The following is a 226557-nucleotide window of genomic DNA, read 5'->3' on the forward strand; positions in this document are numbered from 1 at the left end:
AACACAAAATCCTGATGGGACTTCCCCAAGAGCCAAGAATGTACAAAGGAATAAGAAACACCGTTCCATCACTTAAAAATGTTGCTTTGACACAAGGCGGATGCTGCTGGCTAAATGCTGTTGTTTCAATTGATAAAAAAACAGAAGGCGATGGTAAAAACGCAATCCTTGCAGCACTTGCAGCACACCCAAGTTTAAAACACGTAACTGTTGTAGATAGCGACATCAACATCTACGATGCAAACGATGTAGAATACGCGGTTGCTACAAGAGTTCAAAGTGATAAAGATATTATAATCATTTCTGGAGCTAAAGGATCGTCTTTAGACCCCTCAGCAGACCATAAAAACAAATTAACCGCAAAAATGGGAATTGATGCTACAATGAGTTTATTAAAAGGAAAAGAAGAATTTGTTAGAGCAGAAGTTCCTGAAAATGATGAATAATCTTAAAAAACTTATATTTTTTAAAAAAAATTTTATTTTAAAAATAGAAAATACTTAATTAATCTTTAATTAAGTCCTGTCCTTTTGTTACAACGATTTTGCATGCTGTTGGCAATTTCATTGAACATCTTCTTAATGCTTCTTTTGCAGCGTAGAATTTTTCAGGGTTTACACCAATTGTGATGATTTCCTGTCCTTTTTTAACTTTTGCAGCTGTTCCAACAGCTTTACCGAATGATAATCTCATTCCATCGGAAATCCTGTCCGCACCTGCTCCTGCAGCCATTTTGTTTTCTCTCAAGATTTCGTGTGGGTAAACTCTGATGTTGAATAAGTATCCTGTTCTACCGCATTCACTCAAAATGTACTTGTTACCTGCAATCCTTGAGGATTCTAAAGCGTTGTGTCTTATCAAGATATCTGATTTTGATACAAGTTGTACTTCTACTGGGAATTCAACGCTTGAGTTACCCATAACGTAGTGAACAACTTTTGGTTGAGGTACTGCTCTTACGTATTCTTTTCTTGTGTATGACCTTCTTGCTGGGTCTCTGTAACATCTTGCTGGTCTTAGTGCCATAATTGTTCCTCCATATGTTTCGTGTTTATAAAAAAGCCATTCTATAAGCGTGCTACAATATACATCTATCTAATGATATATAAACATTTCTTAAACTATAAAATGTCAAAAAATTAAAAAAAGTCTTTTACTTCTTTGATTTTTTAAAGCCATTTATTCTTTTATTTATCCTGTGAATTATCCCATCAATTCCGTAATTATCTCTCATTATTGCAGGAACAAAATTATCAAGCCACTGTCTCCAAGGGGGTAAAAATCCAAGTGTTTCTGAAACCCTATCAAGGTGACTGTCCCATTCAGAATTTTTTATTTTATCCATCTTGTTTACAACAAATATCGGGTTTAATTCAAGTTCTTCTAAAAAATCAGCCATCTCTAAATCAATTGGAACTTCACCTTTGCTGTCCCACCTATCAACAATATCTATAAACGATTTAGCGTCAAGTATGTGAATTGATGCTGCAATTGTGTCTTTGTTGTCTTCAACATAGTGTATAATCTGGTCTTTAATTTTTTCCTGTGCTTTTTTTTCTATTCCCTCCATGAATCCAAAACCTGGAAGGTCTACCAAAATATACGTTCCCATATCATATTCGCTAATTTTTAATGTAACTCCGGGCTTTTTTCCTACCCGCACATTCTTTCCAGTTACAAATTTTACAAAAGTTGATTTTCCGACATTTGAACGGCCCATTACAATTACTTTTGGTCTCTCATCTACCTTCTTTTCAGTTCGGATATATTTTTTAAATTTTTGAATATCAATGTTCTGACTTTGAATATTGACATTATTTTCTTCGCTGTTCGTGTTTTCATACATAAATAATCACTTGTTACTTGAAGTAGGTTGAAAGTAATTTCAAAACTATCTGATTTTTAAAATCATAATATGCATCCAGATATGCTGCATATGCATCATATGGCGTTGAAAAATGGCTGAAATAGGAATGAACATCCATATCATTAAAACCTTTCGTGCACATGTAGTAAAAATTATCGCTGGTCTGCATATTCTTATAGATTTTATATTCTATTAACTCTTTTCGCTCTTTTTCATCAAAACGTTTTAAATAGTGACCTAAATAAGTCCTTATTTCTTTTAATTTCTGGAAGGATAACTGCTGCATCCTGTTTCCAAGCCATGCACTCAAATCCCGTTCTGAATCCGCCCACGAGAGGGTTGAAAATTCAAAAACATCAATAGTATCTTTTGGAGTACACAATTCAAGAATTTCAGAAGGTGTTGCATATTCAATATGTTCATAATTTTCTATCTCTTTTGGAAGGTATCTTAAAAATTCAAAAATCCCTGTATCAAACCACTGGTGTTCACCAAAAGTTTCGTAGTCCATGTACAAATTTATGCAGTCTCCAGGAGTATTTGAAAGCCAGCTTGCATATTTATCCGCCATCAAGGGGTATTCTTTCCAGTCTCGTGAAGAAAATCTAAATCCTATGTCATCACTTAAATTATAGTTTCTAAGAAGTACATTTAATCCCGATAATGAACTGTAAACATAGTTTGGCGACCTCCAATCTAAAATACGGTCAGCACCTTCTGTAAACATCCCGTTAAATCCCATCTCTTTAATTGTTTCTGCAATTTTGTTGTTGAAAATCAATTCAGTATTTCTAAAAGTCGTGGTTTTGTACCCAAAAAGTTCCTTTATCAATTTTTTATGATCAAGGATATCCTCTTTAAATTCTTCATGGTCTTCAAAAAGACTTGATAATGTGTGGTGGTACGTTTCACCTAAAAATTCTACATTTCCAGTTTTTGCTAAATCTCTAAACAATTCAACGACTTCTTCATTAAATTCAAGAGCCTGCTCTAAAAAAACACCGGTAATACTGTAAGCTATCTCGATATCGTAATTATCGATTAATTCAAGCATTATCATGTTTGATGGAATGTAACACTTATCAGCTACCTTGTTAAAAATTTCTTTATTCAATTCTACGTCCACATAGCGGTTCCATAAATCTTCGCTATGCATATTTACAGATTTTCTGAGCCTGTTTGGTTGATGGACCTCAAAATTAAGAGACAGCAACACAGTTATCCCCCACAGATTTAAACTATATAAAAACTACATAAAATAGTGTTATTAATAGTATATAATATATCTTGATTTATGGAATTAATAGCTCAAAATCCCCATGAATTGCAATTATAAACATTGCATGAGACCAGCCAAGAGGCATTGCTGAAATTGGAACTCCAAGGTCTTTGTGTACCTGTTCAGGCATCAAACCGCTAAAACTGTAATTACACACCCAATCAAACAGTTTTAAACATTTTTCACGATAATTATCCAGAATTTCTTTTTTAATTGATTTATTTTTTGAGAGATTATATATAAGCAGTTCATAGTACATGTAAAGCCAGAGTGTATTTATAATCCAAGGATTTCCACCAAAATAAACGTCTTCGGGGTATCGTCCAATTCCCCCGACTTTATAGTTAAATGCTGACTCTATCTGGTCCGCTGTTGCAACCATTTTTGGATCGTCTGCATTTACTAAATTGAATGGAAAACTTATTCCAAGTATGCTTGAATCTAAAGCATTATCTTTTGGATGCATTGACTTTAAAAACCGGTTTTCATCATTTACATATATTTTCTCAACCACATCTTCTTTTAAAAATTTCAATGCGTTTTGCCATTTTTCAACTAATTCGCCATCTTCTTCCAAAATTTTTGCAATTTCTACTGCTGACTTTAACCCCCCATAAATAGAGCCTATCGTGTATGTAAAAACCCCATACTTTTCTTCCCAGAGGTCGTAGCTTGGATAAAGAGTTATTGCTGTATTTGAAAGATAATTTGCTGCTTTTTTTATCATTGCCCAGTTTTTACGCAAAAATTTTTCATTTTCGCTCTTCCGATAATGAATCAGCGCTGCCCAGACAGTTGTTCCAACCTGATCGATCTGCATTGCGGTTAACCTTGGAATTCCATTGATATAATAACTCTGAACCCATGAACCATCTTCATTTTGGGTTTTTCTGCACCATTCAAAATATTTTTCAACAATGCTTGACTGTCCACAAAGAGAAAGTGCAACTGCAATGTATCCCCCATCTCTGCACCATACATGCCTGTAATCTGGATAAAGCGAAGGAGAAGCCATTATTCCACCACCCCTATCACATAATAAAAGTAGCGTTAAAAGGGAACGTTTACACAAATCTTCACACATTGAAACCCGGTTTAATTCATTTGCACTTAATTTACTTATCGTTGTTTCGAGCAAATTTTTCCAGTACGAATTTGTAAGCTGGTAGAAGTCCTCGTGGTTGTCGATAACAACTTTAATCGAATCCATCGTTTCCATTAATTTATGATAATCCCCATCGTACTTGTTCATGATAATATATACTGAAACCGACTGTTTTTGACCTGGAAGCAGTTTTAAATTCCATGAAATAGCGCTATCTGTTATTAAACCTGAAGAAGTAGAGTATTCTTTTAAAATTCCATTTGCTATATCAATTAAAGCACTTCTATCAGACGAACGAACCCCGCACTGGTAAGAATCTATTTTTTTATCACTTCCAACACACATTGCATACGTTCCATCGTATTTCATGATCATTTTGCGGTCTTTTACATACTGTACCGTATTTTCTTCCGGAATCTCTCCCATTCGTAAATTTTCATAAAAAAATAATTTTAAATCCTGTGTTTCATCGGTTTTATTCGATACTGAAATCTGTTTTATTATAATATTATGAGAAATTGGGATATAATCCCTTGTTTCCATCAAAAATTCATTGCATTCGTAAGTAGTGCGCAAAATATTCGTATCTTTCACGTAACTTTGATTAATATCCCAGTCATTGTCCCACGCCCATTTTAGACCGTGATTGTAAATTGCAAAAGAAGCATCAAAAATGTGTTTTTCATAGCCAAGGCTCGGGTAAAACATGTATTCAATAGACCCTGAATCATCTATTTTTGCAAGGATATTCCCATTTCCGATAATTCCAACCATCAGCCCCACCCTGAATCTATTGAAAAATTAGTTAAATAAAATAAAAAATGTAAAAATCATAAGTTAATCCTATTAAATATATTAATCAAGTTTTATAAGAATTTATTGCTTCATCATATCAATTGCACGCTTATAAACTTGCATTGTTTGATTTGCAATTGCATCCCAGCTGTATTTTGTGTATGCATCGTGTTTTGCATTTTTAATTATCCATTCTCTAAATCCCCAGTCCGAAATTACCCTATCAAGTCCCCATGCAATAGAGTCTGCATCTCGAGGATAGACCTTAACACCATTATACTCGTGATTTATAATTTCACTAAGGCCCCCAACATCACTTGCAACAACAGGAGTTCCTGCAGCCATCGATTCAAGTGCAACAATCCCAAATGGTTCATAAACTGAAGGAATAACGCATGCATCCGCATATTTATACAATTTTTTTAAAAAATCCCCGTTTTTAAATCCTAAAAAGATAATCCGATCTCTACATCCGAGAACCCATGCTAAATGTTCTAAATGTCCTTGCATACCCCCCTCCCCTGCAATTATCAGTTTTGAATTGGGGTGCCCAATTAAAAATTTTTGAAATCCCCTTATTAAGTGTTCGACCCCTTTTTGATAAACAAGCCTTCCAACATAAAGAATCATGTTTTCATTATCATTTACCCCAAGATTTCGTCTGAAATTATATTTTTCATCATCATTTCCATTAAAATCAAATTCCCAAGGGTTTACCCCGTTATATATCACATTTACCTTTTCCCAAGGCGTATTAAATCCATGACACAGCTCATCTTTAATAGAATGGCTTACTGCAATAAGCTGGTTTGATTCGTAGCTTGCCCACCACTCTATGTCATTTATTGCTCGTGAATCTTCTGAATTAACTCCACCACACCTTCCCCGTTCAGTACTGTGGATTGACTGGATATAGGGCTTTTTTACAGTGTGTTTTAAATTTGTACCTACAAACGAGGTCATCCAGTCGTGGCAGTGTATAACATCATAATTTTCAACACCCAAACTCCCTATTTTTTTTTCGATAGCATTTGCCATGAACATTGCCCACGTTAAAAAATTATTATGTGAAATTGGTTTTACACGGTAAACGTTTACACCATTTATTTCTTCATGTTCTGGAAGGTTGTAACCAATAGTTATAACGTCCACTTCGTTTCCCGCCCTCACGAGTGCTTCAGATAGCCCTTTACAGTGTACTGCTAAACCACCAACCATTAATGGGTGGTATTCCCAGGTAACGATGGATACCTTCATTTTTCCACTTACTCCCCTTCAACGATTAAAAACTAATATATTCTCTATTAAACATATATTTTCATTAGCATATAAAAATACGGGATAATTGTAAAAGGGGTATTTTTATGAAAATAGCTATATTGACACCGACAATAGCACCATTAACTTCAATCGGGGGACTCGGAGATATTTTAGAAGATTTACCAAAATTTTTGAAATTTTTGGGAAACGAGGTATTTGTACTAACTTTTGACCACCAGAATAAAATTTCAAAAAGACCTCATGAAATTATAAAAAAAATAGAAATAAAATATCAAGGTTCAAAATTTTTATTTGAAGTGATAAAAACAGTTCATCCAAGTTCCAATTTTGAAATTTTCGCGTTCAGTAACCCAAAAATCAATTCACTCGATAGTTGGGACCCGATAAAATACGAAATTTTTGCAGATTTAGTTGTATCCTTTCTCTCAGACATTGAAAACATTGAATGTGTTTCGGGCCACGACTGGCCTTGTGGACTTGCAATTGCAAAATGCCATGAAAAATTAAACATGCCCACAACACTTACAATCCATAACGAAGCTTTCAAAGGCCCGATAATTGAATACAAAGGACACATTTTCTCATTTTTAGAACATGGAATATACTTTAGCGATGCATTTAATACTGTAAGTCCAAATCATGCAGAAGAAATACGGAATTTAGATTTTTTAAAGAATTTATCTAAAGAAAAACCATTTCACGGGATAATTAATGGAATAGATACTGATATTTACTCTCCAGAATCGATTATCGAAAGAATGACAAATTTAAGCAACAAAAAACTAAATCCAAAAGATTACTGCTATATTGAAAACTATAATATCTCTAATGCAACAGTTGTAAAACCAAAAATAAAAGAATCGTGGTTTTGTAAATGTAAAAATTTAAAAAAATATATTAATGATTGGAACAATATGGACAAAAGTAATATTTCAGGTAGTGACGTTGAAATATATGGAAATATTAAAGGGGACTTAAAAACACCATTAATTGGATTTGTTGGTCGTGCAACATATCAAAAAGGTTTTGATTTGATATTTGAAACAATGCCTGAAGTATTAGAAGAAAATAACGCTAATTTTGTACTTTTATCAAAAGGGGAAAAATCAATAGAAGAAAAAATAAAAGACTTTGCAGAAAGCTACCCAAATAAAATCATGGCTCTTGTTGGACACTGTCCTCCGATAGTTCCAATTATATACGCAGGATGTGACTGGACCGTTGTGCCGTCTCTTTGGGAACCTTGCGGATTAACACAGATGGAATCAATGTCTTATGGAACTCCAGTAATTGCAAGAAATACTGGAGGATTAAGTGATACTGTAATTTCACTTCATCCTGATCCACATAAAAATCCAAATTTTGATATAGCAACAGGTGTTTTATTTAATGACTATGATAAATTTGGGTTCAAATGGGGTATCGAACACGGGCTCTACTGGTCATTTTATAATTTGGAAGAAGCATGTATTTTTATAAATTATAAACATGTACACTGCCCAGAAAGTCCTTACGAAGAAAATAGCCCCTTATCAATGTTAATTAGAAACTGCTACTACCACGTACAAAAAAACTTGAGCTGGCAAAATAACGACAGCGCTGAACGATACAGGGCACTTTTTGGCGGTGCAATGTACAAACACTACTTCTAAATAACCATAACTATTTTTCAGGAGGAGTACGATGAACGGGGAACTATCCTTCAAATACGATAATGTAATGGAAGAAACTTTGGGCAATTTAGGAATTAATAATAGAGAATTAGAATCATTTAACAATGAATCTTCAAAAATTATTGAAATTTTAAAACAAAAAGAACTTAACGGAAATTTTGGATTTTTAGATGTTTTAAATGATAATTTAGATAAATATTATGAATTAAAAGAGCACTCCAAAAGCTTTGAAAATATTCTTATTATTGGAATAGGCGGATCAAATTTGGGTTTAAGGGCTGCTGAGACAGGAATACTTGGAAATTTTAAATCGAGATATGAACTCCCAAGAATATTTTATATGGACAATTCTGACCCTGAAAAAACTTTTGATATATTAAATAATATCGATTTAGAAAAAACCCTCGTATTTGTCATAAGTAAATCTGGAAATACCGTTGAAACACTTGCAAATTTCTTTATAGTTAGAAATTTGATGAAAAAGAAAAACATTGATTTAGAAAAAAATATTGTTTCGATTACGAGCGGTGGGGAACTTGAAAAACTTACCAAAAAAGAAAATTACATACATTTTGAAGTTCCCGAAAATGTCGGGGGAAGATTTTCTGTTCTTTCCTCAGTTGGGATTGCCCCCCTTTCATGTACTAACGTGGATATACAAAAATTAATCGATGGTGCTAAAAGTATAGAAAAATCCTGTAAAAACGAAGATATTTTCAAAAATCCTGCTTTGATGAACGCGGTAATTCATAAAATCATGTACAATCGCGGAAAAACAGTTTCTGTAATGATGCCATATATTGAAAGGCTTAGAAGTTTTGGAATGTGGTATGGACAGCTTTGGGCTGAGAGTTTGGGAAAAAAAGGTTTTGGACAGACTCCCGTTATTGCAGTTGGTGCAACGAGCCAGCATTCCCAGCTTCAACTATACATGGATGGCCCCAATGACAAAATTACCACATTTTTAAAAGTTGACAAGTTTAAAAATGAGTTAAAAATCGAGTATGAATATGAACACAGTCTTTCAGGCCATAATTTATCAGAAGTAATTACTTCAGAACTGTTTGGAACTGAAAACTCGATGACACACAATAATATTCCAAATGTAAAGATTTCACTTTCAAAATTAAATGAAATCACTCTGGGAAAACTTTTCCTGATGTATGAAATGCAGACCGCAATTTCTGGAGAACTTTACGGGATTGATGCATTTGACCAGCCTGCAGTTGAATACGGGAAAAAAATAGCTCGTGAAATTTTAACAGGTTCTAATGACATTAAAAGCGAATACCAACTTAATGGAAAATACACGATAAATTCTAAATAATTTATGGGGCGTGCGTAGTTATGGAATTAATAAACCATTTTAAAGACTTTTCAAACGTTTCCATCTTTTTAGCATACAATGTAAACGTTGATGCACTCAAATACCTGTCAAATTCACCAGATATTGAAAAATTAAAAAAAGATTTCAGTGATTCAGAAATAAACTTAAAAATCGAGGAATATCCTCGAATAATTGAAAAACCAATAGATTTTGTTGCAAGACTAATTCACGCAATGGAATCTGGAAAACCTGCAGAAGTTCCATTAAAAAATAACACAGAAATCGACAGCTTTTTTAATAATTTAAAGTATACCGAAGAGAGAATCGGAGGGCAGGTTGGAATAATATCAAATTTACTCTCAATTTTAAATTTAAAAAAAATAATTTTCTATTCACCAATTTTAGCAAAAAAACAAGCTGAAATGTTTGAAAATAATGAAAATTTAGTATTTCCCAATATTACGAATGGAAAACTAGTTTTAAAAAAACCGATTGACTCTTTTAAAAACGATGAACTCAAAATTAACAGGATTTTTGAATATAAAGAAGATATCGAATTTCATCTAAACGATGAAAAAATTATAACTCCTCAAAGTAACAGGTTTATCGTTGCTTCTCGCCCGGAAAATTTGCGAATTGAAATAAAAGAAGAATTGAAACCGTATCTACCGGAAGTTGGAAATTTAGTTGATTGTGCAATAATTTCAGGAGTTCAAGCAATAAAAGAAGAATATTCTGATGGATTAACTGCAGAATACTACTTAAATCAAGTTAAAGAAGATATAAAATCGTTAAAAAAAGAAAATAAAGACTTAAAAGTCCATTTTGAATTTGCATCGATTCAAAACACTGCAATGAGAAAAAAAATTGCAGAATCTATCTTGCCTGAAGTCGACTGTGTTGGAATGGATGAAACTGAAATTGCAAACATAATCCACGTTTTTGGATATGAAGATTTAAGTGAAGGAATTTTAAAACACAGCAAAATCGAAGATGTAGTAAAAGCTTCAAAAATACTTCTTGAAAAGTACGATTTAGAAGGAATGCAGGTACATACAATGTACTATATAATGTACCTATGTAAAAAAGGCGGCATTTTGAGTGATGAATCTTTAGAAAAAACTCTCGAATTTGCAACAATTTTGGCGTCAACAAAAGCAGCCCTCGGGCAGATTTCAAGTATTGATGATTTGAAAACTGGACTTGGAATTCCACATAACAAACACGGCAAAGTGCTAAAAGAGATAGTTGAAAAACTTTCAAAAGAAAAAGAATTAGAGGATTATAGAATTATTTTAGTTCCTTCAAGAATCGTTGAGAACCCAAAAAGTACCGTTGGACTTGGGGATACTATTTCAGCAGGTGCTTTTGTGAGTTATATTTCAGAACTAAAAAAATTAAAAAATAAATAATTAATAAATAATTTATTGGGTTGGGCATGAGCCTCCGAGAGCAGGCGGTGCTTCGTCATCAACACCTGGCCTGTACCCGAGCTCTTTTCTTGTTTTTTCCTGAATTTTGTGGAATATTCTTGCAACTGGAATTTCCATAGGGCATACATCTTCACACTGGCCGCAGTTTACACAGCTAAATGCCATGTGTGACATTCTAACTCCTTGGAACATTATTGGATCAGGTGGTATTGATCCTGTATCAATGTAGTCTGCAGTAAGTGCGCATTCTCTACAGAAACATACTGGACATACATCTCTACAGCCGTAGCACTTTATACATTTATTCCATTGCCTGTTCCACTCTTCAATCGTTGGATATTTTTCTTCTAACCATTTATTTTTGTAGTCTTCGCCCATTTTTAACATCGAGCTTTCTACTTTTGCCCTTATTTCGAGTCCTTTTGGATTTGGAGCTTTTGTTTTAACGTAACCCTCTTTTTCTGCATCTTTAAGTAATTGCTTACCTTTTTCAGTGCATACTTCCATGAAGGTATACTTTCCAGCATCGTCTCCGATTACACCCCAGTTTCCAGCAGCAATATCTGCTTTCCTTGGGATTTTTTCGTCACATCTCTGGCAGTTTACTCTTCTTCCGTAGCCGTTGTCTTCGAGATCGTGCATTTTAACTTCTTTGTGGGTGCCGTCTTTCATAACGATTATAAACTTACCCTTGTCGATTTCTTCTTTTACAACGTCTTTTGGATCTACTTCGTAGTATAATTTTATCATTTCCATTGCAGTTTTTGGGGGAACCGTTCCACCACAATTCAATCCAATCATGTAGACATTGTCAAGATTAATCTGTGCTCTTTTTGCAAGTTCAACAATTGCCCTCATGTCGCAAGGTTTTACAGGAACTGCAATTTTTGCATCTTGTAAGTATTCTTTTATAATTCCGCCCCACATTGTAGGAGCGCAGTGTAGAGAACCTGCAGTACTCAACAAATCTTCTGAAGATGTAACAAACGTTGGAATTGCGTCATATACATCAACACCTTTTTTCAAAGCTAAAACACCATCTACAATACCCTTGTCTAAGAGATATTTGAAGAGTGCAGTAACTGCACCACCACATTCTCCTTTTTCGAGTATTGCCGGGTCAGAAGCCTGTACATAATACATTTCATTGCTCATGATATCCCTCGTTTAAAATCCCGATTTTGGGAAAATTATATTTTTTCCACCTTTGCAGCACATACCTTGTATTCTGGGATTTTACAGTTTGGATCCTGAGCAGGATTTGTTAAGATGTTAGCTGCAGTTTCTGCAAAGTGGAATGGCATAAATACAACACCTTGTTTGATATTTGGTGTTACTTTTGCATTTACAACGACTTCGCCCCTACGGGTTGAAACTTTGACTTTTTGTTTATTTCTAATACCCATATTTTCAGCGTCTTCAGGATGAATTTCAACGAATCCTTCGTTTATTTCATCAGCCATGTGCTTACTTCTTCGAGTCATTGTTCCGGTGTGGTAGTGGAAAATGATCCTACCTGTTGTAAGTGTCATTGGATATTCTGAATCTGCCATTTCGTCTGGATCAGCATAATCTATTGCAAAGATATTTCCAAGTCCGTCAGGTGTTAAACATTTTTCACGGTGGAGAATTGGAGTTCCAGGGTCTTCACAAGTTTTACATGGCCAGTGAAGTCCATCTACACCAAGTCTTTCGTAAGTTACACCTGCATATTGAGGAGTTACTTTTGCAATTTCTTGGAATACTTCTTCAGGGGTGTTGAAGTTAAATAAGTCTCCTTGACCCATTTTTTCAGCAATCATTTTTACGATTTTCCAGTCAGCAATTGCTTCTCCAGGGGCTTCTACTGCTTTATGGATTCTTTGAATCCTTCTCTCAGTATTTGAGAAAGTTCCGTCTTTTTCAGCCCATGCAGCACCAGGTAAAACTACATCTGCAACTTGTGCAGTTTCAGTTAAGAAAATATCCTGAACTATCAATAAATCAAGAGTTTTCAATGCGTGTTCAACGTGGTGAATATCAGGGTCTGAAACCATCGGGTTTTCCCCCATTACGTAAATACATTTAACCTGTTCTCCAGCTTTTGCAAGCATGTCTGGAATGGAAAGACCAACATTAGGATCAACAGATGTGTTCCATGCTTCTGCATATTTTTCATGGTTTGCAGGAACTGCCTGGTATCCAGGGAATACGTTTGGAAGTGCTCCCATGTCGCATGCTCCTTGAACGTTATTCTGGCCCCTTAATGGGTTTACACCAGTTCCAGGTCTTCCAATATTTCCTGTAATCATTGCCAAGTTACAGCAAGATTTTACGTTATTTACACCGTGTATGAACTGCGTTATACCCATACAGTAAAGTATCGATGCGGCACCTGCGCTTCCATACATTTTAGCAGCTTCGACTATTAATTCTGGAGCTACGCCTGACAATTTTGACACATATTCAGGAGTATATGTTTCAAGAGTTTTCTTAAGTTCTTCGTATCCTTTTGTCCTGTTTTTGATGAACTCTTCATCAACAAGATTTTCTTTTATGAGTACGTGCATAATACCGTTTAAAACTGCGGTATTTGTACCAGGTAATAGCTGTAAGTACAAATCAGCCTGTTTTGCAGTTGGGGTGTATCTTGGGTCTATTACGATTATTTTAGTTCCTTTTTCTTTTGCACGGATAACTCTCCTTGCAATCAAAGGGTGTTGTTCAAACGTATTTGAACCGATTATGAATATACAGTCTGCTTCTTCTATATCAGAAATTGAATTTGTCATAGCACCTGAACCAAAGGCTTGCCCTAAACCGACCACAGTTGCCGAGTGTCAAAGTCTCGCACAGTGATCAACATTATTAGTTTTCATTACTGTTCTTGCAAATTTTTGAAATACATAGTTGTCTTCATTGGTACATCTTGCAGATGAAAAGAATCCGATTTCTTCAGGGGAATAATTCTGCAATTTACCAGAAATCAATTCGATTGCTTCATCCCATGATGCTTCAACCAATTCTCCATTTTTTCTGATTAATGGAGTTGTCAACCTATCATCACGGTGTACAAACTCGTGACAATAACTACCTTTAATACAGGTTTTTCCCTCGTTTACAGGGTGTCTTTTAAAAGGATTGGTCCCAACAAGTTTACCATCCTTTACGACGAGGTCCACACCGCAGCCTGTTCCGCAATATGGGCAAATCGTATGGATAAAGTCTAATTCCATTTTTTGATCACCATTTTAGTTATAAAATGGCAAGGTTCGGTTCGATTAAAAAGATGGTGTTCCTAAAACTGGTTCACACCATCTTAGTTGTGCTATTATAATTTATTATGACATGATGGATAAGATTAAATGAATAAATTGAAATATAAAAAATGGTAGATATAGTTAAGTATTTTCTTGTAGGCTATGTAGGCAGATAAAGTTAGGCTATTTTATCTGAACTATTTGGCTAATTTGGCTAGTTAAACTCTAATGGGTTAGATACGGGATGTGTCCGCCAGTCAGGCATCATCCACATTCAAACTTTTAGGCTATTTTTACTAAATCTCCTGTCTCAATATCCATTACATATCCATCGATAGTAATGTCTTTAGGAAATGCAGGGTGGTTTTTCAAAAGTCCAACACCATCTACAACATTGGTTTCTTCGCAGTTCATTCTGCCAAGCCATGCTTCGAAATCAGGCGTGAAATTTGGATTTGCACCTCGCTCTACCATTTTTTCTTTAACTATTTCAAAGTCAGCAGCTGCCATTCCACAATCGGTATGGCCGATAACCATGATATCTTCAACGCCAAGTAGATATACTGCAACTACCAGGGACCTGATTACATCTTCCGTTATCATATTTCCTGCATTTTTGATTACTTTCGCGTCACCTTGAGCTATTCCAAGCTTTTCAGAAAGGAAGTTGACGAGTCTTGTATCCATGCAGGTCACAATTGCGAGTTTCTTCTTCGGTTTTGCATTTTCTCCCAAGTTATAACCTCCATGTACATTTAGATTTTTCGGATACCAATTCCATATATTTTAGGCTTCCAAAGTTTTGGAATACCCATTATTCCGAAAAATTTGTAGTGTTTTGCAACAACTCCATAAAGTTCTATAACGTCTCCTTTTTTTATTCCTTCCGGAACAGGAGAAATTAAGTTAGAGAATATTTCACCAGTATCATCTTTAATTCGAATAGTTGGCTTCGTAGAAATTCCATATATAACTTTATCCAATTTTCCTACGACCTTGACTCTCTGGTTCAATGTATCTTTGGTTATTTCCGATATTTTATATTCCTCAGCATAATGCACATATTCGGGGAGGAGTTGATCTGATAAGTCTTTATTCATCTGAGAAATTTTAATCGGAATTAAGGTTAAACCTAAGATAAATGGAATTGCCATAATCAGTATCCAAATGTTTCTACTAACGTAGAGAGACCACGCAGTAAATACTAAACATATTATCAGCGAAATAAATGCTGAAGGCGTGGTTTTTGCATGTCTTTTTAGATCATTTAAAGATACGTTTAATTGCATTTTAACACCAAAAAGATGAAGAATATTCTTCATCTTTAGATTTTTTTACCGTATGCGAACTGGTAGATCATTGATACGAATACAACTGCACCGATGATGTTTCCAATTGTTACTGGAATGATATTCCAAATCCACCAATCTGCAACAGTTACTGATGCACCGAGCATCATACCTGCAGGGATGAAATACATGTTTGCCACACAGTGCTCAAAGCCTGTTGCAACGAACGCCATGATTGGGAACCATATCATGAAGAATTTACCAAGAATACTTGTTGAAGCCATTGAACCGATAACTGCAAGGTTAACTAACCAGTTACAACCAATACCTTTAACAAGTGCTGCAAGCCATCCCATTGACCCTGCTGCCATATATGGTAAAACTTTAGCTTGAGCCGTGCTTATTGCGCTTTGACCAAATGCATTTACAGTAGCTTCACCAGTTACTGAATCAAATGACCTCAATGGACCAAACGCCATCATTGAAGCGTATATTAAGGAACCAATAAGGTTACCAATGTAAACATAAATCCATACTTTTATTAACTGTGCATATGACGCCTTTTTCTGGAAAACGGCTACAGGCAATAACATCATATCTCCTGTAACAAGTTCCATACCGGTTAAGATAATCAAGATCAGCCCCACGGGGAATACTGCGGCTGCCATGAATTTACCTAAACCAGCACCCATTGCTGCACCAATACCTGTTCCTACAACGGTAGCGAGTCCACCACCCATTGCAATGTAAGCACCGCCCATAACTCCTCTAACAAGAAGTTGGCTTGGAGCGAGATTTCCTTTTACCTGACCTGCATTTCCTGCAAGTTCCACCATTTTGTCGGGTGGGTTTACATCCATGATATTACCTCCATGTGAATATTGTGGTCTTGTGGGGTACTACCACCACATATGTATCTATTATATATTATAGTTATCGGTTGAAAATATATCATAAAGGTTAAATACTTCTTTATAGTCCAAAAAAAGGGTAATTTATAGAAATTAAATAATAATTTTTGTTAATCAATATTAATTAACTTCAGGCGGTTGAAATTTTTTAGTAGATTAACTTTAAAAAAAATAAAAATCAGATTTATGCCATTGTGAACTGGCCTTCATCTGCTTTAACTGCGGTACCGTATCCTAAATATTTACCATCTGCGCAAGTAATTCTAAAAGCGACTAATCCCATACCACCTTTAGCAAGTACCTGTTCTTTTAATTCTTCAACGATAGCGTCTACGTTATCGGATACTGCAGAGACTATGCCCATATAGTACAGCCCGAGTCCGGGAATGTCGTCTGCAGTAGTAATTATGAACTTTCCTTCAAAAACCATAAGGACACCTCTTAGATATACGCGCCCCACAAAACCGTTTATAAATTTGATATTGAAAATATATATATTTTATTATCTGAATATCAATAATAAAAATTGTAAAATAAATATTAAAAGATAATTTTCTTAAGTTCAAAAAAATAAAATATTTTAAAATAAAAAGTAATTATCGGGGTTATTTTTGTCCATTAGACACGGGAAGGAGTATATGGAATGTACTTCCCTTTCCAAGTTCACTTTCAACCCAGATCGAACCTTTGTGTGCTTCAACAATGCTTTTACAGACTGCAAGGCCAAGACCTGACCCACCTTTTTTCCGTTTTGTTGAAGAATCAACCTGGTAAAACCTGTCAAATACTTTTACCATGTCTTTTTTAGGAATACCTGCTCCGCGATCTGTTACTTTTAAATGAACGTGTTCATTTTCTAAAACACCACTTACAAGTATCGATTCATTTGCAGGACTGAATTTTATCGCGTTTTCAATCAAATTCGTGAGAACCTGGGTAATCCTATCCTTATCTGCTTCAAGATTAATTCCTTCAACTTCACTGTTTAATTTAATATTTTTTTCAGTTGCAAGAGGTTTTAAGTATTCTATAACGTCGCCAACAATTTCCCGGATATTTACTTTTTCCCGATACATTTCGAGTTCTCCACGCTCTATTTTTGAAAGGTCAAGCATGCTCTCGATTAACCGCCTAAGTCTTACAATGTTATCATCTGCAACCTGTAAACACTTTTTCTGGGAATCATTTATTGCACCCATTGTACCATCAAGAACAAGCTCAACGTAGCCTTTTATCGAAGTAAGCGGGGTTCTTAATTCATGTGATACAATTGCAATCAATTCCGATTTTAAATTATCAAGTTCTTTTAATTCATTATATGACGCTTTCAATTCTTCCGCGTGTTTCTTTAGTTTTTCATCGGAAATATTTATCTGCGTTGCCATTTTATTGAATGCTTTTGCAAGTTCACCAAGCTCATCATCGGAATCAACGATAACTTTCTGGTCGTATCTACCGCTACTTACACGCTCAGCACCTTGCTTTAACTGTTCGAGTGGTTTTATTATTCCCCGATTTATAATGTATGAAACCAATAAAGCAATAAATAAACCAATCAATCCAACTACAAAGGTTTGATTTCTAACATCTGCCTGTAGTGCCAAAAACTTACTTTCTGGAGTTCCTACAAAGAGCATTCCTATAATTTTACCATTTGAATCATATATTGGTTCATAAGCTGTTAAATACCATTCATTTACTACAAATGCCCTACCATAATACGTGTTTCCATCTAAAACTACATATTTGTAGACTTCTTCTGAAACAAGTGTTCCAATGGCCCTTCCACCATTATCCTGAACATTTGTAGAAATTCTAACGCCATCTAAAAATATTGTTGTAGCATCTTTTGAAGCGTCTTTTACGGTATCAACAATGGAATAATCTTTGTTTAAAATATCGGCAGCCATTGCAGCTCCAAGTAAGGTTCCATCTTCATCGTAAATTGGTTCGATAGATATCAAAGCCATTGCGCTATCCTGAACGTTTTCTGCTGAATCTATAGAATCTTCAGTTTCTTTTATATCAATATTTACTATTTCACTTACATTTTCATATTTTATCGAATCTTTATCGAGAACTTCTATTGCAGTATAACCTGTACCGTTTACTATCTTTTTAAATAGATTTTCATAAGCTTTATCCCCCATTACATCAGAATTTGATCTTGCAATTACATCTCCATTGCTATTAAAAAAAACTACAAAATCAGGATCAGATGCATCCTTATACGATAAAGCCAGAGTTTTCAATTCAGGTATATCATTAGCCTTTAAAATCTCAACAGTATCATTATTTGAAACAATATACTTGTTTAATGCAGAAATTTTATCCAATTTAAGATTTACTACGCTTTCTGCAGTATTTAAATCATCGTTTATTTTTTCCTGCGCTTGTTTAGTCATTTCTGTGTTTATCGTGTCAGTAGACACCGCACCAAGCATTACTATCGGAATTAATGCCGTAATTATGGAATAAATTATCAATTTAGTTCCCAATCGTTTTATAGGTGGTATTGTGTTCATATAATCCCCTGACAATTATGTAAATTAATTTTTATCAAGTATGGAACTGACCTTTTCCATTAAATCTTCCCTGTCAAAAGGTTTGACGATGCAGTCGTCAACTTTTTTATTGATCGCAGTTTCAAGAGTACTCATCTGTGCATTTGCAGTCAGGACGATTACCGGAGTATTGAAACCATTCTGTCGAATTTTATCTAAAAATTCCCATCCAGTCATTCCCGGCATCATGATGTCGAGGATAATAAGATCGGGATTTTCGTTCACCATTTCAAGCCCCTGGTATCCATCATGTGCTACAATAACATCATAATTATTAATTTCTAAAATAATTTTAACAAGATTTAAGATATCTTCTTCATCTTCAACTATCAAAATTTTTTTCATAACACACACCTAATTTGGGGTTTAAATTATTATAAGTTGTTTAATTTAAAAAAGATAGTTGTGGTACTCGGAACACACATCAAATATATAAATATGACCTTATATAGTAAGCAAAAAAACTATGACCATATAATATTTATAGATTACGAAGCACATTTATATTGTTATTTAAATTACTGGAACTCTAAACTTACTATTTAATCTAAATATTGGTGTTATTGTGGAATTTATCGAATTCGGGTACGGTACTTCAACAGATGAAAATTCTTTAAAAGCAGGGGCTCATGCTGCATCCGATGCACTTAAAATGATGAAAAAGTACTCGGAAAAGCCAAATATAGTATTTTTATACTCATCTCCAGATTACGATCCTGAAGAAGTACTTAATGGTGTTAAATTAATACTTGGGAATACTGTCCACATAGTTGGTGGAAGCTCAAAATTCCAAATTTGTGGCAATAAATTTTTAGAAAACGGAGTTTCGATTGGAATTTTGGGTTCAAAATACTTCAGTACGGGAATGGGGGTTGGACTTGGAATTTCAATAAACCCTAAAGAATCTGGAAAAAAAGCAGTCAAAGATGCAGTTGAAAACCTTGGAATGCTTCCAAAATTGCTTTATGTAATCATAGATTTTTGTAAATGCGAAGAACAAGTTTTAAAAGGGATTGTCGAAGAATTAGGCGTTACAATACCTATTTTTGGAGGAGTTTCGTCAGATGACTTTGAATTTGAACATACTTACCAGTATGGAAACGATGTTTATTTAGACAGCATTGTTTGTGTCGCATTTGGTGGAGACATCGTGCCAAAAATTTCATACAATAACTACGAGTATACAGAAAGTCCTGGAAAACTCGAAAATGTGATTACAAAATCTGAAAAACGCTCAATTGAAGAGATAGGGAAAATTTCTGCTTTGAAAAGATATATTGAGATTTCAGGATATGGTGGAACTGTAAACGACCTTGAAAAAGACCCCAAATTTTATTTGTCCCATCCATTAGGTATTTTAGATACTACTGGAGATATTCACTTAAAAGGGCCCATCTCAATTAAAAACAAAAAATTAATTACTGGTTCAAATATAAGCAGTTCAAATGAATTAAAAATAGAAAATATTGACAAAAAAGCTTTAAAAAATATATTTGAAACAAATACCAATGTTTTGAAAACTACGCAACCACATTATGAGCCTGTTTTTACATTCTGTAATATTTCATCGTTTTTATCAGAAATTGACCCTGAATACATTAAAAAACTGATTGAAACTTCTGATGTAAACCCATTTTTTGGAAGCTCGACTTTTGGGGAAATATCATTTAAAAGATACGGAAATTACTCCATGAGCATGTGCTCTTTTGCACCGGATTTAGTTACAATAAGTGCTAAAGAAGGAATCCACATGTTTACAAAACACCCTGCAACAAAAGAAACACTTTTGAAAATCCACGAACTTGGTGGTTCTGTAAAAGTTGAAGAACTTGCAAAATCGCTTGGAATCCACAGAAGATCTGCATATGATAGAATCGATCCACTCTTAAAATATGGATTTATCGATAAAGATCAAGCAGTAATCACGATTACTGACTTTGGAAAACTGTTACTTAAATTTGAATTTTAAATAAAAAAATAATAAAATAAAAAAACTTAAATTAAATCTACTGACGTTAATCTTTTTGAAATTAAATTCAATATATTTCGCAAATTTTCTTCATTATCGTAGCTTTCAACAATTTTTAAGAGTTCACTTCTGTCCATTTTTTTGTATTCGATTACATATTCTGTGATTAATGGAATACATCTTGTAAGTTCGTCAATTATTGAAATTGTTGATTTTCTTGCAGTTCTTGAAAGAGGGTTTAAATCGATTGCAATTACTGTTTTTCCCATGTTAACAAGTGCTTCAGCCCTGTCGCCATCTTCGAGAGGAACTAATACAACGTCTGCAGTGTAAATTCCAGATTCTGAAACTTTTCCTCTTAAGTGGTCAACTCCAGGAATTTGTTTATCTGCATTATCAATTCCCAAAAGAACGATTCCATTTCCGATATCACTTTCAAATACGTCCTTTATTTTTTCTTCTCGCTCACTTGTTCTATAAAATAAATTAACTTCAATTTTGCCGTTTAATTCTTTTGCTAACTCAACAAATTCGTCTTTTGCTAAAGCTACACTGTTTCCATTTACCGAAATTACAGGATTTTCTGCTAAAACTAAAAGAGCTGCTGAAACTTTTATGGAATTTAGTGCAATGTCAGTCGTGTTTTCCCCAATTAAATAATCGAAAGTTTCGCCCCTTCCATGAGCAATCATTCCGCCTTTTGCCAAAACTCCTGATTCAAATGCTTCCACAATTCTGTCCCGATTTAATAATGATTTGTATCTTGGATGGGATTCTGGTACCATCATGTTCTCACCGAATTTTATTCTCACAATTTTTATTTTTCAAAGATATGCGTTGATCATTTTTATTAGTTTACCACATTGAAGAATAAACACTTTAAATATTCAAGGTCCTTATTTGCCATTGTTATTATGTGATCAGGCGCCTGTGTTCTATAAGCTCCAATTTGCCTTATCTCTTTTTTAGCCCGTATTGATGAAGAAACAATCGTGTTCTTAAAGCTTTCCCTGTCAATGTGGTGCGAACAAGAGCATGTTACAAGTATTCTTTTTGCCAATTTTAATCCCAAATAATTCATTGAATTGTAAGCATTTAATGCATTTTTAATATCTTTTGAAGAATCCGTAAATGCTGGTGGGTCAAGCACTACAACATCAAATTTCTCGTTATTATTAATCATTTCTTTCATTGCATCAAACGCGTTTGAAACTATAAAATTATAATTTTTAACCTCGTTTAATTCCATGTTTTCTTCTGCAACCGCAAGTGCTTTGTCTGACAAATCCACTGCTGTAACATCTCCACCCTTAATTCCCGCATGAACTGCAAAGCCTCCGGTGTAACTACAAACATCAAGCACTTTATCTCCAGGTTTAACATAATTTTCAAGGTCAATTCTATTGTCCCTTTGATCTAAAAAGAATCCAGTTTTGTGGCCTTTCATGTTTACGTTGAATTTAGCATTTCCTTCGGAAATTACAGTTTCAATTTGTGATTTATCGCCAAAAATCTTCGTTTTTACGTCACTTCCCTTTTTACCACTTTGAACATACATCGTTTCAACATCGGTAATTTCAGAAATACATTCAAAAATTAAATCTGAATAACTATCCATGATATTTGATGAAATCTGAATTGAAGCAATTTTATTGTATTTATCAAGAATTATTGACGGTAAATAATCTGCTTCTGCATAAATCATCCTGTAAGTATCTTTATAATTTAATATATCAGTTCTGTAATTATTCGCGTTATTTATCCGTTTAAAAAAGAAATCTTTATCAATTTCTTCATTTTCCCTTGTTAAAATTTTAATTAACGGAAATTTTGGGTCGTAAAGTGCTTTTGCAACGAAATTTCCATTATAAGTTATATCAACAATTTCTTCCGTTTTAGAAAAATCGTCTTTATTAAGTATAGCATTTTTGTAAATTATGTTTGAAAAATTTTTTAAAGACTGATAAGCCCGTTTATCAATTTGAAATGACATAAAAACCACCGGATTTATAAAAAAATCGAAATAAAATAAATTAAAAGAATTTATCTTTTCATGTGTGCATCCCAGTCAGCGAGGAATTTTGCAATTCCATTGTCTGTTAACGGGTGGTTGAATAATTTGTCGAGTACGTCAAATGGAATTGTTGCAATGTCTGCACCCATTTTTGCTGATTCGATAACGTGGATTGGGTGTCTTACTGATGCAACGATAACTTCTGTTTCGATTCCGTATGCACCGAATATCTGCATGATTTCTGAAATTAATAAAAGTCCATCTTGACCGATATCGTCGAGTCTACCCACAAATGGGGAAACGTATGAAGCTCCAGCTTTTGCTGCGAGTAATGCCTGGTTTGCTGAAAATATTAATGTAACGTTTGTTTTTATTCCTTCTTTTGAGAGGATGTTTACTGCTTTCATTCCTTCTTTTGTCATTGGAATTTTGACTACAACGTTTTCTGCAAGTTTTACGAGTTCTCTTGCTTCTTTAACCATTCCTTCTGCATCGAGTGCAATTACTTCTGCACTTACCGGGCCTTCAACGATTGAACAAATTTCTTTGATTACTTCGTAGAAGTCTCTTCCTTCTTTTTTGATTAAACTTGGGTTTGTTGTAACTCCATCAACTAAACCAAGTGCGTTAAATTCTTTAATTTTTTCAACGTTTGCAGTGTCTAAAAAAAACTTCATCCTTTCACCATTTTGTGTTTCGCTTTTATTAACGTTATAAATAAAGATATTTATAAGTAATGTAGCTTGAAAATTTTATAAAAAGGTTAGATTAAATTCATCGGCAAGCCATTTTGCAGTTTTCGCACCTTTTGGATATTTATTAAAAATTTTTTCAATCATTTCATTTCTATCTTTTGAAGTTATTCCAAATTCCAAAATTTCAAGTACTTGTTTTTCAACTTCCAAAACCTTCCAGTTTGGAACTTCGATAGTCATGCAAAAATCAGTATTTTTAAATTTTTCTCGCAGTATTGGAGAAATTGATGCCATCAAAACTCCATTATTTAAATCAACGAATGGAGGAATTCCTTTTAAATCGACTCTTTTTAATTCTGTTAAATTAGAATAAGATTTTTCAGAATACGAATGGATTTCAAAATAAAATTCAGGTTTATATTTTTCAATTAATTCTAAAAGAGATTTTCCTTCATCTGTTTCGTAGTATTTTGGATTTAGAGTTGAATAGTACTTTGAATTTTTTACAAGTTCGGGGACAATTATTACGTTTCCAGAAACTTTTAAATTTAAAATATTTTTTTGTAAATTTTCTAAAACCTGTGAGGTGTATTTTGATTCATTCCCATGAATTCCTGATAAAAAAAGCTTTTTTGGACAGTTATTTTCAAAATTATTGTAAATTTTCAAAATTTCACCAAAAAAGTTAAAAAAATAAAAAATTAAAGTGTTGCAAGCTTAAATCCATCTTTTACTAAGACTGTTGCTGCAGTTACAGGTTTTTCAAATTCTTCGTAGTCCATTACAAATTTAGTTACTTCTTCTGCTGTTTTTCCAGTAACTGAAATTATTTGATGTTCAGTAATTTTACATGCTTCGTAGACACTCAAATAATACGCTTTTCCAGCTTCAAGTTCCACTTTTTTAATTCTAACGTCATTTTCACTTACATAACCCATGTATGCGCTGTCTTTTGTTATAACTACTGCGATTCTTGGAGTGTTGTAGTCGTCTTTTTCATAATCCATTGTTAATAATGAATATGATAAAGCATCCCTTATTGGAAGTCCAAGCTTAATTTTGTCTGCAATTATATCCGTGTGTGAGCCATTTGTAGCTACTGCAACGTCGCCTACAAGTTTTACGCAGTTGTATGTAATGTATGGATTTTTAAACATTTCTTCCAAATCTTTTGGTAAAATTGCAACTGTTTCATCATTCATTACTTTTGCAACCCGGTTTGGAAAGCTCCTGCTTGAAACCCTGTATGTAACAAAAGGATTTCCTTCATCTGTTTTTCCAAGAACTAAAAATCTACCAATATACATCAAACCACCTGATTTTAAAGCCTATTCTTTTATTCAGATATCGCATCTAATGGGCAATAATCTTTACATACTGCACAGTTTGTACATATTTCAATATCGATTTCTGCCTTACCAAACGCAGAAATAGCCCCAACCGGACAGAATGGAACACATCCTGCACATCCTACACATTTGTCCAATATTTCCATGTTTTCACATTAACTACATTATAAACTAAGGTTATTTATTTCTTGGTTTTTTAAATTTATTTCGTATTCTTTGAGCTCAGAAATACTCATTCTGCTTTTACATTTCTCTTTTGGAATTAAATATAATAATTTAGGGTCGTCATAGTCGCCTTTCAAACCTAAAACAATCATATCTTCGTCGGGAGTTTCTTCGTAAAGTTTTATAACTTCATTTACAGGATAAGTCTTTTTATAAATTGGATATACTGATTTATCGAAATAATAGAGTTCTCCATCGTTTTCTGATAATCCATTATTCATTAAATAATTAATAAACTGCTTATGTTCCCATTTTTCTCCAATATCTTCAGAAATTACAGGAATATTTTCTTCGACAACTTCTTCGACAATTTCCAATTTTTTTGAAAAGTTTATCAAAACTTCTCCGTTATCAGAACTGCCTGTAACTTTAATCTTTTTAGTCTTTAATTTTCGAATAATTCCGTTTATTCCAGCTTTAATTTTTTTGTAACCTAAATAAATTGCTCCCAAGACTATTGCTAAAAATATTATTGGGATAATCAAAATTAATCCAATTATTATCAAAGGAATTAAAAATATCCAAAATACTGGGGAAATTCCATTTAAACTGTATACTTTCATCATATTTACACCTAAAACCAGGCTTCAAGATTTTTCTGGGATTTTTTATTGCCCAAAAGATTGCTAATTTTTTCAATGTTTGGCAGAACCCTCTCTTTTGAAAAGTCATTTTTTTCGATCAAAAATTCTGCTAATTCATCACTTTTAGGGGTTTTTAAAGTTATATCGTATTTAGTTACTACATCTGGTTCATCAAATATTTTTCTAATTTCAGAATAATTTTCAATTTCCGAAATGTAATTTTCCATTTTACCTTTTTTAACTATTTCAATTGCTTTTTTTGGCCCAAATCCCTTCAATCCACCAGGATTATAATCAGTTCCAATAAGTATTGCAGCATCAATTAGCTGTTCAATTGAAACGTCCAGTTCAGACAGGGTTTTTTGAAGTTCTATCAACTCAATAGCTTTGTTTGATGACGTTATATTTTTTACAACATTTTCTGCACCATAAAGGATTGAATCGTAATCTTGACTTATTACACAAAATGCATTATTCGATTTTACAAGTTCTGCACACTGCGCTTCACCTTCTGAAGGGGCGTCGATATAAGGAATTCCCATCAATTCGAGGAGCTTTTTAGAATTATCTATTGTTTTTTTATCCAAAAAATTTGCTCTTTTGGCATATTTTTGCATTTCTTCCAAGTTATTCTTCTCTTTTGCTTCCAAATAACTATCAAGTGCACCTTCACGAGATTTTCTTCTTTCTTCCTTTGTTTTTTCTTTTAAATCGTGAGATTTACCATCAAAAACCCATATTGGGGTCATTTCATTTTCTAACATGTAAATTGTCTTATAAAAAATTCCGTTGTAAGTTGAGGTAATTTCTCCGTTCTTATTTTTCAAAGGACTTCCATCCCTTAAACGAATACTTGATAAAAACTGGTAAATTACGTTCATTGCATCGATTGCAACGGTTTTGTTTCTCAAAAATTTTAAAGAGATTTCTGTTTTGGGTATCAAATCTCCGAATTGAACTCCCATGTTAACACCAATTGCGCTAAAAAAAGTTAATTTAATTAATCTTTTTCTTTCATTTCTAAAACTACTTCTGAGAATCTATTTATTACTTTGTTTCTCAAACCTTCTACAAACTTCAAACTTCCGGCACACTCGTGTCCACCACCGTCAAGGGATGCTTCAGGAATTTCATCGATGAATTGTGTCACGATGTGGTTTAAATTGAAGCTGAATTTTTCGCTTACTGCATCAGTTGCACGAACTACTCCAAAATCAGGACCGTATGAAAGTGTAATTACTGGAGTATCTGCCCCATATTTTTCAACTATTGAATCATGCGCAAACCCGCAGGTTTTTCCCGGAGCTGGGAATGTAAACTTGTGTGCATATTTTTCAACATCTAAAGTGTTGAAAACAATTCCATTTGGCAATATTTCTGTTTTTATTGCAGGAATTACTGCTTTCATCTGTCTTTCAACCATTGCCATTGCCCGTTCATACAAAATATTTATTAGCTTTTCATGCCTTGCAAAGTCTTTTTTGTTCATTCCGTAAATGTCTTCTACAATACCCATTCCATTCATAAATTTCAGGTAAAATGCTTCAAAATCCATGCACTGCCCAATTTTTTCAATATCTTCCCTTGAATAAACTTTTCCAGTACCAAACTCTGCACTGCATTTTGTAAGTCTCTCAATTGCTATTTTTATGTAAGATTCTACCGCTTCACCTTTTGCATGGTCTCCAACAACAGCAATACCAGGTAAATGTTCAACGAGTTCAGTAACTTCCGGGTTTATCATTCTTGCAACTTCTGTTGCTAAAACTCCTGCGGTTAAGTTGCTGTCTCCCCCAACAAGGTAGGGGTTTACGTGAGCTTCAACATACTCGTCAATTTCCACTTTTCCATCAATTACTTCGCCAGGGAAGTGGTGGTCAACTACAACAACTTCCATATCGTAGGCTTCAACTTGGGATACTGCAGGAATATCTTCATCAGTACTTCCGTTATCTACCAAAACGATTAAAGGCATTTTCTGTCCGAATCTTAGATAATCTTCAATTGAAAATACCAAATCTTTTGTTACATCTTCTAACTCGTAAAATGGAGCTTTTGAAGGGCTTCTTCTAAAGTAGTGCCACTGTGCACCAGAATCCATTGAAAATTTCTCAAGAATTGGGATTACTGCTTTTTCAAGGGCAATTCCTCCACAGTATCCATCAGTATCTGCGTGGTGCCTGATAATTACAGGTCTTCCATCCAAAACTGCTCTTCGGATTCTTTTTGCAACATCTGCCATTTTTGGCCTTAATTTTTCTAAAATATCGCTTTCAACTAAAAATTCAATATCGCTTTCAGGTTCTGCTTTTTTATCAAGTTCTGTATCTATTTTGTCTTTTACTCGTTTTTCAGCATCTCCTTCAAGTTTTACGAGTTTCATACGTTCAATCTGTAGTTTTCCATCCCTTACGGATACTGAACCTACTACATCAATAATTGAACCCATGACAACATCAGGATGCGTTCTAACTCCCGCAGATTCAAACGCTGCAACCCACGCAACTTCTGAGCCATCTGTAAGTGTAAATACTGTTGGACCAGGTGTTTGAACTGCCTGAATTACTTCCCCCTGAATTCTAATAACTTTATCCTTCATGTTCATTAATCCGGTATCGAATATTTCCCTGATATCGATTAATTCATGTTCTTTTTCGAGTTTTTCGAGTTTGTATCCGGCAATTGGAACGTATCTTAAATCAAGTTCTCTTTTTTCAAGTTTTAATTCGGATACCTGAACAATAATTTCATCGCCAATTTGAAAATCACTCGGCCTTTTTCCAACGACTTCCCTGAATCTCAAAAGTCCTCTGGTTTTTTCGTTTAATTGAACGAATACCCCGTATTTTTCAGTCCTGTTAATTTTTCCCTTGTAGAATTTACCTTCTTCAAGGTCGTTCATGGTAAACATGTTGTCTAAAACATAAACTACCTTTTTATTATCTTTTTTCTCTTCTTCCTTATTACTACAGTTCTCGCAGATGGTTAAGTCTTTATCTTCAGGGTATTTTCCAATTTCACGGCCACATGAATCGCATTTTACAACTTTTCCGGTTCCATTACAGTATTCACAATCTTCATATTCAGGAATCTTTCCAGTTCCATTACACGTCGGGCAGGGAATTTCTTCGTCATCGAAATCATACTTTGAATTTTTTGAAGCATTTTTAAAATGACTTTTTGTTTCAAACTCTTCTAAATAACCTTTTCCTTCGCATTCCGGACATTGTGAATATTTTACTACCTTTTTTCCGGTTCCGCCACAGATTTTACAGTTTTCTATCATAATATCCTCTTAAATTAGATTGATAAATATTCAAATCATGAAATTAATCAAGTTCTTTAAAAAACAATGTTGATTTAATTATAAATAATTAATTAAAAAATTACTGGATTAAAAAAAGATTTTCAGGCGTTTTAATTGATTTTAAACGTTTTAACGGTCTAAAATAAATATAAAATCAATAAATCTTTTTAAATTTCAAAATATGTATAGCAATATGTATGAATATAACATTTAAAATTTAAAAAGCGATATTTTAAAAAAATAAATAATTTATTGTCATATTTCATAAATTAAAGAGTTTTAAAATTTAATAAATATAATTTAAGTTAAAGGTAGTCGTATCCTTTTTCGAAAGCCATCAAATTCTTTTTTTCCGTTCCTTTCGGGATACGGTCAATAAGTGCTTTTTCAACTTCTTCTTTTGAAACCAATTCTGCCAATTTTGTTAAAGCGCCAAGCATCACGATGTTTGCAACGATTCCAAGCCCGACTTCCTTGTTTGCAATTTCTGTAAATGGAACTTTATATACTTCATATTTTTCTTCGTAACCTTTTGGAAGTGTTACCAAGTCCCTATCAACGATTACTTTTGCATTTTCTTTTAAATCGTAACCGTATTTGTCAAAAGCAGGTTGTGACATTGAAATGAGGATATCTGGCTGAATTACTTTTGGAAAATCTATTTCGCTTTCTGAAATTACAACTTCAGATTTACTTGCCCCACCTCTTGCTTCAGGGCCGTAACTCTGTGTCTGAACTGCTTCTTTTCCAGCGTAAAGGGATGCTGCACGTCCTAAAATAACTCCTGCTAAAATTATTCCCTGACCGCCAAAACCTGAAAATCTTATCTCTTTTCTCATGGTATCACATTATTCCTGTAATTTTTTAAGTTGTTCGACGTATTCTGGCTTTTCGATATTTAAAAACTCTCCAACAACTATTTTGTTTAAAAGTTCTTCTTTTTCCATATTTTCTGCTTTTCTAAGAGTTATTGCACTTTCTTTTAAATTTTTCATCATTTCTGAAGGTTTTCTTGAAACATTGAATCTTCCGTAGTATGTAGGGCACTGTGAAACTACTTCAATAAATGAAAATCCTTTCTTTTCCATTCCTTTCTTAATTGAATTTGCAAGCTGGATCGGGTTTGCGGTAGTCCATCTTGCAACATAAGTTGCTCCTGCTGCTTTTGCAAGTTCGCACAAATCAAGCGGGTTTTCAGGGTTTCCGTAAGGTGCAGTTGTTGCTTTTTTCTCGTGAGGGGTTGTTGGTGAACACTGACCCCCAGTCATTCCGTAAATATTGTTGTTTATACAAATTACAGTTATGTCGATGTTTCTTCTGCATCCGTGAATGAAGTGGTTTCCACCAATTGCTGAAAGGTCACCATCTCCGGTAAATACAACAACTTTTTTGTCGTTTTGAATTACCTTAGTTCCAAGTGCAAAAGCAATCGGTCTTCCGTGAGTTGTGTGTAATGAATCACAGAAAAGGTATCCTGGAACCCGTGAAGAACATCCAATACCCGAAATTGCGATGTAGTCTTCGTTTTTAAGGGCTAATTTATCAAGCGCGTTTGTAAAGCAGTTTAAAACAATACCATTACCGCAACCTGAACAAAATATGTGCGGCAACCTGTCCTTTCTCATGTATTTTAGCGAAGGATGCATTTATCTCACCTAAAATCTATAACCATGTTTAATACGTCGAATAATAAAAATAATTAAAATCCAAATATAATTTGTTTAAGTTATTCTTAATGTTTATCTTTGTTTTTTGTTCATGTTTGCAGCGGCATGTGTAAGCTCAAATATTGCGCCACCAAGGTCGTTTCCGATATCCTGCAATTCTGAAATATCAAGTTCAATGTCTGAATTTTCAAATGAAACTGCAACTGGTAAAAATTTGTATGCAACTTCTACAATGTCAAATGGTCTGCAAAACATCTCTATTGCAACGAGTCCAGAAAAAATACCTTTTGATTCGTCCATTGATTTTGTAATTACCTTGTTTACAACAATATCTGGATTTAATGATGCAAGTATTTTTTTAATAATTATTTCTTCGGTTTTTCCGTCGCCTTCAAATACCGCTTTTACCCTTAAAAGTCCTTCTTCACTTTCCATTAAATAAATATCATCTTCATCGCAAACTCCTTCTTTTAAAGCGTTTAAATCTGCGTCGATTTCATTTTTTACATATACATTGAATGCGACACCGTATTTTTGAGAAAATTTTTTGAAAAAATCGATGATGTAACCAATAGTGTTTCCCATTTCGGTTCCAGAAATTTTCAATTTTGTAGGGGATACTACATCTAAATCCGCACCATACATCAAACAGTACTTAATGTAGTCCAAAACTGTTTCAAATTTTATTTTTAATTCCGTAATTCTTGTATAAAATTCCCCTTCGTCATCTGACTCGTTTGATAAAATTTTTGCACCATATTTTTCAGTTATTTCTGCAATCAACTTATCAAACTGTTCATCGACAATTTCTTTGTTATTTCCTTTTAATTCTTGGTATGATATAGTTTCAATCATAGTATCCTCTTCAAACTCGTTAGGACTTATGTATATTGCTTTACCATTTTTATAACTTTATAAGATTTGAGTAGTTTAAAACCGTTTTTGTAAAAATTGATAAATTGCTTTAAGTTACTAAAAAATGAAAAAAAGTTTTATTAAATTATTCAGTTAGTGAAAATCTTCCAATCACGAACTCTTTTTTAAGGGATGCTAAAAAGCTTCCTAACTTTGGACCGTAGTTTTTACCGAGAAGTATCTTGTATGACGCTACAAATGCATCTTTTGGTGCAAGACCCAATTTTGTTGCACTTTCGTACATTAATTCGTGAATCGTGTTCGCATCGATTTCGATATTTTCTACTTCTTTGGAAAATACTTTTAACCAGGCTTTTTGTTCTTCTGAAAGTGTTTCGTATTGCTCTTTTGCTTGCTCAATATCATTTATTTCTAAGTTTTCACCATAGTCTGAAGCCCATTTTTTAGACATGTAAAGCCTTTTTTCAAGCCTTGATTTGTCATATTCTGAAAATTCTGTTGGATTGTAGCCATTTCTTCCCAAAATATCGAAAACTCTTTCCATGTCAATTTTTTGAGTTTCATTGTCAATTGCAATTTGAGCAATAATTGAACAGAACCTGTATGCAACCTGTAACGGTAATCTTTCAGGTATTTTTGGAGTTACAAGTTCATATAAACTTATTTTTTCTTCTTCACTGTCGTTTAATTCTTCAGTTTTTTGCTTTTCGATTAATTCGAAGTATTTTCTCTCAAGTTCATCGTAGTCATCAACTAAATTTGAAATTGCTTTTAAGTCGAAATCTATGTGTTTTGTTGGTTTTCCTTTTAAAATTAAGAATCTTAAAACTTCAGGGTGGCAGATATCGGTCCAATCTTTTACTGCGAATACAACTCCAGAAGATGAAGACATTGGCATTGCCTTGTCACCAATTTTTAACTGAATCCATTCGTAAACCATTTTTTCTGGTGCTTGGTAGTTGTAAATCTGTCTTGCAATCTTAATTCCTGTATCGTATGATCCGCCGGATGCTGCGTGGTCTTTTCCCATTGGTTCAGCAGTAACTCCAAAGATACCCCATCTTGCAGGCCAGTCAACTCTCCAAGGGAGTTTTCCAAGACCATTGAATGGTTGAACTGTATTTTCAAATCCACATTTACAGACGTAAGTTATTGTTTTGTCTTCAGAATTGTATGCTGTAACTTTTGTTTCATGCATTTTGCCGCATTTTTCACACACAACGTTTAAAGGGAACCAATCATCAGAAAGGGGTTCTTTTCTGTATGAATCGAGTATTTCTTTGATTTTCAACCTGTTTTCAAGAGCAGTTATAATTACATCGTTGTACATTCCTGCCTTATAGCATTCATTTGCCCTGTGTGTTGTAATATCAACACCCAAATCTTCAAGGCTGTTTAAAAACGGCATTAAAAAGTGATCTGCATAACTTTTACAGCAACCTTCAGGACATGGAATCTCGCTTAAAGGCATTCCGATGTATTTTTCAAATTCTTGAGGTAAAAATGGATACAATTTTCTTAATGGATCGTAATCGTCCGCAACAAAAATTAATTTAGCTTTTGCACCTTTTTTTGCAATTCCCTTGTAAACTGCATCGGCAGTTAGTGTTTCCCTTGCATTTCCGATATGGATATGACCTGATGGCGTAATGCCGCTTGATACCACGTATTCATCTGCATTCCTTTTTTTCATTATTTTTTCCGATGTTGCATCAGCCCAGTGCATTGTGTTTCCTCCTAAAATTTTAAACAATTAAAAACAAAAAAATAATTGAATTAAATAGAAATTCATGATTTTTTAGGTTATAGCTGAAACATTTTATATAATTATGTGTTAAAAAAAGTTCTGAAAATAAAAATATATTAATTAATTTAAATTTATAAATTAATACTTCCAAAATAAAAAAAAGCCAAGGAAGGGATTTGAACCCCTCTGAAGCGGATCTGCAGTCCGCTGCCTCGCCGGACTAGACTACCTTGGCACATTTCCTACGATTAGACGCATGAATAAGAATTATGGTTCCAATATATAAACCTATTGGTTTATCTGTTAATTTTACTTGATTCACCATTTTCATATATTAATTATCTAATTAAATATATTGTTAATCTATGCAAAGGAATATATACAATAAATGTGTTTGTAGTTAAGGAAATCATTAAGGTAGAATAAAACACGACGTCAGAATTGGCGAATCACAGACTAAATCGAAATCTATATAAATGAAATTTTATAAGGTATAGTGTGATAGAAAACACGAGACCATAAATAAAACACGGTTAAAAAGACACTAACTACAAAGTGTGATAACTCTATATATGTCATATCTATCAGTAGCTATCTGTGTGCAGAGATAGTCTAGCCTGGGAAGGCGTACGGCTGGAAACCGTATGAGGCTTTGCCTCGCGGGGGTTCAAATCCCCCTCTCTGCGCCATTTATTTTTTTATTACTATACTTATCAGTCAAACACGAAGATCTCTGGAGGTGCAAAGAGTGACTCAGACAGAATTCAAACACAGAATTAGAATCTCAAAAACAGACCTTGAAGGTAAAAATCCGCTTGAATACGCACTACAAGAAATGAAAGGTATTGGTAGAGCGATGGCTAGAGCAGTAATCAGAGTTACTGAATTGGACCCAACACAACAGGCTGGTTATTTATCAGACGATGATGTTTTAAAAATAGAATCAGTATTGGAAGACCCTGCAACACATGGAATCCCTTCATGGATGTTCAACAGAAAAAAAGATGTTTACTCAGGACTTGATAAACACCTTATCGAAACAGACCTCGTACTTACAGTACAAGAAGACATCTCAAACATGAAAAAGATCAGATGCTACAGAGGTATCAGACACGAATTGAGATTGCCTTGTAGAGGACAGAGAACCAGAGGTTCATTCAGAAAAGGAACTTCAATGGGAGTTAAGAGGAAAAAATAATTAAAAAAATAAAAAGGTGAAAAAATGGGAGATCCAAGAAGATTGGGTAAAAAATACGATACACCTAACCACCCATGGATTGGGGAAAGAATCCAGAAAGAAAGAGAAATAAGCCAAAAATACGGCTTAGTAAATAAAAAAGAACTCTGGAAAATGGAAACTCAATTAAGAAACTACAGAAGACAGGCAAGAAAATTAATCAGCGACACCACAACACAAGGTGGAAAAGAAGCTGTTCAATTATTCAATGTCTTAAAAAGATACGCGATCTTAGTTGAAGCAGAACCAACACTCGACCACGTTCTTTCATTAAACATTGAAAGTATCTTAGAAAGAAGATTGCAGACCCTCGTATACAGAAAAGGTCTTGCTAAAACACCAAAACAAGCTAGACAGTTCATCGTTCACGGTCACATTGCAGTAAATGGCAAAAGAGTTACCGCTCCAGCATACTTGGTTTCAGTAGCTGAAAATAACGCAATAGAATACGTGCCTAACTCACCAATGGCTTCAGAAAACCACCCTGAAAGAACTGCCGCAGTAAGCGAAGAAAATCAATAAGGTGATTACATGAGTCAAAAATGGGGATTAGTACACATTTATGCGTCATACAACAATACAATTCTCCACGTTACTGATTTAACTGGAGCAGAAACTATCGCTAAAGTTTCAGGCGGTATGATTGTAAGAAACCAGAGAGATGAATCATCTCCATACGCTGCAATGCAAGCTGCATTCAAAATCGCAGATTTAATGAGAGACAAAGGAATTGATCAGGTACACGTAAAGGTAAGAGCTACAGGTGGCCAGAAATCCAAAAACCCAGGACCTGGTGCCCAAGCTGCTATCAGAGCATTATCAAGAGCAGGAATCAGAATCGGAAGAATTGAAGATGCTACACCAATTCCACACGATGGTACTACACCAAAAAGAAAGAACAGATAATTGGTGATTTTTTTGATAAAAAACATCCAAAAAGAGGAAAAAAGAACAGGGGAAATCATGAAAATGGAATTAAAAGCCCCTTTATCTTTTTCCAGTGCATTAAGAAGAATAATGATTTCAGAAGTCCCTACATATGCTATTGAAAATGTATACTTTTATGAAAACACATCTTCAATGTACGATGAAGTTCTCGCTCACAGACTTGGATTAATTCCAATAAAAGGAGTTCCAGTAAGTGGAGATGAAGTTATAGTACTTACAGTATCCAAAGAAGGACCCTGTGTGGTATATTCATCAGATTTAAAATCTGAATCTGGTGAACCTGCTTTTAAAAATATTCCTATAGTAAAATTAGCAGAAGGCCAGAAACTCGAATTAGAAGCCGAAGCTCTTGTTGGTACAGGAAAAATCCATGCAAAATGGCAACCCTGCAATGCAATTTACAAACAGATATCAAATGACGAAGTGGAATTTACAATTGAGTCATTCGGAAACATGGATGCTGAAGACATTATAAGATCTTCACTTGAAATTTTAAAAAACAAAGCTGAAAAATTCTTATCAGAATTAGAAGGCCGAGAATTAAGTGACGAAAATTAACTATCTATTCTTCCAAATTATTGGAAATTATTATGAATCAATATCAAAAAGGGTGAATTTATGAAAAAAATCATGTCAACAAACCCAAAAACTCCTGAATTGATTCAGAAGTTAAAAGAAGAATCATTCAAAAACAGTGCACCAATCTGGAAAGATGTTGCTAAAAAATTAGCTAAACCAGCCAGGAAAAAAGTTGAAGTAAACGTAAGTAAAATCAACAGATATGCATCAGAAGGCGATGTAATCTTAATTCCAGGCAAAGTACTCGGTGCTGGGTCATTAAAAGTAAACGTAACCGTTGCAGCATTTTCATTCTCAGAAACTGCAAAATCAGCAATTGAAGCTGTAGGCGGAAAATGTTTAACAATCGAAGAACTTATTGCAGAAAACCCTAAAGGTTCTAAAGTAACCATTATGGCGTAATTAAACACGAAGGTGGAATTATGGTTGTTGTAAACGCTGAAAATGCAGTTGTTGGAAGATTAGCTTCATACGTTGCTAAACTTGCACTAAGCGGTGAAGAAGTAACCGTTGTAAACGCTGAAAAAGCAATTATGACTGGAAACAGAGAATACATATTCCAAAAATATGTACAACTCAGAACGAGAAAAAGTATTTCAAACCCTAAAAAAATGGGTCCAAAATATCCAAGAAGGCCTGATGACATAATAAGAAGAATTATCAGAGGAATGCTCCCATACAAAAAACCAAGAGGAGTAGAAGCTTTCAAAAACATTAAAATTGAAGTTGGAGTTCCTGAAGGAGTTTCTATCGACATTAACTTAGGTAGCGCACCAAACACAATCAAATATGTGACCGTTGGAGAATTAAGCCAATTCTTAGGTGCTAAATTCTAATTGAGGTGAAAGTGTGAAAGTAGTCCACACAGTAGGTAAAAGAAGAACCGCAATTGCAAGAGCTACTGCAACAGAAGGAAGCGGTAAAATCAGAATTAACAAAAAACCATTAGAATTAATGGAACCTAAATACATCAAAATGAAATTAATGGAACCTGTTATCTTAGCAGGCGAAGCCTTAAGCAACATTGATGTAGATATTGATGTTAAAGGTGGCGGTATTGTAAGCCAAATGGATGCTACAAGAACCGCACTCGGTAAAGCTATTGTTGAATTTACTGGTAAAATGGATTTAAAAGAAACATTCTTAAGTTACGACAGGACATTACTTGTCAGTGACGCAAGAAGAACCGAACCACACAAACCAAGTAAATCCTCAAAAGGTCCAAGAGCTAAAAGACAAAAATCATACAGATAATTATTTTTCTTTCCCTTACGTTTTTTTAGGTGGTAATAGTGATATTTCCAATCAGATGTTTTTCTTGCGGGAATGTAATTTCAGAAGTCTACGAAGAATACAGAACAAGACTTAAAAATGGCGAAAACCCTGAAGAAATTTTAAACGACTTAGAAATTAAAAAATACTGTTGTAGAAGAATGTTTGCATCCCACAGATTGGACAATGACAAAGAGTTATTTGACGATATCGTCGAATACAAATAATTATTTATTATTTACTAACTACCTATCCGTCGGGGCCGTGGGGTAGCCTGGCCATCCTGTGCGTCTGGGGGGCGTGCAACCCGAGTTCAAATCTCGGCGGCCCCACTTTTTATTAATCTATAAGTCTTCCTTGGGTGATTTTATGAAATTAACCAAATTTGAAACTGCACGGTTAGTTGGTGCAAGGTCCCTCCAAATTTCTGACGGTGCGCCACTGACGATTGAATCAGACCAGACCTCGTCATTGAATTTGGCTGAAGATGAAGTAAAACAGGGTAAACTCCCACTATGTGTTAAAAAACAAGTTAAAAAACAGTAATAACTATTTTAAATTTTTTGGGGGATTTTCGTGGAAAACAGTACATCCATAAAAAGGATAACTGCAAAAAAGGTTTTTAAAGACTCAAAAATCCAAGTCAAGATTGCTACACTGACCAACAAAGGAATTGGTTATGATGTAATAGATGCAGAAAATCCTGACTACGTAATTTCTGATGTCGAAAACGTAATTGCTCCAGAACTTGTTGGGTATCCTGCCTATGACCAGGATATTATCGATTCAATAATATGCGACACATCAGTAGACAGCCCAAAAGTCACAATGGGCACATCCTTGAGTGTTGCAAGAGCTGCTGCAAACAGCGTTGAAATTCCATTGTTTAAACATATTGGTGGAGTATTATCTACAAACCTTCCAATTGTGGGATGCTCTTTAGTTTCAGATGGAATGAACCAGCTTTTGACAATCCCAATGGCTGAATCAATTGGCGAAATGATATATGTTTACAATAAACTGTTAGCCGAACTTTCTGAAGAGTACACGTTTAGAAATAACTACGGAGAGTACATTTCTAAAAATATATTCAAAGATATTGGAAAATTCAAAGAAATTGTAACAGAAATTTCTGAAGAAGAAGACATTGAGATTTTATCGGGTGCAAAAATTTCAGAATTTAAAAAAGAAATTGAAGAACTCGATTACTTGGAAAGTTCTGAAATAATTGAATTTGATGGAATATTGTGTACTGAAAATATCGATGAAGAAGCAGATTTTTCAAAAATAGACCCTTATTCCATGGGAACTCTTACAGAAATGAATTATTACATCAATTATACAATTGAAAAAGGATTAACTCCAACAATTTCAGGAAACAACACTTCATTTCCGCACATAGCAATTGGGTTTAAAGTTCCGTTTTTGCGTGCAAATATCAACTCAAAAGTATTAAACGAAATCTGGAATATTGAAAGGATTTTAAACAGTCCAAATATTACAAGATTTTAATACTTTAACTTTTAAAAAATATAATGTAAAAAAATGAGGGGATAAAATGAGTGTTGTAATTGATTACGATAAATGCAAAGGCCCAGAATGTGCCGAATGCGTAAATACCTGTCCAATGGAAGTTTTTGAAATTCAAGGGGACAAAGTAGTTGTTGCACGAGAGTCCGACTGTACATTATGTATGGTGTGCGTTGACGTATGCCCAAATAGTGCAATAACTGTAAAAGAAGACTAAATATTAATTATTTTTTTAATTTAGATTATTCAGAATTTTCTTTTTTAACTCCGTCCATTTCGTCAAGTACGTCAAAGAGTTCTTCCCATGCATCTAAACTTAATTTTGCTTCTTCTTCACTCATTTTTTCAAGGGCGTAACCTGTGTGGATTAATACGTAATCCCCGATTTCAACGCCTTCGATAAGTGCAAGTTTTGCTTTTTGTTTTACACCCTTGTATTCTGCAAGAGCGTATCTTTCGCCATCTTCTTCAAATATATCGATAACTACGGATGGAATTGCAAGACACATGTTTTCACCTGAAATAATAAACGATAAAAATAATATTTTTAAATCTGTAATTAATCTATTTATAAATATCGATAAAACTTTCAAAATAAAGCCACTAAAACGGCAGTATACTACTTAAAGCTGCAAATGGGAGTACTAAAAGCCCGTGTTTTATAATCCTACTTATGATTAATGCTGAAACGTAAATTTTAAAAGGCATTTTAAATATCCCTGAAATCCAGCATATAACTTCAAATGGAATTGGAGTAAAACTAATAACAATTATTCCAAAAGCGCCCCATTTATTTAAAAATTCTTCTGCACTTGAATATTTTTCCTTATTAAATATCTTTAAAAAAAGATTTTCGCCGTATTTTGAAGCTATGAAGTAAGTTACAATTCCGCCAAGCGTACTTCCTAACGTTGACACCAATATTACATACCGCCAGTCGAGCCCGAGCGCAAGTCCTCCAACCATGAAAACTTCGGTTGGAATTGGCTGGAAAATTGGCTCAGAAAATCCAATTAAAAAAATAGCCAAAAGACCATAATTACTGACAAAATCCATCCCTGCTGCAACAAAATCCATCGTATACCATTTTTTAAAAAATATATAATTAATTAATATTTAAACTTGCCAGTAAAATGGGTCTGTTGTCGGATAAACTTCGACAAAGTCTTTGTAAACATCAATTCCTTTTAGATACTGTGCAAAGTATGATGCAAGTTCCGTTGCAGTATTCATTGCAACTGCACCAACTGCTTTTCCATTTTCATAGTATATTCTATTCATTCCACGTTTTTGAGCTTTTTTAAAATAGTAACCTGTTCCAGGACGATTGTACGACGTTTTGAAATCTTTTGTCTGTTTTCCAATCAATAAAACATTAACAGGCATTCGAATTGTAGCAATTTCAATTCCGTAATCCATTTTTTTTAAGGGAAGATTATTTATCTCGTTATAAATATTTTCTGCAACAGTTTTCCCCTCACGGTTAGCAATTGGAGTATATCCCCCCCTTACAGAATCCCCGCAAGCATAAACTTTTGATTTTCCCAAAACTTGAAAATATTCATTTGTTTTATATCGGGGCGTTCCACCGATAGCTAAAATATTAAAATACTCATCATTATGAAGCATTTTCTTCATTTCTTCTTCATTGTGTGTTATTTTAAAATTTGAAAGATTATTTATAATATAATCTCGAACTTCATCGTCTTCAATTTTTTTTAAAAACTTTGACCTCGCGTAAACCGTAACTTCGCTTCCAAATGTTGAAAAAATCGATGCATATTCTGCTGCAACAGTTCCACCGCCGATTATTAACATTTTTTTTGGCAGTTTTTTTAGATATGGAATTTCGCTGTGAGTTGCGCATTCAACTCCGAGGTAAGTTTTATCATAATTTTGTCCGTTCGCATAAACCACGTAATCGTAGTTTTTTTCGTATTCTTCGTTAAATTCTTCAAATTTTACAAAAATTCCCCTTTCATCAAGCGTTTTTTTAGCATTTTCTCGCATTGCTTTATGAATTTTATAAACTTTTTCGTGCAATTCGTCAAGTGAAATTATATCGTTTAAAACATGTTTCTTTCCGGTTATCGCGTTTAAATTGTCAATTATATCTGAAACTTCTTTTAACGCATTTATGTACCTGCAACCGTAATTTAAGCAGGTACCTCCAAGTTTATCTATTTCATAAAGTTCAACTTCAAGTCCCAATTTAGAAAGCGCATGCGCACATGAAAGACCTGCAGGCCCTCCCCCCACTACTGCAATCATGGTTCATCCCCTCATTTTTTAAACCAGTATATCTAATGTATTGAATGTGTTTATGTTTATATTTTACGAAATCACGGTGATACCTTGAACACTTTTGGGGATAATTTTAGAGTAACCACCTGGGGAGAAAGCCACGGAAAAGCATTAGGCGCAGTAATTGATGGATGTCCTGCAAATCTACCCATTTCAGAAGAAGAAATTCAAAAAGAATTAAATAGAAGAAGACCCGGATATAGTATCTTCTCGACACCTCGAAAAGAAGAAGATACTGTAGAAATTCTTTCAGGAATTTTTGAAGGAAAAACCACTGGAACGCCAATTTCAGGACTTGTTTTTAATAAAGGACAAAAATCAAAAGATTATAGTAAGATTAAAGACACCCCAAGACCAGGACATGCGGATTTAAACTACTTTTTAAAATACGGAAATTATGACTATCGAGGCGGTGGACGAAGCAGCGGAAGAACCACAATTGGAAACGTGATTGGTGGAGCAGTTGCTAAAAAACTAATCGAATTTACAAAAAATATCAAAATAATCGGGTATTCTACCAAAATTGGAAAAATAAACGGAGATTTTGATTACTACAAAAACCCAGAATTCTTTGAAAGTGATTCAAACATTGAAAAATTATTCGAAAAAATAGAAAGTAATCCACTAAGGTGCCCTTCAAAAAATAGCGATGAAATGAAAGATTACGTTCTCGATGCAATGGATAAAAAAGACAGTGTTGGCGGAGTAATTGAAATAATTATAAAAGGAATCCCACAAGGTGTTGGAAATCCAGTATTTAACAAATTAGAAGGAAAACTTGGAAGTGCGTTCATTGGAATTAACGCCGTAAAAGGATTTGAAATCGGTCGCGGTTTTGAATCTTCAGAACTTTACGGAAGTGAAATGAATGATTCATATTACATGAGTGAAAATTCAATAAAAGAAAAGACCAATAATTCCGGTGGGATTATCGGCGGAATCAGCACTGGTTCTCCAGTAGTTCTCAGGGTTTCAATAAAACCTACTCCTTCAATTTCAAAAATTCAAGATAGTGTAAATTTAATATCGAATGAAAATGAAAAAATCGAAATTGGCGGAAGACACGACCCAATAATCGTTCCAAGAGTAATTCCAGTACTCGAATCAATGGCTGCAATAACAATTGCAGATTTAATGATTTCGGGCGGATACATTAATCCTTGCAGAATATAAAACGATTGAAAAAACGTTTTAACTATTTTTAAAAATAATAAAAAAAGGTGGATGCTGAACTCAATCCAAAAAAATCCTGCATCCTAACGATTAATCCCCATTAATCCAACGATAATAGCACCTGTATGTTATCTACAAGCAAGTGCAGTATAAACTTTTAATATCATTGTATATATACGTTTTGTGAGGAATGGGGGATATTACCTGCAAAACGCCATTAAAATCTATTAAATCAATTTTAAACAACATTTAAACATTTTTGATAAAAAAATTTTGTAAATGATATAACAGGTTTCGAGTGTAATTTACGATACCCCTCCAAAGATTGAGTTCATATATCAAGGATTAAAAGTTTCTTTTTTAAAATAGCCCTATTTGATATTATTTTAAACGACAGATTATATTATATATAAAGTCGAATTATGTTAAATAACCAGATAAACACCCGAAGATTGATAATATGGAAAAAAAAATTCCCATGAGAAGAATGGTTCATAAAATAATATATGAATGCAATATCGTGCTCCTTGTTGTTGATGCAAGGGACCCTGAAACCACGAGAAACAGGACACTTGAAGAGTACACGATTGAAAAAAATAAAAAATTAATTTACGTGATTAACAAATCAGATTTAGTTCCAAAAAAAATTCTTGAAAAATGGAAAGAAAAATTCAAATCTGAAAACCCTAATTCTTCGGTTGTTTTTGTCAGTGCGAAAGAAAAATTGGGCACAAAAATGTTAAGAGATGAAATTAAAGCTTATTTAAATTCAAACAACATAAAATATGGCCTTGTTGGAATTGTTGGCTATCCCAATGTCGGAAAATCATCCGTAATCAATGCATTGACAGGCAAAAAAAGCGCAAGAAGTGGACTTACTGCAGGACTTACTGTTGGAGAACAGTGGGTAAAATTAACAAAAGATATTAAATTACTCGATTCTCCAGGTATAATCGAACCAAAAGATGAAGATGAACTCGTAATCTCTGGCGCATTAAGGTACGAAAAAGCAAAAAACGTGGTATCCCCAGCATTAAAAATTTTAAGCCGCGTTCATGCATTTGATAGCACGATTTTAAAAGAATACTACGGCTTTGAAATCGGAGAAGAAATTAACGAAGAAATTCTTGAAAAAATCGGAATTAAATTAAATTTCCTCGCAAAAGACAGCAAAATTGACATCGACAGGACTTCAAAATCAATTATTCGAGATTTCCAAAACGGCAAACTAAACTACCACAGGATGAATTTAAAAAAATACGAACAAAAAAGAACCAAAAATATTGACTTTATAACAAAACATCTTGAAAATTTCCCTTTTATCAACGATGCCGACCAGGTTATAGCTCATCTTGAAAATATAAGTGAACTTGGAAATTTAAACACACGACCAGTTATTGGAATAAAAGAATTAGATGATGCTTTTGTAATAATATCTTTTTCTGAAAAATCAAGAGATACTGGCAGGAAAAAAGTTGAAGAACTTGCAAGAACGAGCGATGTTGAATTATATTCCCTTGGTGACGGAAGAGTTGGAAAACACAGAATTTACGTTGGAGTAGGCGAAAAAAAGTAAAAAATAAAATTAATAATTAATTGGCCATTTTGCATTCGTAAATTCCAATTACACCGATTTTTTTAAGTTCTTTTAATAATTCTTCCCTATTTTCTTTTAAAAGAATTATTGCAGAGCCTCCCCCTCCGGCACCCGTTAATTTCCCACCGTAACCGTAAGTTTTACCTGCCTTTGCAACTAAATCCAATTTTTCCGTTGAAATTCCAAATTTTTTAAGAAGTTCATGATTTTCATTCATCAATTTTCCAAATTCAGCCATATCATCTACATTTTTTACTTTTTCAATTATTTTCCCAATTTCTCCAAAAATCTGCTCTTTTTCAGGGTGCCTTGAAACGTCATGCACAAGTTCTGCAGTTTTTCTTGTCCTTTCTTCAACATTTACAACTAAAAATTTACAGTTTTTTATAAATTCTTCTATTTTTTTGGGCATTGGCCGATATTCCCCGTTTATAATTTCGATCATTCCACCAAGAGAAATCGTTGCAGTGTCAGTTACGCTTGCTCTTCCCTGGACTTCTTTTTCCACAGAATATGCAAGATTTATCGTTTCATCATTTTCTAATTCAATTTCATAAAACTTTGAAATAGAACGAATAACTGTTACAACAACGGATGCAGATGAGCCCAATCCACAACTAAGCGGTATTTCCGAATACAATTTTAATTTAAAAGGTTTTATCTCTTTTAAATTTTTAAATTCGGATAAATAGTATATTACATATTTTACAGCACAGATTACATACTTTAACGCGGGGCTAAAGTTTGAAATTTCAAGATTTTTAATTAATTCGGGGGTTATTTCAAAAATTTCATTTAAATCTACAAGGTCTATTAAAATTGTATCAGAATTCGCTTCAATTTCACCCGTTGTTTTCAAATCAAGTGCCATTGAAATTGCAGGATATCCATCAACTACCGCGTGTTCACCAAACAATATAATTTTTGAGGGGGTTTTTATCGTGTTCATACAATCCACCTTAACCCCATCTTCTAAGCCTGTTTAAAAGTACTTTATCACGGTTCTCAACATTTCCACTAAATTCCGCGGTTAAAAGACCCTTCGTTCCAAAAGTTCCTTTTATTTTTCCAACAACATCTTTTCCTTCAACAGATACTTCTTCACCGATTAATTTTTCAGCAGCAACCTTTGATTGAGATAGTCCTTCGATTACAGTTCTACTTTTATCAATTTTAATTTTTCCTTCACGCAGTACTTCTTTTTTAATATTTAAGTCTTTTATTGGTTTGAATTCCTCGATTAAACCATGTCCACAAATTCTAAGGGTTGTTGGCGGAAGGTCAAGCCTTGTAATTAAAACCCTATCTCCAACTTCTGCCAAAACCTTTTCCTCAAGTTCAAATGCACAGTAGCATTCATCTCCAGAAATTATTTCATTTAAAATTATATTTTCTTTCGTTTTTCCACAGGTTAATTTTTTAAACGGAACTGCAACTGCCGGAACTATTAACATCCCGACATTTAAGTGAACTTTCATTTTTGGCGTTAAATTATATTTGAAAATATCTGAAATTTTTATTTTTGCAACTATTTTATCAACAACCTGTAAATTAGTATCTTTCGAAGTTAAAATACATCCACGATAGATTTGTTTTGATTCGACCCCCTGAATTGCCATTCCAACCCTATCCCCCGCCTTTGCTTCGGTAACGCTTTCTTTAAAGCACTGTATGCTCCGAACTTTTGTAGCCATGTTTATTGGAAGAACTCTCAATTCGTCACCGACTTTCACAATCCCCTTGTTAATAGTTCCGGTTACAACAGTTCCTGCCCCTTTTATCGGAAATGCATGATCAAGCGGCATTTTAAAATAACTTTCAGTATTTCGAATGATTTTTGCACTGTTTAATGTATCTACTATCAATTCTTTAAGTTCGACGATACCAGTACCTGTTTTTGCAGAAATTGGAATAATTGAACTGTTCTTTAAATTTTGCGTTGACTGTAAAATCGACTTCATGAACATTTCCGTTCTTTTAATCTCTTCGCTTTTTGCATTGTCTGATTTTGTAATGACCACTATCGTTGGAATGTTAAAGTGGTCAAGAATCAACATATGTTCCCCAGTCTGTGTTTTTGGCCCCTCTTTTGCATCAACAACAATTAATGCAAGGTCGATTATATCTGCAGCACTTACAACAGCCCGAATTAAATCAGCGTGCCCCGGTGCATCAACTAAAGTTATACGGTAATTTTCAAGTTTAAATGCCGAAAACCCAATATCTATTGTAATTCCACGTTTTTGAGATTCCGGCAGTTTGTCGTGTGCCGAAGTCGACGCAATTTCCGTTAAAACCTTTGAAAGCGTCGTTTTTCCGTGGTCGATGTGTCCAAAAATTCCAAGATTGATATTTTTAAATTCCATTTTTTTACCCGTGATAGCAATTCCTAAAAAATGATATACCTTGATTATATATGCACTTAGGTATAAAAGGATAAATAAATTTTGAACTTGATTTTTGAACTTTTTGGTGATGTGTATGATTCCCGATTCTTTAAAATACGAAATTTTAGTTTTTGGATGCGGAAACCTGATATTTGCAGACGATGGCTTTGGATACGAGGTAATTGCAAAGCTTGAAAAGATGGAACTTCCAAAAAACGTTGGATTAATTGATGCTGGAACCGGAGCGCCTTATTATTTAATGTCAATAATGGATGAGGAGTGCCTTACCAAAAAAATTATTATTGTTGATATTATTGATTTTCAGCTTCCTCCCGGAACCCTAAAAATACTTTCAACAGAAGAACTCACGAAAATAGACAAGTACACTTTTGATGCACACGACATGCCTCTTTCAGATTATTTAATAAAAGCAAAAGAGTCTGGAATCGATGTAACAGTTATCGGATGCCAGGCAAAGAGAGTAACGATGCCCGATATAGAAGTTGGATTAACAGACGAAGTTAAAGCATCCCTTGACGATGCTGTAAAAATGGTTCTTGAAAAAATCAAAGAATAATTAAAAATCATTTTTAGCTTTTATAATATGCCTGATTCTTTTTCCAGTTGTTATTTCGGATTTTTCAAGCGTTAGTCCGAGTTCTAAAATTTTATCTTCAACGAGTTTTCGCCGCTCAAACGGCTTTTCTGGAAACATTATTGCAATAATTCCACCATCGTTTAAATAGTTCATTCCTTCCTCGATTATTTTTTGTGAAAATACTTCTCCATAACTACCGCCACCAATTAACTCAACTTCGCTTGCAAAAGCTCCCCCAAAACTTCTTTTTGAAGCTACTGATTTATCCGCATAATATGGGGGGTAAGATATTATTAAATCGAATTTTTTATTTTTTAATTCGGGAATATCATCGATTATTTTTCCTTTCGAATCAACAAGAGTTATTTTCGAATTAAGATTATTTTTTGAGATATTTTCTCCTGCAATTTTTAAATAATCAAAAACTGTATCTGTTGCAGTGACATTACACCCAAAATATTTTGCAATCAATATCGAGATGATTCCAGAACCCGTTCCAATCTCCAAAACATCTTTAATGTCATCTTTTTCATCAAAAATATTTTTTATAAATAAATATCTGTTAATGGGTGTCGGAATAAGTGCATCTTCATGAAAATTCATATTTAACCCAAAAACATGGCTTAATATTGCAATATTATATTCTTTCATTGCTTCTTTGTTCTTAAAATCAATCCTTGCTTTTCCAGACTTGTAAAACACAAAATCTTTCAATTTTTCATTTACTAAAATTGCATCTTCAATTTTCAGCCCGAGTTCTGAGAGTTCATGTTTCATCGTTTTCACATTTTTATTTTAAAAGGATTGAAGAAACATTTACTATAAAAAAATATTTAACAAATACTGTTGAAAGTTAAATTAATTAATCTTGGAGCGATACTATGCAATTTGTTCACATGGCGGATAACCACCTTGGATACCGCCAGTACAATCTTGATGAGCGGGAAAACGATATTTACGAATCATTTTTAGAATGTATTGACAAAATTATTGAAATAAAGCCCGATTTTGTAATCCACAGCGGTGATTTATTTGAAAGTTCTCAACCCCCAGTAAATGCAATTCGCTGTGCAATTGAAGGTCTTTTAAAATTAAAGGAAAAAAATATACCGATTTACTTAATTCACGGAAACCACGACATCCCTAAAAACCATCAGAAGGGAAAACCTTTTGGAATTTTAAAAAAAATCCTTGGAAACGGTTTATTAACGTTTGGAAAAAATAAATCCCATGTATTCAATAACGAAGTATTTATCGGCGGAATTGAATACGTGTCCCAAAATAAAATTCCAAAAAATTACGAGGATTTAGAAAAAATCAGTTCAGAGTCTAAAGATTATAAAAAAAAGATACTGCTTTTTCACCAGAGTGTAAACCCATTTATCCCGCAGAGCTTTGAAATGCAAGTTACAGACTTTCCAAAAGATTTTAACTACATTGCAGGCGGCCACATTCATCAAAGAGCACTAAAACCGATTAACGACGAAAATTCGGTATTTTCATATGCAGGATCAACTGACATAATGTCGGTTAGTGAAGTTAATGATTATAAAAAAAATGGAAAAGGTTTCTATTTAGCCGATTTAAGCGGAGATTTTGACATTAATTCAGTCCAGAACATCGATATAGAGTGCAGAAATTTTATAATAGATAAAAAAATTAAGAATGAAGCTGACTATAAAAAAATAGTTACAGAACTAAAAAATTTGCAAAACAGCACCAATAATACTAAAAAGTCGGTTTTATACTGCGATATTGTAGAAAATTTATTTAATTCGTTTAATGAGGAAGTTACAGATTTAACGCTTTACAAAAGAATAAACCGAATTGATGAAAACCTTGAAGACATTTTAATTATTAATGAAAGCAGCATCGAAGAAATATTTCAAGAATATATTAAAAGTAAGAACATGGACGTTGATTTTGTCTACAATCTCTATAAAAAACTTTTAGAAACTGACAGCGATTCAATAGGTTACGTAAACGACTACTTTAAAGGCAACTATTAAGGGGGCGTGTTTGATGATTATTAAAAGTATCAAAATGGAAAACTTCAGAAGCCACAGGAACACCTCAATAAATTTTAACAGGGGGATAACTTCGATAATTGGTCAAAACGGGAGTGGAAAATCGTCAATATTTCAGGCAATGAACTTTGCACTTTTTGCACCCCGAGGAAATACTTTTAAAATCGAAAATTTAACACAGCAGGGCGCTGCATCTTTTTCGGTGGAATTAGAATTTGAAATGATGGGAAATACCTACATTGTAAAAAGAAAAAGGTTTCAAAATAAAACCGATGACAAATTGTATGTTAATGGAAAATTAAATGCTGAATCTGCATCTGAAATCAATAAAAAAATTGAAGAAATTTTAGAAATTGATAACAGCGTATTTTCAAACGCGATATATATTAAACAGGGCGAAATTGCAAATTTAATCCAGATGGCCCCGCGAGAGAGAAAAGAAGTTATTGGAAAACTTCTTGGAATTGAAAAGTACGAAAAAGCTTCTGAAAACATGAATATTGTAAAAAAAAGCTACGAAGAACAGCTTTTTGAACTAAACGGGGAACTTAAACAGGAACCCGAAATTTTGGAAAGTCTTCTAAAACTAAAAAATGAAGTTTTTGAAACTGAAAAAACAAAAGAAGAAATTTTAAAGAAATATGGGAATTTAGAAAAGCTAAAACTTGAAAAAAATTCAGAATTAATCCAGATAGAAGAAAAATTTACTGAAAATAACATATTGAAAGAAAATTTAAAGGATATTATTTCAGAAATTAAAAATATAACCTTAGAAATTCAAAATCTAAAAAATTCACTAAATTCTGTCAGTGAAGAATCCAAAAATTTATCAAAAAATGAAGAAAATTTTAAAAAATTCCTTGAAATTGAATCGGCCATTAAAGAACTAAATAAAAAGTTAATAAGCCATAAATCTGACTACGAATCATACCAAAAATTAAAAGCAGTAGAAGAGTCATTAATAAAAGATTTAAATGTATTAAGTGAATCTTTGAAGGATAATACCAAAAATTCAGACGAATTAAAAGAATTTTTAAAGGAAACTGAAAAAAAAATTCGGGATTTGGACGTGGTAAAAGAAAAAATAACAGAACTTAATTTTATTGAAAAACAGATTTTTGAAATAAACGGCCACAAAAAAACAGTAGAAGAACTTTTTGATACATTTAACACTTACGAAAATTCAATTAAAACTTTTGAAGAATTAAAAACTAAAAAAAATAGTTATGAAAATCTTTTAAAAGAAAAAGGCGAAATTGAACAGAATTTTCAGAAAGAAACTTGTGAAAAAACCAGATTAATATCTGAACTTTCAGATTTTAAAGAAATAGAAGATAGTATTAACCTTGAAAATAAAATAAAAGAAAAATTTGAAGAGTTATCTAAAAAAATAGATAAATTACATGAAATAATTACAAAAAAAGAAAGTAAAATTTCAGAAACTAAAAATTACAGGTCCGAGCTTGAAAAAACTAGGGATTCATGCCACGTCTGCCAGTCAAAAATAAGTGAAGAAAAAAAACAGGAACTGCTTGAAAAATATGATTCTGAAATTCAAAGCGAACAGTTATCGGTTGAAAGTCTTAAAAAACAGCTCGAAATCATAGCAAATAAAAAAGAACAGGTAAAATTAAAATTAAACGAAATTGATTCGTTAAAATTAAAATACGGGGAACTAAAAGAAAAAAAGAACTACCTTTTAAAAATTGAAGAATCGCTACTTGAAAATAGCAAAAAAATAAACGAATTAAACGAAAAAATTAAGGAATATTCTTCATTAAACGATGAAATAACGATAATTGAAAATAAATTAAAAGGTTTGGAAGAACAACACCAAAAATATACATATTCTGCTCAATTTTTAACTAAAAATGACGAATCTAAAATTTTAAATAAAAGGTTGGAACTTTCAAAAATTATTGGAAATTACGATTTTTCAAAAATTAAAAATGAAAAAGAATCCCTTGAAAATTCAAAAGACGAATTAAAAAGTAGTATTTACAAGTTAGAAAGAGAAATTAATTTAAAAACGGAATTAAAAAATATTCAAAATAATATTTCTTCAAAAATAGGAATTTTTGAATGCTACATTAAATGGGAAACTGAAAAATCAGGTTTTGAAAATAAACTATCCGAATTTAAAGAAAATTACGAAAAATATAAAGAAAGTTTAGCCGTACTTAAAAACCATTCAAAGATGTATCAGGTGGAAATAAGTAATTTAAACGAGTTTTTAAACCAAAAAATTACCGAAAAACAAAATATTTGTGAGAAATTCCTTGAAAAAAGATTAGAAATTGAAAAAAATATTCAAAATTTAAATTATAATCCAGAGTTACACGAAAATGCTAAAAAAGTTTATGAAAATACATTAAATGACTTTAACGGGATTTTACGAAGTTTGGAAATAATAAAATCCGAACTAAAACTTAAAAATGAGAATATACTTTATTTAACTGGAAAAATCAAAAATTTATCTGATAAAAAAGAAGAAAAAAGAAAAATCGAAGAATTTAGAGAATATCTCGATAAAATAAAAAGGGAAATTTTTTCAAAAGATGGTTTTCAGAAATATTTAAGAGAAAAGTATATTCCATTAATTCAAAGGCATACAAACCAGATTTTTCAGGACTTCGAACTTCCATATTCCCATATTCAACTAAAAGATGACTACAGCTTGATAGTTGACGGCCTTCCAGTTGAGACATTGAGTGGAGGAGAACAGATTGCAGTTTCCCTTGCATTAAGGCTTGGAATTTCTAAAGCAGTGTGCAATAACATCGAATGCATAATTTTAGATGAACCAACAGCGTATCTTGACGAAGACAGGCGAAAAAACTTATTAAATATTTTCAAAAACATAAAAACAATAAACCAGATGGCAATAATCACGCACCATCAGGAACTCGAACAGATTGCAGATAACATTATAAAAGTTAAAAAAATCGGCGAAAATTCAAAAATATCGTTAGAATAAAGGTATAATTATGTACAGGGTACTTCCAGACACGAACTTTTTAATTTACGGATTTAAACATGGTATAAATTTTGAATACGAATTAAACAGTGCTATTGATAGAGGCTACAGGATATACATTATGGACTGTGTTTTAAAAGAACTTGAAAAGTTAAAATTGGAATTTAAGGGAAAAGAAAAACTTTCCGTGAACTTGGCAATAAAATATGCCAAAAACTTTGAAGTTATCGAATATAATGTTGGAAAATACGCTGACGAGATGATTTTAAACTATTGTAAAGAAAATAAAGATGTGATAATCTGTACTAACGATAAAAAACTGAAAAAAGACTTAATCGACATTGGAACCCCGATAATTCTTGTAAAACAGAAAAACCACTTTGAACTTCAGGGTTATATAAAATAAACGTAAAAAAATTAGTTTAATAATCAATATAACCAAAATTACAAGATTTATTTTCCATTGTTACTTTTAAACCGATTTTAGCAGGAATTACGGGAATATCAACATGTTCTGAGATATATCTTGCTTCTGAGTCTGGATCAGTCATTTTCATTCCCATGTGGTACATTGTTAGCATTTTTGGCTTTTTGCTCATTGAATTTACTACTTCAATTATATCGTTTGAACACATGTGGCCAGGCACTTTTTGACCCTTAACTCGAATCACGTTTGCAATTAATAAATCTACACAATCAAAATCTTCGATTAATGACTCGATATATTCTGAATCCGAAGTATATCCAATTACTCCATCTTCTGTTTTCATTTTAAATCCTATTGTTTCAGGATCGTTGTGTTTCGTTTTTGTCGCAGTCAATTTCCAACTATTTACAGTCATTTCATCATAAGGCTTTAAAACGTGCCTTTCCCCAACTCTCGACTGGTGGTACGTAGAAATTCCTTTTTCAAACCTGCTGTTCCCGTTTAAAACTGAATTGTTGCCAATCAAAATCCCCTGTTTTTTCGTCATTCCTTTCGTCATTGCTTCAACAAGGTTTTCTGCATCAGTATAGTGATCCGGATGGCAGTGTGTAGTAATTATTGCATCAGTTTTCCAGGGGTTAACATTAAGCTGGTTCATTCTAACTAATGCCCCTGCCCCAGGATCAACGTGCATATTCATGCTTTCAGAATTAATTCTAAAGCCACCTGTTCCTTTAACCTGAGTTATACTTTCCCATCGGCCCCCTCCGCCCCCAAGAAATACTATCTCTATCAAGTTCATCACTGTTCTACTGTTTTAAATTTAACATTTTCGTATTTTCCACTGACTTCAACTATTTCGTATGGATAAACTATTGCCCTATCAGAAATGGTTTCAGGCGTTATTTCTTCAACGTAAACGCTTAATACGCCATCTTCTAAATTTATTGAATTAATTTCTATTGTATTTTCTGAACCCAACTTTTTGCCCATATAAACTTCGATAACCGTTTTATCCCCATTTATATTGCTTTCATAATGCTTGTAAGAATCCCCATAAATTCCAGATTCCAAAATCTTAAAGGATATTGATTCAATTTCAGAAAAATTGTCAGATTCATAACTATTATTTAGTTCTACTTCAATATTCGGATTTTCGGATGAAGTGTTATTTACTAAAATTTCGTTAGATTTTTCAGCAGTAGTATTTTCTCCAATACACCCGCTAAAAATAAGAACAACTGAAATTAAAAAAATAAACGAATATTTCATTTCCTCACTTCCCGTATCTGCGTTCCCTTTTCTGGTATTCCCGAATTGATCTTAAAAAATCAACTTTTCTAAATGTCGGCCAGTATGTTTCACAAAAATATAGTTCCGAATAACAGGACTGCCAGGTTAAAAAATTACTTATTCTCTCTTCCCCAGACGTTCTAATGATTAAATCAGGGTTTGGTGAAGGAAGATTGCAGGTATACAAATTCTTAGATATTAATTCGATGTTTATATCATCAATTTCTATTTCATCGTTTTTTACCTGTTTTGCAATTTTTTTAACACTATCAATTATTTCCTGCTGTCCGCCGTATGCGATTGCAAAATTAACGAAAAAATTAGAATAATCTTTTGTTTTATCTTCTGCATAACTAATTGCTTTTTGAACGTATTCTGGAAGCATTTCTCTTCTTCCAATAACGCCCACACGTATTTTATCTTTGTGAGTATCCGGATGATTCGCAATTTCAATAAATTCTTTTTCAAAAAGGTCCATTAAAACTTTTACTTCGTGTTCTGCTCGCTCAAAATTCTCTAAAGAAAATGCATACAACGTTATCGTATGAATCCCCAAAGAAACACACCATTCTATAACTTCATGAACCTTTGAAGCGCCTAAATTATGGCCGATTTCCGGATTTTCGCCCAATTTTTTTGCAAGTCTCCTGTTACCATCCATAATTATTCCGACGTGTTTTGGACGGGGGAATTTAGAAATTTTTGATTCCAATTCTTTTTCATATAATTTTAGTGCCCCAAACTTGCTCAAATATTCATAAAATTTAAATAACGGCAAAGTATCACCAAAGTTTTAAAAACCTTCTTTTAAAAATTTAACTGCATTATAATATCTTTTCCAATTTCCGCTTCTACTTGTATCTATAAAATTAATATTTTCACTATTTAAAATAATCGCACCAAACCCTTCTAAATTACAGACAAGCGCAAATGCCCTAAATAAAAGATTTCCCGAAATTCCATTCTCTGCAAGAATTATGTTGTATCCTTCCTTTAGATATTCTTCAATTAAAATCCCTTTATGTTCAATTTCTAAATTTTCAAATTTTTCCGACGATTTTACATATTTTAAAAGATTTTCAGCTTCAAAAATTGAATTATCTACGTTTTCACTCCGCCCAACATCCGAAAGTCTGCCTGCGGATAAAATTCCTACTTTTGGAATTATTCCTCTTGATTTTAAAAATTCAGACGAATATTTGATTATTTGCAGTTTTTCATTGAATCTTATTTCAGAACTTTCAGAAATCTCATCTATTCCAACTGGCGCGAGTATGAAAATTTTATTGTTAAACGGGTTTTTTAAAATAGATGCTCGGTAAAATTTCCCGATTTTTTTTCTTAAAATTGGAATTAATTCATTAGATGAAAGCGAACCCCTAATTGCACCATCGTATCGATTATTAATCAAGCCATCAATTAAAATTTCAGGACTTTCCACTAATTCAACGTCTATTCCTTCTTTTCTTAAATTCTCAGCTGCAGTTAGCACTTCGTCTTGATTTTTACCGATACCGATAGCATACATGGTGTCCACCATACTTGATAATATTAAAAAAATAATCTTTCACAAAATATAATAATCAACTATATATCGATTCAACCACATACAAAAACATGCAGTAGTAAATGAAAATAAAAAAATTGTTAAGGTAGTTATTTCATTGCTAATTTTAAATCGTCTGCTTTAACAGTTTTTCTGCCTGCGTGCTTAGCTAAACTAACTGCTTCTTTAGCTACGTCAACTGCGATTTCTTCTAATGCTTCTGCAAGCATTACTGCTGCATCTCTACTTACTCTTTCAGCACCTGCGGATTTGAGGATTCTCTCCATTGGTGCAACTGGAAGTTCTGCCATAGAATCACCTTCTTTTCTTATTACAATTTAAAATGGTATTCTTCCAGTATTTATATTTTTCCTAAAAAATCGTATTCTTTTTTCGATTACAAGAGTTAATCAGTTTGTAATTCAAAATATCTGGATGATTCATTTAAATTTATTTATTCAAATATCCAAGTAATAAATAATTTGAAAAAAAAGAAAATAAAAAGAAAATTACTTAAATGAACCAACTACCCCGTATTCTAAAACTATTCCATCATCTAAGGGATAATACCGTTTCAATTCTAATTTTATGCACTCCTCTATGTTTTTAAATCCGTCTCCATCAACATATGTCGGAGAATTTGCCCCGCCAAACACTTTTGGAGCTATATACACCCTAACTTCGTTTATCAAGTTTTCTTTAAACATTCCCCAATTTAAAGTTCCGCCACCTTCGAGAAGAATTTTATTTATTCCCATTTTGTAAATTTCATTCATAATTTTTCTTAAATCAACTTTTTGAACTCCTGCTCGTAATACCATAATTCCCATTTCTTTTAATTTTCTGATTTTTTCTTCTTTTTCATCCGAAATCGGCGTTGTTGTTGCAATTACGGTTTTTGCATCTTTATTCAACACCCTTGCATTTAATGGGATTTTTAAATTGCTGTCGACCACAATTCTTAAAGGGTTATCTTTTTGTGATGCATTGATTTTATGGACAGTTAGCCTTGGATCGTCTTTTAAAACAGTTCCAATTCCGACCATGATTGCATCAACTTCCTTTCTTATTTCATGAACCCGTTTTAAATCGTTTTCACCAGAAATCCTTGAATCATTTTCTATTGTAGCTAATTTCCCATCAAGGGTCATTCCAACATTTGATATAACATAAGGGAGCATGATATCACTTAAATCGCTGTTAATATTAATTCTTCGCGAAATATACGGATATAGACTTTCAATATCTTTTAAATCACCGCGAGAATACCTAATTATCTCTTTTCTAATCAAATTATTTACTTTAATACCCCTGCTTTGAAATTCTTCTATTATATTTTTAGCATAAACCCTACCGGCTCGGTCAAAATCTGTTAAAAGTATAACTTCAGGGATATTTTTTGCGATTAAATCGTCTGCTATTTGAAATACAGTAGTATTTGACACAGTTATAAAATTAGCATTTATTTTTAAATTTTTTAGGGACAATATATCATTTGGGCCTTCCACCAATATAGGAATTCCCTTTTCAGCCAGTAATTTTAGATCACCAATTATCAAACGGAGTTTTTCTAAAGATTCCAGCTTATCCATCTTTTCACAAAATAAAAATAGTTAAATTTAAGGCATTGGTAAAGGAAGAGATTTGTGTTTGTTTGTTGAAATCCTAAGCATTAATTCTTCCATTTTTTCTGGAGAAATACTCAAAAATTCGCATATATCATCAATTTCTTTTCCTTTTTCCATCAAATCTAAGAGTTTGTCAAGAGTTTCGTAAGAAATTCCAAGTTCCCCTTCGTCAGTCTGACCATCCCAAAGCCCTGCTGATGGTGCTTTATCAATTATTTCTTTTGGAACTCCAACATAGCCTGCAAGCTGCCTTACTTCGGTTTTAAAAAGGTTTCCAATTGTTAAAAAGTCGCTTCCAAGGTCCCCGTATTTTGTACCGTAGCCCATGTAAATTTCTGATTTATTGGAAGTTCCTGCAACAAGGTAGTTTTTCTTGTTTGCGTGGTAGTATACTTCAGTCATCCTGATTCTTGGTTTTAAATTTGCATCGACACGTCTATCAAACTCTTTTCCTTCAACGTATCCGCCTGCACCAAATGCAACCAAAACAGGAGTTATATCAAATACCGTGTAATCGATTCCGAGAGTTTCTGCAACGAGTTTTCCATACTTTTCGTCATCAGGATTTGAATTTTTTTCTGGCATTATTACTCCAAAAACATTATCTTTACCAATGGCCCTTACCGAAAGATATGCTACAAGGGCACTGTCTATTCCCCCACTGAGCCCCACTACAACGCCCTTTGCATCGGCATTTTCTACCTGTTCTCGTATAAAGTCACATATATTGTTTGCGAGTTCTTCCAACTGTTCATTTGTTCTTATCATGCTAATACCTCTCAATTAAATTAAGAAATCCCGGTACTTAAATATTAACTCGGTTGCCTTACGTATATCTGAACCTTGCATTTTTGCTTCGTCAAGATATACTTTTGATAAAGTATTTGTAATCATCCTTGGAGTTGATTTCCACATCTCTGAATGAAGCATTAAATCATATGCCCTTGCTTCGTTTTCTTTTAGACCATATTTTCTATAAGGTCCATTGTGGGGCATAAAAGTTGGATTTTTATCCATTTCGGTATTCAATACTTCACTGCATAGTTCAGTTTTTGGAATTGGTTCAGCCGCACTTACAAAAACATCGTCAAGTTCTGCATCGACAATAAAGTCTTTTGTCATTAAAAAGTCGACTTCTTTTTCTTTTGGATGCCCAACTATAAAACTTCCAGCAACTTTTACTCCGCAGTCTTTTGCAAGTTCGATTGCCTTTAAATTTTTCTTAGAATTGGTTCCCTTTTTCATTGAATTTAGAAGTTTATCGCTTCCGCTTTCAATTCCATAGAATACCCATCCAATTGAATAATTTTTAATGGCATTTAAGACTTCTTCGTCAACGTAGTCAACCCTCATGTCTGGAACGGATAGATTTTGCTTCCCCAGTATATTTGAAACGCTTTCAACCATCTCGATAAATTTATTTTTATTTACCGTGTTTTTAAAGTTATAGAGGCTTCCTGTACCGCCACTTATTGCAATTCTATTAACTCCATTTTTTTTAAGCTCTTTTACTTCCTCAATTATTAATTCAATTGGTTTACTTCGGATTTCTCGCCCAAAAAATTCAGGAACTTGACAAAACGTGCAGTGACCAAGGCATCCTCGGTGGGTTTCAATATATACATTTGCACCCCGTACATTTTGAGCTGCAATATCTTTTGGAACATAAATCTTTGAAAAATCCAAATCTGGCTTTGATTTTGGTTTATTAATTATCATTTCGCCATTTTCAATATATGCCAATCCATCAGTACTTCCGTTAATAATTTTAGGAGTTGTACTTTCCCCTTCACCTAAAATTACCCCATTAACATTTAATTCGTTTAATATAATCTCAGGATATGCGGAAATTGGCCCTGCAATGTAAATTTTTATGTTTTTAGATTTTAGATAATCAATAGTATCTTTAATCACTGGATCGATAATATTTAGAGTAGAATAAAGGCTAAAAATAACTACATCTGATTTTAAAAAAAGTTTCTTGTTTTTTATATCCTTTGTAAGTATAACAACGTGTTTATGCTTTTCTTTTAAAATTCCGCCGACTAACATGGCGCCGTAAGTGTATATCTCTTTAGAATAAATTGTAATTTTCATGATTATCTACCACATGTTCACAAAAATAGGATAGTTTCCGGATAAATCAAATCTTCTCTTTATCATGAGTATCGCATCTGCACCGTCGTCATAATAGTTATGGAGAACTTTTCTATCAACGTAATCTCTTTTATAATAAAATTCTCTCGCTTTTGTGTTATCAAAACGAACTTCTAAAACACAGTGTTTTACGTGGCACTCGTTAAATAAAAAATTTTCAACAGCATTGATTAGCGCATTTCCAATTCCATAATTTTGATACTCTGAATCAACCGCAATTGAAACAATATGGCCATTTCCCCATTCGATCAACGCAATAATATATCCAACGACCTTTTTGTTTTCATCTTCTGCAACTAAAAAGCCATCCGGAAACGAAGTATATATGTGCATCATCAAAAATTCCGGGTAATTCTTATCAAAAGAATCTTTTTCTATTTCCATTACTCTTTTCAAGTCCTTTTCGCGGAATTTTCGTATATTTACAATCATTATCTGTTCACCATTTACGGCATCAGTCCGAAATAAGTTGATACAATATAATTAAATAAATTATTAAAATTTAACGCTAAAATAAAAAAGAATTCCACGGGCACCAGAATTTTGAATTTTAAATTTAAAAGTTTTAAAAAAGTTAATAAAAAAATTTTATGTTTATCTATTTTCAAATTTTTCCAAAATCATTTCAGCACATTTTTTTCCAGAAAGGTACATTCCACCAAAAATTGCGCCCATTCTGTATCCTGCATGGTATGCATTTGCAGCCATTCCGCAGACGTAAAGTCCAGGGAATATTTCTCTCGTGTTTCTCGTGAGTGAATTTTCACCTTTATCTGCCCACATGGATTTTTCGCCAGGAACTTCAATTCCAAGGTCTTTGTTTTTTCTTGCAAGTGTGTGAACTGCTGAAGCATCGTGTCCTGTTGAATCTATCACGTATTTTGCGCTTATTGTAAGCGGGTCGATATGAAGTCCTGCTTTTTCGATTGCATAAGACTGGATAACTACCCCTGAAACCTTGTCTTCTTTTAAAATCAGGTCTTCTACCACAATTCCGGTTAATATTTTTGCACCTGCATCCATTGCAGCAACTCCCAATTTTGCAGGAACTTCTACTGAATCTGCGGTAAATAATTCGTCTTCCCCTTCAACTGCTTCAAGTTTAATTCCAGCTTCTCTTAATATTTCATCAGCTGGTTTTTCTACAACGATGTTTGGAAAGCCCATTCCTCCGCCCCATGTTCCGCCACCAAATGAGAGGTGTCTTTCGAGAACTACAGTTTTAACTCCGTTTTGAGCCAAATATTTTGCAGCTGTAAGCCCGCTTGGACCTGCACCAACAATTACAACATCTACATCTATTATATCCATCCACATGTCGAAAGTAGATTTCAATATCGATTTTGTTACTGCCACTTCATCTGCTCTGAGCTTTCCATCCATTTTTTCACTCTTTAAATTTTTAAATTTTTTTAATTTTTTATTTGTTTTAAAAATTTCAAAATCATATATTAATTTATCATTTTTGTTTATAGTGGTCAATACTATTTAATATTGAAGAAATGACCATTTCCCGTATATTTGGAACATCTTCTTCAAGCATCTTCAAAACTTCATGGGATTTTTTCCTTATTCCATCCCCATTGTGCCGGCTGTAGGGGCATTCATCCTTATCTTTGTAGTATTCAATACCACATTCAACTAAAGCCTTTATGATTTTTTCTTCAGAGACATTGAGCATTGGTCTAATCATACAGCAGCTTTTAAGATTTAATTTAAAGTCTTTAAAGTCCACATCTGTCTCATCAAAGTTTTTAATCGGCGCTAATGCCTTTATTATATTTCCTTTAAATATATTTGCCATTATAGTATCAGAGTTGTCTTCAAGAGTATGACCTATTGCAATTTTCACGTTTTCATTGCTTTCAAAGTTATTTTTAGCATAATTTGTCAAAACATGCCTTCTTACCATTGAACATGAGAAACATGGCGAATATTCAATTCCTTTCGTGTTTTCGGATAGCATTTTTGACATTTCAACGACATTCCCGTCATATGAAATTATTTCGTGGGAAATATTTAGATTTTTACAGTGCTCTGAAATTTTTTCCACGTTTTTGTTACTTTGTACCCACGGCCTTATACCGTTTATATTCAGGTCAACTGTTACCGCGTGAATTTCTACCCCGAATTTTCGGCGGTATGGTTCCAAAAGGTGCAAAAGTGCAAGACTGTCCTTTCCACCGCTCAACCCAAGCAGTATTTTATCTTTTGGAGAAATTATATTATTTTTTGAAACAAATCTTCCCATTCTCTCGGAAATCTCTTCAAAAACTCGAGAATACACAACAGGAATTCCAAAATCGTTTTCAATTTTTCTCATTTTTTCCTTTGAAAGTCTCGCCAAACCCTTGTTTGCAACGATAATTTTATCATTCCTTATCGTTAAATAAGAAGGGTTACAATATTTTTTTAACTCTTTTACGTCTATCATAAATCCACCTTAATAATAATCATTACATAAATATAACATATATGAAACATAATGCCTGAAAGTATTTATCAAGAACGAGGCTATTTTATTTAAATTTATTATTCTGCTAATATTATTTTTAAAAACGATTTTTAAGGTTGAAATATTGAAAAAATTTATTGTAAGATACGGCGAAATTGGAACTAAATCAAGGCAGACCATGCACTGGTTTGAAAAGTTGCTTGCAAAAAACATCTCAAAGCTTGCAAAAAAACACGAAATTTCCGCAGATGTTGAAATAATCCATACAAGATTGATTGTAAATGTTAAAAAAGAAAATTTCGAAAAAATGAAGGAACTCCTAAAAAAAGTGCCTGGAATTGTATCATTTAGCCCTTGCCATTACATAGAACCGGATATTGAAAAAATAAAAGAAATTTCGTTTGAACTTTTTGAAAAGGAAATTGAAAAGTACGAAAACAAAGAAAACATTACATTTAGAGTAAAAACACAAAGGCCGCAGAAAAAATTCCATTTAACTTCCCTTGAAGTGAATATGGCAGTTGGAGGGCCAATTTCTGAAAAATACGGGATAAAAGTAGATTTAAAAGACCCTACAATTTCTCTGGATATTGAAGTTTTTAATGAATACGCTTACGTATTTTCAGAACGAATCGATGGAATTGGCGGAATTCCAGTTGGAACTCAAGGGCGAGTTCTTGTATTATTATCAGATGGAATTGATAGCCCGGTTTCTGCATACATGATGGCAAAAAGGGGATGTAAACTCTTACTTTTGCACATGAAAACATCAGATGAAGGACTTGAAAAAACTAAAAAACTTGCCGATGTTTTAAGCAACTTTGATCCGGAAGCCAAATTCGTACATGTCGAGTTTAGCGAAGAACTTGCAAAAATCAAAGCCGAACTAACCGAAATTAACCGGGATAAATACACGTGCCTTTACTGTAAAAAATACATGTTAAATATTGCTGAAAAATATGCTAAATGGCATAAATGTGATGCAATTGTTAATGGAGACAACATGGGGCAGGTTGCATCCCAGACCCTTAAAAACTTGCGTGTAATTAGTGAAGGAATTGATTACCCGATTTTAAGACCTTTAATCGGGCTTGATAAAGTTGAAATTATGGATATTGCAAGAAAAATTGGAACTTTTGAGATTTCGACAAGCAAGGAAATAAACTGTTTTGCAGTTCCAAAACACCCGATAACGAATGCAACACCTGAAGAAATGGAAAAAATTGAAGAACAGCTTTTAAATTTGAGAAACGGTAATGAATGTAAAACTTGTTAAATTAGGGGAAAATCTTGAATTCGAATCCATTTGAAACTTACAGGGATATTAGGATAATGAACGAAAACCCGAAATACCCTGTAAAAGGGGACGGAATAGTTCGGGAAAAAATAGAAAGTGAAAACGTCGAAATTGGTGAATATACTTATTATTCGGGATATTACGAAGGAAAAGAGTTTAAAGAATGCATAATGTATCTTGACGAAATCGACAACGGAAAAGATGTCGACAAATTAATTATTGGTAAATTCTGCAGTATTGCATCAGGGGTTAAATTTGTAATGGGTGGAAATCAGGGCCACAGATACGACTGGATTTCTACATATCCATTAACTTTGATTTCCGATACTCCTGAAGATTTAAAATCCCAAAATGCGATAGGATATTTGAAAAAAGGAGATACAATAATTGAAAACGATGTATGGATTGGAGCAAATGTAACAATAATGCCTGGTGTTAAAATTGGCAATGGTGCAGTAATTGCAACAGGAAGCATCGTTACAAAAGAAGTTCTTCCTTATACAATAATTGGTGGAAATCCTGCAAAAATAATTAAAAAAAGATTTTCTGAAGAAAAAATTGAACTTCTTTTGAAAATAAAATGGTGGGACTGGCCAATTGAAAAAATTAAAGCAAATATCAAGATTTTAATGAGCGATGACTTTGAAAAATTAAAAAAGATTAAAAAATAGTTTTGAACGTTTTCAAAAAAATTATATACCCCCAACTAAAAGGGTAATTGGGAGGTGTATCATGAAAAATTTATCGGATATTTTACTATTAGCTATATTATTATTTGTTTTCACAATACCTGCGTCAGCAGTTGAATTTTCTGGGGGTTCCGGAACTTTGAATGACCCTTATTTAATTGAAACTCCGGAACAGTTGCAGTATATTGGTGAAGATCTTTCTGCAAGCTACAAATTAATACAGGATATTGATTTAAAAGGCTTGAAATGGCATTCACTAGCCAGTTGTTATGGTAAACCGTTTAAAGGCAATTTTGACGGAAATGGATATGTAATTAAAAATTTAGGAACCAGATTTTTTGATGAAATAGATTGTGGAACAATAAAAAATGTTGGATTGGAAAATGTATATGAATCTGGAGGTTTTGCAGAAGATATTGAAGGAGGTACTTTTGAAAATTGTTATGTGAACGGTGAGGTTACATATAAATATGCTAAGGGAGGTTTTGCAAACGAAATCGAAAAAGGAACGTTTGAAAACTGTTATGTAAACGGAAATATTAATGAATGTGGTTTTGCCGGATCGATTAATGATGGAACTTTTGAAAGCTGTTATGTGAACGGTGAGGTTACCGGTAGGTTGGATGCAGGTGGTTTTGCCGGATCGATTAATGATGGAACTTTTGAAAGCTGTTATGTAAATGGAAAAATTGATAGTGGAAATTCCGCAGGTTTTGCAAGATATATTTTTGGTGGAACGTTTGAAAACTGTCGTTTTGAAGGTACGGTTGATGGAACTTCTTCTGCAGGAGGTTTTGCCGGATTATTTGGCGGTTCAGCAAATAACTGTTACAGTAACGGAGAAGTTAGTGGGTCTAATTGTGTTGGAGGTTTTGCAGCTGAATTTGGCGGTTCAGCGGATAACTGTTACCACGAAGGAGATGTTATAGGAGTTAATTGTGTTGGGGGTTTTGCAGGTACCTCAAAAGGGTTAATTAACAATTCTTATGTTATTGGCGATGTTGATGGGGCAAATTATACTGGCGGGTTCATAGGACAGCCTTCAGATTCAGTTGCTGCAAACGCAAAATTTGAAAACTGTCGTTTTGAAGGAAATATTAAAGGTTCTGACAACACAGGTGGTTTCATTGGTGGTGGCGACGTAGATTCACGTAAAACTTTTAAAAATTGCTCAGTTATTGGCGATGTTACCGGAATTAATTATACGGGAGGTTTTGCTGGAAAAATAGGGGCATTGATTGAACATTGTTCATTTACCGGAAATGTTAAAGGCAATAACTACGTTGGAGGATTTATGGGCTCAAATTCCTACAGTGTAAATAGGTACTCGTTAAAAGGTCCTCAATTTACATTTTCTGGAACCGTTACTGATTGTTATGCATTATTGGATAACATAAATGGTAACAATTATGTTGGCGGTTTTGCGGGGGAAAACGGAGGTTCCATACAAAAAAGTTCTGTGGACTATTCCTCATTAAACGGAAATAAACATGTTGGAAACTTTGTTGGATATACCGATGGAGAAGGATCGGTTCAAGATTGTTCAAATATGAATGGTAACTCATTCTTTAGTGTACTAATTAATTTCATACAAAATTTGTTCTTTTGATTAACCATATTAAATATGGTTAAATCTTTTCAAATCTCGACTTTTCTAAAATTCCAAGATTTTTTAAATAACTGCAAACTTTACAAACTTCGGTTGCAGATAAATCTCCGCAGATTTTACATTCCCCTGTGTATCCAGGAAGTTCGATATGTTCAAGAAGTCTTTCGTATCCTCTTACTATCGAATATTTTGAACCAGGGTGGTTTTTTTCTAAAGTATCAGTAATATCAGAGACTTCTGATCGAAATGATAGGCAAGAATACGGGCATGGTGATTTATGATATTTTAATTCAAGCATATCTGCAAGTAAAAGTACTTCATCTTCAGGGATTTTTTCTAAAGGTTTAATTCTTTTAACAAATTTAGGATGCTTTAAACTTTTTCCCAAGAATGCCAATTTTTTAACATCGCCTTCAATGTAGTTCATCATTATTGCTTGTGCAACATCATCTAAATTGTGCCCAATTGCAAGGAAATCACATTTTTCTTCAATGGAAACCCGATTTAATATTTTTCTTCTAATTACTCCACAAAATGAACACGGATTCATTGTAAGATTTTTTTCTTTTGCGAGTTTTACAATTTCATCAAGATTCGTTCCAAGATAATTTTTAAAGTGAACAATTTTGTATTCAATACCGTATTCTTCGCAGAATTTTACAGCTGCATCGATTCCATCTGTTCTGTATCCTTCGATTCCTTCGTTAACGATTACTGCAATGAGTTTTGAATTTGGAATCTGTTTATAAAATTCATTTAAAATGTAAGCCATTACAAGGCTATCTTTTCCACCGCTAAGACCCATTGCAACTTTAATATTATTTTTAAGAACATCCCTTCCAAGGGTTTTTCTAACTTTTCTTTTAGTTTCTTTTATAAAACATTCCCTGCAGTAATCATTTCCGGAGTGTTTCTGGTGGTATATTGAAGGGCCACCACATTTTCTACATTTCATAATAATCACGTAAATTTATCCACCTGAAACTGGAGGGTATATCCCAATTTCACTGTTTTTATCAATTACATCGTTTGAAGAAACAATTTCAAAGTTTTTCGAAAGAATTATTTTTCCATTTTCAAAATCTTCTTTTAAATTTAAATTATAATCTTTTTCTAAAATTTCAACTAATTCTAAAACAGTTACTTGATTTAGGTCTATTGATATTTTTAAACCTTCTCCAAAATCTTCCCTGCATTTTGCAAAGAATTTTATTGTTAAATCCATTAACTCACCTTGAAAAACAGTAAAAATTAAATTTAATTGAAATATTAAATTTCGAATATTTTAATTGCATTTACAGGGCACACTTTTGCACAGTTTTTACAGCCGATACATTCTTCTTCATCGAGTAATATTTTAAATTCTGCATCAACGGAAAGTGCACCAACAGGACAGTGAACAACACATGCACCGCAGTCTATGCATTTTTCATCGTCTTTTTGAATAATTTTTGGTATATCTTCTGCTTCACCAAATTTCCTCAAAATTTCAAGTGCTTTTTCTATCTGGCCTTCTTCACCAGTTAGTTCAAGAATTAAAAATCCTTCTCTTGGTTCCATTTTTGCTTTTAAAATATTAACCATTACGCCAGTTCCTAAAACTACGTTTGAAACTACCGGTTCTCTTACGTTGCTTCCAGATATCCAGTAAAATACTCTTTTTTTCACTTAAATCACCAGATTAAATTTTATGAAGTCCTGTTCTCCCGATAAGTTTTGAGATATCTTCAGCTGAAACCACTCCAAGAACCCTGTTGTTTGAATCTACAACTGGAAGTCCGGAAATATTATTTCTGCTCATTTTTCTTGCTGCCATATCGATAGTCTCATCTGGTGTTGCAGATACTATATATGTGGTCATTATTTCGGAAATCGAATGTTTATCCTGAGCCATTGCCTTTGCAATATCCCATGATGTAATTATTCCTGTAAGTTTTCCATTTTCATCCACAATTGGCAGATGGTTTATATTCTTTTCAATTAAAACTCTTGAAGCTTGTGTAATTGAAGTATTTAAACTTCCTACAACTGCAGGCCTGCTCAATATATCCTTTACAAGTTTCATTTTTGCTTTCATTGGTTTTGGAGCTGCACTTTTTAAAGGTTCTAATCTTTCAGTTAACATAAATTCGCTATTTGAAATCCAGTTTTTAAGTTCTTTTGAAATTTCTCTTGAAACCTTGTAGCTTGAAACTGAAGCGGTTTTCATGCATTTATCGACTTTTTTGCCTTCAATTTCAACTTCAATCGTTACTTTTCCAGACCTTGCTTGTTTGTAATTAGTAACGCCTAATTCAGGCTTATCTCTTCTTGGAATTCCATAATCTAAAATTGGAACTGCAATTTCTTCATCTTTTATTGCACATGTTTTTGCAATTTCTGCATTCAGTACTGGAATAGGGATTCCAATTCCCATGTAAAGCGTGCTTCCGTATTTTGGAATTGTTGCTCCTCGCAAGTACTTTGTACTCATTTCTTTTAAGTCCCCTTGAACCATCAAAGTTCCAAATCCACCATTTGGACTGTGCTGGGTTCCTGCACCGGTAATGTAACCTTGTGCTCCGCCTAAAAATATTCTTGTACCCATTCCTATAGTGTTGTAAGTTTTTGTTTCCTTGTTAAAATCATTTTGTAGTGGATTTAATTGACCTGCACCAGAATAATTTAAGTTTCCAAATTCTGGAAGCAGTGCGCCCATGTAAGTATATATTTTTTCCTCAGTGCTGTTTGTAGCTGCGTTGTATGACTGGTAGCAGTTTCTTGGATTTACTAAAATTGCCTGGTTTAAGTCATCTATGGTTATTGTTGTTGCTACCTTTTTTCTAGGATAACAGTCAGTAGTATATCCTTCAGCAACGAGTTCTATCTCTTTTCCTGCTACAAGGTCTTCAAGAACGTGAGAACCGCCGTATGAAATATCAATATCATCATCATTATTTGTTTGAGCAGCCCCCAAATATGCATCAACTGCTGCAAGTCCAGAATATGCCTCTACACCATTCAAATACGTCTTGTACATTTTTATCGGTGGATCAGAGTGTCCAAAATTTAAAAATGCTCCGCTTGAACACATTGCTCCAAATGTCCCTGTCGTAACCACATCTATTTCAACTGCCGCTTTTTCTGCACCCAGTTCGTCGACTATATCGATCATCTCTTCTGCAGTAACCACAACTGCATCGCCATTTCGTATCTTCTCGTTAATTTCGTGAACGGTTTTCAAAATATCAACCTTAATTTTATATATTTAAAGCAGTGAATGTATAATATCTGGACAATAATCCATCGGGTTAGTTCTACAGTATATATACCCCATAATATATAACTATATCACTATCGGACTAACTTGAAATAATTTAGAAATGTATTTAAGGATAGAAAATAATATATATGAGTTACCACTATTTTTCATGATATTAATATTATACGCATAAATTTATTTTTTATAACTATTTTAAACAAATGGAGGCCAAATTGTGAAAGTATCGTCACATGAAATGGTTCCGACACATGAGATTATTCCAAGAGAAGAAATACCCCTTTTACTCGAAAAATACAGTATAAAAATACAGCAATTACCTAAATTGCTCGATACCGATCCCCTTGTGCTCGAAGTTGAAGCGACACCTGGAGACGTTTTAAAAATAACAAGAAAAAGTCCTACTGCAGGCGAAACTACCTATTACAGATTAGTAATAGCGACTTCACTCTAAATTGCTGGTCAATACCTGCTAAATATTTTTTAAAATTTAAAATAAATCAAGTATTCCTTTATCTAAAATCTATGGGGTAAAATCATGGAGTCCCGTGTCGTTGTTGATGCATTTTTTAAAGAAAACAGTTTAGTAAAACACCACATCGATTCCTACGATGATTTTGTGAAGAATAAAATTCAACGAATCATTGATGAGGTAACTGGTGTTGAAACAGAAATTAAAGGAGGATACAAGGTATCCTTTGGAAAAGTAAGAGTTACAAAACCAATAAACAAAGAAGCTGACGGTTCTGTAAAACCTATAACGCCCATGGAAGCAAGAATTAGAAATCTTGCATACTCTGCACCGCTTTACCTTGAAATGATACCGACAGTTGGTGAAGGTGAAGAAGAAAAAGTGTTATCCCCTGTTGAAGTTTACATTGGAGAACTTCCAGTAATGCTTGGTTCAGAAATCTGCCACTTGTGCGGAAAAAACGAAGAAGAATTGATAAAATACGGCGAAGATACAAAAGATCCTTTAGGTTATTTCATTGTTAATGGTTCAGAAAAAGCTGTTGTTGCTCAGGAAGACCTTATACCTAACAGAATCATATGTGAAAAAGTAGAAAAAAACAGCAAAATCGTAGATATTGCAAAAGTATTTTCAACCAGACACGGATTTAGGGCACTTTGTACTGTTGAAAGAAATCCTGATGGATTATTAAATGTTTCATTCCCTGGAATGCCAAGTACTATTCCTTTAGTTATATTAATGAGGGCACTTGGTGCAGAATCAGATAAAGAGATTATAGAATTAATTTCAGACGAACCAACAGTTGTCATGCAGTTAATTGCAAACTTACAGGAAGCAAGAGAAGAACACGCGATAAACACGACTGAAGATGCACTCGAACATATCGGAAAAAGAGTAGCTCCAGGACAGCCTAAAGAGTACAAGTTAAAAAGAGCAGAAACAATTCTTTGCAACTATTTATTGCCACACATGGGCGTAGAATCTGAGAAATTAGGTGCTAAATGTAAATATCTTGGAAGAATGGCTAAAAACTCAATCGAACTCTACTTAGGATTAAGGGTTGAAGATGATAAGGACCACTATTCAAATAAAAGATTAAAATTAGCTGGAGACTTGATGGAAGATTTATTCAGACATTCATTCAACCAGTTAATTAAAGATATTAAATACCAGCTCGAAAGACAGGCAATTAGAAACAAAGAACCTTCAATTCAAGCTGCAGTTAGAAGCGATGTTTTAACTGAAAGAATGAGACATGCGATGGCTACCGGAAACTGGGTAGGTGGAAGAACAGGGGTATCTCAACTTCTCGATAGAACTAGTTACCTTGCAACAGTATCCCAATTAAGAAGAGTTGTATCCCCACTTTCAAGATCACAACCTCACTTCGAAGCGAGAGACTTGCACGCAACCCAATGGGGTAAAATATGTCCATCCGAAACACCAGAAGGTCCAAACTGTGGTCTGGTAAAAAACCTTGCTGTAATGTGCAAAGTAACTACTGAAGAAAGCGACGATAACGTAATCGAATTATTAAAAGAACTCGGGCTCACAAAGGAAAACTAAATTTAATATTGATCGAATTTAGTCAATTAAGAAGGTGGATACCTTGGAAAAGCAGACAAATGTATATGTTAACGGGAAATTGATCGATACCACAAAAGACCCTGAAACACTTGTTAAAAACTTAAGGGAAAACAGGAGAAGTGGAAAATTATCACCAAACACTTCAATTTCTTTCAATGAAGAGAGCAACGATGTGCACATTTCAACCGATGGTGGAAGGGCTGTAAGACCATTAGTTGTAGTTGAAAACGGTGCTTCAAAATTAACACAAGAATTACTTGAAAAAGTAGATGCTCAAGAATTAACGTTTCATGAATTAGTAAATTCGGGTGTTATTGAATACTTAGATGCTGAAGAAGAAGAAAACGCAAGAATTGCGATGTATGAAGATGAAATAACTGGGGAAAATACCCACGTTGAAATTGACCCTCTCGTTATTTTAGGTATCGGTGCAGGTGTTGCGCCATATCCAGAACACAATTCAGCTCCAAGGATTACGATGGCTGCTGCGATGAGTAAACAGTCACTTGGAATTCCTATGGCAAACATAAAATGGAGAATGGATACAAGAGGACACTTACTCCACTACCCGCAAGTTCCACTTGTAAGAACAAAACACCAGGAAATCTTAGGATTTGACAAAAGACCTGCTGGACAGAACTTCGTTGTAGCAGTTATGAGTTACGAAGGCTACAACATGGAGGATGCGTTCATTATCAACAAAGCATCCCTTGAAAGAGGTCTTGGTAGAAGTACATTCTTTAGAAGCTACGAAAGCTTTGAAAAAAGATATCCTGGAGGACAGCTCGATAAATTCGAAGTTCCTGAAAAAGGAGTTAGAGGCTACAGAGCTGAAGAAGCTTACAGAAATTTAGGCGATGATGGTTTAATCGACCTTGAATCTGAAGTAAAATCTGGAGATGTAATTTTAGGAAAAACGTCACCTCCAAGATTTTTAGAAGAACAGGAAATTACCCTTCAAACAAAATCACAGAGAAGAGATACTTCAGTTACGATTCGACACGGCGAAGAAGGAATCGTTGACCTCGTAATTTTGAGTGAAACAAAAGAAGGAAACAGACTTGGAAAAGTTAGAGTTAGAGATTTAAGAATCCCTGAGTTTGGTGACAAATTTGCATCCAGACACGGTCAAAAAGGGGTTATTGGACTTATTGTTCCACAAGAAGACTTACCCTATACTGAAGATGGAGTAATTCCTGATTTAATCATTAACCCGCACGCGATTCCCTCAAGGATGACTATTGGACAGGTTCTTGAAATGATCGGTGGTAAAGTTGGTTCATTAGAATGCAGAAGAATCGACGGAACGATTTTCAGCGGCGAAAGCGAATGGAAATTAAGAGAAAGCCTTGAAAAACACGGCTTCAAACACCACGCAAAAGAAGCGATGTATGATGGAAAATCCGGTAGAAAATTAGAGTGTGACATTTTCGTTGGAGTTGCATACTACCAGAAATTACACCACTTGGTTGCTGGAAAAATCCATGCAAGAAGTAGAGGACCAATCCAAGTTCTTACAAGACAGCCTACAGAAGGTAGGGCAAGAGAAGGAGGTCTTAGATTCGGGGAAATGGAAAGAGATGTTCTTGTAGCTCACGGTGCTGCAATGCTTCTTAAAGAAAGACTTCTCGATGAATCAGACCCTCACGAAGACTACGTCTGTGCAAAATGTGGTGAAATTGCAATCTTCGATTACAAGAGAGGCATGAAATTCTGTCCAGTTTGTGGTGAATCAGAAGACATTCAGGATAACAGAAAAATCCCACCTGTAAAAATCGCTTATGCATTCAAATTATTGTTGGATGAGCTTAAGAGTATGGGAATCGATCCAAAATTAGAATTAAAAGACAGAGCATAACTTAAATTATTTTATTTTTATTAAAAAGGTCTAAAACCACGGTGAAACATATGGATAGATTTGATGTTCCAAAGGAAATCGGAGATATTACATTTGGATTGCTCTCCCCTGAACAGATAAGAACCATGTCAGTTGCAAAAATCGTTACCGCAGACACCTACGATGACGACGGATACCCAATTGATGGTGGATTGATGGATACCAGACTCGGTGTTATTGACCCGGGATTAGTATGTAAAAGCTGCAGTGGAAGAGTAGGAACTTGTCCTGGACACTTCGGACATATTGAACTTTCAAAACCTGTAATCCACATTGGATTTGCAAAAGATATTTACAAAATCTTAAAAGCAGTGTGCCCGCACTGTGGAAAAGTTACAATTACAGAACTAAAAAGGGATGAATACTTAGAAAAAATGGCCAAACTCGAAGAGGATGGTGGAGACCCTTGGACACTCTGTGATGATTTATTAAAAGAAGCTGCAAAAGGTAGCGTCTGTCCTTCATGTGGTGAAGTAAAAGCAGATGTAAAATACGATAAACCTACTGCATACCACCAGTTAGACGGAAAAGCTCAAAAACAGTTAACCTCATCAGAAGTCAGGGAAATTTTGGAAAAAATCCCTAATGAAGACTGTAAACTTCTTGGAATTAATGCAAAAGTTGCAAGACCGGAATACATGGTTTTAACAGTTTTACCAGTTCCTCCAGTAACCGTTAGACCTTCAATCACACTTGAAAGTGGAGAAAGAAGTGAAGATGACTTAACGCACAAATTAGTTGATATTATCAGAATTAACCAGAGGTTGGAGGAAAATATCAACGGTGGAGCTCCAAACTTGATTATTGAAGATTTATGGGACTTATTACAGTACCACATAAATACGTACTTCGATAACGAAGCACCGGGAATTCCTCCAGCAAGACACAGAAGTGGAAGACCACTTAGAACACTTGCTCAAAGGTTAAAAGGTAAAGAAGGAAGGTTCAGACACAACTTAGCAGGTAAAAGGGTAAACTTCTCTGCAAGGACTGTTATCTCACCTGACCCAAGACTCAGTATTAACGAAGTTGGTATTCCAAAATTAATCGCAAAAGAATTAACTGTTCCTGAAAAAGTTACCCCATACAACATTGAAAGAGTAAGGGAACTATTAAGAAACGGAGCTGACATCCACCCGGGTGTAAACTACGTTATTAAGAAAGTTAAAACTAAAGACGGAAAAGAAGAAGAATATAAAATAAAAATTACAGATGCCAACAAAGAAATGTGGGTAGAGAATATAACCGACGGAATGGTTATTGAAAGACACCTTTCAGACGGAGACATCGTTTTGTACAACAGGCAGCCTTCATTACACAGAATGTCAATCATGGCACACAAAGTAAAAGTTCTCCCATACAGAACTTTCAGACACAACTTGTGTGTATGTCCACCTTACAACGCGGACTTTGATGGTGACGAAATGAACGTTCACGTCCCACAATCCGAAGAATCAAGAGCTGAAGCTGAAACATTAATGCTCGTTGAAAAACACATTGTTTCCCCAAGATTTGGTGGTCCAATCATCGGTGCAATTCACGACTTTATTTCAGGAGCATATATCCTTACAAGTTCATTATTTACAAAAGACGAAGCTTTAACATTATTAAAAAGCTCTGGATTAAATGTTGAACTTGGAGAACCAGATGTTGTTGAAAATAACATCGAATATTACAGCGGAAAATCATTATTCAGTAAAACCCTCCCAGAAGGATTGAGTTTACAGTACAGAGCAAAAATCTGTAAAAAATGTGACAACTGTACCAAAGAAGAATGTGAACACGATGCTTACGTTGTAATTAGAAACGGAAAACTTTTACATGGAGTAATCGATAAAAACGGATTTGGTTCAGAAGCTGGAATCATATTAAACACCCTCGTAAAAGACTTCGGTTCAGAAGATGCAAGAGTATTCCTCGATTCTGCAACAAAAATGTCGATAAAAGCAATGGTTTTGAAAGGATTTACAACAGGTATTGACGATGAAGATATTCCTGCTGAAGCAATTCAAGAAATTCAGGATTTGTTAAACAAAGCTGAACAGGACGTTGAAGATATCGTTGAAAAATACGAAAACGGAACTTTAGAATCCCTCCCGGGAAGGGGTGTTGAAGAATCCAGAGAAGCATACATCATGCAGATTTTGGGTAAAGCAAGGGACCAGGCGGGTAACGTTGCTGAAAAATATTTAAGTAAAGAAAACCATGCTGCGCTGATGGCAAGAACCGGTGCAAGAGGTTCACTCCTTAACATTACGATGATGGCTGCAAGTGTTGGTCAGCAATCAGTTAGGGGTGGTAGGGTCTTTAGAGGTTACAGAGAAAGAACCCTTCCGCACTTTGGAAAAGGAAGTTTAGATGCAAAATCACACGGATTCGTTAGAAGCTGTTACAAAAAAGGATTGGCACCAACAGAATACTTCTTCCACGCGATGGGTGGTAGAGAAGGTCTTGTGGACCAGGCAGTCAGAACTGCACAATCTGGTTACATGCAGAGGAGACTCGTAAACGCTTTACAGGATATTAGAGCAGAATACGATGGAACCGTAAGAGATTCAAGAGGACTCGTTGTTCAGTTTGAATACGGGGAAGACTTGGTAGACCCTGCAAAAGCAGACCACGGAAAAGGTGTAGATTTAGATAAAATATTCACAAAAGTTAATTCAAAATATGAAAATTAATTATTTTCAATTTCTTAAATTAAAACTATTTCTAGGTGAAACACATGCAAATGGCTGATTTAGAAAAGAAATTGGAAAATTCTGTCCTGCCACCATTGTTAAAAAGAGAACTTTCAGAAAAAATCTTAAAGGAAGAAATAAGTGAAGAATACCTCGTTGATGAAATCATAAGCGAAACTATAAGAGCTTACGAAAGAACTCTTGTAGAACCTGGAGAAGCAGTTGGTGTTGTTGCAGCACAATCAATTGGTGAACCAGGTACGCAGATGACAATGAGAACGTTCCACTATGCAGGGGTAGCGGAGTTGAACGTTACCCTTGGTCTTCCAAGAATGATTGAAATTGTAGATGCGAGAAAAGAGCCATCTACTCCAACAATGACGATTTACTTAAATGATGACTTTAAAGGCGACAGAGAAAAAGCAGCAATGGTCGCAAAAAACATTGAAAGTACAGATGTTGAATCCGTTTCAGAAGACATTAGCGTAGATTTGATAAACGAATGTATCACAATCGTATTAAACACGCACCAGCTTGAAAGCAGAGGATTAACTGTTTCTGATGTAATCGAAGCAATAAAATCCAAAATGAAACTTAAAATTGAAGACCATGAAAATGTTCTCAATTTAAAAATCAAAACCCCTTCATTGAAAGCATTAAGAAAAAGACTTCCAAAAGTTAGAGCAATCCACTTGAAAGGCGTGCAAAACATCAAAAGGGTTATCATTAGAAAAGAAGTTGATGAATACATCCTTTACAGTGAAGGTTCAAACATCAAAGAAGTCTTTGATATTGAAGGTGTGGATACAACAAAAACCACGACAAACAACATTGTTGAAATTCAAGATGTTTTAGGTATCGAAGCTGCAAGAAATGCAATCATATACGAAATGGATGCAACCCTTGGAAACCAAGGTCTTACAGTAGATAAAAGACACTTGATGATGGTGGCAGACCTTATGTGTACTGATGGAGTTGTAAAACCAATCGGTAGACACGGTATTGGTGGTGAAAAAGCATCAGTTCTTGCAAGAGCCGCATTCGAAGAAACTGTAAAACACCTCTACTCTGCATCCATGAGAGGATATGTTGATGACCTCGGTGGAGTTGTTGAAAACATTATCGTTGGAAAACCAATCGCAATGGGTACAGGCTGTATCGACGTATGTATCGACAAGACTTACGAAGAAGGAAAAGAATTATAATTTAATACTTTTTTAATTATTTTTAAGATAATCGTTTTTATACTGTTTATAATACCCGCTTAGAATCTTTAATTATAATTATAGAGTTCTTAAGGGATGCAAAGGTATAAAAATAACATGTAACTATTAAATAGTTCGTATATTCATAGGGACATTAATTTCCAAATTGCATAGGAAAACCCTCTGGAGAACATAATGAGAAGGAGGTCTATTATGGACATAAACAGAGCTATAAGAGTAGCAGTGGACACTGGAAAAGTAGCCTTAGGTACAAAACAGGCTATCAAGAACATAAAACACGGCGAAGGCCAGTTAGTTATTATTGCAGACAACTGCGCTAAAGACGTTAAAGAAGACATTTTTTACTACACACAACTTTCAGAAACCCCGGTTTACACACACCAGGCAACTTCAATCGAACTTGGAGCTATCTGTGGAAAACCATTCCCTGTTTCCGCATTGTTGGTTTTAGAACCTGGTAACTCGGCTATTTTAAACGTTAACAATGAAGAATAACCGTGGGTGATGGTTGATGAGAATTAAACTTAATACAGAAGATATCATGAGAATCAGTCTCTTCGAAAAGATGACTGGTGCCAACGTGATTGATAGCACTTCTGATGACGAAAAAATTGTTTTCGTTGTTAAGGAAGGCGACATTGGAGCTGCAATTGGAAAAGGCGGCGAAAATGTAAAAAATGCAACTGAAAAATTCGGTAAAAAAATAGACTTAATCGAATACTCAGAAGATGTAAAACAGTTCATTAAAAACATCTTTGCTCCAATCGAATTAGAAGATGTATGGACTAAAAAATTTAGTGACGATTTAGTAGTCTACGTTAGAGTTCACCCAAGATTAAGGAGAGCTGTTATCGGGGACAAAGGAAAAAACATTGATAGAGCAGTTGACATTGCAGGAAGACTTGCAGGTGTTAAAAATATCAAAGTCGTTGCTGGTTTAAGAAAAGATAACGATAAAAAACCAAAACAGGAAGAAATACCTGAAAAAGCAGCAGAATCATCTAAAAATGTTGAAGCTGAAGAAAACCAATAAGGTGATTTTATGGCAGGAAGTAAATCTCCAAAAGGAGAATTCGCAGGAAGAAAATTACTTTTAAAAAGAAGAGCAAGCAGATGGCACCACTACAAATACGTGAACAAAGAATTAGGCTTAAAATTAAAAGCTGACCCATTAGAAGGTGCTCCAATGGGAAGAGGAATTGTTGTTGAGAAAGTAGGTCTCGAAGCAAAACAGCCAAACTCTGCTATCAGAAAATGTGTTAGAGTTCAGTTAATCAAAAACGGTAGACAAGTTACAGCATTTGCACCTGGAAACCACGCTATCAATTTCATTGATGAACACGACGAAGTTGTTATCGAAGGTATCGGTGGTCCATCAGGACAGGCTAAAGGGGATATCCCTGGAGTTAGGTACAAAGTGGTAATGGTTGGTAAAAACTCAATCAGAGAGCTTGTCAGAGGAAGACAGGAAAAAGTTAAAAGATAAATTAAGATCTAAAAAAGAAAAAAGGGTGAAAAATTGGAAATTAAATTATTTGGTAAATGGGACAGCGAAACTGTCACAGTTAAAGACCCAAGTTTAAAATCTTACATCAGTGTAGCTCCAGTTTTAGTTCCGCACACTGCAGGAAGAAACTCAAAGAAAAGTTTTGATAAATCAAAAATGAACATCGTAGAAAGATTAGCTAACAAATTAATGGCTAACCAACACAACACCGGTAAAAAACACGAAACTTTGGCAATTGTTGAAGAAGCTTTAACAATCATCGAAAACAGGACAAAAGAAAACCCTGTTCAAGTTTTAGTTGATGCTTTAGAAAACTCAGGACCAAGAGAAGAAACAACAAGAATCTCTTACGGGGGAATCGCATTCTTACAGTCCGTTGACGTTTCACCATCAAGAAGATTAGACACCGCTTTCAGAAACCTTGCTCTTGGTGCTTCACAAAGCGCACACAAAAACAAAAAAACCGTTGCTCAATGCTTAGCAGATGAAATAATCTTTGCTTCAAAAGCTGACATGCAAAAAAGCTTTGCTGTTAGGAAAAAAGAAGAAAAAGAAAGAGTTGCACAATCTGCAAGATAAACCTAAATACTTTTTATATTTCTTTATACATAACTCAATATCATAAAATGATAACAAGAGTTCTTATATTATGAACTGCTCAAAAAATAAAAGAGTGAGAATATGGGAAGAAGAGCAAAAATGGTTGAAAAGGTCAAAAACTTAATGGAAAAGCACGACCAAATCAGAAATATGGGTATTTGTGCTCACATTGACCACGGTAAAACCACCTTATCAGACAACTTGCTTGCAGGAGCAGGTATGATCTCAAAAGAATTAGCTGGAGACCAGCTTGCACTCGACTTCGATGAAGAAGAAGCTGCAAGAGGTATTACCATCTACGCTGCAAACGTTTCAATGGTACACGAATACAACGGAAAAGAATATTTAATCAACTTAATCGATACTCCAGGTCACGTTGACTTCGGTGGTGACGTTACAAGAGCAATGAGAGCAATTGATGGTGCTGTTGTTGTATGTTGTGCAGTTGAAGGTGTTATGCCACAAACTGAAACTGTTTTAAGACAGGCATTAAAAGAAAAAGTTAAACCTGTTTTATTCATTAACAAAGTTGACAGATTGATCAATGAATTGAAATTAACCCCTGAAGAATTACAGGGAAGATTCATGAAAATCATTGCAGAAGTCAACAAGTTAATTGAAAAAATGGCTCCTGAAGAATTCAAAAAAGAATGGTTATGTGATGTTGTAACTGGAAAAGTTGCTTTTGGTTCAGCATACAACAACTGGGCTATTTCAGTTCCATACATGCAAAAATCAGGAATTTCATTCAAAGACATTATTGACTACTGTGAACAAGAAAAACAAGGAGAATTAGCTGACAGGGCACCTCTCCACGAAGTTATTCTCGACATGGCGATCACCCACTTACCAAACCCACTCCAAGCTCAAAAGTACAGAATTCCAAACATCTGGAAAGGAGATGCTGAATCAGCTATCGGTAAATCAATGGTTGCTTGTGACCCTAACGGACCACTTGCAGGTGTTGTAACAAAAATTATCGTTGATAAACACGCTGGTGCAATTTCCGCATGCAGATTGTTTTCAGGAAGAATCAAACAAGGAGACGAACTTTACCTCGTTGGTTCCAAACAAAAAGCAAGAGCTCAGCAAGTTTCAATTTTCATGGGTGCTGAAAGAGTTCAGGTACCAAGCATTTCCGCTGGTAACATCTGTGCTTTAACAGGATTAAGAGAAGCTACTGCTGGTGAAACAGTATGCAGCCCTTCAGAAATCTTAGAACCTGGATTTGAATCATTAACTCACACCTCTGAACCAGTTATCACTGTTGCAATCGAAGCTAAAAACACTAAAGATTTACCAAAATTAATTGAAATCTTAAGACAGATTGCAAGAGAAGACAACACGGTAAGAGTAGAAATCAACGAAGAAACCGGTGAACACTTAATCAGCGGTATGGGTGAGCTCCACATCGAAGTTATCACAAACACCAAAATCGGAAGAGACGGTGGAATTGAAGTAGATGTCGGTGAACCAATCGTTGTTTACAGAGAAACAATTATGGGTACATCCCCAGAAATTGAAGGAAAATCACCAAACAAACACAACAAACTCTACATGATTGCAGAACCTATGGATGAATCAGTTTATGCTGCATACGTAGAAGGCAAAATCCACGATGAAGACTACAAAAAGAAAACCACTGCTGATGGTGAATCAAGGTTAGTTGAAGCGGGTCTTGACAAAGAACAAGCTAAAAAAGTAATGTCAATTTACAACGGAAACATGATTGTAAACATGACAAGAGGTATCGTGCAACTCGATGAAGCTAGAGAATTAATTATCGAAGGTTTCAAAGAAGGTGTAAGAAACGGTCCACTCGCAGCTGAAAAAGTTCAGGGCGTAAAAATTAGATTAGTAGATGCAACTTTCCACGAAGATGCAATCCACAGAGGTCCTGCTCAAATTATCCCTGCTGTAAGATTTGGTGTAAGGGATGCAATTGCCCAAGCAAAACCAGTTCTCCTCGAACCTATGCAGAGTGTTTACATCAACACCCCACAAGACTACATGGGAGACGGTATGAAGGAAATCAACAACAGAAGAGGACAGATTTTGGACATGGAACAAGAAGGGGACATGTCAATTATCAAATCTTCAGTGCCTGTTGCTGAAATGTTTGGATTCGCTGGTGCAATTAGAGGAGCTACCCAAGGTAGATGTTTATGGAGTGTTGAGTTCTCAGGATTTGAAAAAGTACCTGGAGAGCTCCAACCTAAAGTTGTTAAACAGATTAGAGACAGAAAAGGGTTAAAATCTGAATAAAAGGGTACCATAAAATATATATACCCTTTTTCACTAAGGTATTACAAAAATCGACTAAAAATATGCTCTTATGGAGGAATGATTATGGCAAAAGAAAAACCAATTCTTAACGTTGCATTTATCGGACACGTAGATGCTGGTAAATCAACAACAGTAGGAAGATTATTATTAGACGGTGGAGCTATCGACCCACAGTTAATCGTAAGATTAAGAAAAGAAGCTGAAGAAAAAGGTAAAGCTGGATTCGAATTTGCTTACGTTATGGACGGTTTAAAGGAAGAAAGAGAAAGAGGAGTTACAATTGACGTAGCTCACAAAAAATTCCCTACACCAAAATACGAAGTTACAATCGTAGACTGCCCAGGCCACAGAGACTTCATTAAAAACATGATCACTGGTGCTTCACAAGCTGATGCAGCTATCTTAGTTGTAAACGTTGACGATGCTAAATCCGGTATTCAACCACAAACAAGAGAACACGTATTCTTATCAAGAACACTCGGTATCTCACAATTAGCTGTTGCAATCAACAAAATGGATACAGTAAACTTCTCAGAAGCTGACTACAACGAAATGAAAAAGATGTTAGGCGACCAATTGTTAAAAATGGTTGGATTCAACCCTGCAAACATGCACTTCGTACCAGTTGCTTCACTCCACGGTGACAACGTATTCAAAAAATCCGACAAAACACCATGGTACAACGGACCTACACTCGCAGAAGTTATCGATGGATTCCAACCACCTGAAAAACCAACAACCTTACCATTAAGATTGCCTATCCAAGATGTTTACTCAATCACCGGTGTAGGTACAGTTCCAGTAGGAAGAGTTGAAACAGGTATCATCAAACCAGGAGACAAAGTTATCTTCGAACCTGCAGGAGCAGTAGGAGAAATTAAAACTGTTGAAATGCACCACGAACAATTACCAAGCGCTGAACCAGGAGACAACATTGGTTTCAACGTAAGAGGTGTTGGTAAAAAAGACATCAAAAGAGGAGACGTTTTAGGACACACAACAAACCCTCCAACAGTTGCTGCAGACTTCACAGCACAAATCGTTGTTTTACAACACCCATCAGTATTAACTGTAGGATACACACCTGTATTCCACGCACACACAGCACAAATTGCATGTACATTCATGGAATTACAGAAAAAATTAAACCCTGCAACTGGTGAAGTTTTAGAAGAAAACCCAGACTTTTTAAAAGCTGGTGACGCTGCAATCGTTAAATTAATGCCTACAAAACCATTAGTTATCGAAAGCGTTAAAGAAATCCCACAACTCGGTAGATTCGCAATCAGAGATATGGGTATGACCGTTGCTGCAGGTATGGCAATCCAAGTTACAGCTAAAAACAAATAATTAGCTTAACTTTTTTCTTATTAAAACACGGAAAAAGAGGAATATTATGCAAAAAGCAAGAATCAAATTATCAAGCACACAACACGTTGAATTAGACGGTGTATGCGACCAGATTAAAGCTATCGCTGAAAAAACTGGTGTAGACATGGCAGGTCCAATTCCATTACCAACAAAAGCGTTGAAAGTTACAACAAGAAAGTCAACAGACGGTGAAGGTTCATCTTCATTCGACAGATGGACAATGAGAGTTCACAAAAGAGTTATCGACATTGAAGCTGACGAAAGAACCATGAAACACATCATGAAAGTTAGAATTCCTGACACAGTTCAAATCGAAATTGAATTGAGAAACTAATTTTAATTCGTTTAAATCGCAAAAGCCAGACGTATTGCAATCTGAGAGTTGAGGATTGCAATAAAACTTCCTTTTTTCAAATTATTAAATCAAAACATTTTTATAAAAATATTAATATAGAGAATAGTACCTCATTCCAGAGTGTGTGGGGAGTAGTTTTATTTTCGACCATTGTTCAGAGTAATTATGGTACAATATTCTTATTTTTTGAAAAGTTATTTAATCCCAATTTACATAAATGACATATAGATTTTTTATCGACATTTTAATGGTGGTTTAGATTGGTATTTAAGGCGTATGATATAAGGGGAATTTATGAAAAAGATTTAGACGATAATTTTGCATACTCTCTTGGAAAGCTTGTCGGAAAAAAATATGAAAATATAATGGTTGGAAATGATATTAGAATTGGTTCAAAAAAACTTTTAAAACCATTTATTTACGGCATCCTTGAAAATTCTAAAGTTTACTATGCTGGAGAAATTTCAACACCATTAATGTACTTTGGAACTCTTAAAAAATTTGACCTTGGAGTAATTTTAACCGCATCACACAATCCAAAAGAATACACTGGATTTAAAATGTGTGACATCAGTGCAATTCCACTCTCTCCAGTAGATGAAATAAAACCCGATTTTGAAATGTTTGAACTTTCAGAAAACCAGAAAAAGGAAATTGAAAAATTAGATTTGGAAAGTTTAAAAGTTGATATTTTAAGCGAATACGTTAAATTTTTCACAGAAAAAATTGAAAAAACGAATAGAAAAATTGCAGTAGATTTTGCAAATGGTGCAACTACCAATGCTGAAAAAAAGGTTTTAGAAAAAATCTTGGAAAATAAAATATTTATTAACGATTTTCCGGACGGAAACTTCCCTGCACACGAACCTGATACCCTCAAAAAAGAATGTTTGATTGATATTATAAAAGCTGTGAAAACCAACTCCTGCGAATTTGGCCTTATTTTTGATGGAGATGGTGACAGAATCGGAATGGTCGATGAAAAAGGAGAAATTTTAGCGGGAGATATACTAACTGCGATAATATCAAATGAAATTTTAAACGAAGTAAAAGGAAAAATTGTATATGATTTAAGATGCAGTAAAATCGTTCCTGAAACAATTTCAAAAAACGGGGGAACTCCGGTAAAAACAAGAGTTGGCCACTACTTCATAAAAAAATTGATGCATGAAATAGATGCGGAATTTGCAGGGGAGTTCAGCAATCACTTCTACTTCAAATCAGCAGGATACTTTGAAAGCCCATTATTAGCATTAAATTATATCTTAAAAGCTATTGAAAGAGAAGGAAAACCACTTTCAGAAATTTCAAAAATGTACAAAAAATATTTCCATAGCGGAGAAATAAACTTCAAAGTAGTCGATCAAAAAAAATCAATTGAATCTATCGAAAAAAAATACGAAAACATTTGTAAAATCGAAAAATTAGATGGAATTTCATTGTATTGTGATAAATTCTGGTTTAATGTGAGATCGTCAAATACAGAACCGCTTTTAAGGTTAAATTTAGAAGCAGAGAACGAAAAAACAATGAATGAGAAATTAACAGAAATAAAAGAGATAATAAATTCTTAAATTTTAAATAACTTTAAAATTCCAAAAATACTTTTTTTAAAAAATAAAAATTAGATTTAATTTAAGATATAACTTTGTCGATCATTTTAAGTTCAAGCGCTAATTTTATTTCTTTTGCAATTCTTTGACCCATGCTTAATGGTTCTCCAGTGTAAAGACATGAATAAGGACTTCCGTTCATAAACGTGTTTGTTCCACCGTCAACCCTTGCACTCATTTCAAATACAACGAGTTCTAAGTTTTCGTTGCATAATGATTGTAAACAGAACGGTCCAAGCATTCCAGGAGTTACAACTTCTTTTGCTTTTGCAACTAATTTATCGCCCATGTCAAATACTTGGGGTAAGAGACTTTCTCTGATTACAACAGGGAAGTTTCCAGTGATAACGTATGAAGGGTCGATGCTTAATTCGAGCTGGTCTTTTGCAGGAACTCTAACGAGCCCATCAATACTGCTTTCATACCTTCTGTCAATTCCCATTAATTCTACCTGATTTTTTAATGGTGAATAAAAGTAGTGAATACAGTAGTTTGCACCAACAACGTATTCTTCAATATGTGCTTTTTTAACGTCATCTTCTGTAAGGATACCTTTAGCTTTGAACTCGCCTATTTTTCTCCAGAATTCTTCAACAGTTGAACATGGGAAATATCCTCTGCCACCCCTTGCTCCGGGGAATTTAACCATTACAGGTCCGTCTATTTCATCAGGTCCGCCATATTTTTTTGGAATTCTAAGACCGCTTCCGCCCAAAAGCTGTCCTTCGAGATCTCTTTCAGCTTCCCATCTTAAAATAGCCCGGTTCCCAAACATTGGAACTTTAAATGTATCTTCTACGTTATCTAAACCACAGTAAGCAATGAATGAACCGTGTGGAACAATGATTGCGTTCATATCTCTTAATTGCTGTTGAACTTCTTCTTTTGAAATATCTGAAAATTTATCAACATATATAAATTTGTCCGCAACCCCGAATCTCTTGTACGGAACGTCCCTATCTCTTGTTGTTATAACTGCCGTTGAAAAGCCTTCTAATTTCGCACCTTTTAAGATGTGCAAGGACGTGTGGCTTCCTACCGTAACAATAGTTACCTCATCCTTGTTATACTTTTCAAAAATCCCCATTATTTCTTCTTTTGGAATCATTTTACCACCATTGTTCTATAGGGTATTTAAAATAGTTTTTTTAGACCAGAAAGAAATCATAAGTATATTCGTGTTACTGTTTTTTATATGTTTCCTGTTTAGTAATCTACGTGATACGATGAATGAGGATATTGAAAATTTAAATAATTCAGACAAATTTAACGGCAAAATCATTGTTGGACTTGATGAAGCAGGACGGGGCCCCGTAATTGGACCAATGGTCATTGCTTCGGTAAAAATTGATGAAAAAAATCTCCAAAAATTAAATGATCTTGAATTAAAGGATAGTAAACAACTTTCCAAAAAAAAGCGTGAAGAATTATATATAAAAATAAGCGAAATATGTGATGTTGAAAAGGTTGTAATCGACCCTGAAACAATCGACAGACAGATGGAAATTATAAACTTAAACAAAATAGAATTAAGCGCTTTTTCAAAACTTGCAAATCATTTTATCAAGGAAAACAAAAACATAAAAATTTACATCGATGCTTGCAGCAGTAACGAACAGTCATTTTCAAACCAGTTTAAAGCAAAGCTTATTAATAAAAACGTTGAAATCATTGCTGAACACAAAGCTGATGAAAATTACAAAATAGTGTCTGCTGCATCAATTATTGCTAAAGTAACTCGTGATAATGTTATTGAAGAATATAAAAAGACTTTTGGTGAAATTGGAAGCGGATATCCAAGTGATCCAAAAACAAAGAAATTTTTGAGAAATTACGTGCAAGAAAACAAGGGCCTGCCAAAAATTGCGAGAAAGAGCTGGGCAACTTCAAAAAACCTCTTAAAAGAAATTGAAGAATCTAAAATATTTCAATGGGTGAAATAATGGTTGATAAAAAACTGATTATGGATAATCGTGAGAAAAAGTACCTTTTAAATAAAGACCTTGATAACTTTGGAAATGACCTTGGAGTTGTTGATTTGGTGGGAAAAGAAGAAGGGTCAATTTTAATTACAAATAAAGGCGGAGAATTTTATTTAGTAACTCCAACGATTCACGATGTAGTTAAAAAGATGAAAAGAAGTGTTACAACACTCCTTCCAAAAGATATCGGGTTAATCATTGCTGAATGCGGTATCGAAAATGGAGAAACCGTTGTTGAAGCAGGTACGGGTTCTGCTGCACTTACCATCTATTTAGCAAATGCGGTTGGAAAAGAAGGAAAAATAATAACTTATGAAAAAAGACCGGAATTTGCAAAAATTGCGAGAAAAAATCTTGAGATAGTTGGGGCTGTTCGAAAAAACCAAAAAATCATTGGAATTGACGATGAAGACGAAGAAGAAATGGAAATTGTAGAGAACGGACTTTACAACGTTACCCAAAAAATCGGCGACATTACTGAAAAAATTGAAGAAGAAAACATCGATGTTTTAGTTTTAGACATGCCTGACCCCTGGAATGTTGTAGAACATGCTAAACACTCACTCAATAAGGCAAAAGGAAGAATTGCAATATATGTGCCTTACGTAGAGCAAGCTAAAAAAGGTGTTGAAGCACTAAAAGAACATGGATTTTTAGATATTAGAACTGTTGAATGTATTGTAAGAGACATTGAAATTTCAGAAAAAGGAGTGAGACCATCAACAAGAATGATTGGTCATACCGGATATATTACAACTGCAAGAGTCCGCCCTGAAAAAGTAGTGGAATATGTTCCAAAAAAACCAAAAGATGTAGAACCGTCCGAAGAATAATTAAAAATTAGATTTTTTCACTTAACTATTTTTTTAAATACTATTTTTTACAATAAAGTATAGAATAAAAAAAATTCGGCTATTTTTGAGGGATAATTATGAAAAGATTATACAGATCAGACAAAGAAAAAATGCTCTCAGGAGTATGCGGGGGGCTTGCAATCTACTTTAACATAGACCCTACACTCGTGAGGCTTTTATGGATAGTATTATTCTTTATGAACCCACTAATGATTGTTGTATATATTATTGGAGCAATGGTTATCCCGCTTCCACCAGAAGGAGTTATTTACAATTTTTCCGAAAAAACTGAAAAAATAAATCCCGAAACTGAAGTTGAAAAAGAAATTGAAAAGGACGTTGAATCCAAACCTAAAACTGAAGAATAATTCAAATAACTAAATCACTTTCAATTTGTTTATTTTTTGGTGTTATTATGAATTTAAAAACGAAAAATCTAATTTATATCATAATAGTTGGAATTTTAACTGGTTCTACGCTATTTTTTATCCAAAATTTTTCCGATAATCAGGACATTTCAGGAATACTTGAAAAGGTAGGGCTTGGTGAAGAAACTCCCGAAAAACTCCCGAAATATATTTTTGAAGATTCGATCGAAGTTTATTTGGCCCCTGAAGAACTTGAAAAAGTATCTTATTTAGCAATAACGCTAAAAGGAACTACAATCAAAGATTCCATCTGGAATACTATCCTCTGGGAAGAAGATAATATTAAATACAACTATTCAAAAACAGAACTGCCAAATCCCGAAGTTAAATACTGGGTAACTGGAAAAATAGAAGTTTCTGACCCATACAACAATACAATACAGAGCCCTGCCGAAACTCTTGAATTGAAATCTGGAATCTGTGGAGATTACGCACTGCTAACTTCAGCACTTCTTTTAAAAATGGAATACAGTCCTGTATATATATTAACTTTTGAATCAGAAGGAAATCCAGGTCACGCTGCCACTGCAGTTAATTTAAATGGAAATTACTACATTATCGACCAGCAACCGCCAATAATGGAGTTATATAATTATTTAGACTATAAAAAAAATGTTGAAGATTATTTCATAGATAATATCACGTTTTATAAAATTGAACTTGTAAATAATTCAGTTTACTATGAAAAAAGCTTTGAACCTGTTGGAAATTATAATGCTGTTTCAGAGGAATATTCAAACCTTCCAAACCTTTCAAGGTATTTAATGACATACTTTGAAAACGATTACGAAATAAAAAGTGATTACAACATACAGTACTTAGATTCAAAGGAATACTTACCAAATGATTATGAAAAAGGAATTACTGTTCAATATTTCTTTGAATTTGGAGGATATGACCCAATTTTTGAAAAACAATATGCAAAATGGGTATTTGAGTATATCAAGAATGATAAAACAGATAAAGAATATGATATTTCAGATTACAATTCCATCTGGATTAGAAGCTCCTACGATGGAGAAAAACTTAAATTAATAATAAATCTGGCTAAAAAATAATTATTTAAAACTTTAACACTTTTTTCGGCGTTATATAATAAAATCTTTTATTTTAGGGCATTTTTGTATGGGGTAGAATAAAAGTATTTCGATTTTTCTACAATAGTAACAATAATATAATAATTAAAAAATAATTATCTTTGTTGTATTACAATGTTTTTAATTTTAAAAGGGCTTTGTAGGCACAAATAACAAAGTTTATTGAAGGTAGATACCATGGGCGTTGGAAATTCAATAAAAAATGTATGGCGCGGGATACGAGGAAAACCAAGCACGGAACTTCAAGAAATAATTGACTGTTTTAAAGCAAGAGGTTCCTACAGGTGCATTGAAGACTGTATTGATTTTTTAGAACTTCATAAAAAGTTAAAACAGTTAAGCGGAAATAAATAAAATAATATTATTTTTGATTATTTTAAAACTTTTTTAAAGCATCAATATCTCGTTCGGAATAAACGTGCATAGATACTGAGTGGTGCGTGTATTTTACAAGTTCAATTCCCAATTTTTCAGCAACCATTTCACCAAGGGCAATCAATCCTATTGCATTTGCGTGAAATGCCAAAAATGCATCGTTTGATCTAAAGAGTACTGTTTGATATAATTTATTATCTCTTACTAAAAATTGCACAATCTGTAAACAGGGAACATCTTTTACAGCTTGGTCGATGTATGGATTCCAGGTAATTGCAATAGCTCGCCTTGAATTAATCTGTTCTTTTAATTTATTCACGATATATTCAATCTGGTCGTTTTTTAATTCCTTTTTGTCATTTGGATATTCAAAAATTCTTTCGTGGTAGTCGTAAACAAATGTTGCAGCACATCCATTTATCAATTGCTCGGTATACGATTTAACAGCCCTTTCTCCGAGAGGATATTTTTCCGAAATTGATTTGTCAGATGGATCAGTAATCTCAATAATCGTATTCATTATTTCTTTGCATTTCTGTCCATCTTCTGTAACCATCTCGGTTCCTTCTTCCATGATTTTTGGTATAAGTGCTTCAAATGCAGATTTAACAGATTTTTTCTTTATTGCGAGCATGATTTTCACCAACAGATAATATTTAATGGTTAAACTTCCATACTTTAAGTAGTTAGAATAAGGGTGCGAATTATGGTTTATTTAAATTCTAATTTTTTATATGGCGACGACTTCGAACCAAAAAAAGGAACCTTGGTTATAGAAGACGGAATTATAAAAGGATTTACGAGTGAACACCATTCAAACGTTTTAAATTACAAGGGGTTAGTCATTCCTCCCCTTATTAATTCCCATACTCATATTGGAGACAATAGTATTAAAGATATTGGTATTGGAAAGTCACTTGACGAACTTGTCAAACCTCCAAATGGCATTAAACACAAGTTTTTAAATAGTTGTAGCGAGAAAGAGTTGGTGCAGGGGATGTCAGAAGGGCTTTATGAGCTTGAAAATAACGGCGTTAAGGCTTTTTGTGACTTTCGTGAAAATGGAATTAATGGAATAAATTTACTTAAATCGGCATTTAAAAATTCCGATGTATCCATTAAACCCGTAATTCTTGGAAGGCCCACTAAAGGGGAAGAAAACCTTTTAAAAAGTGAAATAACCACCATATTGGATAATTGTGATGGTTTAGGATTAAGCGGTTCAAATGAGTATTCGGACCGGGAACTTAAGTTTATTTGTAAATTGGGGAATGAAAAAATACTTTCAATCCATGCAAATGAGCATAAGGGCTCAGTCCAGTATTCAAAAGAAAAATATGGAATTTCCGAAATTGAAAGATTAATAAATCTAAAAATAAAACCAGATTTTCTTATCCATGCAACTCATTCAAGTCCTGAAGATTTATCCCTGTTAAATGAAAATAAAATACCCGTTGTAGTATGCCCAAGAGCAAACGCCTCGTTTAATGTCGGACTTCCAGATATTTCCAAAATGTTGGAATACAATTTAAAACTTGGAATTGGAACGGATAATTTTATGGCAAATTCTCCATCCATTTTTAAAGAAATGGACTTTATCTACAAGATTTACCACATCAGTCCGAAAGAAATTCTTAAAATGGCGACAGTAAACGGTGCCGAGATACTTGGACTTCAAAATACTGGATTGATAAAAGAAGGATATAATCCAATATTTACGTTTATAAAAAATGAAAACATTCTAAAAACATCTAAAAACATTGTTGCATCAGTTGTTACCCGATTGGAAAATGGAGACGTTGATTCAAAGTTTTTAGCTTGTTAATTTTATTTAATTAATATTTTAATATTTAATTTAAAAAACTGTAATATACTAAATTTATGTGATATTATGACAATTGCTAAATTTCACGGTGGCTGCCACCAAATCGGAAAATCTTGCGTAGAGATAAACACTAAAAAATCAAAAATATTAATTGACTGTGGAATGGACCCTTCAGATAACGGGCTTCCAGATATTAACGACTCAGATGTTGATGCGGTTGTGGTTTCACACGCTCACTTGGACCACTGCGGTGCAATACCTTACTTTAACTTCAAAAAAATATACTGTAACCCGCCAACTGCGGATTTGATGTACAACGTATGGAAAGACACGGTAAGCCTTTCAAAAACATACAGAGAAGAAGATATCAAAAAATCGATGGATGTAATCAAAACTGTAAACTACAGGGAAGAAAAACAGGTTACTTCCGACATTAAAATGAAAATGTACGATGCTGGACACATTTTAGGAAGTTCCTCGCTTTATTTAGATATCGATGGAAAAAAATTACTCTATACCGGAGATATTAACGAAATTGAAACAAGAACTCTTCGTGCAGCTGACACAGACTTTGATGAAATCGATACAATAATTATTGAATCCACTTACGGTTCCCCATTAGATATAAAACCTGCAAGAAAAGTTTTAGAGAAACAACTCATTGATGAAATTTCTGAAACTATCGACAACGGCGGAAAAGTAATTATCCCTGTTTTTGCAGTTGGAAGGTCCCAGGAAATCATTGTTGTAATCAACAACTACATGAAAAGTGGTGCTTTAAAAGAAGTCCCAATTTACATTAACGGGTCTTTAACGCATACAACTGGAATGTACATGGGATATTCGGACTGGTTAAATCCAAAAATAAAAAATGCCATTGAAAACAGGATAAATCCGTTTGGAAACTTAATAAAAAGTAGCGATGAAGTTTTCAGTAAAGAACCATGCATTATTATTTCAACTTCAGGAATGGTTCAGGGAGGTCCCGTACTTCAATACCTTTCATTATTAAAAAATCCAAAAAATAAAATTATATTAACAGGATACCAAGCTGAAGGAACGATTGGAAGAAGCCTCGAAGAAGGTGCTACAGAAGTAAAACCGTTTAAAAGAGCAATCCCAGTAAACGGAAAAGTTGTAAAAATCGAGTTTTCTGCACACGCTGACTACAATTCGCTTCTGAGATTCATGAAAAAGATACCACAACCAAGTAAAGCAATAGTAATGCACGGGGAGCGATACCAAGCACTCTCCCTTGCAATGACAATATGGAAAACTTTAAAAATTCCTGCAATTGCACCATCCATAGGCAGCGTTTTACCGCTGTTTGATTAATTTCTTTTTTTATATTTTAAAACTCAATATTATTTTTAATATCTATTTTTTTAATAGCTATTTCAAAAATAAATAATTTAAATGGGTTTCTAAGTATTTAGTAACATATAATCCCGTATTTGCATTTTTAAAGAGGTATCCCTTTATATTATCCCCAAGAAAGAAAGTTTAATGTATGCATATTACCCTTGGAGGTGACTAAAGTGGCAGAACCTGTAACTATCAGCCCCACAACTAGACATGAGGGGCACGCTAAGCTAGTTTTGAACGTAGATGATGACGGGATTGTAACCAAGGCATTTTATCCAAATACAACTCCTGTAAGAGGTTTCGAAACCATGTTGCAAGGAAAACCTGCAGCATTCGGGCCTATTGCAGTTATGAGAATTTGTGGTATATGTCAGGCAACCCACGGTATTGCTTCATGTGAGGCAATTGAAAATGCTATTGATATGGAAATACCTAAAGATGGTATGATATTAAGAGAATTATTGGGTTTAGGAAATAGGATGCACTCACACCCATTACACCATTTGTTAATTGCAGATGACTTATTAAAACCTGAAGAAGCAGGAACATTAAGAGTAGATGCAATTAAATTAATCCAGAAAATGAGAAAAGCTGGACAGATGGTTGTAGATATTACTGGTGGAGAAGGAATTCACCCTCCAAACTTGATGGTTGGTGGAATGAGAACCAACATCACCGAAAGAGCAAAATCTAAACTCTACTATGCTTGCAGAGAATACGAAAAAGACTGCAACACAATGTTAGAAGTATTAGAAACATTAATCGAAAGATACTTAGAAGAAATCGGAATTCCTGATTTAGGTAAACACAATTATCCATACATTGCTACAGACACGACATTTGGTAACAGGGATGCTATCAACTGGAAAGATGTGACAGAAGTATCTGCACAGAGATTCTACGCAGCATACCCAGAAATTGCACAAACTGCAACAAACCAGATTCCATTCTACAGAGGAAACCCTGCAGAAGGTGGACCAAGAGCAAGAATGGTTAAATACGGAAACTTCAAATCAGGCGGCGGAGCAATGGATATCAACCTTGCGAGAGCATTAGAAAACTTTGAAGCTGTTAAACGATCATTAGAACTCATTGATGAATTAAATATTAACGGAACTGTAAGAGAAACACCTAACTTCTATAATGCAAAAGAGGAAGGCGGAATAGGTGTTCACGAAGCACCAAGAGCTACCAACACCCACATGGCTAAAATGGGCAAAGATGGTAGAATTGAAAAATACAACATCATTGCTGCTTCAACGTGGAACTTCCCGGCTGTTGAAAAGGCTATTGAAGGTTACCACCATAAATACGCGGAAGTAATTATGAGAGCTTACGACATATGAGCTTCATGTGCTACGCACGTCATCGTAAAAGATGAACAGACTAAAAAAGTTGTTGAAATAAGAGAATTCTAAATTCCTGAAAAGGACAGTCTTTAAAGGGAACCTTAATGGACCTTAAGAGACAGAAATTAACTCACGGTAATCAAAAAAAATCATTTCAACGGTATTGATATGGAATTCAAATTAACCCCTTCATACCTTTTAAAGGAAAATATGGTTCTTGCATGCGGAAATATCCTATTTGCAGACGATGGCTTTAGTGTCCATGTAATCGAAAAATTACAGGAAATACTAACTGAAGAAGAAAAGGAAAATATTGCACTTGTAGATGCAGGAGCGGGCGCTCCACAACAGGTGCTAACTTTAATCGACAGTGAATCCAAGACTAAGAAAATCATAGTCGTAGATATTATCGATTACGGACTGGAACCTGGAGAAATTAAGATACTTACAATGGATGACCTTCCAAAACCAGAACATACAAAAGTTGACAGTCACGACTGGCCGCTCTCAACTACCATGTACAGGGTTTTTAGAGATGCACCTCGTGAAATAGACTTTAAAGTTATTGGTTGTCAGAAAAAGTACGTTTCAGAACCTGATGTAGTACTTGAACTGTCAGAAGAAGTCCAGAATGCAGTAGATGTAGCCGTAGACATTATACTTTCCGAATTAAGGGGAAAACCAATCAACTAAGGGAGGAGAATATCATGGTAAAAGTTGCCCACGTGCAATTAAGTAGCTGCTGTGGGTGTCTAGTTTCCCTTGCAGACACCTATGAAAAGCTTTTAGATGTTTTAGGAGCTATAGATTTAGTTTACTCCCAGACGCTTGCTGATGTAAAGGAAGTTCCTGACGACGTAGACATAATCTTACTTGAAGGTAGCGTTTGTTTAAGCGACCACCACGCAATGGAAGTTGCACTTGAATCCAGAAAAAAAGCAAAAATATTAGTTGCTTTAGGAGCATGTGCTGCGAGTGGAAATATTACAAGATTTTCGAAAGGAAATCAGATGTCAAAACCAGTTCACGATTCATTCGCACCATTGACAGAAGTTGTGAAATGTGACTTGGCAATTCCAGGATGTCCACCATCACCAGAAGCTATAGTTGCAGTTGTTTTAGCGGCATTAAACGGAGATATGGAATATTTAGAACCATACGCAGAACTTGCAAAATATGGATCAGAAGCTTGTGGATGCGATTTGCTTGTAAAAGTAATCAACAAATCACTCTGTATGGGTTGCGGTTCATGTGCATCAGCTTGCCCTACAAGAGCAGTATCTATGGATGCAGGAAGACCATTAGTTGACAAGGAAATCTGTATAAAATGTGGTGCATGTTCAGTTCAGTGCCCAAGAATTAGATTCCCAGAATTAATTGAAAAAATAGAATAATTGCAATTATGGAAAATAAAAAAAGGTGATTAGATGGATCCCTTTGGAAAATATATAAAAGCAGTTTCCGCAAGAGCTGCAGACAAAGAAATCCTTAAGAAAGCACAAGATGGAGGTATCGTTTCTGCCGCATACATTTACGGTTTAGAAAGCGGACTCCTCGATGGTGTAATTATTGCAGACAAAGAAGACGGATTCGCAGCAGCTCCAAAAGTTGCTACAACAAGAGAAGAAATCTTAAACGCTGCAGGAACTAAATATACAGTATGTCCTAACCTTTCAGTTGTAAAAAGCGCTGTAAGAGAATACGGATGCGACAAAGTAGGATTTGTTGGAACTCCTTGCCAAGTTCGGTCAATCAGAAAAGCTATAAAATACCCTATTGGATACAGACACGTTCCAGACAAAATTGCATTAATTATGGGTATCTTCTGTATGGAAAACTTCCCATACAACGGTATGAAAGCAATTGTTGAAGAACACTGCGGTATCAAAATGGACGATGTTGTAAAAACCGACATTGGAAAAGGTAAATTCTGGGTTTACTCAAAATGGGGCGACGTAAAAACAGTTCCATTAAAAGACACCCACCCATACGAACAAGGTTCATGCCACGTATGTATGGACTATACAGCAGAACTTGCAGATATCTCAACAGGTTCAGTTGGAAGCCCAGACGGATGGAGCACAATCTTTGTTAGAACCGCAAAAGGAGAAGAGTACTTAAACAAAATGGTTGAAGCAGGCGCTATCGAAACAAAAGACATAGACGCTGTAAAACCTGGGCTTGATTTAGTACAAAAACTCGCTCTCTCGAAAAAAGAGAAAAATGGAGAAGAAATAGAACACAGGAAAGAAATTGGACTTCCTGTTCCATACTAACTTCTTTTAAACTTTTTTACTATTTTTAGATAAATTTTCGACAGTTATATTAGATAGTTTTTTCATAAGTAATTTTATTGTTTAACCTGATTTTGAGGGATTTACGTGAACGTGAGACTCATTGAATGTTATGTTCCAAAAAAGATATTTGCGGGATACGAAGAATCGCTTGATAATACTGTTGAAAATATTATCTGGCATAGCGTTTGCGAAGAATCAAATTATACTGTAATCAGGTTACTTACCGAAACAGAACACGTTGAAAAAGTAATCGATGTGCTCTCCTCAAAATACGGTGGATCGAATTTTAGAATTCTTGTAACTGAACCAACAGCAACGATTCCGGAAATTAAAAAAGAAGAAAAAGTGGAAGTTGAAGATAAAACCCCAAAAAGAGTTTCACGACATGAAATAATTGGAAAAATAGGGGATGTATCCAATCTTTCAAAAGAATATTATTCATTATTATTCTTGGCAGCAGTTGTTGCTTCGATTGGAATATGGTTAGATGATGTTGCATTGATAATTGGTTCAATGATAATCGCACCGTTTTTAAGCCCGATGATTTCATTCACATTCTCAATTGCAGTCATGGACATATCTCTTGCAAAAAAATCTTTGAAAAATTTAATATTGGGAATTTTAACTGTACTCGTATTTTCATTTTTTATCGGAACATTCTTACACGTAAGTCCCGACAGCCCCCAAGTCGCATCAAGAATGAATTTAGGCCTGCAAAACATTATAATTGCACTTTCAGCAGGTTTTGTCGGTACCCTTTCAATGTTAATTCCAGAAATCTCGTCAACAGTTGTTGGAGTTATGATTGCAGTTGCCCTGATGCCTCCACTCGTTGCATTTGGATTGATGCTTGGTTCAGGATACTACACGGAATCACTCCCGATATTGATACTTTTTATCGTAAATATAATCTCTGTTAATTTTGCATCAGCGTCATTATTTTATATTTATGGAATAACGCCATATAAATGGTGGGAAATTGAAAAAGCAAGGAAATTGTCAATTTTTAGTATTTTGTTCTGGTTTTCAAATCTCGTAATTCTTGCATGTGTAATCCTGCTGTTTGGAAATGGAAATTTGAAAATAATATAAATCCTTAGAAAAATAAAATAAATTAAGGTAAATAAATTTGAGGATTGAGATTATGAAAAGAAATCCTGTGGTCGCAGGAATGTTTTATCCTGCTGAATATCACGAATTACTTGAAATGATCGAATACTGCTATTTAAATCCAAGAGGTCCTAAAGAACTTCCATCAAAACGTGGAAAATACTCAAAACCACTTGGAATCGTCTCCCCCCATGCAGGATACATTTATTCTGGGCCTGTTGCTGCACACGGCTACAAAAAACTATCTGAAAATATAAGCGGGGAAGTTACTGCGATAATTCTTGGCCCAAACCATACTGGGCTTGGTTCTGGAATTGCCACCATGAAAGGAACGTGGAAAACCCCTTTTGGAGATATAGAAATAGATAACGAATTTGCTGACAGGTTGTGGAAAGAATGTGATATTTTGGATTTAGATGAAAATTCACATTTACGAGAACACTCAATCGAAGTTCAACTCCCCTTTTTAAAGCATCTTGAAGAATTGAACATTGCAAAATTCAAATTTGTTCCAATATGCATGATGATGCAAGATTATGAAACTTCCGTAGACGTGGGATACTTCATTGCAAAAGTTGCTAAGGAAATGAATAGAAAAATTATAATAATTGCATCTACAGACTTTTCACACTATGAATCACAGGAATCAGCTTCAAAAAAAGATGCACTCGTCATAAAAGACATTTTGGAATTAAATGATGAAGAAATATTTACCGATGTTGTAACACACAATATAAGCATGTGCGGATACGGGCCCGTTATTGCAATGGTTAAAGCAATGAAAGATTTGGGTGCAAAAGAATCTAATTTACTTTACTACTCAACGTCTGGAGATGTTACGAAAGATTATTCTGAAGTCGTTGGATACGCTTCAATCTTGATAAAATAATTATAATATATTAAAAATTAGTTAGATTTCTAAGTAATCTTTCAGTTCCTTTTTTAAATCGTTTACAGAAGGAACTGTTCCTTCAAAGATAATATCTTCATCAAATGCAACTGCTGGAGCCATTAAAACCCATTCAGAAATTTCTTTTATATCGGTTATTTTAACAATTTCTGCATCGATTTTCAATTCTTCAACCGCTTTTTTAACATTCTCAGAAGTTTCGTTGCACTTTGAACATCCCATACCAAATACCATTATTTTCATAAAATCGCCCTAAAAATTTAATAATTCGGATTATACTTTTTAATTAAAATTAATTTTGTAGAATTTTTATATGTTTTGGAATTTTTTGGACAAACAATAATGAAATTACACTAAATACTGCCCCCATAACAAATGGGGTCTTCCAGTTTGTCATCCACAAAATCCCGCCAACCACCGGAATTATAACTGCTGAAATATGGTTTATTGCAAATCCAACACCCATCGAAGGCGCAATATCTTCTGAATCTGCAGTTTTTTGAAAGTAGGTATTTATCCCGATTGCAAAGCTGAATACAATGTGGTCGATTATGTAGAGTAAAACTGCGATATTTCTATTTTCGATAAATGCATATCCTAAGAACACGAACGTCAGGGTTACATATTCTATCGTGAGCATTTTTCGCTCCCCTAATTTATTTATTCCTTCTGCAACCTTTGGAGCCGTGAAATAAATCAGCATATTGTTTAACACAAACAAAACTGCAACTTCGGAAACGCTAAATCCATAGTTTTGAACCAGTAAAAATACTGCAAATGCAATAAAGATTTGCCTTCTTGCACCACTTAAAAAGTTTAAAACGTAGTATAACCAATATTTTTTCTTTATAACCATTCCTTTTCTTTGAGGAACTGTTTCTTTAAAGATTGGGTTTTTAAAAAGTGAATAAACCCCAATTGCCATTATAATTATTCCGTAAATTAAATAATTTGTCCACATGGGAAATATTTTAACGCTTACCCATATGAAAAACCCTGCAATGATACTTGCAATTGCACCGTAGCTACTGAATCTTCCAAAAACAACAGGAGCTTCCGATTTATTAAAATGCTGGAGTGTAAGTGATTTATTCGTGGTTTCGAAATAGTGAAATCCTAACGACATTAAAAACGTCGTGATAATCAGACCTTGAACTGTTGGAAATAATCCAGTTATTGCAACACCAAACCCCATTAAAATAGTTGAAAGCGCTGAAAGCCTGTGTTCTTTAATTACTAACAAAACATAAATTACAAGAAACGTTAAAAAACCAGGTATTTCTCGAATAGATTGGATTAAACCCATTTGAAAGCCGTTTATACCGACAACGTCCACTGCAAAATTGTTAAAAAGCGTTCCCCAGACCTGATGAGAAATTGCTGCTGCAATTACCAGAAAAAATAGGTAATTATACATTGGATTTTTCTTGATTTCTATCATCTACACACCGATTTTTATAACTTTTACATTTATTTTCGGTTTTTCATATATAATAGATTATTCGATTTTAAGTTAATTTTTTACCCAAAATATTTATTTTTTCAATTTCCGCCTGCCTTTAAGCCCGGAAATATCTACTTCCATTTTTGTACCGCAAGATTCACAGTTTGGAAGTTCAACCTCTGCAGCTTTACAAATACATACGTCTACCTTGTAAGTCAGTTTTTTGTTACATTTTGGACACTGTAAATTCCACGTGAGCACATTACCACCTTGATAACATTATAATTCAAAACAAGATATATTTATAACTATCAATATATCGATTAATTTTAATATATTTAAAAAATATTTAAATATATGGATTAAACTTTGGAAAATAAAAAGAAATAAGTGTTTTAAAGGTATTTTTGAACGAACAATTCAGCATTTAAAACACTTGCTCCTGCAGCACCCCTAATGGTGTTGTGTTCAAGTGCAGTGTACTTTACATCGAAAATAGGGTCTTTTCTAACTCTTCCAACAACAATTGACATTCCATTTCCAGTATTTCTGTCAAGTCTTGGCTGAGGTCTGTCATTTTCTTCCCTTAAAACGATTGGTTTTGCGTAGCTTGGTAAATTTAAACCTTTTAACGGGTCAAATTCATTCATTACCTTTACAATTTCTTCAGGAGTTGCTTCTTCAGTCGTTTTTACAAATATACTTTCAGTGTGGCCATCAATTACTGGAACTCTGTTACAAGATACTCCAATTTTAAAGTTTCCGTTTTTAAAACCACTTCCTTCCATGCTTCCAAGAATTTTTAATGATTCTGTCTGCATTTTTTCTTCTTCACCACCAATGTATGGCACCATATTGTCTAAAATTGCCATTGAAGGAACTCCATCGTATCCTGCACCACTTACTGCCTGCATTGTGGTGATATTTACCAAATCAAGTCCAAATTTATCTTGAATTGGTTTTAATGAAATTACCGCTGCAATTGTTGAACAGTTTGGATTTGTAATTATCGCACCATCTGAACATCTGTTGCTTTTTTGTACTTCGAGCATTCCAAAATGTTCGTGATTTACTTCTGGAACAATTAATGGAACGTCTGCCTCCATTCTCATTGCTGAAGCGTTTGAAAATACGTATTTTCCTCGTTTAGCAAATTCCGGCTCAAGTGTTTTAGCAAGGTCAGCAGGCAACGCTGAAAAAACAATATCAACATCATCATAAGCCTTGTCGTTTGGGTCGGTTGAAACTACGGTTGCATTTGCAACTTCTTCTGGAATTGGTTCGGTTTGATACCAGTAGCATGCATCTTTGTAAGTTTTTCCTGCGCTCCTTTGTGATGCACCAAGCGCTTCGAGTTCAAATATTGGGTGATTTTCAAGCATTTGAATAAATCTCTGTCCAACATTTCCAGTGGCTCCCAAAATACTTACTTTTATGTTCATTCTTTCACCTTTTTATAAAAATTATCAAAATAATGATTAAGAACGCTGTTTTTAGTAAATATAATTTAAATGGAAATTATCCTTTTACAACTCCCATCGGTTTCATTTTTGCAACTTTCAAAGATATTCCCGAATCGTGGCATATTTCTGCAACATTTTCGATATCTTTGTAAGCTTCGGGACATTCTTCTGCAATAACCCCTTTTGAATCTGCCATTACCAAAATTCCTTTCTTTTGGAGTGCTTCCTGAACTTCATTTCCAGTGTAGAGTTTAAGTGCTTTTACCCTACTAAGAGCCCTTCCAGCACCGTGTGCAGTTGATCCAAACGTTTGCTCCATTGCTTTTTCGGTTCCGTGCATTAGATAAGACGCAGTGCCCATATCACCTGGAATTATTACTGGCTGACCAATATTAGCGTAATCAGCTGGAATCTCAGCATGACCCGGTCCAAATGCCCTTGTAGCACCTTTCCTGTGAACCATGACATTTTTCAATACTCCATCAACCAAATGCTGCTCTTTTTTAGCAATATTATGTGCTACGTCATATATTATATCCATTTCTAAATCTTCCGCACTCTTTTTAAATACGCTTTCAAAACTTTCCCTTATCCAATGCGTGATTAACTGCCTGTTTGCCCATGCGTAGTTTGCACCACAGGACATTGCTTTAAAGTATTTCTGACCTTCTTCTGAATTTATCGGTGCACATGCAAGCTGTCTGTCGGGTAATTTAATGTTATATTTTTTTGCAGCATTTTCCATGTATCTTAAGTAATCTGCACATATCTGGTGTCCAAGTCCTCTTGAACCGGTGTGTATCATCAAAACTACCTGATCTGGGGATACTCCAAACGTTTTTGCAGCTTCTTCGTCAAATATTTCATCAACATACTGAACTTCTAAAAAGTGGTTTCCACTACCTAAAGACCCGAGTTGAGGAAGTCCTCTTTTTTTGGCATTGTCTGAAACAAGGGTTGGATCTGCTTCTTTCATTTTTCCGTGTTCTTCGATATGTTTTATATCTCTTTCCCAACCATATCCTTCTTCAACAGCCCATGAAACTCCTTCTTCAAGTACATTGTCAATTTCATCTTTCGTGATTCTTATTTTTCCCTTGCTTCCAAGTCCTGAAGGAACGTTTTTAAAAATTTCGGATAATAATTCCTTTAATTTTGGAGTAACATCGTTTCTTGTTAAATTTGTTTTTACGAGTCTCACACCACAGTTGATATCAAAACCAACTCCGCCAGGGCTGATTACTCCGGTAACCTCATCAAATGCAGCAACTCCCCCAATACAAAAACCGTATCCGTAGTGGCAGTCAGGCATTGCAAGCGAGTACTTTTGAATACCGGGAAGACATGCAACGTTTGCAATCTGCTCAAATACATCTGGTTCAAGATGTTCAAACAGTACTTCATCTAAATAAACGTTTCCCGGAACTCTCATGCAGTCTTTGTAACTTACTGGAAGCTGGTACGTTTTTTCAGCTATTTTAGTGACCGTAGATTTCATAATTTCACCGATAAAGAAATGATTTTAAAATCGATAATTCGTATTTTATATTTAAATAAAAGAATAATTCTATTTAGTTAAAAACTTTATTACTCCAAAGTATTAATCTTTACCGTTTTCTGTATTTGGGTGAAAATAATGGCTTTTGAATTTACAATTTACGCAAAAGGGCATGAAAATATCAGCGCAAATCACAAAAGTACACTTGAAATTACAAAAGAAAACCATGTGAATTGTACTGGTGACTGCATTGTTGGAATTTCTGCAGATAAATCAATGCTCGATTTTCCAGAAGAATTTAAAGAAAATTTAAGAAATTCGGATAAAATCACTGTTGAAATTGAAGTTGAAGGGTTAAAAGAAGTAATTACTGGACGCGGAAACTCAAAATTAACTTTTGACCATAAAACAGATATTGTAATTAGAACGAGTGACTTTTCATGCAGTAGAACGTTAATGGTAAATTCAGATAAAGCTTCAAAAGATATAAATCGAGATATTGTTAAAAAATTAAAAAACGGAGCAGATTTGAAATTTAAAATAATTGTTGAATAATATTATTATATTAATTTTAAAATTTCTTTTAGTTTTTTAACATCAACCTGGCCTGGAGCTGATGCTTTTCCTTCCATTGATGCAAAAGTGAGTATTGATCCAAAATCCAAACCCAAAATCCTTGTAAGTTTTCCAGATTCGCCCATACCAATTGCAATTATCTTTCCAGAGTATTTGTTCATTAAATTTAATATTTTTAAAGTATCTTCTTTTGAATTAGCAAATGTTGCAAATTTTGCAATGTCTCCGATTGTTAACTCTTTTTCAACTACATCAATTAATTCATTGATTTCGGGAGTTTTTTCAAAATCGTGGTATGAAACGATAATTTTTGTATTTGAATTAATTTCATTTCGATATTTAACTAATTCTAAATTTTTTTCTTCTTTTAGTTCGATATCCACAAATTTCGCATTATTTTTTATCGCATGTTTTAAAAGTTCAATTCTTTCATTATCTGACTTTTTCCAAGCTCCACCTTCCCATTCTGCCCTTATTGTAATTATGGATGGAATTTTTGAAAACTCTTCAATCTCCCCAAATGTTACGTCATTTAATAAATCTACCCTAAATTCAACGATATCTGCGTATTTTAAAGCTTCTTTTGCAGAATTTATTGCATCAGACACATTTTCATCAATTACAGGAATACAAATCATGATTAACACCTATTCTCGATACTTTTTAGTTATAACTTCTTTAATCTTTTTAGCAGTTATCGGCCCAACTCCCTCAACAGACTTTAATTCTTCTTCGGATGCAGTGAATATATTTTCAACCGAATTAAAATTATCTAACAGGTTTTCAGCCATTACTGGCCCGACATCCGGAAGTCCTTCTACCAAAAATTTCTGGCGTTCTTTTAAAGACATCGGCCTTTTTCCATACCTTATGGATATTTCTCTTTTTTCTTTTATCTGCTCTCTTTCTGCAAGCTTTACCAGTATATCTGCAGTATCTTCAATATCTCTTGAAAACATTATCGGTATCTGGTAATCAATCATTATTGAAAACATCATGCCGCGTATCGCGTTTTCGTGAATTCTAACAAATTCATTTCCTTCGATAATCATTAAAGGTCGTTCATATTTTTTTAAATCCATTACCTGATTAAACAGTCTTTTATCAATAATTGAATTTTCAAAATCCTCTGCAGTTTTTCTTTCAACCGCAACCCTATCGCTTAAAATATAATCCCCAATTTCAAGAGTTTTGAATTCAACTTCTGCTTTTTCTGAAAGGTATCTTCCAATATGGCGCTCCCTTGAATCCACAATTATGGTTGCTTTGTTTGTTAACCCATTTTTACTTTTTTTGTCGAGTTTTGTCGGTTTCTTTTCTTCGGATTTAGCAGAAGTTTCAGAACTTACAACTGATCTTAAATCCATGTAGTGATCTTTATTTTCAGTTTTTTCAAATTCTTCCTCGTTTTCTTCATTTAATTCCTTTAATTTTTTATTTAAAGACATCTGCATGTTTTTTAGGATATTTTTCATGTTCTTTTCTTTTGCAAGCCCTGCCTGATAATATCCTTCGTCTCGTGTTTTTTCCGCAATTAAAACGATTACCTGTCCACCTTCGCCCCTTGCAGCACGACCCCTTCTTTGAATCATTCTGATTTCTGAAGGAACTGGTTCATAAAATAAAACGTAATTTACGCTTGAAATATCGATTCCTTCTTCGGAAACACTCGTTGAAACAAGCACATTTACGTCAGACTTAAACCGTTCGATTGCTTTTGCCTGTTCTTTTTGACTCATCCCCTTTCCGTCTTTATTGGATTGTCCAACAAACATTATTGCTTCAATTCCATTTTCAGAAAGTAAATCCACAATTTTTTGAACTGTATCCCGATATTGTGCAAAAATAATTATTTTTTCGTTTTCTTTTAAAATTTCTGTTACAATTTCGAGCATCTTTTCGTATTTTGGGTGCTCTATGTCGAGTTCATTTAAATTTTTGACTACCTGAATAAATCTTGGATCGTTTGTAATTTCCTTTGCAGATTTTGTATTTTGGGTTAAAAGCTTTTGATAGTAATTTAAAAAAGTGCTTCTACCTTGTGTTTCAAGCATTTCGATTGCGTGCTCTAATTTTACTGCTTCAGATGAAATTCGAAGCATTTCATACTTTATATTGTCATCCATTGTCATTATTCTTTTATTTACTCCCAATAACTCAGATTTATTTACATTTATAGTATGAATTACTCTATTTTCTTTTAAATCTCTTAAACGATCCTTTAATGCATTTTTTAAAAGAGTTAGATTTACTTCAAACTCTTCTGGAAGTTCAACACGTTTTGGCCGCATTTTAACTTTTGCGACATATGGTGCAACGTCCGGGTCTTCTTCGGTTTTTATTTCAACGTGTTCGATTCCCAAATTCCCGCAAATTTCAAGGATTCGTTCAATATTTGAACCAGGAGATGCAGTTAATCCTAAAACGTGAGATTTTTTCTTAAATTTGTTTGCGACAAACGTGTAAGAGTGATTTCCGGTTGTATGGTGTGCCTCATCAGCAATTAAAAGTGAAAATTGAGATGGTTTTAACATTTTAGAAATAATATCGTTTTCTGCAACCTGGGGTGTTGCTATAAAGATTTTACCGTCATTCCACATTGCTTCTCGTTTTTTCGGCGAGATTTTACCATTTAAAATAACAATTTTTTCTGAATCGATGTTTAAAAATTGATTCATACTCTTAAAGTGCTGATCGACCAAGGGCCTTGATGGTGCAATAATCAAAACTTTTCCGTCCTGTTTAGATAAAATCCCTGCTATTGTAAGAGCCGCAATTGCGGTTTTACCAAGTCCTGTTCCAATAACACAAAGCGTATTTTGCTTTAGTGCACTTGCCACAACGAGTTGCTGGTAAATTCTGGCTTCAATAGATTCTGGTTTTATCAAAGGATGATTTACATACATTTTTGGGCACCATTATGTAATGCAGTAATTTAAAAATTAGATGGAAAATTCTAAAGTTTATTTAAACTTGCATTTTGTAAAATATATAACTAATTACTTGAAAATCGAAAATTAATTGAAACTAAATCTGATTTTAAAAATAATATGAAAAAAGTGTTTAAATTAGTTGCTGCTGTTAAAGTATTCTTCAACTTTTTCAGCAATTGTTTCGAAAACCCAGTTTCTCTTTTCTTCATCTCTTTCAAGAAGCGTGAATCTCATTCCATTGTGTTCTGAACAGAATGAAGTTAAAGGAACACCGCAAATTCCAGTAGATGCAAGTAAGTAGTATACAAACCTTTTATCTTCAGGAATTCCTTTTGAAATCGATTCGACGTAGTTTTTAAGTCCACTATCCTGAATTTTCAAAGATTGGTTTTTATTTAAGTATTCTTTTTCCAAAACTATGGTGTTGTAAAATGCACCATCTGTTCTGTTTACATTTAAACCATCGATATTTTTCATTTTATCGTATGCGTAATTTGAAGCTTTTTCGTAGTAGCTTTTCCTTTCTTCCAAGTATTTTCCATATCTTTTATCAGACATTATCTTTGGGATTACCTTTTGAGGTAGTGTTGTTGAACATACTTCAATCATCTTGAACTTGCAGATGTTTTCAGTGTATTTCTTGAATAATTCATCACTTTGTGTATTGTAAAACTCTGTCCAACCGCACCTTGAACCGGGCCATGGTAAATCCTTAGAAATTCCCTTTAAAGAAATTCCCGGAACATCGTCTAAAACTTCTGATAAGTAGTTGTGTTTTTTTCCATTGTAAACAAGTTTTGAATATATCTCATCAGCTAAAATGAAAAGGTCGTATTCATTTGCAATGTCTACAACTTCGCTTAATATTTTCTTTGAATAAACTGCACCTGTCGGGTTTCCGGGATTTATCAACAATATCGATGCAATTGATGGATTGTATCTTACTTTATTTCTCAAATCATCGATATCTGGATTCCATCCATCATCCTTATCTAATTCATACATTACAGGCCTGCAGTTTGAGTATAGTCCTTCTGCAGAAGAATGTGTTGAATAAGCTGGTGTTGGGCCGATTACTCTACACTCTTTTCTCATCAACCCGTAAATATTTGTGATAGCATCCCCAAGACCGTTAAAAAACACGATTTCTTCAGGCGTAATCTGTGCTCCGTTTCTGCTATTGTTTAAATCAGTTAAAAACTCCCGAGTTTCCAAAAGACCTCTTGTAGGACAGTACCCGTAAGAACTATCATCCATCGTGGTTTCTGAAACTATTTCTTTTATCCAGAGGGGAAGCTTTTCTCCTTTGGCAATAGGATCACCAATATTTTCCCATACAATTTCTAATCCCGATTTTTTGGCTTCGTTAGCCACCTTAACAATTTCTCTGATTTCATAGGATAATTCCCCTACTCCTGAACTGACTATATCGGTTCTCATTGCTTCCACCTCCACTCATGTTTCGTTTTATTTTTAAATTTTTAAATTTTATTTTTGAAAGCTTTTTAATAGAGTTCTATTATAGCTGTTACCTTTTTTCGATAACGTCTAACTGTTCCCTTTTTATTTTTTAATATATAAAGGTAAGTGTTGACTGATTTTTTAATAGAGCCCTATTATTTATAAACTATATAAATAAAGGTAAACAAAGAATATGAAAATAGCCTATAGAAAATATAATACCCGGATTTTAAAACTAAAAGTTCAGAAATAAAAACCAAAGTAAAATCAACAATATAATATATCAGTTAATTAAGAAATATAAGCAATTATTATCCAAATAGTATTTTATAAATTTTTCCGCAGGTTCTTGGTGAATATGATGGCTTCATTATCAGAAATCCATATGAAAAACTTCAAATCATTCAAAAATTCAAAACTAAAAATTCCCGATGGCTTCACCGCAATATTGGGGCCAAATGGATCAGGAAAATCAAACACCATCGATGGTATTTGTTTTGTTCTTGGTAAAACTTCTGCAAAGTCACTTCGTGCAGGCAAATTCAATCAGTTGATAACTTACCACAACGGAAAAAGGGAAAATTTCGCAGAAGTTACGCTTTTTTTTGATAATAAAGATAGAAAAATGCCATTAGATTCGGATAAAGTAGGAATATCAAGAAAAGTTAAAATAAACGGCGATAACAACTACTACATCATATGGGATGAAGAAAAAGAAGTTAAGGAAAATGGCGAAGTAAAAAGAGTAACCGAAGAAAAACGGAAAAAAGTAAAAAAATCTGAAATTTTGGACGTCATTGGAAAAATATCACTCAGTGCTGACGGATTTAACATCATACTTCAAGGAGACCTCGTAAAAATTATAGATACTACTCCAAACGAGAGAAGAAAAATTATCGATGAAATAAGCGGTGTTGCGGAATTCGATGAAAAAGGGGAAAAAGCGGAAAAAGAACTTGATAAAGCAAGGGAATTTATTGAAAAAATCGACATCAGGATTAATGAAGTAAAAAATAACCTTGAAAAGCTTAGGAAAGAAAAAGAAGATGCTGAAATATACGTTAAATTATCAGAAGAATTAAAAGCTACAAAATATATTTTAACTTCAAAAAAAATTGATTTTTTGAACGGAGTTTTAGAAAAAACCAAAGAAGAAATTGAAGCTCTTAAGGAAATGAAAGTCTGTTTCTTAAAAGAAATTTCCGAATACGATGTAAAATCAAATGATATTAGAAATCGCCTTCAAAATTTAATAAATGAGCTAAATGAAAAAGGAAATGAAGAGATAATGGAACTTCACAAGTCCATTAAAGAAATGGAAGTTACCGTTGATAACGACAAAAAATCCTTAAATGGGGCTCTTGATGACCTAAAAAATGTAAATTCACAGTCAGAGAAAAAAGGGCAGGACTTAGTAGAAACCCGACAAAAAATAGAAACTATAAGGACTGAGACTCTCCAAAAAGAAGCAGAAATTAACACTCTAAAGACGGAAATAGAAAATCTTGAAACTGAAAAGAAGAAATTAAAGTCGAAAGTCGAAGAAAGTGAAACCCAGACTGAAATTTTAAAACAGCAAGAAAGAAAACTATCTGAAAGACTAAATGAAAGTCAGAACGAACTTTACAATTTAAAAAATGAATTTAATGCTCTTGAAAATGAAATCAATAAAAAATCATTTAACTTAACTAAAAATAAAGAAACTATTGAAACTCTGCAAAGAGAACTCGATGATATAAAGTCAGAAAGTGAAGATACAAAGATTTTATATAAAGAACTTGAAGACGTTGCTGTTGAACTCGAATACTCTAAAAAGAAAGTTATCACACTTTTAGAAGATAAAAAAGAGTACCAAGAAAAATTGGACAAATCCCATGCTGATTACATAAAAGAAAATGCTAAAATCAAAGCAATGAAAGATATGGAAGATTTCAGTCTTGATAGGGCTGTAAAAAGCGTTCTCGAAGCAAAACTACCTGGAGTAGTAGATATTGCGGGAAATCTTGGAAAGACTGATGCTGAATACAAAACTGCAATTGAAAATGCAGGTGGAAACAGGCTTAATTACATTGTTGTAAAAAGAATGGATGACGGTGCAAGAGCAATTCAGTATTTAAAAAAGAACAATCTTGGTAGAACCACGTTTTTACCGCTTGACAGAATCAACGGGCCTGAAGCACTTTATTTGGATGACGAAGGTGTTATTGGAAGAGCAATTGACCTTGTTGAATTTAAACCAGAATACGAAGACCTCTTTAAGTATGTTTTTGGAAACACGATAATCGTTGAAAACTTAGATTATGCGAAAATTCTCTCAAAAGAACACAAAGCAAGGTTTGTTACTCTTGAAGGGGAAGTTATCGAACCATCCGGTGCAATGATTGGTGGAAATTCGAGAAAAAAATCAGTTATTAAAGTTGATATTGACACGTCTCGACTGGAAAAACTTGCGGAAACAATTTCAGAACTTGACAGTACATTATCTGAAACTAAAGATGAAATTGAACGCCTTCAAAATAAAAATGCAACATATTCAACAAGAAAAATGGAACTTGAAAGCAGATTAAAGATTATTCGCGATATGGAAAATAGAAAAGAAGGAATACTGACAAATAACGGAATAAAAATTAAAGAACTTGAATTAGAGTCCAAAAAGCTTGAAGAAGAGCTCGACTATTTAGAAGGCTCAAAAGAAGAACTCGAAAGAAAAATTGATGAATACACTAAAAAAATTAGTGGATTTACGGCCCAAAGAGACAGAATTTCCGAAGAAATAGCATCTTTTGAAAACTCAGAGCATTCCAAAAGAATCAAAGTAATTGATGAAAATATCATTAATTTTGAAAAGAAAAAGAATGAATTTGAAAATGAAATAAAAAGGGATGTGGTACTTATTAAAGAAGTTTTAATCCCAAAAATAAGCGAATTAAACGGCAATATCAAAGAATTAAGTGAAAAAAAGACAATTCTTGAACAAAACATTCAATTCTATAAAACCAATGTTGAAAAGAACTTCGAAATTTTGAAAAACAAAAAAGAACGCTACGAAGAACTTACTAAGGATTTAAGAGAACTTACTGAAAAGAAAGAAGCTTTTGAAAAAGAATTAGAAATGTTAAATAATGAAAAAAGAAGAGTTTATGGAAGAATTAACCAGAATGAAAGCCAGATCAACAGCCTTTCAATCGACATGGCAAAGTACGAAACTAGACTTGAAGAAGAAGATAGAAAATTGTACGTTTGTGAAAATATCGAACATATATCTGAGGATATTACTTCCAAAATAAAAGAGTTTGACGTAGATGCCCTTGAAAGCCACCAAATCGACCTTGAAGGAAATATCAAAAAATTAGAACCCATAAACATGCGTGCTATCGATGACTACCAGTATATCGTTGATAGATACGATGAACTCTTTGAAAAAAGAACAGATTATGAAAATGAAGAGAAAAAATACTTACAATTAATAGAAGAAGTTAGCAAAAGGAAAAAAGAAGTATTCATGGACGTTTACGTAAAAGTTGCTGAAAATTACGAAAAAATATATACTGAAATTGGAGGAAGTGGAAAATTAAGTCTTGAAAATCCGGACGAACCGTTTTCAGGCGGTTTGTTAATTGATGCTTCGCCAATGAATAAAAAATTACAGAGCCTTGATGTCATGAGTGGTGGTGAAAAGTCACTCACTGCGCTTGCATTCTTATTTGCAATTCAGCATCTAAATCCTGCTCCATTCTACGTGCTTGACGAGGTTGATGCTGCACTTGATACGAAAAATGCAGGATTAATCGGTGAAATGATTAAAAATGCATCAAAAGATTCACAGTTCATCGTAATATCTCACCGTGAACAGATGATAAGTAAATCTGACGTTATGTATGGAGTTTGTATGGAAAATGGACTCAGTAAATTAGTCGGATTAAAAATTTAAGATATTTAATATAAAATAATTTTCGGTGAATCTCATGAAAAGTATTTTGGATGAAACTATTGAACTTTCTTTTGATCTAATATCCATAAACTCAGTAAATCCAACTTTTGGCGGAATTGGGGAAAAAGAAAAGTCAATTTACATAAAAAATAAGCTAAAAGAATACATCGATATGTATTCAATAAAAAATTGCGAAATAATCGAATACAATACCGTTGATTCAGATGGAATTGAAAGGCCAAATATCGTTTCAAAATACGATTTTGGAAAAAATGACACCTTAACAATAATTTCACACATGGACATAGTTCCTGAAGGGGATCTTAGCCTCTGGAACTCCGACCCATTTAAAGCCGAAATAAAAGATGGAATAATTTATGGGAGAGGCAGTGAAGACAATCATAAAGGAATAGTTTCATCGTTTTTGCTTTTAAAGATGATTTTTGAAGAAAAAATCGATCCAAAATATAATTTAAATCTAATTTTTGTAGCTGATGAAGAAGACGGCAGTAAATACGGTCTTTCATATCTTGTAAATAATTTTGAAGATGAACTTTTTAGCTCGAAAGATTTAATAATTGTTCCAGATTTTGGAATGCCTGAAGGAGAATTTATTGAAATTGCTGAAAAAAATATACTATGGCTAAATTTTAAAATCAAAGGAAAACAGTGCCATGGAAGTACTCCCGAAAATGGATTTAACGCAGATGTCATGGCATTTGCTTTTGGAAAAGGACTCTACGATACACTATATAATAAATACAGTGAACTTGATTCGATATTCAATCCACCCTTTTCAACTTTTGAACCAACAATTTTAAGAAATAATGTTGAAAACACAAATACAATTCCAGGATATGTTGAATTAAATTTTGATTGCAGAATTATTCCAAAATACGACCCAAAAGAAGTATTAAATGATATTAAAAACTACATTGAAGTTTTTAAAAAAGAAGTTGAAAAATATGTTATTCACTTCGATATTTCTGAAAAAGAAAATATTTCAATAGAATATGAAATCTTAAAACTTGAAAAAGCAGAAGAAACAAAAAAAGATTCAGAAGTTGTTAAAAAACTGGGTTCTGCAATTAAAAACGTGTTAAATAAAGAACCAGTATTATGCGGAATGGGTGGTGGAACCGTTGCCGCATTTTTAAGAGAAAAAGAATACAACACTGCAGTTTGGGGAATTGGAGACGAAACTGCACACCAGCCAAATGAACACGTGAAAATAGAAAATTTAATAAAAATGGCAGAAGTGTATCTTGATATATTAAAATAAGTGGTAGTTGTGTACGTTGTAAAAATTGGCGGAAGTCTAACGAATAATGCAGAAAAAATTCTTGAAAGCCTTAAAAAATCAGGAGAAAAAATTGTAATTATTCCGGGTGGTGGAAATTTCGCAAATTTGGTTCGAAATCTCCATGAATCTGAAAAAATTAATGATATTTCTGCACATAAACTTGCAACAATGTGTACTGACATTACTGGAACCTATTTTTCCGAAATTTCGGGGATAAAAACAGCAGATAATCTTTTTGATGCAAAAAAAATCCTTCAAAATGAAAGTATAGTTATAATACTTCCATCAAAGATTATACTAAGTACTGATGAATTACCCTGTTCTTGGGAAGTTACTTCGGATTCTTTTGCAGGATATATTGCAAAATTATTAAAATCCAAAACACTAATTATAGCCACCGATGTCGACGGAATTTATGATAAATATCCTGAGGGAAAACTATTAAATACAATAAATACAAAAACGATTAAAGGTTTTACGTCTGTGGATAAACACCTACCAAAACTTATATCCGAATACGACATTGAGTGCTTTGTTGTTAACGGAAATCATCCTGAGAGAATAAATAACATTTTTAAAGGCGTATCTGATACGTATACGAAAATAACCTTGAAATAAAACACTATGGTGAGAACATGAAACAAAAATGTACTTCCTGCAATGCAGAAATTGCACCAAGAGAAAATGCTACAAAATTCTTGTGCCCTAACTGTGGAAAAGCAGAACTTGTAAGATGCGAAAAATGCAGAAAATTAAGTAACACGTACAACTGCCCAGTATGTGGATACGAAGGTCCTTAAATCAGTCTAAAAACGAAAATAGGTGAAAAGATGGCAACAGTTATCGCAAAAGTAAAAGTAATGCCTACAAGCCCAGAAGTAGACAAAGAATCATTGAAAGCAACACTAAAAGAACTCGTTGAAAACAACGATGCAAAATGTAGGGGAGTTTTAGACGAACCACTTGCATTTGGACTTTACACGGTATTTGTAATGGTTGAAATGGAAGAAAAAGAAGGCGGAATGGACCCTATCGAAGAAGCTATGAACGCTTTAGAAAATGTAGAAAGCGCTGAAGTAGTTGAACTTTCACTCGTTTAATTCATCATTACTAATTTTTTAATTAACGAAAAATAGCCCGAACTTAAAACAACACTCATTTTAAGCTTTAATTCGAGATATGGGATTGTTATGATAAACTATATAAATAAGTTTAAGCAAATAAAAAAGGCTATTGACTATATGGATGATAGGGGATACTCTATCAATGTAAAACATGAAAATAATCCTGTTATTGAGATTGGAAATAAAAAGGCCAATCTATTAATAAAAAACACGATTGGAAACGTGAAAGTGCACTACATCAATACAGCTAAACTCCTGTTAAAGATGAGAGACTAACCCGATTGAGGTGAAGACGATGGCTAAACTAAAATACAAAGTTGAAGCTGACCCAAAAAACACTGCGCGAGCTATGGGCAGAACATTAAGAATATCAAGAAAACATGCTATTGAAATTTGCAGAGAATTATCTGGAATGAAATTAGATGCTGCTGTTGCATTCTTAAACAGAGTTATCGCTTTAGAAACTCCAGTTCCCTTCAAAGTTCACAACAAAGACTTACCACACAGAAAAGGAAAAATTGGAACACACTCAGGTAGATTCCCACAGAAAGCTTCGCTAGAAATCTTACAAGTTTTAGACAACGCTAAGAAAAACGCTGAGCAAAAAGGATTAAACACAGAAAAATTAAGAATCAAACACATATCATCAAACAGAGGCTTCACAATTAAAAGATACATGCCAAGAGCATTTGGTAGAGCAAGCCCTAAAAACCAAGAAACAATACACATCCAAGTAATCCTTGAAGAATTCTACTAATGGTGAAACAATGATTGAGAGAACATTTGTTGGAGAAAATGTTTCCGAAACATTAATCGACGAATACTTTAAAAATAAGTTGGTTAGAGCAGGATACAGCCACATCGACATTAAAAAAACACCGATTGGAACAAGAGTAACTGTATTCGCTGAAAAACCAGGTTTCGTTATCGGAAGAAAAGGAAAAATGGTTAAAGAATTAACTGACGCGCTCACAGCTAACTACGGCGTTAACAACCCACAAATTGAAGTTAAACAAATTGAAAACCCAGATTTAGACCCTGCACTCGTAGGTCACAAAATTGCATCTTCGTTAGAAAGAGGAATGCACTTTAGAAAAACAGCACACTCAGCAGTAAGAAGAGTTATGGCTTCAGGCGCAAAAGGTGTTGCAATTATCATTTCTGGAAAATTATCTGGAGAAAGATCAAGAACTGAAAAGTTCATGGATGGATACATGAAACACTGCGGTGAACCTGCAGAAGAACTCGTAAACAAATCACACCAGTTAGCAAAATTAAAACTCGGTATTGTTGGAGTTACAGTAAAAATCATGAGACCAGATGTATCATTACCTGATGAAATCACAATTTTATCCGGCGAAATTAAAGAAATTAGCGAAATTAGTGAAGTATCCCAAGAATAAGGTGATTTAAATGGCAATTTTAAAAGCTAGCGAGATAAGGGAACTTTCAGTTGAAGAAATGAAAGGAAAAATCGCAGAATTAAAAAGAGAATTAATGAAAGAAGGCGTAAACAAGTCAACAGGCGGTGCACCTTCAAACCCAGGTAAGATCAGCGAAATCAAAAGAACAGTCGCAAGAATCTTAACAATCATGAAAGAAAAAGAAGCTCAAGCATAAAATGCTTAAGCATAATTTTAAATACCATCAATCAGTATGTATATCCCGTATACCTATAACAGATTAGTCTATCAAAATGAGAGGTGCATTGATGCCAGAGATTTGTCCTATATGTGGTTTACCAAAAGATTTGTGTGTCTGTGAAGAGATTGCAAAGGAAGAACAGAAAATTAAAGTTTACGTAACTAAAAGAAGGTTTGGTAAGCTGATGACAGTCGTCGACGGCTTTGATGCGGACTTGATTGATGTAAAAGATTTGGCTAAAAAGTTAAAAGATATATGTGCTTGTGGCGGAACTGTAAAGAAAGATTCTATCGAGTTACAGGGAGACCACAGGAAAAAAGCTGAAGAAACCCTTATCAAAATGGGATTCTCAAAAGACATGATTGATGTCAGATAATTATCTATTCACACGAGTATGTGGATACTGAAAATGTACACCCCCATGCTCAAAGGGTAGGGACACCCATGAAATTGTCACAAAATATATTGAGACATGAATTAATTGGATTAAATCTCGAAGTTGTAAAATCTACTGATTCGGGTTTAATTTCAACAAAAGGTAGAGTACTTAACGAGACTAGAAACACACTAGTTCTTGAAAAAGAAAACGGCAAGGAAATTACCATTGTGAAAGAACTTTCAACATTTCGAATTCAGTTTGAGTTTGATGATGTTGTAAAGGTCGACATTGACGGAAGACTACTTGTTGGACGACCTGAAGACAGGTTGAAAAGGAAAATAAAACAGCTCTACTCGTACTAAGCTTCTCAGCTATTTTAAATGTCCCAACTTGAAAATAAGAATTGAAATTTAAGTTCTAAACAGGCGTTAGTGGTATTTATGAAAACATTATATACCTGTAGCCCGTATTAAATCTGGAACTTTAAAATCGACATTAAACACTCTAAATATGGGAGGTATAATTTATGTCAAACATTGGAATCGATGTAAAAGCTCCTGAACATGTTTGTGAAGATCCTAACTGTCCGTTCCACGGTACCTTATCCGTAAGAGGACAAATATTTGAAGGAACCGTTACAAGTGACAAAGGACACGACACAATCGTGCTCAAAAGAGAAGTTACTGGATACATATCCAAGTACGAAAGATATGAAAAAAGAACAACTTCATTGGTTGCACACAACCCTGCATGCATTAAAGCAAAAGTTGGCGACACTGTGAAAGTTATGGAATGCAGGCCAATCAGTAAAACAAAGTCATTTGTTGTAATTGAAAAAACTGAAAACCTGGAATAATCCTTTAAAAGGTGAATATTATGAAAGGACTAGGTTCAACAATCGTAAGATCATTACCAAACGGAGCAAGACTCGTCTGTGCAGATAACACAGGTGCAAAAGAGCTCGAAATAATTGCGGTTAAAAACTACACGGGTACTGTAAGAAGATTACCTGCAGGTGGTGTAGGCCACATGGTTTACGTTTCAGTGAAAAAAGGTACTCCTGAAATGAGAAAACAGGTTTTACCTGCAATTATCATCAGACAGAAAAAAGAATACAAAAGAGCTGACGGTACAAGAGTAAAATTCGAAGATAACGCAGCTGTTATTGTTACTCCAGAAGGAACGCCAAAAGGTTCAGAAATCAAAGGTCCAGTTTCAAAAGAAGCTGCTGAAAGATGGCCTGGTGTTTCAAGATTAGCTAAAATTATTCACTAATTAGGCATGTGGTGAAATCATGGTTTTGACAAACTCAAAACAGCCAAGAAAACAAAGAAAAGCACTCTATAACGCACCATTACATTTAAGAAATAGCGTTATGTCTGCAATGTTATCAAAAGAATTAAAAGAAAAATTCAATAAAAACTCCCTTCCAGTGAAAAAAGGAGATACTGTAAAAGTACTCAGAGGAAATTTCAAAGGAATCGAAGGGGAAGTTTCAAAAGTTGACTACGCAGGATACAAAATCATTGTTGAAGGAGTAGTTAACAAAAAACAAGATGGAACTGAAACTGCATATCCAATTCATCCATCAAATGTTATGATTACCAAAATGGACGAATCAGACGAAAAGAGATTTAAAAATTCAAGTAATTAAGAGGTGTGAGCATGGCAATTAAAGGACCTAGAAAACATCTTAAAAGATTGGCTGCTCCAGCAAATTGGCAACTTCCTAGAAAAGTAAAAGCATTTACTGTAAGACCATCACCTGGACCACACTCAATGGATAAATCATTGCCTTTATTGTTAGTTGTAAGAGATGTATTAAAATACGCTGACAACGCAAGAGAAGCTAAAAAAATTATCCAAACGGGCAAAATCTTAATCGATGGATTAAAAAGAAAAGAATACAAACACCCAGCTGGATTAATGGATGTTTTATCAATTCCTGAAATGAATGAAAACTACCTTGTATTATTTGACGAAAGCGGAAGAATCAGCTTGAAAAAAACTGACAAAACCGATGTAAAATTATGCAAAATCGTGAACAAAACTGTCATAAAAGGCGGTCACATTCAATTAAATCTTCACGACGGTAGAAACCAGATTGTAAAAGTTTCAGACGCTACAAAAGCTGAAGAAGATGTTTACAAAACCGGAGACAGCGTTTTAGTTTCAATTCCAGAACAGTCAATTGTTGGACATGTTGCATTCGGCGAAGGACAATTAGCATACATCACTGGCGGTAAACACGTTGGAGAATTTGCTAAAATCGTTGAAGTGGAAAACAGAGCATTGTACTCAGATATTGTAACTTTAGAAAACAAAGATGGCGAGAAATTTAAAACCGTTAAGCCTTACGTATTCATCGTAGGTCAAGACGAACCAGTAATTTCGATGTAATGCCCATAAAATTAGAGGAGGACGAAACATGTCGTTCCAAGAAGTTTGGGAAAAAGAACCTATGAAAAAACCAAGAATCCAAAAAGTCACAGTAAACTTCGGTGTAGGTGAAGCTGGAGATAGGTTAACAATAGGTGCAAAAGTTATTGAAGAACTCACCGGCCAATCACCAGTAAGGACTTTAGCTAAACAGACAAACCCTGCATTTGGTATTAGAAAAAAATTACCAATTGGATTAAAAGTAACATTAAGAGGAAAAAACGCTGAAGAATTCCTCGGAAATGCATTCAATGCATTCAAAACATGCGGTAAAGTACTCTATGCATCATCATTTGACCAGGTTGGAAACTTCTCATTTGGTGTTCCTGAACATATCGACTTCCCAGGTCAAAAATACGACCCTTCAGTTGGAATCTATGGTATGGATATCTGTGTAACCTTTGAAAAATCAGGATACAGAGTAAAATCAAGAAAAGTTAAAAGAAGCCACATTCCAAAGAAACACTTAGTTACCAAAGACGAAGCTATCGAATACATCCAAACTAAATTCGATACCGAAGTAGTTAGGGAATAAGGTGAAAGAATGACAAAAACACCATTTAAGACAAAATTCGGCCAAGGTTCAAAAGTTTGCAAAAGATGCGGAAGAAAAGGGCCTGGAATTATCAGAAAATACGGATTAAATTTATGCAGACAATGCTTCAGAGAATTAGCACCAAAATTAGGATTTAAAAAGTACGATTAAGGACAAGGAGGCAACAATATGAGTTTAATGGACCCTCTTGCAAACGCATTAAACCACGTATCCAACTGCGAAAGTGTGGGTAAAAACGTAGCTTACTTGAAACCTGCTTCAAAATTAATTGGAAGAGTTCTAAATGTTATGCAGGATCAAGGATACATTGGAAACTTCGAATACATTGAAGACGGAAAAGCAGGCGTCTACAAAGTTGATTTAATCGGACAGATCAACAAGTGTGGAGCTGTAAAACCAAGATACGCAGTTAAAAACCATGACTTCGAAAAATTCGAAAAAAGATACTTACCGGCTAAAGGTTTCGGATTGTTAATCGTAAGTACCCCAAAAGGATTAATGACACATGACGAAGCTAGAAACGCTGGAGTAGGTGGAAGATTAATTTCCTACATATACTAAGGACATTATGGAGGTATTCTTATGCCAGTTGCAGCTTTAATAAGGGAAGAAATCGAAATTCCTGCAAACGTCAACGTTGAACTTAATGGCAACATAGTTGCTGTTAAATCCGGTGCAAAAGAACTTAAAAGAGAATTAGTGTACCCTGGAATCGAAATGAACGTGAAAGACGGAAAAGTTGTTATTGAGTGTACATTCCCACGAAAAGCACAAACCGCAATTGTTGGAACCTACAGATCACACATTCAAAACATGATCACAGGTGTTACTGACGGATTTGAATACAAATTAGTAATCAGATACGCTCACTTCCCAATGAAAGTTAGTGCTAAAGGAAACACTGTAATGATTGACAACTTCTTAGGAGAAAAATACACAAGAACTGCTAAAATCATGGATGGAGTCACTGTAAAAGTTAGTGGTGAAGAAGTGATTGTAAGTGGAACTAACAAAGAATTTGTTGGTCAAACCGCTGCAAACATCGAACAAGCTACTAAAGTTAAAGGAAGAGACACAAGAATATTCCAAGATGGCATCTACATTGTAGAAAAAGCAGGAAAAGTATTATAAGGTGGTCTCATGAGTGAATTCAAAAGATTAATGAGATTAAAACTCAAAATGAAACAGAAAAGACCTGAATTTAAAAGACAGGACTGGTTCAAGAGTTCAAGAATTGGAACTAGCTGGAGAAGACCTTTCGGTAAACACAGCGGTATGAGAATAGGATTGACCCACAGAGCTGCTGTTGCTACAGTAGGTTACAGAGGACCTGCTCTTGTTAGAGGTTTACACCCATCAGGTTTACAAGATATTCTTGTTAACAACGTGAAAGAATTAGTTGCATTAAACCCTGAAATTCAAGGTGCAAGAATTGCAGCTACCGTTGGTAAAAGAAAAAGAGCGGAAATCGTTAAAAAAGCTAATGAATTAGGAATTAGAGTATTTAACGTATCCAAACAAAAACAGGAAGAATTCTTAAGTTTATAATTTCGCTTAAGATATAAGGTGATATTATGGATGTATCAACCCAGAAAAGAATTGCTGCAGCTGTTTTGGATTGCGGTATCGATAGGGTATGGATTGATCCTGAAAACCTGGAAAGAGTCAAAATGGCCATCACAAAAGATGACATTAGGCTCTTAATTAACGATGGAATCATTGTTAAGAAACAGGAAAAAGGAATCAGCAGCGCCAGGAAAAAAGAAGCTCAAGAACAGAAAAGAAAAGGAAAGAGAAAAGGACCTGGTTCAAGAAAAGGGGCTAAAGGTGCAAGAACCCCTAAAAAAGAAAAATGGATGAACACAATTAGACCACTCAGAAAAATGCTGAAAGAATTAAGAGAAAATGAAAAAATCGAAAGATCAGCATACAGAAAATTATACAGAATGGCTAAAGGTGGAGCATTCAGAAGCAGAAACCACATGAAATTATACATGAAAGAACACGGAATTTTAGCTGAATAACTCAAATTTAAGGAGGAATGACTATGGCAATGAACGCCAAATTCAGAGTTCCTTTTAGAAGAAGAAGAGAAGGAAAAACAGATTTCAGACAACGATTAGGATTATTATTGTCTGGTAAACCAAGATTAGTTGCGAGAAAATCCTTAAACAATGTGATCGCTCAGCTTATGGCATACGATGAAAAAGGGGACGTTGTTTTAGTTTCAGCACACTCCAGAGAACTCGTTAAAATGGGTTACAAAGGCCACTGCGGAAATTTACCTGCAGCATACTTAACAGGTTTATTGTTAGGTAAAAAGGCTGTTAAAGAAGGAGTAGAAGAAGCTATCTTAGACAAAGGTCTTCACAGAGCTACCAAAGGAGCTGCAATTTTCGCTGTTTTAAAAGGCGCACTCGATGCAGGTATGGAAATACCTCACGGTGATGAAATCATCGCAGATGAAGAAAGATTAAACGGAACTCACGTTAAAAATTACGCAGAATCTCTAAAAGAAGATGCTGATGCGTACAAAAAACAGTTCTCAAAATACTTAGAAAAAGGATTAAACCCAGAAGACTTGCCAGAACACGTTGAAGAACTGAAAGAAAAAATCCTTAACTTATAAGGTGATATATATGGCTGAAAAAAGAGCTGAAAAAAGAAAATTCAATACTGACGCTTGGGAGCCAAAAACCCAGATCGGTAGAATGGTTAAGGAAGGAACAATTTCAGACATTAGCTACATTATGGATAAAGGTCTTCCATTATTAGAACCTGAAATTGTTGATGCACTCTTACCCGATTTAGAAGAACAAGTTTTGGATGTTAAATTAGTTCAAAGAATGCACAAATCTGGAAGAAGAGCAAGATACAGAGCAACTGTTGTTGTTGGTAACAAAAACGGTTACGTTGGAGTAGGTATGGGTAAATCAAAAGAAGTTGGCCCTGCTATCAGAAAAGCAATTGCTCACGCAAAATTATCATTAATCAAAGTTAGAGTTGGTTGCGGTTCATGGGAATGCGGTTGCGGATCCCCTCACTCAATCCCATTCACAGCTAAAGGAGCTTGCGGTAGCGTTAAAATCGAATTACTACCTGCACCAAGAGGTGTTGGTTTAGTTGCGGGTAACGTTGCAAAAGCTGTTTTAGGTCTTGCAGGAATAAAAGATGCATGGACTAAAACCTTTGGTGACACAAGAACCACATACAACTTTGCTGAAGCTACATTCGATGCATTAAACAACTTAAACTTCGTAAGATGCTTGCCTGAACAAAAGGAAAAATTAGGTCTTACAGAAGGAAGAGTACTCTAATTTATTACTTTTTAAGAAAAAAGGTGATTAAAACATGGCTTACGCAGTTGTAAGAGTCAGAGGAAGCGTAGGTGTTAGAGGAGACATCGCAGATACCATGAAGATGTTGAGATTACACCGAGTAAACCACTGTGTTGTAATTCCAGACACTGAACACTACACTGGAATGATAAAAAAAGTTAAAGACTATGTAACCTACGGTGAAATCGATAAAGATACACTTGTAGCTTTAATTTTAAAAAGAGGAAGACTTCCTGGAAACAAAAGACTAACTGAAGAACTTGTAAAAGAACTAACAGAACTTCCAGTTGAAGAGTTAGCTGAAAAAATAATTGCTGGCGAAATTAAAATAAAAGACACACCATTAAAACCTGTATTCAGATTACATCCTCCAAGAAAAGGATATGATAAAGCAGGAGTTAAAAAAGGATTCTCAATCGGTGGTGCCTTAGGTTACAGATCTGGTAAAATCAACGATTTATTGAACAAAATGATGTAATTTAAGGTGATTTAATGATTAGAAAAAGCAAAAAAATCACGAAAATGAGAGGCTCCAGAACCTGCGGATATGGAGAAGCTAAAAAACACAGAGGCGCTGGCCACAGAGGTGGTAGAGGTAACGCTGGTCACCAGAAACATAAATGGTTGTCAGTATGTAAGTTCAATCCTGATTACTTCGGTAAATATGGATTCAACAGAAACCCTTGCCTCATAAAACAGTTAGAAACTATTAACATTGGAGAATTGGAAGAATACATCTTAAAATACAAAGATGCATTCCAAGTAGAAGATGGTAAAGTTGTAGTTGATGCTACCGAAATCGGATACGAAAAAGTTCTCGGAAAAGGAAGAATTTCAACCGCAATGGTTGTAAAAGCAGTTGAATTCTCTGAAGGAGCTAAAGAAAAAATTGAGGCTGCCGGTGGAGAATTTGTTGAATTATAATTCAATTAAGAACCACTTACTTTATTTAATTCTGCTTTTTCTTATTTTTGATAGTGGATACTATGAAAATTCAAATAAACTAACTCACTTTTTAAAACTTTTTTTAAATGCGAAAACTATATCTCGTGTATTTTCCAAAGATTATCATGATTGCAGTATTTGATAATAAATCCCGTGTTTTTCTTGTTTAACAAAATTTATAATGTTATTCCAGGGTGAGAATTTGGAAAGTTTTTTATTAAAGATAAAACCACTACTCGAACTAATTCCAGAAGTAAAAAGACCAACAAAAGAAATTTCTTTCAAAGAAAAATTACAGTGGACTGCAGTTGTGCTTGTACTCTATTTTATTTTGGGTACTATTGATATTTACACCGGCGGTTCAGAAATGCCTGCAATATTTGACTTTTGGCAGACAGTTACTGCATCAAAAATGGGTACGCTGATTACCCTTGGTATCGGGCCAATTGTAACTGCAGGAATCATCATGCAGCTTTTAGTAGGATCTGAGATTATAAGTTTGGATTTATCAAAGCCCATGAATAGAGCATTATTCCAAGGTTTACAAAAATTATTTGGTATAGTATTATGTTTCCTTGAAGCTTTAATGTTCGTTGGTGCAGGTGCATTTGGTACTTTAACACCACTAATGATGGCAGTGCTAGTATTCCAGCTTGCACTCGGGGCGATACTCATTATTTACCTTGATGAAATTGTTTCAAGATACGGTATTGGATCAGGTATCGGTCTTTTCATTGCTGCGGGGGTTTCGCAGACTATATTTGTAGGAACCTTTGGTTCAGAAGGATACTTATGGAAATTTTTCAGTGCAATGACTGTTGGAAGTTTATGGACTGCATTAGAATACATTTTACCAATTTTGGGTACAATACTTGTATTCTTGGTTGTAGTCTACGTTGAAAGTATCAGAGTTGAAATTCCACTTGCACACGGTAGAGTAAAAGGTGCTGTTGGAAAATACCCGATAAAATTCATTTACGTTTCAAACTTGCCTGTTATCCTTGCTGCAGCATTGTTTGCAAACATCCAGCTCTGGGGAATGTTCCTCGAAAAAATGGGTTTTCCACTTCTTGGACACTACACGAGTGGTAGAGCAACTGATGGACTTGCATACTACTTCTCAACACCATATGGGATTTCAAGCTTGATTGCAGACCCGCTTCACGCGGTATTCTATACTATCATGATGATAATATTCTGTATATTGTTTGGTCTTTTCTGGGTTGAAACTTCAGGACTCGATGCAAAATCAATGGCCAAAAAACTTGGAAACTTAGATATGGCAATTAAAGGATTTAGAAAAAGCCAAAAATCAATTGAACAGAGGCTTAAAAGATACATTGCCCCAATTACAGTAATGGGTTCAGCATTTGTTGGATTCTTAGCTGCAAGTGCAGACTTTACAGGGGCACTCGGTGGTGGTACTGGAGTACTTCTTACAGTATCCATCGTTTACAGGTTGTACGAACAGCTCGTTCAAGAACAGCTCTCTGAACTTCACCCATCAATTGCGAAGTTTATAAGAAAATAATTCTAAAATAGAATAGAAATATTAAAAATAAAATTTTTTTCTTTTTTTAAAAAATATTGAATCCGAGGTATTTTGTATATAAAATACTCAAAATTCCAAAAAATGCTTCGATAGTCCACAGTACAAGTACTATTTTATATTCTTCCATTGATTTTTTCATTAAAATCATTCTTGGTAGTGATAAATATCCGCCTTCAACGCATAATTTTCCATTTTTCAATTGAGTAGGCGTAAATACAGTGTCTTTTTTTGTAACTCCTGCGGTGAATTGTTTCAAAAGTGCATCTACAATATATGGAATCATGAGTATAAAAAATTCAGGAATAAAACCTCTCCATACTGCAACGGTTGCCAAAAATGCACCAATTGGAAGGGTTCCAGTGTCTCCAGGAAACACTTTTGCAGGGTACCTATTGTAGTATAAAAGTCCAAGGTATGCTGCTGAAAATAAAATCAAAATTTTAAATCCAAATATATCTCCGTTTATTAAACATACTGCTGCCATAAATAAACAGAGAATTACTCCCATTCCAATTTCAAGACCGTTGAAACCTGCAAGCATGTTTGTTAAATTTGAAGACACAAAAATTCCAAGTATTAAAAGAATGGATAAAAAAACATTTAATTTTAACAGAAATGCAACAGGAATCCCCATTAAAAACGTCAAAATTATTTTTTCTTTTGAATTTAATCTTGAAATATCATCAATTACCCCAACAAAACCTGACAAAAATATGCTCAGCGAAAGTGCGGGATTGAAAAACAGCATTGTTACAGAAGTTATAACTACGGGAGATAATCCGCCCATTTCTGCTACTTTAAGTTTACCTTCCTTGTGCAGGTCATAACCATATTTATTATTGACCATTTTTGTAATTATAAATTTTGTAAATATCAAAGAAATTACAAAAGAAAATAAAGCAGATAAAACAAAATATAAATCCATAACATCACCATTTATACTATTAAAACATAATTCAATTGATAAACTATTTATATATACATTATCGATTATTTTTGATAAAAGCTTTTGGAGGAGGATTATGGGTGAATTATTAAATAAAGTCTCAGATTTTTTCAAAAAGAACGAAAAAATAAAACTCATCCTGATATTACTGTTTATATGTATGATGAGTTTTCAAATCCGTGCCCAAACTGCAGACATGGCATTTACCGATAATTCATATTTACAAGACATGTTTTCAGATGACAATGGAAGAATGTATTTAACCGCACTTGACCCTTATTACTACCTTAGAATGACTGAAAATTACATAAATAGTGGTTATTCAAATGTTGGTGAAACTACAGTTGAAATAGATGGGAAAAATGTACCTTATGACACGATACAGTACGCACCCCCGGGAAAAGAAGCAGGATCAGTTTCTGCACTATCTATTGTAACAGTTTTTGTATACGCAATTTGGAATTCGTTTGATTCAACCGTTACGATAATGAATGCGGCATTCTGGGTTCCTGCAATCATGAGTATCCTGATTGGAATTCCCGTGTTTTTTATAGTAAAAAGAAACACGTCTTCAAATATAGGGGGGCTTGTTGGAGCGTTGCTTCTGAGTTCAAGTCCGAGTTTACTTTATAAAACATCAGCAGGATTTGCAGATACCCCGATATTTGAGATACTGCCGTTACTGTTCATTGTATGGATGATAATGGAAGCAATCCACGAACAAGAAAACGTCAAAAAATCCGGAATATTTGGGGGAATTGCAGCCATTTTAATTGGATTGTATCCTCTGATGTGGAGCGGTTGGTGGTATGCATTTGATATCACGGCGGCCTTCTTGGTGTTATATTTAGCATACGAATACATAACAAAATCAAAAAACTTAAAAAATGTACTTACAACTTCAATAATTACATTGGTTGGTGGAGCAGTTCTTGTTTCGCTTTCAACAGGAGTAAGTGGATTCATTAATGGAATATTATCCCCAATAGGATTTACAGTAATCAATGAAGCTACAAGAATAACAGGCTGGCCAAACGTTTATACAACAGTTTCAGAGCTTGCAATTCCAACTGGAACTGAAATAATTGAAAATTCAGTTGGAAATATCTGGTTATTAATTGCAGGTATTTCTGGAATAGTTTTATCATTTATATCATTTAGACATGAAAAACGTGTAATTGACATTAAATATTCACTTTATTTAACACTCTGGCTTATAGCTACAGTTTATGCCGCAACAAAAGGTATAAGGTTCGTTGCATTAATGACTCCTGCTCTTGCAATAGGTATTGGAATATTTGCAGGCCAGATTGAAAATATTATTAAAAAATACGAAAAAAAAGTGGAATATATATTATACCCGGTAATTGGAATTATCTCGGTAATTACCTTGATTAAATATAATGGGGAACTATTAAACATACTTGTTCCAACTACATATGTTCCAATTGCGGTTTATCTATCGATAATTGCTTTACTTTGCTTAGCAGTATACAAAATAGTAGACATACTTTCAGAAAAAGAACAGGCTGTTAGAAAGTGTTTTGGAATACTTCTTGCAGTTATGTTAACACTTCCGTCAATGGCTGCCGCAGTCCCATTCTATACTGCTCCTACAATGAACGATGGCTGGATGGATAGTTTAAACTGGATAAAAACAGAAACTCCAGATAATTCAGTTGTTACATGCTGGTGGGACAACGGTCACATCTACACGTGGGCTACAAGAAAAATGGTAACCTTTGATGGTGGATCACAAAACACTCCAAGAGCTTACTGGGTTGGACGTGCATATTCAACCTCTGATGAAAATTTATCGGTTGGAATTTTAAGAATGCTTGCAACAAGCGGGGACAGCGCTTATGATGACGAAAGTATTTTAATTAAAAAAACAGGGTCGATTAAAGGAACTGTGGACATTTTAAATGAAATACTTCCAATCAACAGAACAGAAGCTAAATCCGTTCTATTAAATAGTTACGGCCTGACAGATGCAGAAGCAGAAGAAATACTTGATTTAACACACCCAAAAAGTACAAATCCTGACTATTTAATTACCTACAACAGGATGACAAGTATTGCATCTGTTTGGAGTATGTTTGGAAACTGGAATTTCAGTTTACCTACAAATACCGAAAACAGCGATAGAGAAATGGGTTATTACCAGCAATTAAGCGGTAGTGCACAGGATATTAACGGAACTACAGTTATTTACATACCGCTACAGAAAACAGATTCATACAGTATTGTAAATGTTATTGAAATAACAGGTTCTGAAATAAGGATGGCTGATGCAGTAATTGACAGCAACAACCAGACCACCATGCAGAGTCCAAGTTTCCACAAACTGATTTTAAAAATCGGTGAAAACGTTTACGAACAGGGAATAAACGAAAATGGGGACTATTCAGAAATTGTAAGACTTGAACAAACATATTCTGGTAATTACCAAGTATATGCATGCATCTCAAGTAAAAACCTTGAAGACAGCGTATACACGAAATTACACTTTTTAGATGGATACGGACTTGAAAAAATCCATCTTGAAAAAGAATCAATAGACCCAACTGCATACGGTGTAGAACCGGGATTTAAAGTTTACAGCGTAGATTACGGAACAGACTATCTCAATTAATTTTGAGAATTTAATTTTTTAACTATTTTTCAATTAATTTTAAATATTAACTTTTTTAATATTTTTTGAAAACTTTTAATTTAACTCGAATTTTATTTGATTAATCTGGTGATTTTATGGCTATTGAGATATTGAGGTTGGGCCATCGAGGCGAGAGAGACAAAAGAATATCTACCCACGTTGCATTAACTTCAAGAGCACTTGGCGCTGAAAAAATAATATTTACTGAGGAAGATAAACACGTTAGGGAAAGTGTTGAAAGAATTGTTGAGAGTTGGGGCGGAGATTTTAAATTTGAAGTCGTTAAATCCTGGAAAACGTATGCGAAAAGATTTAAAGATAACGGGATAGTAGTCCACCTTACAATGTATGGGGAAAATATTAATAAAGTCATGACAGAGATTAGAGAAGAGATTTCAAAAACGAAAAACTTGCTCTTGATAATCGGTGCTGAAAAAGTTCCAAGAGAAGCTTACGATATTGCAGACTACAACCTTTCAGTTGGAAACCAGCCGCACTCCGAAGTTGCTGCACTTGCAATATTTTTAGACAGGCTTACTGAAGGAAAAGCTCTTTATTCAGAATATGATGATGCAAAAATAAAAGTAACTCCTTCGAAATCCGAAAAATGTGTTTTTATGGAAAAAGAGTAATTTAACTCTCTCTGGTGAAATAAATGATATTAAGTGATAAGGATATTTTTGATTACGTTAATTCAAAAAGAGTTTTGATAGAACCGTTTAATTCAAAATTCGTTGGACCCTGTTCATACGATGTTACCCTTGGAAATGAATTTATAAAATATAACGAAGACGTTTACGACCTTAAAAAAAGTTTAAGCCACAGTAAATTCGAAATTGAAAATTCAATCATGGTATGTCCCTTAAACCACCACCTTGATGAAACAATAATCAAAAATTATAAAGAAAAATACAGTGTTGACTTTGTTGTAAGTGGCGGGCTTTTAGGAACTACTAATGAATACGTGGAACTTCCAAACGATGTTTGTGCACAGTACCAAGGTAGGAGCAGTTTTGGAAGGGTATTTTTACAAACTCACCAGACCGCAGGGTGGATTGATTCAGGATTTAAAGGAAAAATAACACTTGAAATTGTAGCATATGACAAACCTGTAATACTTTATAAAAACCAGAGAGTAGGGCAGTTAATATTTAGCAAATCACTTTCACCAGCAGATATCGGATATTCGGACAGGAAATGCTCAAAATATGCAGGGCAAAAGTCAGTAATGGCTTCACTTATTAAAAAAGACTTTGAAACTAATGAGGAGGAATAAAAATGTTCGTTCCAGAGGAAATTATTGAAACAATAAAAATGATCGAGTATCAAAATTTGGATATAAGAACTACAACACTTGGTGTCAACTTAAAAGACTGTGCTGACAAGGATTTAGATGTCTTAAAAGAAAACATTTACAACAAGATAACATCACTTGGCGGAAATTTAGTTGAAACTGCAAACAAAGTATCTCAAAAGTATGGTATTCCAATAGTAAATAAGAGAATTTCGGTAACCCCAATCGGGCTTATCATGGGAAGTACTTTAAAGGGCTTGAGTAACGAAGAAGCAGTTGATGCATGCGTTGAAGTTGGAATTACGCTTGATAAAATTGCAAAAGAAGTTGGCGTAGATTTTATTGGTGGGTATTCCGCATTAGTTCAAAAAAGAGCAACACCTGAAGAAAAAATGCTTATCAGGTCAATCCCAAAATTAATGACTAAAACTGACAAAGTATGTGCATCGATTAATGTTGCTACAACAAAAGCAGGCATTAATATGTATGCTGTTAAAAAAATGGGGGAAATCGTTAAAGAAACCTCAGAAATTACAAAAGATGCAATTGGATGTGCAAAAATTGTTGTATTTTGTAATGCTCCTGAAGACAACCCCTTCATGGCAGGGGCGTTCCACGGACCTGGAGAAGGAGATGCGGTAATCAATGCAGGTGTTTCTGGACCGGGTGTTGTTAGGGCAGTTGTTGAACAGTTAAAAGGAAAAGATATCGGAACAGTTAGTGACGAAATTAAAAAGACTGCATTTAAAATTACCAGAATGGGTGAACTCGTTGGAAAAGAAGTTGCGAGTGAATTAGGTGTAGACTTTGGTATTGTTGATTTATCACTCGCACCAACTCCGGCAATTGGAGACAGCATTGCAAATATTTTAGAAGCTGTCGGACTTGAAAGATGCGGAACACACGGAACTACCGCAGCACTTGCAATGTTAAACGATGCAGTTAAAAAAGGAGGAGCAATGGCTTCAAGTAATGTTGGTGGACTTAGCGGTGCATTCATTCCAGTAAGTGAAGATGCAGGAATGATTGAAGCAGTTGAAGCTGGAGCTTTGAAATTAGATAAACTTGAAGCAATGACCTGCGTATGTTCAGTTGGTCTTGACATGATTGCAGTACCTGGAAAAACGCCTGCATCAACTTTATCTGCAATAATTGCTGATGAAATGGCAATTGGTATGATAAACAAAAAAACTACAGCAGTTAGAATTATCCCTGTTCCTGGAAAAGACGTTGGTGACTACGTAGAATACGGCGGACTCCTCGGAACTGCACCGATTATGCCAGTTCACGAATTTTCTTCAGAAGAATTCATAGAAAGGGGCGGAAGAATACCTGCACCAATTCAATCACTTACAAATTAAAATATATTTAAAATTTTTTAGGAAAGTTTTATAAACTTTCAAAACATATAGTTTTTAAATAGGGTGATAAAATGGCTAAAAATCAGGATGCAGGACTCAGTACAAGTGCAGGGCTTGTAAGATATATGGATGAAGATGTTTCAAAAATAAAAATAGCTCCAGAAAAAGTTTTAGGATTAACCGTATCAATTATAATAATTGAAGCTGTTTTAAACTACGGAATTTTGATTTAACTTAAAAAATAAAAAAAGTTTTTTTGAATTTTTAATATTATTTTAAATCTTAAATTAATCGTATTCTCTCCATGTATGGCTGCATTTTTTACATTTGTAAAATCTGGTTTCAGGTTCATCAGCACATCTTGTCTGCTGTAGCCACCAGAATGCTTCCATATTTCCACAATTTGGACACTCTATCCTTGTTGTTGGAAGGGTTTCTACATTTTCAATAACTGTAACATCCTGCTTTTTAGTTTCTATTTTTTCTTTTAAAGCATATTCGTGATTTGCTTCACCAATTTCTTCTTCGTGTTTGCATACCACGCATTTTAAAACTCCGCCTTTCGGGAGCATGATGTTGTTGCATTTAGGACAAAATTCGACCATAAATCCCACCTTGTAATTCGGTTATAAAAAGAAAATATCTCTATAGTTCAACTTAAAGAGGTCAAATTACTATTTATAAGTTTCGATTTTTTTAGATATTTTATTTTTACTCACATCTTTTATTTTGAGGTAAAGTGGGAGAATTATCAAGATGTATATCGGAAGAATTTCAAGCCTTCCAACCCACATCGAAAATATCCCCAAAATTTTTGCGGCAGGGTGAAGCGAGTGGTTTACAATATCAACAGAAAGCCCCATGTTTGCAACCAATGATACTGCCTCAAATACTGATAAAAACGGGTCGTACCCAAGACTTATTAAAACAAATGTTCCAAATAAGTAATGAATAATATACCCAAATGTTATTATAAATGCATCAAGAATTAAAAAATCAGATAATGGGTTTTTACCGATTTTTTTATGGATTATGGCATTTCCGGGAGATACTACCTCTTTTAACCTATAATAAAACCCTTTTGACATTATTACAAGCCGTATAAGTTTAATTCCCCCGGTAGTCGTTCCCGTGGCCCCACCAATTGCCATCACAAATATCAAAACTGCAATTGAAATGTTTGTTAAAGCGGATATTTTTACACTTGAAAACCCGGTACTCGTCATTGCAGAAACCACTGTAAATATTGAGTCGAGCGGTTCTATTCCAGACGTTAAAGTAATTACAAACGCTGCAAAGAAAAGTATGGGAATAGAAGTTTTTGTCTGTATATCATCAACCCGCCTCCCAGTTAAAACATTGTGATGTACTGAGAACGAAACAACACCACCAATATACATAATTAAAGTCATTATAATCTTTGCGAAGTTGTTATATGGAAAACTTTGGTTGCTTATGCTCATACCGCCTGTTGAAATACCGCACATGCAAATGTTTAATGCACTCCACAAATTTAAACCGCTTAAATAAAGTAAACATATCCCAATCGTTGTGTATAAGAGATAAATATGCCAGATTTTTTTAATTGTTCCAATCGTGCTAGGCATAATTTTTTCTTCCCTTGCCTCTGCACGGTAGTACGCTGATGCACCTGCTTTTGAAAGAATCGAAATGACCATTGCAAGCACACCAACTCCCCCAATCCACTGTTCAAGACTTCTCCACAATTGAAGTGTTCGGGGTAAAGATTCTACATCTTTTACGATACTAAATCCAGTTGTAGTCCATGCAGACATGCTTTCAAAAACGCCATCAAGGTATCCAAAATATTCGATTCCTAAATAGAATGGAATTGCCCCAATTAATGATGCCATGAGCCATGCTAATGCTGAAATAACCATTGCATGCTTTAATTTTACTGAAATCGGTTTCGTGAGTTTATTTATCAATAACCCAACAATCATAAAAAAGAGTGAGGGATATAAAAAGTAAAAAAATGGTTCGTGGAAATAAATCCCGATAAACGATGGTACCATCATTATAAGACCAATTGTCGATATTAAAATTCCCAATTCATGTAGAATTCCAGAAATATCGCTTTTTTTGAAAATTTTCATAATACCCCAAAATTAAAAAATTAGTAGATATCCGAATCAATTATTGGCTCATCATTTAAGTTACTGAATCGCTCTGTAACAATCTCCAAGCATTTTTGAACCGTATCACTGATTGACACGTTTTCAATAACTGGAAGGTTGTTTTCTTTTGATTTTTCAACGATGTACTGGTTAATCTCTTTTATTATTTCAAAATTCTCTAAATATCGCTCAAGTGGCCTGTCACTTACCTTGGCTCTTGCAATAAATCTTTTTTTATGGATCTCTTCTGAACTTAGGGTTAAATTTAAAAATATCACGTTTGGCATTTCCCGATATTTTTCAGCCATTAACCCAGGAACTATGTGTGTTCCTTCAATTATGACACTTGTACCTTCAGTCAAACTCCTATCAATAATACTTTCGATACCCAAAAGTACGGGTTCAACGTGTCTTTCAAATCCGAGTAAATGTATTTCTTTTGTGTCCATCTCTTCCCAAGGGGACCTTCTAAGTGCAGTCCAGGCAGTATATGAAGATTCGTAGAGCATTGGAACTAAATCTTTTGAAATACTTCTTCTCATGACTTCCCTTATCGAATCAGTTCCAATAACGCTCGGAATACCCAACCTTGATGCAAGCTCAAATGCAATCGTGGATGTTCCAACACCGCTCGACCCGCCAACAAGAATAATTATTGAATGTTTCTTTAAAACTCTTCGCCATAGCAAGTATTTTTCTGCAATTCCTTCATAATCTCGATTAATTAAAGTATAATATACTCTTCGTCTCAATTCATCTTTAGTAATCTTTAATACTTTTTGATCATTTAGTTCTCGCTCGATTTCACGTGCTAAACTGTAAGATGCACTTGGTTTCATTCCCGCAGCGGTTAGGGATCTCGCTAAAAGACCCTTTGAAAAGGGCATATCATATTCTTTATCAGTTACTAAAATTCTAATATTGTCATCAAACGTCATCATATCCCTACCAATCTAAAGTAAAAATGAATAATGATAATCATAAAAAAGTAGTTAATTAAAATTTTTATAATTATTTATTTCTAACATCAATTGTCTGTCCAAGTTCAGGACCTGTTGAAATGAGGGTTACCTTAACTCCCACTTTTTCTTCAACTTCTTTTATGAATGCTTTTCCTTTTTCAGACAGTTTTTCATATTCAGTAATGCCGTGACATTCGTGATCGTACTTGTCAAGGCATGTTATTGCTATCTGGGTTGCTCCGTTTAATCTGCATACTTTTTTAGCAAGTTCATAATCGAAGTAACCAACTCTTCTTCTCCTTCCAGTAACTGTTCCGTATTCAACTACTCCGAGGCCTTCAGCTTCTTCTACGGACATTTCTGTTGGGAAAGGTCCTTCGCCAACCCTTGTTGGGTAAGATTTGAATACTGCAACGACTTCGTCAATTTTTGTAGGGCCTACACCAACATCTGCTGCAAAAGATGCTGCATTTGTATCTTTTGAAGTAACGTAAGGGTAGCTTCCGTAGTATAAGGATAATAAAGAACCTTGTGTTCCCTCAATTAAAACATTATCTCCGGAATCTAATGCATCGTTTACTGCTTCTGAAACATCTCCAAGATATTTGGAAATTGATTCTACGTCTTTTCCTTGTTTCAATGTCCTCATTGCTCTGTCAACATTTGCAGGACCGCATCCTGTTCCAGTTGATCCAATTTCTTTTGAAAGGTGTTCGTTTGATTTGTCAAGTTGTCTGTGGGTTTCTTCAATGATACCACACCTGTAATCAACGAGCATTCTTTCTCCAACATTGAATTTTTCGAGCATTTGGATTTCCTTGAGCAAAACTTCAGGGTCGGTTAAAACTCCAGCACCAACGGCGAGTTTCGCATTAACATTTGGAAAACCAGTTGGAACCATCCTTATTCCGTATTTTTCACCGTCTACTTCAACAGTATGTCCTGCATTAGGGCCTACGCCACCTCTTGCAATAATTGACGGGTTATCTTTTTTACAGAGGTAGCTTATTATTTTTCCCTTTCCTTCGTCGCCCCATTGGCCACCAACTACTATGGTACATGTCATTTACAGAACCTCCATTCAAATCCTCAAAACCATTTCGGAGGAGTTCATATCCAATAAATATTTGAATTAATAAATACGAGTTTTCAGAAAAAAAGAAAGTAAAATTCATTTAGTTAAAGTAGCTGTCAAACTGTCCTGCGTCAACTGCTTTTTGTGCTTCTTTTGGGGTCATTCCTTCTACATTTACTCCAACTGATACACATGTTCCAATAACTTCTTTTGAAGCGTTTTTCAAGTTGTATGCTAACATTGCATCTTGTTTCATTTTTGCAATTTTAACAACCTGTTCCATCGTTAAGTTTCCTGCAACTTTGTGTTTTGGTTCCTGTGATCCTGTTGTAATTCCGAGTTCTTTTTTAACTAACGCGGATGCAGGGGGAATACCTACTTCAATTTCAAATGTTCTTTTATCAGTATTAACAATAACTTTAACTGGAACACTCATTCCGTCATAGTCTTTTGTCATTTCGTTGATTTTTTGAACAACTTGCATGATGTTTACGCCCAAAGGACCGATTGCTGGACCTAAAGGAGGTCCTGCTGTTGCTTTTCCACCAGATACGAGTATCTCTACTACTTGTTCTGCCATATATTCACCTCTAAATGAATCGTGTTTAGTATCGCAATAATACTATCATAAGTTCCTTATTCTTATTTATGTGTATCCTATTTAAAATTTACCATGACTTTATAAAATACATATTAATCCTGTTTAGATACAATTTTAACCTGTTCAACACCAACAGTTATTGGAATAGGTACTGCTGCATCTATCAATTCAAGAGTAATTTCTTCTTTGTGTTTGTCGACTCTTGTAACTCTTGCCCTTTCACCCTTGAACGGACCTCCAACTAATTCAACAATATCTCCTTTATCGATATTTTCGATAATTTTTGTTGGGGTTAACAAGTGATCGAGTTCGCTTACGCTGGTTTCTCCAGGAACGATTCCTTTTACTTTGAAGCTTTTTCTAACGAGGTCGTCTAAAGCTCCTTTGTTAGCAGCCTCAATCAGGATGTATCCTTTCAAATCTTCGGTTGCTAAAATTGAAAATACTTCCAAACTCTCTTTTTCGGCTTTTGAAGCCAGAGATTCTGCAACGTTTTTTTCCTGACCTGTAGTGGTCCTTACTGCAAAAATCATAATATCACCAAAACGGAATAAAATTTGAAAATAAATAATTTTAAAAATAGATCTCAAAATAATTGAAAATTGTTATCAATTTATACTATATATATCTATTCATAAATTGAAAAATGTGTATGTATATTTTCGTGTTTTACTGTTTTACGGCGTTAATATTCCTTTCAAATACGTGATTGGTACATGTATTACAAACCCGACAAAACCAAGAAGGCATATACCAAGACCGGTTACTTTAGAAATTGTTATATATTCCTGTCTTGTTGGCTTTCTTGAAATCATTAAAACTCTTCTGCACTGGTGTAAAAAATCCTTTACGCCATTTAATGTCGCATGTAACTTTGATTTTTGCACTTCGATATTCGTATTTTTTTCTTTTGCCATAATATTCCTCGGCATACGTTAAAAAATTAAATTTAGATTTTTGGGATATCTATTAAGTATCTCTTTTTCGTTACGTCAACTGTGTAGTCACCAGTTGATTTTGTACCGGTAATTATAAGTAAAACTCTTAATGAATTTTCGAGTGTTTCATCGATTGTAGTTCCCCAAATAATTGTTGCTTTTTCGTCTAATCTGTCTGAAACAGTTGACACAATTTCTTTTGCTTCTTCAAGGCTCATGTCTTCAGGGCCAGTTATATGGATTAATGCACCGGTTGCACCGTCAACATCTACACAGAGAAGTGGGCTGTTTAACGCGATTTGTATTGCTTCTCTTGCTCTCTTCTCAGAGTCACTTTCACCAATACCCATCATTGCAATTCCACCGTTGTTCATTACTGCTCTAACGTCAGCAAAGTCTACGTGAATATCTCCAGCGTTGTTTACGAGTTCAACCATTCCCCTAACGGAATTCATTAAAACTTCGTCTGCAACTTTGAAAGCGGTTCTTAAAGGAACATTTTGAACGATTTCTAACAATTTATCGTTAGGAATAATAACAATAGTGTCTGCAACTTCTTTTAACTTGTTAAGACCTGCAATTGCATTTGACATTCTAACTTTTCCTTCCATTGAAAATGGTAATGTAACAACTGCAACTGTTAAAGCACCTATTTTTTTGGAAATTTCTGCAACTACTGGGGCAGAACCGGTTCCAGTTCCTCCACCAAGTCCGCAAGTTACAAATACGAGGTCTGAATCTTGAATTGCTTTTTTAACTTCTTCTGAATTTTCTTTTGCAGATTCTTCACCTTTAACCGGGTTTCCACCTGCACCGAGTCCTTTTGTAAGGTTCTTACCGATTAAAACTTTCTGATCTGCGTGAGTTTTTACGAGTTGCTGTGCATCTGTGTTTACTGCAATGATTCTTGCACCGCTGATACTTTCTGCAATCAACCTGTTTATTGCATTATTTCCTGCACCGCCGCATCCTACAACAGTTATTCTTGCTTTTGATTGTTCTATCAATTCAAGCAATTCTCTATCTACATCGGAAAGCTGTTCTGGAGCAGGTTCCAAAAAATCTGTTTGTGCTATGTTTTTTAAGAATTTCAAGATTATTACCTCCTCATGAAATAGTGCATGCCCTCAAAGCCCTGATTGTGTGGGTTTTAAATAATCATTGGAAATATATAAGTTACAAGATTTATATCTTTTGATTAGGACAGATACCAAAAATATAGTCATAAATAAAATTATTAATATTCGGAATATAAAAGCCGATTATAACTTTCATTTATCTGATTCATATTTATATTATTTTCTATTAAAATGCGGTGAAACTGTGATAACCTCAGAAGAGAGAAATTTAGCGGCCAAAAAATTACTAAAACTTGCTAATGACATGTACGAAGACATCATACGAGGAAAAAGACCTAAAATCACATTTCCAATAAGAAGTCTCGCAAATGCGAAATTTGATGCAGATAAGGGAACTTTTGCGATACTTGGAAAAGAAAAAGATAGGATGTTAACCGTAAATCAGGCAAAAATATTTGCTCAGACTATCAAAATGATGGAATTTTCAAAAGAACTGCTTGATACAAACGACTTCTCAACTCTGAGAGAAGCATATTATGTTTCCAAAAACTGGGGCGAAGCAAGATTTGACGACCAGCAACCATCCAACGGAGTTATTGAAGATATCGAAGCTGCTTCAGAATTTTTAAGAGAAGATTTAGGATTTATTCCAGAAGAAGATGGTGCAGCTGTTATCGGGCCGTTACAAATCGTTGATCGAACTGCAGATGGAGCGGAAATTAAAATTGACTGTACAAAACTTGGAAGCGGCGCATACAACATTCCAAACGATGTTACAAAATTAGAATTTGAAACAAAAGCAGATTTCATTTTAGCAATAGAAACTGCAGGTATGTTTGCAAGGTTAAATGCTGAAGAATTCTGGAAGAAACATAACTGCATATTAATCTCTTTAAAAGGGGTTCCTGCAAGGGCAACGAGAAGATTTATCAAAAGATTAAATGAAGAATACAAATTACCGATTTTAGTATTTACGGATGGTGACCCTTACGGATACTTAAACATCTACAGGACTTTAAAGGTAGGAAGTGGTAAGGCAGTTCACTTGGCAGACAAATTAGCAGTTCCCGAAGCTAGACTTATTGGAGTAACTCCACAGGATATTATTGATTACGAACTTCCAACACACCCGCTAAAAGACCACGACGTTAAAAGATTAAAAGATGGTCTTAAAAACGATGACTTCGTTAGATCATTTCCTGAATGGCAAAAAGCACTAAATCAAATGGCCGACGGTAAAGTAAGGGCAGAACAGCAGTCTTTGGCAAAATATGGTTTGAAATATGTTGTTGAAGAATATTTGCCAGCAAAGGTTGAAGACTCGAGCACATGGCTTCCATAAACTTTACTACATTCATTCTTTTTTCAAATTATCAACCGAAATTTAAAGCTACTGCCAATTTATCAATTTTTCTTGAGTTTAAGACCAAAAAATATTAATAAAAACGAAGCAATAGCATTTATCATTCAAAATTATTATACTGGTGAATCAATGAAGGCAGTTATTTTTGTTATTGATGGACTTGGGGACAGGCCAGATGAGAATGGAAACACCCCCCTAAAAGAAGCTAAAACTCCAGTAATGGATAGAATGGCTAAAGAAGGAATTTGCGGTCTTATGAATTCTATTGATGTTGGGGTAAGACCTGGAAGTGATACTGCACACCTCGCTCTTTTAGGTTACGACCCTTACAGAACTTACACTGGAAGAGGCCCATTTGAAGCCTGCGGTGTTGGAGTTACAGTAAAACCTGGAGACATCGCATTTAGGTGCAACTTTTCTTCAGTTGATGAAAATTTTATCGTGACTGACAGGAGAGCTGGAAGAATTGAAAATACATCAGAACTTGAAAAAGAACTTGATGGGCTAAAAATTGACGATGTAGAAATTATCTTTAAAGAGTCCGGCGGATACAGGGCTGCACTCGTTTTAAGGGGCCCCGGTTTAAGTGACAAAATCAGCGATGCAGACCCTAAAAAAGAAGGAAAGAAAGTAAAAGAAATACATCCCCTTGATGATTCAAAAGAAGCTAAAAAAACTGCAGAAATTGTTAACAAATTGTTAAAAATCGCTTACGAAAAATTAGATAAACACCCGGTAAACGAAGAAAGAAGAAAACAAAACTTACCTGTTGCAAACATCATAATTCCAAGAGGTGTTGGACAGGTTCCGGAAATTATGCAGTTTACTGAAAAAACTGGACTCAAAGGAGCGTGTATTGCAGGAACAGGACTTATTAAAGGAATTGCAAAAATGGTTGGTCTCGATGTTATAGATGTTGAAGGGTGTGATGGAACCCCGGATTCTGATCTTATGGCAAAAGCTTGTGCAATTGTAGAAACTCTTAAGGATTACGACTTCATACTCGTAAATGTAAAAGGTGCAGATGAAGCTGGACACGACGGAAATTACGAACTTAAAAAACAGGTTATCGAAAAAGTCGATGAAATGCTTGATTACATTACAAAAAATATTAGCAAAGATGAAGTTTATTTTGTACTCTCAGGAGACCACTCAACCCCGATTGAAGAAATGGATCACTCTGCAGACCCTCTTCCAATAATCTTGTGGGGAAAAAGCGTTAGAGTTGACGATGTTGAAAAATTCGACGAATTTTCCACATATAAAGGTGGATTGAACTGGATAAAAGGAATAAACATTATGCCTATTTTAATGGACCTCATGGGTCTTGCAAAAAAATATGGTGCTTAAATTAAAATCCAAAGTCTATTTTTGGATTAATTTTTCTATTTTTGTTAGTTAGTAAAACAACCCTGCTTTCAGGCGAATCATCTTCAATTTCGAATATACTGTTTTCTTCTAAAATTTTACCCATATCCAAAAGTTCAAACTGCTTTACCATGTCATCCAAATTTAATCTTTTTCTTGAATATCCAACATTCATGTAAGATTTTAATTCAATGAAATTTGAATTTGCTCTTTCGAATAATTCCTTAAATTTCAAAATATTATCGTTTATATTTCGAATAACCGTAGTTCTGATACAGGTTCGTTTTTTTGATTCCAAAATATCGAGAGTATTTAATATAGATTCCCAATCTTCTTTTGTTCCGCCACATATTTTCTTGTAACTTTCTAAATCGTATGCATCAAGTGAAATATAGAGCTGTGTTGGATTTACCTTTTCGATTACATCTGTTAAAATCCCGTTTGAAACTAAAAATGTGGACATCCCCTTCTTATGGAATACTTCGATTAATTCGTCAATGTATGGATACATCGTTGGTTCTCCTGAAAGAGATAGTGCGACGTGCTTTGGTTTTGTTGCTTCGAAGTACTTTTTTTCACCAATCCTGTCTAAAATTCCCTTGTATCCTGTTATAATGGTTTTGTGCATCTTTAATATATCTTCTGCAACTTCTTCAGGTTCTTTCCATTCTGGAGACCCAAAAGAATCCAATCCCAAATCTTTTGGCAGAACCCTCCAGCAAAAGATACACGATTGCTGGCACCATGCAACAGAAGGAGTACTCTGGACACACCTGTGCGTATTTATACCATAAAATTTTGATTTGTAGCATTCTTTGCCTTCTAAAAAAGATTTGCTAACCCAACCGCATAGTTTTACCGCGCTGTGTTCTTTTAACTGGTAGCGCTGTTTTCTTAAAATATTGTGTATCTGTTCTGGAATCATAATTATCACCATTGTATTCAAGCATTGTTTAATTACTATTTATATCTTTTAACCTATGCGTTTTATATGGCAACATTTAAATATATGATATTTCATTATAAATAAGGTATGATAAGAGTAATAGGTGTAATCGGAAGAAAGGATACTGGAAAAACAAGCCTAATAGCCAATATCCTCGAGAACTTGAATGACATGTCTGTTGCGACAGTTAAAAACTCACATATGGATATCGATGTTGATTCAAAAAATACAGATTCATATCTGTTAAAACAGTTTTCAGACGTTTCTGTTTTTGTTACAAGCAAAGGTTCTGCCTTTTATTATGACAGGATGCATTTAAAAGAAATCTTAACAAAACTTGACTGCGACCTTGTTATTGTAGAAGGTTTTAAGGAAGATTTAATAGACTTAAATATCCCAAAAATACTTGTAACTGAAGGGGGACGTGGCGCTGAATTGAAAGATAACCAGACCATAATGGTCATTGATGACTTCAAATATGATATAAATGAAGTTAAAACTCAGGTTCTTGAAAAAGCCATAGTTCCATCGTATAATCTAAACTGTGGCCACTGTGGATACAACTGCGAAGTTTTTGCAGAAAAATTGGCATCAGGAGAAGTCAAGTGGACTAAATGCGTTATGTCATCAGGGCTGAAATTAATAGTCGATGGCAAAACAATCCCCGTAAATCCATTTGTTTCCGACGTTATTAAAAATACACTGAAAGGGATTGTAGGAACACTGAAGGGTACGGAAAACCCTGAAACAATTTCAATCAAAATTGAAAAAAAATAATACTCTTATTTTTTGAATAAAGACCCATACCGTGCATTATGGACTTTTTTCGTATCTCAAAATATTTAAATATTGTAATAAATAGACTATATTATGGTTATTTGGTGATACTATGGTTATGGAAGAATACAAATACGAATATATGGCTGAAGTCTTCAAGGCGTTTGCTGACCCTACGAGATTAATGATTTTGGAGCTTTTAAGTGAAAATGAAAGCATGTGCGTATGTAAAATTATTGATGAGTTGAAAAAACCTCAGCCAACAATTTCCCATCACCTGAACATATTAAAGAAGTCTGGAATCATTAAAGCCAGAAAAGAAGGTACATGGAACCACTACTATATCGTAAATCCAAAGGTAAGGGAAATGATATCTATTATGGGCGGAATTGTAGATTAATCATTTGTATTAACCCGGATAAATTGGTCTTTGACCATCATAGTTAATTTTATATACCAAATATCACTATTAGTGAAGTAATTAAAGTGATATTTTGAGACTTGAAGATAAATAAAACATAATTTTCTTTTTTAATTTTGTAATTAAAACATTTTTCATCGATTTATTCAATTTACAGTCTATGCGTTGTGAGAATATGGGAATACAAGAAGATATCAAGAAATTGGAAGACGAATTATTACATACCCAGTATAACAAAGCCACACAAAAACACGTTGGAATATTAAAAGCAAAACTTGCTAAATTAAGAGATGAACAGCAAAACCCAAAAGGGTCAGGTGGATCGAGTGGACCATCATATGCGGTTAGAAAAACGGGAGATGCAACAGTTGCTTTCGTTGGATTTCCATCCGTTGGTAAATCAACACTTTTGAATAAACTTACAAATGCAAATTCAGAAGTTGGAGCATATGCATTTACAACACTTACAATTATTCCTGGATTAATGGAACACAAAGGTGCTAAAATTCAGGTTTTGGATGCACCGGGAATTATTTCTGGAGCTTCTTTTGGTAGGGGTAGAGGTAGCGAGGTTTTAGCTGCTGTTAGAAACGTAGACCTTGTAATGCTCGTTGTGGATGTATTTTCACCAGAACATATTCCAATCCTTGAAAAAGAGCTTTCAAACGTGGGTATCAGACTTGACCAGGAAAAACCTGACGTAAAAATTGAGAAACACGACCGTGGTGGCCTTGCAATCAATAAAACTGTTAATTTAACACAAATAGATGAAGCTACAATAGCTGCAATAGTTGGAGAACACAGAATCCACAATGCAGCCATCCTAATAAGAGAAGATATTGACACGGACCAGTTAATCGATGTTGTATTAGACAGCAGGTCATACATTCCAACACTCGTTATTGTAAACAAGATCGATCTTGCAGATGAAGCAAACTTAAAAAAGACAGAAGCTGCAATTGGGGATAGACCACACGTATTTGTTTCAGGACACAAAGAAATTAACCTTGAAGAATTAAAAGACAAAATCTTTGAAACATTAGGATTTATAAAATTATACTTAAAACCTCAAGGTGGAAAAGCAGACCTTGAAGAACCATTAATTATCTTAAAAAATTCAAGTGTTGAAGATGTTTGTAACAGACTTCACAGGGATTTTGTTAAAAATTTCAGATACGCACTCGTCTGGGGAGATTCTGCAAAACACCCTGGTCAAAGAGTAGGATTAGACCACATTCTAAAAGATGGCGATATATTGACGATCGTTGTTAAAAGATCACTTTAATGGTAGATAATATGGATAATGAAGAATATAATAAGATTATTGAAGCTGGAAAAATTGCTTCGCAAGTTAAAGAAGAAGCCATAAAATTAGTAAAACCTGGTGCAAAACTCTACGATGTTGCAGAATTTGTAGAAAACAGGACAAGAGAACTTGGCGCAGGTGTTGGATTTCCATGTAATATCTCATTAAACGACATTGCTGCACACTACAGCCCCCCACACGGGGACGAATCTATCTTTTCCGAAGAAGACGTTGTAAAGTTGGACCTTGGGGCTCAGGTTGATGGATTTATTGCTGACACTGCAGTAACTATCGATTTATCCGGAAAATATTCGGAACTAAAAAAAGCTTCAGAAGATGCATTGAATACCGTAATTAAAGAAATCGTTCCTGGAATAAATGTTGGTGCAATGGGAAAAATAATTCAAGAAGTAATTGAAAGTTACGGTTACAGGCCAATTTCAAATCTTTCTGGACACGTTATGCACCAATATTCACTCCACTCTGGAGTAAGTATTCCAAATGTTTCTGAAAATACAAGAGATACTATCGATGTTGGCGACCTCGTTGCAATTGAACCTTTTGCTACAGACGGATTTGGACAAGTTGTCGATGGAAAAGATATATTTATTTACAAATACCTAAAATCAAGACCAGTCAGACTTCCAGCTGCAAAAAACCTGCTTAAAAACATTGAACAAAAACATGCATATCTACCATTTTCAGAAAGAGACATGGCAAAAATCGATAAACATTACAAAACCGGTCTCAAAGGCTTAATGATGGCAGGCGTATTATACGGGTACCCCACATTAGTTGAAAGAGAACATGGAATGGTAACACAATGTGAACATACCGTCTTAATTACCGAAAATGGTGTTGAAGTCACCACAAAATAATTTAAAATAAAAGGTGAAGTTATGATCGTCATTTTAAACAACGGTGGACAGTACGTGCACAGAATCCAGAGAAGCTTGAAATACCTTGACGTGCCTGCAAAAATAATTCCAAATTCAACTACTCTTGAAGAAATTGCTGCAAATCCTGAAATAAAAGGAATAATATTAAGCGGTGGCCCAGATATTACAAAAGCTACAAACTGTGAAAATATTGCACTAAATTCAGAACTTCCTGTTCTTGGAATTTGCCTTGGACACCAGTTAATTTCAAAAGCATATGGCGGACTCGTTTCAAGAGCAGACTCAGAAGAATATGCAAGCATCAAAATTTACATAAAAGAAGAAAACGACCTCTTCAAAGGAGTTCCAAGCGAATTTACTGCTTGGGCTTCCCACATGGATGAAGTTAAAGTAACTCCTGACTGCTTTGAAGTTTTAGCATACTCTGACATTTGTGGAGTAGAATCAATAAAACACAAAGAAAAATCACTTTACGGAGTTCAATTCCACCCCGAAGTGTCACACACCGAATACGGGGATGTAATTTTGAAAAACTTCTGTAAAAAATGTGGATTTAAATTTGAAGAATAAATTAGTTAATTAAATAAAAAAAAGTTTTATTTTTTAAAAATTATTTATCTATTATTATAGTATTGTCACTTAGCAAATTTATCTCATCTTCGGTTAAAACTTCTTCTTTTACGCCATCCCCAATTATTGCACTGTGTCCAAGCGGGTCTTCAATAATTAAGGTTATTTTTTCTTTTCCAAGCTTTACCTGTTCTAACTTTTCGATTAATTCTTCTGCTTTTTTCTTTTCTTCTTCAGTTTCAACCCAAGATATTAAAGTTTTTATCGCATCTTCCATTCGAGTTAAAACTCCTTCAACATTTGAAACGTATGCTTCTGATGCTGGACCGGGAGACACTTCAAATCCAAATTCAGGTATTGAAATGTGACCAGAAGAACCCCGTATAACCCGTTTATTCAAATCATATTCATCTTCAACCTTTAAAGTATATCTTTTAGGTTCTTTTACATCTACGGGGAATATATCGCTTTTTTTGTATTTGCATGACTCACAAAGAATGGTAGTTTCGAGAACTTTCCCAAAATAGGGAATTTCAAGTTCCTGTGTAATAATTTTTAAAGAATCCTCTTTTCCGCAGATTGGGCAGTCCATTACATTACATTGTTTTTCCATGTTTCTCACCTGATTGTCAAAATAATAGTACTTGATTTTAGAATATAAAAAATATTCTGAGAATTAAAGGTATTACTTTTTGGTAAAATTTAAGTAAAAAATTATATATATAAAATCCTACCTGAATAATGTTATTCTTAGGAAATAATTTTTGGTCCAAGAGTGCCTAAAGTGGTAGAATGTACGATAAATTAAATATCATAGAAAGAGCGATACTGCTCAATCCCGAAAATATCAAAGTATTTCGTGAAAAGCTCAAGATAACCCAGTCCAAACTTGCTGAAGAAAGTGGAGTTAGTCAGTCACACTTGAGTATGCTTGAAAAAGGGAAAAGGGAAATTGGGGAAGCACATGCTGCCGCGATAACCCTTGGAATGCTTAAGTGTAGTAACGTTTGGGATAAAGAAAACCCAATATTATATCTATTAGACGTACTTTCACTCACGAAACTTGAAAGTGCCATTGTTGATTTTATTCAGGATTTAACGTTAAAAAACGATATTTTATACAAGAGATATATCGAAGGACATCCTGTATATATCATAGATATAAAACACTTTTCTGAAGAAATCAAAAAAAGACTCAAAGTTATGGATATCAGCGAAGTGGAGTTTTTCAGGGGAAGAATGGACATTAAAGGCATTCACCTCGATAAAAAAACCGTAATAATTCATCTCGACTGTTCTGACATTCGAAGACTCGAACATAAAGTATCAAAAGTATTGAATAACAATACAATAATTCAAATATTTACAAAAGATGAAGTTCCCCCAATATACTCTATAAAAAAAGACTGCATGATTGTACACTGCTGGTGATTTTCATGGTTTTACTAATTAACTACGCAGTAGCGTTGGTTTCTGCAATTGTGGTTGGAGCAGTTCTTGGCATGAAACTATCGTTTGATATGGATTCCTTTGAAGGTTCTGTATTATTTCCAACCCCATTTGTAGCACTGGGTTTAACTGCGTTAATTGGCTATTTGATGACATTAGACCTTGTTTCCAGTGCAATAATCGGAATTTTTGCGAGTGTTTTCTCAAAATTTGCAAATAAAATATTCCCGGGTGTTACCAATGATATTAATTGAAACTGGAAAAATATTAGCTGCATTTGCAGTTTGCTGGTTAAATTTTGTTATTGTTGATACTTACTTTGGACTTCCAAAAAAACCTGGAGTACTTGGTGCCAAAGTAATCGGTGAAAAGATAGAAAATATCGGTGGAAATATCAATGGTGGCTATTTCATGGGAAATATCGTATGTTCACCTGATGCATCGGCAGGAACACTGATGGCATCAATATTCTACTACCTGATGGGCTTTGAAGGAGGATTAATTGCTGCACTGTTCATTTACATTGGAAACAGGTTGTGTAATGATACAGGTTATGCAGGAACAATTGGAGCAATTACTGCTACAATATTGATTTACTTACTTAGCGGAGTTATAAGCGCTGAATACTTTATTGCAGGAATGGTTCTCGCGATATTCTCTATTCAGGGTGTGCATCACAGCGCTGCATCAAGAATTCTTGGAAATATTGCAAGAAAAATGGGGAGGATATAAAATGGAATCGTCTCTTGTAACTTTTATTATTGGAATTGTGGGAATAATTTCAGTTATAAAAGTGTTTTTGACCAAAAGTAGAGCTTTAAAACTCCCGATACTTTGCTGTATTAACTTCTGCATTGCTGCACTGATTGCACTATACATAAAAAGCCCGATGGGCGCAATTGCCGCAGCTGTTTACTTCATATCCTCAACAGTATCCAGTAATGCGATAGCCCATACCCTTGGAGAATTCGACAAAATGGAGCTATCCGAGAAGAAAAGGTGATTTTGATGGAAATTCTACCTATCGTTGCTGCAGGGTGCTGTATTCTTGGAGGAATAGGTACCATCGTACACACGCACAATATCAACAAGATAATCATGTTTGCACTCCTTGAAAGCGGACTTATCGGATTAATTGCTTCATTTTACTACCTCGATGTTGCAATTATCTCGTCAGTGTTAGAACCCATTTCGACATTGATACTGCTTTTGGGAATATTAAAATATGAATTTACGATTAGAAATAAGAAAAAATACAGTACAGAAGTCCCTGTGCTTACTAAATAGGTGATACAATGGATTTAGTTACCTTGGCACTGTACGTGGGATACTTCTTACTCATACTTGGTACAGCAGGTGCAGTTATTGGACCGCTAACAAAAGACCCGTTTAAGAGATTTTTAAATATCGAAGTTCCAGCTATTGGTGTTTGTTTAATATTCTTAGCATATAATCAAACTCTTGCACTTATGACGTTTCTTGGTGTAAACGCCATTATTACACTTGTACTCGTGAGAGCGATTATAAAAACTAAGGAGATAGAGGAATAACATGAAAAAGCTAAACGAAGCCTGGAATTATATTTCAAAGCCAAGCGCAGTCTCCAGATTATTTGCCGGATTTATTTGTATAGTTTTATTCATCGGTATATTCCTACCTACGGAATTTACGAGTGATCAGCTGTATCCAAAAGATGCAATACAAAGTCAGGTTTTAAAAAGCCCTCTTGCCCCATACGATAGAGGCGGAACTACACTTTCAGAACCTGCAGATATAAAATCACAGTACCCAGAATACCAGAGTATAAGAGGACAGATTACTGCTTATTTATCCCCTGTTGCTATTGCGATAAGCGAAAATACAATGTACTTTGGTACTACAATTGTATCAACCCCTGGGGGAATATTAGATGAAATTTTATATTATACAAGAGGGTTCGACACAGTTTTAGAGTCACTGACACTGCTCCTCTCGTTCACGATATTTGGATGGCTGTTCCTAAACAGGAATAATAAGGTGAAATAATGGACTACGTAAGTTTATTATTCAGTAAAACTGTTGCTGTCGGATTTATAGTTGGAATAATTTCGCTTTATTCTATTTCCCGTCAAAAATCAGACCTTAACATGATTTTGTTAACTGACCTTGTAGAATATGGGATGCTCGTAATTATTGCGGCAATTGGTTCAGACCTTGCAGAAGCACTTATCCTTCCAGGGTTGGTTGTAGGAATGGCTGAACTTTTAGCAGTTACAGAGTTATTTATTTCAAGAAATGACTTAAGAAAACATGATCAAAAGAAAAAATCAAAACTATTGGAAGAATTTACGATTAAAGAAACTCCGAACCTTGATATAAGTTTTAGTAAAATGGAAGTGCTCTACACCACCCCAAAATTCTTCGCATTTGTTCTCGTTGTTTACGGAGCTATATTGAGCGGATTTACCGGCGGAGCTGTTATGGCAAGCGGTCTTTTGTTCTTTGTATTGGCAAAAAGAGCTACGGGTGAAAAAATACTTCCTGAAAATTTAAGGGTGTCTTGGGAAGGAATTTCAGCATTTTCAGGAATTGCATGGGCAGTTTGGATACTTGGGTTTATTGGATTTTTCCTATTCCCTTCAAAATGGCCATACTTCCTTGTTATAGCTGGATTTGGACTTGCACTGAAAGTAGGTTCCAAACTCGGACTAATTGGAGAGTTGTTCGAATAATCTCGGCCAAAGGTGATTAAAATGCTCGTTGAATATATCGCAGGAAACTTTCACGGAATAATTCCTTTGGGAGATATTGTATTTTACTTGACAGACTTCTCGATGATAGCATTTATCGTGGCAATGGTTTTCACGGTTATCGTGTACTTTACAAAGCCTGAAAAACAGTTGGAAGCCCAAAGATACGAATTTGGTGACAAATTCAACTATGTAACCGTTGAAGAACTTAAAATAAGGAGATTCATGTCAGTAGTTTGTGGTATTACTACTGCATTTTCAATGCTAACTGGAGACCTCTTTGACTTTGCACTGTTCCTTGCAGTAATTGGGATTACAAACATAGGAATTGTTTCAGCTGTTAAAAAAGAATGGGTCTTGAACGCAGCGTTCCACTATGGAATTATCGCAATAATTTCATCGCTTCCATTATTTGGTGCCGCTGCACTGATTCTCGGAAAAACAGGAACTCTTTCAATATTTGAACTTTCAAAAAATACTCACGAGTTGTTATATCAAAAAATACTCTACGCAGTTGGAATGATTGGAGAAACTGGTGTTGCACCGTTTTATGCAGCAAAAGCGGAAATGTTCAGGGCTCCAGGAGCACCGTACATTCTGATGATACACCTTTCATCCCTTTTAGTTATCGTAAGAACTGTAGAAATTCTGCTTACAATATCTTAAGGTGAAAAAATGAGTCCAGAAACTAAAAGTGGGTTTATAGCTCTTATAATTGGAATCTTGGGATATATTGGAACACTATACCTGAATTCTCAAAACAACATGGTAACATACCTCTTAACCGCAGTATTTACCCCGTTTTTAATCTTTGGAATTGCAATGTTCCTCAACCCAAAATCAAGAAGAGAAAAAATAGGCCAGATTCCGTTCAGAGGGTGGTAATTTGAGCGCAGCATTCAGCATGTTTAACGGACTTATGTATGCATTTTATGCCTTTTTAGTTGGCGGAATTTTGCTTGGATTCCATAGAAAAATTATGGCAAGGATTCAGTGCAGGCCAGGCCCACCAATTATTCAGTATTTAATCCATACATTCAAATTTTACTTTAAAGAAATAACCTTCCCGATTTCAGCAGGAAATCCTTTGTATGTATTTGTAGCATTGATGGACATCATGGTCTGGATGAGTGCATTATCAATTGCAGTTATCTTTGAATCATCATTACTGATATTAATCGGGCTTTACATCTTACAAAAGATCGTTGAACACGGTTGTGGATTGAGTAGTGGGTCGCCCTATGGAAAAATTGGTGGTGTTAGGAGTGTTTTCTCAGCTGCTGCAGAGGTTCCGCTTTTTGCGGCTGCAGGAATAATCTACACCGTAACACATTCACTGATTATTGGGGACATCATCAATTATCAAGCTGTAAATGGCCCATTGATATTCCAGCTTCCAATGAGTGCTTTTGCAATATTTGTACTCGTTCTTTCAAAAGCGCCTTTCAGCCCATTTGCAATTGTAAAAGGAAAAGACATTGTAAGTGGATACCTCACAGAACATTACGGGCCTCTCGAAGCAATTATCATGATTGGCGATGCAATAGCATGGTTTGTATTATTATGGCTATTTATGGCATTGTTTTTGGGCCCATTAGTCGTAGCAAATCCAGTAATGACATTAATTGGAATGTTTGTATTAACAGTAGTTATTTCATTTATCTGTGCTTTAACGCCGCTACTTGCCCCAAATCATTCAGTAATGCTCCAAATTACAATTGCATCACTTACACTAATTGATCTGGCTTACAGAATCATCCATTAGGTGTTATCATGAAACAGTACATCCAGTTACTCTCAATTGCAGGATTCGTGGTTTTGGGAATGATAGTACTTATTAACATGCTTCAATACCCAATAACCCCAATTTTAGGTCTTTTCGTAGTCCTTCTTGCAGGAATATTATTATTGCTTATTCAAAATAAAAAAATAACCCATTTAATAGAAACTACAGAGCATTTAATGATGCTTGCTGTATTAATTGCGTTTATCTATCTTGGATATTTCGCATTTATCGCAGGGTGATTTTATGAACCAAGTTCCATTCATGTTACTTTACTGTGCAATCGCATTTGTTATCGGATCAGCCCTTGGACTATCATACAGCTATAAAAAATACAGTAAACCGTATGTAGAAAAAACTCTCGACAATACTGCACTTCTTTCAGCAATTATCGGAGGGCTCGCATTTACAGTAAACGCGCCAATTTCAGTACTATTTCTTGCATTCCCCCTTGGAATGAGACCAGGATACGGCCACTCAGAATTCTGCCTTGGAATATTTATTGCACTTATCGGCTACATTTTGCTAACAATCGGGATGGTATAGCAAAACAGGTGAAATTATGCTGGAAGAAATTGATGAAACTTACAAAAATTCGAGTTTAGAACAAAAATACAACATAATAAAGGGTAATCGTTATATAATGGAAGAAGCAATCGTTCCAATTTCAAAAGCTCTCAAAATGTCAATGGAAGAAGTCGTTGAAGTATTTGTAAAGACGTGTGATGGAGCATCACTTTACGAATCTCACGCATATGTTGAACAGGCTAAAATGGGATGTCTTGGAAGAAAAGTAGATATTGATTTGGGTTTGTGCTGGATTGCAGACTTTTTCGGATTGATTTCAAAAAAAGATGCCGATTTAATAAGAAAAAAGGTCGTTGAAGATACAATTGTCAGAAAAAAACCATATAAAGAATCACTTGAGGAAGGCAGGCTCCTGACAGTCAAAATTCTGAAAGGCGAAGAATAGCCAATTTGGAGATGATTTCGATGATTAAAGATTTTGTAAGAAAACGATCAATCAACGTTTGTCTTGTAAATACTGGCGGTTGTAATGGTTGCGATATAGAAGTAGTATCTTGCCTTGCCCCACGGTATGATATAGAACAGTACGGAATTTACGTTCATAACAACCCGAGAGAAGCTGATGTTTTAGTTGTAACTGGCCCAGTAACTGGAGCTTGGGAAAAAAGACTTCTTGAAATTTACGAAAAAACCCCTGAACCAAAAATAGTTGTTGCAGTTGGTGCATGTGCACTCAGCGGTGGAATATTTAAAGAAGGCCATATTCATGGGCCCGTTGATAAAGTAATTCCTGTTGATGCAAAGCTTCCTGGATGCCCGCCAAGACCGTCAGAAATAATCGCTGCAGTAGTCGCAATTGCCCCGGATGCACTTGCTGCTAAAGAAAAACTGATTAATCAAAAATTAAAAGAAGAAAAAAATAAAGCCAAAGCATGATTGAGATGATATTATGAATGTAGTACCGATTGGACCCATTCACCCGATATTGAAAGAACCTTTGCGAATAAAACTTCTCGTTGAAGGGGAAAACGTAAAAGGTGCTGAAATAGACATGGGTTACGTTCACAGGGGTATAGAACGTATTATGGAAGGAAAACATTATTTAAAATGCATACACCTTTCAGAAAGAGTTTGCGGAATTTGTTCGTACATTCACACCCAATCCTTTGCAGAATGTATTGAAAATATGTGCGACATTGAAGTTCCGGACAAAGCAAAATATTTACGAGTAATTACCTGCGAACTTGAGAGAATCCACAGCCACTTAATTGCAGCCGCAGTTTACAACCTTACAATTGAACATGAAACTATCGGAATCTGGATGTTAAATGTAAGAGAAACTATCATGGATTTACTCGAATCACTTACTGGAAACCGGGTAAATATGGGTTTTAACGTTGTTGGTGGAGTAAGACTCGATTTAAACAAGGAAATTTTAGATACAATCCACAAAAAAATTGATGAATTTGAAGAAGATTTGCAAAACATTGTTGAATCATTTGAAACCGGCCCATTAATCGGATTGAGAAGTAAAAATATCGGAAAAATCGGCTACAAAGAAATCATGAAAACACGTGCTGCAGGTCCGGTTGCAAGGGCTTCCGGAATTCCTGAAAGTGACTGGAGATTAAGACACGAAACCTATCAAGCATTGAATTTCAAACCTGATTGGAGAAATGAAGGGGACAACTACGCGAGAATGATGGTAAGGCATGCCGAAATATTTACGAGTATTGAACTTATAAGGCGAGCCCTCGAACATTACGCGGAATCTTCCGGAGTAGTCAGAAATAAAGCTGAAATTAAAGCTACCGAAGGAGAATGGAGAAACGAAGCCCATAGAGGTGAAGTTTACTACAAAATTGCAATTACTGATGGTGGATTAATAAAAAGAATTATTATTAGAACTCCAACAGTAATGAACCTTGAAGCTTACAAATACATGATAAAAGACTGTCCAACAATTGCGGATGCAGTTGCTACATACACATCAATTGACCCTTGTGTGTCCTGTACTGAAAGAACTATTCAGCTAAAAGACTTAAATACTGGAAAATTGAGCGACTACAAAATCTAATAAATAAACCTGATTGCAGGTGATATCCATGTCATCATCTATTTGGTATCTTTACGAGTTCGTAAGAAAAAAATGGTTTATGAGATTTACGAACGCCAAATCTGAAAAGGAGAGTTTTATTCCACCGGAAAGATTCAGAAAAATTCCGGTAATTTTTGATTTGCCCGAGAAATGTATAAGTTGCGGCGCGTGTAGTGAATCCTGCCCGTCTGATGCAATAAAAATGGAATATAATGAAGAATTTAAAAAGGAAATGCCGGTATTTGATGCAGGTTCCTGTATAAACTGCGGAAACTGCGTTGAATCGTGCCCTACAAAAGTTTTAGAGATGGGAACTCTTCGAAAAGAAGCCACTGAACTTTTATGGAATGTTCCAAAACTTATCAATCTTTTAATTGATGAAGAAGTCTGCGTAAGCTGTGGATCGTGTGAAAATGCGTGTCCAGTTAATGCAATTTCACACAATAATAATGGACTTTACACAATCGATGTTAATCTTTGTGTAAGCTGTAAAAACTGTGTTGAAGCCTGTCCTGTTGAAAATGCAATAGTTACATATTCCGAACCAGAACTTTCAGAAAAAATAGAAATTTCTCAAAACATTAAATTTAACCGGGAAAGGCTTGGAAGTGATTTTAAAGAAGAAACTGATGTAATTTCGGAAATTCCGAGAATTGTTCCAAGTTTATGTATTGGCTGTGGAAACTGTGTTGATGTGTGTCCCGGTTCAATCGATCTTGAAAGGCTTGAAGTTAATCTTTGCATAAAATCTGGAAAATGCCTTGAAGTGTGTCCCACAACTGCAATACGAATTGGAATTCCTGAAAAAATTACTAAAAGAACTGCTGAATGCTACATCGTTAATGAAGAAAAATGTATCGGCTGTAGAATTTGCTACCGGTCATGCAACGTTCCTGAAGCAATCTCGATATCTAAAGAAACAAATTTGCCATATATCAATCCAGAATACTGTGTAAGGTGTGCCATCTGTCATAACGCATGCCCGGTTGATGCAGTAAATTACACAAAAACCGAAATAGCTGAGAATTTATACTCTGAAAGAAAAGTAAGAGATGAATTTGAAAATATTCTCCATAACGACCTCAAAAAATTCACCAAAAATTACGTGTTACTAAAAGAAGAAATCAAAGACCTTGGACAAAAGTCGGTTTCAGATGAGAATATTGGTGAAAAAGGGAAGGCTGATTGATATGGTATCGGAAATTCTTAAGAAATATTTTGATGATTTGGATATACAATTCGAACTTGATAGTCAGTATATCAACAATAAAATCGAAATAAATCCTGAAATTTGTATATTATGCAATAGATGTCTTGAAGTCTGCCCAGTAACTGCAATCAGCTCAAATTTTCCAGAAGTTCCAAATATTGATGATAAATGTGTTTACTGCAACACTTGCGTAGAAACCTGTCCTGTTGATGCAATAAAAATTACCAAAACAAGGGTAAAAGTAGAAAGCGGAAAGTTAATAATTGAAAATCGATTAAAAAGTGAAAACTTAGAATATAATACAAAAAAATGTGTGATGTGTTTGGTATGTACTAAAAACTGTCCTTTTGGTGCAATATCTAAATCCGATGGCATGATTTCTTTTGACATGGAAAAGTGCGTACTTTGTGGACACTGTGAAGAAATCTGCCCTGCAAATGCAATCAAACTTGAATAATACCTAAAAAGGTGTTTTAGATGATAACCATAAAAAAACCGGCCCAAAAAATCATCTCGGATATTTCAGAAAAACTTGGAATTGATGAAAAGTCCGTAAAAGAAAAGTTAAAAAATATTATCGTACCTGTTGAACGGAATTTATACGTGGAAGCTAACAGATGCGTTAGATGCGAACTTTGCTACGAAGTCTGCCCTGTTGATGCAATAACAGAGCCAAGTGTTAAAAATCCTGCCGAAATACTTCCTGAAAAGTGTGTAAAATGTGAAATATGTGCTAAAACCTGTCCAGTCGGTGCAATTAATGTTTTAGAAGGTCGTGCAGAATTAAATGGCGATGATGTAGTTTACGAATTAAAAGAAATAGATGTAAATCACAGAAAAATAAAATTAGTAAAACACGAACTCGATGAAGAGTCCTGTATAAAATGTGGAATCTGTGAAAGATTCTGCCCAACAAGTGCGATAAAAGTTGAAAAAAGAGAAAGTATTGATATAAATCTTGATCTGTGCATGGGTTGCACTGCTTGTGAAAAAGTATGCCCGAAAAATTCGATAAAAGTTGAAAATGAAATGGGCGAACTTGAAAATGAAAATGAAATATTTTTAAATAACGATATATGTATAAACTGTATGGTATGCAGTGAAGTCTGCCCTGTTGGTGCGATAATTTACGAGGACGGATTGATGAAATTGGACGATAAAAAGTGCATATTCTGTGGAAAATGCGAGAAAAACTGTCCAGTAACTGCGATAGCAATTAAAACGAAAAATATGTAGTCGGGGAGGGGTAGAAATGAAAGTGAAAAGTTTAATGGACAAAAAATTCCTTAAAATATATCCTGATTTTAAGGTACAGGAAGTTATTGAATTAATGTACAAACACAAAAAATTCAGCACACCAATTATAGATAATGACAATAAATTGGTTGGATGGACAACATCTATTGATTTAATGGTAGTTTCGGACAAAAACATTCCTGTAAAAAATATAATGAGTCCAATAAAAGATGTTATTGTTTTAAATAAAAACGAACCTGCAAGAGAAGCAGTTACTAAAATTGTAGAATACAAGGTTGTGAGCATTCCTGTTTTAAATGATGACGGTCAGCTCGTTGGAATTGTTAGAAACTGCGATATTACAAAAACTCTTTCCAAACTCTACGATATTCCAGTATATAATATTTTTAAATCACTCATGGGTGAATTAAAAGGAATTTCATGGGAAGAATTAATGAATGCCGCTGCAATAGTTACAAAACAGACTACTGGCGAAACCATTACTGGAAAAGATTATGAAAAAAGAATAAAAGATTCCACATTTGGTCAGGCAATCTGGGCATGCGGAGGACTTGAAAAATTCTTTACTGGCCTTATAAAAATCGGTGAAGTTGCACTTGCAAGAAAAGTAAGCTGTAAAAATGTCATAAGAAAATAAATAATAAGTAAAAGGTGTCTGAATGTCTGAATTTATAAATATTCCCAGATATAAACGAAAAATTGATTTCTGGACTTTCCTTGAAAAAGCATTTGAAAAAAATGTTAAAATTGACATTGGACACTTTAAAATTATATGCATGTTTCTTGATGTCATGGATTTTTACGAAAGCTTAAGTAAAGACACATCCAAAAAAGAAGCAAGAAAAATTCTCGAAAAGGAAGGAATCTTTTCTAAAAATTCAGAATACATTTCAGGAGAATATTTAAAAAAGCATATCGATAGGGACAGTCGAGTTGCAGTTCATAATAGAATTAATGATTTAAGAAAACTCGAATTTATTATCGAAACCAAGCCTGGGCCACTTGGCGGATATAAATTATTAGAAACCCCAGACTGGTTTTTAAACGAGGAAATTTAATAATTTAACCTACTTTTTTAAATTTCCTTTTTAGACATAATTTTTACAATATCACAATCAAGATCGCCCATTGCTTTACTGATTTTTGAAATGTTTTCGATGCATTCTTCAAAATTTTTACCGACAATTCCATTTTCATAAGATATATCGACAAAAAGAGAAGAATAAGCCGCAAAACATCCTGATGCAAGTTTTAATGTGCATCCAACTTTTCCACCATCGCAGATTATTCCGGGCAAATTTGCAGTAAATGCTCTTGCAGCACTATTAATTTTTCCAATGTTTTTCCCGTTTTTATAGTAACAAAGCCCAATTACTGCCCCCATTCCACCTTTGCTCACGCACCCGCACATCGACGAGAGATAGGATGATCTATACGTTGCATAGATGGTAACAAGCATTGAAAGAAGAATTGATTTTACAAGCTTTTCTGAATTTTTTTCTGTTGAAAAGTCGTAAGAAATTATTGGAAGCGTTGCCATAATTCCCATATTGCCACTTTTTGCAACACTCATCGCAGGCATATTTTCCCCAGTCATTCGAGTGTTACAGGCGGATGTTGTTTTATTTACCATAATTGACAAAATATCGTTTCCATAATTTAAAAAATCGCCTTTGATTAAATTTTTATTTGTATGAATTGTTTTTTCAACTAATTCAATAATTTCTTTAGGAATTTCGTCTAAGTAATCTAAAAAGTCAGTTAAGTTAAGATTTTTATATTCTTCTTTTTCAAAACCTGTTATTTCTAAATTTAAGTTTTCTTTTTCAATTTTTGGAATTACAACGTTTAAATGATTGTCTTTAATCAATGATTCGAAGTAATTCCCAGAATTATCTTTAATTTTTATATTACAATATAATGGACCGTCAATTACGTTTATTTCGAGTTTTTCTTTGATAAAATCCCCTAATTTTTGGCTGTATTTTATATCGTTAAAAATTAGAAGTTTGTTTTTAGAATTTCCCAAAAGTCCGCCAACAACTGCAGGTAATATTCCATATTTTTTAGTATTTGGAACACCAACCGCGTAAGCATTTTTAAAAGAGCCATTATTTAGTGTAACCTCGAGTTTATCAATTGAAAAAGGGTCCGAAATATTACAAAGTGAAACTGCGTAACCGATTAATCCAACTTCAGTACAGCCCAAAGCTTCTGTTACTTCGTTTTTTAGTATTTTTGTAATTAAAATGCGTTTAGAATCATCCATAATATCAACTAATCTCTATAAAAAATAAAAATAAGAATAATATCTAAAAAAATAATTTAATCGAAAATCTTTTTTATATATGGTTCAAAAGGAACTATCTCATCTTTTGTTCTTGGACTGATTGAAGCTATTTTTAAGGTTTTGTTTTCCGAATCTAAATCGATTGTAAGTGTTCCGGGAGTTAATGTAATGCTTGATGCGAGTAAAACTTGTCCCATCAAACTGTTTATATCGGTATTAATTTCAATAACTTCTGGGTCGATTTTACCATCGAAACTTCTTTTAACTACATCAATCCATGCTTCGCCTAAAGCCTTTAAAAAAACAATTAAATACCCGAAAAATCCAAAAAGCTTCATTTTAACACCTTCGTCCATGCAGAAACAATTCGTAATTATCAATAATGATAAATAGCTATATATAATTATCGTAACTATAAAAATATTAAAAGAAGGCTCATGCTTTTAAAGATTTGAAAACAAAACACGATTTACTTTCAGAGTTTATGGTGTTCTAATTCTAATCCAAAATTACGGTTAATGGTGATAAGAATGAACGAAGAACTTCAAAACCAATTCATGGCACTCGAGGTTTACAACCAGCAGGTACAAAAACTCCAAGAAGAACTTTCAAACATTGACATGATGATTATGGAACTTTTAAAATCCATCGAATCCATGGAAGGATTAAAAAGCTCTAAAGAAATTTTGTTGCCTCTTGGTGCGGGCGCATTTGTAAAAGCAGAAGTCCAAAACCCTGAAAAAATCGTTCTTTCAGTTGGCATAGACGTTTTACTTGAAAAAGACGTTGATGAAGTAATAGTTGACTTCCAAAAAAGCGTTGAAGAACTTGAACAAACAAAAGAACTCATAACTTCTCAGATTCAAAAAACGACTCAAGAAGTTACAAAATTAAGAGCTGAACTTGAAAAAAGAGCTGCTGCAATTGAACAGAGAAACGCTCAGATGAGGCCAAAAACAAACTAATTTTGCCTAATTTTTAACTTTTAAATTAAATTTTAAAAAGTATAACCAAAATATTCAATCTAAAACGAGTTACTATTTAACCCTTACAAATATATTTGAATTTATCAATATATCTGCCTAAAATAAAAATGGTGGACCTAGCCGGATTCGAACCGGCGACCCTCGCCTTGTAAGGGCGATGTCATAGCCAACTAGACCATAGGTCCCTTCTGCTTCTCTTGGCTCTCGTTCTGAGAGCAAAATAAACATTGCATTCATAATATATAAATTTTTCGGTAAGCTTTGAAAACATAGGATTTGTGGTAAGATGGAAGACGAAATAAAGTCATTTGAAAAAGATAGAAAGTTAATAATTGAAGACTCGAAAAATTCAAAAAATAATATCAAAGAAATTCAAAAAATCATTGAAACTTTAAAAGTTGAAAAAAACGTAAAAAACGTTGTTGTAGACTTTACTGAATATAATCCGCTTCATAACGGGCATAAATACTGCATGGATTTTGGTAAAAGTGAAGGATTGTTTATCAGCGTTATTCCTGGACCCCTTGAAAGAAGTGGACGGGGGATTCCATATTTAGTTAACCGGCATATTCGAGCAGAAATGGCACTGCTTGCTGGAGCAGACTTAATAGTTGAAGGCCCACCAATGGGAATTATGGGGTCAGGACAGTATATGCAGTGTTTGATAAAGATTTTTTCTGCATTGAATGGAGATATTATCCCAAGGGGATACATTGAAGAAGAAACGATGGAAAAAGTAATTAATTCGATAAATAATGGAAATCACATCAAAATAAAACCTTACAATATTTCATGCATTGAATCGGGTGAAAAACTCGGGGAAAAATTGGAAATCGATAACTACGTAATTGCATCGATGTCTTACACAATATATAAATTAAAAGAAAAATTCCCAGAATGGAATCCTAAATTTAAATTCATCAAAAGAATTGAAGGAATAAGCGGAACAAGAATAAGAGAAGGAGTTTTTAACAATAATTTTGAATCAATAAAACATATGCTTCCAGAAACCACAATAAATGTCTTTAAATCTTTTGGAAATAATTTATCGGAAATTATTCTTAAAAGAAACGAAGAAATGGTTCTTGATACCGTGAATAATTTTGATTTGAGCAAATACTTGCCAGAAAATATTTCAGAAAAATTAAATGAAAAAGAATATTACGAATCAATTGAAGAAATAAAAGGATGTATCCCGAGAGGTTTTTCAAAAAATAACATTGAAAGAACAATCTCAAAACTTGAAGCGAGAATAGAAAAGGAAACTATCTCAAAATACATTGAAAATTATCCGGCAAATTTAAGAATTTTAAATGGAATAAATAATAACGAATAAAGGAGGTAGGTAATTTTGCAAAGACAAAGATTTTGCCTCGATACAACTGCAATTACAGATAGTGATGTTAGAAAATCATTAGGGGTTTCAAACATCTCAGAATCTGCAGAGAAAATAATGGATATTATTGCACAAGCACGAGTACAGCTCGATATTTCATGCCACATTCCATATAATACTGTTTATAAAGAACTCATTGGTTTTTTAATTAGGGAAGAGTGCGCTCCTGAAACATTGATAAAGGTAGACACGTGGCTTGTCAAAAAAACTCCAAATCGCTACGAAATAAAAATTCCCGCTGAAATATTTTATGAATATATAAAAGATTTAAGGGAAAGAATAAATAAAGGGATGAGGATAAGTGAAAACGCAATGTATGAAACAGCCTTGGAAGCATACATACTCTCAAAACCTGACGAAAAAAATAGGGAAGACGTGCTAAACGAAGTCCTGTCAAAAACGGTTAACAGTTTTAGAGACAAATATCGAAATACCCTTCGAGGAGGTACTCTTGACAGTGCCCCCGATTTAGACGTTCTTTTGTTAGCAAAAGAGCTCGATGCAGCAGTTGTTGCAAACGACGAAGGTATTGAAAAATGGGCTCAAAGACTCGGGCTTAGATTCGTCAACGCAAGAGATTTTCCATTTATACTTCAAGAATATCTTGATTTATGGGATAAAAAGTAAATTTAGAATAGTTCATAATTCTAAACTTAAAACTACTAAAACACGGTGAGAAACATGGTACTCTTGATTATTAGAGGCGACAGCTACGAAAAAATAAAAAACGCAATAGCTGATGTTCACAGGCATGCTAAATTAACAATACTTGGAAAACCAAGAATAATGGTTCCAGAAGCTGCAGATGAAATTCTTGAACATATTGTTGGAAACATTAAAAAACCATGCAAAAAAGCTTGCCTTGTCAGGATTGAGGAAAATGCACCAAGAGCAATCGACAGGATTAGAAAAATTCACCCTCCTGCACATATCGTAATCGTTAGCGAGAGGCATGAACCTTACTTTTATCTCTTAGAAGACCTTCCTAAAATGCCGCTTTTAAAAGGGTACTACAAAAGTAAAAGTCTTGATTCAGACGAAGAAGACGAAGAATCACAAAATTAACCTAAATTAAATTATTTTAAAATTACCGGGGTGAATAAATGAAACAAGTCAAATCAGTAAATTTTAGAGAATTAGACCTAAAAATAAAAGAATACTGGGAAAAAGAAAATACCTACAAAAAAGTAAAAGCATTAAATGAACACGGCCCTGAATACTATTTTGTTGACGGCCCTCCGTACTGTTCTGGTGCAATACACCTTGGAACGGCTTGGAATAAAATTATAAAGGATACAGTTTTAAGATTTAAGAGAATTCAAGGATACAATGTTTTAGATAAAGCTGGATGGGACATGCACGGACTTCCTATCGAAGTTAAAGTAGAAAATGAATTTAATATCGGCTCTAAAAAGGATATTGAAACAAAAATTGGAACTTTGGAATTTATAAACAAATGTAAAGAATTTGCATTGAATAACCTCGAATTCATGGAAGGCCAGTTTAAAAATTTAGGTATTTGGCTTGATTTTGAAAATGCATACATGCCAATTAAAAGAGATTACATGGAAATGGGCTGGTGGACACTTAAAAAAGCTCACGAAAAAGAATTACTTACAAAAGACTTGAGATCAGGATACTGGTGCCCAAGGTGTGAAACTTCGCTTGCTGAACACGAAGTAAGAGGAGAATACAAAGAAGTTCTCGACCCTTCAGTTTATGTAAAATTCAAACTTGAAAAAAGCGATGAATACGTTACAATCTGGACTACAACTCCATGGACACTTCCTTCAAACATGCTTGTATGTGTAAATCCGGAATTCGATTATGCTTATGTTGATGTTGAATTTGAAAATGGAAGCGTTGAAACCTGGGTCATTGCTGAAAAATTAGTAAATGACGTAATGAAAAAGGCTGAAAAGAACAATGAAATTTCAAAATTCAGTATTTCAAAAGTTGTTAAGGGAGATTCATTAATCGGATTAAAATACATCCACCCGCTTCTTGAAGAAAATGAAAAACAGCAAGAATTTGCAAAAATAGAAAATGTGCACACGATTGTTCCGGGAGACCACGTAACTCTTGAAGGGGGAACTGGTTTAGTTCACACCGCACCAGGATTTGGTGAAGACGACTTTAACATTGGTAAAAAATACAACATCCCTGTATACGCACCAATTGATGATAATGGAAGATATACTGATAGCATCTGGAAAGGAACTTTCGTAAAAGATATGGATGAATCAGTTATTGAAACATTGATATCCAAAAATTTACTCGTAAACTCTGGAAAAGTAAAACACACCTACCCGCACTGCTGGAGATGTAAAACACCACTTTTATTCAGGGCAACTGAACAGTGGTTCCTTTCAATCTCAAAAATAAAAGATTCCATCATCGAACAGGGTAAAACTGTTGATTGGGTTCCAGACTGGGTTAAAACAAGATATGTTAACGGAGTAAGTTTCGTTGGAGACTGGAACATTTCAAGACAGAGATACTGGGGAATTCCAATCCCAATCTGGATATGTGAAGAATGTGGAAATTATGAAGTAATCGGTTCAGTTGACGAATTAAAAGAAAGAGCTAACGAAAAAGATTTAGATTTAAGCGATATTCACAAACCTGCAGTTGATAAAATTACGCTTACATGTTCCTGTGGCGGAAAAATGAAAAGAACTCCAGATGTTTTAGATGTCTGGTACGATAGTGGTTTGGCGCCATACGCTTCAATTGACTCTAAAAAACTTAAAAAAGCTCAATTCATTACCGAAGGAAACGACCAGGTTACAAAATGGTTCTACTCACAGCATGCATTGAGCGCGGTTGTATTTGACGATACCTCTTACGAAAAATGTATGATGCACGGATTCACTCTTGACGAAACCGGGGAAAAAATGAGTAAATCATTAGGAAACATTGTAAGCCCTGACGACGTTACAGAACAGTACGGTGCAGATGTTTTAAGGTTCTACCTTTTAAGTGCAAACAAAGCATGGGAAGATTTAAGATTTTCATATTCTGAAATGGATGAAACAAGAAGTATGTTAAATACTCTTTGGAATTCGTACGCATTTTCAGCAAACTACATGGTTCTTGATGATTTCGTTCCAAATGATGAATATTTCAAACATGTTAAAGATGAAGATGCATGGATATTGAGCAGAATAAACACGGTTACTAAAGAAGCAGTTGAAGCTTTAGAAAAACCATATTTACACACGTACACGTGGGCACTTAGAGATTTCGTGCTTAACGACTTCTCAAGATGGTACATTAAATTAATCCGTGACAGAACCTGGATGGAGAAAAACGACGTACAGAAATTATCTGCATATCAAACTCTATACTACGTAATCATGAAGTTGATTTCGATAATGGCTCCGGTAACCCCGCACCTTTCAGAAGAAATCTACCAGAACTTGAAAACAGAAGATATGCCTGAAAGCATCTTTATGAACAAGTTAACAATTGAATCTGAATTTATAAATGAAACTCTTGAAAAAGATACCGAAATTATTCGTGAAATTGTGGATTCAATCCTAAAGGGAAGAGATAAAGCAAAATATACATTAAGATACCCAATTACAAAAATAACGCTTCCGGAAAGTATTTCCAAAACTGTTGAAAAATACGGATACATCATAAAAGAACAGGGAAACGTAAAAGAAATCGAATTAAAAGAATTCGAAGGAAATGTAACTGTAAAACCAAACTTCAAAGAACTTGGAAAAATATTCAGAAGCGACGTTCCAAAAGTAGTTGCTGCAATAAACTCAGTAGATCCAAAAGAACTCAAAGAAAACTTGAAATCTGGAGAATTTGAAGTTTCTGAATATGTTTTAAAACCCGATTACGTTGAATTCAGAGTTGAAATTCCTGAAAATACTATCGGTGTAGAATTCTCAAAAGGAAACGTTTACATCAATATCGACATGAACGACGAAGTAATCAAAGAAGGATTGGTTAGAGAAGTTATTAGAAGAATCCAATCAATGAGGAAAGACATGGATTTAGATATTAACGAAAAAATCAATGTAAAATTAGAAGGAATTGACTTCAGTAACGATTACGTAAACCATATCGCAAATGAAGTTAGAGGAAACTTCGTTGATAGTTTAAAATCGGATTACAATCAAAACTGGACAATAAAAACGCCAAATGAAGAAACTTACGATATCTCAATCGATATTGAAAAAATGAAATAAAAAAATAAAATTCTTTTTTTAGTATTTTTTTATGTTATTTATTAGTAGTTTGAGTAGTAACTTGACATGTCCATTGCATTTTCTGCTTCAGCTGGAATTGTTATATCTTGAACTTCGTTAATGTTCTTTAAACTCATTTCATAGTTAAATTCAAACGGTTCACCTGCTTCATCGGTTCCTTTGATATTAGTTGTTGTTTTTATAACGTACCCGTTTGATTTATCGATATAGTAAACAATACTTGCCTGCTCCAAGTCTGTAATATCCCCATTTGAAGCAACATTTTCAGCTATTGCATAGTTAATCATGTTTTTTACATCCATTTTCAGTTTATAGCACCTGATACCATTTACCGTTTCCTCTCCTTCCAACGTAAAGTCATTGTTTTCGAGGTCGTAAACGTTTTTATCGTACTGCGATGCTATGTCAAAATTTGATTCGAAATCCTGACCATTAGCTGAACTTTTCATCCACTGGGTTTCCCCGCCCGAAGTAGTGCCCATGTATATCTCATTTTCAAAATAATAATACTCCATACTTTCCGATTCCGACTTTAAAGAAATGTATGCTTTTTTATTCCTCATATCAATTTTTCCAGAACCACTTATATCCGAAATTTGACCTTCCATTTCAGAATTTAACGTGTATTCGTAGGAATAACTCCAGAGTTCATTTTGATTTTCAACTAAGTCCATAATTTCTGAATTTATAGATGTGCCTGAAGAACTTTGTGAGTCGTAATTTTGCGTTTCTGCTGCAACCGAGGATTCTCCTGAATCTGAACTATCTGTACAGCACGAAAAGGAAACTACGAGCAGAACTGCAAAAATTAGTTGAACTGCAAAAAATCTTTTGTTGTGCATTATATGCCCCCGTAATCCCCATATTTTTGGAGAAATACATTACTTATATTGGAGTTTGAAGTATATTTGTATTTTGAAACGATTTTTATAGTTCAAGATTGTAAATAATTAAAAAAGAATCAAAAAAGTAATGACTTTAAAAGGTTGTAATATACATCAAAAAATGTTTTTAAAACGGATAATCCATTTTCTTTTGCATAATTAACTATTATCCAGTCTAAAGTTTCCATTGCGCCTGCAATAAATAATAATACAGGGATTAATAAAAATTTTAATAAAAATTTTAATTTCTGCTTTTTGTCCCAAAATTCTTTTTTATTTAATGGAAGATTATAAAGTGAATATTCAATTCCAAGAACTATTGACATTGAAAATCCCGCATACTCAAAAAGCCCGTGTGGAATTATTGCAAGCAAATCTGAAAAACTTAAACTCGCACCCACTATTCCTGTAAGTGGATTTAATACAACCAATACGTAAAAAAACAGCAACATATTGAAATAATCATTGATTGTTGATTTTCCTTTTAAAATGTCCCGTTTATAAAGGTAAGAAAGTATTGCAAAAACTAAAAATATGGTTATACATGCAAGAAAATTACTTATAAAATATGAATACCAGATTGAATAGTAATTAAGCCCCACTTGAGAGGATACTGCTGTTGAAATTACTTCATATTTTGCAGTTGTTAAAACTCCGGCAGATTCAACGTTTAAGAGAGGCTTTAAAAATTTACTTACCGTTAAAGTTACAAATAACCCTATCCATGATAAAAAGTAAGTTAAAATAAATTTATTCATAAATTTCAAGTTTAAAAACCTGTCAAACTGTTTTTTTAAAAACTCAAAACTCAAAATTTCATCCTCTCTAAAAAATATCAAAAATTTTTTATGTTTTCAAAATATATTTAGTTTATGATTAATTTATAAAAATTAAGAATTATTATCACTTTAAATCGCGTGAAAAATATGAAAAGAGTAGTTATTGCGGGCACTTCTTCAATGGTTGGAAAAACGACCATATCTACAGGAATAATGAAAGCATTATCGAAAAAAAATAACGTGCAACCATATAAAATCGGGCCTGACTATATAGACCCGACATATCATACGGAAGCCACAAAAAACAAATCAAGGAATTTAGATTCATTCTTTATGGACGAAATGCAAGTAAGATCAATTTTCAAAAGGCATTCCAAAAATAAAGATATAAATGTGATTGAAGGTGTTAGGGGACTTTATGAAGGAATTTCACCGTATAATGATATTGGAAGTACTGCATCCGTTGCAAAAGCCATAAATTCACCAGTAATTTTATTGATGGATGCAAGAAGCCTTACAAGAAGTGCTGCTGCAATAATTAAAGGTTTTAAATCCTTTGACACTGATTTAAATATTAAAGGTGTTATTTTTAATAAAATACGTGGAGAAGGGCACTTGAATAAATTAAAAGAAGCCGTAAAGTATTACGATGATGAAATTGAGATAATTGGCGCGATTCCAAGAGATGAAGGATTATCTGTATCCCAAAGACATTTGGGACTTGTTCCAACTCCCGAAAATAAGCATGAATTGCTTGAAAGAATAGATTTATGGGGAAAAACTGTCGAAGAATGTCTCGATATTGAAAAAATAGTTGAATTGAGTGACGAAAGTTTTGATTTTTGCGTTGATGATAAAAATAAAGAAGAAACTCTCTGGAAAGTTGAAAAAAATAATTCAAAAATTGCCGTTGCGTTTGATGAATCATTTAATTTTTATTACTGGGATAATTTCGATGCATTGGAAGAAAACGGCGCGAAAATAAAATTTTTCAGTCCGGTAAATGACCCCGAAGTTCCAGATTGTGATACCATTTATATTGGTGGAGGATACCCAGAAATATTTTCAGAAAAGCTTTCGGAAAACAAGTCAATGATTGAATCGATAAGAAACTTTGATGGAAAAATTTACGGTGAATGCGGGGGATTAATGTATCTTACAAACTCTATCGATGGAAAAGAAATGTTAAAATTAATAGATGCAGATGCAGTAATGACTCCCAACGTTCAGGGCCTAAGTTATGTTAAAGGAACTTTTGAAAAAGACTGTATTATCGGTAAAAAATCCGAAGAATTTAGAGCACATGAATTTCATTATTCAAAACTAATAAATATCAATGAAAAAGATTTTTCGTATAAAATAAATAGGGGAAAGGGAATAATAAACTCTATGGATGGAATAACTTCAAAAGATGGCGATATAGTTGGAGGCTACGCACACCAGCACTGCATTGGAAATCCCTACTTTGCAACAAGCCTCTCAAAAATGTAAAAACCGGTGCACCAGATGAGTAATAAAGTCAAAAGCTTAATAAAACATGGCTTCAATCTCGCAATAGACATCAACGCAGATATATTGTTGATATTTACAGAAACTGGAAGAACTTACGAATATTACAAGGACCAGGAAGCAATCTATAAAAGGGCCCGAAAAAACAGGTCATCAAAAGACTTCAAAAGTTTAAAAGTAGTTGTAACTACGCCAAATGAAGAAACTTTTTTAAAATTAAAAAATGAACCCAAAATTATACCGCTTCTAATGACATATAGGAATGATGACCGGTCCTCGATGATAAAACAGGCAGTAACAAACCTTTTTGCAAACAATATTGTGAAAAAAGGAGACGTTGTTGTGTCCATCCTCGGTATTCCAAAAGTAACTGGCGGAACAGACACCATATCCATCTTTGAAGTAAACGAATACCCGCAAATCCTCAAATATTACGATTACATCTCCTCAATTGAAAAAACAAAAGGAAAAGTCATAAATGAAGTTTTAAACCTTTGTATGGAGCTTGCAGTCGAAGGTAGGGAAGGAACACCCGTTGGTTCAATATTTGTAATCGGGGATTCACAACGAGTTTTAAAAATGTCATCTCAATTAATTTTGAATCCTTTTGAAGGTCATGAATCATTTATATTTGATAAACAGGTTAAAGGAACGGTTAAAGAATTATCAACAATAGACGGAGCATTTATAATTGGTGAAAAAGGGGAAGTTCTCTGTGCAGGCCGGTATATTAACTGTAGTGGTGGAAATATAGAGCTTCCTCTTGGTCTTGGCGCAAGACACCATGCTGCTGCAACTATTTCAAAATATACAAACGCTCTTGCAATTACAATTTCAGAAAGTGGTGGAGTTATAAGGATTTTTAAAAATGGAGAAATATTATCCGAAATAAAACCTAAGAAAATAAATAACGATACAGAATACTCATACTAATTTTAAATATTCTATTTTAAAATTTAATTTAAACCCCCTATATTTATAAATCAATAACCCCTAACCTATGAAGTACTGTTTTTTATATCATGAATTTAATGGTGAGAATTTATGACACTTGCTGAGAAAATCATTTCTAAAAATGTTGGAAAAAATGTTTATGCGGGAGACAGCGTTGAAATAGACGTGGACCTTGCAATGACACATGACGGGACTACACCACTTACTGTAAAAGCTTTTGAGCAGATTACAGATAAAGTTTGGGATAATGAAAAGATAGTTATTATCTTTGACCACAATGTCCCTGCAAACACGTCAAAAGCTGCAAATATGCAAAGAATAACAAGAGAATTTATCAAAAAACAGGGGATTAAAAATTACTACCTCGATGGCGAGGGAATATGCCACCAGGTACTCCCCGAAATGGGTCACGTGAAGCCAAACATGATAATTGCAGGTGCTGACAGCCACACCTGTACACATGGTGCATTTGGTGCATTTGCAACAGGTTTTGGTGCAACTGACATGGGCTACGTCTACGCAACGGGAAAAACGTGGCTCAGGGTCCCCGAAACCATCCGTGTAAATGTAACCGGGGAAAATGAAAACATTTCTGGAAAAGATATTATTCTAAAAACGTGTAAAGAAGTTGGAAGGCAGGGCGCTACTTACATGTCCATAGAATACGGTGGAAACGCGGTGCAAAATCTTTCAATGGATGAAAGAATGGTTTTATCGAACATGGCAATTGAAATGGGTGCAAAATCAGGAATCATTGAAGCTGATGATACTACTTATAACTACCTTGAAAATGCAGGCGTTTCAAGCGAAGAAATTCTTGAATTGAAAAAAAATAGAATAACCGTTGATGGGTCTGAAAACTACCACAAAACAGTTGAATTCGATATAACTGACATGGAAGAACAGATTGCTTGTCCACACCACCCTGACAACGTAAAAGGAATTTCAGAAGTATCCGGAATAGAATTAGACCAGATATTCATCGGTTCATGCACAAACGGAAGATTAAACGATTTAAGAATTGCTGCAGAACATTTGAAAGGAAATAAAGTCAATGAAAATACAAGATTAATTGTAATTCCTGCATCAAAGTCAATCTTTAAAGAAGCGTTAAAAGAAGGATTGATTGATATTTTTGTAGATTCTGGAGCGTTAATCTGTACTCCTGGATGCGGACCATGCCTTGGAGCTCATCAGGGTGTTTTAGGAGATGGAGAAGTTTGCCTTGCAACAACAAACAGGAATTTTAAAGGAAGAATGGGAAACACCAAATCGGAAGTTTACCTTTCTTCTCCAAAAATAGCTGCAAAATCTGCCATTAAAGGATATATTACTAACGAATAATAATCAACATTTATTTCTCTTTTTTAAAATTAGTTTTATATATCATTAAAACCTTATTCAAGATATATTTCATTTAGTAAATTAAGCTGGAACTAAATAGAAATCCATATATATCACACCATATTAAAGGTAACTGTATAGTAGTATAACTTATCTTTAATAGGTGATAAAGTGCACATTATGGAAGGTTTTTTACCTCCGATGTGGGCTGCATTCTGGTTCGTACTTTCCGGAATTGTCGTTATATACGGAATAATCCAGTTAAATAAACTAATAAACGATAAACCTGAAGTTAAACCTACATTAGCCCTCGCAGGAGCATTTATGTTCATATTAAGTTCGCTAAAACTTCCTTCAGTTACAGGAAGCTGTTCACACCCGACAGGTGGTGGACTCGGTGCAATTATGTTTGGTCCTGCAATTACAGCAGTACTTGCAACGATTGTATTACTGTTCCAGGCAATATTACTTGCACACGGTGGATTGACCACATTAGGAGCTAACATATTTTCAATGGGTATTATGGGCCCAGCAATTGGTTATTTAGTGTTTAAATTGTTAAAAGGAAAATTAAATATCACATGGGTTGTTGTACTCGCTGCAATATTTGCAGACTGGGGAACTTACGTTACAACGTCAATCCAGCTTGCGTTAGCATACCCAATACCGGACTTTGCTACTGCTGTTTCAACTTTTGGAGCAATATTTGCAGTAACACAGATTCCACTTGCAATTATGGAAGGTCTTTTAACAGGCCTTATCTGGGATTACATCATGAAATTGAGACCAGACCTTCTCGCAAAACTTGGTCTTATTGACCCGGTAAAAGCTGAAGGAGGTGCTGAATAATGGAATTTAAACACGTTATAATGATAATCGGAATTATAATTCTTACATTAGCACCTTTGATCATGTATTCCGGTCTTGGTGAAGATGAAGGCTACTTCGGTGGTGCAGATGACAGTGCTGAAGGAGTAATCGCTGAACTTGACCCCTCATACGAACCATGGTTCCAGCCATTCTGGGAACCTCCAAGTGGGGAAATTGAAAGTCTCTTATTTGCGCTTCAAGCTGCAATAGGTGCCATAATTATAGGATACTTCTTTGGTTACAACAAAGCCAAATACGATGCTAAAAACCAGTAAAAAGGTTAAAACATGACGAACAGTACGTTAATTGATAACATTGCAAACTATAACAATTTAAAGTCAGTTAATTCTACTTTAAAGGTTATTTTTGCAATTTCATCACTGCTCGTCTGTGTTTTTTCTAATAACTTTATCGTACCTCTTTTAATAACTATTATAATGAGTTTTGTAGTTATATTTGCTGCAAAAATACCTAAAAATATTTATTTAAAATTATTGGCAGTTCCCGTTGGTTTTGGGATTATTACATTTGTTATGATGGCTTTTTTATTTGGAACTGATGTTTACACGTCGTTTGATTTTTTTGGAATTACAGTTAATTTACTAAAAGACGGATTTAGTCTTGGACTTTTAACATTTTTTAGAATGCTTGGCGGAGTATCCTGCACCTTATTTTTAGCACTTACAACCCCATTTACGGAACTTTTTTGTATTTTAAAAAAGTCTAAAATGCCAAAAAACATGCTTGAAATTGCAATGATGATGTACCGCTACATATTCATACTTTTAGACGAAGCTTTGACAATGGAAAACTCCCAAAAAACAAGACTGGGCTACAAAAACTTTAAAACTTCATACCATTCGCTTGGATTATTGACTGGAAGTTTGTTCATAAAATCACTTGATAAAGGAGATGTAATATATAATTCACTTAATTCAAGAGGATACGACGGAAATTTAATGTTTTTTGGAGATATTACCCATCCAAGAACTTTTTCTGTTGCACTCGTTGGCGTGTTTGAATTGTTATTAATATCCTTAAATTACATTAAGATAATTTAAAGCCGCGATTTCAAATTTAACTTTTTTATACTTTTAAGAATATATTCATCTAAGGTGATTTAATGGCGATTTTGGAAACAAGAGATTTAAAGTATTCTTATCCTGACGGAACTGTCGCACTTAACGGAATTAATTTTAAAGCTGAAGAAGGCGAAATGATAGCAATTTTAGGCCCAAATGGTGCTGGAAAATCCACAACATTCCTTCATTTTAACGGAATTTTAAAACCAAGTGAAGGTAGCGTAATTTTAAAGGGCGAACCAATAAAATATGATAACAAATCGCTTTTAACTGTTAGAAAAACTGTTGGAATCGTATTTCAAAATCCTGATGACCAGCTTTTTGCACCAACTGTCGAACAAGACGTTGCTTTTGGGCCGATGAATCTTGGACTTTCAAAAGATGAGATTGAAAAACGAGTAAAGGATTCATTAAAAGCAGTGTCAATGGAAGGGTTTGAACGAAAACCACCTCACCATTTAAGCGGTGGTCAGAAAAAAAGAATCGCTATTGCAGGAATTTTAGCAATGAACCCGGAAATTATTGTTCTTGATGAACCAACTTCAGGACTTGACCCGATGGGGGCATCCCAAATCATGAAATTACTTTATGACTTAAATAAAAAAGGAATAACAATAATTATATCCACTCACGACGTAGATTTAGTCCCAATATACGCAAATAAAGTTTATTTGTTAAATAAAGGAAAAATTATTACAGGCGGAACTCCAAGGGAAATCTTCAGTGACTCTGAAACTGTCAGAACTGCAAATTTAAGGTTGCCAAGAGTCGCGCATTTAATAGAACTTTTAGAAAAAGAAGATAAACTTGGAATAAAGATGGGTTACACCATTGGAGAAGCTAGAAACAACATAAAAGAGTTTATAAGAGGGGAATAAACATGCACGAACGGATTTCGGAAATAAAATATGCCGTAATTACAGTAAGTGACAGCAGATTTAATGAAAAAATTGCTGGAACTGAAATAACTGATAAATCTGGGGATTTTTTAAAAAGTGAATTGAATGCAAAAATATACCATTTAATTCCAGACAATAAACTGATGTTAGAAGGATTAATTGAGCATATTATCGAGTTTACCGATGTTGATTCAATTGTTATCACAGGCGGAACCGGGCTTTCCAAAAGAGACATCACTGCTGACGTTGTAAAAAATTTATACGAAAAAGAACTTGACGGCTTTAAAGTGGTATTTCATAATTTAAGCTATGGCGAAGTAAAATATTCAACAATCCTTTCGAGAGCATCTGCCGGGATTTATAAAGGAAAAGTTATATACTCACTTCCAGGTTCAATCAATGCCTGTAAAACCGCGCTTGATATTATTAAAACTGAAACCGGACACATTATCGGCCATATACAGTAGATATAAACTAAAAAAAGTTATAAAAAAATTATTTTTAATACTTGTGGACATGAATGTCCATCTGTGGGAACGGTATTTCGATACCTTCTTTTCCGTATTTTTCATAGATTCCTTTTGTAAGGTCTCCTTTTACGGCCCAGTAGTCGCCAGTTTTTGTCCATGCCCTAAGCTGTAAATCGATAGAAGAACTTCCAAGACCTGTTACAACTACTGCGGGTGCAGGGTCGTTTAATACCTTTTGGTGTTCTGAAATCGTTTCTAATGCTTTTGATAGCGCAACTTCTATATTTTGACCATAGCTAACTCCAACAGCCACATCTACTCTTCTTATGTCCATTCTCGTGTAATTGGTTATTGGACTTCCCCAAACTAACTTATTTGGAATTGTAATAACTACATTATCAGGTGTTAAAAGTTTCGTTGCCATTATTCCAACTTCAACAACTTTTCCAGTCATTCCGCCGATTTGAACCGTTTCTTCCTTGTCAAGTGGTTTCATAACTGCAATCCAGAGTCCTGAAGTTAAATTTGTAAGGGTGTCTTGAAGACCAAAACCCAAAATTAAACCAAGTGATGCTGAAAGTCCTAAAATTATTGACCCTGTTTCAACACCAAATACGCCTACTGCAAGCAGTATCACAAATATATAAAGTATAGCACTAAATAGCTTGATAATAAATTCAGATACTAATTCTGGAACCTTGCTTTTTTTAGCGCCGCTTTCTAAAAGCCCAGATATAATTCTTACCGCAAAATATCCGAGAACAAGTATCAAAACTGCTTTTAGTATTAAAATTAAGTTTATAGACATGCTGTAGCCCATTGCTGAAATCAGCATTTTATCCCCTCAAAAAATATCGATACTTTAAATTATTGATTTTTTAAATATATTAAACAGTCGCTAAAATTTATAACAGATTACGCATTAATATTATTCAATTGAAATTGCAGGTGTGATTTTATGTTTATCGATGGAAAATGGATTCTAAGGGAAGATATTGATGTTTTTGATCCTTACACTCTTGAAAATATTGAAAAAATAACTGCACTTGATAGGGAAGAGACAAAAAATGCAATTGAAATTACAGAAAATAATAAGGAAATAATGAAAAATTTAAGCCCTTCAAAAAGGTACAATATATTGATGAAAATTGCAGAACAGATTAGCTTGAAAAAAGACCTTTTTGCAAAAACAATTTCTGTTGATGTTGGAAAACCAATAAAACAGTCAAAAATAGAAGTAGATAGAACGTTAACTGCTATTAGACTTTCTGCATTCTATGCAAAGGAACTCCGTGGAGAAACGATTAATTCAGAAAACGGCTTAATATTTACTAAAAAAGAGCCTGTTGGAGTTGTTGGTGCAATAACTCCATTTAATTTTCCATTAAACTTGGCAATACATAAAATCGGCCCTGCAATTGCCACTGGAAATTCAGTTATATTGCACCCCTCATCAAAAGCACCTATTGCTGCAATATATCTTACAAAAATCGTTGAACACGTTTTAAAGCAGGTGCATGTTCCAATAGGAGTATTTAATCTTGCAACAGGAAATGGAGACATCGTTGGGGACGAAATATCGAAAAACGACAAAATAAACATGGTTTCATTTACTGGAAGTGTTGAAGTTGGGGAATCAATATCAAAAAATGCAAAAATGAAGAAAGTTGCACTTGAACTTGGTGGAAATAACCCCATGATTGTATTAAAAGATTCTGATATTAAATTAGCTGCAAAATCAGCTGTCAAAAGCAAATTTTTAAATGCAGGACAGGTCTGCATCTCGGTTGGGCAGGTACTCGTTGAAGAAGATATTATAGAAACTTTTACAAAATATGTTATCGAAGAAACTAAAAACCTCGTGTTGGGAAACCCGCTTGATAATAATACCGATGTTGGCCCACTGATAAGTCCTGAAAGTGCCTTAAGAATTGAAAATTTAATAAAAGAATCCGTAAATGAAGGTGGAGAGTTATTAATTGGAGGAAACAGGCAGAACAACTTAATTTCTCCTGCCGTAATAAATATCAATGAAGAAAACATCCTGTCAAAAATTGAAACATTTGGGCCAGTACTTCCAATATTAAAAGTAAAAGATAGTGAAGAAGCGGTAAATATCGCAAATAATTCCCAATACGGGCTTCAAGCTGGCGTATTTACAAATGATATAAATAAAGCGATGAAAATTGCAGATTCATTAGAATACGGCGGAATAATGATTAACAGTAGCCCCACATTTAGAAAAGACAACATGCCCTTTGGGGGGGTTAAAAAAAGCGGTCTTGGAAGGGAAGGTATAAAATATACGGTTGAAGAAATGTCTGAAATTAAAACAATTGTAATTCATAACATTTAATTAAAAATAACAATTTATGTAAATTATTACTAACTTGGTGAAATCGTGAGTTTTTTAAACGACCTTGATTTAAACATTGAAAAACTTGAAAAATTGCTTGAAATCGGAACTTATGCAGATTTAAGAATTATTTCTGGAGAATCCAATAATATCATTCAAAAAGATGGAATTATTGACGAAATTTCTTCGGGAATGTCTTCAGGGGTAATTGTAAGGGTGCTTGAAAAAAACGGCTGGGGTTTTGCAACCTCAAATAATGTTTCACTGAAAAATATCGAAGAAATAATCAAAAAAGCATATGAAATGGCAAAAATATCAAATATTCATACTAAAAAATCGATTGAATTAAAAGAAATCCCAATAATTCAGGACAGGACAAAATCAGATGTAAAAATTCATCCAAAAGATATTTCAATTGAGGAAAAAAAGGAATATTTAAAATCAACACATGAAAATATGTCTGGAGAAAAAATAGTCAGCACTTCAGTCAGCTACAGCGATGGAGAAGGCCATTCTATTTTGATGACCAGTGAAGGAACAAGAATTGAAAATGAAAGTGTTAAATCTCTTTTAAGGATGACTGCAATTGCAAAAGACGGAACATTACAGTTTGCATTTGATAGAATCGGTGGAAATGGATTTGAAGTAATTAAAAATGCAAAAATTGAAGAAATGGCTAAAAATACTAAAGAGCGAGCAGTACGACTTTTAACCGCTGAAAGTTGCCCAAAAGGAACTTTCAACGTTATATTAGATCCTGAACTTGCAGGAGTATTCATTCACGAAGCCGTTGGACACGCTGCAGAAGCTGACCTCGTTTTACAAAACGACAGCGTATTTTTAGACAACCTCGAAAATACTGTTGGAAGCGAAGAAGTAACTGTGATCGATGATGCAACAATTGAAAAATCATTCGGACAGTACAAATACGACCATGAAGGAGTCAAGGGCGAAAAAACTACTTTAATTGAAAATGGGGTTTTAAAAGGGTATTTACACTCAAGAGAAACTGCTGGAAGACTTAACATGGACGTTACAGGAAATGCACGAGCCGATGGATTGAATAGGCCCATTGTCAGAATGAGTAATACATACATTAAACCGGGTTCATGGAAATTTGACGAACTCTTGGAAGATACAAAAACAGGAATATTTTTGAAAGGTTCAAGGGGAGGTCAGGTTGATACAGGAAAAGGATTGTTCCAATTCAACGCTGTTGAAGCCTTTTTAATTGAAAATGGAAAATTAACAAAACCACTAAGAGATGCAGGACTCAGCGGTGAAATTTTAGATATTCTACACCATATCGATGCAGTATCCGATGAATTTGAATTAAGCGTTGGATACTGCGGAAAAGGTGGACAGAGCGTTCCTGTAGGTGACGGGGGAGGGAGTGTTAGAACAAAAGCTACACTTTCATAAAATAAAAATAAATAAAAGAATAAAACTAAAAAAATATTTTTACATTAAACTTAATCTTTTTAACTTGTTGTAAAAGTTATCTCCTTTTACAAAGTATGCATTTGATTCAGATTTTCTCAAAATTATTTCATCGCCTTTTTTTGCCTCAAATTCTATGTTTCCATCAATTACTACAAGCGTAGATTTTTTTAAAAGTTTTATTTTTATTTCTGAATTTGCATTCACAACTAAAGGCCTTGATGAGAGTTTAAATGGGCATATCGGAACAACTACAAACCCTTCAACTGTCGGTTCGATTATTGGCCCGCCCGAACTTAAAGAATATGCCGTAGACCCGTTTGGAGTTGAAACAATTATCCCATCAGCCCGCACATCCTCTACAAGATTTCCATCGATGTATACTTCAAAATGAAGCATTTTTGCAGGATTTTTCGTCGTAATCACGACTTCATTTAAAGAATCGCTTAATATCTGCTGTTTTCCATCCAAAAGCTTTGCAAATCCCATGAGTTTTGTTCTTTTCTCAACCTTGTAGTTTCCACAGATTATAGATTCTATTGCAGAAAATATCTCGTCTTTGTTAAATTCGGTTAAAAATCCAACGGTACCCATGTTTATACAAATCATTGGAATTTCGTTTCCTTCAATCTTTTTTGATGCCCGAAGTACTGTTCCATCCCCTCCGATGGATATCATGTGGGATATTTCCTCGATATTTGAAATGATATTGCATTCTTTATCTAAACGATTCTTTAACGCATCGTAAGTACCGCTATCGAGTGCGTATCTAATTCCTTTTGAATCTAAATATTTTATAACATTATGTGCAACTTCTATTGATTCTTCATTATCGATTCTTGAAATTATTCCAAAGTTAGTCGGTTTAATTCTCCAGCGGTTTCCAAATATTCCAACAAGCTTTTTATGGAGAGTTTTGTTTGAACAGATAACTGAAACCTTTGAATTAACATCAAGGTCAAGATTTACTTCCTGACCGTTTTTATCAGTTACAAGTCCTCCCGCTTCCTTGATTATAACATATCCTGCCGCAATATCGCAGAGCCTCGTTGTTTCATTCACATTGATAAATGCATCGAGTGCACCTTTTGCAACATAACACATCTCAAGAGCAATTGATCCAAAAAGCCGGATTCGCCTGAATCGTCTATCTTTTATAAATTTAAGAGTATCTAAAGAAATATCGTGTGCAAAAAGACCTATCGAAGAATCTTTTAAATTTGATGAATTCGAAATTGAAATTGATTTTTTTTCGCCTTTTCTCAAAAAATACGCGCCTTTTCCTTTTTCGGCGTAATAGGTGTCGCCTGTTGCGATATTTCTAACTACGCCCACTTCAAGGTCTTCCATTTTAAGATTTTTTATTAATTTTTCAAGATTATCTGTAAATTTATCGATTCTCCCGATTGCAATTGCTGCAGAGTAAAAAGGAATGTCTTTTAAAGAATTATATGTTCCATCGACAGGGTCAAGGACTATAACATATTCTGGTTTGTTACCTATTTTTTTAAACCCGATTTCTTCACTTATTAAAATTGCTGAACAGAATTTTTCTATCGAGTTTATAGCAACGTTTTCCGCGATTAAATCTATTCTCTTTGTAGGAGTTCCGTCTGCCCCGATTTTGACAACTTCGTTAGATTTTTCCCATCCAATCAAAGGTTTAACACTTTTTTCGATGTCTTTGGCAATGTTTAAAGCCATGTTTAACATGTCCATTTTTTCACCAATAGTACTTAACTATTAATTATTATATATAAATAACAAAAAACACAAAATTAAAATAAAAACTAAATTACGGTGAACAATGCTAATTATCTTGATTGGCCTTCCATCAGTTGGAAAATCAACGTTTTCAAAAGCAATTTCAAAAAAGATGGCTGAAAAAAATATTGATAACATCATACTTGGAACAGATTTAATTAGGGAAAGTTTTCCTGTTTGGAAGGAATCTTATGAAGAATTTATAAGGGAGTCTAACAATTATTTAATAAAAGAAGCACTTGGAAACAAATTCAACGTTATTATAGATGATACAAATTATTACAATTCAAAAAGACGGGATTTAAGGAATATTGCAAAGGAATGCAGTACTAATTACGTTACAATATACCTTAAAGCGCCTTTGGAATTACTTTTGAAACGAAATGTTGAAAGAGGACAAAAAATTCCAAATGAAGTTATAACAAATATGTACGAAAAGTTTGACACTCCTGGAACTAAGTATGCATGGGATTTGCCGGATATTATAGTAGATACAACTGAAAAAATAAATCACGATGAAATTTTAAATGAAATTTTAGAAATAAATGAAAATAAAAATTTAAAAATTGAAGAAGATAATATTTCAAAATCAGAACTCGTCGAAAGTAATTTACAAAAAATCGATAACATTACAAGAAATATCGTTGGAAATTTAATAAAAACCGGAAAAATCGATAAAAAAGATATAAAAATAGTTTCTGAACTGAGAAAATCTTTTTTAAAAGATTGTAAAAAAATTGAATCTGGAAATTTAGATTTTGAAAAAATTGAAAGATATTTTTTAGATTATTTAAAAGAAAATTTAAAATAAAAATTAATTTGATAGCTCAAAGTATGCTTCTTCTGCAATTTCATAAACTTTTTCTTCATCAATATTAACCATTTTTCCATCATTTAACACGAGTTTACCATCAATCACTACAGTATCAACTACACCGTTGAATGAATAAACTAAATGCGATTCGATATTTTCTTTTGGCGTTAAATAAGGCTTTTTCATGTTGATAAGTACAAAATCAGCAAGTTTTCCTTCTTTTATTTCTCCAGAATTGATATTGAGTGCTTTTGCACCGTTTTTAGTTCCAAACTCAAAAGCTTCTTTTGCAGTTACTGCAACAGGGTTTAAATTTACTCCTTTGTGTATCAAAGCTGCTGCTTTTATTTCTTCAAACAAATTCATGTTGTTGTTACTTCCACAGCCGTCAGTTCCAAGAGTTACAGGGATATTGTTTTCAAGTAATTTTAAAACTGGAGAAACTCCTGATGCTAATTTTAAGTTACTTACAGGATTGTGAGCTACAAAAATATTTTTTTCTTTCATTATTTGAATTTCTGAATCACTCAAATGAACACAGTGTGCACAGATTGTATTAACTTCATTAAAAAATCCAAATGAATTTAAGTATTCAAATGGCCTCATTCCTGTTTTTTCCACGACCTGATTTATTTCATCTAATGTTTCGTTCATGTGAATGTGAATTGGAACATCGAATTCTCTTGCAAGAGCGTTTGTATTTTCAAGTAATTCTTTTGAACATGTGTATGGCGCATGTGGTCCAAGTGCTCCAGTAATTCTTGAATTATTCAAGTTTTTAATCATTTCAAGAGATTCTCTCGCAGTTTTTAATTCTTTTTCTCGTTTTTCTTCGTCAAACAAATCAATCATTCCGTATGCAATTGTTGATCGAATTCCTGTTTCAGCTACTGCTTTAATTATCGAATCAAGGAAAAAGTACATATCATTAAAAGTAGTTGTCCCGCTTTTAATCATTTCAATTGTTCCAAGAAGGGTTCCTGCGTAAACTATTTTTTCATTTAACTTTGACTCCATTGGCCAGATGTGTCCGCTTAACCATTCCATTAACGGGATATCGTCTGCAACTCCTCTGAAAAGAGACATTGGAACGTGAGTGTGTGTATTTACAAGTCCTGGAATTAAAACACAGTTTTTTCCAGCAATTATTTCTGTTTCATCTTTTGAAACTTCGGAAATTGAAATATTTCCAATTTTTTTAATAATATTTCCTTCAACAAGCAAATCCTGCTTTTTTCCATTAATATTTGCATCTTTTACTAAAATCATGAAAATCTACCTAAAATTTAAAATTATTTATAATTATTTAATAAGTCCAAGCTCTTCTATTGTAACAAGAGGAACTAATTCAACGTTATTTTCTGCCAAATTCTCTTTTGCGCCTTCCTGCCTGTCAACAATTACGTAAATTTTTTTAACGTGTCCCAAAGCTGCCCTTATCTCATCTACTGCTTTTGAAACGCTTCCACCAGTTGTTGTAACATCTTCCATTACGATTACATTGTCGCCAGGATTTAATTCTCCTTCAATTTTATTTTTAGTTCCGTATTCTTTTGCCTTTTTTCTAATTATTAAAAGGTCTTTTTCTGTTTCCAAAGATACTGCTGTTGCAATTGAAACTGAACCGAGTTCTACTCCTGCAATTTTTAAATTTTCAGTATTTTCGTTTGAAACATAATAATTTACAAGTTTTGCAGCTGCTTTTAAAACTTTTGGGTTTGTTGTAGCCTTTTTAATATCTACATAATATTTACTCTGCTTTCCAGACGCTAATGTAAAGTCACCAAACTTCACGCAGTTTACATCTTTCAATAAACTTATCAATTCATTTTTTAAACTGAGTTCTTCCGCTGTTATCAAAAATATCACCTTATAAACCAAACAAAAAAGTAAACTATAAATGCTATTTGAATATTATATTAAGGTAGTAGATATATCTTTTCTCAAAAAATTTCATGGTGATTGGATGAGTGCTCCCTGTAAATTAACAGCACTGTTTATTTTAACTGTACTCTGCACCCTACCTATAACTTATGGTATGGTTGTAGACGATCCCCTAATTGTAGTAAACAGCGAAAAAGTTGATAAAGAATACGCAGAACTCCTAATGGATAAATTTTACACAAAAAGAACGATAGGAGTAAATTCAGACAAAGAAATTGTAGTTAATGAAAATATAATTTACAATGTTCCAGCGATTGATGAATTTGAAATTAACGACGGTAAGGGTAAGTTATATGTTAAATTCACTAAAGACGGAGAGAGTGTAACATACAAAACCTTCGAATATGAAGAAGAACTTGAATCCAGTGATGAAGGTGATGAAGTAACTTTTATGGGAAAAACCTATAGGATACTCGAATACGAATCTGGAAAAATAGTTCTTGGAAATACTATTGAAGATTTTGAAACTTCTGACGAATTTACTTACGATGGATATACCATCAAAGTAGTGGCAAGTAATTCAGATAGCGAAATAATGGTTAGCGTATACAAAGGAAGCAGTAGAGTTGACAGCTTAAAAATGTATCCTGATGACAGCTGTACAATATCTGGTTCAAGTCTTTCGTTATATTACGATGAATATTTATTAAGCGGGGATACACCTTACTTTTTCTTTGAACTTTCAGAATCCCTTGAACTCGAAGATGGAGAATCTTTTGAGGATAACGGGGAATTTGATGTTGAACTTGATGATAAATTGATAACTTTAGACTACAATAGTCCAAAAAGTTTATCTCAAAACTTTAATCTATTAAATTATAATGTAAATCTTGAAGATGCAAGTGCGGAAGACCTAACTGTATTTTTCACAGTAACACAGACTGAAAGCTATGAATATGACATGGATGAAGGTACAAAATACTTTGGAAATAACATATTTGCCGTAAAAATAGAGAATGATGAAGATGACGATGATGACGATGAATTATATCTCTATAAAAATAATAAGCAATATAGTGAAATTGTCGATTATCAGGGTTCAGTTCAATTAGTTGACCAGGACGATTTATTAAATGCTTCATCTGACCTTATTTTGATTGGTGGACCGGTTTCAAACAAAGTAACCAATACTATTCAGGACAAATTAAGTGTTGAAGTTTCAAATGATTACCCTGGAGAAGGAAAAGGAGTAATTCAAACAATTACAAATCCGAATAATAAAGAAAGTACAATATTAGTTCTTGCAGGATCAGATAGGGAAGGAACTAAAGCTTGTGTTTTAGCACTTAATCAGGGCCTTTACAGCGGAACTGGTACCTTAATGGTAGAATTAACCGGAGATAACAGTGTAAGAGTTATCTAATCTTAGAACCTAACGGTTTCTTAACATTTATTTATAAATATTATTTTTATTCTTTCTTTGAATGAAGAAAGAAAATTTGGTGGTTTTATGAAAAAAATCGATTTTGATACAATTTCTGCAATTATTTTAGAAGAATTTAAAACATATACTGGAAAAGAAATTGAACCTTTGTGGGCATTTAAAACGTTTGACGTTCAAAAAGATAGCATTGTTGGATTTATCGGTCCAATGAGTGTAAAAATAGAAAATATGAAAGATTTAAAAGATGTTAAAGAAGAAAAAGATATAAAAATACCAATACAGTCTTCAAAAGCCATTAATTTTATAGTTGAACATTTTGACAGTCCTGATTTGAAAATGACTTATTTAAGACAGAGAATTTTAGTTTCTACCGCAAAAGAAGTAATTGAAAATCATAGCAATTTAAAATTGAAAAAATCTGGAGATGACCTCTACTTTAACGAAAAAAAATTATCTGTCTGCATTGCCTGTAGAGGAATTAGTTCTGGAAAAATTCACCTTGGAATAAATGTAAAAAGTGATGGTGTTCCGCCGCACGTTTCTGCAGTCGGCTTAAATGATATGGAAATTGAAAATACTTTTGAAATTATGGAAGAAATTGCAAAAATTTACGCAGAAGAAATGTCAAAAATTGAAAAAGATATTAGAAAAACACTTCCCCTGTATTAAGGGATTAATTTTATTTTTTATATTTTGAACCCTGTTTTGTTTCCCTTTTATCCAATAATTTTGATACCTCACTTAAAATTCTGAGCCTTTTTAAAGACCATTCAGGAGATATTTTTATTTCATCAGGTACTTTGTCCTTTGAAACCCTTTGAATAATTACATACGGGGATAGATGCTCTAAAAAATCTGCAACAAGGGATACATACTGTTTTTCATCAAGTGATTTATATTCCCCTTTCCAGTATATCGCTTCAAGTTCGGTATTTTCAATGACAACGAGTGGGTAAATTTTTAATGCATCAATTTCTAAGTCAGATAAAATTTTTGCAGTTTCCATCATCATGTCCCAACTTTCATTTGGAAGTCCTAAAATTATGTGACCGCATATTAAAATTCCCCTTTTTTTACATTCTAAAAGAACCCTTCTTACATCATCTGACGAATGTTTCCTGTTTAAAAAATCGAGAGTTTTGTCATGCATGGTCTGGACTCCAAGATCTATCCAGATTTCATATCCCTGTTTTACGTAATCTTCCAAAATATCGAGTTTTTCATCTTCGAGGCAATCCGGTCTCGTACCAATCGAAATTCCAATAACATCATCAAAAGAAAGTGCAAAATCCCATAATTCTTTTAATCTTTCCGGTGTTCCGTGAGTGTTTGTTCCGGGATAAAAATAAACATAAAATTTTTCGATTCCTTTCTCTTTATTTCTCTGTATCTGATGTTCAATCTGTTCTTTTAAAGAATATTTAATATTGCAATACTCAACACTTATCGGCCTTCCCATTTTAGGGCAGAAGATACATCCTATTGTGTCAATTGTTCCATCTTTGTTCGGACATGAAAATCCTGCATCAACTGCAACTTTAAACGTCTTGTAACCTTTATCGCGCTTTACGTAAAGACCATACTGGGCTATTGAATAACCATCTTCGTAAATTTCATCGATAATATTTTTATCTATTGAACTACTACTATTTCTGTAAATTTGAGCGCCCCTATTCATGAAACCACCAAAAACTAAATTATAGGATATATTAAATAATTGGTATTTATATGGTTATATGTTCATAAAGGTGAAAATGATGGAACTTCATAACGACGAAAAAAGATTATTGAAGGCATTTCAGGATTCTGATAAAAGAATAATGGATTTAGAGGAAATTTCAAAATACATTGAAAAAGAAAAAGTCATGAGAGCAGCATTTTGGCTTTCTGGACGAGATTTTCTTGAAATTATTGAAAATAAAAACAAAATCTGTGAATTGACTGAACTTGGTAAAAATTCCATTGATTTTGGACTTCCAGAGAGAAAAGTTGCAAATTACATCAAAGAAAATAATTTAGAATCAATCCCGATAAAAGACCTCTCAAAAATACTTGAAAAAGACGAAACAGGGGCTGCACTTGGAAATTTAAAGAAAAAAGAATTAGTTACTGTTGATAAAGGCAATATTGTATTTAAAAATTTAGATTACGAAGATACTGAAGAAGAATTTTTAAAAAAAGTTTTAATTACTCCTGATTTATCAAAATATTCAGAATACGAAGTTAAAATAATTGAAAACCTGAAAAAAAGAGGTTTTTTAAAAATAAACGATGTAGTTGATAGAAGTTTTGAAATTAAAAATGCAGGAATCGAATTTATTAAAAATCCAATAGAAATAAAAGAGGAAATTACACAGCTTACAAGGGAAATGATTGTAAGCGGAAAATGGAAAGATTATACAATCAGACCTTACGATGCAAAAATTCCTACTGAAGAAATCTACCCTGCAAAAGCGCACCCGATGTCAAAAATAATTGAAGAGGTAAAAGAAGTTTTGATATCGATGGGATTTAAAGAAGTGAAAAGCCAGATTGTCCAAACGGAATTTTGGAACTTTGATACATTATTTGAACCTCAAGACCACCCTGCAAGAGATATGCAAGATACATTCTTTGTAAAATACCCAAATACGGGAAATGTTCCAAAGGACTTGCTTGAAAAAGTAAAAGGAATTCACGAATGCGGAACAATTGGTAGTGAAAAAATTTCAAAAGGCTGGTGCTACAAATTCGATGAAAATGTTTCAGGAAGAACAGTTTTAAGAACACACACGACTGTTTCATCGATAAAATATCTCGCATCCCTTTCAGAAAGCGAAAGAGAAAATCCACATAAAGTATTCTGCATTGACAGGGTATTTAGAAACGAAACAATCGATTACAAACACCTTCCAGAATTTTACCAGTGCGAAGGAATTGTAATGGCAGAAGATGTAAACTTTGACAACCTCGTCGGAGTTTTAAAAGAATTTTTAAGGAAATTAGGATTTGAAAAAGTGCGAATAAGACCTGCATACTTCCCATTTACAGAACCATCCCTTGAAGCTGAAGTTTACATGGAAGGAAAAGGCTGGCTCGAACTTTTGGGTGCAGGAATATTTAGACCAGAAGTTTTAGAACCATTTGGAATTAAAAAACCTGTTCTTGCATGGGGTATTGGTTTAAGCCGTCTTGCAATGTTAAGACTTGGACTTACAGATATTCGTGAACTTCACAAAAACGACATGGAATGGCTTAAAAAAACGGTTATAAGCGAAAAATAAGTTTAATCGTGAGAGGGTTTTTATGAATATTGAAGAAACCGTTAAATGTGCATATGAAGAATCACTGAACAATGCGCGCTTTGGTGACAAAATTGAAGAAATTCACACCATACAAAACACGATAAAGCTTTCAAAAACTGTCGTTGTAGCAACAAGCAATGACAAAAAATTTAAAGTAGTATCCGATATTATTTCAAAGATTACGGATGCAAAAATATCAATGCTCGACATCCCCACGAATTCTGCGGATTTAACACGGATGCCTGCATTAAACAAGGGATTAATTGCAGTGGATTCTTCAAATGCGGATTTAATAATCACGAGAGGACGGCTCGGTATTCCAGGTTCGGGGTCACTTCTTCTTATCATGGATAAAAAAGGAAGAATTCTTACAGGGTCGGTCTCTCCTTCATCTATTATTCATAAAAATCCTATTGAAAAAACTGTAGAGTTGGAATTAATTAATGCTCTTGAAAGAGTCGGTATTGTGGTGAAAAAATGAATTATGGAATTACCGAAAGCGTAAAAACTACCCGTTCAAAAATAAGGATAAAAGATATTGTTTCAGATGTTGTAGAAAAAAAGGCAAACGCGATTAAATACTTCTTAGAAGGAGAAGAATTTAAACAGGCCATTGTCTTTGGTGCTTATCTTTCAGGAAGCTATATTGCATACACCCTTTTAAAAGACTGTGATGAAGTTATTATCGTTGACATCCAGCCTCACTTAAAGGATATTTTATTTAATGACGGAATAAAATTTATGGATTTAAACAAATTACAGCTTGAATTAAGAAATGGAACTTCAATAAACCCTGATTTAGTACTTGATTTAACAGGTCTTGGAGGAATGTCCCCAGATTTAATTTCCAAATTTAACCCGAAAGTCTTGATTGTGGAAGATCCAAAAGGAAACCACGACAAAGGAATATCCAAAATAGACAATACCAACAAAAGACTCTGTACCGGCACTAAAAAAGGAGTTTTAAAAACTTACAGGTCATCAAAACTCTCAAAAACCTCTGGAACTATGACCCTTGTTGTTGATATAATCATGGATTCATGCAGGGAAATTAATGAAATAGATGGTGTTTTGTACACGATTCCAAATTTAAAATACTTTGAAGGAACCGTTTTCCACGAAAAAAACGTAAAAAAGTTTTTAACTGAATTGAACATGCCTGCAATAACAGTAAGCTCAATAGACCATGTTGAATACGAAATTGAAGAAACGCTTTCTAAAAATATTTCAAGAGTAAATTCTTTCGTTAAAGAAATCTAAATCTTTTTTTAAATCTTTGAAACAACAATTTCGAGTGCTTCCATAAAAGCTTCTTTTTCCGCGATAATAACTGCAACTGGAATCCTTACGACCTTTTCAATACTCGTACTTACAATTGGAGCACAGACTATCGCTTTAACTCCTTCCCTTTCGGCATATATCGCTGAAACAATGCACTCTTCAAGCGTACTTGCAGGGTATTCTTTTAAAAGGTAAGTTTTTCCGTTTATTTCTACCCGTTTTTTACTTATTTTATTAAGTGAAGGTCTTGCCGCAATCAGAGCTATTTTTTCTTCGGAAGAATCATCTTCCTCAAAACTTTTTATGGTATTTATAATCTTTTTAAGAGTAGATACTCGAAAATCCTTTTCATTTGCGATTTTATAAAGTGTGCTGTACGGGATATCTGATAATTCAGAAAATTCCTTTAGGGGAACGTCTAATTCAAGAAGAATCTTTTTAAACTCGTCCGTAAACTTATCTGAACCCACACTCAATAAAAGTCGTTCATACGCTCGCATAGGTCCCCACCTGAAAAAAATAAAAAAGAAAATTGTTAAATTATACGATGTAATCAATTCCAAGAGAGCCTTTGGCTTTATTGGCTGAATTTGGAATTATTTTTTGATGGGATTTTCCACCGCCAATTATATTTGGAGACTTGACTCCCGTAATAATTGCCATTACCCTTATTGCACCATCCATTGAAGGATCGAGCCTTGCACCCCAAATAACGTTAGCATTTATATCCATACTACTTGTAATCCCTTCACCAATCCTGTTAGCTTCACCAAGAGTTAAATCAGGACCGCCAGTTATGTGTATTAATGCGCCAGTTGCGCCTTTGTAGTCTATATCTAAAAGAGGGCATTGTAATGTATCTTTTACAACTTTGTCTACCCTGTCGCCCTTTGTATCAAAGTCAACTTCACCAACACCAATCATTGCAACTCCACCGTTTGTCATAACCGCTTTGACATCTGCGTAGTCGATATTAATCAAGCTTTTTAATGAAATTGTTTCAGTAATTCCTTTGACTGCCTGAGCAATAATTTCGTCAGCTACCCTGAACGCCTCGTTCATAGGTAAGTTTGGAACAAAATCAACAAGCCTGTTGTTGTCAATTACAATAACAGTATCACAACATTCAGTAAGTCGTCTAAGACCCTCATCTGCTTTTTTAAGTCTTGCTCTTTCGATTTTGAATGGATAGGTTACAACACCAATAACTACTGCACCATTTTCTTTTGCAATCTCTGCAACTACTGGAGCGGAACCTGTTCCTGTTCCTCCACCCATTCCTGCAGCAACAAAAATTAAATCTGCACTTTTTATAACATCTTCAAGAACGTTTTTAGCAAGTTCCGCGGATTTTTTTCCAATTTCTGGGTATCCTCCTGCACCGAGACCTCTTGTAAGAGTTGAACCAATTAATATTTTTTTATCCGCATTTATGTGCTCCAAATGCTGTTTATCGGTATTTATCGCAATGGTTTCTGCACCTTCGATACCAATTTCACTTAACCTGTGAATTGTATTGTTTCCAGCACCACCACATCCAACAACAAGAATTTTTGCATTTCCAAAATCGTCTTTTGACATTTGGGCGTTATATAATTCCTCATTATTTTTGGACAAAGCTTCTTTTACAAGTCTCATAGTAATCCTCCAAAGCGGTGAAGATGATTGTGTAAATTACATTTAGTAGTATGTTAACAGTCAAAAAATTGTTTTTACTAAATATATTCCCTCTTTTATGCTATATAATAGTTTTTATATAGTTTTGGTATTCTTAGAATATCATTTATTAATTATTATCGTAAGGTATATAAATATAAACACTTAAACCTTGATGTGGCTAGGCTGGGAAGTTAGGCGTTTCCTGTAACTCGAAATCGCCTTTGCGAGAGCCGAAAACTTGAGGGCGGTTTTAAATTCTGTCATTCATTCCCAATTTTTGTGTAGACATTTCGTCCTTTGGGGTAAGATGGAGGAGGAACCTTTTTTGGAAGAAAAAGACAAACCTCCCTTATCTTTCGAACCCCGTCAGGCCCGGAAGGGAGCAGCGGTAGAAAGAACTTCAACGCTCATAGGGTTGCGGAATCGAGCAGGAATTGGGGTAAAATGGGTTTCAGGGTTTATTACTCACCTCAAGGAGGCCACTTTTTATTTTTAAGAGATTTTTACAGATATTTAGTTTTCAAGTTTTTTCAAGGTAAACAATGATTATCGGACTGATTTCAGATACACACATTCCAGAAAGGGCCAAAAAACTTCCGGAAAAAATTTTTGAACACTTTTCAGACGTGGATTTAATAATACACTGCGGTGATGTAACGTCTGAATCCGTTTTAAACGATTTGAAAAAAATCAGCGAAATTTTGGTTGTTTCCGGAAATATGGATTCTATAAATTATCCAAAAGAACAGGAATTAGTTGTTGAAAATTTCAAAATAGGAATAATTCACGGAAACCAGATTCATCCAAGGGGCGATACATTAAAAATGAAGTATCTGTGCCTTGAAAAAGGATGGGACATTCTAATTTCTGGACACACCCACGTTCCGATGATAAAAGAAATAACTGTTGAAAATAAAAAAATATTACTTTTAAACCCGGGAAGCCCAACTGTTCCAAGATACCCGTTAAAAACGATTATGAAAGTAAAAATAGAAGATAAAAAAATTAATGCAGAGTTAATTCCAATAAAATAAAAAAATGTACGAAATAAATTATTTTCTTGATGTTAATTTCTTAAGTTTTGAAACAAGTTCCGCTCTTTTATTTTCAATTGTATTCTCGTAGTAATCAAGCGCTTTTGTAGGGCATACTTCAAGGCATACTTCACTGCCTCTTTCAACACAGCCGTCACATTTTACTGCAACTTTTGCGCATTTATCAATCAGTATTGCTCCAACAGGACATACTTCAGCACATAATGCACATCCAACACATTTTTCAGATTCTATTATTACCTTGTCATCTATCTTCTTAATTGCATCTTCAGGACATACATTAAGACATGGTGCATCTTCACAGTGCATGCATCTAATGGGAATTCCTTCAAACACGTGAATTGCGTTTATAGGACATGCCCTTTCACACTTTTTGCAATCTACGCATAAGTCAATATTTGGCATTACCTTCATAACTTCACCAGATTTAAGGATTACATCTTGACGATGCAGTAATTAATGAAAGGAGTCCTTTTTTCTTTTTGGATTTTCCTTTAGGGCCTAAAACTGTCAAATTTTCAATATTTTTCAGTTTTTTATCCATTACTAATTCATCGACATTTACAACATCGAGACATCTTTTGCTGCATGCTTTAACACATGCCTGTTCATCTCTTCCAAAACACAGATCACACTTGTGTGCAGTCTTTCCGCTGATATATATTGCACCAAAAGGACATGCCATTGCACATAACCCGCAACCTATACAGGATTCTTTATCAAGGTATATTACGCCATCTTTTGATTCTATAGCAGAAACAGGACATACATCCATGCAAGGTGATGAAGTACAGTGCTGGCAAACTACAGGCAAATATCTTCCTTCATGCTCCCAAATGCTAATTCCACTCACTTCGTGAACTTCAGAACATGCCTTGACACAATCCCCGCAGTTATCGCAAGCTTCATTTACCATCATTACTTTTTTCATGATTGCACCTTAAAAAATATATGTTAATTAAAGACCGTATTCATCACATTTTGAGTCAATAATCTTTTGAATTACTGAAATATCCTCAGGAGTTAAGTGCCTGTATCTTTTCTGCAATTTTAAGTATTCTTCAACTGGTTTTCTTTTTAATGGCTTGTAATTTAACTTAAATTCGCCATTTTCGATTTCAAAAAGTGGCCAGAAACCTGTTTCTACTGCAAGTCTTCCAAGTTCAACTGTTTTTTCAGCAGGGTAACCCCAACCGGTAGTACAAGGTTGCATTACCTGAATAAATGCAGGACCGTTAATTTCACATGCTTTTTTAACTTTATTCATGAAATCTTCAGGGTAGCTTATTGATGCTGTTGCAACATAAGGAATTCCGTGAGCTGCCATAATCATTGGCATGTTCTTTTTAGGCCTGTTTTCCCCACGAATAAGGCTTCCTGCAGGTGAAGTAGTTGTTGATGCAAGGTAAGGTGTTGAACCACTTCTTTGAACACCGGTATTCATGTAAGCTTCGTTATCGTACATGATATATACCATATCGTGTCCTCTTTCCATCGCACCACTTAATGCTTGAAAGCCGATATCTGCAGTACCGCCGTCACCACCAAATGCGATAACGTTTACTTTTTCTTCACCGTATTTTCCTTTTTTTCTCTTTAAAGCAGCTACTGCTCCTTCAACACCACTTGCTACTGCTGCAGCATTTTCAAATGCAACGTGAATCCAAGGAACTCTCCAAGCAGTTTCAGGATAGGGTGTTGTCATAACTTCAAGACAGCCCGTAGCATTTGCAACGATTGTGTTTTTTCCAGCAGCTTTTAAAGCGAGTCTTGCAACAATTGCCGCACCACAACCTGCACAACCCCTGTGTCCTGGGGCAAATAATTCTTCTCTTGGAAATTGGCTTCCAGTCATAATATCACCAAATAAATTATTCTTCCTTCAATCCGACCCAGTTTGTTTTTCCATCTTCAGATGTTTCGACATCTTCATATATTTCCAAAATGTTTTCAGGGGTAATGTCCCTTCCACCAAGACCTACGATGTAATTTACGGTCTTTTTATCTTTCAAATGTGATGCAACGTCAGCATAAATTGCACCTTTGTTCATACCAAGGCTTATGCTTTTATCAAGAATTGCAACATTCTTAGCATTTTTAAGCGCATTTTTAATCATTTCAACAGGAAGAGGTCTGTAACATCTTATTTTCAATAAACCGATTTCTACGCCTTCTTTTTTCTTAAGATCGATCATATCTTTTATTGTTCCACAAATTGAACCCATTGCAATGATTACGTTTTCTGCTTTTTCTAAATTGTAACCTTCGACAAGCCCGTTTCCGTAAGATCTGTTGAATTTTTCTGCAAAAGCATCGTGAACTTCAGCAATAACTTTTTCAGCGTTTCTCATTGCAGTTTCTATTGCATACCTTGTTTCCATGTAGTAGTTTGGATCACCAAGGGCACCTTGTGTCATTGGTTTTTTAGGGTCCAAATACGCATGTTTTGGTTCATAGGTTCCGATAAAATCGAGTACATTTTCCTGTTTTGGAACTGTAACTGGTTCTACAGTGTGGGTTAAAATAAAACCATCTAAGTTTACCATAACTGGAAGAAGAACTTTTTCGTCTTCTGCAATTTTAAATGCTTGAATAACTAAATCTAAAACTTCCTGGTTGTCTTCAGCGTATAGTTGAATCCATCCTGTATCTCGTTGAGATAAACTGTCTTGCTGGTCATTCCAAATGTTAATTGGTGCAGACAATGCCCTGTTTGCATTCATCATTACAACTGGAACCCTCATTCCTGCTGCTGAAAATAAAACTTCGTGCATTAATGCTAAACCTTGTGATGATGTTGCAGTAAATGCTCTTGCACCTGCTGCACTTGCTCCAATACTTGCACTCATTGCAGAATGTTCACTTTCTACTTTAATGTATTCTGCGTCTAATTCACCATTAGCTACAAAATCTGCAAGCTTTTCTACACATGTGGTCTGCGGTGTAATTGGATATGCTGCAATAACATCTACATCTGCAAGCTTTGCAGCTTCAGCAGCTGCAGAAGTTCCCGTGATAACCTTAACTTCAGACATGATATCCTCCTTAAATCAGAATTATTTTTCTTCCCTTTCTGCTTTTATCGCTTTTACAGGACATTCTTTCTCGCAAATAAGACATCCCTTACAGTAATCGTAATCAATTTCGAATTTTCCTTCTTTTTCTTGTATGCAACCTTCAGGACAGAAAATGTAACAATTTTCACATTTTACGCATTTATCCTGGTTTAAAACTGGTTTGAATACCCTCCAGCTTCCAGTTTTATTGTTTGCTGAACTTCCGGGTTCATAAATAATCGTTCCTGTGTTTACCATGTACTCACCTTAAAATGATAATTACAGACCTTTTATTAAATTATACGCTTTTTCAGCTGCTTCTGCGTTTTTAGGCCCCAATTTACCAGGAAATGTTTCTAAAATTGCTTTTTTAAGTGAATCAATAGTAACTTCTCCAGTAAGTCCCGCAAAAGCTCCACAAAGTGTCGTGTTTACGATAGGAACTCCAAGAACGTCCAATGCGATTCCTGTGGCATCTATTGTCCTTATATCGTACCCATTAAGCTTTATGTCTTTTAAAGTGTTTATTATAATTTTTCCACCGTCTTTGAGCCCGCTTGTAACATCTACGGAATCCATCAAAGTTGGGTCCTGTACAATTACGTAATCCGGTTCATAAATCTGGCTTCTCAGTCTTATTTTTTCATCGTCAATTCTTGTAAACGCCATTACGGGAGCTCCTCTTCTTTCTACACCAAAAAATGGAAAAGCTTGACAGAACTTACCATCGTAGAATGCAGCTTTAGCAAGAATCTGAGCTGCTGTTACTGCACCCTGGCCTCCTCTTCCGTGGAATCTAACTTCTATCATTAATTCACCTCAAAATGACCTCTGCAATGAAACCAATAGTCACAATCATCATGATTAATCGTTACAATTATTATTATATAAATGTTTTTACGGTTCATATATTGTCGAAAAAATCCCCGTGTATATGCGAATAAATTACGTTATTTAACGTTTAAATATCATGATGGATTTATATCAGATTCAAAATAAAATTAGTGGGTAGTATGGAAAAAAAACTTTTAGATACATTAAACACGTTTTTAAAATATATACTGATTATAATAGGCTCCGCTGTTACCGCGTGTGCACTTGAGCTGTTTTTGGTCCCAAATAACCTTATAGATGGAGGTGTTGTCGGAATATCCATCATGTTAAGTTATATTACAAAAATACCGCTTTCAGCATACATTTTAATTTTAAACATCCCGTTTTTAATCGTTGGATATAAACATGTTGGAAAAAATTTTGTAATATCCACCCTATTTTCAATAGCCTGTCTTTCTGTGTTTACCTCGATATTTGAAACGATGTCTAAATTTACAGATGACCTGTTTTTAACGTCTGTTTTTGGAGGGCTTCTTTTGGGAATGGGGGTTGGACTGATAATTAGATACGGCGGCTCCCTTGATGGTACAGAAATCGTTGCAATAATATTTAGTAAAAAAACATCATTTTCAGTTGGCGAAATTGTCATGTTTTTTAACGTCTTTATCCTTGGAAGCGTAGGGTTTCTTTTTGGATGGGATCGGGCAATGTATTCCATTATAACATATTTGATAGCATTTAAGGCGATAGATTTAACGATAAAAGGTTTTGACGAATCAAAAGCTGCAATTATCGTTTCAAATAACCCTGACCAGCTCGCACACGAAATAATGGAAAAAATGCAGAGAGGCGTAACTTACCTCGAAGGAAGTGGGGGATACTCTAAAAACGAAAAAAAGGTTTTATATGTCGTAATTAACAGGCTTGAAGTTTCAAAATTAAAATCAATCGTCAATGAGTTCGATGAAAACGCATTTGTAACAATAAGCGGGATACACGAAGTAATTGGTGGAAAAGTCAAGAAAAAAAGGTTTCACCATTAACCAACTTATAAATAAGATTATTAAAAATAGTATATAAAATACCTAAAATTAAGTAAAATTATCCCGTGATTGAATGAAAAAAATTGATAATATTATTACTGATGAAAAAATAGAAAATTACTTTGAAAGAACAAAAGAAGCAATATCAATTATAAAAAACGGATTACCGCCCGAAAAAAGTCTTTTATCAGACGTTGCTTCCGACTTTTTGGTAATGATCGATTGCTATTTTGAAGATGCAAAAACATTTATAGATAGAGGGGATTATATAAATGCATTCGCTTCGTTGAATTATGCTTACGGCTGGATTGATGCCGGAGCACGGCTCGGAATTTTTAATGTAGGAGACGACGACGTGAGATTTACATTAGCAAAATAGCGAGATTTCGGTGAGATAACATGGGAAATTACCACGTAACATTGCAAGCGTCATATATTGCAAAAAACGTTGAAGATGTAGAAGATGCAATCGGGGTTGCAATATCCCAGATTGGAAAACTTCTAAATAAAGGAAGCTTGGACTACGTAGACATTGATGTTGGGCTTACCATATGTCCAAAATGTGGTGAACCAATCGATTGTGTACTTGTAGTTGCAAAAACAGCAATTGTAGGTATTTTACTTTCGATGAAAGTTTTTAATGCAGAAAGTCCTGAACACGCTGTAAGGATTGCAAAATCATCAATCGGAAGAGCTTTAAAAGATATCCCGTTAGAAGACGTGGATGTCGTAGAAATCTAAATTTTTCTCTTTTTTTAACTTTTAAACGAATTTTATATTGCAAACTAATTTTTAGATAAAATTATCTTTGATAATTTAAAAAATGTAAAAAAGTCTAAAAATCAATAAAAAAATAATTTAATAATTTTTTTCAAACTCAATCATTGCACTGAGTACTTTTTCATCTTCAAGAGGTGCTCCTTGGATTTGTAATCCTACTGGAACTCCACTGATATTTCCACATCTAACAACACCTGAACATATTCCACAGATGTTTGTTGGAACTGTTAAAACGTCATAAGCATACATTTCCATTGGGGAAACATCTTCACCGAGTTTGTGTGGGAGTTTTGGTACAGTTGGGCCAACTATCAAATCAGCACTGTTGAAAAGTCCAAGCATTTCTTTTTTCATTGATTTTCTTGCCTGAAGTGCTTTTTTGTAGTATTTTCCACTGAATTCCTGTTCACTGATATGTTTTCCAATCAATATTCTTCTTAAAACTTCTTCGCCACAGGCTTCTTCGATGAATTCTCCGTATCTTCTTCCATCGTATTTTCTTGTTGCAGAGAAGAATTCAACGTAGTTTATGAGATAGTACGTTGGAAGAGCTAAATCGATATATTTGTAGCTTAAATCAACAATTTTACAGCCCATATCTTTGAAAACTTCAATTCCTTTTTCAATTTCGTTTCTGATTTTTTCATCAGTTACATCCATGAATTCTTTTACAACACCAACTTTGTAATTTGAAATATCCTTTTTTTCGAATTTCGGTGTTTCGAGTGAAGTGCTGTCCGACCTGTCGATACCTTTTATTGCGTTTGTTAAAACTAATGCATCCTCTGCATTTTTGGTTAAAGGACCAATCTGGTCAAAACTCATTGCAAGGTCGCACAAACCCTGCCTTGAGACCACACCGTATGAAGGTTTGAATCCCACAATTCCACAGTGGCTTGCAGGATTTCTAATACTTCCCCCAGTGTCACTTCCAATTGCCATGTCGCACAAATCTGCAGCAACTGCAGCAGCACTTCCAGAGCTACTTCCACCAGGAATTCTGTCCATTGCAGCAGGGTTTTTCGTTGGGCCAAAGTATGAAGTTTCACCACTGCTTCCACTTGCAAACTCATCCATGTTTGTCATTCCAACAATCAAAGCTCCTTGGGACCTTAATTTTTTAACCACTGTTGCATCATAAGTTCCAACATATTTTTCAAGTGTTTTTGAGGCACATGAAATTTTGTAGCCTTTTACATTTATGTTCGATTTTACCGCAATTATTTTTCCGTAAAGGGGTTTATTCTTAAGAGCGTCGTTTTTTTCTAATTCTTCTGCTTCTTTTAGAACTTTCTCGCCATTAACATCGATAAAAGCATTAACATCAGACTTCTCGATTTTTTCCAAGTAATCGGAAACTCTGTCCGTAATCATTTAAATCACCTAAATTACAAGTCCTATAGATTTATCCATTTTACGTATAAAAAAGTATTGAGAAATTATCATTTCAAAAACCGATGATTATAAAATTGATTTAAAGTTCCTTTAAAATTCAATAAACAAAAAAGATAAGATTTTTAGTAGTTAATTTAAGCTTTGTTGGTTTCTTTCCTTCTGATTTCGTTGAAAGCTTTTGTTTCACTAACAACTACACCTGAAAGTAACAATAAACCGATCAAGTTTGGAATTGCCATCGCACCGTTTAATGTATCTGCAATGTCCCATACAAGTGGTAAGCTTGCGGTTGCACCCCAGAAAGCAACTAAAACAAATGCAATTCTGTACAATCTAATTCCTTTTGTACCGATTAAATATTCGAAACATTTTTCACCGTAGTATGACCATCCAAGAACTGTTGAGTATGCGAAGAAGATCAAACCGATTGTAACAATCATTCCACCCATTGGCATCAATGCGTCAAATGAAGCTGCGGTTAAAGTTGCACCTGTTAAGTCAGCAAGACCCGGTAATGCTTTTAAACCTGCGATTGTTAAAACTAATCCTGTAATTGAACATACAATGATTGTATCGAGGAATGTACCAGTCATTGAAACTAATGCCTGTCTTCCAGGGTGGTCTGTTTTAGCAGCTGCAGCTGCAATTGGTGCGGAACCAAGACCTGCTTCGTTTGAGAATACACCTCTTTTAACCCCCCACATGATTGCGGTACCGATTAATGCACCGAATCCTGCATCGAAGTTAAATGCTGAGGAAACTATTGTCGCAAACGCTGGAATAACGTAACCTAAGTTCATTAAAATAATAGCTAATCCACCTAATATGTAAAATACGGCCATGAAAGGTACGATAATTCCTGTAGCTTTACCGATACTTTTAATACCGCCTAAAATAACTGCAGCTGTAAATATTGCAAGAATTAACCCAGTAATTATTGGGTCAACACCAAAGTTTGAAGCTACTGCATCAGCAACTGAGTTTGTTTGAACCATGTTACCGATACCAAATGCAGCAAATGCACCAAAGAATGCAAATGCAACCCCCAAAATTTTTCCAAGTCCGTGGTTTGGAAGACCTTTTTCAAGGAAGTACATTGGACCTCCTGCCATTTCTCCATTGTCATCAACAGTCCTGTATTTAATTGCAAGAACTGCTTCTGCGTATTTTGTAGCCATTCCAAAGAATGCAGTGACCCACATCCAGAATATTGCTCCAGGTCCACCGAGAACGTATGCTGTTGCAACCCCTGCGATGTTTCCTGTACCAATTGTTGCTGCAAGCGCAGTCATCAATGCCTGAAAGTGCGAGATGTCCCCTTCTGAGGTTTCATCCTGATGTTTTGAAAATGCAAGTTTTAGTGCGTATGGCAATGTATGGATTTGCATGAAACCCAACCTGAGTGTTAAAAAAATCCCTGTACCCAAAAGGAGTACGAGCATATAGGGACCCCAAACAAAACTGTTAACAACTGAAACAAGCGAAACAAAATCCACTATTTCAACTCCAAATGTTTTAATTTTAATGTTTAATCATTACAGATGTACCCACAATTTTATGTTATGGGACATTTATATGAATTTTTATTTTGAATTTTGCGGCCACCGGAATGCATATTCCGATAGTATATAACATGTACAGATTGGTATATAAATGTAACGGATTTAAATACTTGAATTTATAGATTGTTGAAACTAAAAAAAAGAGTTATTGTAGGTATTTTCTTGGAACTCTACCTGATACCATGCAGACGAGTTCGTAATTTATAGTTCCCAATTTTTTACCAAATTCTTCTATCGGGATTTTTTCATTTCCATCGGTTCCAAATATTGTAACAACGTCACCCACATGAACATTTTCAATATTTGAAACATCTATCATGCACTGGTCCATACATATTCTACCAATAACAGGAACCCTTGATCCGTGAATCAGGACGTATCCATTCTTTAACATTCTTGTAAATCCATCAGCATAACCAATTGAAAGTGAAGCAATTTTTGATTGTGATTTTGTTTCAAATGTGCATCCATAACTTATTTTCGTGTTTTCTGGAACTTCTTTTACGTGAGTTACGAGAACTTTCAAACTCATCGCAGGTATTAAATTAATCCGTTCCTTGTGAACTAATTCTGAGGGGTAAAGTCCATAAAGGATAATTCCTGGCCTTACTAAATTAAGATGTGTTTCAGGGTGATCAATTATTGCAGCGCTATTTGATGCGTGTTTTATTGGAATAAAAATTTCATTTTCTTCAAGATCATGCAGAAAATTCGTAAATCTTGAAAATTGCATTGTAGTATATGTTTTATCAGAATTGTCCGCATCGGCAAAATGCGTGTAAATTCCTTCAACTTCAATATTTTTAAGTTCTATAATTTTTTGTATGGTTTCTATCGCTTCTTTTTCAGGCAAAAATCCAAGCCTTCCCATTCCAGTATCTACTTTGATATGGATTTTTGAATGTTTTCCTAATTTTTCAGCAATTTTTTGAATTGAAATCGCGGTTTCAAGTGAATATACTGTTAAAGTTATATCATTTTCAACCATTTTTTCAATTTCTTCTTCAGTACAGTAACCAAATACCAATATTGGACATGTTATTCCTGCATTTCTCAATTCAAGAGCTTCTGTTGAACGTGCAACTGCAAGCCTATCTGCCCCGTTTTCAAGGCATACTTTTGAAACTTCGACTGCACCATGCCCATAAGCATTTGCCTTTACTACCGCCATTACCTGAGATTTGGGGTTTGTAATCCTTCTTATTTCTTTGATATTGTTTTTAATTGCGTTTAAGTCAATTTCTGCCCAAATTGGATGTGAAACCATAAACTTCACCTTCAAACTAAAAATGTTGCTTTTTAATGAATAAAAATAAAATAATTATTCATTTAAAGCTTTTTCTGCTGGAGTGTATGGAAGGTCGTGTGCTTTTGCAACTGCTTCGTAAGTTACTTTTCCGTTAATGGTGTTTAATCCTTTTAATAAAGCAGGGTTTTCAAGTAATGCTTGTTTGTATCCTTTATTTGCTATCTGTAAAGCATAAGGAAGTGTATCGTTTGTTAATGCGAAAGTTGAGGTTCTCGCAACTGCTCCAGGGATGTTTGCAACTGCGTAGTGGATAACCCCGTATTTTTCGTAAGTTGGGTTGTCGTGGGTTGTGATTCTGTCGATTGTTTCGATTGATCCACCCTGGTCAATTGCAACATCAACAATTACTGAACCTGGCTGCATTGTTTTAACCATTTCTTCTGAAACTAATTTAGGAGTTTTTGCGCCAGGAATTAATACACATCCTACGAGTAAATCTGCTTTTTTAACTGCTTTTGCAATGTTATAGTTGTTTGACATTAATGTCGTGATTTTGTTTCCAAAAAGTTCGTCTAAATATGCGAGTCTTCTTGTGTTAACATCCAAAATTGTTACTTTTGCGCCCATACCTACTGCAATTTTAGCAGCGTTTGTACCAACGATTCCCCCACCAACGATTACAACTTCAGCAGGTTCTACTCCTGGAACACCACCTAATAAAACACCTTTACCGCCTTCTTGTTTTTCTAAGTATTGTGCACCGAGCTGGATTGCCATTCTTCCTGCAACTTCACTCATGGGAGTTAAAAGAGGTAAACTTCTGTCAGCAAGCTGAACTGTTTCGTATGCAATTCCCGTGATTTTTTTGTCGAGAAGAGCTTGTGTAAGCTGTGGTTCTGGTGCCAAGTGTAAGTATGTGAATAATACCTGTCCTTCTTTGAAAAGTTCAAATTCTGATTTTAAAGGTTCTTTAACTTTAATAATCATTTCTGCAATGTCAAATACTTCTTTTGCAGTTTCTAATATTTCAGCACCTGCAACAACATATTCTTCATCAGTAATTGCGCTTCCAAGACCTGCACCTTTTTCGATGTATACTTTGTGTCCTGCTAAAATGAAAGCTTCTACACCTGCTGGTGTGATAGCCACCCTGTTTTCATTGTTTTTAATTTCTTTTGGTACTCCAATTAGCATATCAATCCCTCTTTATCTACATCTTTTGTATTTTTTTGATAAGTTACTGCCACCTAATACGGCAACATCGTATTTATCACTTTCATGGGATTTTTGAGTTCATTTATATACTCAAGAGTTAGAATGTAATAATCGGGCATTAGTTGTTACAAAATAATACACATCCATTTTTTATAATAGAGCCCTATTATGAAAAAATTATAACAAATTTGACGGAATTTATAAAAAAATGTAAAAATTTTATTATGGAAGAATAATTTATACAATAAAAGAGATAAGATAAACCAATCAAACTGAGAATGGAAAAAATCATGATAATTTCGATAATTGGCGGAACTGACGGGCTTGGAAAATGGTTTGCATCATTTCTTAAAAATAGGGGCTATGATGTAATCGTATCTGGAAGGGATGTAATAAAAGGAAAAGAAGTTGAAAAAGAACTTGGCGTAACTTATACAAATAACAATATCAATGCTGCAAAAAAAGGGGATATTGTAATAATTTCTGTTCCGATAAACGTTACAGAATCAGTTATTAAAGACGTTGCTCCGCACGTTAGGGAAGGCTCACTTTTAATGGATATAACTTCAATAAAAGAAAGACCTGCAAAATTGATGAATGAACTTTCAAAAAGTGGCGTATTTGTACTTCCAACTCACCCGATGTTTGGGCCAGAAACTCCTTCATTAAACAGGCAAGTTGTAATACTCACACCAATTGAAAAGGAAAAAAATCCGTTTTTTGAAAAAGTTAAGGACTTTTTAGAAATTGAAGGTGCAAAAGTAATTGTTGTTTCCCCAAAAGAACATGATAAAATCATGGGCGTAGTTCAAGGATTGACCCATTTTGTATATATCTCACTTGGTTCCACTTTAAAAGATCTTGGAATAGATATTAAAGAATCCAGAAACTTTGCATCCCCAATTTACGAACTTATGATTAATATTATTGCAAGGATAATCGGCCAAAACCCATACCTCTATGCAGATATTCAGATGCACAACCCCCAGATAAAACTCATTCACGATACATTCATTAGAAACTGCGAAAATATAAGTGAAATTGTCCAGAACAAAGATAGAGATAATTTTGTAGAAAACATGAAAAATTCTGCAAAACATTTTGGAAATGAAACAAAACGTGGACTTAACTGTTCTAACAAAGCAGTTTATGCAATTTCAAAAGAAACTGAAAAATTAATTAAATCTGTTGGAAAGGAAATCGGTTTAAAACATATCTATTCTGAAAACGTACACTACGGTATTTTAAAAGAAGTTTATGCGGACAATATCGTTTTAAAACAGAATGAAAAGGAAGTAATTTTAAATATTTCAAATGTTTCCTTGATGGAAAATAAAGAACTTGAAGAATGGAAAATTGAAAATTTAGAAAAATATTTCGTAGATATTTCGGTATTATTTAAAAAAAACGTTGATTTAAGCATAATTCTTGAATTGTTAACTCATAAATTTGAAATCAAAGTAATTGATACATATTCTGGAGATAAAATTGATAAAGATGAATTAAGTGCAACTTTCAGAATAAATTCTTACGAAAAAGAAGATTTGAAAAAATTGGAAGAAAATTTCAATGAAATTATTGAAAATATCGGCGGAAAATTAAGATATTAATTTTACATATTACCCGAAAAACCGAATACTTTTTTAAATATATTTAAATCTATAAATATTAGTTTCCAAAAATAAAAAAAGAGGGAAAGGGAATTACATCATTCCTGGCATTCCGCCCATGCCTCCCATTCCGCCCATGTCGCCCATGTCAGGAGCTCCTCTTAATTTTTCTGCAGCAATTACATCGTCGATTCTGAGTAACATTTCTGTTGATTCAGCTGCTGACTGGATTGCTTGTGTTTTAACTCTTAATGGTTCAACAACACCGTTGTCGCACATGTCTTCAACTTCTCCGGTGAATACGTTTAAACCTGCGCACTTGTTGCCGTTGCTTGCGTGTGCTGCTCTAACTTTAACGAGGATTTCGATTGCGTCGAGTCCTGCGTTTTCAGCTAAGGTTCTTGGGATTACTTCTAAAGCATCAGCGAACGCTCTAACTGCGAGTTGTTCTCTTCCGCTAATTCCTTCTGCGTATTCTCTTAATTTCATGGATAATTCAACTTCTGTTGAACCTCCACCAGCTACGATTCTACCATCTTCGATAGTACATGCAACTACACCAACAGCGTCATCTACTGCTCTTGCAACTTCTTCGATAACGTGTTCAGTTGTACCTCTGATGAGCATTGTAACTGCTTTTGGGTGTTTGCATTCTTCTACGAAGATCATTGAATCTCCGGAGATTTTTCTTTCTTCAACAAGACCAGCTTCACCTAAATCGTCAGCTGATAAGTCTTTGATGTTTGTAATTACATTAGCACCTGTAGCTTTAGCTAATTTTTCCATGTCGGATTTTTTAACTCTTCTTGCAGCTACGATTCCTTCTTTAGCTAAGTAGTGTTGTGCTAAGTCATCGATTCCTTTTTGGCAGAATAAAACGTTTGCACCGCTTGCTTTGATTTCAGCAACCATGTCTTTTAACATTTTTTCTTCTTGTTCGATGAATTCCATTAATTTTGCAGGGTCAGTGATTCTGATTTCTGCGTCGGTTTCGGTTTCTTTGATTTCAATTGCACAGTTTAAGAGTGCAATTTTTGCGTCAACAACTTTTTTAGGCATTTGAGCGCTTACTCTTTCTTTGTCAACTAAAACACCTTTAATTAATTCGGTGTCGTCTATTGATGCGCCTGATTTTTTCTCGATTTTGATTAAATCTTTGTCAACTTTTCCGTCTTCGTCAACTACTGCTGAAACTGCATCAACGATGATGTCAGCTAATTGTTCTTTAGCTTTTTCAGCACCTTTTCCTGTAATTGATGTCATTGCGATTTTTGTTAAGATTTCTTTGTCTTGAGCTCCAACGTCGCAAGCAATTGCGTTTAATAATTCTTGAGCTTTTTGAGCTGCCATTTGGTATCCTTTTACAACAATTGTTGGGTGTACATTTTGGTCCAATAATTCTTCAGCTTTTCTTAATAATTCGCCAGCAACTACAACAGCGGTTGTTGTACCGTCACCAACTTCTTTTTCCTGTGTTTTTGCAACTTCGATTAACATTTTAGCTGCAGGGTGTTCTACACTCATTTCTCTTAAGATTGTAACACCATCGTTTGTAACAACAACGTCTCCTAAGTCGTCAACTAACATTTTGTCCATTCCTTTTGGACCGAGTGTTGATCTTACTGTTTCTGCGATGATTCTTCCTGCTAAGATGTTCATTCTTTGAGCATCTCTTCCCATGTATCTTTTCATGTTTTCAGGTAAAACTCCTGGTTGTGCCATAATAACACCTCTTTTTTCAAAATGTTGATTGGTAAAATGTACTGCTTCGGTATGTATATGACTATGAGGGTATATATAAAGATTACGATTTGATTTTTTTAAATAATGTAAAAAAAGAGTTATTCATTGAATATTTTAACTATACGCCCTATATCATTATTTAACCATTCAACAACCTTCCCACAAATCCTTAATTCTTCAAGCAATGCAGTTTTTTCAATATCTGTATCTGAAACATCCCTAACTTTCACTTTCTTAACCCCTCTGATTAATTTATATTCTCCAAGGTACTTTTCAAAATCGCTATCTGTAACGATGTATTTTCCTCGATTAATCGAATAAATCCTCATAAAACCACCAAAAACTATTATTCTGTCGTTATGTTAATCAGGATATCCGCATCTGTATGTTTTGATATAAGTTCATTCAAATTATTTTTAATATAAAATGTATCAAAATTCTTTCCTAAAATTCCAAAAAACTTTTTTTTCTTTATATTTACATTGCATATACATTTTAGCTGATTTTCTTCAGGATAAACTTCTAAATCAAACGTATGCTGAAAATTATCCAAATATTTATCTAAAAAATTACTAACATCCTGAATTACCATTGATTTTTTAAATTCAATATCCTCTTCAGGTTCAAAACATGCTTCAACGAGTGAATCTATTTCCTCATTAGTTGGAGCTTTTATTTTCAACTGTTTTAAAAGACTTTCTCTATCAAAATCCTGCTTTAATACTTCTTTTTTGTTTTCTATCCCCACTTCAGGATAATTATTTGAAAAAAACTCCATATCAATTTCATCAAGGAGGTATACTGAAACTTCAAATTTATCCATATTCTTACGTATTTCTTCATCGAAAACTTCAATGGCAGATTTACCTGCATAACTCTCCAGACCAGATTTTAAACAGGCAAACTCAGGTTTTTTATTGTTGTAAACAGTGTAAAATTCATCAATAGAATATCCTTTCAAGGTTTCTTTTGTATCCTCGCAAAGTTTTTCAAATTCCCCAATGCAAACCTTAAAAGCATCTGATCCACTGTGATTTTTCAAAAAATACATCGAAATCAGGTTTTTTATTGCTGACGTTAAATACTCTCCAAGCGTGCTGAAATATTCTATTTCTTCTGAAGAATACGATATATCTTCGTTTAAAGTTTTACATGCAATATCAAGAGCAGTATTTCTAATTTCCTTGAATTTCGTTAAAATCTTGATTATCGACATTACAATTTTTAAATCAGATGCAAAAACTGGCTGTTGAAGTGCGATTATCGTTATACACTTTTTTTGAATCTCATTTGATATTTCTTCTGCGGAACTTATTGACTCGATTACAGATTTTGCTTTATTTTTATCGTTTGCTACATGTGCAAAAACAGCATTATTTATCCCGTTTGCAGTGATTTCTCCAATACCGACTATCGAACTGTCTATTTTTTCCATGTCTCTTAAAAATGATTTTCTTAACATACCACAACCCTACTTTATTCATATTACATGAACATATATTCTATTAATTATACTTTTGTTCAAATAATATGTAAAGTTTTCGAAAAAAATCAGTTCATAATATATTTAAGACTGTTAAAATAGTCAAATTTTAAAAAATTTATTACAAAAATTAAAAATAAAAATATAAAAAAGTAGAAATTATTTCTTCAATTTTAAATTCATTTCATCAAAAAGATTTTCCTGGTCGATATCAATCTTTCCATCGTTTGCAAGATATAAAGCAGGCAAAAAATTCTTTATAACTTCTTCTCTTGTCTTAAATTTGTTTTGAAACGTAAATTTACCGCCGGACTTTTTAAGTTCTAAAACCAATAATTCCATGATATCTGAAATATCGTCTTCTTCAATCATTTCTTCAACAAGATTGTACAGTGCAGTTGGCCTTACAACTTCCCGCTTTTTTCTCGGCTTTGTTTCCTTGATTTTTTTAAGTTCCGTTTTAAGAGTACTGATTAAACCATCTAAAGTCATACTTTCAGGATTAATCTCTTTAAGAGTTTCTTTTTTGGGTTTTTCTACCGCTTCAGGCTCGATGTAGTCATCATCGCGGTAATCATCTTCATAAACTTCTTCCTCTTCTTCTTCATTAAATGCAGTTTCACATTCACCATAGAGAACTTGGGATTTTAACCTTAAAAGAATTCCTGCAACCAAAACAACATCTGCAGACAACCGTATGTCAAATTTCCGGAGTTCTTTTATTGTTCCGAGGTATTCGTCAGTTATTTCTGAAATATTAATGTTCCAGGGGTCAACATCCTTTTTTTCAATACTTTCTTTGATGATTCTAACCCAGAGGTCAAACTCCATATTATCATTCCTTAAATTTTAGACGAAGAAATAAAGAAGAACAAGAGGAATAAAAATTACAGCCCAGACTAAAAAGTTCCACCGCATAACTTTCGACCCGTCAAATGGATATATTGGAATCATGTTAAACATTGCCAAAAATATGTTTACAAAGTATCCATAACTTGAAATGTAAATTGAATGGCCCATATATGTTATTACAGGTATTGGAAGAATTAAAAACAAAACTGCAAGTACGATATTTGTAAGGGGTCCTGCTATTGAGATTAAACCGTTTTCTTTTGTAGTTAAGTATTCTTTATGAATATATACCGCACCTGGCGCAATAAACGTAAATCCAAGAATTATTTTTAAAAATATTGCAATTGCAAGGCCTTCGTACCATGCCCTAAATTCGCTCCATGCTCCAAAATGTCTTGCAACAGTCCTGTGAGCAAGTTCGTGAAAAATAAATGCAATCCCAACAGTAAATAATGCCGCGATAAATTGCAGAAAAAATCCCAAATCAAGCGTTGGAAATCCTCTCGGCCAGATTACAACAAGCGCTATTGCAACCGATGAAATCAGCAGGTCTTTTAATTCAATTTTATTAAATCCAAAAATTCCCCTAAATGACATTATTTTTCACCAGATACAAAAATTAAATTCCTTTTAAAAATACCTGTCCTTATCTTTATTTAAACTACTTAAAATAGTAAGCGCTCTTAATATAAATAACACCAAAAAAATAAAAAAAATTCGCCTAAATAATTAAAAAACTTGAAATTTTTAACTATTGATTTATTGAAACTTTTCTTCTATACTGGAGTGATACATCATCCCCTACATCTACAGAATTTTCGCCATCAGTTATAGTTTTTACAACCGCATCCCCAATATTTACCCCTACTTTTTTATAATATCCAAAATCAACCATTGATTCAACTTTTCCAATGATATTTTCCCCATTATCTGAATCTGAATGCTTTTTAACTATTATTTCCTCTGGAGCTACTGCAAAAGTTTCGTCTTTATCAGTTATAACATTGTATCCCAAAAAATTAGCTATTTTTTTATTTTTAGGACTTTTAAAGATTTCGGAACCTCCAAAATCATTTAATTCACCGTTTATTAATATTGCAATCTGGTTTCCAAGTGTTTTTGCTTCGACAAAATCGTGAGTTATATGTATTACAGGAACCAATTCTCCGATTTTTTTCAATTCGGAAATTACGTTTTCTTTTATATTTGTATCGAGTGCAGAAGTTGGCTCATCGAGAAGTAAAATTTTAGGGTCGAGTACAAGTGCCCTTGCAATTGCAACCCTCTGCTGTTCCCCACCGCTCAAAGTTGTCGGCCTTCTATCGAGTATATGTGAAATATGTAAAAATTCAGCTATTTCAACTACTTTTTTTTCAATTTCGGATTTTGAATATTTTCTAAGTTTCATCCCGTAGGCAATATTATTATAAACGTTCATGTTTGGAAATAACGCGTAATTTTGGGGAACGTATCCAAAATTCCTTTTTTCTGGAGGCATTTCGGTTATGTCTTCACCATTAAAGTATATTTTTCCAGAATCGGGTTTCAAAATTCCCGTTATGCACTGGATTATAACCGATTTTCCTGCACCGCTTGGACCAAGCAATATACAGTAATTGTTTCCAATTTCTAAATTTACACTTTTGAGCTGGAATTCTTTCCATGATTTAGACAAATTTTCTAACTTAAGCATGATAACACCAAATTATTTCTTGTTATATCGTACAAGCCGAAATACTGAAAACAAAATTATACTCAGTACAATCATGATAACAGAAATTGGCTTTGAAGAACTAAGCCCATATTCATTGAATCTATCTAAAATTAAAACTGGCGTTGTCTTTGGGAAATACGCGACAATCAATATTGCACCAACTTCGCTGATACCCCTTGCAAATGTCAAAATACTGCCAGAAACCAGGTTATTTCTAATTAACGGGAGAGATATGTTAAAAAATGTCTTCATTCTCGAAGCACCAAGTGTTCTTGAAACGTTTTCAAGGTCCTCCTCAACCATTAAAAATCCATCTCTTCCACTGTTTACCATGTATGGAAGTCCAACGTAAAGCATTACTACAACGATTCCCCAGAAATTGTCCACAATTTCAAAACCTATGTCTTCAATTCCCCTTCCAATTGAAGTGCCGTAAAAAAAGGCTAAAATCATGATACCGATTACAGAGTGAGGTATTGCCATTGGAATGTCTACAACTGCCTCAACTACATTTTTTCCAGTGAAACTGTACCTTGCAAGCAAGTAAGATAAAGGAATTCCTAAAAAAATTGCCAATACTGTTGCCGTACCTGCTGCTTTGATACTTACAAAAAGAGATTTAATTACCTCTGAATCATGAATTGCACCGGGTACATTTCCAGGATTCAAAATCATATTTAACAAGGGCAGCAATACAAATGAAAGTAAAAATAGTGAAATTACAAAAAATAATAAATTAAATCCTTTATCTGCCTTCAAATTATCACACCACACCATATTATATGTAAATAGCTTGGAATTAATATATTAAAGTGATGGTAATTAAATGCAGTTAATCGTTTTTTAAATAATACCCTTTTTTATAAAATAAGATTTGAAATTATCTATACTTCTAAGTTATGGCTAATTTAAGGTGATGGATAATGCATTTTGTCGATGTTTTGAATATCGGAAAAGACATAATTAAGGCAAACAATAAAAATGCCGATAAAAACAGGAAAATATTAGAAGACCACGGGATTGTTGCATTTGATTTCATGGGAGCAATTGGAAGCGGTAAAACCCTTTTAATTGAACACTTGATTAATAAATTAAAAGATGAATACAAAATCGCGTGTATTGCAGGAGATGTTATTGCAAAATACGATGCTGGAAGAATGGAAAAACACGGTGTTAAAGTAATTCCATTAAATACCGGTAAAGAGTGCCACCTCGATGCACACCAAGTCGGACACTGTTTCCATGATTTAGACCTTGATAATTTAGATATTATTTTTATTGAAAATGTTGGAAACTTGATATGCCCAACAGACTTTGATCTTGGAACACACAAAAGAACCGTTGTTGTAAGTGTTACAGAAGGGGACGACACCGTTGAAAAACACCCTGAAATCTTTAAAACTGCTGACTTAACAATCATTAATAAAATCGACATTTGTGAAGCTGTTGGTGCAGATCCACAAAAAATGTTAGAAGACGCGAAAAAAATCAACAAAGACATGGAAGTTCTACTAACTGCCATAAAACATGAAAAAGGCGTTGATGACGTTGTTGAATTTATTAAAAAAACAATTGAAGAAGTTAAAAATAAAAAATAACTTAAATATTTCACTTTATTTTTTTTAAATATTTTAGACTATAATTACTTCGACAAATTTCGGGTCTTTTGAATTTTTTTCATACCACATACTGATTCCAACATAGGTATCCCCTTTTTTCCCAACAACATAGTCACAATCACATCCAATTGCTTCAAAACCACTCTTGACACCCTCAAATGCAAATTCATCGGTGTAAGTTTCTGAATCACCAATTAAATCGTTTATTTTTGCAGCCATGCTGAGTATGTCATCCTCACTTGCCAATTCAAAACCGTTTTGAACGAGTTTTTGTGTTAAATATTCTTTTATACTGCCAAAGTTTTCAACTTCTTTGTCCCTGCATACACTGCGTACCGAAAGAACTCCTTCGTTATTAATTACCGGTTTTGAACCTTTAAATGCGTCCATTGATTTTATGATTCTTCCCATCATGACGTTTAAATTATTCATACTATCCACCTAACTTTCAACTTCGTAACCTTTTTCATTTGACTTCTTTTTTATTATTTTAAATGCAATTGAACCGATAATTGTAACCCCGATATATGATATCGACCTGTCAAGAAGCATTCCTGCCGCTGCATTTGAATAAGGAATTTTAAAGAAAGAATACATTGCAATCATTGCGGTATCACTCGTTCCAAGACCTCCTGGAAGAGTTGGCAATATTCCAACAAGTAAAGCCACAAGGTAAGTTGATGCAACTGAAATAAATGCTACATGTGTACTTATTGCAATAAATAATACGTAAATTCTAAAAATATCTAATATCCACCATAGTGATGAAATTAAAAGAGCTGTAATCATCCCCTTTTTATTTCCTTTGAAGAAAATCATTGTTTTTTGGAATTTATTTATCGTATCTTTTATTTTCTGTTCATTCAATGTTTTAGAAGAAAATTTAGTAACAACTTTTGCAATCTGGAGCGTTATTTTAAAAGCCCATTCTTTGTGCATTGCAAGATAAATTATAGAAACTGTTAATACCATTACCAAAATCCACGCCAAAACAAAAGCTTGAGTGTAAACTACGCCCTTTAAAGCAAAGTATATTATTACAAAAAAGCTGAAAATCAAAAATATAACACTATCAAGTATTCTTTCGATTATCACTGCTGAAAATGAAACGTGGTACGGGATTTTTTCTAATTTTGATAGGTAATATGCTCTAAATGGCTCACTACCCCCTTTCATTGATGGAGTTACGTTATTTATAAATTGCCCCATTGTAATTAAAAGAATAAGATTTTTAGAGCCTGCACTATGGCCATTTAATTTTAAAAGGTAGTTCCACCGCACTGAAAGGACATATAAGGTTACCAAATAGATAAAAACAGCGAATAAATAAATTCCAACATTTGCCGATGCTAAAACTGCATAGACCTCAAAAATGCCTATTTTGTAAATTATAAATGAAATTATGGAGATACCGAGCCCATATACAACAATGTTTCTTAAAAGCCTGTGCTGTTTTCTGTCCATTTAATCCCCAAAAAATAAAGTAAGTGATTTTTATTTAATTAGTATTACTTACTGTTTTAATACATATTGTATAATTCTCGAAAATGCAGGTCTTGAAATTGAAATTCCCATTAAAACACCTGCAATTGTAGTTATTGCAAACCCTTTGAGCATTCCAATACCCATTACAAATAATGGAAGCATTGCTGCAATCGTTGTAGCCGCTGCACCGAATATAATGAAGAACGCCCTTTTAATACTTTTGGTTACTTTTTTAGCTTCACCAGCAATTGTTTCGTCGGTGATAACTATCTGGTGGTCAACACCAGTTCCTACTGCTGCAATAATTCCTGCGATTGATGCAAGGTCAAGTTTCCAGTCAATAAGTGATGCAAAACCCAAAATTAACAGAACTTCTGAAAATCCAGTTATTAGAATTGGAAGAACTATCTTTGGATTTTTGTATCTAAATGAAATAACTGCTGCAACAGCAATGAATGCAAGAAATCCTGCAATTACTGATCCCTTTATAAATTCTGAACCCAAGGTAGGGGACACAGAACTGATATATTCGATATGTACTTTTACAGGAAGCGAACCAGATTTCAGAGCAGTGTAAATAACCCAAGCTTCGTCAATGTCATCTTCAGTTGGGTTTGACCCTGCAACCGTGATTACCTGATTTTGGTGTATGTTTCCATCAGCAAGGTCTGCTGAAAGAAGTGGGGCACTTATTGATTTATTATCCATGTAGAGTTCTACGGGGTATCCTCCTTTTCCGTAAGCAACTTCTGCAAAGTTTTGTGCTCCCTCGAGAGTTAATTTAAATCCTACCCCGTAACCCGAAGCAGTTATTCCGGGTTCTTCGACATATGATACATCCTGTCCAGTGTATGCAGTTTGGTTATCAATTACTGCAGTAAATACCCCTTGTTGGGTTAAAATCTTTTGTATTCTTTCTAAATCCGCACTTTCAGGTATTTCAATAACTATCTCGTCACTACCCCTCGGATAAATTCTAACATCACTAAGTCCGTTTGTATTGAGCCTGCTCGTTAATATTTCATTTACAGTCGTCATTTCAGACTCTGAAAGTTCTGATTCAGTCTGTAAAACTATTGTAGAACCCCCACTTAAATCTACACCAAAGGAAATTCCTTTAAATGTAATAAGTAGCAAGGAGGCCAAAATACATACTAAAAGAATTATTACTTTAGGGTCTTTTAGCAATTTCATTCTATCTCCTCGTTAAATTACTTCCCTTTTTTGTATTCCGTCACGTAGTATCTCAAAATTCCTGCATTTGTAATCCAGGTAAGCATTAAATCGCCAATTAACCCTATAAGAAGTACTGCTGCGATATTTGCAAGTACATCTGCTGCAGGAACTACAAATGTAACTACGAGATACAATACCGCCATTGCAAAAATCGTCGTAAGAGACATTGTTATTCCTGTTTTCATTGCGCCAGAAATTCTTTCGTCAAGAGTTCCCGTTCTTCTTTTTAATACTCTTGTTGTAAGCATGATGTCTGTATCGACACTGTAACCAACAAGCATCAGAAGTGCCGCAATTGTTGCAGTTGAGATTGGAATATTAAATAAACTCATTCCACCAATTGCAATTGCCATGTCTGATGCTGCCGCGAGAATAACTGCCCCACTTGGAACAGGTGTTCTAAATATCGCGTAAACAACAATTGCCATGAATAGGAACGCAAATCCTACTGCTTTCAGTCCTTCTTCCCAGAATTTACTGCTCAAAACTGAACCGATTTGTTTTTCAGTGTAGCTTAATTCTGAAAGGTCTTCTACATTAAAAAATTCTTTTACTACCGCCCTTACCGAATCTACATCAGTATCGAGGCCCGATTTAATTACAACAAATGTTCCGATTGAAGATTCTGATATTTTAACTTCCGAATCGGGCAATTGTTCCTTCAATGCACTTAAATCTGTGTTTTCAGATGCGAGGATGCTTATTTCAGTTCCCCCACTTACGTCGATGCTTTCTTTGAGCCCGTTTACAGATACAAGGGCTAAAGATAGTAGTGCTAAAATTATTGGAATAATTGTTAACACTTTATAGTTGATATTCATCCTTTCCCTCCAGAAATAGAGTTCATAACATCAATTATTAAAAAACAATATTATTTAAATATTTATGAACTATAAAAAACGAATATATCGAAAATATGATTGGTGCTATTTATGGAAACGGATTTAAGATATTTAATCGACAGAATTATGGAAATTTCGGAAAAAAAAGGTTTTGAAACCGAAGTATTTATTTCAAAAGGAAAACACTTTAGTTCAGAACTTGATGGGGAAAATTTAGATTCTATTGAAGAATCTGATGATTTTGGAATTGGAGTAAGGGTTATTATAGATAAAAAAGTGGGATTTGCTTATTCATCTAAAAAGGACGTTGATGTGGTAAATAAAGCAATGGAAAATTTAGTTTACGATACAAATACATGTTTTTCAAGTCCTAAAAAATACGCACATCCAAAAGGAATGTTATATGAAAATGTAAAAACTCTGACTGAAAAAGAGTTGATCGATGCACTCTTTGAAATGAAAGATATTTTAAAAGAAAATAAAATTACAACTGTAAGCGGTGGAGTTTCAAATTCTTATGACTACTCAAGAATTGTAAATTCAAACGGGGTTGATGTTGAAGAAGAAAGTACTTACTACTCTGCTTCAATTGCTGGAATCAATAACGGGGAAACTGCATACGACTATTTAACAAAAAACAACATTTTCGATGTTAAAGAACTTGCTGAAAATGTTGTAGAATTTTTGAAAAATCCAAATGCAATAAAAACGGAATTTGAAGGAAATATCGTGTTAGATCAAAGAGCTTTAAACTCACTTCTAAGCTACACACTTATTCCTGCATTTAACGCTGAAAACGTTCAAAGAAACAGGTCAGTATTAAAAGATAAACTCGGTGAAGAAGTATTTGGAGAAAACATCACAATTGAAGACGATGGAACGAGAGATTACTCGCTTTATTCAGCAGTTGTGGATGGTGAAGGAACCCCTACCCAAAAAACAACATTAATTGAAAACGGTGTTTTGAAAAACTACCTCTACGATATCAAAAGAGCAAATATTGAAGGAAAAGAATCCACTGGAAATGCAAGTCGAGGATATTCAAGCCTTCCATCAGTTGGACCTACAAATATTGTAATTGAGCCTGTTGAAAAACAGGAAAACATTGATGAATATCTCTACATCAACACACTAATTGGAACGCATACTGCAAACCCGATTACAGGGGACTTTTCAGTTGAAATCAGCAACAGCTACATCATGAAAAAAGGCGAAAAAACACCGGTTAAAAAAGGACTTCTTTCTGGAAACATCTTTGAAATCTTGAAAACTGCAACTCCGCTCGATAGAGTTGAACAACGTGGAAAATTAATTTCTCCACCACTTTTATTCACTGGAAAAATCCTTGTTTAACTAAAAAATACTAATTAACTATTTTTTAATTTATTTTAAAAAAGGGGTTTGATGAAAAATTTTGAAAAGCTGCTTTTGAAACTTGATATAAAATTTAATGATTTAAATATATTTAAACGAGCATTTATGCATTCTTCGTATGTTAATGAACAAAAAAATACCAATTATGAAGATAATGAACGATTGGAATATTTAGGGGACGCTGTTTTAGAATTAATAATTAGTGAATACTTGTTTAAAAAAGAAAATTTATCTGAAGGGGAAATGTCAAAATTGCGGGCAAAATACGTCTGTGAAAGTGCACTTTTTACATATGCTAAAAAACTTAAATTTAACAATTACGTGCTTTTAGGAAAAGGAGAAATAAATTCTAAAGGATATAATAAACCTGCAATAGTTTCAGACGTTTTTGAAGCATTTATCGCCGCAATATATTTGGATCAGGGTTTAGATTCAGCTAAAAAATTTGTATATAACCACATAATTCCAATTATTGAAGAAAGTTCAAAAGAATTGTTTATTGATTATAAAACTAAATTGCAGGAATTTCCTGAATTAATTAATAAATCAATAAATTACGTAAATTTAGAAGAAGCTGGAGAACCGCACGATAAAAAATTTGTTGTTGCAGTAAAACAGGACCGAAGAATACTTGGAAAAGGAATTGGAAAAAGTAAAAAAGAAGCTGAAATGAAAGCTGCTAAAAATGCACTTTTAAAACTTGAAAAAAATAAAAATTAAATTAGATTATATTAAATTAAAAATTTAAAAAAGTTTAAAATTTATTCGAAAACAAATTCTACTTCAGTTAATCTTCTTTTAACTTCGTTTAAGATTCTATCTTCTTCTTCGATTGAAATTTCGCCGTCTTTGAATGCTTCAAAGCATGCTGCCATTCTTACAAAATGGCCTACATCATCCCAAGGCACTGTTGAAATAAGTTTTTCTTTTATCATGTACTGTGAGAACTCTTCAGCATTTGCAAACTTAACGCCGTCTTTTGTTCCGATTGGAGCTTTCACGTAGAGGTAGAATGTTCCACCCGGCATTTTTGCGTTGAATCCTGCTTCTTTTAAGATTTTAACCATTTTTGAAAGTCTTCTTTCGTATTTTGCCCTTGTTTTTTCAGTAATTTCTGGGTGTCTTAAACAGTGAATTCCTGCTTTTTGGATTGGAATGAACTGTCCGCTGTCGTAATTATCTTTAACTGCTGCAAATCCTCTTACAATAAGTTCGTTTCCTGCAACGAATGCGAGTCTCCATCCGGTCATGTTGAATGCTTTTGAAAAGCTGTGAATTTCAACACCAACTTCTTTTGCATCTTTTACGGTAAGGAATGAAAGCGGTTTGTCGCCGTAAGTTAATGCAGCATATGCGGCATCCTGAATAACTATTAAATCGTTTTCAAATGCAAAATCAACTGCTTCTTTGTAGAATTTTTTGGTCGCCTGTGCACCGGTTGGGTTGTTTGGGTAGTTTAAGTAGAGAATTTTTGCTTTTTCCCTAACTTCTTTTGAAATTGCATCGAGTTCAGGTAAGAAGTTATTTTTTTCGAGTAACGGTAAGGTTTCTACACTTCCACCATACCATTTGGTGTGTGTTGCAGTAACAGGGTATCCTGGAACGGTCATTAATGTTACATCGCCAGGATTGATAAATACTGATGTAATGTATGCCAAAGCAGGTTTTGAGCCAATTGAGTGAACTACTTCGTTTACAGGGTCTAAATCTTTAACTCCAAAGATTTTTTCCATGTAAATAGGGATTTCATCTTTTAATGCCTGAACACCGTTGTCAGAATATCCCCTGTTTCCGTGTTTTTTTGCTTCTTCGCATAAAACTTCAACTACAGACTCGTCAGCCATTTCATCAGGTTCCCCAACACCCATGTCGATTAATTCCACGTCAGGGTACTTTAATTTCGCAGCCTGTTTTGCTCTTTTAATTTTTTCGAATTTGTAGATTACATCTTCTTTTCCAAAGCTTTTGCCGCCAATTCTTTCAGCGAACAAGTTTTGAATGTAACTTTCCATTTTAACACCCAAAATAAGTGATTTTTAGTAAATAAGCGGTTTTCATATAAATAGTAATGCATTTTAAAATATGTACTTGAATAAATTAATTTCGCCAATTTCATTTATTTTAACACGAAATAATTTCCAAGTTCGATTACATTTAATGCCCATATTCTTAGATCCCGAAGTAACGCGGTATTATCGTCATAATATTCGTAATCTATGTAAAACACATAATTTCCAATTTCTTTTTTAGAAGGCCTTGATTCTATCCTTGTTAAATTGACATTTCTATATTTAAATACTCCCAAAACTTCATAAAATGCTCCAGGCATATTTTTATTTATTTCAATCACCAGAGATACTTTATTTGGCTTTAAATCAGTTCTAAAATCCTTATTTTTATTGCAAATTAAAAAAAATCTCGTGGTATTGTTTTTGTAGTCTTGAATGTTCTCATCAAGCACTTTTAACCCGTAAATTTCTGCATTTTCAATACCGCAAATTGCTGCAAGTTTTTCGTCCTTTTTCTCTGAAACAATTTTTGCGGCCTTTGCGTTGCTGTCAACTGGAGTTATATTCCAGTTATTTTTCGTAATGTAGTGCCCACACTGTGCGAGTGCTTGTGGGTGGGCTAAAACTTCGGTTACTTTTTCAATATCTATGCCCATTAAGCAGTGGTTTATTGAAACATCCACTTCACCGAGAATTTTTACAGGAAACTCCAAGAGAAGGTCTTGTGTAAGTGATACTGAACCCCCAATTGAATTTTCAGATGGAACCACTCCAAAAAATTCAGGATTAGATTCAATTGCTTTAAATACATTGTAAATTGAATCTTCAAACTGGATTTCGTTATCATTTATTGCTTTTGAAAACGTAACAGCAGCCTTTTCACTGTAACTTCCCCTTGGCCCGAGACAGCATATCATTTTCTCACCATTCTGCAAATTAGAAACTGTCCTTTAAATTTCAAAAACTTTGAAATTTTTTCATCATTTTTAAAAAATAAATATATTATCCGTTTTAAAATAGGTTTTGGAAATACTTTAAAAAAAGGATGTAAAAAATAAAATGATTTTATATATTCTATTTTAAAATCGTCTGATTCAACACCTTTAAAATCCAATTTTGAAATTAAATTGTGTGGTATTTTCCATTCAACAAATATTTCATCATTTATTATTGAATCAGAATTTACTACAATAAAATAAGCTCTTCCATTTGTTTTTAAAACCCGTTTTACTTCAAAAATAGCTTTTTTAAAATCAACATGCTCTAAAACATTGATACACAAAATTAAATCAAAAATACCGTCCTTAAAAGGTAACTTTTCAATATTTGCACAGATTTTATTTTTTTCTATTTTAAATTTTTTTAAAAGATTCAGTGAAAAATCGAGGTAAACCGTATCAAAATCTTTCGTTAAGTCGTAAAATGAACCAAAACCGCAACCGCAATCTAATATTTTGATATTTTTGTGGGATTTGGATAAAGATTTAAAAAAGTCATCTTTTGAAATTATTTTAAAAATGAGGTTTTCTTCAAACTCCATTAAAAGTTTTAAGTAATCAGAATACTTTGAAACATCCCAATTTTCATAAAAATCTTTTACTTCGTCTGATTTTAATTTATTCATAAAATTTCACATTTAAGGCTGTAGACAATAGTGCCTTGTGGAAATGCAGCTATTATCTCGTCCCTAATCTTTGATAATTCTTCACTGCTTAATTCTTTATCAATTTCTTTATCAAGACAAAATCCTGACCTGTAATAACAGTCAGGTTCGTAAATAGCTGCAAACTCAGGAAATTCTAAAGATAAAACTTTCAAATCCTCACCCAAAATTTCAACGAGTTTTTGAAGAACACCTTTAAAATCTATTTCTTCAGGGTTGTAGAATACCCCATCTATCATCATTTTCATGCGTATCCCTTAACAGCCACAGATATATTCTTTTTCAAAGTCGAAAAACATGGTTTTTTCTTTTCCGTCAGTTATCATGAACTTTCTGTCATTTTTAACTTCACCGCAGACCGCAGATGCGATTCCTGCAAATTCGAGTTTTTCGATTAATTCTTTTGTTTTATTTTCCGGTGCAGTAAATACAAAACCACTTCCAGGATACATTTTAAGCCAGTGGTTTAATGGAACATCTTCTGGAACAGGTATTTTACTTACATCAACAACCGCACCTTTTTTTGAAACTTCTAAAAGCATTCCTAACGTTCCAAGTCCGCCAGGATTACTTATATCCTTACAGGAGTTTGCAAGGTGTTCTTCACCGATTATTTCAAGAACTTTTAACTGGTCTCGAACGTACTTTTTAGATTTCATGGATGTGGTGTCCCAGTTTAAATTAAATGTTTCGTGAATTTTTCCATCTAAATCGTATGCAAAGACGATTTTGTCGTCTGTTTTTGCAGCATCACTCCTTAAAACATTGTTTCGTTTTACAATCCCAGTAATTGAAATATCTAAAACATTGCACTGCGCATCTGGGTGCGTGTGGCCACCAACAACAGGTACTCCAAATTTACTGACCCCTTCTTTAAGACCTTTTAATAACTCTTTTCCTTTATCACAGTCTTTTATACCAATAATGTTTGTCATTCCAATGGATTTACCGCCCATTGCGGCAATATCATTTGCATTTACCAAAACTGCACAATATCCTGCCCAGAATGGGTCTTTTTCAAGTAATTTTCCCCAAATCCCATCTGCTGCGAGAAGTATTGCATTTTCATCATCTATTCCAATTATTGCCGCGTCATCCCCAAAATCTACAACAATATCAAAATCATAATCTTCTTGAAAATTAAAGTTATTGACAACATTTTTGATTTCTTTTTTTCTTGTAACGCCTTCAAAATTTCTGAGTTCATCAGAGAGCTTGCTTAAATCCATAAAATCGCCCATGAGTTCTATAATATCCGAAAAAACTATTTTATTAATAAAATAGTAAGTTGATTCTTATAAATAACTTTCCATAAAAATTAAATTTGAACCGAATTATTAAAATATCGGTTATTTTGGTTATTCTTTTTTTAAGATTTATGTTTTTCATAGGATTCTAAAAGCATTTCAATTACTGGAAGTTTTTTACCTGCTAAAAATTCAATACATGCACCGCCACCTGTACTTATGTGGTCCATTTTTCCAGCTAAACCAACAACTTCCGCAGCTGCCGAGAGGTGCCCCCCACCGATAACTGTAAATGCGCCTGAATTTGCAATACTCTTTAAAAGTTCTTCTGTTCCCTTCAAGAAATTTTTATTTTCGAAAACTCCTGCAGGACCATTTGCAACGATTGTTTTTGCATCTTTCAAAATTTCTCCGTATAACTTCATGGTTTTTTCGCCCATGTCGTGAATAGGGTAAGTTATTTCTTCATTTAAATTCAGTTCTGTTTCAACTCTTTCCCCGTCAACATTTAATCCTGCATCAACCGGAACAACGATTTTATCCCCGTATTTTGAAACTAACTCTTTTGCTATTTCTATCTGGTTGGTGTATCCCATGTCAGCAATTACATTTTCGTTTGGCCCAATTTTGTAGCCTTTCGCAACTAAAAATATATTTGCAACAACTCCGCTTGTTAAAACCTGATCAGCAGTCTGTTTTTCGAGTACATTTTTCAATACTTCGATACTGTCGTCAGCTTTTGCACCTCCTAATGCAAATACACAAGGCCTTTCAGGGTTTTTTAGAACTTTTGTAAGCGTAAATAATTCTTTTTCCATTACTCTTCCGCATAACATCGGAACATAGTATGAAAATCCTACAAGAGAAGGTTGAGCCCTGTGAGCTGCTGCAAATGCGTCGTTAACAAAGTAATCGAAAAAAGGATGTAATTTCTTAATCATAACTGTTTTAGCCTGTTTTTCAGGAGTAATTGATTCCCAAGACTTCCAGTCACTTAAAACTTCTTCTGCAAGGAGCCTTACATTTTCAAGAAGAATTATTTCTCCATTATCCATTGCAAGAATTGCTTCACGTGCAGACGCACAAATTAATCCATCCACGTGTGTAACTTCCATTTTTAATATTTCGGAGAGTTTTTTTGCATGAGCTTCGAGGGTTGTGAAGTCTTTTTTTCCAGGTCTGCTCTGGTGTGCTAATATAACAACCTTTGCGCCTTTTTTGGAAAGACTTGTTATTGTATCGTAGCAGGCTTTAATTCTTGTATCATCTAAAATATCGCCAGTATTAACATCAATAGGGCTATTAATGTCAACTCTCAATGCAACCGTTTTTCCTTCCAATTCAAAGTCGTCAAGAGTTAAAAACATTATTATTCCTCCGTTTTTTCATGGTTTGGATAAATTCTTTCTTTGTAATAAAAATATCAAATGGATACTTTATAATAAATCGTTATTTAAATAACTCTTTATGGAATATATTTGTAAAAGAATTATTTGAAATAGTATTTATAAATTAATACCCACTTTCAAACCACATTTCACAGAATGTGGTAATTATTCACGTACTACTCTTTAAACTCGTATTTTAAACTTTTAAGTACTTTTTAATTATAATAGGATACCTAAAAAAGTCCAATATTTAATAAAACAGAAAAAGTTAATCAAAAAAGATAAATAACTTCATAATACAAATGTATTATAAATCCATGTATTCAGGCACACAGAAACGGCGGAGGAATAGCATGTTTAAAAAAATAAAAAGAATATTTGTGGGAAATAAAGAGTTGCCAACACAGGTTCCAGTACAAGATGAAGAATACGTTGTAATCGGCCAGGAATATTCAGCTTATGAAATCAAAGAATCTGAAAAAATACCGATAACACAAGATACTTCCGAAAACAAAGTGCAGGTCATAAAACACAAAATATACCCAAGAGTTCTTACAACAAGAATTAAATCGCCACAAGACTTTGAATACATTAAAAAGATAGTAGAACACGATGTTATTGTAATAAATCTTGAAGAAGTGCCAATAGAAGCAATTATTAAAGAATTTAACGACTTTAAAAAGTACCTCGAAACACTTGACTACAGCCTTGGAAGAGTTGGAGAAAACACGATTCTCGCAATAAAATCCGATGTCGACGTGGACAAATACGTTTCAGAGGAACCTGTTCACGAAGTTGAAGAATAGGTGAAAGTATAAGAGTAGCAATTACCGGAACTCCCGGAGTTGGAAAATCAACCGTATCTAAACTCCTGTTTGAAAAATTAAAGTCTATCGGTAAAGATGCATCTTACATAAATATTACAGAAGTTGTATCCAAGAACGGACTTTACTTAGAAAAAGATGTCGAAATGGATTCTTTCGTCGTTGATTTCGATAAATTAAATGAATATGTAAATTCAGTCGAAACTAAAGATTTAATACTTGACGGGCACGTCAGCCACTACTTAAATCCTGATTATATTGTTGTACTTAGAGCAAATCCCCTTTTAATTAAAAACAGGTTAGAATCTCGAAAGTATCACCCTAAAAAAGTAAACGAAAACGTTGAAGCAGAACTTTTAGACGTTTGTTTGATAGAATCTATTGAAAAAAACGATGAATCGAAGATTTTTGAAATAGATTGCAGCGAAAAAAGTCCTGAAGAAATAGTAAACCAGATATTAATGTTTTTAGAATCGAAAAATCCAGATTATGGAAATGTAAGCTGGCTTGAAGACTATTTTTACCTTATTGAATAACTTTTTTTAAATTTTTAAAAAATAGAGAATTGTTGGAAAAATCAAAACAGCCATCATGTTTGATAGATTTACCCTGTTTTTAACGCATAATATCCCTATTGAAATTGAAACAAAGTATGTTATCATATTGTAAATCATATAACCGTCGAATGAAAAAATTAAAACTAAAATTGTACAAAAAATTATCAAAACTTTCGAAATCTGCCCGTAATCAAATTTATTAATGTTTTGTAAGAAATATTTTGAAATCCAAGTTAAACTCAGAAAAGAAATACCTGTTGCAATAAGTACGCTTGAAAAAAGTTCGGATTGATTGTATTCTATATTCAATGATTTTATGGCTTCTGAAATCCCGCTTCTTCCAGTTCCAATCATCATGATTGCTAAAATTGAAAACAGCTCGTTTGAAAGAGTTATTGCACCTTGTGAAATTATAAAATTTTCAATGTCATCTTCATTTATTATTTTGCTTAAAAAATAATTAATCTGCGCTCCACCGGTTGCTGGGATAAATATTCTAAAAAATCCGCCGAGTGTTCCAAAAATTGCAGATTTTAGATACGACATTTTTAATTCAGGAAAACTTATAAACTGGCTTTTAAGTTCTGTTTTGTTTAAATTTTCAAATAAAAGTGGAATTCCAAACATTCCTGTAAATATTACTGTTAAAGAATAATCAAAACTAAGATTCTTGTAAAATACAATAATTCCTAAAATTCCAGAAAATAAAATTATTAAAGTAGTCCAGATTCGATTTTTTGAAAAAATAACTGAAATTAAAAGAAATAACATTAAAATATACGGAATAAATGGTTTTAAATATAAATAAAATGTATAAAAATCAATATTTGTCGCTGAAATTATCATAAATATTAAAATTGAAAATATTATTCCAAAAAATGCTCCAAAACCTGCTAAAACTACTGCTTCGTATCCCCTTCCCAAAATCGATAAATTATGCATTGGAACTGCTGCAACTGCTGATTCATCGTCGGGAACTCCGATAAATGCGGAAGGGATATAATTTAAAAAATAGTGCGAAATTAAAAGCCCGATTAAAAAACTAAAATAATTACTGCTTCCAAAGTAGGGAAATAGAATTATTGAAATTGGAATTAATGTATTTGGGTGAATTCCAGGGAGTAACCCGGTAATCGTTCCAGTAACCGTTCCAAAAATTAAAAAAAGAGTCTTTTCAATCATTCGATCCCATTAATCCCATTTTTCGCAGTAACTGCATTTTTCATAACCTAAGTCTATTGCATCATCTTCGGTTTTAAAATAAATTTTTTCAACTATTTTTTGTCCATAGGGGCAGTTTTCAAGGTCGTGATAGACATTGCTGTTTTTTGACGCGTAGTAACTCGTTTTAGTTTTTGAAAGAAATATATCCCTTTCAAAATTTACTTTTTTAATTAACTGAAAATCGTCCATGTCCTTTAAAACTATTTCATAACGTCCATTGTAAATTTGAATTTTTCCGCTAACTTTTACAATATCCCCTTCTTTTATCCTCGGACTTGTTTTTAGGATATACTCTAAAAATTCACCGGATATGTCATTTGGAACATAAAGTAAAAGGTCCCCTGCGGTCTCGTCCATCAATTTTACAGAGTTTATTCCCATAACTTCGAGATATTCATTCGTTTTTACATCCAATTTCTGTATTTTAGCAGTTACTTTTACATAATCGCCTTCATCTAAATCAGATATGTGTTTTTCTTCAGGATTGATTTTATAAGTCGATAGAAAAGAAATTCCAAAAACCACACATAAAATACATAAAAATGTTATTTTTTTATCGTTCAATACTGCTAACGACAAATCAAGCCCCCCTTTATTATGTCCTTGAAAATATAACTTATATCTGTATTTAATGGTTATATAAGTTTTTAATTGGTTTAATGATATTAAATTACTTAATAAATAGTTATAAATAATGTAGTAAGCAGAAAAGAGTATGTTTGGACTAAATACATATTAAAATATCTAATATAAAACACAATATTAAAGAAATAGGGGTGACTAAATGAAAGTTTCACCATTGCAGACTGGCCTTATTGGAGGTTTTTCCGCAATACTCTTAGAAGTTATCTTTAAAGTAAGTCCGCCTCCAGCGTATGGACTCTGTGTTGCATGCCACACTAGAGACCTTGTAAACTGGATTGTAAACAGCGTTGCTGGAACTGCGTTAGGAATGGCTCCAGTATCGAAATTTTTCCCTGTGTTAACTGTTGTTGGTTTATTAATCGGTGCACTAATCGGTGCAATTGTTCACAAAGATTTCAAAATTAGAAAAACCCATAATTTAGTTACTGGATTTGTACTCGGGTTCTTAGTATTAAACTTTGCACTTTTAATGGGTGGTTGCCCAATTAGAATGGGTTTAAGAACTGCTTACGGAGATTTATTTGGTTTACTCGGTGTTTTAGGTATCGTTGCCGGGGTAATCGTTGCTACTGAAGTATATTTAAAAAAGGCATAACTAAGAAAAAAAGGTGAAATGATGAGTTACGTACCTGCAATTGCCACTTTGGCATTTGGTATTCTTTTAGGATACTTAGGACAGAGATCATCAATGTGCTTTTGTGGAGGTATCAGGGATTACTACCTCATGAAAGATACATGGTTAGTTAAAGGTTTACTCGGATTTATCGGAGGGGCCTTAATCGGCGCAGTTATATTCAACGTTATTGGAATGCTTCCATTATTCCCATGGATTGCAACAAAAGGACTCACAGCAATTCCGGGAGATGCTGCAGGAAGCCTCGGCTTTGGTGCACACTTCATCGTTACAATCATTGGTGGTTTTGGAGTTGGATTTTTATCTGTAATTCAGGGTGGATGTCCATTTAGAAACTACGTAATGGCTGGAGAAGGAAATCAAACTGCTATGGCGTACTTAGTTGGTTTAGCAGTTGGTGCAATAGCATTCCACCAGTGGGTAGCTCCATTTGTGTTATCAATCTTAGCATAAACAGTAAATATAATTACTTTATACTATTTTTTTGAAAAATTAGTTCAATTTGGTGGCATATATGTCGATTTTTAATAAATTAAACACAATTTTAAACCCCGAAAAAGAAGTAAAAAAAGGAAATGGATTAATATTATTTAAAAATGTAAAAGAAGCCATTTCTGCAGAAAAAATTTTAAAAAATTATTCTGTTAAAGTTGTAGCTCCTCCCCAAGAAGTCCGGGAAGGCTGTGATTTGGCAGTTGAATACGACCTTGTAGATGAAATGGGGATTAAAAGAGAACTTGAAAATAATAACATGAATGCCGTTAAATTCATATCGTTAGATGATACCTCAATGGAACCACTGAATCTTGTAAAAGTGAAGGAAATTGACGGATTTACGCTTGTAAGGTCTGGAAACATGAAAATTACAATCGATAAAAGTGGAAATATT

The 226557-nt window shown here is 34.1% G+C and carries 253 protein-coding genes, 4 tRNA genes and 1 other RNA gene (2 of these 258 cut by a window edge); 148 read left to right on the forward strand and 110 right to left on the reverse strand.

All coding sequences use genetic code 11. The features are described 5' to 3' along the window. On the forward strand, positions 1-446 hold the 3' end of the coding sequence (locus ACS5L2_RS06130; protein ID WP_459201144.1) for a UbiD family decarboxylase. 832 nt of this gene lie to the left of the window's left edge; only the last 446 of its 1278 coding nucleotides appear in the window; its start codon lies beyond the left edge, outside the window; the stop codon is at positions 444-446. 58 nt (positions 447-504) lie between these two features. Here the strand turns inward: ACS5L2_RS06130 and rplJ are convergent, their stop codons facing one another. From rplJ to ACS5L2_RS06155, 5 genes are all read right to left on the reverse strand, one after another. Then, complete coding sequence (rplJ, locus tag ACS5L2_RS06135) at positions 505-1026, reverse strand: 50S ribosomal protein L16 (protein ID WP_459201145.1); 522 nt, start codon at positions 1024-1026, stop codon at positions 505-507. A 127-nt stretch (positions 1027-1153) separates the two neighbouring features. Beyond that, the gene (gene engB / locus ACS5L2_RS06140) at positions 1154-1846 is read right to left on the reverse strand and encodes a GTP-binding protein EngB (RefSeq protein WP_459201146.1); all 693 of its coding nucleotides are present in this window, start codon (positions 1844-1846) and stop codon (positions 1154-1156) included. A 13-nt stretch (positions 1847-1859) separates the two neighbouring features. Then, positions 1860-3083, reverse strand: coding sequence for a glycoside hydrolase family 57 protein (locus ACS5L2_RS06145; protein WP_459201147.1), 1224 nt, complete (start codon positions 3081-3083; stop codon positions 1860-1862). A gap of 76 nt (positions 3084-3159) precedes the next feature. Further along, entirely contained in the window at positions 3160-5025 is a 1866-nt protein-coding gene (locus tag ACS5L2_RS06150) for a glycoside hydrolase family 15 protein (protein WP_459201148.1), read from the reverse strand. Positions 5026-5127: 102 nt separating this feature from the next. Beyond that, a complete protein-coding gene (locus ACS5L2_RS06155) occupies positions 5128-6303 on the reverse strand; it encodes a glycosyltransferase family 4 protein (protein WP_459201149.1) in 1176 nt (391 codons plus the stop codon). Positions 6304-6410: 107 nt separating this feature from the next. Between ACS5L2_RS06155 and ACS5L2_RS06160 the strand changes: the two genes are divergently transcribed. The 3 genes from ACS5L2_RS06160 to pfkC are packed head-to-tail and all read left to right on the forward strand — an operon-like array spanning position 6411 to position 10739. After that, positions 6411-7979, forward strand: coding sequence for a glycogen synthase (locus ACS5L2_RS06160; protein WP_459201150.1), 1569 nt, complete (start codon positions 6411-6413; stop codon positions 7977-7979). Between the two features lie 31 nt (positions 7980-8010). Beyond that, on the forward strand, positions 8011-9327 hold the full coding sequence (gene pgi, locus ACS5L2_RS06165) for a glucose-6-phosphate isomerase (protein WP_459201151.1): 1317 nt from the start codon (positions 8011-8013) through the stop codon (positions 9325-9327). Positions 9328-9347: 20 nt separating this feature from the next. Then, the gene (pfkC, locus tag ACS5L2_RS06170) at positions 9348-10739 is read left to right on the forward strand and encodes an ADP-specific phosphofructokinase (protein WP_459201152.1); all 1392 of its coding nucleotides are present in this window, start codon (positions 9348-9350) and stop codon (positions 10737-10739) included. A gap of 12 nt (positions 10740-10751) precedes the next feature. Here pfkC and ACS5L2_RS06175 read toward each other — a convergent pair whose 3' ends face one another. The 8 genes from ACS5L2_RS06175 to ACS5L2_RS06210 form a co-directional block, all read right to left on the reverse strand. After that, complete coding sequence (locus ACS5L2_RS06175; RefSeq protein WP_459201153.1) at positions 10752-11915, reverse strand: Coenzyme F420 hydrogenase/dehydrogenase, beta subunit C-terminal domain; 1164 nt, start codon at positions 11913-11915, stop codon at positions 10752-10754. Between the two features lie 35 nt (positions 11916-11950). Then, on the reverse strand, positions 11951-13975 hold the full coding sequence (gene fdhF, locus ACS5L2_RS06180) for a formate dehydrogenase subunit alpha (protein WP_459201154.1): 2025 nt from the start codon (positions 13973-13975) through the stop codon (positions 11951-11953). 306 nt (positions 13976-14281) lie between these two features. Further along, entirely contained in the window at positions 14282-14734 is a 453-nt protein-coding gene (locus tag ACS5L2_RS06185) for a beta-class carbonic anhydrase (protein ID WP_459201155.1), read from the reverse strand. A 20-nt stretch (positions 14735-14754) separates the two neighbouring features. Next, positions 14755-15288: a hypothetical protein gene (locus tag ACS5L2_RS06190; protein WP_459201156.1), complete on the reverse strand. Its 534-nt coding sequence runs from the start codon at positions 15286-15288 to the stop codon at positions 14755-14757. Between the two features lie 35 nt (positions 15289-15323). Beyond that, positions 15324-16148 carry a formate/nitrite transporter family protein gene (locus ACS5L2_RS06195; RefSeq protein WP_459201157.1) on the reverse strand — a complete coding sequence of 275 codons (825 nt, stop codon included), beginning with the start codon at positions 16146-16148 and terminating at the stop codon, positions 15324-15326. A gap of 235 nt (positions 16149-16383) precedes the next feature. Beyond that, positions 16384-16629: a selenium-binding protein gene (locus ACS5L2_RS06200; protein ID WP_459201158.1), complete on the reverse strand. Its 246-nt coding sequence runs from the start codon at positions 16627-16629 to the stop codon at positions 16384-16386. A 175-nt stretch (positions 16630-16804) separates the two neighbouring features. Continuing rightward, positions 16805-18724, reverse strand: a complete 1920-nt coding sequence (locus tag ACS5L2_RS06205) for a cache domain-containing protein (protein WP_459201159.1) — start codon at positions 18722-18724, stop codon at positions 16805-16807. A gap of 24 nt (positions 18725-18748) precedes the next feature. Beyond that, positions 18749-19108, reverse strand: a complete 360-nt coding sequence (locus ACS5L2_RS06210) for a response regulator transcription factor (RefSeq protein ID WP_459201160.1) — start codon at positions 19106-19108, stop codon at positions 18749-18751. 220 nt (positions 19109-19328) lie between these two features. Here ACS5L2_RS06210 and ACS5L2_RS06215 point away from each other — a divergent pair, with 220 nt between their 5' ends. Further along, on the forward strand, positions 19329-20732 hold the full coding sequence (locus ACS5L2_RS06215; protein WP_459201161.1) for an FIST N-terminal domain-containing protein: 1404 nt from the start codon (positions 19329-19331) through the stop codon (positions 20730-20732). Between the two features lie 26 nt (positions 20733-20758). On the opposite strand, the gene ACS5L2_RS06220 is transcribed toward ACS5L2_RS06215, so the two are convergent. From ACS5L2_RS06220 to ACS5L2_RS06285, 14 genes are all read right to left on the reverse strand, one after another. After that, the gene (locus ACS5L2_RS06220) at positions 20759-21520 is read right to left on the reverse strand and encodes a 4-phosphopantoate--beta-alanine ligase (protein ID WP_459201162.1); all 762 of its coding nucleotides are present in this window, start codon (positions 21518-21520) and stop codon (positions 20759-20761) included. A gap of 62 nt (positions 21521-21582) precedes the next feature. Continuing rightward, complete coding sequence (locus ACS5L2_RS06225) at positions 21583-22725, reverse strand: class I SAM-dependent rRNA methyltransferase (RefSeq protein WP_459201163.1); 1143 nt, start codon at positions 22723-22725, stop codon at positions 21583-21585. Between the two features lie 50 nt (positions 22726-22775). Further along, a complete protein-coding gene (gene fsa, locus ACS5L2_RS06230; RefSeq protein ID WP_459201164.1) occupies positions 22776-23423 on the reverse strand; it encodes a fructose-6-phosphate aldolase in 648 nt (215 codons plus the stop codon). A 75-nt stretch (positions 23424-23498) separates the two neighbouring features. Beyond that, positions 23499-24110, reverse strand: a complete 612-nt coding sequence (locus ACS5L2_RS06235; protein WP_459201165.1) for a DUF2119 domain-containing protein — start codon at positions 24108-24110, stop codon at positions 23499-23501. Between the two features lie 32 nt (positions 24111-24142). Next, a complete protein-coding gene (locus tag ACS5L2_RS06240; RefSeq protein WP_459201166.1) occupies positions 24143-24748 on the reverse strand; it encodes an IMP cyclohydrolase in 606 nt (201 codons plus the stop codon). Positions 24749-24777: 29 nt separating this feature from the next. After that, positions 24778-24936 (reverse strand): 4Fe-4S binding protein, encoded by a 159-nt coding sequence (locus ACS5L2_RS06245; RefSeq protein WP_459201167.1) that lies wholly within the window; start codon positions 24934-24936, stop codon positions 24778-24780. Positions 24937-24954: 18 nt separating this feature from the next. Further along, positions 24955-25581: a hypothetical protein gene (locus ACS5L2_RS06250; protein WP_459201168.1), complete on the reverse strand. Its 627-nt coding sequence runs from the start codon at positions 25579-25581 to the stop codon at positions 24955-24957. Between the two features lie 8 nt (positions 25582-25589). Beyond that, positions 25590-26564 (reverse strand): flap endonuclease-1, encoded by a 975-nt coding sequence (fen, locus tag ACS5L2_RS06255; protein ID WP_459201169.1) that lies wholly within the window; start codon positions 26562-26564, stop codon positions 25590-25592. 35 nt (positions 26565-26599) lie between these two features. Continuing rightward, positions 26600-28885, reverse strand: a complete 2286-nt coding sequence (locus ACS5L2_RS06260) for a DHH family phosphoesterase (RefSeq protein ID WP_459201170.1) — start codon at positions 28883-28885, stop codon at positions 26600-26602. A gap of 326 nt (positions 28886-29211) precedes the next feature. Beyond that, positions 29212-29745 (reverse strand): 2-oxoacid:ferredoxin oxidoreductase subunit gamma, encoded by a 534-nt coding sequence (locus ACS5L2_RS06265; RefSeq protein WP_459201171.1) that lies wholly within the window; start codon positions 29743-29745, stop codon positions 29212-29214. 9 nt (positions 29746-29754) lie between these two features. Then, complete coding sequence (locus tag ACS5L2_RS06270; RefSeq protein ID WP_459201172.1) at positions 29755-30552, reverse strand: 2-oxoacid:ferredoxin oxidoreductase subunit beta; 798 nt, start codon at positions 30550-30552, stop codon at positions 29755-29757. Between the two features lie 93 nt (positions 30553-30645). Then, on the reverse strand, positions 30646-31428 hold the full coding sequence (locus tag ACS5L2_RS06275) for a hypothetical protein (protein WP_459201173.1): 783 nt from the start codon (positions 31426-31428) through the stop codon (positions 30646-30648). A gap of 145 nt (positions 31429-31573) precedes the next feature. Beyond that, on the reverse strand, positions 31574-33175 hold the full coding sequence (gene lysS, locus ACS5L2_RS06280; RefSeq protein WP_459201174.1) for a lysine--tRNA ligase: 1602 nt from the start codon (positions 33173-33175) through the stop codon (positions 31574-31576). Between the two features lie 182 nt (positions 33176-33357). Then, positions 33358-33431 (reverse strand) — tRNA-Cys (locus ACS5L2_RS06285). A gap of 366 nt (positions 33432-33797) precedes the next feature. Between ACS5L2_RS06285 and ACS5L2_RS06290 the strand changes: the two genes are divergently transcribed. From ACS5L2_RS06290 to ACS5L2_RS06350, 13 genes are all read left to right on the forward strand, one after another. Further along, positions 33798-33885, forward strand: a tRNA-Ser gene (locus ACS5L2_RS06290). A gap of 59 nt (positions 33886-33944) precedes the next feature. Beyond that, positions 33945-34394, forward strand: a complete 450-nt coding sequence (locus tag ACS5L2_RS06295) for a 30S ribosomal protein S13 (RefSeq protein ID WP_459201175.1) — start codon at positions 33945-33947, stop codon at positions 34392-34394. Positions 34395-34418: 24 nt separating this feature from the next. Next, positions 34419-34955, forward strand: a complete 537-nt coding sequence (locus tag ACS5L2_RS06300; protein WP_459201176.1) for a 30S ribosomal protein S4 — start codon at positions 34419-34421, stop codon at positions 34953-34955. Positions 34956-34964: 9 nt separating this feature from the next. After that, entirely contained in the window at positions 34965-35339 is a 375-nt protein-coding gene (locus tag ACS5L2_RS06305) for a 30S ribosomal protein S11 (protein ID WP_011171265.1), read from the forward strand. 57 nt (positions 35340-35396) lie between these two features. Then, the gene (locus ACS5L2_RS06310; protein WP_459202623.1) at positions 35397-35939 is read left to right on the forward strand and encodes a DNA-directed RNA polymerase subunit D; all 543 of its coding nucleotides are present in this window, start codon (positions 35397-35399) and stop codon (positions 35937-35939) included. Between the two features lie 60 nt (positions 35940-35999). After that, positions 36000-36362 carry a 50S ribosomal protein L18e gene (locus ACS5L2_RS06315; protein ID WP_459201177.1) on the forward strand — a complete coding sequence of 121 codons (363 nt, stop codon included), beginning with the start codon at positions 36000-36002 and terminating at the stop codon, positions 36360-36362. Positions 36363-36382: 20 nt separating this feature from the next. Beyond that, positions 36383-36796 (forward strand): 50S ribosomal protein L13, encoded by a 414-nt coding sequence (locus ACS5L2_RS06320; RefSeq protein ID WP_459201178.1) that lies wholly within the window; start codon positions 36383-36385, stop codon positions 36794-36796. 13 nt (positions 36797-36809) lie between these two features. Beyond that, the gene (locus tag ACS5L2_RS06325; protein WP_459201179.1) at positions 36810-37214 is read left to right on the forward strand and encodes a 30S ribosomal protein S9; all 405 of its coding nucleotides are present in this window, start codon (positions 36810-36812) and stop codon (positions 37212-37214) included. A 38-nt stretch (positions 37215-37252) separates the two neighbouring features. Then, positions 37253-37459, forward strand: coding sequence for a DNA-directed RNA polymerase subunit N (locus ACS5L2_RS06330; protein ID WP_459201180.1), 207 nt, complete (start codon positions 37253-37255; stop codon positions 37457-37459). A 31-nt stretch (positions 37460-37490) separates the two neighbouring features. Beyond that, positions 37491-37564 (forward strand) — tRNA-Pro (locus tag ACS5L2_RS06335). A 37-nt stretch (positions 37565-37601) separates the two neighbouring features. After that, entirely contained in the window at positions 37602-37778 is a 177-nt protein-coding gene (locus ACS5L2_RS06340; RefSeq protein ID WP_459201181.1) for a DNA-directed RNA polymerase subunit K, read from the forward strand. Between the two features lie 30 nt (positions 37779-37808). Next, positions 37809-38744 carry a hypothetical protein gene (locus ACS5L2_RS06345; protein WP_459201182.1) on the forward strand — a complete coding sequence of 312 codons (936 nt, stop codon included), beginning with the start codon at positions 37809-37811 and terminating at the stop codon, positions 38742-38744. A gap of 46 nt (positions 38745-38790) precedes the next feature. Next, positions 38791-38979: a 4Fe-4S dicluster domain-containing protein gene (locus ACS5L2_RS06350; RefSeq protein WP_459201183.1), complete on the forward strand. Its 189-nt coding sequence runs from the start codon at positions 38791-38793 to the stop codon at positions 38977-38979. 25 nt (positions 38980-39004) lie between these two features. On the opposite strand, the gene ACS5L2_RS06355 is transcribed toward ACS5L2_RS06350, so the two are convergent. From ACS5L2_RS06355 to ACS5L2_RS06365, 3 genes are all read right to left on the reverse strand, one after another. Continuing rightward, a complete protein-coding gene (locus ACS5L2_RS06355) occupies positions 39005-39271 on the reverse strand; it encodes a HypC/HybG/HupF family hydrogenase formation chaperone (RefSeq protein ID WP_459201184.1) in 267 nt (88 codons plus the stop codon). A 94-nt stretch (positions 39272-39365) separates the two neighbouring features. Further along, the gene (locus ACS5L2_RS06360) at positions 39366-39839 is read right to left on the reverse strand and encodes a YqaA family protein (RefSeq protein ID WP_459201185.1); all 474 of its coding nucleotides are present in this window, start codon (positions 39837-39839) and stop codon (positions 39366-39368) included. 39 nt (positions 39840-39878) lie between these two features. Then, positions 39879-41033 (reverse strand): FAD-dependent oxidoreductase, encoded by a 1155-nt coding sequence (locus tag ACS5L2_RS06365; RefSeq protein WP_459201186.1) that lies wholly within the window; start codon positions 41031-41033, stop codon positions 39879-39881. Between the two features lie 84 nt (positions 41034-41117). On the opposite strand from ACS5L2_RS06365, the gene aroC reads away from it, so the two are divergent. Together aroC and ACS5L2_RS06375 are read left to right on the forward strand one after the other, a co-directional pair. Then, entirely contained in the window at positions 41118-42239 is a 1122-nt protein-coding gene (aroC, locus tag ACS5L2_RS06370) for a chorismate synthase (RefSeq protein WP_459201187.1), read from the forward strand. 460 nt (positions 42240-42699) lie between these two features. Then, positions 42700-43815, forward strand: a complete 1116-nt coding sequence (locus ACS5L2_RS06375) for a GTPase (RefSeq protein WP_459201188.1) — start codon at positions 42700-42702, stop codon at positions 43813-43815. A gap of 16 nt (positions 43816-43831) precedes the next feature. Here the strand turns inward: ACS5L2_RS06375 and mvk are convergent, their stop codons facing one another. Both mvk and selB read right to left on the reverse strand, forming a co-directional pair. After that, positions 43832-44785: a mevalonate kinase gene (gene mvk, locus ACS5L2_RS06380; protein ID WP_459201189.1), complete on the reverse strand. Its 954-nt coding sequence runs from the start codon at positions 44783-44785 to the stop codon at positions 43832-43834. 10 nt (positions 44786-44795) lie between these two features. Continuing rightward, positions 44796-46202: a selenocysteine-specific translation elongation factor gene (gene selB / locus ACS5L2_RS06385; protein ID WP_459201190.1), complete on the reverse strand. Its 1407-nt coding sequence runs from the start codon at positions 46200-46202 to the stop codon at positions 44796-44798. A gap of 115 nt (positions 46203-46317) precedes the next feature. Here selB and frhD (ACS5L2_RS06390) point away from each other — a divergent pair, with 115 nt between their 5' ends. Further along, on the forward strand, positions 46318-46800 hold the full coding sequence (frhD, locus tag ACS5L2_RS06390) for a coenzyme F420-reducing hydrogenase, FrhD protein (protein ID WP_459201191.1): 483 nt from the start codon (positions 46318-46320) through the stop codon (positions 46798-46800). Here the strand turns inward: frhD (ACS5L2_RS06390) and ACS5L2_RS06395 are convergent, their stop codons facing one another. Further along, positions 46801-47598 carry an RlmF-related methyltransferase gene (locus ACS5L2_RS06395; protein WP_459201192.1) on the reverse strand — a complete coding sequence of 266 codons (798 nt, stop codon included), beginning with the start codon at positions 47596-47598 and terminating at the stop codon, positions 46801-46803. Positions 47599-47702: 104 nt separating this feature from the next. Here ACS5L2_RS06395 and ACS5L2_RS06400 point away from each other — a divergent pair, with 104 nt between their 5' ends. The 3 genes from ACS5L2_RS06400 to ACS5L2_RS06410 are packed head-to-tail and all read left to right on the forward strand — an operon-like array spanning position 47703 to position 52231. After that, a complete protein-coding gene (locus ACS5L2_RS06400) occupies positions 47703-48830 on the forward strand; it encodes a DNA repair exonuclease (protein ID WP_459201193.1) in 1128 nt (375 codons plus the stop codon). 13 nt (positions 48831-48843) lie between these two features. Beyond that, positions 48844-51825 (forward strand): AAA family ATPase, encoded by a 2982-nt coding sequence (locus ACS5L2_RS06405; protein WP_459202624.1) that lies wholly within the window; start codon positions 48844-48846, stop codon positions 51823-51825. 10 nt (positions 51826-51835) lie between these two features. Beyond that, entirely contained in the window at positions 51836-52231 is a 396-nt protein-coding gene (locus ACS5L2_RS06410) for a PIN domain-containing protein (protein ID WP_459201194.1), read from the forward strand. A gap of 16 nt (positions 52232-52247) precedes the next feature. Here ACS5L2_RS06410 and ACS5L2_RS06415 read toward each other — a convergent pair whose 3' ends face one another. The 11 genes from ACS5L2_RS06415 to ACS5L2_RS06465 all read right to left on the reverse strand — a co-directional run bounded on the left by ACS5L2_RS06415 (position 52248) and on the right by ACS5L2_RS06465 (position 61310). Further along, entirely contained in the window at positions 52248-53048 is an 801-nt protein-coding gene (locus ACS5L2_RS06415; RefSeq protein WP_459201195.1) for an MBL fold metallo-hydrolase, read from the reverse strand. 5 nt (positions 53049-53053) lie between these two features. Then, entirely contained in the window at positions 53054-53524 is a 471-nt protein-coding gene (locus ACS5L2_RS06420) for a protease complex subunit PrcB family protein (RefSeq protein ID WP_459201196.1), read from the reverse strand. Positions 53525-53528: 4 nt separating this feature from the next. Beyond that, positions 53529-54323, reverse strand: coding sequence for a polyprenyl diphosphate synthase (gene uppS, locus ACS5L2_RS06425; RefSeq protein WP_459201197.1), 795 nt, complete (start codon positions 54321-54323; stop codon positions 53529-53531). A 15-nt stretch (positions 54324-54338) separates the two neighbouring features. Continuing rightward, a complete protein-coding gene (gene mtxX, locus ACS5L2_RS06430; RefSeq protein WP_459201198.1) occupies positions 54339-55073 on the reverse strand; it encodes a methanogenesis marker protein Mmp4/MtxX in 735 nt (244 codons plus the stop codon). 128 nt (positions 55074-55201) lie between these two features. Further along, positions 55202-55402 (reverse strand): histone family protein, encoded by a 201-nt coding sequence (locus tag ACS5L2_RS06435; RefSeq protein WP_011171291.1) that lies wholly within the window; start codon positions 55400-55402, stop codon positions 55202-55204. Positions 55403-55600: 198 nt separating this feature from the next. Continuing rightward, positions 55601-56683, reverse strand: a complete 1083-nt coding sequence (locus ACS5L2_RS06440) for a 2,5-diamino-6-(ribosylamino)-4(3H)-pyrimidinone 5'-phosphate reductase (RefSeq protein ID WP_459201199.1) — start codon at positions 56681-56683, stop codon at positions 55601-55603. Between the two features lie 27 nt (positions 56684-56710). Next, positions 56711-57487 carry an NAD+ synthase gene (locus ACS5L2_RS06445; protein ID WP_459201200.1) on the reverse strand — a complete coding sequence of 259 codons (777 nt, stop codon included), beginning with the start codon at positions 57485-57487 and terminating at the stop codon, positions 56711-56713. A 15-nt stretch (positions 57488-57502) separates the two neighbouring features. Further along, positions 57503-58816 carry a methyl-coenzyme M reductase glutamine C-methyltransferase gene (locus ACS5L2_RS06450; protein ID WP_459201201.1) on the reverse strand — a complete coding sequence of 438 codons (1314 nt, stop codon included), beginning with the start codon at positions 58814-58816 and terminating at the stop codon, positions 57503-57505. Between the two features lie 6 nt (positions 58817-58822). Then, positions 58823-59308 carry a ribosomal protein S18-alanine N-acetyltransferase gene (gene rimI, locus ACS5L2_RS06455; RefSeq protein ID WP_459201202.1) on the reverse strand — a complete coding sequence of 162 codons (486 nt, stop codon included), beginning with the start codon at positions 59306-59308 and terminating at the stop codon, positions 58823-58825. Positions 59309-59470: 162 nt separating this feature from the next. Beyond that, on the reverse strand, positions 59471-60259 hold the full coding sequence (locus tag ACS5L2_RS06460) for a sulfide-dependent adenosine diphosphate thiazole synthase (RefSeq protein ID WP_459201203.1): 789 nt from the start codon (positions 60257-60259) through the stop codon (positions 59471-59473). 76 nt (positions 60260-60335) lie between these two features. Continuing rightward, positions 60336-61310, reverse strand: coding sequence for a tRNA lysidine(34) synthetase (locus ACS5L2_RS06465; RefSeq protein ID WP_459201204.1), 975 nt, complete (start codon positions 61308-61310; stop codon positions 60336-60338). Positions 61311-61455: 145 nt separating this feature from the next. Here ACS5L2_RS06465 and thiI point away from each other — a divergent pair, with 145 nt between their 5' ends. The 3 genes from thiI (at position 61456) to ACS5L2_RS06480 (ending at position 64926) form a co-directional block, all read left to right on the forward strand. After that, positions 61456-62607 (forward strand): tRNA uracil 4-sulfurtransferase ThiI, encoded by a 1152-nt coding sequence (thiI, locus tag ACS5L2_RS06470; protein WP_459201205.1) that lies wholly within the window; start codon positions 61456-61458, stop codon positions 62605-62607. 56 nt (positions 62608-62663) lie between these two features. Further along, positions 62664-63299 (forward strand): CatB-related O-acetyltransferase, encoded by a 636-nt coding sequence (locus tag ACS5L2_RS06475; protein WP_459202625.1) that lies wholly within the window; start codon positions 62664-62666, stop codon positions 63297-63299. 61 nt (positions 63300-63360) lie between these two features. Beyond that, positions 63361-64926 (forward strand): M26 family metallopeptidase, encoded by a 1566-nt coding sequence (locus ACS5L2_RS06480; protein ID WP_459201206.1) that lies wholly within the window; start codon positions 63361-63363, stop codon positions 64924-64926. Positions 64927-64945: 19 nt separating this feature from the next. Here ACS5L2_RS06480 and ACS5L2_RS06485 read toward each other — a convergent pair whose 3' ends face one another. The 4 genes from ACS5L2_RS06485 to ACS5L2_RS06500 are packed head-to-tail and all read right to left on the reverse strand — an operon-like array spanning position 64946 to position 68149. Continuing rightward, complete coding sequence (locus tag ACS5L2_RS06485) at positions 64946-65881, reverse strand: TIGR00269 family protein (RefSeq protein ID WP_459201207.1); 936 nt, start codon at positions 65879-65881, stop codon at positions 64946-64948. A 15-nt stretch (positions 65882-65896) separates the two neighbouring features. After that, on the reverse strand, positions 65897-66151 hold the full coding sequence (locus tag ACS5L2_RS06490; RefSeq protein ID WP_459201208.1) for a MoaD/ThiS family protein: 255 nt from the start codon (positions 66149-66151) through the stop codon (positions 65897-65899). A gap of 44 nt (positions 66152-66195) precedes the next feature. Continuing rightward, a complete protein-coding gene (locus tag ACS5L2_RS06495; RefSeq protein WP_459201209.1) occupies positions 66196-66594 on the reverse strand; it encodes a 4Fe-4S binding protein in 399 nt (132 codons plus the stop codon). A 13-nt stretch (positions 66595-66607) separates the two neighbouring features. After that, a complete protein-coding gene (locus ACS5L2_RS06500; protein WP_459201210.1) occupies positions 66608-68149 on the reverse strand; it encodes a homocysteine biosynthesis protein in 1542 nt (513 codons plus the stop codon). A gap of 253 nt (positions 68150-68402) precedes the next feature. Here ACS5L2_RS06500 and ACS5L2_RS06505 point away from each other — a divergent pair, with 253 nt between their 5' ends. From ACS5L2_RS06505 to ACS5L2_RS06565, 13 genes are all read left to right on the forward strand, one after another. After that, positions 68403-68639: a DNA-directed RNA polymerase subunit H gene (locus ACS5L2_RS06505; RefSeq protein ID WP_459201211.1), complete on the forward strand. Its 237-nt coding sequence runs from the start codon at positions 68403-68405 to the stop codon at positions 68637-68639. Positions 68640-68723: 84 nt separating this feature from the next. Further along, complete coding sequence (locus tag ACS5L2_RS06510; RefSeq protein ID WP_459201212.1) at positions 68724-70223, forward strand: DNA-directed RNA polymerase subunit B''; 1500 nt, start codon at positions 68724-68726, stop codon at positions 70221-70223. Positions 70224-70266: 43 nt separating this feature from the next. Beyond that, the gene (gene rpoB / locus ACS5L2_RS06515) at positions 70267-72102 is read left to right on the forward strand and encodes a DNA-directed RNA polymerase subunit B (RefSeq protein ID WP_459201213.1); all 1836 of its coding nucleotides are present in this window, start codon (positions 70267-70269) and stop codon (positions 72100-72102) included. A 50-nt stretch (positions 72103-72152) separates the two neighbouring features. Further along, entirely contained in the window at positions 72153-74822 is a 2670-nt protein-coding gene (gene rpoA1 / locus ACS5L2_RS06520; RefSeq protein ID WP_459201214.1) for a DNA-directed RNA polymerase subunit A', read from the forward strand. Positions 74823-74866: 44 nt separating this feature from the next. Next, a complete protein-coding gene (gene rpoA2 / locus ACS5L2_RS06525; protein WP_459201215.1) occupies positions 74867-76027 on the forward strand; it encodes a DNA-directed RNA polymerase subunit A'' in 1161 nt (386 codons plus the stop codon). A 195-nt stretch (positions 76028-76222) separates the two neighbouring features. Continuing rightward, positions 76223-76543 (forward strand): 50S ribosomal protein L30e, encoded by a 321-nt coding sequence (locus ACS5L2_RS06530; RefSeq protein WP_459201216.1) that lies wholly within the window; start codon positions 76223-76225, stop codon positions 76541-76543. A 16-nt stretch (positions 76544-76559) separates the two neighbouring features. Further along, the gene (locus ACS5L2_RS06535) at positions 76560-77081 is read left to right on the forward strand and encodes a NusA-like transcription termination signal-binding factor (protein WP_459201217.1); all 522 of its coding nucleotides are present in this window, start codon (positions 76560-76562) and stop codon (positions 77079-77081) included. 9 nt (positions 77082-77090) lie between these two features. Beyond that, positions 77091-77534, forward strand: coding sequence for a 30S ribosomal protein S12 (locus ACS5L2_RS06540; RefSeq protein WP_459201218.1), 444 nt, complete (start codon positions 77091-77093; stop codon positions 77532-77534). 33 nt (positions 77535-77567) lie between these two features. After that, complete coding sequence (locus tag ACS5L2_RS06545) at positions 77568-78134, forward strand: 30S ribosomal protein S7 (protein WP_459201219.1); 567 nt, start codon at positions 77568-77570, stop codon at positions 78132-78134. A 102-nt stretch (positions 78135-78236) separates the two neighbouring features. Next, positions 78237-80420, forward strand: a complete 2184-nt coding sequence (locus tag ACS5L2_RS06550) for an elongation factor EF-2 (RefSeq protein ID WP_459201220.1) — start codon at positions 78237-78239, stop codon at positions 80418-80420. Positions 80421-80504: 84 nt separating this feature from the next. Continuing rightward, a complete protein-coding gene (tuf, locus tag ACS5L2_RS06555) occupies positions 80505-81791 on the forward strand; it encodes a translation elongation factor EF-1 subunit alpha (protein ID WP_459201221.1) in 1287 nt (428 codons plus the stop codon). A 46-nt stretch (positions 81792-81837) separates the two neighbouring features. Beyond that, the gene (gene rpsJ, locus ACS5L2_RS06560) at positions 81838-82146 is read left to right on the forward strand and encodes a 30S ribosomal protein S10 (RefSeq protein WP_012194059.1); all 309 of its coding nucleotides are present in this window, start codon (positions 81838-81840) and stop codon (positions 82144-82146) included. A gap of 281 nt (positions 82147-82427) precedes the next feature. Next, positions 82428-83741, forward strand: a complete 1314-nt coding sequence (locus ACS5L2_RS06565) for a phosphomannomutase/phosphoglucomutase (protein WP_459201222.1) — start codon at positions 82428-82430, stop codon at positions 83739-83741. Between the two features lie 61 nt (positions 83742-83802). Here ACS5L2_RS06565 and ACS5L2_RS06570 read toward each other — a convergent pair whose 3' ends face one another. Continuing rightward, positions 83803-84888, reverse strand: coding sequence for a formate--phosphoribosylaminoimidazolecarboxamide ligase (locus ACS5L2_RS06570; RefSeq protein WP_459201223.1), 1086 nt, complete (start codon positions 84886-84888; stop codon positions 83803-83805). A gap of 118 nt (positions 84889-85006) precedes the next feature. On the opposite strand from ACS5L2_RS06570, the gene rnhB reads away from it, so the two are divergent. From rnhB to ACS5L2_RS06595, 5 genes are all read left to right on the forward strand, one after another. Next, positions 85007-85723 carry a ribonuclease HII gene (rnhB, locus tag ACS5L2_RS06575; protein WP_459201224.1) on the forward strand — a complete coding sequence of 239 codons (717 nt, stop codon included), beginning with the start codon at positions 85007-85009 and terminating at the stop codon, positions 85721-85723. Continuing rightward, positions 85723-86595 carry a tRNA (adenine-N1)-methyltransferase gene (locus ACS5L2_RS06580; RefSeq protein ID WP_459201225.1) on the forward strand — a complete coding sequence of 291 codons (873 nt, stop codon included), beginning with the start codon at positions 85723-85725 and terminating at the stop codon, positions 86593-86595. The genes rnhB and ACS5L2_RS06580 overlap by 1 nt, the downstream gene beginning before the upstream one ends. Positions 86596-86693: 98 nt before the next feature. Then, positions 86694-86984: a PspC domain-containing protein gene (locus ACS5L2_RS06585; protein ID WP_459201226.1), complete on the forward strand. Its 291-nt coding sequence runs from the start codon at positions 86694-86696 to the stop codon at positions 86982-86984. Between the two features lie 47 nt (positions 86985-87031). Then, positions 87032-88102 (forward strand): transglutaminase-like domain-containing protein, encoded by a 1071-nt coding sequence (locus tag ACS5L2_RS06590; protein WP_459201227.1) that lies wholly within the window; start codon positions 87032-87034, stop codon positions 88100-88102. A 216-nt stretch (positions 88103-88318) separates the two neighbouring features. Further along, the gene (locus ACS5L2_RS06595) at positions 88319-88495 is read left to right on the forward strand and encodes a hypothetical protein (protein WP_181492478.1); all 177 of its coding nucleotides are present in this window, start codon (positions 88319-88321) and stop codon (positions 88493-88495) included. Between the two features lie 22 nt (positions 88496-88517). On the opposite strand, the gene ACS5L2_RS06600 is transcribed toward ACS5L2_RS06595, so the two are convergent. After that, positions 88518-89150 carry a thymidylate synthase gene (locus ACS5L2_RS06600; protein ID WP_459201228.1) on the reverse strand — a complete coding sequence of 211 codons (633 nt, stop codon included), beginning with the start codon at positions 89148-89150 and terminating at the stop codon, positions 88518-88520. Between the two features lie 72 nt (positions 89151-89222). Here ACS5L2_RS06600 and ACS5L2_RS06605 point away from each other — a divergent pair, with 72 nt between their 5' ends. The 8 genes from ACS5L2_RS06605 to amrB all read left to right on the forward strand — a co-directional run bounded on the left by ACS5L2_RS06605 (position 89223) and on the right by amrB (position 97351). Next, entirely contained in the window at positions 89223-90341 is a 1119-nt protein-coding gene (locus ACS5L2_RS06605; RefSeq protein WP_459201229.1) for an amidohydrolase family protein, read from the forward strand. A 66-nt stretch (positions 90342-90407) separates the two neighbouring features. Beyond that, positions 90408-91676 (forward strand): MBL fold metallo-hydrolase, encoded by a 1269-nt coding sequence (locus ACS5L2_RS06610; protein ID WP_459201230.1) that lies wholly within the window; start codon positions 90408-90410, stop codon positions 91674-91676. Positions 91677-91879: 203 nt separating this feature from the next. Then, positions 91880-93124: a coenzyme F420 hydrogenase subunit alpha gene (gene frhA, locus ACS5L2_RS06615; RefSeq protein WP_459201231.1), complete on the forward strand. Its 1245-nt coding sequence runs from the start codon at positions 91880-91882 to the stop codon at positions 93122-93124. 99 nt (positions 93125-93223) lie between these two features. Beyond that, entirely contained in the window at positions 93224-93748 is a 525-nt protein-coding gene (gene frhD, locus ACS5L2_RS06620; RefSeq protein WP_459201232.1) for a coenzyme F420-reducing hydrogenase, FrhD protein, read from the forward strand. A 14-nt stretch (positions 93749-93762) separates the two neighbouring features. Beyond that, complete coding sequence (gene frhG, locus ACS5L2_RS06625) at positions 93763-94449, forward strand: coenzyme F420 hydrogenase subunit gamma (protein ID WP_459201233.1); 687 nt, start codon at positions 93763-93765, stop codon at positions 94447-94449. Between the two features lie 33 nt (positions 94450-94482). Beyond that, a complete protein-coding gene (gene frhB, locus ACS5L2_RS06630; RefSeq protein WP_459201234.1) occupies positions 94483-95331 on the forward strand; it encodes a coenzyme F420 hydrogenase subunit beta in 849 nt (282 codons plus the stop codon). A 105-nt stretch (positions 95332-95436) separates the two neighbouring features. Then, positions 95437-96444 carry a TIGR00341 family protein gene (locus ACS5L2_RS06635; RefSeq protein ID WP_459201235.1) on the forward strand — a complete coding sequence of 336 codons (1008 nt, stop codon included), beginning with the start codon at positions 95437-95439 and terminating at the stop codon, positions 96442-96444. Positions 96445-96496: 52 nt separating this feature from the next. Then, positions 96497-97351, forward strand: coding sequence for an AmmeMemoRadiSam system protein B (amrB, locus tag ACS5L2_RS06640; RefSeq protein ID WP_459201236.1), 855 nt, complete (start codon positions 96497-96499; stop codon positions 97349-97351). A gap of 21 nt (positions 97352-97372) precedes the next feature. Here amrB and ACS5L2_RS06645 read toward each other — a convergent pair whose 3' ends face one another. From ACS5L2_RS06645 to ACS5L2_RS06665, 5 genes are all read right to left on the reverse strand, one after another. Beyond that, entirely contained in the window at positions 97373-97615 is a 243-nt protein-coding gene (locus tag ACS5L2_RS06645; RefSeq protein WP_459201237.1) for an MTH895/ArsE family thioredoxin-like protein, read from the reverse strand. Positions 97616-97664: 49 nt separating this feature from the next. After that, complete coding sequence (locus tag ACS5L2_RS06650; RefSeq protein WP_459201238.1) at positions 97665-98813, reverse strand: MFS transporter; 1149 nt, start codon at positions 98811-98813, stop codon at positions 97665-97667. A gap of 93 nt (positions 98814-98906) precedes the next feature. Further along, positions 98907-99077: a hypothetical protein gene (locus ACS5L2_RS06655; RefSeq protein WP_459201239.1), complete on the reverse strand. Its 171-nt coding sequence runs from the start codon at positions 99075-99077 to the stop codon at positions 98907-98909. Between the two features lie 134 nt (positions 99078-99211). Next, positions 99212-100258 (reverse strand): aspartate-semialdehyde dehydrogenase, encoded by a 1047-nt coding sequence (gene asd / locus ACS5L2_RS06660; RefSeq protein ID WP_459201240.1) that lies wholly within the window; start codon positions 100256-100258, stop codon positions 99212-99214. Between the two features lie 76 nt (positions 100259-100334). After that, on the reverse strand, positions 100335-101777 hold the full coding sequence (locus tag ACS5L2_RS06665) for an RtcB family protein (RefSeq protein ID WP_459201241.1): 1443 nt from the start codon (positions 101775-101777) through the stop codon (positions 100335-100337). Between the two features lie 138 nt (positions 101778-101915). On the opposite strand from ACS5L2_RS06665, the gene ACS5L2_RS06670 reads away from it, so the two are divergent. Next, complete coding sequence (locus ACS5L2_RS06670) at positions 101916-102332, forward strand: DUF371 domain-containing protein (protein WP_459201242.1); 417 nt, start codon at positions 101916-101918, stop codon at positions 102330-102332. A gap of 5 nt (positions 102333-102337) precedes the next feature. Here the strand turns inward: ACS5L2_RS06670 and aroD are convergent, their stop codons facing one another. From aroD to ACS5L2_RS06685, 3 genes are all read right to left on the reverse strand, one after another. Continuing rightward, a complete protein-coding gene (gene aroD, locus ACS5L2_RS06675) occupies positions 102338-102991 on the reverse strand; it encodes a type I 3-dehydroquinate dehydratase (RefSeq protein ID WP_459201243.1) in 654 nt (217 codons plus the stop codon). A gap of 9 nt (positions 102992-103000) precedes the next feature. After that, a complete protein-coding gene (locus ACS5L2_RS06680; RefSeq protein WP_459201244.1) occupies positions 103001-105259 on the reverse strand; it encodes a DEAD/DEAH box helicase in 2259 nt (752 codons plus the stop codon). 162 nt (positions 105260-105421) lie between these two features. Next, on the reverse strand, positions 105422-106726 hold the full coding sequence (locus ACS5L2_RS06685) for a pyridoxal phosphate-dependent aminotransferase (protein ID WP_459201245.1): 1305 nt from the start codon (positions 106724-106726) through the stop codon (positions 105422-105424). A 382-nt stretch (positions 106727-107108) separates the two neighbouring features. Here ACS5L2_RS06685 and smc point away from each other — a divergent pair, with 382 nt between their 5' ends. From smc to secY, 26 genes are all read left to right on the forward strand, one after another. Next, positions 107109-110678, forward strand: coding sequence for a chromosome segregation protein SMC (smc, locus tag ACS5L2_RS06690; protein WP_459201246.1), 3570 nt, complete (start codon positions 107109-107111; stop codon positions 110676-110678). Positions 110679-110712: 34 nt separating this feature from the next. Continuing rightward, the gene (locus ACS5L2_RS06695; protein ID WP_459201247.1) at positions 110713-111960 is read left to right on the forward strand and encodes a M20 family metallo-hydrolase; all 1248 of its coding nucleotides are present in this window, start codon (positions 110713-110715) and stop codon (positions 111958-111960) included. Beyond that, on the forward strand, positions 111961-112599 hold the full coding sequence (mfnE, locus tag ACS5L2_RS06700; protein ID WP_459201248.1) for a [5-(aminomethyl)furan-3-yl]methyl phosphate kinase: 639 nt from the start codon (positions 111961-111963) through the stop codon (positions 112597-112599). Between the two features lie 17 nt (positions 112600-112616). Further along, positions 112617-112781, forward strand: a complete 165-nt coding sequence (locus ACS5L2_RS06705) for a zinc finger domain-containing protein (RefSeq protein ID WP_011867953.1) — start codon at positions 112617-112619, stop codon at positions 112779-112781. A gap of 30 nt (positions 112782-112811) precedes the next feature. After that, complete coding sequence (locus tag ACS5L2_RS06710) at positions 112812-113081, forward strand: elongation factor 1-beta (RefSeq protein WP_459201249.1); 270 nt, start codon at positions 112812-112814, stop codon at positions 113079-113081. A 141-nt stretch (positions 113082-113222) separates the two neighbouring features. Beyond that, positions 113223-113381 carry a hypothetical protein gene (locus ACS5L2_RS06715; RefSeq protein ID WP_459201250.1) on the forward strand — a complete coding sequence of 53 codons (159 nt, stop codon included), beginning with the start codon at positions 113223-113225 and terminating at the stop codon, positions 113379-113381. Positions 113382-113400: 19 nt separating this feature from the next. Next, positions 113401-113862, forward strand: a complete 462-nt coding sequence (locus ACS5L2_RS06720; RefSeq protein WP_459201251.1) for a 50S ribosomal protein L22 — start codon at positions 113401-113403, stop codon at positions 113860-113862. 10 nt (positions 113863-113872) lie between these two features. Next, complete coding sequence (locus ACS5L2_RS06725; protein WP_459201252.1) at positions 113873-114508, forward strand: 30S ribosomal protein S3; 636 nt, start codon at positions 113873-113875, stop codon at positions 114506-114508. A gap of 10 nt (positions 114509-114518) precedes the next feature. Beyond that, positions 114519-114725, forward strand: coding sequence for a 50S ribosomal protein L29 (gene rpmC, locus ACS5L2_RS06730; RefSeq protein ID WP_459201253.1), 207 nt, complete (start codon positions 114519-114521; stop codon positions 114723-114725). Between the two features lie 91 nt (positions 114726-114816). Then, positions 114817-115125, forward strand: coding sequence for a stress response translation initiation inhibitor YciH (gene yciH, locus ACS5L2_RS06735; protein ID WP_181487355.1), 309 nt, complete (start codon positions 114817-114819; stop codon positions 115123-115125). A gap of 68 nt (positions 115126-115193) precedes the next feature. Beyond that, positions 115194-115490, forward strand: a complete 297-nt coding sequence (gene rnp1 / locus ACS5L2_RS06740; RefSeq protein ID WP_459201254.1) for a ribonuclease P protein component 1 — start codon at positions 115194-115196, stop codon at positions 115488-115490. Between the two features lie 164 nt (positions 115491-115654). Continuing rightward, entirely contained in the window at positions 115655-115984 is a 330-nt protein-coding gene (locus ACS5L2_RS06745; protein ID WP_011867946.1) for a 30S ribosomal protein S17, read from the forward strand. A 20-nt stretch (positions 115985-116004) separates the two neighbouring features. Further along, a complete protein-coding gene (locus ACS5L2_RS06750) occupies positions 116005-116403 on the forward strand; it encodes a 50S ribosomal protein L14 (RefSeq protein ID WP_459201255.1) in 399 nt (132 codons plus the stop codon). Between the two features lie 19 nt (positions 116404-116422). Then, a complete protein-coding gene (rplX, locus tag ACS5L2_RS06755; RefSeq protein ID WP_459201256.1) occupies positions 116423-116782 on the forward strand; it encodes a 50S ribosomal protein L24 in 360 nt (119 codons plus the stop codon). An 11-nt stretch (positions 116783-116793) separates the two neighbouring features. Then, entirely contained in the window at positions 116794-117528 is a 735-nt protein-coding gene (locus ACS5L2_RS06760; RefSeq protein WP_459201257.1) for a 30S ribosomal protein S4e, read from the forward strand. 28 nt (positions 117529-117556) lie between these two features. After that, positions 117557-118102, forward strand: a complete 546-nt coding sequence (locus ACS5L2_RS06765) for a 50S ribosomal protein L5 (protein WP_459201258.1) — start codon at positions 117557-117559, stop codon at positions 118100-118102. 9 nt (positions 118103-118111) lie between these two features. Next, complete coding sequence (locus ACS5L2_RS06770) at positions 118112-118273, forward strand: 30S ribosomal protein S14 (RefSeq protein ID WP_011977048.1); 162 nt, start codon at positions 118112-118114, stop codon at positions 118271-118273. Positions 118274-118291: 18 nt separating this feature from the next. Beyond that, positions 118292-118684 carry a 30S ribosomal protein S8 gene (locus ACS5L2_RS06775; protein WP_011171358.1) on the forward strand — a complete coding sequence of 131 codons (393 nt, stop codon included), beginning with the start codon at positions 118292-118294 and terminating at the stop codon, positions 118682-118684. Between the two features lie 21 nt (positions 118685-118705). After that, a complete protein-coding gene (locus ACS5L2_RS06780; protein WP_459201259.1) occupies positions 118706-119254 on the forward strand; it encodes a 50S ribosomal protein L6 in 549 nt (182 codons plus the stop codon). Positions 119255-119263: 9 nt separating this feature from the next. After that, positions 119264-119671, forward strand: coding sequence for a 50S ribosomal protein L32e (locus ACS5L2_RS06785; RefSeq protein WP_459201260.1), 408 nt, complete (start codon positions 119264-119266; stop codon positions 119669-119671). A 26-nt stretch (positions 119672-119697) separates the two neighbouring features. After that, positions 119698-120147: a 50S ribosomal protein L19e gene (locus ACS5L2_RS06790; protein WP_459201261.1), complete on the forward strand. Its 450-nt coding sequence runs from the start codon at positions 119698-119700 to the stop codon at positions 120145-120147. A gap of 23 nt (positions 120148-120170) precedes the next feature. Beyond that, positions 120171-120752 carry a 50S ribosomal protein L18 gene (locus ACS5L2_RS06795; protein WP_459201262.1) on the forward strand — a complete coding sequence of 194 codons (582 nt, stop codon included), beginning with the start codon at positions 120171-120173 and terminating at the stop codon, positions 120750-120752. A 10-nt stretch (positions 120753-120762) separates the two neighbouring features. After that, positions 120763-121440, forward strand: coding sequence for a 30S ribosomal protein S5 (locus ACS5L2_RS06800; RefSeq protein WP_459201263.1), 678 nt, complete (start codon positions 120763-120765; stop codon positions 121438-121440). A 34-nt stretch (positions 121441-121474) separates the two neighbouring features. Then, complete coding sequence (locus ACS5L2_RS06805) at positions 121475-121939, forward strand: 50S ribosomal protein L30 (RefSeq protein WP_459201264.1); 465 nt, start codon at positions 121475-121477, stop codon at positions 121937-121939. 14 nt (positions 121940-121953) lie between these two features. Further along, positions 121954-122385: an uL15 family ribosomal protein gene (locus ACS5L2_RS06810; protein WP_459201265.1), complete on the forward strand. Its 432-nt coding sequence runs from the start codon at positions 121954-121956 to the stop codon at positions 122383-122385. 202 nt (positions 122386-122587) lie between these two features. Beyond that, positions 122588-123937 (forward strand): preprotein translocase subunit SecY, encoded by a 1350-nt coding sequence (secY, locus tag ACS5L2_RS06815; RefSeq protein WP_459201266.1) that lies wholly within the window; start codon positions 122588-122590, stop codon positions 123935-123937. A 46-nt stretch (positions 123938-123983) separates the two neighbouring features. On the opposite strand, the gene ACS5L2_RS06820 is transcribed toward secY, so the two are convergent. Then, the gene (locus tag ACS5L2_RS06820) at positions 123984-124883 is read right to left on the reverse strand and encodes an MraY family glycosyltransferase (protein ID WP_459201267.1); all 900 of its coding nucleotides are present in this window, start codon (positions 124881-124883) and stop codon (positions 123984-123986) included. Between the two features lie 97 nt (positions 124884-124980). On the opposite strand from ACS5L2_RS06820, the gene ACS5L2_RS06825 reads away from it, so the two are divergent. The 5 genes from ACS5L2_RS06825 to ACS5L2_RS06845 all read left to right on the forward strand — a co-directional run bounded on the left by ACS5L2_RS06825 (position 124981) and on the right by ACS5L2_RS06845 (position 130448). Beyond that, a complete protein-coding gene (locus tag ACS5L2_RS06825; protein ID WP_459201268.1) occupies positions 124981-127539 on the forward strand; it encodes an STT3 domain-containing protein in 2559 nt (852 codons plus the stop codon). 116 nt (positions 127540-127655) lie between these two features. Next, positions 127656-128192, forward strand: coding sequence for a tRNA (cytidine(56)-2'-O)-methyltransferase (locus tag ACS5L2_RS06830; protein ID WP_459201269.1), 537 nt, complete (start codon positions 127656-127658; stop codon positions 128190-128192). A 23-nt stretch (positions 128193-128215) separates the two neighbouring features. Next, the gene (dcd, locus tag ACS5L2_RS06835) at positions 128216-128836 is read left to right on the forward strand and encodes a dCTP deaminase (protein WP_459201270.1); all 621 of its coding nucleotides are present in this window, start codon (positions 128216-128218) and stop codon (positions 128834-128836) included. 2 nt (positions 128837-128838) lie between these two features. Next, positions 128839-130215 (forward strand): DUF711 family protein, encoded by a 1377-nt coding sequence (locus ACS5L2_RS06840; protein WP_459201271.1) that lies wholly within the window; start codon positions 128839-128841, stop codon positions 130213-130215. A gap of 71 nt (positions 130216-130286) precedes the next feature. Next, positions 130287-130448 carry a preprotein translocase subunit Sec61beta gene (locus ACS5L2_RS06845; RefSeq protein ID WP_011171372.1) on the forward strand — a complete coding sequence of 54 codons (162 nt, stop codon included), beginning with the start codon at positions 130287-130289 and terminating at the stop codon, positions 130446-130448. 54 nt (positions 130449-130502) lie between these two features. On the opposite strand, the gene ACS5L2_RS06850 is transcribed toward ACS5L2_RS06845, so the two are convergent. From ACS5L2_RS06850 to ftsZ (ACS5L2_RS06885), 8 genes are all read right to left on the reverse strand, one after another. Further along, entirely contained in the window at positions 130503-130820 is a 318-nt protein-coding gene (locus tag ACS5L2_RS06850) for a transcription factor S (RefSeq protein ID WP_459201272.1), read from the reverse strand. Positions 130821-130889: 69 nt separating this feature from the next. Continuing rightward, positions 130890-132332, reverse strand: a complete 1443-nt coding sequence (locus ACS5L2_RS06855; RefSeq protein ID WP_459201273.1) for a TrkH family potassium uptake protein — start codon at positions 132330-132332, stop codon at positions 130890-130892. Positions 132333-132352: 20 nt separating this feature from the next. Next, positions 132353-133291, reverse strand: a complete 939-nt coding sequence (locus tag ACS5L2_RS06860; protein WP_459202626.1) for a 2-phosphoglycerate kinase — start codon at positions 133289-133291, stop codon at positions 132353-132355. 73 nt (positions 133292-133364) lie between these two features. Continuing rightward, on the reverse strand, positions 133365-134381 hold the full coding sequence (locus ACS5L2_RS06865; RefSeq protein WP_459201274.1) for an adenylosuccinate synthetase: 1017 nt from the start codon (positions 134379-134381) through the stop codon (positions 133365-133367). Between the two features lie 109 nt (positions 134382-134490). After that, positions 134491-134970 carry a 50S ribosomal protein L11 gene (locus ACS5L2_RS06870; protein ID WP_459201275.1) on the reverse strand — a complete coding sequence of 160 codons (480 nt, stop codon included), beginning with the start codon at positions 134968-134970 and terminating at the stop codon, positions 134491-134493. A 113-nt stretch (positions 134971-135083) separates the two neighbouring features. Continuing rightward, positions 135084-135524 carry a transcription elongation factor Spt5 gene (locus tag ACS5L2_RS06875; protein WP_459201276.1) on the reverse strand — a complete coding sequence of 147 codons (441 nt, stop codon included), beginning with the start codon at positions 135522-135524 and terminating at the stop codon, positions 135084-135086. Between the two features lie 144 nt (positions 135525-135668). Continuing rightward, positions 135669-135908 carry a protein translocase SEC61 complex subunit gamma gene (locus ACS5L2_RS06880; protein ID WP_459201277.1) on the reverse strand — a complete coding sequence of 80 codons (240 nt, stop codon included), beginning with the start codon at positions 135906-135908 and terminating at the stop codon, positions 135669-135671. 32 nt (positions 135909-135940) lie between these two features. Further along, the gene (gene ftsZ / locus ACS5L2_RS06885) at positions 135941-137023 is read right to left on the reverse strand and encodes a cell division protein FtsZ (RefSeq protein ID WP_459201278.1); all 1083 of its coding nucleotides are present in this window, start codon (positions 137021-137023) and stop codon (positions 135941-135943) included. A gap of 229 nt (positions 137024-137252) precedes the next feature. Between ftsZ (ACS5L2_RS06885) and ACS5L2_RS06890 the strand changes: the two genes are divergently transcribed. After that, positions 137253-138350, forward strand: coding sequence for a DNA topoisomerase IV subunit A (locus ACS5L2_RS06890; protein WP_459201279.1), 1098 nt, complete (start codon positions 137253-137255; stop codon positions 138348-138350). A 150-nt stretch (positions 138351-138500) separates the two neighbouring features. Then, positions 138501-139721: a 2,3-bisphosphoglycerate-independent phosphoglycerate mutase gene (locus tag ACS5L2_RS06895; protein WP_459201280.1), complete on the forward strand. Its 1221-nt coding sequence runs from the start codon at positions 138501-138503 to the stop codon at positions 139719-139721. A 1-nt stretch (position 139722) separates the two neighbouring features. On the opposite strand, the gene twy1 is transcribed toward ACS5L2_RS06895, so the two are convergent. After that, complete coding sequence (gene twy1, locus ACS5L2_RS06900; protein ID WP_459201281.1) at positions 139723-140664, reverse strand: 4-demethylwyosine synthase TYW1; 942 nt, start codon at positions 140662-140664, stop codon at positions 139723-139725. Positions 140665-140772: 108 nt separating this feature from the next. On the opposite strand from twy1, the gene ACS5L2_RS06905 reads away from it, so the two are divergent. The 5 genes from ACS5L2_RS06905 (at position 140773) to ACS5L2_RS06925 (ending at position 144658) form a co-directional block, all read left to right on the forward strand. Then, the gene (locus tag ACS5L2_RS06905; RefSeq protein ID WP_459201282.1) at positions 140773-141462 is read left to right on the forward strand and encodes a molybdopterin-guanine dinucleotide biosynthesis protein MobB; all 690 of its coding nucleotides are present in this window, start codon (positions 140773-140775) and stop codon (positions 141460-141462) included. 112 nt (positions 141463-141574) lie between these two features. Continuing rightward, a complete protein-coding gene (locus tag ACS5L2_RS06910) occupies positions 141575-141862 on the forward strand; it encodes an ArsR/SmtB family transcription factor (RefSeq protein ID WP_459201283.1) in 288 nt (95 codons plus the stop codon). 196 nt (positions 141863-142058) lie between these two features. After that, positions 142059-143168, forward strand: a complete 1110-nt coding sequence (locus ACS5L2_RS06915; RefSeq protein WP_459201284.1) for an OBG GTPase family GTP-binding protein — start codon at positions 142059-142061, stop codon at positions 143166-143168. An 11-nt stretch (positions 143169-143179) separates the two neighbouring features. Next, a complete protein-coding gene (map, locus tag ACS5L2_RS06920) occupies positions 143180-144067 on the forward strand; it encodes a type II methionyl aminopeptidase (RefSeq protein ID WP_459201285.1) in 888 nt (295 codons plus the stop codon). A 21-nt stretch (positions 144068-144088) separates the two neighbouring features. After that, positions 144089-144658: a GMP synthase subunit A gene (locus ACS5L2_RS06925; RefSeq protein WP_459201286.1), complete on the forward strand. Its 570-nt coding sequence runs from the start codon at positions 144089-144091 to the stop codon at positions 144656-144658. Positions 144659-144698: 40 nt separating this feature from the next. On the opposite strand, the gene ACS5L2_RS06930 is transcribed toward ACS5L2_RS06925, so the two are convergent. Further along, positions 144699-145271 carry a ZPR1 zinc finger domain-containing protein gene (locus ACS5L2_RS06930; protein WP_459201287.1) on the reverse strand — a complete coding sequence of 191 codons (573 nt, stop codon included), beginning with the start codon at positions 145269-145271 and terminating at the stop codon, positions 144699-144701. Between the two features lie 179 nt (positions 145272-145450). Here ACS5L2_RS06930 and ACS5L2_RS06935 point away from each other — a divergent pair, with 179 nt between their 5' ends. The 21 genes from ACS5L2_RS06935 to ACS5L2_RS07035 are packed head-to-tail and all read left to right on the forward strand — an operon-like array spanning position 145451 to position 156770. Continuing rightward, the gene (locus ACS5L2_RS06935; RefSeq protein WP_459201288.1) at positions 145451-146089 is read left to right on the forward strand and encodes a helix-turn-helix domain-containing protein; all 639 of its coding nucleotides are present in this window, start codon (positions 145451-145453) and stop codon (positions 146087-146089) included. A gap of 5 nt (positions 146090-146094) precedes the next feature. After that, the gene (gene ehaA, locus ACS5L2_RS06940) at positions 146095-146361 is read left to right on the forward strand and encodes an energy-converting NiFe hydrogenase A subunit EhaA (RefSeq protein ID WP_459201289.1); all 267 of its coding nucleotides are present in this window, start codon (positions 146095-146097) and stop codon (positions 146359-146361) included. Then, the gene (locus tag ACS5L2_RS06945; RefSeq protein WP_459201290.1) at positions 146348-146839 is read left to right on the forward strand and encodes a hypothetical protein; all 492 of its coding nucleotides are present in this window, start codon (positions 146348-146350) and stop codon (positions 146837-146839) included. The genes ehaA and ACS5L2_RS06945 overlap by 14 nt, the downstream gene beginning before the upstream one ends. 1 nt (position 146840) lies before the next feature. Further along, complete coding sequence (locus tag ACS5L2_RS06950; protein WP_459201291.1) at positions 146841-147110, forward strand: DUF2109 family protein; 270 nt, start codon at positions 146841-146843, stop codon at positions 147108-147110. A gap of 5 nt (positions 147111-147115) precedes the next feature. Next, the gene (locus ACS5L2_RS06955) at positions 147116-147394 is read left to right on the forward strand and encodes a DUF2108 domain-containing protein (protein WP_459201292.1); all 279 of its coding nucleotides are present in this window, start codon (positions 147116-147118) and stop codon (positions 147392-147394) included. 8 nt (positions 147395-147402) lie between these two features. Next, complete coding sequence (locus ACS5L2_RS06960; RefSeq protein ID WP_459201293.1) at positions 147403-147657, forward strand: EhaE family protein; 255 nt, start codon at positions 147403-147405, stop codon at positions 147655-147657. A 1-nt stretch (position 147658) separates the two neighbouring features. Beyond that, the gene (locus ACS5L2_RS06965) at positions 147659-148132 is read left to right on the forward strand and encodes a DUF2106 family protein (protein WP_459201294.1); all 474 of its coding nucleotides are present in this window, start codon (positions 147659-147661) and stop codon (positions 148130-148132) included. After that, positions 148132-148818, forward strand: coding sequence for an EhaG family protein (locus ACS5L2_RS06970; RefSeq protein ID WP_459201295.1), 687 nt, complete (start codon positions 148132-148134; stop codon positions 148816-148818). The genes ACS5L2_RS06965 and ACS5L2_RS06970 overlap by 1 nt, the downstream gene beginning before the upstream one ends. Before the next feature lie 21 nt (positions 148819-148839). Further along, complete coding sequence (locus ACS5L2_RS06975) at positions 148840-149502, forward strand: proton-conducting transporter transmembrane domain-containing protein (RefSeq protein ID WP_459201296.1); 663 nt, start codon at positions 148840-148842, stop codon at positions 149500-149502. A gap of 9 nt (positions 149503-149511) precedes the next feature. Beyond that, the gene (locus ACS5L2_RS06980) at positions 149512-149721 is read left to right on the forward strand and encodes a hypothetical protein (RefSeq protein ID WP_459201297.1); all 210 of its coding nucleotides are present in this window, start codon (positions 149512-149514) and stop codon (positions 149719-149721) included. Between the two features lie 19 nt (positions 149722-149740). Beyond that, a complete protein-coding gene (locus tag ACS5L2_RS06985) occupies positions 149741-150601 on the forward strand; it encodes a respiratory chain complex I subunit 1 family protein (protein ID WP_459202627.1) in 861 nt (286 codons plus the stop codon). Between the two features lie 8 nt (positions 150602-150609). After that, positions 150610-150861, forward strand: a complete 252-nt coding sequence (locus tag ACS5L2_RS06990) for a hypothetical protein (protein ID WP_459201298.1) — start codon at positions 150610-150612, stop codon at positions 150859-150861. 4 nt (positions 150862-150865) lie between these two features. After that, entirely contained in the window at positions 150866-151165 is a 300-nt protein-coding gene (locus ACS5L2_RS06995; protein ID WP_459201299.1) for an energy-converting hydrogenase subunit EhaL family protein, read from the forward strand. Between the two features lie 16 nt (positions 151166-151181). Then, entirely contained in the window at positions 151182-151592 is a 411-nt protein-coding gene (locus tag ACS5L2_RS07000; protein WP_459201300.1) for a DUF1959 family protein, read from the forward strand. A gap of 20 nt (positions 151593-151612) precedes the next feature. Then, positions 151613-152083 (forward strand): NADH-quinone oxidoreductase subunit B family protein, encoded by a 471-nt coding sequence (locus tag ACS5L2_RS07005; RefSeq protein WP_459201301.1) that lies wholly within the window; start codon positions 151613-151615, stop codon positions 152081-152083. Positions 152084-152096: 13 nt separating this feature from the next. Next, positions 152097-153224, forward strand: a complete 1128-nt coding sequence (locus ACS5L2_RS07010) for a hydrogenase large subunit (RefSeq protein ID WP_459201302.1) — start codon at positions 152097-152099, stop codon at positions 153222-153224. A 28-nt stretch (positions 153225-153252) separates the two neighbouring features. Next, a complete protein-coding gene (locus ACS5L2_RS07015; RefSeq protein ID WP_459201303.1) occupies positions 153253-154434 on the forward strand; it encodes a 4Fe-4S binding protein in 1182 nt (393 codons plus the stop codon). Continuing rightward, positions 154427-154912 carry a 4Fe-4S binding protein gene (locus ACS5L2_RS07020; RefSeq protein ID WP_459202628.1) on the forward strand — a complete coding sequence of 162 codons (486 nt, stop codon included), beginning with the start codon at positions 154427-154429 and terminating at the stop codon, positions 154910-154912. Before ACS5L2_RS07015 ends, ACS5L2_RS07020 begins: the two co-directional genes overlap by 8 nt. Before the next feature lie 20 nt (positions 154913-154932). Next, complete coding sequence (locus tag ACS5L2_RS07025; protein ID WP_459201304.1) at positions 154933-155691, forward strand: 4Fe-4S binding protein; 759 nt, start codon at positions 154933-154935, stop codon at positions 155689-155691. Between the two features lie 16 nt (positions 155692-155707). Then, entirely contained in the window at positions 155708-156349 is a 642-nt protein-coding gene (locus tag ACS5L2_RS07030) for a CBS domain-containing protein (RefSeq protein ID WP_459201305.1), read from the forward strand. A 22-nt stretch (positions 156350-156371) separates the two neighbouring features. Then, positions 156372-156770: an HTH domain-containing protein gene (locus tag ACS5L2_RS07035; protein ID WP_459201306.1), complete on the forward strand. Its 399-nt coding sequence runs from the start codon at positions 156372-156374 to the stop codon at positions 156768-156770. A 17-nt stretch (positions 156771-156787) separates the two neighbouring features. Here ACS5L2_RS07035 and ACS5L2_RS07040 read toward each other — a convergent pair whose 3' ends face one another. Continuing rightward, positions 156788-157981 carry an L-serine ammonia-lyase, iron-sulfur-dependent, subunit alpha gene (locus ACS5L2_RS07040; protein WP_459201307.1) on the reverse strand — a complete coding sequence of 398 codons (1194 nt, stop codon included), beginning with the start codon at positions 157979-157981 and terminating at the stop codon, positions 156788-156790. A 56-nt stretch (positions 157982-158037) separates the two neighbouring features. Beyond that, positions 158038-158424, reverse strand: coding sequence for a monovalent cation/H+ antiporter subunit E (locus tag ACS5L2_RS07045; RefSeq protein ID WP_459202629.1), 387 nt, complete (start codon positions 158422-158424; stop codon positions 158038-158040). Between the two features lie 108 nt (positions 158425-158532). On the opposite strand from ACS5L2_RS07045, the gene pfdA reads away from it, so the two are divergent. Further along, positions 158533-158967, forward strand: coding sequence for a prefoldin subunit alpha (pfdA, locus tag ACS5L2_RS07050; RefSeq protein WP_459201308.1), 435 nt, complete (start codon positions 158533-158535; stop codon positions 158965-158967). Positions 158968-159096: 129 nt separating this feature from the next. Here pfdA and ACS5L2_RS07055 read toward each other — a convergent pair. Next, positions 159097-159173 (reverse strand) — tRNA-Val (locus ACS5L2_RS07055). Positions 159174-159274: 101 nt separating this feature from the next. Here ACS5L2_RS07055 and ACS5L2_RS07060 point away from each other — a divergent pair. Genes ACS5L2_RS07060 through ileS form a run of 4 tightly spaced genes read left to right on the forward strand, consistent with a single transcriptional unit; the run spans position 159275 to position 164592 of the window. Continuing rightward, entirely contained in the window at positions 159275-160324 is a 1050-nt protein-coding gene (locus ACS5L2_RS07060) for a nucleotidyltransferase family protein (protein ID WP_459201309.1), read from the forward strand. Between the two features lie 15 nt (positions 160325-160339). Then, positions 160340-161011, forward strand: coding sequence for an RNA ligase partner protein (locus ACS5L2_RS07065; RefSeq protein ID WP_459201310.1), 672 nt, complete (start codon positions 160340-160342; stop codon positions 161009-161011). A 54-nt stretch (positions 161012-161065) separates the two neighbouring features. Beyond that, positions 161066-161449, forward strand: coding sequence for a DUF356 domain-containing protein (locus ACS5L2_RS07070; RefSeq protein ID WP_459201311.1), 384 nt, complete (start codon positions 161066-161068; stop codon positions 161447-161449). 38 nt (positions 161450-161487) lie between these two features. Continuing rightward, positions 161488-164592 carry an isoleucine--tRNA ligase gene (gene ileS, locus ACS5L2_RS07075; protein WP_459201312.1) on the forward strand — a complete coding sequence of 1035 codons (3105 nt, stop codon included), beginning with the start codon at positions 161488-161490 and terminating at the stop codon, positions 164590-164592. Between the two features lie 41 nt (positions 164593-164633). Here the strand turns inward: ileS and ACS5L2_RS07080 are convergent, their stop codons facing one another. Together ACS5L2_RS07080 and ACS5L2_RS07085 are read right to left on the reverse strand one after the other, a co-directional pair. Continuing rightward, positions 164634-165455, reverse strand: a complete 822-nt coding sequence (locus ACS5L2_RS07080) for a LolA-like protein (protein WP_459201313.1) — start codon at positions 165453-165455, stop codon at positions 164634-164636. A 119-nt stretch (positions 165456-165574) separates the two neighbouring features. Then, complete coding sequence (locus tag ACS5L2_RS07085; RefSeq protein ID WP_459201314.1) at positions 165575-166309, reverse strand: hypothetical protein; 735 nt, start codon at positions 166307-166309, stop codon at positions 165575-165577. A gap of 114 nt (positions 166310-166423) precedes the next feature. On the opposite strand from ACS5L2_RS07085, the gene cfbB reads away from it, so the two are divergent. From cfbB to ACS5L2_RS07125, 8 genes are all read left to right on the forward strand, one after another. Next, entirely contained in the window at positions 166424-167767 is a 1344-nt protein-coding gene (gene cfbB / locus ACS5L2_RS07090; RefSeq protein WP_459201315.1) for a Ni-sirohydrochlorin a,c-diamide synthase, read from the forward strand. Positions 167768-167782: 15 nt separating this feature from the next. Then, positions 167783-168718, forward strand: coding sequence for a diadenylate cyclase (locus tag ACS5L2_RS07095; RefSeq protein ID WP_459201316.1), 936 nt, complete (start codon positions 167783-167785; stop codon positions 168716-168718). A gap of 111 nt (positions 168719-168829) precedes the next feature. After that, positions 168830-170083 (forward strand): homoaconitase large subunit, encoded by a 1254-nt coding sequence (gene hacA / locus ACS5L2_RS07100; protein WP_459201317.1) that lies wholly within the window; start codon positions 168830-168832, stop codon positions 170081-170083. A gap of 171 nt (positions 170084-170254) precedes the next feature. After that, positions 170255-170932 carry an energy-coupling factor ABC transporter permease gene (locus ACS5L2_RS07105; protein ID WP_459201318.1) on the forward strand — a complete coding sequence of 226 codons (678 nt, stop codon included), beginning with the start codon at positions 170255-170257 and terminating at the stop codon, positions 170930-170932. Beyond that, entirely contained in the window at positions 170932-171228 is a 297-nt protein-coding gene (locus ACS5L2_RS07110; protein ID WP_459201319.1) for an energy-coupling factor ABC transporter substrate-binding protein, read from the forward strand. The genes ACS5L2_RS07105 and ACS5L2_RS07110 overlap by 1 nt, the downstream gene beginning before the upstream one ends. A 12-nt stretch (positions 171229-171240) precedes the next feature. Further along, a complete protein-coding gene (gene cbiQ / locus ACS5L2_RS07115) occupies positions 171241-172014 on the forward strand; it encodes a cobalt ECF transporter T component CbiQ (RefSeq protein ID WP_459201320.1) in 774 nt (257 codons plus the stop codon). A 62-nt stretch (positions 172015-172076) separates the two neighbouring features. After that, a complete protein-coding gene (locus ACS5L2_RS07120; protein WP_459201321.1) occupies positions 172077-172913 on the forward strand; it encodes an ATP-binding cassette domain-containing protein in 837 nt (278 codons plus the stop codon). Positions 172914-172915: 2 nt separating this feature from the next. Further along, complete coding sequence (locus ACS5L2_RS07125; protein WP_459201322.1) at positions 172916-173401, forward strand: MogA/MoaB family molybdenum cofactor biosynthesis protein; 486 nt, start codon at positions 172916-172918, stop codon at positions 173399-173401. A gap of 34 nt (positions 173402-173435) precedes the next feature. Here ACS5L2_RS07125 and ACS5L2_RS07130 read toward each other — a convergent pair whose 3' ends face one another. Further along, positions 173436-174239, reverse strand: a complete 804-nt coding sequence (locus ACS5L2_RS07130; RefSeq protein WP_459201323.1) for a mechanosensitive ion channel family protein — start codon at positions 174237-174239, stop codon at positions 173436-173438. A 123-nt stretch (positions 174240-174362) separates the two neighbouring features. Here ACS5L2_RS07130 and ACS5L2_RS07135 point away from each other — a divergent pair, with 123 nt between their 5' ends. Continuing rightward, positions 174363-175760, forward strand: a complete 1398-nt coding sequence (locus ACS5L2_RS07135; protein WP_459201324.1) for a lactaldehyde dehydrogenase — start codon at positions 174363-174365, stop codon at positions 175758-175760. A gap of 45 nt (positions 175761-175805) precedes the next feature. After that, complete coding sequence (locus tag ACS5L2_RS07140) at positions 175806-177182, forward strand: TldD/PmbA family protein (protein ID WP_459201325.1); 1377 nt, start codon at positions 175806-175808, stop codon at positions 177180-177182. A gap of 39 nt (positions 177183-177221) precedes the next feature. Here ACS5L2_RS07140 and ACS5L2_RS07145 read toward each other — a convergent pair whose 3' ends face one another. After that, a complete protein-coding gene (locus tag ACS5L2_RS07145) occupies positions 177222-178919 on the reverse strand; it encodes a bifunctional NADP phosphatase/NAD kinase (RefSeq protein ID WP_459201326.1) in 1698 nt (565 codons plus the stop codon). Between the two features lie 88 nt (positions 178920-179007). On the opposite strand from ACS5L2_RS07145, the gene pstK reads away from it, so the two are divergent. After that, positions 179008-179775, forward strand: coding sequence for an L-seryl-tRNA(Sec) kinase (gene pstK / locus ACS5L2_RS07150; protein WP_459201327.1), 768 nt, complete (start codon positions 179008-179010; stop codon positions 179773-179775). Between the two features lie 3 nt (positions 179776-179778). Here the strand turns inward: pstK and ACS5L2_RS07155 are convergent, their stop codons facing one another. After that, entirely contained in the window at positions 179779-181047 is a 1269-nt protein-coding gene (locus ACS5L2_RS07155) for an amidohydrolase (protein ID WP_459201328.1), read from the reverse strand. A 33-nt stretch (positions 181048-181080) separates the two neighbouring features. Next, positions 181081-181638, reverse strand: a complete 558-nt coding sequence (pyrE, locus tag ACS5L2_RS07160; protein WP_459201329.1) for an orotate phosphoribosyltransferase — start codon at positions 181636-181638, stop codon at positions 181081-181083. A 106-nt stretch (positions 181639-181744) separates the two neighbouring features. On the opposite strand from pyrE, the gene ACS5L2_RS07165 reads away from it, so the two are divergent. Both ACS5L2_RS07165 and ACS5L2_RS07170 read left to right on the forward strand, forming a co-directional pair. Next, on the forward strand, positions 181745-183085 hold the full coding sequence (locus ACS5L2_RS07165) for an S-layer protein (protein WP_459201330.1): 1341 nt from the start codon (positions 181745-181747) through the stop codon (positions 183083-183085). A gap of 87 nt (positions 183086-183172) precedes the next feature. Further along, positions 183173-183775, forward strand: a complete 603-nt coding sequence (locus ACS5L2_RS07170; RefSeq protein ID WP_459201331.1) for a DUF366 family protein — start codon at positions 183173-183175, stop codon at positions 183773-183775. Positions 183776-183785: 10 nt separating this feature from the next. On the opposite strand, the gene ACS5L2_RS07175 is transcribed toward ACS5L2_RS07170, so the two are convergent. Continuing rightward, the gene (locus ACS5L2_RS07175) at positions 183786-184784 is read right to left on the reverse strand and encodes a TIGR01212 family radical SAM protein (protein ID WP_459201332.1); all 999 of its coding nucleotides are present in this window, start codon (positions 184782-184784) and stop codon (positions 183786-183788) included. Between the two features lie 79 nt (positions 184785-184863). Here ACS5L2_RS07175 and pheS point away from each other — a divergent pair, with 79 nt between their 5' ends. From pheS to ACS5L2_RS07190, 3 genes are read left to right on the forward strand one after another with little or no spacing between them, the layout of a single operon-like run. Further along, entirely contained in the window at positions 184864-186369 is a 1506-nt protein-coding gene (gene pheS, locus ACS5L2_RS07180) for a phenylalanine--tRNA ligase subunit alpha (protein ID WP_459201333.1), read from the forward strand. 22 nt (positions 186370-186391) lie between these two features. Next, positions 186392-186871 carry a DUF3236 domain-containing protein gene (locus ACS5L2_RS07185; protein ID WP_459201334.1) on the forward strand — a complete coding sequence of 160 codons (480 nt, stop codon included), beginning with the start codon at positions 186392-186394 and terminating at the stop codon, positions 186869-186871. After that, complete coding sequence (locus tag ACS5L2_RS07190) at positions 186868-187650, forward strand: SAM-dependent methyltransferase HcgC family protein (protein ID WP_459201335.1); 783 nt, start codon at positions 186868-186870, stop codon at positions 187648-187650. Before ACS5L2_RS07185 ends, ACS5L2_RS07190 begins: the two co-directional genes overlap by 4 nt. Positions 187651-187658: 8 nt before the next feature. Here ACS5L2_RS07190 and ACS5L2_RS07195 read toward each other — a convergent pair whose 3' ends face one another. Then, entirely contained in the window at positions 187659-188171 is a 513-nt protein-coding gene (locus ACS5L2_RS07195) for a transcriptional regulator (protein WP_459201336.1), read from the reverse strand. A 40-nt stretch (positions 188172-188211) separates the two neighbouring features. Beyond that, positions 188212-189309: a cell division protein FtsZ gene (gene ftsZ, locus ACS5L2_RS07200; RefSeq protein ID WP_459201337.1), complete on the reverse strand. Its 1098-nt coding sequence runs from the start codon at positions 189307-189309 to the stop codon at positions 188212-188214. A gap of 192 nt (positions 189310-189501) precedes the next feature. Between ftsZ (ACS5L2_RS07200) and ffs the strand changes: the two genes are divergently transcribed. Both ffs and ACS5L2_RS07210 read left to right on the forward strand, forming a co-directional pair. Then, positions 189502-189816, forward strand: an RNA gene (gene ffs / locus ACS5L2_RS07205) — signal recognition particle sRNA. A gap of 56 nt (positions 189817-189872) precedes the next feature. After that, a complete protein-coding gene (locus ACS5L2_RS07210; protein WP_459201338.1) occupies positions 189873-190364 on the forward strand; it encodes a YfcE family phosphodiesterase in 492 nt (163 codons plus the stop codon). An 18-nt stretch (positions 190365-190382) separates the two neighbouring features. On the opposite strand, the gene ACS5L2_RS07215 is transcribed toward ACS5L2_RS07210, so the two are convergent. From ACS5L2_RS07215 to ACS5L2_RS07240, 6 genes are read right to left on the reverse strand one after another with little or no spacing between them, the layout of a single operon-like run. Further along, positions 190383-190799, reverse strand: coding sequence for a 4Fe-4S binding protein (locus ACS5L2_RS07215; RefSeq protein ID WP_459201339.1), 417 nt, complete (start codon positions 190797-190799; stop codon positions 190383-190385). 13 nt (positions 190800-190812) lie between these two features. After that, entirely contained in the window at positions 190813-191316 is a 504-nt protein-coding gene (locus ACS5L2_RS07220) for a 4Fe-4S dicluster domain-containing protein (RefSeq protein ID WP_459201340.1), read from the reverse strand. A 27-nt stretch (positions 191317-191343) separates the two neighbouring features. Next, entirely contained in the window at positions 191344-192240 is an 897-nt protein-coding gene (gene porB / locus ACS5L2_RS07225; protein ID WP_459201341.1) for a pyruvate synthase subunit PorB, read from the reverse strand. 16 nt (positions 192241-192256) lie between these two features. Then, positions 192257-193420 (reverse strand): pyruvate synthase subunit PorA, encoded by a 1164-nt coding sequence (porA, locus tag ACS5L2_RS07230; RefSeq protein ID WP_459201342.1) that lies wholly within the window; start codon positions 193418-193420, stop codon positions 192257-192259. 21 nt (positions 193421-193441) lie between these two features. Then, complete coding sequence (gene porD, locus ACS5L2_RS07235) at positions 193442-193699, reverse strand: pyruvate synthase subunit PorD (RefSeq protein ID WP_459201343.1); 258 nt, start codon at positions 193697-193699, stop codon at positions 193442-193444. Positions 193700-193720: 21 nt separating this feature from the next. Then, positions 193721-194251 carry a pyruvate ferredoxin oxidoreductase subunit gamma gene (locus ACS5L2_RS07240; protein ID WP_459201344.1) on the reverse strand — a complete coding sequence of 177 codons (531 nt, stop codon included), beginning with the start codon at positions 194249-194251 and terminating at the stop codon, positions 193721-193723. 203 nt (positions 194252-194454) lie between these two features. Between ACS5L2_RS07240 and ACS5L2_RS07245 the strand changes: the two genes are divergently transcribed. From ACS5L2_RS07245 to ACS5L2_RS07255, 3 genes are all read left to right on the forward strand, one after another. Continuing rightward, complete coding sequence (locus ACS5L2_RS07245; protein ID WP_459201345.1) at positions 194455-195318, forward strand: YitT family protein; 864 nt, start codon at positions 194455-194457, stop codon at positions 195316-195318. A gap of 73 nt (positions 195319-195391) precedes the next feature. After that, entirely contained in the window at positions 195392-195697 is a 306-nt protein-coding gene (locus ACS5L2_RS07250; RefSeq protein WP_459201346.1) for a DUF357 domain-containing protein, read from the forward strand. A gap of 20 nt (positions 195698-195717) precedes the next feature. Next, positions 195718-196059: a DUF555 domain-containing protein gene (locus tag ACS5L2_RS07255; protein WP_011171453.1), complete on the forward strand. Its 342-nt coding sequence runs from the start codon at positions 195718-195720 to the stop codon at positions 196057-196059. A gap of 117 nt (positions 196060-196176) precedes the next feature. Here ACS5L2_RS07255 and gatA read toward each other — a convergent pair whose 3' ends face one another. The 4 genes from gatA to ald form a co-directional block, all read right to left on the reverse strand. Beyond that, entirely contained in the window at positions 196177-197472 is a 1296-nt protein-coding gene (gene gatA, locus ACS5L2_RS07260) for an Asp-tRNA(Asn)/Glu-tRNA(Gln) amidotransferase subunit GatA (RefSeq protein ID WP_459201347.1), read from the reverse strand. 155 nt (positions 197473-197627) lie between these two features. Next, positions 197628-198989: a sodium/alanine symporter AgcS gene (agcS, locus tag ACS5L2_RS07265; RefSeq protein ID WP_459201348.1), complete on the reverse strand. Its 1362-nt coding sequence runs from the start codon at positions 198987-198989 to the stop codon at positions 197628-197630. 211 nt (positions 198990-199200) lie between these two features. Then, positions 199201-200322 (reverse strand): alanine racemase, encoded by a 1122-nt coding sequence (gene alr / locus ACS5L2_RS07270; protein ID WP_459201349.1) that lies wholly within the window; start codon positions 200320-200322, stop codon positions 199201-199203. 54 nt (positions 200323-200376) lie between these two features. Beyond that, positions 200377-201498, reverse strand: a complete 1122-nt coding sequence (gene ald, locus ACS5L2_RS07275) for an alanine dehydrogenase (protein WP_459201350.1) — start codon at positions 201496-201498, stop codon at positions 200377-200379. Positions 201499-201809: 311 nt separating this feature from the next. Here ald and ACS5L2_RS07280 point away from each other — a divergent pair, with 311 nt between their 5' ends. Continuing rightward, on the forward strand, positions 201810-203129 hold the full coding sequence (locus tag ACS5L2_RS07280) for a prephenate dehydrogenase (protein ID WP_459201351.1): 1320 nt from the start codon (positions 201810-201812) through the stop codon (positions 203127-203129). A gap of 93 nt (positions 203130-203222) precedes the next feature. Here ACS5L2_RS07280 and thsA read toward each other — a convergent pair whose 3' ends face one another. From thsA to wtpB, 7 genes are all read right to left on the reverse strand, one after another. Next, positions 203223-204851: a thermosome subunit alpha gene (gene thsA / locus ACS5L2_RS07285; RefSeq protein WP_459201352.1), complete on the reverse strand. Its 1629-nt coding sequence runs from the start codon at positions 204849-204851 to the stop codon at positions 203223-203225. 119 nt (positions 204852-204970) lie between these two features. Further along, entirely contained in the window at positions 204971-205201 is a 231-nt protein-coding gene (locus ACS5L2_RS07290; RefSeq protein WP_459201353.1) for a hypothetical protein, read from the reverse strand. Positions 205202-205218: 17 nt separating this feature from the next. Then, positions 205219-206334, reverse strand: a complete 1116-nt coding sequence (locus ACS5L2_RS07295) for a PhoU domain-containing protein (protein ID WP_459201354.1) — start codon at positions 206332-206334, stop codon at positions 205219-205221. 180 nt (positions 206335-206514) lie between these two features. Beyond that, positions 206515-207186 carry a segregation/condensation protein A gene (locus tag ACS5L2_RS07300; RefSeq protein WP_459201355.1) on the reverse strand — a complete coding sequence of 224 codons (672 nt, stop codon included), beginning with the start codon at positions 207184-207186 and terminating at the stop codon, positions 206515-206517. A gap of 18 nt (positions 207187-207204) precedes the next feature. Beyond that, complete coding sequence (locus tag ACS5L2_RS07305; RefSeq protein WP_459202630.1) at positions 207205-207807, reverse strand: site-2 protease family protein; 603 nt, start codon at positions 207805-207807, stop codon at positions 207205-207207. A 151-nt stretch (positions 207808-207958) separates the two neighbouring features. Next, on the reverse strand, positions 207959-208900 hold the full coding sequence (locus ACS5L2_RS07310; protein WP_459201356.1) for an ATP-binding cassette domain-containing protein: 942 nt from the start codon (positions 208898-208900) through the stop codon (positions 207959-207961). Between the two features lie 12 nt (positions 208901-208912). Continuing rightward, the gene (wtpB, locus tag ACS5L2_RS07315) at positions 208913-209680 is read right to left on the reverse strand and encodes a tungstate ABC transporter permease WtpB (RefSeq protein ID WP_459201357.1); all 768 of its coding nucleotides are present in this window, start codon (positions 209678-209680) and stop codon (positions 208913-208915) included. Positions 209681-209844: 164 nt separating this feature from the next. On the opposite strand from wtpB, the gene hypB reads away from it, so the two are divergent. Beyond that, positions 209845-210519 carry a hydrogenase nickel incorporation protein HypB gene (gene hypB, locus ACS5L2_RS07320; RefSeq protein WP_459201358.1) on the forward strand — a complete coding sequence of 225 codons (675 nt, stop codon included), beginning with the start codon at positions 209845-209847 and terminating at the stop codon, positions 210517-210519. A gap of 33 nt (positions 210520-210552) precedes the next feature. On the opposite strand, the gene ACS5L2_RS07325 is transcribed toward hypB, so the two are convergent. From ACS5L2_RS07325 to ACS5L2_RS07340, 4 genes are read right to left on the reverse strand one after another with little or no spacing between them, the layout of a single operon-like run. After that, entirely contained in the window at positions 210553-210972 is a 420-nt protein-coding gene (locus ACS5L2_RS07325) for a DUF2120 family protein (RefSeq protein ID WP_459201359.1), read from the reverse strand. Between the two features lie 9 nt (positions 210973-210981). Then, positions 210982-212004, reverse strand: a complete 1023-nt coding sequence (locus tag ACS5L2_RS07330) for a UPF0104 family protein (RefSeq protein ID WP_459201360.1) — start codon at positions 212002-212004, stop codon at positions 210982-210984. Between the two features lie 48 nt (positions 212005-212052). Next, on the reverse strand, positions 212053-213219 hold the full coding sequence (locus ACS5L2_RS07335; RefSeq protein ID WP_459201361.1) for a preprotein translocase subunit SecD: 1167 nt from the start codon (positions 213217-213219) through the stop codon (positions 212053-212055). A 17-nt stretch (positions 213220-213236) separates the two neighbouring features. Then, positions 213237-214082 (reverse strand): protein translocase subunit SecF, encoded by an 846-nt coding sequence (locus tag ACS5L2_RS07340; protein WP_459201362.1) that lies wholly within the window; start codon positions 214080-214082, stop codon positions 213237-213239. Between the two features lie 111 nt (positions 214083-214193). On the opposite strand from ACS5L2_RS07340, the gene ACS5L2_RS07345 reads away from it, so the two are divergent. Together ACS5L2_RS07345 and rnc are read left to right on the forward strand one after the other, a co-directional pair. Beyond that, positions 214194-215456 (forward strand): TldD/PmbA family protein, encoded by a 1263-nt coding sequence (locus tag ACS5L2_RS07345; protein WP_459201363.1) that lies wholly within the window; start codon positions 214194-214196, stop codon positions 215454-215456. A gap of 51 nt (positions 215457-215507) precedes the next feature. After that, positions 215508-216197, forward strand: a complete 690-nt coding sequence (gene rnc / locus ACS5L2_RS07350) for a ribonuclease III (RefSeq protein WP_459201364.1) — start codon at positions 215508-215510, stop codon at positions 216195-216197. A gap of 41 nt (positions 216198-216238) precedes the next feature. Here rnc and ACS5L2_RS07355 read toward each other — a convergent pair whose 3' ends face one another. The 6 genes from ACS5L2_RS07355 to ACS5L2_RS07380 form a co-directional block, all read right to left on the reverse strand. Further along, positions 216239-217489, reverse strand: a complete 1251-nt coding sequence (locus tag ACS5L2_RS07355; protein WP_459201365.1) for an LL-diaminopimelate aminotransferase — start codon at positions 217487-217489, stop codon at positions 216239-216241. 104 nt (positions 217490-217593) lie between these two features. Then, positions 217594-218403, reverse strand: a complete 810-nt coding sequence (gene pheA, locus ACS5L2_RS07360) for a prephenate dehydratase (protein ID WP_459201366.1) — start codon at positions 218401-218403, stop codon at positions 217594-217596. After that, positions 218400-219110 (reverse strand): class I SAM-dependent methyltransferase, encoded by a 711-nt coding sequence (locus ACS5L2_RS07365; RefSeq protein WP_459201367.1) that lies wholly within the window; start codon positions 219108-219110, stop codon positions 218400-218402. Before ACS5L2_RS07365 ends, pheA begins: the two co-directional genes overlap by 4 nt. Beyond that, positions 219107-219397, reverse strand: a complete 291-nt coding sequence (locus ACS5L2_RS07370) for a hypothetical protein (protein WP_459201368.1) — start codon at positions 219395-219397, stop codon at positions 219107-219109. The genes ACS5L2_RS07365 and ACS5L2_RS07370 overlap by 4 nt, the downstream gene beginning before the upstream one ends. A 9-nt stretch (positions 219398-219406) precedes the next feature. Next, on the reverse strand, positions 219407-220378 hold the full coding sequence (locus tag ACS5L2_RS07375; protein WP_459201369.1) for a methanogenesis marker 2 protein: 972 nt from the start codon (positions 220376-220378) through the stop codon (positions 219407-219409). A 140-nt stretch (positions 220379-220518) separates the two neighbouring features. After that, positions 220519-221763: a phosphoglycerate kinase gene (locus tag ACS5L2_RS07380; RefSeq protein ID WP_459201370.1), complete on the reverse strand. Its 1245-nt coding sequence runs from the start codon at positions 221761-221763 to the stop codon at positions 220519-220521. 374 nt (positions 221764-222137) lie between these two features. Here ACS5L2_RS07380 and ACS5L2_RS07385 point away from each other — a divergent pair, with 374 nt between their 5' ends. After that, positions 222138-222590 carry a hypothetical protein gene (locus ACS5L2_RS07385; protein ID WP_459201371.1) on the forward strand — a complete coding sequence of 151 codons (453 nt, stop codon included), beginning with the start codon at positions 222138-222140 and terminating at the stop codon, positions 222588-222590. A gap of 8 nt (positions 222591-222598) precedes the next feature. After that, complete coding sequence (locus ACS5L2_RS07390) at positions 222599-223144, forward strand: adenylate kinase family protein (protein WP_459202631.1); 546 nt, start codon at positions 222599-222601, stop codon at positions 223142-223144. Between the two features lie 6 nt (positions 223145-223150). Here ACS5L2_RS07390 and ACS5L2_RS07395 read toward each other — a convergent pair whose 3' ends face one another. Next, positions 223151-224347, reverse strand: coding sequence for a tripartite tricarboxylate transporter permease (locus ACS5L2_RS07395; protein ID WP_459201372.1), 1197 nt, complete (start codon positions 224345-224347; stop codon positions 223151-223153). Between the two features lie 9 nt (positions 224348-224356). Beyond that, entirely contained in the window at positions 224357-224968 is a 612-nt protein-coding gene (locus ACS5L2_RS07400) for an OB-fold nucleic acid binding domain-containing protein (RefSeq protein ID WP_459201373.1), read from the reverse strand. Positions 224969-225173: 205 nt separating this feature from the next. Between ACS5L2_RS07400 and ACS5L2_RS07405 the strand changes: the two genes are divergently transcribed. The 3 genes from ACS5L2_RS07405 to ACS5L2_RS07415 all read left to right on the forward strand — a co-directional run. Next, on the forward strand, positions 225174-225629 hold the full coding sequence (locus tag ACS5L2_RS07405; protein ID WP_459201374.1) for a cytochrome C: 456 nt from the start codon (positions 225174-225176) through the stop codon (positions 225627-225629). A 21-nt stretch (positions 225630-225650) separates the two neighbouring features. Next, positions 225651-226121 carry a YeeE/YedE thiosulfate transporter family protein gene (locus tag ACS5L2_RS07410; RefSeq protein WP_459201375.1) on the forward strand — a complete coding sequence of 157 codons (471 nt, stop codon included), beginning with the start codon at positions 225651-225653 and terminating at the stop codon, positions 226119-226121. A 61-nt stretch (positions 226122-226182) separates the two neighbouring features. After that, positions 226183-226557, forward strand: the 5' portion of a protein-coding gene (locus ACS5L2_RS07415; RefSeq protein ID WP_459201376.1) for a DUF3343 domain-containing protein. 183 nt of this gene lie beyond the right edge of the window; the window shows 375 of its 558 coding nt (coding positions 1-375); it begins with the start codon at positions 226183-226185; its stop codon lies beyond the right edge, outside the window.

This window comes from Methanococcus mangrovi, from assembly GCF_054506835.1.

What these genes read in the sequence shown, in the direction of transcription:
- rplJ (WP_459201145.1), bottom strand. Translation starts at nt 1,026, where the DNA reads ATGGCACTAAGACCAGCAAGATGTTACAGAGACCCAGCAAGAAGGTCA.
- engB (WP_459201146.1), bottom strand. Translation starts at nt 1,846, where the DNA reads ATGTATGAAAACACGAACAGCGAAGAAAATAATGTCAATATTCAAAGT.
- ACS5L2_RS06150 (WP_459201148.1), bottom strand. Translation starts at nt 5,025, where the DNA reads ATGGTTGGAATTATCGGAAATGGGAATATCCTTGCAAAAATAGATGAT.
- ACS5L2_RS06155 (WP_459201149.1), bottom strand. Translation starts at nt 6,303, where the DNA reads ATGAAGGTATCCATCGTTACCTGGGAATACCACCCATTAATGGTTGGT.
- ACS5L2_RS06160 (WP_459201150.1), top strand. Translation starts at nt 6,411, where the DNA reads ATGAAAATAGCTATATTGACACCGACAATAGCACCATTAACTTCAATC.
- pgi (WP_459201151.1), top strand. Translation starts at nt 8,011, where the DNA reads ATGAACGGGGAACTATCCTTCAAATACGATAATGTAATGGAAGAAACT.
- pfkC (WP_459201152.1), top strand. Translation starts at nt 9,348, where the DNA reads ATGGAATTAATAAACCATTTTAAAGACTTTTCAAACGTTTCCATCTTT.
- ACS5L2_RS06175 (WP_459201153.1), bottom strand. Translation starts at nt 11,915, where the DNA reads ATGAGCAATGAAATGTATTATGTACAGGCTTCTGACCCGGCAATACTC.
- ACS5L2_RS06190 (WP_459201156.1), bottom strand. Translation starts at nt 15,288, where the DNA reads ATGCAATTAAACGTATCTTTAAATGATCTAAAAAGACATGCAAAAACC.
- ACS5L2_RS06195 (WP_459201157.1), bottom strand. Translation starts at nt 16,148, where the DNA reads ATGGATGTAAACCCACCCGACAAAATGGTGGAACTTGCAGGAAATGCA.
- ACS5L2_RS06200 (WP_459201158.1), bottom strand. Translation starts at nt 16,629, where the DNA reads ATGGTTTTTGAAGGAAAGTTCATAATTACTACTGCAGACGACATTCCC.
- ACS5L2_RS06205 (WP_459201159.1), bottom strand. Translation starts at nt 18,724, where the DNA reads ATGAACACAATACCACCTATAAAACGATTGGGAACTAAATTGATAATT.
- ACS5L2_RS06210 (WP_459201160.1), bottom strand. Translation starts at nt 19,108, where the DNA reads ATGAAAAAAATTTTGATAGTTGAAGATGAAGAAGATATCTTAAATCTT.
- ACS5L2_RS06220 (WP_459201162.1), bottom strand. Translation starts at nt 21,520, where the DNA reads ATGATGGTACCAGAATCCCATCCAAGATACAAATCATTATTAAATCGG.
- ACS5L2_RS06225 (WP_459201163.1), bottom strand. Translation starts at nt 22,725, where the DNA reads ATGTCATTTCAAATTGATAAACGGGCTTATCAGTCTTTAAAAAATTTT.
- fsa (WP_459201164.1), bottom strand. Translation starts at nt 23,423, where the DNA reads ATGAAGTTTTTTTTAGACACTGCAAACGTTGAAAAAATTAAAGAATTT.
- ACS5L2_RS06240 (WP_459201166.1), bottom strand. Translation starts at nt 24,748, where the DNA reads ATGTATATTGGTAGATTTTTAGTTCTTGGAAAAACAGATGAAGGAAAT.
- ACS5L2_RS06245 (WP_459201167.1), bottom strand. Translation starts at nt 24,936, where the DNA reads ATGGAAATATTGGACAAATGTGTAGGATGTGCAGGATGTGTTCCATTC.
- ACS5L2_RS06250 (WP_459201168.1), bottom strand. Translation starts at nt 25,581, where the DNA reads ATGATGAAAGTATACAGTTTAAATGGAATTTCCCCAGTATTTTGGATA.
- fen (WP_459201169.1), bottom strand. Translation starts at nt 26,564, where the DNA reads ATGGGAGTTCAATTCGGAGATTTGATACCCAAAACAGAAATCTCTTTA.
- ACS5L2_RS06260 (WP_459201170.1), bottom strand. Translation starts at nt 28,885, where the DNA reads ATGATAGAAAACTGTAAAATCTGTGGCGGAACCGGAAAAAAGGTAGTA.
- ACS5L2_RS06265 (WP_459201171.1), bottom strand. Translation starts at nt 29,745, where the DNA reads ATGAGAAAAGAGATAAGATTTTCAGGTTTTGGCGGTCAGGGAATAATT.
- ACS5L2_RS06270 (WP_459201172.1), bottom strand. Translation starts at nt 30,552, where the DNA reads ATGCATCCTTCGCTAAAATACATGAGAAAGGACAGGTTGCCGCACATA.
- ACS5L2_RS06275 (WP_459201173.1), bottom strand. Translation starts at nt 31,428, where the DNA reads ATGATTGAAACTATATCATACCAAGAATTAAAAGGAAATAACAAAGAA.
- lysS (WP_459201174.1), bottom strand. Translation starts at nt 33,175, where the DNA reads ATGCACTGGGCTGATGCAACATCGGAAAAAATAATGAAAAAAAGGAAT.
- ACS5L2_RS06300 (WP_459201176.1), top strand. Translation starts at nt 34,419, where the DNA reads ATGGGAGATCCAAGAAGATTGGGTAAAAAATACGATACACCTAACCAC.
- ACS5L2_RS06305 (WP_011171265.1), top strand. Translation starts at nt 34,965, where the DNA reads ATGAGTCAAAAATGGGGATTAGTACACATTTATGCGTCATACAACAAT.
- ACS5L2_RS06310 (WP_459202623.1), top strand. Translation starts at nt 35,397, where the DNA reads ATGAAAATGGAATTAAAAGCCCCTTTATCTTTTTCCAGTGCATTAAGA.
- ACS5L2_RS06315 (WP_459201177.1), top strand. Translation starts at nt 36,000, where the DNA reads ATGAAAAAAATCATGTCAACAAACCCAAAAACTCCTGAATTGATTCAG.
- ACS5L2_RS06320 (WP_459201178.1), top strand. Translation starts at nt 36,383, where the DNA reads ATGGTTGTTGTAAACGCTGAAAATGCAGTTGTTGGAAGATTAGCTTCA.
- ACS5L2_RS06340 (WP_459201181.1), top strand. Translation starts at nt 37,602, where the DNA reads ATGAAATTAACCAAATTTGAAACTGCACGGTTAGTTGGTGCAAGGTCC.
- ACS5L2_RS06350 (WP_459201183.1), top strand. Translation starts at nt 38,791, where the DNA reads ATGAGTGTTGTAATTGATTACGATAAATGCAAAGGCCCAGAATGTGCC.
- ACS5L2_RS06355 (WP_459201184.1), bottom strand. Translation starts at nt 39,271, where the DNA reads ATGTGTCTTGCAATTCCATCCGTAGTTATCGATATATTTGAAGAAGAT.
- ACS5L2_RS06360 (WP_459201185.1), bottom strand. Translation starts at nt 39,839, where the DNA reads ATGGATTTTGTTGCAGCAGGGATGGATTTTGTCAGTAATTATGGTCTT.
- ACS5L2_RS06365 (WP_459201186.1), bottom strand. Translation starts at nt 41,033, where the DNA reads ATGATTGCAGTAGTGGGGGGAGGGCCTGCAGGTCTTTCATGTGCGCAT.
- ACS5L2_RS06375 (WP_459201188.1), top strand. Translation starts at nt 42,700, where the DNA reads ATGGAAAAAAAAATTCCCATGAGAAGAATGGTTCATAAAATAATATAT.
- mvk (WP_459201189.1), bottom strand. Translation starts at nt 44,785, where the DNA reads ATGAACACGATAAAAACCCCCTCAAAAATTATATTGTTTGGTGAACAC.
- selB (WP_459201190.1), bottom strand. Translation starts at nt 46,202, where the DNA reads ATGGAATTTAAAAATATCAATCTTGGAATTTTTGGACACATCGACCAC.
- frhD (WP_459201191.1), top strand. Translation starts at nt 46,318, where the DNA reads ATGATTCCCGATTCTTTAAAATACGAAATTTTAGTTTTTGGATGCGGA.
- ACS5L2_RS06395 (WP_459201192.1), bottom strand. Translation starts at nt 47,598, where the DNA reads ATGAAACATGAACTCTCAGAACTCGGGCTGAAAATTGAAGATGCAATT.
- ACS5L2_RS06400 (WP_459201193.1), top strand. Translation starts at nt 47,703, where the DNA reads ATGCAATTTGTTCACATGGCGGATAACCACCTTGGATACCGCCAGTAC.
- ACS5L2_RS06405 (WP_459202624.1), top strand. Translation starts at nt 48,844, where the DNA reads ATGATTATTAAAAGTATCAAAATGGAAAACTTCAGAAGCCACAGGAAC.
- ACS5L2_RS06410 (WP_459201194.1), top strand. Translation starts at nt 51,836, where the DNA reads ATGTACAGGGTACTTCCAGACACGAACTTTTTAATTTACGGATTTAAA.
- ACS5L2_RS06420 (WP_459201196.1), bottom strand. Translation starts at nt 53,524, where the DNA reads ATGAAATATTCGTTTATTTTTTTAATTTCAGTTGTTCTTATTTTTAGC.
- mtxX (WP_459201198.1), bottom strand. Translation starts at nt 55,073, where the DNA reads ATGTATGCTATCGGTATCGGTAAAAATCAAGACGAAGTGCTAACTGCA.
- ACS5L2_RS06435 (WP_011171291.1), bottom strand. Translation starts at nt 55,402, where the DNA reads ATGGCAGAACTTCCAGTTGCACCAATGGAGAGAATCCTCAAATCCGCA.
- ACS5L2_RS06440 (WP_459201199.1), bottom strand. Translation starts at nt 56,683, where the DNA reads ATGGATAAGCTGGAATCTTTAGAAAAACTCCGTTTGATAATTGGTGAT.
- ACS5L2_RS06445 (WP_459201200.1), bottom strand. Translation starts at nt 57,487, where the DNA reads ATGATAAGAACAAATGAACAGTTGGAAGAACTCGCAAACAATATATGT.
- ACS5L2_RS06450 (WP_459201201.1), bottom strand. Translation starts at nt 58,816, where the DNA reads ATGAAAATTACAATTTATTCTAAAGAGATATACACTTACGGCGCCATG.
- rimI (WP_459201202.1), bottom strand. Translation starts at nt 59,308, where the DNA reads ATGATTGTAAATATACGAAAATTCCGCGAAAAGGACTTGAAAAGAGTA.
- ACS5L2_RS06460 (WP_459201203.1), bottom strand. Translation starts at nt 60,259, where the DNA reads ATGGATGGAAAGCTCAGAGCAGATGAAGTGGCAGTAACAAAATCGATA.
- ACS5L2_RS06465 (WP_459201204.1), bottom strand. Translation starts at nt 61,310, where the DNA reads ATGATAGACGTAAAAGAGTTAAAAAAATATTGTAACCCTTCTTATTTA.
- ACS5L2_RS06475 (WP_459202625.1), top strand. Translation starts at nt 62,664, where the DNA reads ATGAACGAAAACCCGAAATACCCTGTAAAAGGGGACGGAATAGTTCGG.
- ACS5L2_RS06480 (WP_459201206.1), top strand. Translation starts at nt 63,361, where the DNA reads ATGAAAAATTTATCGGATATTTTACTATTAGCTATATTATTATTTGTT.
- ACS5L2_RS06485 (WP_459201207.1), bottom strand. Translation starts at nt 65,881, where the DNA reads ATGAAATGTAGAAAATGTGGTGGCCCTTCAATATACCACCAGAAACAC.
- ACS5L2_RS06490 (WP_459201208.1), bottom strand. Translation starts at nt 66,151, where the DNA reads ATGGATTTAACAATAAAATTCTTTGCAAAATGCAGGGAAGATTTTGGA.
- ACS5L2_RS06510 (WP_459201212.1), top strand. Translation starts at nt 68,724, where the DNA reads ATGGAGTCCCGTGTCGTTGTTGATGCATTTTTTAAAGAAAACAGTTTA.
- rpoA1 (WP_459201214.1), top strand. Translation starts at nt 72,153, where the DNA reads ATGGATAGATTTGATGTTCCAAAGGAAATCGGAGATATTACATTTGGA.
- rpoA2 (WP_459201215.1), top strand. Translation starts at nt 74,867, where the DNA reads ATGCAAATGGCTGATTTAGAAAAGAAATTGGAAAATTCTGTCCTGCCA.
- ACS5L2_RS06530 (WP_459201216.1), top strand. Translation starts at nt 76,223, where the DNA reads ATGAGAAGGAGGTCTATTATGGACATAAACAGAGCTATAAGAGTAGCA.
- ACS5L2_RS06535 (WP_459201217.1), top strand. Translation starts at nt 76,560, where the DNA reads ATGAGAATTAAACTTAATACAGAAGATATCATGAGAATCAGTCTCTTC.
- ACS5L2_RS06540 (WP_459201218.1), top strand. Translation starts at nt 77,091, where the DNA reads ATGGCAGGAAGTAAATCTCCAAAAGGAGAATTCGCAGGAAGAAAATTA.
- ACS5L2_RS06550 (WP_459201220.1), top strand. Translation starts at nt 78,237, where the DNA reads ATGGGAAGAAGAGCAAAAATGGTTGAAAAGGTCAAAAACTTAATGGAA.
- tuf (WP_459201221.1), top strand. Translation starts at nt 80,505, where the DNA reads ATGGCAAAAGAAAAACCAATTCTTAACGTTGCATTTATCGGACACGTA.
- rpsJ (WP_012194059.1), top strand. Translation starts at nt 81,838, where the DNA reads ATGCAAAAAGCAAGAATCAAATTATCAAGCACACAACACGTTGAATTA.
- ACS5L2_RS06570 (WP_459201223.1), bottom strand. Translation starts at nt 84,888, where the DNA reads ATGATTCCAAAAGAAGAAATAATGGGGATTTTTGAAAAGTATAACAAG.
- rnhB (WP_459201224.1), top strand. Translation starts at nt 85,007, where the DNA reads ATGAATGAGGATATTGAAAATTTAAATAATTCAGACAAATTTAACGGC.
- ACS5L2_RS06580 (WP_459201225.1), top strand. Translation starts at nt 85,723, where the DNA reads ATGGTTGATAAAAAACTGATTATGGATAATCGTGAGAAAAAGTACCTT.
- ACS5L2_RS06585 (WP_459201226.1), top strand. Translation starts at nt 86,694, where the DNA reads ATGAAAAGATTATACAGATCAGACAAAGAAAAAATGCTCTCAGGAGTA.
- ACS5L2_RS06590 (WP_459201227.1), top strand. Translation starts at nt 87,032, where the DNA reads ATGAATTTAAAAACGAAAAATCTAATTTATATCATAATAGTTGGAATT.
- ACS5L2_RS06595 (WP_181492478.1), top strand. Translation starts at nt 88,319, where the DNA reads ATGGGCGTTGGAAATTCAATAAAAAATGTATGGCGCGGGATACGAGGA.
- ACS5L2_RS06600 (WP_459201228.1), bottom strand. Translation starts at nt 89,150, where the DNA reads ATGCTCGCAATAAAGAAAAAATCTGTTAAATCTGCATTTGAAGCACTT.
- ACS5L2_RS06605 (WP_459201229.1), top strand. Translation starts at nt 89,223, where the DNA reads ATGGTTTATTTAAATTCTAATTTTTTATATGGCGACGACTTCGAACCA.
- ACS5L2_RS06610 (WP_459201230.1), top strand. Translation starts at nt 90,408, where the DNA reads ATGACAATTGCTAAATTTCACGGTGGCTGCCACCAAATCGGAAAATCT.
- frhD (WP_459201232.1), top strand. Translation starts at nt 93,224, where the DNA reads ATGGAATTCAAATTAACCCCTTCATACCTTTTAAAGGAAAATATGGTT.
- frhG (WP_459201233.1), top strand. Translation starts at nt 93,763, where the DNA reads ATGGTAAAAGTTGCCCACGTGCAATTAAGTAGCTGCTGTGGGTGTCTA.
- frhB (WP_459201234.1), top strand. Translation starts at nt 94,483, where the DNA reads ATGGATCCCTTTGGAAAATATATAAAAGCAGTTTCCGCAAGAGCTGCA.
- amrB (WP_459201236.1), top strand. Translation starts at nt 96,497, where the DNA reads ATGAAAAGAAATCCTGTGGTCGCAGGAATGTTTTATCCTGCTGAATAT.
- ACS5L2_RS06645 (WP_459201237.1), bottom strand. Translation starts at nt 97,615, where the DNA reads ATGAAAATAATGGTATTTGGTATGGGATGTTCAAAGTGCAACGAAACT.
- ACS5L2_RS06650 (WP_459201238.1), bottom strand. Translation starts at nt 98,813, where the DNA reads ATGATAGAAATCAAGAAAAATCCAATGTATAATTACCTATTTTTTCTG.
- asd (WP_459201240.1), bottom strand. Translation starts at nt 100,258, where the DNA reads ATGAACATAAAAGTAAGTATTTTGGGAGCCACTGGAAATGTTGGACAG.
- ACS5L2_RS06665 (WP_459201241.1), bottom strand. Translation starts at nt 101,777, where the DNA reads ATGAAATCTACGGTCACTAAAATAGCTGAAAAAACGTACCAGCTTCCA.
- ACS5L2_RS06670 (WP_459201242.1), top strand. Translation starts at nt 101,916, where the DNA reads ATGGCTTTTGAATTTACAATTTACGCAAAAGGGCATGAAAATATCAGC.
- aroD (WP_459201243.1), bottom strand. Translation starts at nt 102,991, where the DNA reads ATGATTTGTATTCCTGTAATTGATGAAAATGTGTCTGATGCAATAAAT.
- ACS5L2_RS06680 (WP_459201244.1), bottom strand. Translation starts at nt 105,259, where the DNA reads ATGTATGTAAATCATCCTTTGATAAAACCAGAATCTATTGAAGCCAGA.
- ACS5L2_RS06685 (WP_459201245.1), bottom strand. Translation starts at nt 106,726, where the DNA reads ATGAGAACCGATATAGTCAGTTCAGGAGTAGGGGAATTATCCTATGAA.
- smc (WP_459201246.1), top strand. Translation starts at nt 107,109, where the DNA reads ATGGCTTCATTATCAGAAATCCATATGAAAAACTTCAAATCATTCAAA.
- ACS5L2_RS06695 (WP_459201247.1), top strand. Translation starts at nt 110,713, where the DNA reads ATGAAAAGTATTTTGGATGAAACTATTGAACTTTCTTTTGATCTAATA.
- ACS5L2_RS06705 (WP_011867953.1), top strand. Translation starts at nt 112,617, where the DNA reads ATGAAACAAAAATGTACTTCCTGCAATGCAGAAATTGCACCAAGAGAA.
- ACS5L2_RS06710 (WP_459201249.1), top strand. Translation starts at nt 112,812, where the DNA reads ATGGCAACAGTTATCGCAAAAGTAAAAGTAATGCCTACAAGCCCAGAA.
- ACS5L2_RS06715 (WP_459201250.1), top strand. Translation starts at nt 113,223, where the DNA reads ATGGATGATAGGGGATACTCTATCAATGTAAAACATGAAAATAATCCT.
- ACS5L2_RS06720 (WP_459201251.1), top strand. Translation starts at nt 113,401, where the DNA reads ATGGCTAAACTAAAATACAAAGTTGAAGCTGACCCAAAAAACACTGCG.
- ACS5L2_RS06725 (WP_459201252.1), top strand. Translation starts at nt 113,873, where the DNA reads ATGATTGAGAGAACATTTGTTGGAGAAAATGTTTCCGAAACATTAATC.
- rpmC (WP_459201253.1), top strand. Translation starts at nt 114,519, where the DNA reads ATGGCAATTTTAAAAGCTAGCGAGATAAGGGAACTTTCAGTTGAAGAA.
- yciH (WP_181487355.1), top strand. Translation starts at nt 114,817, where the DNA reads ATGCCAGAGATTTGTCCTATATGTGGTTTACCAAAAGATTTGTGTGTC.
- rnp1 (WP_459201254.1), top strand. Translation starts at nt 115,194, where the DNA reads ATGAAATTGTCACAAAATATATTGAGACATGAATTAATTGGATTAAAT.
- ACS5L2_RS06745 (WP_011867946.1), top strand. Translation starts at nt 115,655, where the DNA reads ATGTCAAACATTGGAATCGATGTAAAAGCTCCTGAACATGTTTGTGAA.
- ACS5L2_RS06750 (WP_459201255.1), top strand. Translation starts at nt 116,005, where the DNA reads ATGAAAGGACTAGGTTCAACAATCGTAAGATCATTACCAAACGGAGCA.
- rplX (WP_459201256.1), top strand. Translation starts at nt 116,423, where the DNA reads ATGGTTTTGACAAACTCAAAACAGCCAAGAAAACAAAGAAAAGCACTC.
- ACS5L2_RS06760 (WP_459201257.1), top strand. Translation starts at nt 116,794, where the DNA reads ATGGCAATTAAAGGACCTAGAAAACATCTTAAAAGATTGGCTGCTCCA.
- ACS5L2_RS06765 (WP_459201258.1), top strand. Translation starts at nt 117,557, where the DNA reads ATGTCGTTCCAAGAAGTTTGGGAAAAAGAACCTATGAAAAAACCAAGA.
- ACS5L2_RS06770 (WP_011977048.1), top strand. Translation starts at nt 118,112, where the DNA reads ATGACAAAAACACCATTTAAGACAAAATTCGGCCAAGGTTCAAAAGTT.
- ACS5L2_RS06775 (WP_011171358.1), top strand. Translation starts at nt 118,292, where the DNA reads ATGAGTTTAATGGACCCTCTTGCAAACGCATTAAACCACGTATCCAAC.
- ACS5L2_RS06780 (WP_459201259.1), top strand. Translation starts at nt 118,706, where the DNA reads ATGCCAGTTGCAGCTTTAATAAGGGAAGAAATCGAAATTCCTGCAAAC.
- ACS5L2_RS06785 (WP_459201260.1), top strand. Translation starts at nt 119,264, where the DNA reads ATGAGTGAATTCAAAAGATTAATGAGATTAAAACTCAAAATGAAACAG.
- ACS5L2_RS06790 (WP_459201261.1), top strand. Translation starts at nt 119,698, where the DNA reads ATGGATGTATCAACCCAGAAAAGAATTGCTGCAGCTGTTTTGGATTGC.
- ACS5L2_RS06795 (WP_459201262.1), top strand. Translation starts at nt 120,171, where the DNA reads ATGGCAATGAACGCCAAATTCAGAGTTCCTTTTAGAAGAAGAAGAGAA.
- ACS5L2_RS06800 (WP_459201263.1), top strand. Translation starts at nt 120,763, where the DNA reads ATGGCTGAAAAAAGAGCTGAAAAAAGAAAATTCAATACTGACGCTTGG.
- ACS5L2_RS06805 (WP_459201264.1), top strand. Translation starts at nt 121,475, where the DNA reads ATGGCTTACGCAGTTGTAAGAGTCAGAGGAAGCGTAGGTGTTAGAGGA.
- ACS5L2_RS06810 (WP_459201265.1), top strand. Translation starts at nt 121,954, where the DNA reads ATGATTAGAAAAAGCAAAAAAATCACGAAAATGAGAGGCTCCAGAACC.
- secY (WP_459201266.1), top strand. Translation starts at nt 122,588, where the DNA reads ATGTTATTCCAGGGTGAGAATTTGGAAAGTTTTTTATTAAAGATAAAA.
- ACS5L2_RS06820 (WP_459201267.1), bottom strand. Translation starts at nt 124,883, where the DNA reads ATGGATTTATATTTTGTTTTATCTGCTTTATTTTCTTTTGTAATTTCT.
- ACS5L2_RS06825 (WP_459201268.1), top strand. Translation starts at nt 124,981, where the DNA reads ATGGGTGAATTATTAAATAAAGTCTCAGATTTTTTCAAAAAGAACGAA.
- ACS5L2_RS06830 (WP_459201269.1), top strand. Translation starts at nt 127,656, where the DNA reads ATGGCTATTGAGATATTGAGGTTGGGCCATCGAGGCGAGAGAGACAAA.
- dcd (WP_459201270.1), top strand. Translation starts at nt 128,216, where the DNA reads ATGATATTAAGTGATAAGGATATTTTTGATTACGTTAATTCAAAAAGA.
- ACS5L2_RS06840 (WP_459201271.1), top strand. Translation starts at nt 128,839, where the DNA reads ATGTTCGTTCCAGAGGAAATTATTGAAACAATAAAAATGATCGAGTAT.
- ACS5L2_RS06845 (WP_011171372.1), top strand. Translation starts at nt 130,287, where the DNA reads ATGGCTAAAAATCAGGATGCAGGACTCAGTACAAGTGCAGGGCTTGTA.
- ACS5L2_RS06850 (WP_459201272.1), bottom strand. Translation starts at nt 130,820, where the DNA reads ATGGTCGAATTTTGTCCTAAATGCAACAACATCATGCTCCCGAAAGGC.
- ACS5L2_RS06855 (WP_459201273.1), bottom strand. Translation starts at nt 132,332, where the DNA reads ATGAAAATTTTCAAAAAAAGCGATATTTCTGGAATTCTACATGAATTG.
- ACS5L2_RS06860 (WP_459202626.1), bottom strand. Translation starts at nt 133,291, where the DNA reads ATGACGTTTGATGACAATATTAGAATTTTAGTAACTGATAAAGAATAT.
- ACS5L2_RS06865 (WP_459201274.1), bottom strand. Translation starts at nt 134,381, where the DNA reads ATGACATGTACCATAGTAGTTGGTGGCCAATGGGGCGACGAAGGAAAG.
- ACS5L2_RS06870 (WP_459201275.1), bottom strand. Translation starts at nt 134,970, where the DNA reads ATGGCAGAACAAGTAGTAGAGATACTCGTATCTGGTGGAAAAGCAACA.
- ACS5L2_RS06875 (WP_459201276.1), bottom strand. Translation starts at nt 135,524, where the DNA reads ATGATTTTTGCAGTAAGGACCACTACAGGTCAGGAAAAAAACGTTGCA.
- ACS5L2_RS06880 (WP_459201277.1), bottom strand. Translation starts at nt 135,908, where the DNA reads ATGGCAAAAGAAAAAAATACGAATATCGAAGTGCAAAAATCAAAGTTA.
- ACS5L2_RS06895 (WP_459201280.1), top strand. Translation starts at nt 138,501, where the DNA reads ATGAAGGCAGTTATTTTTGTTATTGATGGACTTGGGGACAGGCCAGAT.
- twy1 (WP_459201281.1), bottom strand. Translation starts at nt 140,664, where the DNA reads ATGATTCCAGAACAGATACACAATATTTTAAGAAAACAGCGCTACCAG.
- ACS5L2_RS06905 (WP_459201282.1), top strand. Translation starts at nt 140,773, where the DNA reads ATGATAAGAGTAATAGGTGTAATCGGAAGAAAGGATACTGGAAAAACA.
- ACS5L2_RS06910 (WP_459201283.1), top strand. Translation starts at nt 141,575, where the DNA reads ATGGTTATGGAAGAATACAAATACGAATATATGGCTGAAGTCTTCAAG.
- ACS5L2_RS06915 (WP_459201284.1), top strand. Translation starts at nt 142,059, where the DNA reads ATGGGAATACAAGAAGATATCAAGAAATTGGAAGACGAATTATTACAT.
- map (WP_459201285.1), top strand. Translation starts at nt 143,180, where the DNA reads ATGGATAATGAAGAATATAATAAGATTATTGAAGCTGGAAAAATTGCT.
- ACS5L2_RS06925 (WP_459201286.1), top strand. Translation starts at nt 144,089, where the DNA reads ATGATCGTCATTTTAAACAACGGTGGACAGTACGTGCACAGAATCCAG.
- ACS5L2_RS06930 (WP_459201287.1), bottom strand. Translation starts at nt 145,271, where the DNA reads ATGGAAAAACAATGTAATGTAATGGACTGCCCAATCTGCGGAAAAGAG.
- ACS5L2_RS06935 (WP_459201288.1), top strand. Translation starts at nt 145,451, where the DNA reads ATGTACGATAAATTAAATATCATAGAAAGAGCGATACTGCTCAATCCC.
- ehaA (WP_459201289.1), top strand. Translation starts at nt 146,095, where the DNA reads ATGGTTTTACTAATTAACTACGCAGTAGCGTTGGTTTCTGCAATTGTG.
- ACS5L2_RS06945 (WP_459201290.1), top strand. Translation starts at nt 146,348, where the DNA reads ATGATATTAATTGAAACTGGAAAAATATTAGCTGCATTTGCAGTTTGC.
- ACS5L2_RS06950 (WP_459201291.1), top strand. Translation starts at nt 146,841, where the DNA reads ATGGAATCGTCTCTTGTAACTTTTATTATTGGAATTGTGGGAATAATT.
- ACS5L2_RS06955 (WP_459201292.1), top strand. Translation starts at nt 147,116, where the DNA reads ATGGAAATTCTACCTATCGTTGCTGCAGGGTGCTGTATTCTTGGAGGA.
- ACS5L2_RS06960 (WP_459201293.1), top strand. Translation starts at nt 147,403, where the DNA reads ATGGATTTAGTTACCTTGGCACTGTACGTGGGATACTTCTTACTCATA.
- ACS5L2_RS06965 (WP_459201294.1), top strand. Translation starts at nt 147,659, where the DNA reads ATGAAAAAGCTAAACGAAGCCTGGAATTATATTTCAAAGCCAAGCGCA.
- ACS5L2_RS06970 (WP_459201295.1), top strand. Translation starts at nt 148,132, where the DNA reads ATGGACTACGTAAGTTTATTATTCAGTAAAACTGTTGCTGTCGGATTT.
- ACS5L2_RS06975 (WP_459201296.1), top strand. Translation starts at nt 148,840, where the DNA reads ATGCTCGTTGAATATATCGCAGGAAACTTTCACGGAATAATTCCTTTG.
- ACS5L2_RS06980 (WP_459201297.1), top strand. Translation starts at nt 149,512, where the DNA reads ATGAGTCCAGAAACTAAAAGTGGGTTTATAGCTCTTATAATTGGAATC.
- ACS5L2_RS06985 (WP_459202627.1), top strand. Translation starts at nt 149,741, where the DNA reads ATGTTTAACGGACTTATGTATGCATTTTATGCCTTTTTAGTTGGCGGA.
- ACS5L2_RS06990 (WP_459201298.1), top strand. Translation starts at nt 150,610, where the DNA reads ATGAAACAGTACATCCAGTTACTCTCAATTGCAGGATTCGTGGTTTTG.
- ACS5L2_RS06995 (WP_459201299.1), top strand. Translation starts at nt 150,866, where the DNA reads ATGAACCAAGTTCCATTCATGTTACTTTACTGTGCAATCGCATTTGTT.
- ACS5L2_RS07000 (WP_459201300.1), top strand. Translation starts at nt 151,182, where the DNA reads ATGCTGGAAGAAATTGATGAAACTTACAAAAATTCGAGTTTAGAACAA.
- ACS5L2_RS07005 (WP_459201301.1), top strand. Translation starts at nt 151,613, where the DNA reads ATGATTAAAGATTTTGTAAGAAAACGATCAATCAACGTTTGTCTTGTA.
- ACS5L2_RS07010 (WP_459201302.1), top strand. Translation starts at nt 152,097, where the DNA reads ATGAATGTAGTACCGATTGGACCCATTCACCCGATATTGAAAGAACCT.
- ACS5L2_RS07015 (WP_459201303.1), top strand. Translation starts at nt 153,253, where the DNA reads ATGTCATCATCTATTTGGTATCTTTACGAGTTCGTAAGAAAAAAATGG.
- ACS5L2_RS07025 (WP_459201304.1), top strand. Translation starts at nt 154,933, where the DNA reads ATGATAACCATAAAAAAACCGGCCCAAAAAATCATCTCGGATATTTCA.
- ACS5L2_RS07030 (WP_459201305.1), top strand. Translation starts at nt 155,708, where the DNA reads ATGAAAGTGAAAAGTTTAATGGACAAAAAATTCCTTAAAATATATCCT.
- ACS5L2_RS07035 (WP_459201306.1), top strand. Translation starts at nt 156,372, where the DNA reads ATGTCTGAATTTATAAATATTCCCAGATATAAACGAAAAATTGATTTC.
- ACS5L2_RS07040 (WP_459201307.1), bottom strand. Translation starts at nt 157,981, where the DNA reads ATGGATGATTCTAAACGCATTTTAATTACAAAAATACTAAAAAACGAA.
- pfdA (WP_459201308.1), top strand. Translation starts at nt 158,533, where the DNA reads ATGAACGAAGAACTTCAAAACCAATTCATGGCACTCGAGGTTTACAAC.
- ACS5L2_RS07060 (WP_459201309.1), top strand. Translation starts at nt 159,275, where the DNA reads ATGGAAGACGAAATAAAGTCATTTGAAAAAGATAGAAAGTTAATAATT.
- ACS5L2_RS07070 (WP_459201311.1), top strand. Translation starts at nt 161,066, where the DNA reads ATGGTACTCTTGATTATTAGAGGCGACAGCTACGAAAAAATAAAAAAC.
- ileS (WP_459201312.1), top strand. Translation starts at nt 161,488, where the DNA reads ATGAAACAAGTCAAATCAGTAAATTTTAGAGAATTAGACCTAAAAATA.
- ACS5L2_RS07080 (WP_459201313.1), bottom strand. Translation starts at nt 165,455, where the DNA reads ATGCACAACAAAAGATTTTTTGCAGTTCAACTAATTTTTGCAGTTCTG.
- cfbB (WP_459201315.1), top strand. Translation starts at nt 166,424, where the DNA reads ATGAAAAGAGTAGTTATTGCGGGCACTTCTTCAATGGTTGGAAAAACG.
- ACS5L2_RS07095 (WP_459201316.1), top strand. Translation starts at nt 167,783, where the DNA reads ATGAGTAATAAAGTCAAAAGCTTAATAAAACATGGCTTCAATCTCGCA.
- hacA (WP_459201317.1), top strand. Translation starts at nt 168,830, where the DNA reads ATGACACTTGCTGAGAAAATCATTTCTAAAAATGTTGGAAAAAATGTT.
- ACS5L2_RS07110 (WP_459201319.1), top strand. Translation starts at nt 170,932, where the DNA reads ATGGAATTTAAACACGTTATAATGATAATCGGAATTATAATTCTTACA.
- cbiQ (WP_459201320.1), top strand. Translation starts at nt 171,241, where the DNA reads ATGACGAACAGTACGTTAATTGATAACATTGCAAACTATAACAATTTA.
- ACS5L2_RS07120 (WP_459201321.1), top strand. Translation starts at nt 172,077, where the DNA reads ATGGCGATTTTGGAAACAAGAGATTTAAAGTATTCTTATCCTGACGGA.
- ACS5L2_RS07125 (WP_459201322.1), top strand. Translation starts at nt 172,916, where the DNA reads ATGCACGAACGGATTTCGGAAATAAAATATGCCGTAATTACAGTAAGT.
- ACS5L2_RS07130 (WP_459201323.1), bottom strand. Translation starts at nt 174,239, where the DNA reads ATGCTGATTTCAGCAATGGGCTACAGCATGTCTATAAACTTAATTTTA.
- ACS5L2_RS07135 (WP_459201324.1), top strand. Translation starts at nt 174,363, where the DNA reads ATGTTTATCGATGGAAAATGGATTCTAAGGGAAGATATTGATGTTTTT.
- ACS5L2_RS07145 (WP_459201326.1), bottom strand. Translation starts at nt 178,919, where the DNA reads ATGGACATGTTAAACATGGCTTTAAACATTGCCAAAGACATCGAAAAA.
- pstK (WP_459201327.1), top strand. Translation starts at nt 179,008, where the DNA reads ATGCTAATTATCTTGATTGGCCTTCCATCAGTTGGAAAATCAACGTTT.
- ACS5L2_RS07155 (WP_459201328.1), bottom strand. Translation starts at nt 181,047, where the DNA reads ATGATTTTAGTAAAAGATGCAAATATTAATGGAAAAAAGCAGGATTTG.
- ACS5L2_RS07165 (WP_459201330.1), top strand. Translation starts at nt 181,745, where the DNA reads ATGAGTGCTCCCTGTAAATTAACAGCACTGTTTATTTTAACTGTACTC.
- ACS5L2_RS07170 (WP_459201331.1), top strand. Translation starts at nt 183,173, where the DNA reads ATGAAAAAAATCGATTTTGATACAATTTCTGCAATTATTTTAGAAGAA.
- ACS5L2_RS07175 (WP_459201332.1), bottom strand. Translation starts at nt 184,784, where the DNA reads ATGAATAGGGGCGCTCAAATTTACAGAAATAGTAGTAGTTCAATAGAT.
- pheS (WP_459201333.1), top strand. Translation starts at nt 184,864, where the DNA reads ATGGAACTTCATAACGACGAAAAAAGATTATTGAAGGCATTTCAGGAT.
- ACS5L2_RS07185 (WP_459201334.1), top strand. Translation starts at nt 186,392, where the DNA reads ATGAATATTGAAGAAACCGTTAAATGTGCATATGAAGAATCACTGAAC.
- ACS5L2_RS07190 (WP_459201335.1), top strand. Translation starts at nt 186,868, where the DNA reads ATGAATTATGGAATTACCGAAAGCGTAAAAACTACCCGTTCAAAAATA.
- ACS5L2_RS07195 (WP_459201336.1), bottom strand. Translation starts at nt 188,171, where the DNA reads ATGCGAGCGTATGAACGACTTTTATTGAGTGTGGGTTCAGATAAGTTT.
- ftsZ (WP_459201337.1), bottom strand. Translation starts at nt 189,309, where the DNA reads ATGAGACTTGTAAAAGAAGCTTTGTCCAAAAATAATGAGGAATTATAT.
- ACS5L2_RS07210 (WP_459201338.1), top strand. Translation starts at nt 189,873, where the DNA reads ATGATTATCGGACTGATTTCAGATACACACATTCCAGAAAGGGCCAAA.
- ACS5L2_RS07215 (WP_459201339.1), bottom strand. Translation starts at nt 190,799, where the DNA reads ATGAAGGTAATGCCAAATATTGACTTATGCGTAGATTGCAAAAAGTGT.
- ACS5L2_RS07220 (WP_459201340.1), bottom strand. Translation starts at nt 191,316, where the DNA reads ATGAAAAAAGTAATGATGGTAAATGAAGCTTGCGATAACTGCGGGGAT.
- porB (WP_459201341.1), bottom strand. Translation starts at nt 192,240, where the DNA reads ATGACTGGAAGCCAATTTCCAAGAGAAGAATTATTTGCCCCAGGACAC.
- porA (WP_459201342.1), bottom strand. Translation starts at nt 193,420, where the DNA reads ATGTCTGAAGTTAAGGTTATCACGGGAACTTCTGCAGCTGCTGAAGCT.
- porD (WP_459201343.1), bottom strand. Translation starts at nt 193,699, where the DNA reads ATGGTAAACACAGGAACGATTATTTATGAACCCGGAAGTTCAGCAAAC.
- ACS5L2_RS07240 (WP_459201344.1), bottom strand. Translation starts at nt 194,251, where the DNA reads ATGATAGAAGTTAGATTCCACGGAAGAGGAGGCCAGGGTGCAGTAACA.
- ACS5L2_RS07245 (WP_459201345.1), top strand. Translation starts at nt 194,455, where the DNA reads ATGGAAAAAAAACTTTTAGATACATTAAACACGTTTTTAAAATATATA.
- ACS5L2_RS07250 (WP_459201346.1), top strand. Translation starts at nt 195,392, where the DNA reads ATGAAAAAAATTGATAATATTATTACTGATGAAAAAATAGAAAATTAC.
- ACS5L2_RS07255 (WP_011171453.1), top strand. Translation starts at nt 195,718, where the DNA reads ATGGGAAATTACCACGTAACATTGCAAGCGTCATATATTGCAAAAAAC.
- gatA (WP_459201347.1), bottom strand. Translation starts at nt 197,472, where the DNA reads ATGATTACGGACAGAGTTTCCGATTACTTGGAAAAAATCGAGAAGTCT.
- alr (WP_459201349.1), bottom strand. Translation starts at nt 200,322, where the DNA reads ATGGTTTCACATCCAATTTGGGCAGAAATTGACTTAAACGCAATTAAA.
- ald (WP_459201350.1), bottom strand. Translation starts at nt 201,498, where the DNA reads ATGCTAATTGGAGTACCAAAAGAAATTAAAAACAATGAAAACAGGGTG.
- ACS5L2_RS07280 (WP_459201351.1), top strand. Translation starts at nt 201,810, where the DNA reads ATGATAATTTCGATAATTGGCGGAACTGACGGGCTTGGAAAATGGTTT.
- thsA (WP_459201352.1), bottom strand. Translation starts at nt 204,851, where the DNA reads ATGGCACAACCAGGAGTTTTACCTGAAAACATGAAAAGATACATGGGA.
- ACS5L2_RS07290 (WP_459201353.1), bottom strand. Translation starts at nt 205,201, where the DNA reads ATGAGGATTTATTCGATTAATCGAGGAAAATACATCGTTACAGATAGC.
- ACS5L2_RS07295 (WP_459201354.1), bottom strand. Translation starts at nt 206,334, where the DNA reads ATGTTAAGAAAATCATTTTTAAGAGACATGGAAAAAATAGACAGTTCG.
- ACS5L2_RS07300 (WP_459201355.1), bottom strand. Translation starts at nt 207,186, where the DNA reads ATGGAGTTTGACCTCTGGGTTAGAATCATCAAAGAAAGTATTGAAAAA.
- ACS5L2_RS07310 (WP_459201356.1), bottom strand. Translation starts at nt 208,900, where the DNA reads ATGCTTAAGTTAGAAAATTTGTCTAAATCATGGAAAGAATTCCAGCTC.
- hypB (WP_459201358.1), top strand. Translation starts at nt 209,845, where the DNA reads ATGCATTTTGTCGATGTTTTGAATATCGGAAAAGACATAATTAAGGCA.
- ACS5L2_RS07325 (WP_459201359.1), bottom strand. Translation starts at nt 210,972, where the DNA reads ATGAATAATTTAAACGTCATGATGGGAAGAATCATAAAATCAATGGAC.
- ACS5L2_RS07330 (WP_459201360.1), bottom strand. Translation starts at nt 212,004, where the DNA reads ATGGACAGAAAACAGCACAGGCTTTTAAGAAACATTGTTGTATATGGG.
- ACS5L2_RS07335 (WP_459201361.1), bottom strand. Translation starts at nt 213,219, where the DNA reads ATGAAATTGCTAAAAGACCCTAAAGTAATAATTCTTTTAGTATGTATT.
- ACS5L2_RS07340 (WP_459201362.1), bottom strand. Translation starts at nt 214,082, where the DNA reads ATGAATATCAACTATAAAGTGTTAACAATTATTCCAATAATTTTAGCA.
- ACS5L2_RS07345 (WP_459201363.1), top strand. Translation starts at nt 214,194, where the DNA reads ATGGAAACGGATTTAAGATATTTAATCGACAGAATTATGGAAATTTCG.
- rnc (WP_459201364.1), top strand. Translation starts at nt 215,508, where the DNA reads ATGAAAAATTTTGAAAAGCTGCTTTTGAAACTTGATATAAAATTTAAT.
- ACS5L2_RS07355 (WP_459201365.1), bottom strand. Translation starts at nt 217,489, where the DNA reads ATGGAAAGTTACATTCAAAACTTGTTCGCTGAAAGAATTGGCGGCAAA.
- pheA (WP_459201366.1), bottom strand. Translation starts at nt 218,403, where the DNA reads ATGATATGCTGTCTCGGGCCAAGGGGAAGTTACAGTGAAAAGGCTGCT.
- ACS5L2_RS07365 (WP_459201367.1), bottom strand. Translation starts at nt 219,110, where the DNA reads ATGAATAAATTAAAATCAGACGAAGTAAAAGATTTTTATGAAAATTGG.
- ACS5L2_RS07370 (WP_459201368.1), bottom strand. Translation starts at nt 219,397, where the DNA reads ATGAAAATGATGATAGATGGGGTATTCTACAACCCTGAAGAAATAGAT.
- ACS5L2_RS07375 (WP_459201369.1), bottom strand. Translation starts at nt 220,378, where the DNA reads ATGGATTTAAGCAAGCTCTCTGATGAACTCAGAAATTTTGAAGGCGTT.
- ACS5L2_RS07380 (WP_459201370.1), bottom strand. Translation starts at nt 221,763, where the DNA reads ATGTTTTTAACTCTTGACGACTTTGAATTGGAAGGAAAAACGGTTGCA.
- ACS5L2_RS07385 (WP_459201371.1), top strand. Translation starts at nt 222,138, where the DNA reads ATGTTTAAAAAAATAAAAAGAATATTTGTGGGAAATAAAGAGTTGCCA.
- ACS5L2_RS07395 (WP_459201372.1), bottom strand. Translation starts at nt 224,347, where the DNA reads ATGATTGAAAAGACTCTTTTTTTAATTTTTGGAACGGTTACTGGAACG.
- ACS5L2_RS07405 (WP_459201374.1), top strand. Translation starts at nt 225,174, where the DNA reads ATGAAAGTTTCACCATTGCAGACTGGCCTTATTGGAGGTTTTTCCGCA.
- ACS5L2_RS07410 (WP_459201375.1), top strand. Translation starts at nt 225,651, where the DNA reads ATGAGTTACGTACCTGCAATTGCCACTTTGGCATTTGGTATTCTTTTA.